Here is a 230,686-nt window from a genome sequence, read left to right as displayed (position 1 = left end):
GCTGGGCGAGGACGGGCGGCTGGTGCTGCAGCCGCTGCGCACCGCGGTCGACGCCAGCCTCGCGCCGCTCGTCGAGCGCAGCGAGCCGGTGCGGGTGCCGCCGCAGGACGTGGAGCGCTTCCTCAGCCTCTACTACCCGAGCCTGTCGCGGCAGCTGCACCTCAGCTCGCGGGACGGGAGCGTGCCGGCGGCCGACCAGGTGCGGCCACGCCTGCACCTCGATCTCACGCCCGAGCCCGGGCACGTGCTGCAGCTGGCCTGGTGCTTCCGCTACACGGTGCCCTCCGTCGACGGCGGCGCCGTCGGCGCGACGCTGCCCCTGGAGCGCGGTCCGCAGGACCCTCCCCGGGACCACGACGCCGAGGAGGCCGTGGCGGGCGCCGCGGCGGCGCTGCTGCACGACATACCCTTCACCCTCGACCGGGGGCGGGCAGCGCCCTGGCCGCACCCGCGCTCGACCGTGTCGGGGAGGGCCACCGTCCGGTTCGTCACCGAGGTGCTGCCCCGGCTGGAGGCGCTGGAGGACGTCGAGGTCGAGGTGCACGGCGAGCTGGCGACCTACGAGGAGGCCCAGGAGGCGCCGGTGGTCACGCTGGAGACGAGCGAGGGCCAGGTCGAGGACTGGTTCGACCTGCACGTCACGGTGAGCGTCGGCGGCCAGCCCGTGCCGTTCGAGGCGCTCTTCGCCGCGCTCGTCCGTGGCGACGACGTCATGATGCTGGACTCGGGCACCTGGTTCCCGCTCGACTCACCGGCGCTGCAGGAGCTGCGCCGGCTGATCGAGGAGGCCCGGCAGCTGGACGACCGTGAGGGCGGACTGCGGCTCACGGCCTACCAGGCCGGCCTGTGGGAGGACCTCGTCCGGCTGGGCGTCCCCGGCCAGCAGAGCGCCCGGTGGCAGGAGTCGGTCGAGGCGGTCCTGGCCCTCGGCGACGCGGACCGGGGCACGATCGCGGTGCCCGAGGCTCTGGAGGCGACCCTGCGGCCCTACCAGCTCGACGGCTACCGGTGGTTGAGCACGCTGTGGGACGCGCGCCTCGGCGGCGTCCTGGCCGACGACATGGGGCTGGGCAAGACCCTGCAGGTGCTGGCGACCGTGGTCCGTGCCGAGAGCCGGGGCGACCTGGCCGAGGGGCCGGTGCTGGTCGTCGCGCCCACGAGCGTCGTGACGACCTGGGCGGAGGAGGCGGCGCGCTTCGCGCCGGGGCTGCGGGTGGTGACGGTGGACGCGACCCGGCGGCGCCGGGGCGAGGACCTGGCGGCGGCGGTCGGGGCGGCGGACCTGGTGGTGACCTCCTACACGCTGCTGCGGCTGGAGGCGGCTGACTACCGGGCCCTTCCCTGGAGCGCGACGGTCCTGGACGAGGCGCAGTTCGTCAAGAACCACCGCTCGGCCACCTACCAGGCGGTGCGCCGGGTGGGGGCCGCCCGCACGTTCGCGATCACCGGGACCCCGCTGGAGAACAACCTGATGGACCTGTGGTCGATGTTCTCCCTCGCCGCGCCCGGGCTCTTCCCGCGGCCGGAGCTGTTCAACGAGGTCTACCGGAGGCCCGTCGAGGCCGGAGGGGAGCCGGAGGTCCTGGACCGGCTCCGCCGGCGCATCCGTCCCTTCCTGCTGCGCCGCACCAAGGGCGAGGTCGCCGCGGAGCTGCCGTCCAAGACCGAGCAGACCGTGCACGTCGACCTGCACCCGGCGCACCGGCGGGTCTACGACCGGCACCTCAACCGCGAGCGGCAGCGGGTCCTGGGCCTGCTGCAGGACGTGGACAAGAACCGGATGGCGATCTTCCGGGCGCTGACCACCCTGCGCCAGCTGGCGCTCGACCCCGCCCTCGTCTCCGCCGAGCACGCCGGGCTGGCCACCTCGGCCAAGGTCGCGGCGCTGGTGCAGCAGCTGCGGGAGCTGGCCGCCGAGGGGCACCGGGCGCTCGTCTTCTCCAGCTTCACCAGCTATCTCGCGCTGGTCCGGGCCGCGCTGGAGGAGGCGGGCGTCACCTACTGCTACCTCGACGGCAGCACCCGGGACCGGGCGGCCAGGGTGAGGGCCTTCCGCGAGGGCGACGACCCGGCCTTCCTGATCAGCCTCAAGGCCGGCGGCTTCGGGCTCAACCTCACCGAGGCCGACTACGTCTTCGTGCTCGACCCGTGGTGGAACCCGGCCGCCGAGGCGCAGGCCGTCGACCGCACCCACCGGATCGGGCAGACCCGCCCGGTCAACGTCTACCGGATGGTCTCCACCGGCACGATCGAGGAGAAGGTCGTGGCCCTCCAGGCGCGCAAGCGCAAGCTCTTCGCCACCGTCGTCGACTCCGGCGAGCTGGGCTCGGGGCGGATCACCGTCGCGGACATCCGCGGGCTGCTGGGGGAGTGAGGCCCGCGCGGGCGCGAGCTCAGCCGAGCTCGACCGGACCCCGCGGCGTGCCGAGCCGCGCGCCCAGACCCGCCTGCGGCGCCTGCACCACCGGCACGTCCACCCCCAGCACCCTCAGCACCCGCGCCAGCGCGTCGGCGTCGGGGTGCCGCAGCTCCACGCCGAGCAGCTCCAGCACCGGCAGCTCGGCGTCGCTGGGGTGCGCCGTGCCCTGCCAGTCGATGAGGAAGGGCTGCGCCCCGCCGAACCCGAGCGGGTCGGGCACGGCCAGCCGCCACGCCAGCCGGTCGCCCGAGGGCGTCGCCCTGGAGGCCGCCACGGCCTCGCCGACCTCGATCCCGGCCTCCCGCGCCGTGCGCACGGTCGCGTCCAGGTCTGACGGGCGCACCGCCCACGTGTGCAGCCTCGGCGCGAACCCGCGCCCGAGCCGGCCGAATCCGAGCATCGTGTCCTGCGGCGGGACGCCGACCTGTTCGGGGTCCGGGCCGAGCAGCTCCAGGTAGCACCGGCTCCCGCCGCGCCAGGTCAGGCCGAGCAGCGCGTTGCGGGTGCCGCGGCCGGGGTGGGAGCCGCCGGGCGCGGCCACCACGCCGGTGCGCCCGGCCAGGTCGCGGACCGCCTCGTCGAGGTCGGGGACGGCAAGGACGAGGTGGTCGAGGACGGCCGTCATGGTCACCATCCTCGCCCGCGCCGCCCAAGGACGCACCGGCGCCGTGCCGCCCGGCGTGCACGATGGGCCGTTGCCCGAGCCTTGCGGCCGTTTCCCGCATCGTGCACGCCGGGCTGAACAAGACACCCCCGCAGTGAGCGGACCCGCCCTGTACTTGTCCGCGGTCGGGGTCTACGTTCGAAGGAGAGGCCCACCTGCCGCCGTCCCGGTCGAGCGACCGGCCGCGGCGGGACGGCATACCCCACCAGGACGCAGCCGAGGAGAACGATGCCCGAGTCGATGTACCACCCGACCACGCCAGAGATCTCGAGACGCCGCAAGGAGCTGGCGCCGGAGGTCCACGACGCGTTCACCGCGTTCAGCAGGGCGGTGTTCGCCGACGGCGCACTGCCGGAGCAGACCAAGCAGCTCATCGCGGTCGCGGTGGCGCACACCACCCAGTGTCCCTGGTGCATCAAGGGCCACACCCGACTCGCACGCCGCTCGGGCGCGTCCGACGAGCAGATCATGGAGGCCGTCTGGGTCGCCTCCGAGATGCGGGCCGGCGCGAGCTACGCCCACTCCACGCTCGCCCTCGAGACCCTCGCGGAGTAGAAGGAGGACACCATGAGCGGACAACGGCTCGACATCGCCGCCACCGACCAGGGCGCCTACCAGGCGGTCCTGGCCATGGAGGGCTACGTGCGCAGCAGCGGGATGGACCCGGTGCTCTACGAGCTGGTCAAGATCCGGGCCTCCCAGCTCAACGGCTGCGCCTACTGCCTCGACATGCACAACCGTGACGCCCGCGCCGCCGGCGAGGACCAGCGGCGCCTCGACGTCCTCTCCGCGTGGCGGGAGGCGCCCGACCTGTTCAGCGGCGCCGAGCGGGCGGCGCTCGCCCTCACCGAGCAGGTCACCCGCATCGAGGGCGGCGTGGACGAGGAGGTATGGGGTGCGCTCGCCGAGCACTTCGACGACGGCCAGGTCGTCCACCTCCTCATGTCCATCGCCACGATCAACGTCTGGAACCGGCTGGCCGTCGCCACCCACCAGGATCTGCCCGGGCTGGGATGAGCTCGACCGCGAGCGCCGTGGCCTAGCGCACGCGCGAGCCGTGCACGCCGTCCCAGACCAGCAGGCCGTCGTCGCGGCGGCGGGCTCCCTGGCTGACCGGGTGCGGCCGGCGCCGGCCGTCGTGGTGCAGGTGCAGCACCGGCACGGAGCTCTCCATCTGCACGATGTCGGCCACCAGCCGACGGTGGCAGCGCCACCACACCGTCTCCACGCACAACACCGCGGTCCGCGCCCCGCGCAGCTCCTCGAGCAGCTGCTCCAGCCCGGCGCGGAACTCCGGGCCGCGGGTCCACGCGGCGTAGGCGCGGAACTGCGGGACCTTCCAGAAGCTGTCCGGGCTGGTCGCCCGCTCCTCGGGGGAGAGCTCGCGGCGGCCGCCCAGCCGTTCGTCCCAGCGGTACCCGAACCCGCGCTTCTCGGCGATCCGCTCCAGCACCGGGAGGGCGGCCGCTGCGTTGGCGCGGTCGTCGGGATGGCGCCGGACGTCGATGACCCGTTCGATCCCGCACCCCACGATCAGGTCTCCCAGCTGCGTCTCGTCCAGGGTGCCGTGCCCCACGGTGAGAAGAACCGTCCCCGGGCTGTTCATCGTCCCGCCCCCGCCCCGGCGGCCGGGCCGGCCCGGCCGGAGCCGGCGGCCTTCGTGGTGCCGGCCTTCTTGGTGGCCGTGCCCGTCTTGGTGGCCACCGCCTTGGAGCTCGCGGCCTTGGTGCCCGCAGCCTTGGCGGTGCGCTTCTGGCGCAGCCGCACCTGGCGGCGCGAGCCCTCGGTGCGGGTCTCCAGGTAGGGCTGCTCGTCGACCAGGGAGCTGAGCTTGGCGTGGCCGAAGTCGCGCGGGTCGAAGTCGGCGTGCGTGCGGTTGAGGTGCTGGCCGACCTGGCTCAGCGTGCTCCAGGAGTCGTCGCCGGAGGTGGCGTTGATCGCCTTGGTCAGCGCGCTCTGCAGGTTGATCCGCGAGCTGGCCGGATCGTCGGTGGCCGTCTCGTCGGCGGCGCCCTCCCCGGTGTCCTCACTCACCCCGGCCACGTGCTGCTCGGCCGCACGGTCCTGCTCCTGGATGACCTCCAGGAAGATGAACTGGTCGACCGCCCGGCGCAGCGACTCGGGGGTCTTGCGGCGGCCCAGCCCGAAGACCCGCTTGCCGGACTCGCGCAGCCGGGTGGCCAGCCGGGTGAAGTCCGAGTCGGAGGACACCAGCGCGAAGGCGTCCACGTTGCCCTGCCACAGCAGGTCCATCGCGTCGATGATGAGGGCCGAGTCGGTGGAGTTCTTGCCGATGGTGTTGGCGAACTGCTGGATCGGCTGGATCGCGTGCCGCAGCAGCTCGGACTTCCAGCTGGTGAGCTGGGTGGTGGTCCAGTCGCCGTACGCGCGCTTGACGGTGGGTATGCCGTAGGTCGCCAGCTCCTCCAGCACCGCCCCCGCGTGCTTGGCCGAGACGTTGTCGGCGTCGATCAGCACTGCGATCCTGGTCGAGCTCGTGTCGTTCTCCACCCTCGCCACCCTAGAGGACCAGCGGTGCTCCGGAGCGGTCGGTGGGGCGCGACGGCCCGTCCCGGCGGTCGGCCCGCCCTCCGTAGAGTGACCGGCATGACTGCCGAGGACCCGACGACAGCCCAGCAGCCCCGACGTTCGGCCGGCCGCGGGGTGCTGGTCACCGGCGCCTCGCGGCGGCGGCGGCCGATGCGCTCGGCCGCGTGGACGTGCTCGTCAACAACGCGGCCCGCTTCCTCGACCCGGACGGGCAGGGCAGCCGGCGCGGGGACCACCGGGTCGTGGACACGGCATACCAGGACTGGGTCCGTGCCTGGGAGGCGACGCTGGCGACGAACCTCATGGGGCCGGCCAACCTCACCTTCTGCGTGGCCCGCCACATGATGCAGGTGCCGGCTGCCGAGGGGCTGCCGACCGGGCGGGTGGTCAACGTCGGTTCGCGCGGGGCCTACCGGGGGGAGCCGGAGGTGCCGGCCTACGGCGCGAGCAAGGCGGGCCTGCACGCGTTCGGGCAGTCGATGGCGGTCGCGCTCGCCCCGCACGGGATCGCGGTCACCTCGGTCGCGCCCGGCTTCATCGCCACCGACATGGCGGCCGCGCTGCTCGCCTCGCCGGCGGGCGACGGCATCCGGGCGCAGAGCCCGTTCGGCCGGGTCGCCGCCCCGGAGGAGGTCGCCGCCGCGATCGTCGCCCTGGCCGAGCCGGGCGCCGAGTGGGTCTCCGGGGCCGTGGTCGACTTCAACGGCGCCAGCTACCTGCGCTGACGCACGCGCGGGTCCGGCAGGGGCGGCGGCGTGGCGGCGGGCCGCTCCTCCAGCAGGCGCAGGGCCTCGGCCATCGCACGGTCCAGCTGAGGGTCGTCCTGGCCGAAGAAGTCACCGGGGGAGTGCTCCACCTCGATGTCGGGGTCGACGCCGTGGTTCTCCACGCCCCAGCCCTTGCCCTCCAGCCAGAACGCGTAGCGCGGCTGGGTGATCTGCGTGCCGTCGACCAGGTCGAAGCGGCCGTCGATGCCGACCACGCCGCCCCACGTCCGCACCCCGACCACCGGGCCCAGCCCCATCGCCTGGCCGGCCGCGTTGACGATGTCGCCGTCGGAGCCGGAGTGCTCGTTGGCCACCAGGACGACGGGACCGCGCGGCGAGGCTGCCGGGTAGCGGCTCGCGCCGGCGTGGTGCCTGGCCGGCGCCCAGCCGACCGGGTGGGCGGCCAGCCGCGCCAGGACCAGCTGGCTGGTGTGCCCCCCACGGTTGTAGCGCACGTCCACGACCAGGCCCTCGAGCTCGGTGGCGTGGCGCAGGTCGCGGTGCAGCTGGGCCCAGCCGTGGCTGGCCATGTCCGGCACGTGCACGTAGCCGAGCCGGCCGCCGGAACGCTCGCGGACGTAGTGGCGGCGGGAGCGCACCCAGTCCTGGTAGCGCAGCACCTCTTCGTCCTCCAGCGGCACCACGACGACCCGGCGGTCCGCGCCGTCGCGGCGCAGCGTCAGCTCCACCGGCTTGCCGGCGGCGCCCATCAGGCGCGGCCCCGGCCCGTGGGCGGGGTCGACCGGAGCGCCGTCGACCGCCACCACGACGTCGCCGACCCGGGCACCCACGCCCGCCGCGGCCAGCGGCGAGCGGGCCATGGGCTCGCTGGACTCCCCGGGCAGGATCCGCTCGATGCGCCAGCCCTCCTCGGTGCGGACCAGGTCCGCACCGAGCAGGCCCAGGCGCCGTTCGGCGGCGTCGGCGCCCGGCTGGGCCGCCGGTATGACGTAGGCGTGGGAGGTGTTGAGCTCACCGACGGTCTCCCACAGCACGTCGACGAGGTCGTCGTGGGTGGCCACGGCGTCCAGGACCGGACGCCACCTGGCTAGCGCGCCGTCCCAGTCGACGCCGTCCATGTCCTCGCGCCAGTAGTGCTCGCGCATGATGCGGCCGTTCTCCTCGAACATCTGCCGCCACAGGGCGCGGGGGTCGACCTCGCGCCGGAGCCGGTCGAGGTCGACGGTCACCACCGCGGGGTCCTCGTCCTCGGGACGCCGGTCGGCCGGGGTGACGCTGACGGCGTCGTTGTGGCGCACGACGAGGCGCCGCCCGTCGCCGGAGACCTCGAAGGTGTCGACCTTGTCCACCACCGTCTCCACGGTGCGCTTGGCGAAGGACCACAGCTGGACGCTGTCGCTGCCCGGCTCGCCCTTGACGCCGGCCCGTCTGCTGCCCAGCTGCCCGGTGTCGCCCGACTCGGCCACCCAGGCGACGCCGCCTCCGGTCACCCGCAGGTCGCGGTAGCGCCCGGACGGCACCGGGAACGGGACGACACGCTGCTCGGCGCCCTCGGCGTCCAGGTCCGGCGACGCTGGCACCGAGCGGCCCGAGTCCTTGCCGCCGCCCGCCCCGCCCTCCCCGGTCGGTCCGTCCTGCTGTGCCCCGGCGCGGTCGTCCTCGCCGGTCTCGTCCTCGTCCTCGCTGAGCCGCCAGCCCTGCGCGGTCGGCCCGAACGGCGGTGCCTGCTCGGCGGCCAGGGGGATCAGCCACGGGCGCGTCGACCCGGCGAAGGACAGCGCGAACTCGTGGACGTCGTAGTCCGGGTCGAAGGTCCGCTCGGACAGGAACACCACGTAGCGCCCGTCGCCGGTGAAAGCCGGGTCGTGGTCGTGGAAGGTGCCGGAGGTCAGGGCGACCGGCCCCGCCTGCGCGTCGCGGGTGTCCAGGACCATCAGCCGGTGCAGCTCGGACTCCCCGGCGGTGGGCTCGGACCACACCAGGTAGCGGCCGTCGGGGGAGAAGCCGGGCGACTCCGCCTCGCCCTGCAGCGAGCGGGCGACCTCGCGCACGGCCCCGCCCGCGACGTCGACGAGCCGCACGGACCCGTCGTGGGAGATGGTCGCGACCCGTTCGCCCGCCGGGTCGGTGGCCAGGTGCAGCACCCGGCCGAGCTGCCCGGAGACGAGGACGGCGGGCTCGCCGCCGGCCTCCACGTCGTGCACCTCGAGCCGGTCCTCGCCGTCGGCGTCGGTGACGACGACCGCCCGGCCGGTGCGCCCCAGGAAGCGCGGCTCACGGGCCCGCACCGCGTCGTCGGCGACGACCGCGTGCGCCGGCCCCTCACGGTGCGCCAGCCAGTGCACCGCACCGTGCCAGGCGACCAGGCTGGCGTCGCCGCCGTGGTCGGGACGCACCGGCCCCAGCTGGTCGGTCGGCGCCAGGGAGTACGGGGTGGCCGCGGCCCCCGGCAGCGTCACCTCCACCTCGCGCGCGTCCGCGTCGAGGGAGTCCAGAAGCCAGAGCCGGCCGCGGCTGTGCCAGACCACCCGGTGCCCGTCGGTGGTCGCGTCCCGCACGTAGCCCACCTCCGGCGGCTGCGCGGTCAGCTGGCGCGGGTCGGCGCCCGCAGCCGTGTCCGTGTCGGGCGCGTCGAGGACCCACAGGTCGCCCTGCCGTCCCGCCTCCTCGGCGGTGCCGGGCAGCACGGCGGCCCGGTCGGAGACGAAGGCGAGCCGACCGTCGACCCACATTGGGTCCACGAGCGAGGCCGTGTCGTCGCGCAGGAGCCGCTGCCACGACATGTCCCCTTCGGGGTCCTGCCGGCCGTCTGCGTCGGGGCGGCCCAGCCACAGCCGCGCGGCGGTGCCGCCGCGGTAGCGCTTCCAGTGCGCGGGCGGGCGGCTCATCGGGGTCGACAGGGCCACGAGCCCGTCCTCCCGGACCGCCACGCCGGAGGCCGGGCCCCACGGCGGGGTGCGCACCGACCCGTCGAGCCCGACGGAGCGGACCACCATGTGGCGCAGGTTGGCCTGTCCGCCGTGCGAGGCGACCAGGACCCGGTCCGGACCGTCCCAGCCCAGCACCTGGGTGCGGCTCGCCCCCCACCAGGTGAGCCGGCGAGGGCCGCCGCCGGCGAGCGGCACGGCATACGCCTCGGGGTGTCCGTCCCGGTGGGAGACGAAGGCGACGTGCTCGCCGTCCGGGGAGAAGCGGGGCTGGGCGACCGGGACCGAGTCGTGCGTCAGCCGCCAGGCCCGACCGCCCTCGAGCGGGGCGGTCCAGACGTCGTCGGCGGCGACGAAGGTGAGCAGGTCGTCGTGCAGGTGCGGGTAGCGGAGGTAGTTCGGCACCCGGCCGAGACTAGTCCGCGGGGCTGGCTCCCGCTGCACGTTATCCACCGAGGAGATCCACCGACGGGCGGTCGGGCCGGTGGCATGGTGTGCGAGCGAGGGCCCGGCCACCCCCCTGCGGCGACCGGGCCCTGCGTGGTGCGCTCAGCCGTCGAGCGTGACCCGCACCGCCTTGCCGAGCCAGCCGGACTGCAGGTCCACGGCCACCGGGACGGCGTCCACCGGCACGTCGTAGAGCAGGACGCCCTCCACCTTGTTGCCCGGGTTGATCTCGGTGAGGAACAGGCTCTCCTCGTCCAGCAGCCAGGCGGAGGAGGAGGTTGAGTGCTGCCGGTCCTGGTCGTCGACGAGCTTCTGCTCGCTGTCGAGGAAGTAGTCGGCCTCCGAGCCGGTGTTCTCGACGGTGACGTAGACCTTGACGAACTGGCCTTGCGGGCCCTCGCCGAAGGTGCTGTCGCCGATCCACTCCACGCCCGGCTCGACGTCGGTGACCCGGACCGTGAAGTCTCCGACCTCGACGCTGTCCCCGAGACGGGGGGCGGTCGTGGCGCCAGCCTTCTTCTTCGCGGTGGCGTCCTCCTCCTCGGCAGCGGACTCGTCGGCCGTCGATCCCTGCGAGCTGGCCGACGAGCCCGTGCCTTCCTCGGTGGAGGCGTGTGCGGGCTCCACCGAAGTCTGTGCCGCCGTGCTGTCGGCGTCGTCGCCGCCGCTCAGCGCGCCGCCGACCGCGAAGACGGCCAGCACGGCGAGGATCCCGGTGAGGATCTTGTGGCGGGCGAACCAGCTCCTGCTCCGCGCCTGCTCCGCGGCCGGCGGCGGTCCGGCCGGCGCGCCCTGGGCCGGGTCCCAGCCGGGCGGCGGCGGTGGGGTGGTGCTGCTGCGGTCGCTCATGATGAGCCTCCTTCGTGCTCGCGGGATCTGATGCGGACCAGTGCATCCCGCGGGCCGCCGCGGGCACATCGGCCGATCGGACCGTCCCTGCTGGCCGACCGGCCGGACCGACGCGCCCCGTGCCGGCCGGTCGGCCGATGTGGTCTGTCGGTGCCGCGTCCTACCGTTCCTGCCATGACAGGGACGAAGGTGGCTGGTGCGGTGCGCGTGCCGTCGGTGCTGGGCACGCGCGCCGGCCTCGTCGTGCGCAGCGTCCTGCTCGTCGTGGTGGGCCTGCTCATCACGGTGCTGGCGGTCGCCTCCGCGGGGGAGCGCAACCGGGTATGGGGCTGGTCGGGCGTGGGGGGCGGCGTCGCCGACGCGGTCCAGGGCCTGGCGACGCTGGTCGCGCTGGGCGCGCCGTTCCTGCTCCTCATGCGGCGGCGGGACCTGGCCAACACCGCCTGGGGGCTGGGCTTCCTGCAGCTGATCTTCCCGATCGGGCCGGTCATGCTTCTCGTCCTGCCGCAGGCGGTGCGCCAGGAGGAGCGCAACGAGGCGGAGTCCCTGGGCTTCCTCTACGTCCTCGGCGCCACCGTGTGGTTCGTGCGGGACGCCTTCGGGCCGACCGGAGCGGCGTCGGTCGTCCGCATGGTCACCGCCCCGGTCGGGACGGCGGAGCACCAGGCCACGCCGTTCAACGTCTACAGCGCCAGCGTGGTCTACCTGCTCGTCGTCGTCCTCCCCGTGGTGGTGGCCTTCTACCGGCGCGCCCGCCACCAGCTGGACGACACCCGGCAGGAGGTGGAGGTGCAGCGCGCCACGAGCGGCCAGCTCTCCGCGCGGCTCACCCGGCAGGCCGAGCGCGACCTCATCGCGCGGGAGGTGCACGACGTCATCGGGCACCGGCTCTCCCTGCTCACCCTGCACGCCGGCGGCCTCGAGGTCGCCGCGGACGCCGAACCCGACCTGCGGCAGAGTGCGCGCTACGTCCGGGAGAACGCCCAGCGCGCCATGGACGACCTGCGCTCCCTGGTCACCGTCCTGCGCGAGCCGGCCGCGGGCCCCGGGGAGGGGCCGCTGTCGCCGGTCGCGGTGAGCTCCCTGTCCCAGCTGTCCAGCGTGGTCGACGAGATGGCCAACTCGGGGGTGCCGGTCGCCTCGACGGTCTTTCTGCAGGGCGCCGACGAGGCGGCGCCGGTGCTGGCGCACTCCGTCTACCGGATCGTCCAGGAATTGCTCACCAACGCCCGCAAGCACGCACCCTCCGAGCTGCTGCGGCTCAAGGTCGTCGGCGGACCGGAGGACGGCGTGCACATCCAGGCGTCCAACGCCCTCCCACCCGGTGCCGTGCCGGGCGGCGAGCAGGGCAGCGGCCTGCAGGGCGTCGCGGAGCGGGTCGAGATCCTCGGCGGCAGCCTCGAGCTGCCCGAGGAGGACGGCCGGTTCACCGTGGACGTGCGGCTGCCGTGGACAGGGAGGTCGGAGTGAGCGCCGAGGCGGGGACCGGAGCCGCAGCGGGGACCGGAGCCGCAGCGGGGGAGCGCCCCGTGCGGGTCCTGCTCGTCGACGACGACCCGATGGTGTGCGCCGGGCTGCGGCTGATCCTCGGCCGCGGCAGCGCCGGGCAGGTCGAGGTCGTCGCGTCCGTGCCGGACGGGGACCAGGCCGTCGAGGCCGTGCAGCGCCACCACCCCGACGTCGTGCTCATGGACGTGCGCATGCAGAGGATGGACGGCCTCACCGCCACCATGAGGCTCCGCGCGCTGCCCCACCCGCCCGAGGTCGTGGTGCTGACCACCTTCGACTCCGACGACGAGCCGCTGCGGGCGGCCGCCGCCGGCGCGAGCGGGTTCCTGCTCAAGACCGAGTCCCCCGAGGACCTGGTCCGCCACGTGCTGGCCGTGGCGGCCGGCGAGGGCGCGGTCTCCAAGCGCACCGCCCGCCAGCTGATGCAGCACCTGCACGACACGGTCCTGCCGCCCGAGCAGGTGCGCGCCGTGCGCGCGGTGAGCACCCTGACCCCGCGCGAGGCCGAGGTCGCCGGCCTCGTCGCCCGGGGGCTGTCCAACAGCGAGATCGGCGAGCGTCTCTACGTCAGCACCAGCACCGTCAAGGCCCAGCTGTCCTCGGTCCAGGACAAGCTCGGCGTCGACAACCGGGTGATGGTCGCGGTGATGGTCACCCTGGCCGGCGCCGTGACCTGAACGCCCTGCCGCCGCGGCCCGCGGGACGGGTCGGGCGAGCAGGGGACAGCCCGCCCGACCCGCGTCGTGGCTGGTCGCAGGCGGGACTTGACGCGTGTCAAGGAACCGGGGGTAAGGCTGCCCTAACGTGACGTGCACGACATACCTGCCAGCCCCGGAGGCGAGCACCATGACCAGCACCGTCCCGACCGACCGTTCCCGTCCCGTGTCACCCGGGGAGGTGACTCTCGCCGACCTGGTCCTCGCCGACGGCTCGCGCGCCAAGGTGCTGGAGAAGTTCGGCCTTCGCTACTGCTGCGACGGCGAGAGCACGCTCGCGCAGGCCAGCGCCAACGCCGGCGTGGCGCTCGAGGAGGTCAGCGCCGCGCTGAACCTCACCGCTGCCACCCACGTGCCGGCGGCCGCAGCGGCGGGCGACCTCGGGGGCCTGACCCGGCAGCTCGTCGACACGCACCACGCGCAGATGTGGGGCGCGCTGCTGAAGACCCAGGACCTCGTGGACACCGTGGCCCGCGTGCACGGCTGGCACCACCCGCACCTGCGGCGGGTGCGCGAGCTGTTCTCTGCGCTCGTGGCCGACCTGGGTCCGCACCTGATCCGTGAGGAGCGCGTCGTCTTCCCGGCGATCGCCCAGCTCGAGGCGACGCGCCGTCCGGTCGACACCGGCCAGGGTCCCCTCGTCGACCTGCTCGACGAGCTCACCGGCGAGCACGACGTCATGGGTGCCGTCCTCGGCGAGATCCAGCGCATCACCCACGACTTCGCCACGCCGCACGACGGGTGCGTCACCTTCCGCGAGATGAACGAGGCGCTGCGGACGATGCAGACCCGCCTGCACCACCAGCTCCACCAGGAGAACAACGTGCTCTTCCCCGCGGCCAGGGCGCTGGCCGAGGCGGTCGGGCAGTGACGGCGCACCCGGACCCGCCTGCCAGCCGCTAGCTCGCGAGGCCGACCTGGCTCAGGTCACGATTCGGCATCGTCCGGGCGCGCCGCGCGACATCCCGGGCGGCCCGTCACGTCTACTGGATGACGGCGTCGGACGAGGCGAAGGGGTGAGCCGTGCGCTTGAGGACACGACGGGAAGAGATCTTCCGGGCGTCGCTGGGTCGGCTGGCAGTGGGCCGGCGGGACCTCATCAGGGGCGGGCTGGGCCTGGTCACCGGCGCGGTCCTGGGCGGGCTGCAGGACAGCTGGGACCGCTTCGCGCCCCCGCCACCGCCGGAGCCGGAACCGGAACCGGAACCGGAACCGGAGCCCGAGCCCGAGCAGCCCGCCGAGCCGGTCGAGCCCGCGCCTGAGCCCGAAGAGCCGCCCTCGGCCTTCCGGCGGGGCGACGCCGGTGACGGCGTGCTGGCCCTGCAGCAGCAGCTCAGCGCCGCCAGCTACTGGTGCGGCAACCCCGACGGCGGCTTCGGGCACCTGACCCAGCAGGCGGTGTGGGCGGCGCAGAAGGCCAACGGCCTGGTGGTCGACGGTGTCGCCGGCCCCGCCACCCTGGCGGCCCTCGCCACCGGTTTCCGCCCGGCGCCGGCCGCCGGCGGTGACCACGTCGAGGTGCACGTCGGCATCGACCTGCTCCTCGTCGTCCGCGGCGGCTCCACCGCGATCACGCTCAACACCTCCACCGGCAACGGCGAGCCCTACGAGTACCAGGGCGGCGACTACGTCGCGCACACCCCGGCGGGCGACTTCCAGGTCTGGTACACCGACGCCAGCGGCTGGCGCGAGGGCGAGCTCGGCGAGCTCTACCGGCCGATGTTCTACTACGGCGACTACGCGATCCACGGCTCGGAGAGCATCCCGCCGTGGCCCGCCTCGCACGGCTGCGCCCGCATCTCGGTCGCGGCGATGGACATGTTCTGGTCGCAGAGCCTGCTCGCGATGGGCGGCCGCGTCCTGGTCGTCTGACCTGCGCACGTCCCTGCGTCCGCCGGCCCGGGCGCGGCAGACTGGGAGCACGAGCCCGAGGAGACGAGGAGCACCCGATGAGCAGGTCCACCGACCGGTCCGGCGACGCGTCGCCGTTCGCCTGGATCTTCGGCACCGCGCTGGCCGCGGTCGCGGTCAGCGCCGTGGCGCGGACCGTCCTGGGCAGGCGCCGCGGCGTCCCGCCGCAGGCCCGGGCCGAGGCACCCGGCACGGCACCGCGGACGCCCGCCGGGGAGAGCAGCCAGGGCTGAGCGTCCCCCTACCCGCGGGGCGTCTGAGCGTCCAGCAGCGCGCGGACCAGGTCCGCCGCCTCCTCGGGCGTGCCCGCGCGTCGCGGTGCCGACAGCCCGGGGTCGGTGGGCAGGTGGTCGGCCAGTGCGCCCCAGCCCAGGAGCACCACGGGCACGCCGGTGCGCACCGCGAGCGCGACCTCGCTGAGCGTGCCCCAGCTCGGGCCGACCGCGACGAGGGCGTCGCTGCTGCGCACGAGCAGTCCGTTGCGCAGCTCGCCCAGGCCGGTGGGAACGACGAGGGTATGGGGTGCACCCGCCTGCGCCCGGTCGGTCCCGGGCAGCAGCGCCAGGCTCGTCCCGCCGGCCTCGGCGCAGCCGCCGGCGGCGGCCGCCATCACCCCGCCCAGCCCGCCGGTCACCACCACGGCCCCGGACAGCGCGAGGAGCCGAGCGACCTGCCTGGCCGGCTCCTCCTGCTCGGCGGTGGCCCCCTCGCCGGCGCCGACGACCCCCACGTGGCGGCGGTGCTGCCTGCCCGTCTCCATGGCCGTCAGTGTGGCAGCGCCGGCGGGTCGTCGTCGCGCCCGAGGAGTCGCACCAGCTCGCTCACCGCGGCCCGCCCCGCCCTGTTGGCGCCGATCGTCGAGGACGAGGGACCGTAGCCGACGAGGTGCACGCGCGGCTCGGCGGCGACCCGCGTGCCCGCCATCGTGATGCCGCCCCCGGAGCCGCGCAGGTGCAGCGGGCGCAGGTGGTCCAGCGCCGCGCGGAAACCGGTCGCCCACAGGATGACGTCGACCGGCAGCACGGCGCGGTCGGCCAGCCGCACCCCCTCCGGCACGATCTCGGTGAACATCGGCCGGCGGTCCAGCAGCGGCCCGCAGCGAGGGCGTCCGGATCAGCCCGGTGACCGAGACGACGCTCTGCGGGGCAGGCCGCGCGCGACGCGGTCCTCGACCATCGCGACGGCTGCCCGCCCGGCGCCCGCGTCGAAGGGCGTGTCGCGCCAGACCGGCTCGCGACGGGTGAACCAGCTGGTCCTGGTCACCAGCGAGATCTCGTCGAGCAGCTGGACCGCGGAGATGCCCCCGCCGACCACCGCCACGTGGCGGCCGGCGAGCTCCTGCGCGCTCACGTAGTCGGCCACGTGCAGCTGACGCCCGCGGAAGGTCTCCTGCCCGGGGTAGACCGGCCAGAACGGCTTGGACCAGGTCCCGGTCGCGTTGACGAGCGCTCGGGCCGACCAGGCGCCGACGCTGCTCTCCACCCGCAAGCGGCCGCGCGGGTCGTCGTCCTCGCGGGACACGCTGGTGACGCGGACCGGGCGGAGCACGGCCAGGTCGAGCTGCTCCTCGTAGTCGGCGAAGTAGCCGGTGACGAACTCCGAGCTCGGCGCGCACGGGTCGGCCTGCGGCGTGGGCATGCCGGGCAGCTCGTTGATCCCGTTGACGGTGTCCATCCGCAACGAGCGCCAGCGGTGCCGCCACGCCCCGCCCGGACCCTGCTCGCCGTCCAGGACGACATAGGTCCCGGTCACGCCGTCGGCGCCCCGGCCGACGGGCACGAAGCCGCGGCGGACCAGGTGGTAGGCGGTCGACAGGCCGGCCTGGCCGGCACCGACCACGACGACGTCGACACGGCGCGGTGCGGGCTCGTCGCTCATGTCCGGGCGTGGCGGCCGCGCTCGTGCCGACGCCCCTGCCGCCCCTGCCGCTGCTCGGCCATGTGGCGCGGCAGCTCGAAGAAGAGTGCCGCGAGCAGGCCGACGAGGATGACGGCGGCAGGCAGGAACATCGACTCGGACAGCGCCCGGGAGAACTGCTCGGCGACGAGGGGCGGCATCTGCGCCCCGCCGGTCATGCCCTCACCCGTCCCCGGGGCAGGAGCGCCGGGCGCCCCGCCCAGCCGGGCCGCCAGCCGGGCCTCCATGAGCACCGAGATGGCGGCGCTGCCCAGCACCGAGCCGATCTGCCGGGTCGTGTTGTAGACCCCCGCGCCCGCACCGGCGCGCTGCGGCGGCAGGTTGCGCGTGGCTGCCGTCGACAGCGGCCCCCAGATGAACGGGCTGGCCAGGCCGAGGACGAACTGCGCGGCGAGGACGTGCCACAACGGCGCGTCCGGCGTCATCGCCCGGCTCATCATCACCAGCCCGACCGCGAGCGCCAGGGTGCCGCCGCCGACGAGCAGGCGGGGGTGGACGCGGTCGGTGAGCCGTCCCGCCAGCGGCGCGAGGGCGAAGGACATCACCGATGACGGCGCGAGCAGCAGCGCCGCCATCGTCGGGGAGAGCCCGCGCACGCCCTGCGCCCAGATCATCACCGGGAAGATCATCGCCACCACCGTGAAGCCGGTGGCGGTGATGGCGATGTTGGCCATCGAGAAGTTGCGGTCCCCGAACAGGCGGAGGGGCACGAGCGGCTCGCCCCTGGTGACCGCCTGCCAGACCACGAAGGCGACCATGAGGACGGCGCCGGTGATGATGAGCAGCGGCACCGAGACGAACCCGGTGATCGCGCCCCAGTCGTAGTTCTGCCCCTCCTGGATGCCGAAGACGAGGCAGAAGAGCCCGACCGCGCTGAGGACGACGCCGACCAGGTCGAAGCGGTGCGCGTGCGTCTCCAGCCGGGGGACCAGGCGGACCGCGAGGAGCAGACCCAGGACGCCGACGGGCACGTTGACGAAGAAGATCCACTCCCAGCCCAGGCCGTCGATGAGCACGCCGCCGAGCAGCGGACCGACCAGCGTGGCCACGCCGGCCGTGGCCCCCCACAGCGCCATCGCGCTGCCGCGCCGCTCCGCCGGGAAGGTGCGGGTGATCACCGCCATCGTCTGCGGGGTCATCATCGAGGCCCCCAGGCCCTGCACCGCCCGCGCGGTGATGAGCGCCCCGATGCCCAGGCCGAGGTCGCCGGTCAGCCCGCACCAGAGCGAGGCCAGCGTGAAGACCGTCAGGCCCACCAGGTAGACCGGTCTGGGTCCCACCCGGTCGCCGAGCCGGCCGGTGATCAGCAGCGGCACGGCATACGCCAGCAGGTAGGAGGAGGTGACCCACATGACCTCGTTGATCGAGGCGTCGAAGGCGTCCATGAGCGCGGGCGTGGCCACCGACACGATCGTGGAGTCGACCAGGATCATGAAGAAGCCGATGACCAGGGCCCACAGCGCCGGCCAGGGGCTGGTCGTGGGAGCGGTCACGGGCGGGGCGGCGGTGGTGGGCACATCCGGGGACTGTAGTCCTCCGCGCCGACAGCGACCTGCCGGCGCGCCCCGCCCCCGGTGCGCCGCGGCCCGCGGCCCCGCGCGATTAGGGTGCCGGTATGACGAGCACCCTCTTCCGCGGCGGCACCGTCCTCGACGGCACGGGCAGCCCTCCCGCCGAGGGCGACGTGTATGTGGTGGACGGCCGCGTCGCCCAGGTGGGCACCGGGCTGGACGTGGACGCCGAGGAGGTCGTGGAGTGCGCCGGGTCGACGGTCCTGCCGGGGCTGTTCGACTGCCACGTGCACTTCATGTTCGAGCAGCCGGACCTGATGAGGGTGCTGCAGACGCCGTTCTCGTTGCCGTTCTTCCAGGCCGTGCACCGGATGCGGGCGACGCTGGGGACCGGGGTCACCTGGGTCCGGGACGCCGGGGGAGCGGACCTGGGCGTGGCCGAGGCGGTGCGGCGGGGCCTGACGCCGGGCCCGCGCATGCAGATCGCGCTGACGATGCTCAGCCAGACCGGCGGGCACGGCGACGACTGGCACGTGTGCGGCGCCGAGCTCGGCCTTCTGCCGTCCCACCCGGGCGTGCCGTCCGCCGTGGTGGACGGCCCGGCGGAGATGCGCCGCAAGGTCCGGGAGCTGGTCCGCGCGGGTGCCGACGTCATCAAGGTCGCCACGAGCGGTGGCGTGCTCTCGCCGCTGAGCAACCCGCGGCACGGGCACTTCCGCGACGACGAGCTCGAGGCGCTGGTCACCGAGGCCTCGGCCGCGGGTCTGCACGTGATGGCGCACGCCCAGGCCGCCGAGGGGATCAAGACCGCGGTGCGCGGCGGGGTGCGCTCGGTCGAGCACGGGATCTACCTGGACGAGGAGGCGATCGGGCTCATGCTCGAGCACGGCACCTGGCTGGTGCCGACCCTCTCCGCGCCCCGCGCCGTGCTGGCGCAGGCGGAGGCCGGCGCGGCGATCTCCGACCGCGTGCTGGAGAAGGCCCGGATGGTCGCCGAGGTCCACGACGACTCCTTCCGCCGGGCGGTCGAGGCGGGCGTGCGCGTCGCCATGGGCACCGACTCCGGTGTCGGCGTCCACGGCACCAACCTCGAGGAGGTCAGGCTCATGGCCGACCTGGGCCTGGGTGCGCAGGCCGCGTGGGAGGCCACGACCCGCTCGGCCGCCGAGCTGCTCGGGGTCGAGGAGGACTTCGGCACCCTGGAGCCGGGCAAGGTCGCCGACGTCGTCGTCCTGGACGGTGCCCACGACGACCTCGACGGGCTGCGCGGGCGGGTCCGCTCGGTGCACCAGGGCGGCGTGCGCGTCGTGGCGCGTGAGGGTGACGCCCCACGGTGAGGGCTGCCCGACCGCTGCCGCCGACGGGCCGCCTCATGCTCGGGGCCAGCGCACTGACCGTGCTCGGCGCGCTGCCGCCGTTCCTCGTGGGCGCCCAGGCGGTCCTGATCACCCGCGACCTCGGTTTCGGCGCGGCCGGCGTGGGTCTGGTGGTCAGCGTCTTCTTCGCAGCCGCGGCCCTGCTCACGATCGCCGCGTCGGGCCGGTTCGAGCGGATGAGCAGCCGCACGGGCCGGGTGCTCGCCGGCGCGCTGGTGGCGCTCGGTTGCCTGTCGGTGGCGGTGGCCGTCCGCGACCTGGTCGGTCTCGCCGTCGCGATGCTCGTCCTCGGCGCGGCCAACGCGACCTGCCAGGGCACGTCCAACCGGACCGTGGCCGCCCTCCTGCCCCCGCACCGCCGGGGGCTCGGCTTCGGGATCAAGCAGGCGGCCGTGCCCACCGCGATCATGCTCGGCGGGCTCGCGGTGCCGACCACCACGGCGCTGCTGGGATGGCGCAGCACCTTCGCGATCACCGGCACGGTCGGGGTGCTCGTCATGGTCACGGCGCTGCTCGGCGGCCGCCGGGGCGCGCGGGTGCCGGCGCCGCAGACCGCACGTCGGGCGCCGGGGCCGGATGACCGCGCGCCGTGGGGACCGCTGGTGCTCTGCGCCGTGGCGGTGGGCGCGGCGAGCATGGCGTGCAACTTCGTCGGAGCCTTCCTGGCCACCTGGGCCCACGAGGTCGGTCTGAGCGTGGAGCAGGCGGGCTGGCTCATGGCCGGTGGCTCGGCCACCTCCGTGGTCGTGCGCGTCCTCACCGGCGCCCGTGCCGACGGTCGGTTCGGCGGCAACCTCCCCGTGGTCGCGGCGATGATGCTGGGCGGGGCGGCGGCGGTCACCGGGCTCGGCGCGCTGCCGTTCCCGTCGGCGGTGGTGATCCTGGGGGTCGTGGCCTTCGCGGCCGGCTGGTCCTGGCCGGGGCTGATGCTGTACGCCGTGGCCCGGCTCGGCCGGGACGCGCCCACGCAGGCCACCTCGGTGGTGCAGGCCGGCACCTTCCTCGGAGGCGCGCTGGGGCCGGTGCTCCTCGGACTGGTGGTCGGTGCCGCGGGTTTCAGGTGGGCGTGGAGCGTGGCCGGCGCGCTCTTCCTGCTCTCGGCCATCCTGATCCTGCTGGCGCGCGTGGGCTTCGGGCAGGACCTCCTCCGGCGCCCGCCGGCATCCGTCTTCCACTACGGCGGTGGCCGCAGCCGTCCGAGACGCACGACCGGCGGTGCAGCCGGAGGAGCCGGGACCGCGACCCTGCGGGACGGCGGCTAGGGTCGAGGACATGCGTGCAGTGATCGTCGAGCAGCCCGGCGGCCCGGAGGCCCTCACCCTCGTCGAGCGGGACACCCCCTCGCCCGGACCCGGGGAGGCCCTGGTGCGCGTCGCCGCCGGCGGCGTCAACTTCATCGACGTCTACCAGCGTTCCGGCGCCTACCCGCTGCCGCTGCCGTTCGTCGGCGGCAACGAGGGCGCGGGCACCGTCGTCGAGGTGGGCGAGGACGTCACCGGGCCGGCGGCCGGTGACCGCGTCGCCTGGGCCATGGTGCCCGGGACGGGGTATGCCGAGGAGGTCCTCGTCCCCGCCGCCCGCCTCGTCCCCGTCCCCGACGCGCTCGACCTGGAGGTCGCGGCCGGCAGCATGCTGCAGGGGATGACGGCCCACTACCTGGTCAACTCCACCTTCGAGGCCCGCGAGGGTCAGACCGCGCTCATCACCGCCGCCGCCGGCGGCGTGGGGCTGCTGCTCAGCCAGCTGCTGCGCGACAAGGGCGTCCGGGTCATCGGGACCGTCGGCAGCCCCGACAAGGCGGAGCTGGCGCGCGCCAACGGCTGCTCCGACCCGGTCCTCTACCGAGAGCTCGACCTGGCCGCCGAGGTGCACCGGCTCACCGACGGCCACGGCGTGCACGTGGTCTACGACGGCGTGGGCAAGGACACCTTCGACGCGGGCCTGGACTCGCTGCGGCCCCGCGGCACGATGGTGCTCTTCGGCGCCGCCAGCGGCCCGGTGCCTCCCGTCGACCCGCAGACCTTGAACCAGGCGGGGTCCCTCTATCTCACCCGTCCCTCGCTCGCGCACTACGGCACCGAGCGCGAGGAGCTGCTGTGGCGCGCGGGCGAGGTGCTGGGCGCGGTGGCCGACGGCTCGCTGACCGTCCGGATCGGCGACCGCTACCCGCTGGCCGAGGCGCGGCGCGCGCACGAGGACCTCGAGGCTGGCGGCACCACCGGCAAGCTGATCATCGTTCCCTGACCCGCGTGCCCCGGCCTGACCGGCCCACCTGAGCGCGTGCTCGGCAGCCGGTGCTCCGCATACCCTGCGGTCGTGGACGCCTTCCTCGACCCGCACCCGGAGTGGATCACGATCGGCGGCCCCGACCACCTGGTCTACGTGGGGGGTCTGGTCCTGCTGGCCACGCTGCTGATCACCCTGCGCGCCCGGGTGCGCGCGCACGCCACCGCCGTGCGCCGGTGCCTCGCGGCGGTGCTCGTGGTCCAGCAGGTCACGCTCTACGGGTTCTACGCCGCGACCGGGTGGGACAACGCCGAGTCGCTGCCGCTGCACATCTCACGCGTCTCCGCGCTGCTCGCCCTGACCTACCTGCTCACCGGCAGCCGCCGGGTCATGGACGTGCTGTTCTACTTCGGGCTGTGGGCGTGGGCGAGCTTCTCCTACCCGCAGAACATCCAGCCCGTCGACAACATCCTGGGCTGGTCCTTCTTCGTCAACCACGCGGTGACGCTGCTGATGCCGGTCCTCGCCTTCGTGACGACCGGCTGGCTGCCGACGCGCGCCGGGCTGTGGCGGGCGTTCGCCTGGTTCCTCGCCTACCTGGGCGTGGCCGTGGTCGCGAACGCGCTGACGGGCGGCAACTACTTCTACCAGCGGGAGAGGCCGCTGCTGCCCTGGCTCGGCCAGCCCTGGTACCTGCTCGCCTCGCTCGCCGCCACCCTCGTGCTCTTCGCTCTCGGGTATGCCCTCGCGCGTCTGCTCGCCGCCCGCGCCGGGGTGAGGCAGGAGGACCGGCCCGGGACGAAGGTCGTCCCGGGCCGGTCCCGGTGGTGATGATGACGCTGGCTCAGGCGCTGCTGGCGCGGTCCTGGTCGGCCAGGATCGTCTCCCGCTCCTGCTCCGTCAGGCCGCCCCAGACCCCGTAGGGCTCACGCACGCGCAGGGCGTGCTCCCGGCACTGCTCGAGGACGGGGCACTGCTGGCACAGAGCCACCGCCCGCTGGTCGCGCCAGCGGCGGGCAGGTCCACGCTCGCCCTCGGGGTGGAAGAACATCTCCGGGTTCGTGTTCCGGCACAGGCCCTCGTGCTGCCATTCCCACAGCGTCGCGATCGGCACTGGATGAGCTGTCATACCGAGCCCTCCTTTGTCGTGTTTCTCCAACCATGCCCGTGCTGCGAACTGGTCCGACACACCCGAGGGGGTGTCATGTCTCCCTGCGTCGGACCAGGTGGGCTGGCCTCCATGGCTCGATCGTAGGCACGATCTGGTCAAGAAAGGGTCAGCAGAAGGTAAACAGTTGGTCAGGACCGCAGGTGAGGAGAGGCTCGCCCGCGCGAAGCGGCTGGCGGAAGGGACGCGAGGGTCCGGCTCACCGCGAGCGCGAGCCGCTGCGCGAGGAGCTGGAGAAGGCCACGACCGAGCCGCCGGAGGAGGCGCCCTGCGTGGTGCGGGACCGGCCCGCGCCGGTGCGACCTCCAGCGTTGCGGCCGCCACCGCTGCGACCGCCGCCACCGCCGGCGCGACCGCCGCCACCACCGGCGCGACCCCGGCCGCCACCGCCGGTGCGGGCGTGCGCGTTGCCGCCGGAGCGGCCCCGGCCGCCACCGCCGTGACCGTTGCCATTCGCGGCGCCGGACTCGACCACGAGACCGCCCGGCACCAGCGTGCGCTCTCCGGGGGCGAGCTCGGTGAGGACCGGGTGGGCGGGCGTGGCGCGGGTGATGGTCGGCCGGATGCCGGCGGCACGGGTCAGCGAACGCACGTCCCTGACCTGGTCGTCGGTCATCAGCGTGACCACCGTGCCGCTGGCCCCGGCGCGCGCGGTGCGTCCGGAGCGGTGCAGGTAGGCCTTGTGCTCCACCGGCGGGTCGGCGTGCACCACGAGCGCCACGTCGTCGACGTGGATGCCGCGGGCGGCGATGTCGGTGGCCACCAGCGTGGAGGCCTTGCCGCTGTGGAAGGCCTCGAGGTTGCGGACGCGCGCGTTCTGGCTGAGGTTGCCGTGCAGGTCGACCGAGGGGACGCCGGCGGCGTTGAGCTGCTTGGCCAGCTTCTTGGCGCCGTGCTTGGTCCGGGTGAACATCACGGTGCGGCCGGGGGCCGCGCCCAGGTCGGTCAGCACCGGGAGACGGTCGGCGCCGTCGATGTGCAGGACGTGGTGGGCCATCGAGTCGACCGGCGACTGCTCGGAGTCGGCGTGGTGGGTGACCGGCCGGACCAGGTAGCGCTTGGCCACCACGTCGACGGCCTTGTCCAGGGTGGCGGAGAAGAGCATCCGCTGACCGCCGGACGGGGTCCGGTCCAGCAGCCTCTTCACCGCGGGCAGGAAGCCCAGGTCGGACATGTGGTCGGCCTCGTCCAGGATGCTGACCTGGACCTGGCCGAGGTCGGCGAAGCCCTGGCCGATGAGGTCCTCGAGACGACCGGGGCAGGCGACGAGCACGTCGACGCCGGCCTGGAGGGCGCGGACCTGCGGGTTCTGGCCCACGCCGCCGAAGATGGTGACGCTGCTCAGACCGGCCGCGGCGGCCAGCGGCTGGAGCGCCTCGTCGATCTGGCGGACGAGCTCGCGCGTCGGCGCGAGGATGAGGGCCCGCGGCTTGCGGCCGCGGCGGCGGGCGGCCTGGGCGTCGGCCATCAGCCGGTCCACCATCGGCAGCAGGAAGGCGTAGGTCTTGCCCGAGCCGGTGCGCCCGCGACCGAGGACGTCGCGGCCGGGGAGGGAGTCGGGCAGGGTGGCGGCCTGGATCGGCGTGGGCACGGTGATGCCGCGCTCGGCCAGGACGTCGGTCAGGATGGTGGGCACGCCGAGGTCGGCAAAGCTCGCAGAGGTCAAGAGTGGTCCTTCGTGGACGGGAATCGGCAAGTCCCGCCCGGCGCGCGGCCCCGAGGGCGGCGCGACCTGCTCAGCGGCCGGGGGCCAGCTGCATGATCGTGCGCCCCGAGGCGAGACGGTGCGGGGCGCTGACACCCATGCTACCAGCGGGTCACCTGTGCCAAGGACACGCGGGCCGGCGGATGGGGGATGATCTGGGCCAGACGGCATACCCGGACCAGGGAGGTTCCCCGTGGAGCGCGCGGACGTCGTGGTGGTGGGCGCCGGGGTGGTCGGTGCCTCGGTGGCCCACGAGCTGGCCAGGCGCGGGCGCCGCGTCGTCGTCCTCGACCGGGGGCCGGGGGCGGGCACCGGGTCGACGAGCGCCTCCTCGGCGATCGTCCGCTTCAACTACTCGACGTGGACCGGGGTGGCCGCGTCCTGGGAGTCCAAGCACCTCTGGGAGAGCTGGGAGGGCTTCCTGGGCGGCACGGACGACGGCGCGCTCGCGCGCTTCCACCGCACCGGCGGCGTCTGCCTGGACGCACCGGAGCTGCCGACCGACCTCGTCCTGAACCTCTTCGACCAGGTGGGCGTCCCCTACGAGAGGTGGTCGCCGCAGGAGCTCGTCCAGCACCTCCCGCACCTGGACCCCGGGCGCCACCACCCGCCGCGGAGGATCGAGGACGAGGAGTTCTGGGCCGAGGCCCGGGGGAGTCTCGGCGCCTACTTCATGCCCGACGCCGGCTTCGTCGACGACCCGGCCTTCGCCGCCCACAACCTGATGGCGGCGGCGGTCCGGCACGGCGCCGAGTTCCGCTTCCGCCAGGAGGTGGTCGCGGTCGAGCGGGACGGCGCAGCGGTCGCCGGCCTGCGCCTGGCCGACGGCCGGAGCGTCCGGGCCCCCGTGGTGGTGAACGCCGCCGGGCCGCACTCCGCGGTGCTGAACACGCTGGCCGGGGTGCTCGACGACTTCGCGGTCGGCACCCGGCCCCTGCGGCAGGAGGTGCACCAGCTGCCGCACCCGGGCGGCGGGACGGACCCGCTGCCGTTCGTCGCCGACCTGGACCTCGGCGTCTACTTCCGCAGCACGCCGTCGGGGCGGCTCATGGTGGGAGGCACCGAGCCCGCCTGCGACCCGCTGGAGTGGCTGGACGACCCGGACGTCCTCGTCGACCACGTGACCCCGAAGGTCTACGAGGCCCAGACCTACCGCGCCGCGCGCCGGCTCCCCGACCTCACCGTGCCACCCACGCCGCACGGGATCGTCGGGGTCTACGACGTCAGCACGGACTGGGTCCCGATCTACGACAGGACCTCCCTGGGCGGCTACTACGTGGCGGTCGGCACGAGCGGCAACCAGTTCAAGAACGCCCCGGTGATCGGCCGCTTCCTCGCCACGATCATCGAGGCCACCGAGGAGGGACGCGACCACGACGCCGAGCCGGTGAGCTGCCTGCTGGACCGCACCGGCCTGACGGTGGACCTCGGCCACTACAGCCGGCTGCGGGACCCGGCGTCGACGTCGGGGACGGTGCTGGGCTGATATGTAGGGGTGGTTTGTCAAGTGGCAGGGTGAGGCGCCGCCGGGCTGGGTGCTCGGCGGCGCCTCGTCGTTACCGGGGGGCCGGTGACTGGCTGCGGCGGGTTTCGACGCGTGTCAGTCTGATATGCGCGGGTTGGTTACCGCAGGACCGTGTTCCGGCTGGAGCAGTGTCAGGGTCTGAGGTCGAGCGTGGCCTTCTCCCCCCCTTTTGCGATGGGGAGGTGGCTGCTCACAGCCCAATGGTGAGTTGCTCCTCGCGCTGCGTGCACTGGTCACCGGGTCGGCCGGGAACGGGCTTGGGGGGGGCTTAGGTGTCCATGACGGCCAGGGACCAGCACCAGCCGGCCAGCTCGCGGGCGATCGCGGTGTTGGCGACGGTGTGCTTCTTCTTGTGCGCGGACAGGACCTGCCAGCGTTGGTGCAGGCGCCGGTTGCCGGCGTCGCCGCGTTCGGCTGCTGCGGCCGGGGCCAGTGCCCACCGGTCGTGCATCGTCTTGCCTGGCTTGTAGGCGGCCTTGTGGTGCCAGGCTGCCTCGATCAGCAGGCGTCGGGCGTGGGGGTTGCCTGCCTTGGTGATCGCTCCGCGGTTCTTCGACTCTCCCGAGGAGTGCTCGGAGGGCACCAGCCCCAGGTAGGCAGCGATGGTGGAGCCGGTGAACCGGTGCCAGTCGCCGAGCTCGACGGCCAGCGCGAACGCGGTCAGGGTGTCGATCCCGCGCAGGCAGGCCAGGCGGTGGGTGAGGTCGGTGAACTCGCTGTCGGCGGCCAGGGCGCTGATCTGCTTGTCCATCCGCTTGCGGTCGGTGACCAGGCCGGTGGCCCGGGCGTAGTACTGCTCGAACGCCGTCCTGGTGCCGGGCCTGGTGAAGGTGATCTGCCGCAGCCACGCGTCGTGCTTGCCGGTCCAGGCGTCCCCGCCGTCGTAGACGTGGCCGTGGCGCAGCAGCAGCTTGCCCAGCCGGTGCCGGGTGGCCATCAGGTCCCGGCGCAGGTCGTCACGGGCCCGGACCAGGTCGCGTGCGTCCTCCTCGGCCTGGGTCGGCACCCGCACCGAGGTGATCTCGTCCAGACGCAGCAGCCGGGCCAGCAGCAACGCGTCGCGCTTGTCGGTCTTGACCCGGTCCCCGCTGGGCCGCAGCAGCTTGGAGGGTGCCGCGACCTCGCAGCCGAACCCGGCCGCCCGCAAAGCCCGGACCAACCCGTACCCGGTCGGGCCCGCCTCGTAGGTCGTGGCCACCGGCCCGTGCTCCTCGGCGACCTTCCGCACCCACTCGACCACCGCCGCCACCGCCGGACCGACCGTGGCACTGACCACCTCCCCGGTGACCGTGTCGATCGCCGCTGCCCGCACCGAGCGTGCGTGCACGTCCATCCCGATACTTGTACGCTCCGTAAACACCGGGGCCTCCTACACATGTGGTACCCGAGCAGGCCGTTCCTGCCCGCTAACCCACGAATCTGTGTCAGGTTGGCCCCGGCCCGCAACCACGACCTCGACGCCGCGGCTACTTCATACGGTCTGAGGTGGGTGCCGGACCCTGCCACCGCGCGCAGCGCAGGGGGCCGGGCATGCTGGGCCCCATGAGCACGAGCACCTCGCACCCCGGAGGCTGGCAGCACCGGCGGACCCAGCGCGCCCGGCTGCTGCGGTTCGCGAGCGCGGCGCGTCGACCGGCCGGGTTCGGCTACCTCGACGAGCGGGGGTATGTGGTGCCCTCCCGACCCGTCGAGCTGTGGATCACCTGCCGGATGACGCACGTCTTCGGGCTGGGTCTGCTGGCGGGGGAGCCGCCGGTCGAGGGAGGGCCGGACGCGGCGGAGCTGCGGGAGCTCGCCGAGCACGGGGTGAGGGCGCTGCTCGAGGGGCCCCTGCACGACCGGCAGCACGGCGGCTGGTTCGCCGCCGTCGACGACGACGGGGTGGTGGACGCCGCGAAGCAGGCCTACGCGCACGCGTTCGTGGTGCTCGCCGCCAGCACGGCGGCGACCGCGGGCCTCGCGCGCGGCGAGGATCTGCTCGCCGCCGCGCTGCTGGTGCAGGAGCAGCGCTTCTGGGACGAGGACGCCGGGATGGTCGTGGAGGAGTGGGACGGCCCGTGGTCGCGGCTGGACACCTACCGCGGGGCGAACTCGGCGATGCACACGGTCGAGGCCTACCTGGCCGTCGGTGCCGCGACGGGGGACCGCCGCTGGCACGGGCGGGCGGCGCGGATCGCCGGGCGGGTGGCCGGCTGGGCGCAGGAGAGGGACTGGCGGGTCCCGGAGCACTTCGACCAGGACTGGCGGCCGCTGCCCGAGCACAACCAGGAGCGGCCGGCCGACCCGTTCCGGCCCTACGGCGCGACGGTCGGGCACGGCCTGGAGTGGGCGCGGCTGATGGTGACGGTGCACACGGCGTCCGGCGGTGCCCACCCCGGGCTGATGTCGGCCGCGGTGGGGCTGGCCGAGCGGGCCGTCGCCGACGGGTGGGCGGCGGACGGTCACGACGGGTTCGTCTACACCACCGACTGGGAGGGTCGACCGGTCGTGCGCCAGCGGATGCACTGGGTGGTGGCCGAGGCGATCGCCGCCTCGACGGTCCTGCACTGGGCCACGGGGCGGGCGCGGCACGCGGCCGACCTGGCGCGCTGGTGGGACTACGCCGACCGGCACCTGGTCGACCCGGCCGACGGCTCGTGGCGGCACGAGCTGGAGCCGGACGGCACGCCGGCGGCCACGACGTGGTCGGGCCGGCCGGACGTCTACCACGCCTACCAGGCGGCGCTGGCCGCCGACACCCTCGGTGCGCCGTCCTTCGCGGCCGCGCTCGGCGGGCGGCGGATGACAGGGTGGGGCGCATGAGCATCCGCACCGCCATCGTGGGCTACGGGCTGGGAGGACGCTACTTCCACGCTCCCTTCCTGGCCGCCGACCCCTCCTTCACCGTCGCCGCCGTCGTCACCGGCGACCCGGACCGGGCCGCCGCGGCCCGGGCCGACCACCCGGGGGTCGAGGTCGTGCCGGACCTGGACAGGCTGCTCGCGCGCGCCGGCGACCTCGGTCTGGACCTCGCGGTGGTCTCCACCCCTCCGGCGCGCCACGCCGAGCAGGCCGGCGCGGCGCTCGAGGCGGGGCTGCACGTGGTCGTGGACAAGCCGGTGACCGTGACCGGCGAGGAGGGACGCGGACTGGTGGCGCTGGCCGAGCGCGCTGGAAGGGTGCTCACGGCATACCAGAACAGGCGGTGGGACGGGGACTTCCTCACCCTGCGCAGCCTCGTCGAGGCCGGCGGCCTGGGGGCGGTGCTGCGGCTGGAGTCGCGCTTCGAGCGGCGCAAGCCCGCCGAGTCCAAGGCGTGGAAGGCGGGCCCGCCCGGCACCGGCGCGGGGCTGCTCTACGACCTGGGTGCCCACCTGCTCGACCAGGCGGTCCAGCTGCTCGGTCCCGTCGAGGACGTGTATGCCGAGCTGCTCCACCGGCGCGCGGGCGGCGGGTCCGACGACGACACCTTCGTGGCCCTGCAGCACGCCGGTGGCGCGGTGTCGCACCTGTGGATGAGCGCCGTGGTGGCCCAGCCCGGCCCGCGCTTCCGGGTGGTGGGCTCGGAGGCGGGCTTCACCTCCTGGGGGCTCGACCCCACCGAGACACAGCTGACGACCGGCACCGCGTCCACCGACCCCCGCCTGGGGGTGCGCGAGGAGGACGCGGACGCGCTCGTCGGCGTGGAGGGCGAGGAGCGGCGGATGCCGCTGGAACGGGGGGACTACGGGGCGTTCTACCGCGGGGTGGCGCAGGCCGTGACGACCGGTGCGCCGCCGCCGGTCGACCCGCGGGACAGCGTCGCGGTGATCGAGCTCATCGAGCGGATCCACCGGGAGTTCCCGGTGCGGCGGCCGCGCGGCTGAGGGCTGAAGGTCCTGCTCGGAGGGCTGGGCACGCGCACCGCGGCTGAGGGCGCGGGACGGGACCACGAGGGCCGGTCAGCGCTCCGGGACGCGCGCCACGACCTCGCCGTGCACCATCGCGAACCAGGCGTCCGGGTCCTGGGACCACGCGGCCCAGGCGGTGGCGAAGTCCTCGAGGTCGGCTGCCGTCGCCAGCCCGGCGTCCACGGCCTGCGTCGCAAAGGCCGAATGGCGTGCGCGCTCGACCCACTGCCCGCCCCACCATGCGCGCTCGTCAGGGGTCGCGTAGGACCAGGTCGACGTGCTCGGCTCGATCTGGGTGAGCCCGGCGGCGCGGGCCCAGGCGAGGACGTGGCGCGCGGCGTCCGGCTCGCCGCCGGCGAGCCGCGCGGTCCTGCGGTAGGTCTCCAGCCACCGGTCGAGCCCGTCCGACCCGGGGTGCCACGACATGGAGCCGTAGTCGGCGTCCCGGAAGGCGACGAGCCCGCCCGGGCGGACCACCCGCACGAGCTCACGCAGCGCGGCGACCGGGTTGGCCAGGTGCTGCATGACCTGGTGCGCGTGGGCGACGTCGAAGCTGTCGTCCTCGAAGGGCAGCGCGTAGGCGTCGCCGACCTGGAACACCGTGGTCGTGTCGCCCCGCTCCGCGGCCGCTCGTCGGGCGGCGTCCAGGGCCGCCTCCGCGCTGTCCACCCCGACCACCCGGCCGTCCGTGCCGACCGTCCCGGCGAGGTCCAGGGTGATCGTCCCCGGCCCGCAGCCGAGGTCGAGCAGGCGCATGCCCGCGCGGAGGTGTGGGAGCAGGTATGCCGCGCTGTTCGCCGCGGTCCGTGCCCCGTGGGAGTCGAGGACGCTGCTGTGGTGGCCGTGCACGTAGGTCGAGGTCACGCGCACGAGCCTAGGCCGTGCGTCGTCGGCGGAGCTCGGCCCGGGAGGGGAGGACCCGCAGACGAACGCCTGGTCCGTCGGGCGTAGTGTCCGGACCGACGGCAGTCGCGACAGATCGAGGCGAGGACCCATGACCCCTACGACCGACGGAGCAGAGGTGCTCGCCCGGCTCGACGCGTGCGAGGAGGCGTGGGCACGGGCGCTCGCCGGCGTCGCGGACGACCTGGACCGCCCCAGCGCGGCGGAGGGCTGGTCGATGCGGGACGTCGCCGACCACGTCACGGGCGGAGGTGACCGCGTCCGCCGGCTCGTGACCGGGCACCTCGACGACGCGGCGACCCGGGACCGTGACTACCGGGGTGGACCCGGTGGAGACCTTCTGGGAGCACGAGCGCGCCTTGCGAGCGGTGGTGACGAGCGAGGACCTGGGACGTGTCGTACCGCACCGGGCGGGTCCGCGGCGGGTGGACGCGGTGCTGCTGATGCGGGCCGGTGACGTCGCCCTGCACGCCTGGGACGTCGCCTCTGCTGCAGGCCAGCCCTGGCCCGTCGACGAGGACCTCGCAGGGTGGCTGCTGGAGGCCGCCGCACCCGTCATCGAGGAGCTGCGGCAGCTCGGATTCTTCGCCGCCCCGCTCCCCGCGGCGGGGGGCAGCAACAGGGAGCGGCTCCTGGCCCTCGCGGGGCGCAGGAGCACCGCTTCCTGATCCCGGAGCGCGGCAGCCCTCCTCCTGGTCCCCGAGCGCGACAGCACTCCTCGCGCGGCTCCGTCGGACCGGGACGGGATCCGCGCACGCGTCTGCTCGCGTGCGTGAGCCACTCACCGGACTGGTCCGTGCACGCCATACCGTCTGCTCGCGTGCGTGAGCCACTCACCGGAGTGGTCCGTGCACGCCATACCGTCTCCTCGCGTGCGTGAGCCACTCACGGGAGTGGTCCGTGCACGCCAGACCGGCTCCTCGCGGACGTGACCGGCTCAGCGGTGCCGCTCCGCGCGGGCGCGCAGCGCCGCAGGGTGGGGTCAGGTGGCCGGGAGGTGCACGGCATACACGACCCTGGTGGCCGTCCCGGTGCCCTCACCCACGCCCGGGTCGGTGGACCAGCGCTCCTCCTCGAGGACGAGCAGGCGCAGGGGGCCACCGCCGTCGGGCACGCCGATGCGGCCGCTCCACGTCGCAGTGCCTCCCTCGCGCGTGACGTCGAGCTCGACGGCGCCGGCCCCGTCGTCGACCCAGCCGAGCTCCTCGTCGGCGACCGCCGGGTCGCGCCGCTGCACCCGCACCGTCATCCGCGCCAGGGAGGCCCCGTCGGTGCGCACGCCGTCGGGGTCGGCGACGGCGTCGTAGGAGGGCCCGGCCACGGTGACGGTGCGGTTCGCCGGGTCGTCCGCACCGGTCACGACGGTCGCGACCCGGTCGGGCAGCGTCTGGAGGATGTCCACGAGCACGGGCGCCGACAGGTGGCACCCCGGCAGCGAGCTCGGCTGGTAGCGGACTAGCGAGAGCCGCAGGAAGGGCTGGTAGGCGGTGCCGGTGTCGACGTCGACGTCGCAGTACCACCGCCCGGACGCCTCGTCGAAGGCCGGCTCGAAGCCCACCACCTGCACGGGCCGGGTGCCGCCGGGCAGCGGCAGGAAGGGGGAGGTGGTGCTCGCGCCGCCCAGCAGGTCCGCAGAGAGGTTCTCCGGCACCGTGCCGCGCCGCGCGGGGTCGGCCGCGAGGATCGAGATCCGGTCGTAGTCCTCGACCTCGGGGGAGACGACGGGCCGGCCGGTGACGACGCCGAGGAGCTCGCCGTCGCCGGAGGCGTACCACCCCCGGGCCATCCACACCCGCACGCCCCCGCCGCGGCGGGTCACGGTCGTGCGTCCGTCCTCGACCGTCGACTCCCATCCCAGGGTCGGTATGGCGTGCAGCACCGCGGGCGGCGGCGGCACCGCCGAGCTGGGCACGTCGAGCTCGACCCCTGCGCCGGTCACGCTGGTCCGCCCGGGCTGCTCGAGCCACGCGGCGGGGAAGTCCTCGCGGAAGGAGGAGGCGGCGGTGGCGGTCCAGGTGACCCTCCGGTGGCGGGTGTCGCCGAACTCGTGCGCCTGCGGCCAGGAGCGCGCGGTCCGCTCCCGGGGCCGGGTGTCGAAGCTGATCATGCGCTCGCCGAGCAGGCTGACGGCCGCGCGTTCGTCGTCCGGCGGGGCGGCGGTGACGCGTGACAGGGGCAGGGCGAAGGCCGTCGACGCGGAAGCCACCCGGCGCGGCGGCCCGCCCGGCTCGTCGACCCACTCCGACCAGCTCCCGCCGACCTCGACCCGGTCGGTGCTGGCCGGGTCCACCGGGACGAGGCCCGCGAGGTCGAAAGAGGTCTGGGCCACGTCCCTGCGGCCGGTCAGCCGGTCCAGGTCCGGGACGACGAGCGGGTGCTGCACGGCGTGGACCAGCTCGAGCTCGTGCCAGGGGGTGACCAGCCAGGAGCTGTTCGTCTTGATCAGCCCGACGGCGCGGTCGAGGTCGTCGCCGGTCAGCTCCTCCTCGCACCAGGACAGGATCCCCATGAGGTCGAGCTGCTCGACGACGGACAGCAGCCGCACGCGAAGGGTGGTGGCCTGCGGCAGCCTGACCGTGAGCACCCGGGTCTGCTCGTCCCAGGTGGTGCCGGCTCCGCCGTCGTCACCGGTGCCGGTCAGCCGCAGCCGGAACGGGCGCGGGCGGTGCCACACCGCGCCGGCCGTCTCCACCCGCAACCCCTCCTCCGGGGTGCCGGGCAGCCCGCGCAGGAGCACGGCGGCGGCGAGCGGGTCCGGCAGGTAGGGCAGCTCGACCGTCGGTGTGTCGAGCACCACGTAACGGGCCGGCTCCCGAGCGTCCCTCGGCTCGGGGCCGGTCTCGGGAGCGGCGGGGATCTGGACGACCCTCGCCCCCGGCAGGCCCGGGTCGTCGAAGGTGCCCTTCTCGCGAGTGGCGATGTCGAACGCCGCCCGGATCTCGTCCAGCTGCGCCGGCGTCGGCGGCGTGCCGTCCGAGGACATCGCGACGTCGAGCATGCCGTGCCGCTCGACCGTCTCGAAGGCGGCCTTCGGAGGCGCGACGTGCCGGTCGTCGTGCGGGCGGTAGGGCTCCAGCCCCAGCTCCTCGAGGTCGCCGGCGCTGCCGGCGGCGTAGGCCTGCGGGTCCGAGCCGACGTCGCTGCGCACGACGAGGCGCAACGCCGAGGCGCCCTCGCCGAAGGGCTGGGCGGGGACGACCGCCGGGGCCGGCACCGGCTCGAAGCGCAGGTAGGGGGTGGCGCCCTGGGCGGGGACGGCCGGGGTCGCGGCCGCGGGCGAGGCCAGCCAGGAGTCGGCCTCCTCCAGGGTGAGCCCGCCGCCCGCCAGGTCGACCTCGCGCAGCCGCACCCGGTAGGCGTGCCCGAACCGCAGCCTGGGAAGGCTTCCCGGGGCGACCCGGCTCTCCAGGGACAGCCCCATCGTGGTGTGCGGGTCGTTGCCGACCCTGGCCGGCAACGTCTCCGGCGCGTCCTCGTCGGGTGCCCGCGCGTCGCGGCTGAGCGAGGCGCCGGGCCGGGGGGCCGACAGGCTCCACCCGTCCCAGGTGGCGAGCACCTCGGGCACGTAGAGCTCGGAGTCCGGGTCGGGGTCGGTCCCGGGGGGCACGGGCGGGCCGGCGAGGGACACGGTCAGGAAGCCCTCGCCGGGCATCGGCGCCAGCGTCCCGGCGAACCTCTCCGCGCGTGCGGTGAGGACCCGTGCGTGCAACGAGCGCCAGTGCGGGCCGGTGGTCGTGTCCAGCACGTCGAGCCGGTGCCCGCGCACGAGGTCCTCGGCGTGCAGCTCGGTCACCTCGTCGAGCTCGGCGAGGGTGTCGTGCTCCAGGGCCCGCACGAACTCCTGCTGCAACGACCCCGCGCGTCCGGTGTGCACCAGGCCCAGTCCGGTGGTCCGCAGGGCCGGCAGGCCGGCGGCGTCGGGCTGGCCCAGCGGCCGCTCGGCGGGGGAAGATGCGGGTCGGGCGACGGTCGCGGCCAGGTTGAGCGTCTTGAGCAGCGCGCCGTCGACGTCCACCTGGTTGAGCGCGAACGCCGTCTGCGGGACCGGCGCCAGCCCGGTCGGGACGCCGCCGGCGGGGCCGAGCGGGTCGGGCACCGCCCGTGCCGCGACGAAGAGCGTCCCGTGGTCCGGGTCGTCGTCGGGCACGTCGTCGTGGACGTAGGCGGTCAGGTGGCTCAGCTGGGACCTGCTGACCCCGTCCTGGCCCGCCGGCGCGGGCAGCGTGGGCACGACGGCCAGCAGTCCGGGTGCGTCGGCGGCGGCGCGCGGCAGACCCTCGTCGAGGACGAGGTCCACGACGAGGCCGAGCCGGCGCAGCAGGTCCGGGTGGTCGCCCAGTGCGCCGAGCATCTGGTGCAGGTCGACCCGGTCGCGGTATGCCGTCCCGTCCGGCGGCAGGTCCACGGGCTGCTGCTCGGGCCGGGTGTGGAAGAGGAGGGCCCGCTCGTGCTCGGACCAGGACCCGGGCGGCATGGGCTCCACCGGTGCGGCCCTGCCGCGGGCGCCGGCCCGGGCGGCCGCCGAGCGCGCGCGGGCGTCCTGGAGCAGCGCGCCCACGAACTGCTTGCGGTCCTCGGTGGTGCGGACCTCGCCCAGGCGGCCGTCGAGCGTGCGCAGGAAGGGGCCGAGCAGCTCGTCGAGCCCGACGCGGTGCCCGCGCTCCTCACGAGGCGCGCCCCGGGCCTCGTCCCGTCGCAGCGGCACCAGGTCGGCGCCGTGGACCGCCGTGGTCGCGTAGAGCCTGCGCAGGTCGGACAGCACCGCCCGCACGCCGTAGGTGACCAGCGGCCGGTCGGCGTGGTCGGCGAACCGGAAGGGCATCACGGGCGTCTCGGGCGGGAAGAGCGCGGCCCACAGGTCGGCGTCGGGCGCGGGCCCGGCGACGCTGGCGGGGAAGGAGGTCCCGTCGACCTCCACGTGCCAGGTCGCGGCCGCCACGTGGGTCGGCCAGGCGAGCAGGTCCGGCAGGTCGGCCAGGACGTTGCCCTCGCTGCGCAGCCGCGGGGCGAGGAAGGCGGCCAGGCGTGGCAACCCTGCGGGTGTCGTGCCCTGGGGCAGGGCGATCCACTGCAGCTTCTGCTCGGCGCTCATGGTCCCTCCTCGGCGAAGGCGAGGCAGTAGGCCTCCCAGTCGTCCGGCTCCATCACCTGGTCGAGGGTGGGGTCGCCGGACGCGCCGGCGAAGCGGCGCTCGACCGAGAGCGTGACGCTGGTGGAGAAGAACGCCACCTTCACGCCGACCGTCAGCGACGCCTGCCCCCAGATCTCGCTGCGGCCCCCTCCCTTGTCCCGCCAGGTGAAGGCCAGGTAGAACTCCAGCGACACGCAGATCAGGCCGAGCACCGAGAGGTGGCCGCCCATGCGCAGGTAGCCGGTGAGCTGGGTGACCTGCGCGGTCATCCCGAAGTAGACCCCCGCCATGACGTAGACCCCGCCGCTGGCCACGCCGATGTCGAGACTGACGTTGCCGCCGAACTCGATCGAGGCCTCGATCTCCTCCACCCCGTTGGCGCTGATGCCGAGGGCGAAGAAGCCGCCCCCGCCGAAGAGGGTGACGGTGACGAGGAAGGGGTGGTGCCGCTCGGACAGCGCGAAACGCAGCCCGGCGGCCTTGCCGACGAAGGGCACCGACAGCGAGGAGGACAGGGCGAGGTTCTGCAGCGAGAAGACGCCCACCCCGATCGTCGGCACGGCGAGGCTGAACCCGGCCCGGATGCCCTGCTCGTCCACCGTGACCGCGGGCGGGTCGCTGAAGCCGTTGCCCGGCAGCAGGTCGCGCAGCGTGTTGACGAACTCCAGCGCCCCGACGAAGGTGAGCGAGACGCCCTGCGCGCTCACGTCCGGCTTGCGCCCCGGAAGGGTCTCGAAGCGCAACGTGCCGAAGCGCAGCTCGGCGACCCCGGCGAAGACCATCGAGAAGCCGCTGAGCTCACCGACCACGTGGACCTGCGGGGCGGCCTCGTCGGCGAGCACCGTGGTCACCACGTCGAGGACGAACCTGGCGCCTCCCACCTCCAGGAGCGGGGTGAGGCCGGGGTCCGTCCTCAGCACGGGCTTCCACAGGAAGCGGGTCCGCACGCCGACCGGCGCACCGGAGCCGTCCCGCAGCACGCGGGAGCGCAGGATCGGCACCTCCAGGCGGGTGTCGGGGTCGTCCCGCATCGCGTCCAGGGCATCGTCCGGGACGTCGCCCCGGGTGTACAGGTCCGGCGTCGCCGCAGGGACCGGTCCCAGAAGCCGGGCGAGCGGCACGGTGCCGAAGAGCTTCATACCCCCGAAGAGGGCGGACAGGCCGACCGCGTCGAGCCCGCCGGCCAGCGCCGAGGACACCAGCCCGGCCCGCGCGGAGAGGGTGTCCAGGTCCATGCTCGGGGCGGAGAGCCCGCCTCCCTCGGCGGCCCCCATGTCCAGGCGCGCGGCGGCCCCGACGATCGTCGCGAAACCGCCCGTCGGGTTCTGGGCCGGGTCGAGCCCGTGCGCGAGGTAGTCGGGGGTGAGCCTGACCTCGTGGAGCTCCGCGGAGCCGGTGAGCCGGTCCAACGGCTCCAGCGCGACGCCGGCCGAGCCGAGGCGGGACACCCAGGAGGGCCGGTAGCCGGGCAGGGGTGCCCCGGGCCGGCGCAGGTCCAGCGCGAAGGTCAGCGCCCCGACCGGGCTGCTCGTGGCCTCGGGCGAGGCGGCACCGGTCCGGTCGGCCAGCGCCAGGACCTGGCCCGAGAGCACGGCCCGCCGCCGTGAGTCCGGCCCCTGGACGAATGCGGCGACGACGCCCGCGCCGTCAGCAGCCGCGACCTCCGGGACGAACATGAGCGGCCGGCTGTAGGCGACCCGCCGCCCGAGCCAGTCGGTGCCGACGAGGTCGAAGAGCACGTCCTGGCCGGCGGCCCGCAGCCACCACGGCTTCTTCAGGGCGTCCTCGAGCTCGATCTGCACCACTTCCTGGATCCGGCGCAGGCTCATCCGGCGGCCGAACCAGCGCTGCAGCTGTGCCGCCCGCTCGCCGGGCCCGGGGTCCATCGGCAGGTCGAGCGCCGGCGAGGACAGGGTGGTGATCTCGACCGCGCGTAGCGGCATCTCGCGGCCGCCGTGCGGGAAGCCCTCGGCCAGCCCGGCGGTGTCCAGGAGCGGTTGGGTGATGAGGACCTGGTAGTGCTGTCGCAGATAGCCCTGCGTCCCGTAGACGCCGTAGGTCCCGTGGGGTCCCTGCCGGGTGCCCACCTGGGCCGCCTCGTAGCGCCGCTCCGTGACCCGCACGACGACGGCCCGGTGGCCGGTGTCGACGAAGCCGCGCCGGACGACCTCGACGCGCTGGTCGCGGCCCAGGCCGGCCACGTGCACGTAGCGCGCCAGCGACGGTGCGTCCGCCCCCGGTCCGCCCAGCCAGGCCACCGCTCCCTGGGGCGGGTCGAAGCTGCCCTGCAGCCGGACCGAGGCGCCCAGGCTGGTGAGCACGACCCGCTCGCCCTCCAGCGGCACGGGCGCGGGCCGGCGCTGCCGGAGGAGGAGCCTGGCCCACGCCGCGGACGACGTGCCCCGTCCGCGGCGGGGCGGGGCGGTGAAGCCCGAGGTCAGGGTGACCAGGTCCGTCAGGTCGGTCAGTGCCATCGAGGTGGTCATCCGGTCCGGGACGGCTCTGGCGTGCAGCGCCCGCAGGGGGACCGGAGCCCGGGTGGGCGGTGAGCTCCCGTCACCGGGATCCCCGCCCCGGTCGTCGGGGAGGAGCCGGGTGTGCCACAGCTCGGTGCGTCCGCCGAGGGTGACCGCCGCGGTCGCGTGCACCCAGCGGGTCGGGCCGACGGGGCTGATGAGCAGCCGGTAGGGGAACTCGATCGCCGTCTCGTCCTCGCCCGGAGGGGCCGGCGAGGGACCGGAGGCCGTGCCCGGGGGCAGGGCTCCCGGTGCCAGGACAGGCTCCAGCCCGTCCCAGTCGAGCAGCCCGGCGAGGCTGAGCGGCACCGTGGCGACGTCGTCCGGGAGGGCGAAGACCAGCCGGCTCGGGCCGGCGGCGAGGGTGGCGACCGGCGGCGGCCCGGCCGGCTCCTTGGACCCGGTGAACTCGTAGTGGGCCCGCTCGGCGACGTGCTGCGGCGGCAGCTCGACGGCGAACCGTGCCGGCTGACCCGGGTCGATGCGCTCCAGCACCGTGCCGTCGGCGGACGGCTGCAGGTTGACGAGGCGTACGTCGAGGACGAGCAGGTCCTGCGGACGGAGGAGGCGCAGACGGTCCGGCATGCCGATCCCCGGGAGGAGTGCGGAGGACGCCCAGCGGCGTCGGGTGCGGGCGGACAGCGTCGCCGCTGCCCCGATGGCGGTGCAGGACCGCCCCCACGAACAGGCTCTCGGCACGCAGACCCCAGGTGCCGTCAGGGACACGGTAGACCCGCGGCTGACGTAGCGTCAACGGCGAGCGTCTGCGGGGGCAGCCCGTCGGCGCGCCCTTGTGTAGTCTCGTCCGGTCCGGACGTCGCGGGAGGTATGGGTGCTGGCGGTGCACGCCCTGTGGTCGCAGGACCGCCTGTGCCTGTGGGGCGAGGACTCCGAGCCTGCGGTGACCAGCCCGAGCGAGGCGGTGCGCACCGCGCGGCCCCACCCGTTCGCGGTGGCCGCCCGGGACCTGGTCACCGCGCTGAGCCCGGCGCCCGCAGAGGCCGTGACCGGCGGTCCGTGGGGCACGCCCGGTCGGGCGACGACGGCCGTCACGGGGTCCACGGGCGAGCTCGAGCTGCTCCTTCCCTCGTCGCGGCGCTCGCCGCTCGACTCGCCCGAGCTCGTCCGCACCACCCCCCGTCGGCCCGGCCGCACGGCGCCGGTCCTGCTGCCCTGGACGGTGCCCGTCGTCCGCCTCGAGCCTGCCGCGGCGCTGGCGTGGCTGCTCGACGACGCCGGTGGGGCGGGGGCCAGGCCGGGTGCCTCGGTCGCCTGGCTCCGCGACCTGGCGCGGTTCGCCGACGAGCTGACCGAGCGCGGCCGGGTGCTGCCGAGCCTCGTCCGCGCGGACACTGCCGCGCAGGCCGGTCGCGCCGCGTGGCGCCCGGTCCTGCAGGGACCCGACGTCCTCGCCCACCAGCAGCTGGTCACCGCCGTGCCGCCGGTCTGCCGGGCCGAGCAGGGCGCGCCGGCCGCCCGCAGGATCGTCGAGCGGGCCCTGCTCCGGCTGGTCGACACCTGCGTGCGCGAGCGGCTCGGCGACCACGGGGCGCTCCTGCCGCCCCGCCGTGGACGACGACCGGCCCGGACGCCGGCGGCCGAGGCGTGGCTGGCCGCCCTCACCGGTCCGCACGGCGCCTTCGACGCCGATCCTGCGCAGCTGGCCGAGCTCGAGCGAGAGCTGCGGCCCTGGGATGAGGTCGGCACCGGGGTGGTCGGGCCCGCGCGGGCGACGTTCCGCCTGGGCGAGCTGCGCCCGGACGACGAGGACGCCGCTGCCCGCTGGCGCCTCGAGTTCCTCCTGCAGTCCACCGACGACCCCAGCCTGCTCATCCCGGCCGGTCAGGCGTGGACCGACGCGTCGGCGCTGGGGCGCTGGGTCGAGCGCCCGCACGAGCTGCTCCTGACCGAGCTCGGCAGGGCCAGCCGGGTCTGGCCGGCCCTGTCCCCGGGACTGCGGTCCGCCCGCCCCGACGGGCTGGACCTGGACACGGCAGGTGCCCACGACTTCCTGCTGCACGGTGCCGGCGCGCTGGAGGAGGCCGGCTTCGGCGTGCTCGTCCCGGACTGGTGGCGCCGCCGCCGCCGGGTGGGTATGAAGCTGCGCACCTCCACCCGTACCGACCCCCGCGAGGCCGGCCGGTTCGGCCGCGACCAGCTCTGCGACTTCGAGTGGACCCTGGCGGTCGGCGACGAGTCGCTCACCGCCGAGGAGATCGCGGCGCTCACCGCCACCAAGGCCCCGCTGGTGCAGCTGAGGGGCCGGTGGGTGAGCGTCGACCCCGAGCAGGTGCGTCTGGGGCTGGAGTTCCTCGCCGAGCAGGGACGCGGCCGGACCAGCGCGGCCCAGGTGCTGGCGCTGGCCGCCGCCCACCCCGAGGACCACGACCTGCCGCTCGAGGTGACCGGCGTCGAGGCGGACGGGTGGCTCGGGGCGATGCTCGAGGGGACCGCCGCCCAGCAGCTGCGCCCGGTCCGGCCGCCCGAGACGCTGCTGGCCAGGCTGCGGCCCTACCAGGAGCGCGGGCTGTCCTGGCTCAGCTTCCTCGCCGACCTCGGGATGGGCGCGTGCCTGGCCGACGACATGGGGCTGGGCAAGACCCTGCAGCTGCTCGCCCTGGAGACCACCGAGCGCGACCGGCCGCGCGTCGAGCCGGACCTGCCGCCCACGCTGCTGCTCTGCCCGATGTCCCTGGTCGCCAACTGGCAGGCCGAGGCGACCCGGTTCGCCCCGCACCTGCGCGTCCACGCCCACCACGGCCCGGCCCGGCTGCGCGGGGAGGAGCTCGCGGGGGTGGCCGCGGACAGCGACCTGGTGCTCACCACATACCCGACCGCGGTGCGCGACCTGGACGACCTCGTCCGGGTGCCCTGGCACCGGGTCGTGCTCGACGAGGCGCAGGCGATCAAGAACCGGCACTCGCGCACGGCCAGGGCGGTGCGCCGGCTGGAGGGCTCCCACCGGGTGGCGCTCACCGGCACCCCCGTGGAGAACCGGCTGGGGGAGCTGTGGTCGATCATGGACTTCCTCAACCCGGGGCTGCTCGGCAGCGCCGAGTCGTTCCGGACGAGGTATGCGGTGCCGGTCGAGCGGCACGCCGACCCCGACGCCGCCGAGCGGCTGCGGCGGGTGACGCGGCCCTACGTGCTGCGCAGGGTCAAGACCGACCCCACGATCATCGACGACCTGCCGGAGAAGATCGAGGTCACCGAGCACTACCGGCTCACCACCGAGCAGGCCGCCCTCTACCAGTCGGTCGTGGACGACATGATGGCCAGGATCGAGGAGTCGGACGGGATCGAGCGCCGGGGCAACGTGCTCGCGGCGATGACCAAGCTCAAGCAGGTGTGCAACCACCCGGCGCAGCTGCTGCACGAGCGCGGCGCGGCCCTCGGCCGCCGCTCGGGCAAGGTGCTGCGGCTGGAGGAGATCACCGAGGAGGTCCTGGCCGAGGGGGACCGGGCGCTGCTGTTCACCCAGTACGCCTCGTTCGCCGAGCTGGTGGTGCCGCACCTGGCGGCCCGCTTCGGGCGCGACGTGCTCTACCTGCACGGCGGCACCTCGCGGACGGCGCGGCAGGAGATGGTCGAGCGGTTCCAGTCCGGCGACGGGCCGCCGTTGTTCGTGCTGTCCCTCAAGGCCGGCGGGACCGGGCTCAACCTGACCGCCGCGAACCACGTCATCCACCTGGACCGCTGGTGGAACCCCGCGGTGGAGAACCAGGCGACCGACCGCGCCTTCCGGATCGGGCAGAAGCGCAACGTGCAGGTGCGCAAGTTCGTCGGCACCGGCACGCTGGAGGAGAAGATCGAGGCGATGCTGCAGGACAAGGCCGCGCTGGCCGACCTCGTCGTCCGGGACGGGGAGAGCTGGCTGACCGAGCTGTCCACCGGCGACCTGCGCGAGCTGCTCAGCCTCTCGGAAGGAGCCGTCGGTGAGTAAGGACTCCTTCTACCCGCCGTCGCGGCCCCGTGCCGTCGAGGGCGGGATCCGGGCTCGCAGCGCCCGGGGCGCGATCGCGCGGACCTGGTGGGGCGCGCGCTTCATCGAGGTGCTGGACAGCGTCGTCGTCGGCGGGCGGATGCAGCGGGGCAGGACCTACGCGCGCAAGGGCCAGGTGGTCTCCCTCGAGGTCGACGCCGGGACCGTCAGCGCGGTCGTCCAGGGCAGCCGCGCCCGGCCCTACCGGGTGCGGGTGGGTGCCACGACCTTCGGCAAGGCGCAGTGGGCGCAGGTGGAGCGGGCCCTGGCCGACGATGCCTGGTACCTCGCCCGGCTCCTGGCGGGGGAGATGCCCGAGGACATCGAGGAGGTCTTCGCCGGCGTCGGGCTCAGCCTGTTCCCCTCGAGCGCGGACGACCTGTCGATGGACTGCTCCTGCCCCGACTGGAGCGTGCCGTGCAAGCACCTGGCGGCCACGCTCTACCTGCTGGCGGAGTCCTTCGACGAGGACCCCTTCCGCATCCTGGCGTGGCGCGGCCGGACCCGGGAGGACCTGCTCGACAACATCGGTGCGGCGGCCGGAGGGCCGCCGGCGGCCGACGCCCGGGAGGAGACCGACGTCCCGCTGGAGGAGCGGCTCGACACCTTCTACCAGCTGCAGGGGGAGCTGCCTGCGTCTGCACCGGCGGCGGTGGCCAGCCTGCTCGGGCAGGTGCCGCAGGTGGCGGTCAGGGTGCGCGGCCGGCCCCTGGTCGAGCTGCTGGGGCCGGCCTACCGGCAGCGTTGACCTCGCTCAGGACGCCCGGGCCGCGGCGACCAGCTCCCGCACGGCGGGCGCGACCTCCGCGGCGAACGTCTCGGTCAGCGTCGTGTCGTCGGAGGCCAGCAGGAAGCCGCTGGTCCCGTAGGCCAGGGCGACCCCGGCCAGCTCCTCCGCCCACTGCGCGGGCGGTCCCTGGAGGAACCCGCCGCCCCGGGCGGCGAACCGCCCGCCGATGTTGAGCAGCCGGCGCACCTCGCCCGGCTCGCGGCCGGCGGCCACGGCCGCGTCGTCGATCCGCTCGTTCATCCCGGCAAGACTCCTGGCGCCGCCGGGCAGGTACTGCAACGAGGGCAGCCACCCGTCGGCGAGCCTGCCGACCAGGCGCAGCATGCGGGGTTTGTAGGCGCCCACCCAGATCCCGATCGGGTGCGCCGGCGCGGGGCCCCGCTTCGCGCCGTGGACGTCGTAGTGCGTGCCGCGCACCGACAGCCCGCCGCGCTCCTGCGGGTCCCAGACGCCGCGGATGATCGCGATCGCCTCCTCGAGGGCCTCGACGGACTCGCCGGGGCTGCGTCGCGGACCGCCCATCGCGGCGATGCCGTCCCAGAAGCCGCCGGCGCCCAGGCCGAGCTCGACGCGGCCGCCGCTGAGCAGGTCCAGGGAGGCCGCGGCCCGTGCCAGCACGGCGGGCGGACGCAGCGGCAGGTTGGTGACGTTGGGGGCGAGCCGGACGCGCTCGGTGCGAGCTGCGGCATACCCGAGCAGCGTCCAGGTGTCGTGGAACCGGGGGAGGTAGGGGTGGTCCTGGAAGGTGACCAGGTCGAGCCCGGCCCGGTCGGCGACGACCGCCTGCTCGACGGCCTGGTGGACGGGGTGGTTGGTCGGGGTCACGAAGGTGCCGAAGAGCAGGTCGTGGCCGTGGTCGGTGGTCATGGGCTGCTCCTGGTGCCCGCGTCCGTGGGGACGAGGGACACGATGCTGCGGGACACGCTGGCCGCGCGCCGCTCAGTCGCTGGCAACGGCCGCCGCCAGGCGCCCCAGCGTGTCCTCGAGCTGCTCCTCCTCCACGAGCGGGAAGGACACCTTGGCGAGCAGGTCCTTGTCGGTGACCTTGCCCCAGTCGTAGGTGTGGCGCACCTCGGTGCTTCCGGGGCCCTGCGGGAGAAGCTCCCACACCCACTGCCACCCGGGCGGCTCGGTCCCGGCCGGCGCGGTCTCCCACGCGAGCAGCCGGCCGTCGTCGTAGCCGGTGACGTGGTTGTCGGTCTGGTACTCCCCGCCCATGTGGTCACCGGCCATGTTCATCGTGAACGTCTGGCCCACGGCGGTGATGCGGTCGCCGTGGTCGACGGACCGGACGAAGCCGGACCCGTCCAGCTCGACGTGGCGCGAGGGCAGGGAGAGCACGTCGAAGATCTCGGCTGCCGATGCGTCGATGGTCCGGGTGACGGTCAGGCTCGTGTCGTTGCTCATGGCCCGACGCTAACGGCCGGCCCGACCGGGCGCGAGCCCAGGGGGCGGAAGCTCATCGGCCCGGCCGCGACGGGGCACGGGCCCTGGACCGTCAGGCACGATGGACCCGGACCTGACGTCGCCCGACCCGGAGGTATGCAGATGCAGTCGCCAGACAGCCCGCGAAAGGTCACCGTCGCGGTGATCCCCGGCGACGGGATCGGCGCCGAGGTGATGGAGCCGGCCCTGGGGATCCTGGAGGAGATCGGCCCGCGCCACGGCCTGGAGTTCGCCTGGCAGCACCACGGCTGGAGCTGCGAGCACTACACCAGGACCGGCCGGATGATGCCCGCGGACGGGATCGACCAGCTGGCGGGGGCGGACCAGATCCTGCTCGGCGCCGTCGGCTTCCCGGGCGTGCCCGACCACGTGTCGCTCTGGGGGCTGCTGATCCCGATCCGTCGGGCCTTCCGGCAGTACGTCAACCTGCGGCCGGTCAGGCTGCTGCCCGGCATCGAGTGTCCGCTGCGGCTGCGCGAGGGCGAGGACATCGACTTCGTCGTGGTGCGGGAGAACAACGAGGGGGAGTACTCCGAGGTCGGCGGCCGCGTCTATCGCGGGACCGAGGACGAGATCGCGGTCCAGGAGTCGGTCTTCACCCGGCGCGGGGTGACGCGGGTGGCCCGCTACGCCCTCGACCTGGCGTCCTCGCGGCGGGGGAGCCTGGCCTCGGCGACCAAGTCCAACGGGATCGTGCACACGATGCCGTTCTGGGACGAGGTCGTCCACGAGGTGGCCGCGGGCTACCCCGGGGTGGAGGTGGCGGACTACCACATCGACGCGCTGGCGGCGCAGTTCGTCCGCGACCCCGGCCGGTTCGACGTCGTCGTCGCCTCGAACCTCTTCGGCGACATCCTGACCGACCTCGGGGCGGCGATGGTCGGCAGCATCGGGATCGCGCCGTCGGGCAACCTCAACCCCGAGAAGGAGCACCCCTCGATGTTCGAGCCGGTGCACGGGTCCGCGCCGGACATCGCCGGGCGGGGCGTCGCCAACCCGTTGGGGATGATCTGGACCGCGTCGATGATGCTCGACCACCTGGGCCACCCGGAGGCCGGGGCCGAGCTGCTCTCGGCGGTCACGGCGACCCTGACGTCCGGGGTGCGCACGCCAGACCTGGGGGGCTCGGCCAGCACCGGCGAGGTGGCCGAGGCGGTGCTGGAGCACCTCCGGGACGCTGCGCAGCAGGACGACGCCGGCCCGGCGGGCAGGTAGCCGACAGCGCCGCAGTCTGCCCCGCGTTGGGTCTGGGCCCTGACCGTGGTAGCGTCCATCCTGATCCCCGTAACAGTGTCTACGAGATCTACCGGTCCTTCATGGGTCCGGTGCCTGAAATCGAAGACACCTCCGGCGATCCGGAGGGCCGCACACGTGGGTCCCGACATACGATCAAGAATGAGGCAGCACCAGTGGCAACAGGCACCGTGAAGTGGTTCAACTCCGAGAAGGGCTTCGGTTTCATCGAGCAGGACGGGGGCGGCGCGGACGTTTTCGTTCACTACTCCGCCATCGACAGCTCCGGCTACCGTGAGCTCCAGGAGGGGCAGAAGGTGGAGTTCGACGTGACCCAGGGCCAGAAGGGCCCCCAGGCTGAGAAGGTCCGCCCGCTCTGAGTTGAGCTAGCACGACAACTTCTGACGACGAGGCCCCGCGCGAACAGCGCGGGGCCTCGCCGCATGTCCGGGGCCGCTCAGCCGCGCACCACGTGGACCGAGCACCGGGCGTGCCGCACGACGCCCGAGGCGGTCGACCCGAGGAAGAAGTGCTCCCAGCCAGGCTGAGCCGAGGCGATCACGATGCAGTCGTGGTCCTCCTCCTTGGCCAGGTCGAGGATCGCCCGGGTCGGGTGGCCCGAGAGCGTCACCACCTCGACGTCGGGAGCGGTGAAGTCCCGGGCCATCGCCTCCCGGACCGCGCGCTGGTTCTCCTCGACGACAGGGATGATCGAGGCCACCTCGGGGTAGAGGTAGCGGGGCATGTCCTCGAGCACCGAGACCACGGTGATCATGCCGCCGGGGTCGAGCAGCGAGCGCGCCACGTCCAGCGCGCGCCGCGCATCCTTCCCGTAGGAAGGGGCGATCGGGACCAGCACCTTCGAGTAGGTCACGGGGTCTCCTCTCCTGGGCTCCTGCACCTGCCGGGATTGGACGGCGCGGGACGCACCTGCTCTTCTACCATCTAGCGTAGTAGATGAGTCTCCGCGGAGGCCTGCTGCGGTCACGCCACGTCTGGTCTCGAAGGACTGGCGTGGTCTTGCGCGCGGATCCTCAGCGGACGTAATATGCCGTAGATCACAATCTCGTCCGAGGGGGCGGTCCTGATGTCGGTTTCGGGGGAAAAGGCCGGTACCGCTCTGGACCGCGTGATCCAGTCGTTGGCCGGGCTGGCGGACACCCTGCCCGACGCCGAGCGTGAGCTCCTGTACCCGGCGGTGCTCGCCCAGCTCGACCCCGCCGACCGGCTGCGGGCCAGCTCCGACTCGACGCAGCTCTTCAACCCCGCCGAGCTGCGTCTGGTCGAGCGCCTGGACGCAGTGCCCGTAGAGGTGCCGCCGCGTGGTCGGGGGCTCACCCTCATAGTCAAGGGCACGAGGCTGTGCAACCTTCGCTGCTCCTACTGCAACGACTGGCGCGCCGGCCCCGACCAGACCATGCGTCTGCCAGTCCTGGCGCACACGCTGCTCAAGGCTTTGCGGCACAGCAACCCTGCGGTGCTCGACGTCGTCTGGCACGGCGGCGAGACGACCCTCCTGCCGCGCCGGTTCTACGAGCGTGCACTCTACCTACAGTCGCGATTCCGCCAGCCGGGCACGATCATCCGCAACGAGATCCAGACCAACGCCACACGGATCGACGCGGAATGGGCCGCGTTCCTGGCCCGGCACTCCTTCTCGGTCGGCATCAGCCTCGATGGACCCGCAGAGATCCACGACCGCACCCGGCGCTACGTATCCGGCGCCGGGTCCTTCGCCGACGTGCTGCGCGGCGTGCGGGTGCTGCGCGACCACGGCATCGAGCCGTCCGTGCTGATGGTCCTGGACGAGGAGGCCCTGGCCCTCGGGCCGCGACGGATCTTCGATTTCTTCCTCGAGGCCGGACTTCCCCGCTTCGGGCTCCTCCCTGTCAAACCGCCCAACAACCCGTCCGCCGCCCCGGGCACGCCCGCCGACCGCTACGTCGACCCGCCGCGGTTCATGGCGTTCATGACCGAGCTCGACGACATCTGGCGCGAGCACGGCGACCCAGACGTCCACATCAGGGAGCTCGAGGTGCTGCGCCGCAAGGTCGCGGGCACCCGGCACCGGCCGTGCACGCTGGCGGGCGGCTGCCTGGGCGCCTACTACCTCGTCGAGCCGGACGGGCGGGTAGCGCACTGCGACCTGTTCCTGGGCGACGAGCGATACACCCTGGGCAACGTCCTCACGCAGGACTTCCTGTCGATGGCTGCGAGCCCCGCGATGGAGGCCCTGCGGGAGGCCAACGAGCATGCGCTGGAGGGGATGCGCAGGTGCCCGGGGTTCGACGTCTGCCAGGGCTGGTGCCCTCACGAGCGATACACCTCGGCGCGGCACAACCCGAGCCACCGTGCCGACTGCTGCGGTCTGCTGCCCCTCATCGACCACGTCCGTGCCCGTCCTGTCCCGCTCGACGCCGACGGCATCCCTCAGCCTCGTGACCTTCTTCCCGACCCGTGCACCGACTCCGGGGACCCTCCCCGGCGAGCAAGGCAGTTCCGTCCACGAGAAAGGGTGTGACCATGGAGAAGAAGGAGCCGGGCAACGTCGGAGACAGTCTCCTGCGCAAGCTTGAGGAGTTTGGCGGCACGCTGGGTGAGGAGGAGCGCGCGGCCTTCGTGCAGCTGCTCGGTGGTCAGGGCGCCCCCACGGTCGAGAAGGGCCGTGTGTCCAAGGAGGACTTCCGCAAGGCGCTGGATTTCCTGGCGGCCAGCAGGGCAGGCAGCTTCGAGGTCTCCCGCATGCGGGATGACGACGGCTTCTGGGCCCAGTGGGCCCAGCGGCAGTACTGACCGACCTGTGCTCGTCGCGCTCGGCCCGTCCGCCGAGCTGCACCGGGGCATCCACGGGTCGCTGACGGCGTCGCCTCCCGTCGGCGTCCGGTACGTCGACCTCCTCCACCGTCACCGGTTCCTGCTGCCCCGGGCAGCAGGGCCGGAGCGGAGGGACCCGTTCGCGCAGCCCAGCGTGCTCGAGCGGGTCCGTTACGAGGTGCCCCCGGCCGGTGCCGGGCTGACCGGCGTCCACTCCTCGCGGCTGCCCGTCGACGGGGGAGTGCCCTTCGTGGTGGACACCGACGATCTGGTCCTCACCCTCCTCTACGGCAGGCCCTTGGTCCGCGGTGGCCGGGCACTTCCGCCGTCGGACCACCCGGTCGTGCGTCGACGGGTCTTGCTCATGCTCGCGGCATACCTCGACGATGCCTGCGTCGGTGTCCTGTTCCGAACTCGCCGTGCGCTCGACGAGGCCCTCGACCTCACGCTCGACGTCGCCGGAGGCGCAGCGCACGACCGTCTCGAAGAACGTTCCGAGGTCGTCCGCCCCGCCGTGCCGCCCGGTCCTAAGCCCGCTCCCGCGCGACCGGACCACTGCCGGCCGGTGCACGTCGCTTTCGTCGGTGACGGCTGGGAGGACAAGGGGGGGCCGGAGGCCGCCCAGGTCATGGCCGAGCTCGTCCGCTGCCGCGGCAAGGAGGAGCTGCGTCTGAGCTGGGTCGGTCCATGCCCGGAGCCATGGCGCGGGCGGCTCGGCGCGGCGACCGTGCACGACCGGCTGCCCAGAGAGGACGTGCTGTCACTGCTGGCGGACGCCGACGTGCTGCTCGCTCCCAGCCGGTTCGAGAGCTTCGGGATGGTGCTCATCGAGGCCCTGGCTCACGGTGTCGTTCCTGTGACGAGCAGCGGACCGGGTATGGAGCACGTCACCGAGCTGCTTCCTCCCGGTCTGGGCATGCTCCTCGTGCCGACCGACCTGCCGCTGCACGAGCGGGTGTCGCGGCTGCTCGGGTCGGTCGAGACGCTCCTCGACCGACCCGACCTGCTCCTCAGCATGCAACGTGCGGCCTGGGACTGGGCCGCGACGGGGCCGCTGTCGCTGTCCACACGTGACGACGCCCTGACCACTCGCTACGCCGCCATGAGCGACCTCGTGGGCTCCGCCCCCCCGGTGGTCGAGCCCCGCAGGGGCGAGGTCTGGTGTGGCCTCTCATCCGAGGAGCTGTCCGAGGGCTACAGGACGCTGCGCGCCGGCGGGAGGCGCGTGCGGGTGACCGAGGTCGGCCCTTCGATCCGGTCGACGTAGCCCGGCCCTGCGCGCCCGCCTCTGAGGGGTGCCACACTGTCGGCCGTGAGCGCGACCATCCAGGCCAGGGACGTGGCCGTCGGCCACGGGGCCACCACTCTCTTCTCCGGCCTCGACCTGGTCGTCGCGCCCGGCGACGTCGTCGGGCTCGTGGGGCCCAACGGCGCGGGCAAGTCCACGCTGCTGCACGTCCTCGCCGGCCGCCGGACGCCGCAGACCGGTCAGGTGATCGTCTCCCCCCGCACGGCGCACCTCGGGCTGCTCACCCAGGAGCCGGACTCACCGGCGGGGGAGACCATCCGACAGTCGCTGGGCCGGCGGACCGGGGTGACCGGAGCCCAGGGGGCGCTGGACGCCGCCGCGCACGGGCTCGCCGAGCGGCCCGAGGAGGAGGCGAGCGGCACCGCATACTCCCAGGCGCTGGAGACCTGGCTGACGCTCGGGGGAGCGGACCTGGACGAGCGGGCCGAGGAGGTCGCCGCGCGGCTCGGGCTGGTGGTCGACCTGGACCGCGAGGTCCGCAGCCTCTCCGGCGGGCAGGCGGCCAGGGTCGGGCTGGCCGGGCTGCTGCTGTCGCGCTACGACGGCTATCTGCTGGACGAGCCGACCAACGACCTGGACGTGGCCGGGCTGGACCTGCTGGAGGAGTTCGTGCAGGGGCTGGACGCGCCGGTCGTGCTGGTCAGCCACGACCGCGCGTTCCTCTCCGCGACGGTCACCACGGTCGTGGAGATCGACCGCAGCCTGCAGCGGGTGCTCGCCTACGGGGGCGGCTACGACGCCTACCTGGAGGAGCGCTCGATCACCCGGCGGCACGCGCGGGAGGCCTACGAGGAGTATGCCGCGCGCCGCCGGTCCCTCGAGTCGCGCGCCCGGATGCAGCGCGCGTGGATGGACAAGGGCGTCCGCGCGGCCAACACCAAGCTGGCGCGGCGCAAGGAGAAGGACAAGAACGTCCGCTTCCACCAGCAGGCGACCTCGGAGAAGCAGGCGGCCAAGGCCCGGCAGACGCAGCGGATGCTGGAGCGGCTGGAGGAGGTGGAGGAGCCGCGCAAGGAGTGGGTGCTGCAGTTCTCCATCGCGCGGGCGCCGCGCTCCGGCGACGTCGTCGCGGTCTCGCGCGCGGCGGTGGTGCGCCGGGGCGGCTTCACCCTCGGCCCGGTCGACGTGCAGCTGGACCTCGGGGACCGGGTGGCGATCACCGGGCCGAACGGGGCGGGCAAGACGACCCTGCTGGCCCTCCTGATGGGTCGGCTGGCGCCGGACGAGGGGAGCGTCTCGGCGGGCTCGCGGGTGGTCGTCGGCGAGGTCGACCAGGCGCGCGACCTGCTGGACCGGCAGGACGCGCCGCTGGCGCGGGTCTTCGCCCTGGAGCTGCCGGAGTGGACCGACGCCGACCGGCGCACCCTGCTGGCCAAGTTCGGGCTGGTCGGGGACCACGTGGGCCGGCCCGCGTCCTCGCTGTCGCCGGGGGAGCGGACGAGGGCGGCGCTGGCGCTGCTGCAGGCGCGCGGGGTCAACCTGCTGGTGCTGGACGAGCCGACCAACCACCTGGACCTGCCGGCGATCGAGCAGCTGGAACAGGCGCTGGAGGCCTTCGACGGGACGCTGCTGCTGGTCACGCACGACCGGCGGATGCTGGAGACGGTGCGGCTCACCCGCCGCTGGGAGGTCGACGGCGGGCGGGTGACCGAGGTGCTGCCGGGGACCTGAGCGGCCGCTGACACCAGCCCGGTGCGCGCGGTCGGCGCCGGTGAGCAGCCCACCCCCTGCGCGCTCTCGGAGGTGAAGGAGGGGACCCGCAGGTCCTAGCTCTCAGGGGCGAACGCCTCGGGTCCCACCACGCTCTCCCGTGCGACGATCGCCCGCACCATCCTGCGGACGACCAGGTCGGGGTCCAGCCCGGTGGGCATCGCGGGCGGGTGCCCGGCGAGCGCCCTGCCGGCCAGGCCGGTCTCGGTGTGCGGAGGGCGCAGGTCCACCACGTCGACGCGGTCTCGCCGCAGCTCGCGGGCCAAGGACCCGCCCGCGGCGGCCAGGCCGGCCTTGCTCGCGCCGTAGGCGGCCATCCCGGGGAACGCCTGCTCGGCCACCACGCCGGTGATCTGGGCGACGAAGCCCTGGCTGGTGCGCAGCATCGGCACGACGCGACGCAGCAGCCACATCGGGCCGACCAGGTTGGTCAGCACGAGCTCCTCGGCCACGTCGTCGTCCAGGTCGGCGAGCGGGCCGAAGGCGACCACCCCGGCCGCGTTGACTAGGCCGTCGAGGCGGCCCTCGAGGTGCCGCTCCACGGCTGCCACGACCCGGTCGCCGAGCGTCTTGTCGGCCAGGTCGCCGACCACTGCGCCGGCCGCCCCCGTCAGGGGTGCGAGACGCTCCTCGTCGCGGCCCACCACGAGCACCGCGGCGCCCGACTCCCGCAGCTGGGCGACCAGGCGTGAGCCGAGCGCCCCGGTGGCTCCTACGACGGCGACGTGCGCCCCGGACAGGTCCCGCTGTCGGGAGTTCGTGGTCGCCATCACAGGTACCGTGGCCGTCGCTGGGGGCGCTGGCGGGCGAGCTCCCCGCCCTCGCGGCCGCCGTAGGGCCGGCCGTGGTCGGCGTACTCGTCGCGCACGTAGGTGAGCACGACCTCGCCGACCCGCAGCACGGTGCCGGTCCGCAGCACGGTGGGTGTCTGGACGGGGCGACCCGAGACCAGGACGGCGGCGCCGGCCACCGGCACCACCCGGTACTCGTCGTCGCCGGGGTCACGCTCGATGCGCAGGTGGCCAGGAGCCAGGTCAGGCAGCGTGAGGTCGTCCGTCTGCGCGCCGCCCAGGGTGGTCGTCCCCTTGCGCAGCGCCAGCACGAGGCGCTCGCCGCCGAGCTCGGGCGGCCGCAGGTAGTAGACCAGCCGCGGGTGTCCGCCACCGAGCGGGTCGTGCGTCGTGGTGACGCGCCGCCGGCGTGGTGGCGTGAGGGTCGGCGTCAGCGGCCACGGGGTGGGTGGAGGGACGAGCGCTGCCAGCGCCGGACCGTGGCCGCCGCCGGAGCGCAGCATCCGCACCGTCGCGAGCCGGTCGTGCACGGCCACGTGCGGGGAACCGGTGAGGGCCCGGTCCCCGATCCGCTGGCGGACCACGCCGAGGGAGACCAACCGGCCGGCCGGCGAGGCGACCTCCAGGGTCAGTCCCTCGTCGGCCAGGAGCCGCGCGAGGTCGCGGACCAGGTCCGGGGCCCGGCGCGGGGCTAGGCCGAGCGGCACCCGGTCCAGGCCCTCCAGCATGAGGGTCAGGGTCGATCCGCACCCTGTCAGGGTGGCGGACAACCGGCGGCCGGGGTCGTCGTCGGCGACCCCCGTGTCGACCTGCAGGGACAGGTCCGCATCCAGGTGGAGTGCGGTCATGGCTCAGAGGTTCTCCGTGCCCCGGTGCTCGTGGTCCTCGGTCGTGATCCGCAGCGTCCCGTTGAGCTTCCAGGTGGCTCGGGGCGCGTCCTCGCCGGTGTCCCGGGGGACCTCCACCGACATGTCGACGAAGCTGTAGTTGATCGCCGCGCCCTGGCCGGTGAGGTAGGACCACATCTCCTTGCCGAGGTCGGCCCAGGAGGCGTCCTGGCCCTGGCCGTCCTGGATGGTGCCGTGCGCCGTGGGGGTGAGCTGGTCGGTCATGGCTGCTCCTCGGGTGTAGGTCCTGGACGGGCTGTCCAAGGATTGTCCAAGCATAGAACCGCGAAACGGCGATGACAAGAGGGAATCATGTCCAATGTTTGTCAGTTTCCATGCCGGCGCCCCGCGCCCGGCCACGATCGCGCACCTGTCGGGTCGCGTGCTCTCACCGGGGCGTGGAGGGCTTGACCACGTCTTGCGCTGCCCCGGACGCCCCTCGACCATCACGTCCGTGGGTGGAACTGTGCGACCAGTGCGGCCGCCGTCAGGTGGGCGGCCCCCAGCCCGCGGTCGCCGTGACGTTCCCGGCCGACCAGGTCCAGGTGATCCGCTCGTAGGCGAACGACACGCTCTCCAGCGGCAGCTCGCCGTCCTCAGGGGTCTGCACCACGATCTGCACGACGACGGCCCGGCGCAGCTCCACGGCATACACCGGGACGCGGCGGCCGAGCCCGTCGGTGCCGAGCACCTCCAGCCGCCAGCTCGTGAGCACCGCGTTGCTCGCCCACGCCTCGGCGAGCAACGGGCTGGCGCGGTCGAGCTCCTTGGTGACCACGACGGGTGCGTGGCGGGGCGCGCCGCTGGCGCGGCCGGTGCTCGCGTCCCACGGGGTGGTCAGGGTGTGCCGCAGCTCCACCACCGTGATCGTGCCGCGGCCGCGCGGGTCGCCGCCGCGGACGGGACCGTGCGGTCCGACGAGCGTCAGCGTGGCGTCCATGGCGCCGGCCTCACGGCAGGGTGATGCCCTCGAGCGGGCTCGTGCGCACCCGCAGGACGGCGAAGTAGGGTCCGGCCGCCTGGTGTGCCGACGCGGCCGTGACGAAGCCGTCGACGAGGGCCACCGGGGCCTCGGCCACCGTCAGCCCCGTGCCCGTGCGGTTGCCGCCGCAGGCGAGCAGCTGGTGGTCGCTGCTCACCTCGGTGACCACGTCCACGTGGCTGGCCTCGGTGCCCTGGATGTTGTCGTAGGTGAGCGCGCTCGTCCCGGGACGGTTCTTGCACAGCAGGTCACCGACGTCCGGGCGCACCTCGTCGAGCTTGTAGAGCCAGAACGGGTTGGCCAGGTTCCTGGTCACGCGGTTCTGCTTGGCCGCGAGGACGTAGCGCGCGTGCAGCGTGCTACGGCCGAACGGGTCGCCGGGGATCCCGGCTGCCCGCGCCGCCTCCTGCACGCAGAAGCTGACGAAGCCCGCGCTCCACGCGACCGTGTCGCCCGCGGCCCCGGCGGCCCAGACGGCGGGGTCCGTCGCGTTGGCCGCCCTGCCGTAGGCCTCGAGGAAGGACAGGACGGCGGGGTCGCTCTCGGGACGGCCCGCCCAGGCGGCGAGCTCGGCCCGGGCGGTCGCGGCCACCTCGCGCTTGAAGGTCTCGGCCTTGGTGACCCAGTCGCGGAAGAGGTCGACCACGTCGCCGACGCCGGGGATCGACCCGAGGAGCCCGCCCAGCGAGTCGGGCACCAGGTTTCCCACCGCCGCGGGGAGCGAGCCGAAGGACGCCAGCTGCAGCGCGCCGACGGCGGACCCCACGCCGGGGCCGCCGCCGAGGGCGACCTTGAGCCCGTCCGGAGTGGCGGTCACGTCGCTGCCCGGTGTGAACGCGGCGGTCTTGAGCAGGTCGCCCAGGCCCTTCAGCCCGGAGCCGTCGCCGCCGAAGACGGGCATGGTCGAGGGCGCGGTGAGCTCGTCGAGGATCTTGCCGGCGGCCTCCTGCGCCTTCTCCGGGGGCACGGCCTCGGTGTCCGCGGCCTTCTTGACCGTGGCCAGCTTCTGGTTGGCCTCCTTGGTCTTCTGCGCGCTCGCGGCCAGCTCGGCCATCTTGAGCGCAGCGGCCTGCTGGCCGAAGCTCGTCGCCAGCCCGGCCGCGGTCTGCAGGCCCGCGGCGGCGTTGGCCTGCGTGCCCGCCAGGCCCGCCATGTCGCGGAAGGCGGCGCCGTTCTGCACCGCGCCCAGCGCCCCGGCCAGGCCGGACGGCGTGGGCGCCTCGGGCGCGTTCTGCAGGCTGATGATCGTCTGCGGCAGGGGCGTCGGTGCCGTGGTCATCGGCTCGGCGCGCCTCGACATCAGCAGCGAGGGGTCGAGGGAGCCGAGCTCGGGCTCGGGGTCCTCCAGCACCCAGTCCAGGTCGCCCTGGTGCTCCTCGAGGGCCACGCACGGGTCCATGATCGACTGCGCGTAGAGCCCGTCGGTCGGCAGCGCCACGTGCATCGGCTCGCTGTGAGCGCCGTTGTCGGCGTACCAGGCGTGCAGCTTCGCCGGGGTGTCCAGGCCGTCGAGGCCGAGGAAGGCCCCCGCCGAGACCCGGAACACCAGCGAGTTGCCGATGATCGCGATGGGGTCCCGCTCGACGACGGAGGCGACGCTCAGTCCGGCGGTCCCCGGGATGATCGCTCCGTCCACGAGCATGAAGACCCGGTTGCGGTCCATCTCCCAGACGATGCAGCTGTCGTAGAACTCGACGTGCTCGTTGAGGTGTCCGAGCAGGTCCTGAACCGCCCTGACCATCTCCTGCCGTTCGTCCCTGAGCTCCCAGGGGTCGGGGGGCTCGGAGCCGGACGCGCCGTTCGGGTCCACCACCCCGGTCTCGGCCGAGACGAGGTCGTCGCTGCCGGCCGCGACCCGGACGCTGCGCCGGAAGTGGTCGGTGTCGTAGGTGTAGCTGAACGACGTGACGTTGGCGACCGACCCGGGCGTCAGCGGGCGCGAGGCGACCACGTGCAGGTCGGTCAAGATCCGCCGGGTGAGCTGCTGCCCGACCGGTGGCCGCGCGGTGAAGTCGACGCGCACGCTGCCGTTGAACTGGTAGCGCGAGGCCAGCGTGAAGTCCGCCGCCAGCGGGGTGCCGCCGGCGGTGAGCAGGAGGGTGTCGACCCAGCCGGCCGCGATCCTCGGCGCCTGCTCGGCCTGGAACCACGAGTCCCGCGCGTGGTCGGCGAGCTCGCGCAGCCGGCCGAAGATCGACAGCGCCGGGCTGCCGAGGAAGGGGCGCAGCGGCGCCCACGGCAGCTCGTCGAAGACGTCGAGCGCCACGTTGGGGCGCTCGACCCCGAGCCGCATCGTCATCGACCCCCGCAGCTGGCGGATCGGCTGGTCGGCCCGGGCGCCGGGCGGGACGGAGGAGCCGGCGAAGCCGGTCAGCACGTCCCGCAAGTAGGTGAGCGCCGTGGTGTAGCGCGGGTCGCGGAGGTTCTTGCGGAGCGACTCGCGCCAGCGGTAGGCGCGGGCGAGGGTGAACGGCTTGACCGCGAACGGCACGAAGAGGCACTCGCGGACCGCGGCGAAGGCGGTCTCGAGCTTGAGGTGGCGCAGGATCTGGTAGTAGATCACCGTCAGCGAGTGGGCGTAGTTGGCGTTGCGCACCACTTCGACGGTGCCGGTGACCGTCTCCTCCTGGCTGACCTCGGTCACGACGACGCTGTCCAGCTTGCGGCGCGCGTCGGCGAACCGGCGGATCGTGTCGCGCAGCCGTTGCTCCTCGGCCGCCCGTGTCTGCCGGCCGCCCGACTGCGACGAGGCGCTCTGCGCGCTGGAGTGGCCGCCGCCGCCCCCGGCGACGAAGCCGGGGACCGCGAAGCCGAACCCGCCGGCCACGGCGCTCGTGCTCGACGACGACTCGCCGCGGGCCCACTCCGACAGGCTCGCCTCGACGCTGTCCTCGTAGGAGCGGTCGCGCGCGACCTGGTCCACCACCTGGTCCACGAGCTGCGTCGACTCCTCGCGCCGGGTCCGCTCGAGCCGCTCGAACTCGATCTTCTGGATGCGCCTGACCTGGCGCGGGGCCAGGGTGAGCGACCGGGCGACGGTGCCGAGGGAGTAGCCGTTGGACCGCCAGCGCATGCGGTACTCCAGGATGTGGCCGCGCGCGACCGTCGCGGCCTGGTAGCGCGACGCGTCGCCCTCCCAGTCCAGCGGGTGGCGGGCGTCGACGACGTGCCTCCCGCCGTCGGTGCGCAGCAGGCCGTCCAGGTAGTCGACCGGCAGCGAGGGCCGCACGACCGACGTCGCGCGGCCGAGGACCCCGGCCAGGGGGACCCGGAGGTCCGGGTCGAGGGCGGCACGGCGCAGCCGCGGGTCGTCGAGGTCGTCGCGGGTGGCGACCACGGGGTCGTAGTCGAGGACGGGGAAGGACGGGAAGCGCCGGGTCGGCTCGGAGCTCACGGCCGGCTGCTCCGCGCGCAGTATGACGTGGAAGGCCCGCTCCCCGAGGACGCGCTCGGGGCTGGAGAAGGGGTGGCAGAAGGCGCCGGGGTCCTCGCCGTAGACGTCCGGGTTGTCGGCCAGCTCGCGGTCGCTGGTCGCGAACGGGGTCCGGCCCGCCGGCTCGGCCCCGGTCGGGGCCACCGCGAACGGCGGCAGCGGCAGGGCCAGCAGATCCGGGCGGTCGGTGCCGAGGTCGTCCTCGACCGCGCCGAGCGCGACGTTGGAGCCGTCGGCCAGCCACCAGAGCCACGACGAGCCGGGCGTGCGCGGCATACCCAGGACGAACCCGCCGTCCACGCCGAGCGGGACGGGTGCCCAGGGGAGGGCCTCCACGGCCGGGAGGGTCGTCGGCTGCGCCTCGGCGGAGGTGGTCTGCGGCTGGGGGAGCTGGAAGAGGGACTCGAGCCCGAGCGCTGTCCAGTCGGCGACGGCGAACGGGGCGACCCGCAGCTCGGCGCTCGCGAAGCGCACCGGCACGGTCCCGACGGGCACCAGCCTGGCGCGGCGCACCACGGGCGGGTCCTGCACGTCCGCCTCGAGCTCGGGCTGCGCGACCGCCTTGACCTCCTCCTTGGTCAGGGCGACCTCGACCCTGTCCCGCAGCGGCGGTTCGAGCACGCGGCGCAGCCGGACGGAGCCGGTGCCGGTGAGCACGTGGAGCACCGCGGGCGCCTCCGGGTCGGCGTCGGTCAGCACGAGCGTCGCGCCGAGCTCGGTGGTCAGCTCGGCGGTGACGACGTCGACGACCCGCGCGCTCTCCCGCTCCGCACCCTCGGCATCCGCGTCGGCCGGGACCAGCCGGGTGTATGCCGCCTCCACCCTCCTGCGGGGCAGGCCCGCCGTCCCCGAGGGGGTGGTCAGCAGCAGCGTCACGTCAGGCATCGCGGCCTCCTTACCGGCACGGGCGCGAGCGCGTCCGGATGACACCAGCGTCCTCCTGCCGTCCGGGCGTCGCAAGAGCGGAAGTGCCAAGAGGTGTGCGCGGCGGCGAGGTCCGAACGCTGACCAAGTCTTGACCTGCTCCATACCCCGTCTTGACCAGATCGCTCCTAGCGTGATGGGGGCCACAACGAGCGTGGCCACCAGGGCCACGCCGGGCACCACACCTGGAGCGTGACGATACATGAGATCAAGACGCCGAATCCCTGCGGCTCTCGGCTCGCTGGCGCTGGTCGCGGCCGTGGTCGCCGGAGCGCACGGGAGCGCCGCGCAGGCGGACCCGCCAGAGACCATCCCAGGCGGCCCGTGGGGTGACGGGAACAGCCTGAGCGGGGTCGCCTCCTACGAGGAGATGTGGTCGACCCTGCAGAAGCTCGAGGACCGCGGGGCCATCGAGCTCGAGCCGGCCCCGCTGCAGAGCAACCTGGGCCGGGACATCCCGGTGGTGACCATCGGCGACGGACCGGTGCCGGTGATGTTCATCGCCAACCAGCACGGCAACGAGTTCATGGTCAGTCGCAGCATGATGGACCTGATCCGGCAGGTCGCCGGCAGCAACAACCCGCAGAACCGGGCCATCCGTGAGGCCCTGACCGTCACCATCGTGCCGCGCGTCAACGTGGACGGCTTCGACGGCGACGTCACCGACGAGTGGGGCCGGACCACGCCGTGGCGGCAGAACTACGACCCGACCTGCGAGGTGGGCTGCGACTTCTGGCTGGAGGGACGCGGCTACGACATCAACCGCTACCACTCCTACGGCGAGACGCCGCAGGACAACCCCTACGTCGAGGGCGAGGACACGCTCAACGAGGTGCCCGAGGCGATGGCGATGCGCACCCTGTGGGACGAGCTGCAGCCGGTGCTCATGGTCGACTACCACCACCAGGGCACCTACGTCGACGAGGACGGGCGGATGATCACCGGCTCGATCATGTGGCCCAACGCGGTGGACACCGCCGCCGAGCTCGGCATCACCGAGGAGTTCGCGCAGACGATCACCGACTCCCAGCGCGCGGCGTCGGTGATGCTGCAGGCCGTCGACGACTACGGCTACGCCAACATCACCCGCTACCCCAGCACCGAGACGCCGGGCATCGCCCGCAACGCCTACGGCCTGCTCGGGTCCGCCTCCGTCCTCTTCGAGCTGCGCGGCGGGATCGGCCAGAAGTCGGCCGGCTACATCTCCAAGACCGCCAGCGTGACCGGCTACGAGCTGCTCAAGGCGGTCGCCGACGGCTCCTGGGCGACCGCGGACCTGTCGGTCATCGAGAACATCCGCGAGCGCGGCGACTACGTGGGCGACCCGCGGGGGGAGTGAGACCACGCGGATCCGTGCGCGACCCCTCCCGTCCTGACCCGTCCTGATCCCCCGAGGTATGGCGTGCCCGTCGGCTCCGGTGAGCCGGCGGGCACGCCGCGTGCGACGCGGCTCACCGCATACCCCTGTGGATGACCGTGGAAGGAGGTCAGCTCCGGCCGGTGACCCGCGCGTGGGTGGACACCCGGGCGAGGAGCTCCTCGTGCTCCGGACCGGCCAGGCGCTCGAGGAGGAGTGTGTTCCACGCGGCCAGGTCCTCAGCCAGCTCCCGGCGGGGACGACCCCGACGGCCCCCTGCCCGGGAGGCGACGGGGTCGTCAAGAGCCTCGACATACGCGTGAGCGGCTGTCTGCCACAGGTCCGGCACCGTGAGCAGGCCGGCCAGCACGCTTGCCAGGGAAGCTTCCCGCCCGGCGACCCACCCGAATCCCGTGCGGGTCCATCCGTAGGGCCGTTCCCACCGCACCAGGTCCGTGACGGCGTGCTGCACCATGTCGCCAGCGCCCCTGGTGTCACGCAGCCGTGCCCACATCAGTCCCACCACGTCGGAGACGACGAACCGGGCGGCCTCCATCGGGTCCTGCGAACGGAAGTAGTCCACGTCCTTGGTCTCGCAGGCCAGGTCGACCAGGGTGCTGACCGCCCGGGTGGCCGTCGCGACGTCCTCGCCCAGCAGCGCCTGCTGGCTCGCGCTGGCCAGCGAGCGGAAGGTCATCCGCCAGCGGGTCCGTTCCTTCGGCGAGACGCGACGGTCGCGTCCGAGATAGGCGCCGGAGCGTGCCAGGGCCGCGAACTCGGTCACGGCCGCCAGCGTCGCGGCGGCGTCGGGCGCAGCCTGTCGCACCTGTTCGCGGGCGGGCCGGCCCTGCGGGTCGAGCAGGTCCTCGATGCGCTCACGGACCGGGGTGGGCCCTCGCCAGTAGAGCGTCCACAGCACCTTCACCAGGTCGCCGCGCTCCAGGGTCGCCAGCCTGGTGTGGAACTCCTCGCGGGAGAGCCTGCGCGCAGTCATCCGGGCGACGATACCGGGCGGTCCGCGGACGGGGACGACAGGCCGGGCGCCGGTGCGCAGCGCGCCTGACGGGTTCTGCTCAGCGGGGCAGCGCGACCTCGGCGTGGGTCCGCAGGATCCCCTCGGTGGTGCCCTCGGGGGCGCGGCCGATCCCGCACTCGGTCGCGACGCCGAAGTCCCGGTCGAGGACGGCCGCGGCTGCGGCGATCCGGGCCCGGGCGCCCTCGGGGCCGTCCTCGCGGTGCACGAGCCCCAGGTAGAGCTCGGGCACGTCGGCCAGGTCCGCGAGCGGGGCGTAGTAGGCCTCGTCGGTGCGGGTGATCGGCACCGGCAGGTGCAGCCAGGTCAGCTGCCTGCCCGCGGCAGAGATCAGCGCGTTCGCGACGCGCACGAGGTTCGCGGTGTCGGTCGGTTCGACGAAGTGCTTCTCTCCCGCGTCGCCGTAGCACAGGTGGACGCCCACCTCGACGTCCTCGGGCACCGCGTCGACGAGGGCCGCGAGACGGGCCACCATCCCCTCGAGCACGTCCCCGGTCCACCAGCCCTGCATCGGCGTCCCGTAGCCGGAGGCGCCTTCGAGGATGCCCATCTCGCTGGCCACGTCCCATTGGATCGCGAGGTCCTCGTGCGAGACCTCCTCGAGGATCTGCTCCAGCTCGCCCAGGAGCGCGTCGGCGTAGACGGGCTCGACGGCGGTCCGGTCATCGCCGGTGAAGAACGAGCCGACCACCGCGACCGGCGTGGGCAGGGACACCTGGAAGCGGGTCCCCGCGGAGATCGTGCCCTCCTCACGCAGCCGGGTGAAGATCGCGTAGGACTCGCGCGCCGCGTCGGCATACCCCAGCGGTGGCAGCTCGAGCTCCGCGGGGTCCAGGCCCTCGGCGAGGCGCAGCGGGCGGGCGTCGAGCCCGGCACCGAAGGGGATCGGCTCCCCGCCGACGCGCTCGATGCCGTCGGCCTGCCCGAGCACGTCCGGCTGGAACATGATCCAGTGGAACCGCTTGCCGACCTCGCCGTCGGGGATCCGCGCCACGTGCGCGCCGAGGATCCCGGCGACCGTGCGCATGGTCTTCTCGGCGTCGTCGAAGTTCACGCTGCCCGTCAGGTGGGCACCCCGTGCCGTCGTCATGTGGCCAGGCTACGGGCAGCCGGGCGGACCGCCGGGACGCTGCTGATGCTCGACGGCTGGACAAGGGCCGGCCGCGGGCGTGCGGTTACGCTCGTGCGGTGAGCGACGAGGACCCGATCGAGCAGATGCGCCGCTGGGTCGCCGGCCTGTCCGGCGACGAGCTACAGACGTTGGCGACCGGCATCCTGGGCGGGGGACTGCTCGGGCCGGCCGCACGGCATACCCCGCAGATGCCCGAGCTGCCCGAGCCGCCCGAGGAGCCGTGCGCGCTCACGGTGCGGGTCGACGTGGACGGGACCCGTCCGCCGGTGTGGCGGCGCCTGGTGCTGCGCGGGGACCTGATGCTGGACGAGGTGCACGAGGTGCTGCAGGCGGCGTTCGGGTGGGAGGACTACCACCTGCACAAGTTCTGGCCCGGACCGAGCAAGCAGGTGTGGCGCGGGCCGTCCTTCCTCACCCAGCAGGACCTGGACGAGGGGGAGGAGGGGGTGATGGAGTCGGACGTGCAGCTCGACCAGCTGCTGCGCGAGCCGGGCGACCGGCTGTTCTACACCTACGACTTCGGCGACGACTGGACCCACACGATCAAGCTGGAGTCGGTCGGGCCGCTGGACCCCGACGCCCCGGTCGCCGTCTGCACGGGTGGGCGGATGGCCGGCCCGCTGGAGGACTGCGGCGGACCCTACGGGCACAACGAGCTGGTCGAGGCCTACCGGGCGGACCCCGCCCTGACGGGCCTGGACCAGGAGCAGCGCGACTGGCTCCCGCCCGGCTGGGACCCCACCGCCCTCGACCTGGACGAGGTGGCCCAGCGGCTGGCCCTCTTCGGGATGTCGGCCGACGAGGTGCGGGCGGCCCTCTCCGGGGCCGGCGCGGCCCCGCTGCCGGAGGCGCTGGAGCCACTGCTCGGCCTGGCCCTGCCTACGGTGGTCGCCGAGCTCGCCGCACTGTCCGCGCGGGCGCGCGCCGAGCACGAGGCCGGGCTGACGGCGGAGGACCTGGCGGCGGTGGCGCGGCCCTACCGCTACCTCGTCGAGCTGGCCGGCGAGGAGGGCATCCCGCTCACGGCGGCGGGCTGGATGAAGCCCTCCTACGTCGAACGCGCCTACCACGACCTGGGGCTGGAGTCGGACTGGGTCGGCAGGGGCAACCGGGAGGACCAGACCCTGCCCGTGGCCCAGCTGCGCACCACCTGCCAGCAGGTCGGCCTGCTGCGCAAGCACAAGGGCCGCCTCCTGGCGACCCGCCTCGCGCGGTCGCTCACCACGGACGAGGAGTATGTGGCAGCCCTCGCCGCCCGCCTGCTGCACGATCGGGACGAGCACCTGCGCTCGGCGAAGGCCCTCTTCGCCCTGCTCACCGCGGCGACCGGTCGCGCCGACCTCGACCATGCCGGGGCGGTCGCCCGGATCATGAGCGCCTGCGGCCTGATGACCGGGCCGTTCGGTGTCGAGCCGCGGCACGCCTCGCACATGGTGTGGCCCGTCTGGTTCACCCTCAGCCAGGCGGCGGGCGGGCGGGTCCGCGGGGACGCGCCTGGCGCGCACCACCACCGGGCGGTCGCGCTGGCGCGCTGGGCGCTGTGGCCGCAGGAACACCCGGTCGCTATGGTGCGCCGGTAGGGCAAGGTCGTCCTCCCAGCGAAGGAGTGGTCGGTGCAGACCTCCGCCAGGGTCGTCGTCGTCGGCGGCGGCGTCGTGGGTGCGGCCGTGCTGCACGCCCTGGCGCTGCGGGGGTGGCACGACGTGGTGCTGCTGGAGCGCACCGAGCTGACCGCCGGGTCCACCTGGCACGCCGCCGGCCTGATCCCCTCCTACGCCCGCAGCCGCAGCGTGGGCACGATGATCGCCCGCTCGATCCGGGTCTACGACGAGCTGCGGGCGAGCACCGGGGAGGACATCGGCTGGCACCGGTGCGGGCAGCTGCGGGTGGCCACCAGCGCCGACCGCCTGGACGAGTACCGCAGCTATCTGGACGTGGCGCCCGTGCAGGGCCAGCGCGCCGAGCTGCTCTCCCCGGTGGAGGTGCGGGAGCTGTGGCCGCTGCTGGACGACCCGCAGGTGCTCGCCGGCCTGTACCACCCCGACGACGGGCACGTCGCGCCGGCCGACCTGACCCACGCCCTGGCCCGGGAGGCCCGGCGCCTGGGCGCGGCCGTGCACACCGGCACCGAGGTGCTGGGCCTGGAGCGGCGGGGGTCGGGGGAGTGGCTGGTCCGCACCGGCCGCGGCGACGTCGCCTGCGAGCACGTGGTCCTGGCCACCGGCAACTACGCCCGGCAGACCGGCGCGATGGTGGGCCTGGACCTGCCGGCGGTGCCGATCGTCCACCAGTACTGGATCACCGACGAGGTCCCCGAGCTCGTCCAGCGGCGGCAGCAGGGGCGGCCGGAGCTGCCGATCCTGCGCGACGAGCGGTTCGAGGGCTACCTGCGCGAGGAGGGCACGGCGCTGCTCTACGGCCCCTACGAACGGGTCGACCAGCTCCAGCTCTTCGCCGAGGACGGGGTGCCGTCGTGGTTCGGCGCCGACCTGCTGCCGGAGGACTTCGACGCGGTCGCCGACCAGTGGCAGGAGGCCGTCGAGGTCGTCCCGGCCCTGGGCCGGGCCGGGCTGCGCTCCAACGTGCGCGGCCCCTTCCAGATGACCCCGGACGAGCTGCCGCTCATGGGCCCGGCCTGGGGCCTGGAGAACGTCTGGCTCGCCGAGGGCGTCCCCGGCGGGATCCTGTGGGCCGGGGCGATCGGGCACCACCTGTCCGCGCTGATCGTCGAGGGCGGCACCGACATCGACGTCCTCGAGCTGGACCCGCGCCGGTTCGGCGAGCACGCCACCAAGGAGTGGACCCGGGAGAAGGTCCGCGAGGCCTGGGGCACCCACGCGCTGCAGCACTACCCCGGCGAGGAGCGGCCCGCCTCGCGCCCGCAGAAGACCGCGTCCGGCTACGACCTGCTCACCTCCAGGGGAGCGGTATGGGGTGTCCGCGACGGGTGGGAGGTCCCCACCTGGTTCGCCCGCGACGGTGTGCCGGCGCGCGACCGGCCCAGCTGGCGCTGGACCGAGCTGGGACGCCATGTCGCCGACGAGGCCGCCGCGGTGCGCGAGGCCGTCGGCCTGGTCGACCTGACCTGCCTGACCAGGCTCGAGGTCGAGGGGCCAGGAGCCGCCGCCTGGCTCGACCGGGTGCTGGCCGGCCGCCTGCCCGAGCCCGGCCAGGTGCGCCTGGGCCACCAGCTCACCCCGCAGGGAGGGGTGCTCGCCGAGCACACGGTGGCCCGCCTCGCGCAGGACCGCTTCTACCTCGTCTCCGCGCCGGGCGCCGGGCGGCTCACCCTCGACGAGCTGCGCCGCGCGGCGCCCACCGACGGCAGCGTCCGGCTGCGCGACGCCGGGCACGAGCGCGGCTGCCTGAGCGTGGCCGGCCCGCGCGCCCGCGACCTGCTCTCGCGGGTCACGCAGGTCGACCTGTCCACCGAGGCCTTCCCGTGGCTCGCGCTGCGGACCGGCAGCGTCGGGACGGCCGACGACGTGCGCCTGCTCCGGGTGGGGAGCACCGGCGAGCTGGGCTGGGAGCTGCACCACCCGGCCGGCTACCAGCGGCACCTGCTCGAGCTGCTCCTGGCCGCCGGGGAGGACCTGGGGCTGCGGCTGGTCGGCCTGCGCGCGCTGGAGCCGCTCCGGCTGGAGAAGTCCTACCGGGCGGTGCGCCGAGACCTCACCCCGGAGCTGAGCGCCCTGCAGAGCGGGCTGGAGCGCTTCGTGGCCCTGGACAAGGGCGACTTCGTGGGCCGGGAGGCGCTGCTGGCCCAGCAGGAGGCGGGCGTGCCCACCCGGATCGTCCCGCTCGCGGTCGACACCGACGGCGCCAGCGTGCTGGGCCACGAAGGGGTCTACCACGACGGCCGGCTGGTCGGACGCGTCACCTCCGGGGCCCACTCGGCCACCTTCGGCCACGACCTGGCCCTGGCGCTGCTGCATACCGAGCTCGGCGTCCCGGGGACCGACCTGGAGGTGCCCGTCCTGGGCGAGCGCCGCCCGGCCCGCGTCATCGAGGAGTCGCCCTACGACCCGGGCGGGGAGCGGCTGCGCGCCTGAGGCCCCCGTCGGGGCCGTGCCCGGGCGGATGAGACCCTGGTGGGCGTGGCCCGTCAGCTCCAGCTCCTCGCCGCCGGCGTCCGGCCGCGCCCCGCGATCCCCGGGCAGGGGGTCCTCGACCCGTCGGTGACCCGCATGCGGGTGCGGCCCGGCGACCTCGACTACTACCTGCACGTCAACAACGGCGTCTACCTGCAGATGATGGACGTCGCGCGCAGCAACTTCATCGCCGACCTCGGTGGCTTCCCGCTGCTGAAGAGGACCGGCTGGTATCCGGTGGTCGCCGCGCAGACCGTGCGCTACCGGCGCTCGCTCACGCTGGGCCAGCGCTTCGAGATCACCACGCGCATGGTCGGGTGGGACGAGCGCATGGTCTACCTCGAGCAGGTCTTCACCCGCGGGGAGGACCTCTGCGCCCGCGGCCTGGTCGCCGGCCGCTTCCTGACCCGCGGCACCGGCGAGCGCGTCGCGGCGCCGGACGTGATCACCGCGCTGGGCCACCTGGACACCTCACCCGAGCTGCCCGACGACGTCGCCCGGTGGGCCGGCGCCGTCGACGTCGCCCAGCGCACCCGCGGCTGAGGATCTCTGCCGAAGGGGCGCGCCGGGGCTGCTCCGACCTGGGCACTCGTCGCGCCCGTGGGACCATGGAGGGGATGCCGACCTCCGACGCTGCCCAGGCCGACCTCCTCACCGCCCTCATGAGCTTCGACGAGGAGCGTGCCCTGCGTGTTCTCGACGAGCACCGGGAGGGCAGGGGCCCGGTCTCCCTGGTGGGGGACGTGATCATGCCGGTCATGCGCGAGATCGGCGAGGGCTGGAAGCGCGGCGAGGTCTCCGTCGCCCAGGAGCACCTGTCCACCCAGCTGGTCCGCTCCTACCTCGACGCGCTGCGCCGACCACCGGTCGTGGGCGGTCCCGAGGTATGGCTTGCCTGCCCGCCGCGCGAGCTGCACGACCTGCCGCTGCTGGCGCTCGGCCTGCTGCTGCGGGACCAGGGCTGGCAGACCCGGTTCTACGGCGCCAACACACCCCTGCACGACCTGCTCCGGGCGGTGCGCGTCTCCCGGCCCGCCGCGGTCGTGGTGTCCGGCAACGACCCGCGCCGGCTTCGCGCGGCCGCCGTCCCCCTGGGCCTCATCGCCAGGCAGACGGACCTCTTCCTCGGTGGCCGCGCGGCGCAGAAGGCGGGCGGCGAGCTGGCCGGGCGGGTCCTGCCGCCGGACGTCGTGAGGGCGGCCGAGGAGATGCGCGAGCTGCTGCCTGAGGTCAAGGCGGGCTGAGCAGCATCCTGCGGCCTGTCTGGACCCTGCCCGGTCGGACATCCCGTTGCGCGGCAGGCCAACGGTCCCGTTGCCCTGCCGCAGAACTGATGCGTCGCGGCACCGGCCTCGCGGTCGCCAGGTCAGCCACTGGGCGTGGCCTTGGTCGCCAGGCCGACCGCGACCATGGCTGGCCACTAGATTTGGCCGAGGATCCGTACGCACGTGAGGTTTGTCAGCCCGTGCTCTCTGTGAGGGTCGCCCTCAGACCCACCAGCTCATCGGTAGATCGCTGTCTGGTGGCTCGTCCCGCTGAGGGTCGAACTCGCGCGCGCCTTCGGGCCACGGCTCGAAAACCGCCTCGTCCTCATCGTCGAAGTAGTAGTAGTTGGTGATACCGGAACTGTCCAAAATCAGACCCACGGGCTGACCGTTCGCATCGATCGCCAAGAAGATCGGGTATCCGCCGGAGGCGCTCCAAAACCACGCTGAAGAACCAAAGCGCTCGTCATGGACCAGCGGTAGGCTGTCTGACGTGTCGACGTGGTAGATCCGGTGGCCCTCCTCGAGGATGAGGTGGCTAGCCCCGGCGTGGCCGATGCCGACCCATCGGTTGGGCCCGCGTATCTCGCCTGCCTCGACAGCTCCCACGATCGTCGACGGGTCACCCCATAGGAACCGGAGCGTCAGCACGCCACTGCCGGGGCTGTCCGGATCCGCATCGACGACGTCAAGGCAGAAGTCGCCCTTCAGCGACATCCCGAGGTCGACCTCCCCGTGACCTAGCAGAAATACCGGCCCGTCGAGTCGGAGGTGTTTGCTCACGATGTGGATCGGTTTGTACGGCAAACCCGCAGCATCGTGGACGACGTCCTGCGTGAACAGTCTGGTGATGGTGGTATGCAGACGGACGGCTGCTGGGTCTGCGGGGGGTGAGAATTCCCCGCCGTCAACCAAAGCCCGAGCCTCCCTCAACTTGCGGTGCTCTTCGTCTTCCGAGTGAAGAGTCCGGACGATCCCATCAGCGTCGTAAACGCCTGCCGAGATCATCTCCGCAGCGTCGTGGCGCGCCTGCTGGATCCCCTCCACGGCGGAGCGGGGGAACTGTGCGCTGAAGCGGTCGAGGTCGGGCCGCGGTGCCGTGCTGAAGTCACCGCCGGATGCCAGATGCTGCGCTAGAAGCCGCCATTGCTCCGTGAACCCGTCCTCGAACGCAGACGTTTGGGCTGGGAACATCTCCTCCGGTGGGTATGACTCGGGATCGTAGGGGTCGGGCAGTGGTTTCTCAGTCATCCTTGTCCTTCAGTCGGGGGCTGGAACGAACGCGACCACTCCGTAGAATATGCGTGGCGTCTGACATACCCGCCACTTGACTACCCGGGCTTTGACTCGCGTTGGGAGCCAGGTCGAAGGCGTGCTCGAGCGACTCAGTGTGCCTGGAAGTCCCGAGTCACCCGAGAGGGGGCTGTCCAAAGGGCTTGCTCCACGTCGGAGCAGCCAGCAGGAGGGACCCGACTCGTGGGTGAACCCAACCGTCCTCGTCCATACACTGCTCGAGTGGCTGCTCGAGGAGATCCGTCGACGCGGAGACCGGATGCGTGAGCAGAAGCGTCGAACTGCGGAGCATCTCTCCGCCTGAGCTACCGGTCAGGCGGGGCTGAGCAGCTGGAGGACGGTCTGAGCCCGGCCACGTGACAGCACGTCGTGGTCGCGCTGGTTGCCGTAGCTGCGCAGACAGCCGTAGCACGAGGTCTCGGGTCCGCAGTCGCAGGTGCTGACCCGGGTCAGTGCGGCGTCGACGATCCGGGCCAGGTTCTCCTGCGCCTGCAAAGCATGCCCCGCACCACCGGGCACCGTGTCGTAGAGCACTAACGACCACGCGCCCTTGGACACCGGCAGGAGCGTGCCGCCCAGGTCCTCCCGGGCGATCTGGAGCGTGTCGCAGGCGGACTCCAGCAGCGCGTAGAGCGTCGACAGGTGGGACGAACGGTCGCCGGCCATCCCCGACGGCTCGAGGTCGAGCCGCAGCAGGTCCGTCTCGAAGCTGTGGGCGAGGTCGAGCCGGCGGCTGTGTCCGTGGCAGGGCTGCCGGCGCCGGAGGGAGTCGTGGTCCGGGGGCTTCGGGCTGTGCGCCATGGGCACGGCATACCCGCACCAGTCGCACACCCAGAACCCGGCGCGGCCGGGACCGTCGGCGATGTTCACGAGGCGGCCGCGCGGCCCGAACCGTGCCCGCACCTCGCCGCCTGCGACCGGGATCGACGACTCGTGGACGTCGTCCGACTCCTTCAGCACGTAGGTGCTGCCGCTCCAGGAACGCCGGGGTGGGCGTGCGCCCGGTCGGCTGCTCTCCCGGTCGGCGACGAAGCCGAACTCCGGCACGGTGAAGGTCCGGGGTGCGCTGCGGCTCGGCGTGTCGCACGTGGGGCAGACAGGTTCGACGGCACCCATGGACTCCCGGAAGGCGCCGCACTCGTGGCACACCGCGTAGGTCTTCTCGACCAGATCACGCCCGGGCAGCCGGTAGAGCCCGCGGGAGGTCCAGACCTGGCCACCGGCGACCACGCTGGAACCGGGGGCGTACTCGTAGATCGCCTGGGACAGGTCCCGGGTCAGCTCGAGCTTGGCTCCGGAGCCGTCGGTGCCGAACCCGGTCCTCAGCTCGACCGTGTCGACCGGGAAGCCGTACTTCGGAAGCACGTTGCGGTTGGCCAGGAACCCCAGGAGGTCGCGCCGACGCAAGGTTTCGCTGACACCCGTGTACGCCTTCGCGAGACCGAAGCGCCTGTGGGTGACGGCGTCGGAGACGAGGTCCTCCAGCGTCCCCAGGTCCTGGGTGAGCTCCCGGGTGACATCCGAGAGGAGCTCCGTGAGGGCGGTGACCCACGAGCCGTCCGAGAGCCCGAACTCCTCGTGCACCTCTGCCGGCAGGATGTGCCGGAGCGACGCCTCGATGTGGTCCGGCACGGGGCACAGGAAGCCGACCACGCCCTCGACGGGCGGAGGGGCCCCCGGGTCGGTCTCCGGCGGGAGGAAGAACTCCTCCACCTTCCGAAGGTGCCGACCGGTGGTCTCGAACAGGTCCCGGAAGTAGGCGGCGAGCGCCACCGAGTGCGCGTGGCGGCGGTCGATACGGACGTTGGCCAGGGGCACGTAGGGGGCACGGACCTCGCCCGACATCATGGAGGAGGGGTCGGCGTACTTGGTCAGGTCGTGCGACCGGCGCTGGGCGAACGTCACGACAAGAGCCGCGGCGCCGGCGCGGCGGCCCGCACGACCGGCCCGCTGGACGTAGTTCGCCGTGGACGGGGGCATGTTCCGCAGCAGCACAGCCTGCAGCTCGCCCACGTCGACACCCAGCTCGAAGGTGGTCGAGCAGGACAGCGCGTTGACCTTCCCCTTGATGAAGTCGTTCTGGATTGCCGTGGCCTCCTCGGTGCGCCACTGGGCGGTGTGCTCCAGCGCTCGCAGGGGCACCGGGCTCATCGTCCGGTAGAGGTGGCGGTAGTGGTCGGTGTCCTGGTCGGGGTCGGGGTGGAACGGCTCCAGGCGGCCCGCGCAGCGCAGTGCCGGACACACGCCACGGATGCTGACCGGTGCCGTGCGACGGCATACCGTGCACCGCCACACCGGCGCATCCGGACCGACCCACCCGAGCCTGAGCAGCTCGTGGTCCACCTGGGAGACCGACCCGACACCCTTGAGCGTGTCCTGCCGGAGCCAGTCGACCGCCGTGCTCTCGGCCAGGACGTACTTCCACACACCCCGGAGGACGTCGAGGGGGTCCTGGTCGCTGCCGAGCGCGGTCAGGACCTTGCCCACGAAGTCGACGCGTCGGTTGGCGCCCCGACCCGGGAGCCAGGACAGCACCTTGCGCCGCGGGGTGGGGCCTTCCAGCCGCGCGTGGATCGGGCCGAGCCGGGGTGCGAAGACCTCGTCGTCCGGCGCCACCAGGTCGGGCATGGTGACCACGCCCTGCTGGCGCAGGGTCCGCAGGAGCTCCTCGATGAGGTCCCACGCCTCGTCCTCGCCCAGCCCCAGCTGCAGAAGAGGGGCCGGTGCGGGCCAAGACGGGTCCCTGGCGAGCCGGACGCTGAGCAGTCCGAGACCTTCGAGGGAGGTCCGGTCGTCCGTGGCCACGACCTCGGCCATGACCCATGGGGCTACCTGGCGCATCTGCATCTGCGCGGTGTCCCTTGGGCCGAAGAGGTTGGCGCGCTTGCCCTCTCGACCCACCTGAAAGATGAGGTCGTCGACCGCCACCGGTTCCTCGTCGGCACCTGACCGCACCAGTCCCTGGGCGATCAGCCGCCGACGCTGGAGGCGCAGGTAGCTGTCCTCCAGGTAGGGGGCGAAGAAGGCGGCCGACTGGCGGTTGTCGCTGAACATGAGCAGCTTGCGACCCTCGCCCGGGAGGACGGCCGCCGACTCGTCCGTCTGCCCGGGGAGGTGCTGGTAGAGGACCGTGGCCAGGACGGCGTTGGACGCGTCAGGACCCGTCTCGAAGAGACGGACCGTCGCCTCGCCGCGTGCACCGCAGACCAGGCATCCGGCCACGCCGTCGTTGCCCCGGGACTTCAGCAGGCGGACGGGACGGATCGTCCTGGCCCCGCAGCTGCTGTCCTGGCAGCTGGCGTGACCCGTGGGTGACAGCCCACCGCATGTGGTGCAGAGCACGAAGGCGTCGCCCTGGACCGGGACGTCCTGACTCTCGACGGCCACCTCGTCCTCGTCGACCAGGGTCTCGGTGCTGTCGAGGACGAGCCATTTCGTCTCGGACTTGGCGTGGCGGGGCCGAAGTCTCTTGATCCGACCCTCCTGCTCGATCCGCCCCACGACGTGGACGGCGCCGCACCGCTTGCACGAGCCGATCTCGAACATCGACGCGGCGCACGTCGGACAGGCGTCGTGCCTGGAGAGCTCGACGTGCGGGCCCGTGGGTGAGAAGCAGGCGAACGCGCCCTCGGTCGACCGGAGGAACAGGTGGTAGCGCGCGGACAGGACCGGACTGCCGTCCCCGGTGGCCATCGCGCTGCCGACGGTGACCAGGGCGGCGAGCCCGTCGACGGCGTCGGGTTGTCCGGGGAACACCCGGCTGGCTGCGCGTTCGACCGTCGTCGCCCCGGCCGCCAAGGTGGTGCGCAACGTGGCCATGCCGGCTTCCCGCCGCAGCAGGTCGGCAGGGTCGGTCGTCCCTTCCCCCGGGGCCAGCTCGTGGAGCCGGGCAGCAGGGTTCGACGAGGCCGCGAGCGAGCGGTAGTCCGCTGCGGTCAGTGGGCCCCATGCGGCTCCCGAGGGCACGACCCTGGCGGCGGTGATCAGGTCCTGGCGTTCCGGATCACCGTCGACCCACTCGAACCGCTCGCCGAACAGCTGGCTGGCGAACGTGGTCACGGCCGAGGGATCCGCGTCACCGCCCACGGTCGCCGAGGTGGCGATGCACTGCAGCGGCGACCCCGGGGCGACCCGGTCCTTCAGCCGGCGCAGCAGCATGCCGATCTCGGCCCCCTGGGTGCCGTCGTAGACGTGCGCCTCGTCGACCACGATGTATCGCCACCGGCTGGAGCCGGGGGCGAACAGCTCCATGTCAAGCGGGCGCAGCAGCAGGTACTCCAACATCGCGTAGTTCGTCAGCAGGATGTGGGGCGGGCTCTCCCGCATGCGTTCGCGACTCAGCAGCTCGTTGGGCAGGACGGGCTCCCCGGGGTTGAGCACGGAGAAGTTCTCCCGCGCCTCCCGCTCACTGTTCCGGGTGTCACCGGTGTAACGGCCGAAGGTGATCTCGGGTCGGTCGGCGAGCAGCTGGCGCAGCCGCTTGAGCTGGTCGTTGGCCAGGGCGTTCATCGGGTAGAGGAGCAGGGCTCTCACGCCCGGTCCCAGGGTGCCGGCCGCGGACTCGCGCACGAGGTCGTCGAGGATGGGCAGGAGGAACGACTCCGTCTTTCCCGAGCCGGTGCCGGTCGCCACGACGACGTTTCGTCCGGCGCGCACCTTGCGCAGGGCTGCGTCCTGGTGTGCGTAGAGAGGCCGGGTCAGGGGGAGCGCGGGGGAGTCCAAGCCGCGGAACCCGGGCCCGAGCACGCCCTCGTCGATGAGGTCCTCCGGTGACGACCCGGCCCGGTAGGGAGGCGTCGCCTCCAGGTAGGGGCCCTTGTCGAGAAGCGGTGTCCGATCGATGGTGTCCCGCAGCGCCCGGGAGAGCTGGGGGTCCCGGACGGCCAGGAGGGAGCGCAGGTAGCGTCGGTAGCTGGTGGTGATCTCCTTCGCGGTTCCGATCGCGTCGATGGAGGTGGTCGTCACGGCGCGGCCTTCCGGGTGAGGTCGTCGCGGACCAGGAGTTCGGCGAGCACGAGGTCGATGGTCACGAGTCGGGGACAGGCTGTGGACAGGTCCTTCAACGCACGGAGGCCCGATGTCACGACCGGCAGGGTCACCTCCCGGTGGGCCGCCAGCCGGCACGCCATCGCCATCCCGATGGACCACTCGGGGATCGCCCGCCACCCGTGCGGTTTCGTCGGATGCCTCCGCGCGTCCATCGCCGCAACTGCCTGTCCCTCGCCGAGAGCGAGGAACGTCCTGCGCAGCTCGGCCGTCAGGCGCCCGGCATTGATCCGCAGCCAGGACAGGTGACGCCCGTCCCGCTCGGCCAGGACGGACTCGGCCGCCAGCACCCGGCTGTCCTTGTCCAGCAGGCCTGTCGGGACGATGCCCGCCGTGCGGTAGATCCGGTGCCGATCTGTGGGAGACATGCGTGCGAGCACGTCGGCGGTCTGGTCGAAACCTCCGACGCCGGCGAGGGGATCGGTTCCTCCCGCCACGTCCCGGGCGACCTCACCGGTGACCCCGGTCAAGGCGTCGACGGTGTCGTCGCCGCCGGACCAGGCACCCAGGAACGTTAGAGGGAGCACGTTGGCCTGTCTCACGGGGACGCGGTCGAGCGACTCATCGGAGAGCGGCGCCGCGACGAGACCGGTGCGCGCCAGGAGCTGAGGGACCCGCTCCGGCTCGATGGTTGCCTCGGCCAGCGCTGCGGTGGATTTCCCCGGCGTTGACACGAGAAGGCCTCGAAGCTCTTCGTCGACACTGTGACTGCGGTCTCCGAGCCCGAGCTGCCACAACCGGTCGTAGGCGACCCAGACGGGGGCGAACTCGCCGTCATATCCGTCGAGGTGAGCCTCACCCGCAAGGAAGGCGGAGAGGAGCACCTCATGCTCGGGCCCCGAATCGAGGTGACCGGGCTGCTCCACCCACTGAGCGACCACGGGCCATGCGGGGACCGGTTCCGGAACCCACGGATCCTCGACACGTACGTGCACCAGCAGGGGACCGACACCCACCAGCGACTCCGGCAGCTCTGCGGTCCCGTCGGTCACGGGGAGGACCTGCGCCGACGTCCACGGCGCTGTCGCGCGGTAGCAGATCGCGGTCAGGCCTTCGATCGACGGAGCACCTGCAAGCAGGAGCTTGGAGTCGTTGACCGAGATGGTGGAGAAGAGTCGACCGGGGCGGACATGGGCGACCGTGAGGGTCCCTTCGCGGTCCAGGGACAGGCGCAGCTGCTGCTCGGCGCGAAGGGTGTCGGTGATCTGGGCGAGGGCGAAGCGGTAGTTGGTCGAACCCCCGGTGGTGGCCGACGGGTCCACCGTCTGGAGGAAGCCCCGGGAGCCGCGCACATGCAGGACTGGGCTGGCCTGCGCGCCCGTGTCGACCACGAGCACACCCGGATCGTCGAGCACCGCCTCGGTCTGGAGGGTCAGGGCCGTGACCGACTCGCGGCCCGTCTTCGTGGGGGTCAGATGACTCACCGACATGTGGGCCGGTTCGACTACGAGGGGGAGCTTCTCGGGTCCCGTCGAGACGGTGACCACCCTGCGGACCTGCCTGGTATCCAGCTCCAGACGGTGGGTCGACACCCGGATGCCCGGGGAGGCAGACAGCGTGAGGACTGCCGGCGTCAGCCCTTGACCTGTCATCCGTCGCCACGCCGGGTCCGAGTCCACCGTGAGCCCCTGGACCACGGTTAAGCGCCTGCTGGCGGTGCGTCCCCATGGTCCCCGGATGCGCAGGTGGACCTCCCCGCACAACGTCCGCGGGGCCGAGGCCCAGACCCGGGCGCAGTCCGCCTCGCTGGAGACGTCTTGGCGGACGACTACGGCTCCGGTGTGGTCGACCAGCGAGACCGACCAGCCGGGTCCGTCGTCCCCCAGATCGGGCAGCTCGATCTGAGGCAGATGCGCGAAGATCGCGTCGCCCGACATCGTCCGTGCCCCGGCGAACGGTTCGGGCATGTGGAAGCGGGGCACGGCTCGTGCCTGCACCTCGACGGTCTGTCCGTCCGTCAGCCGCAGCTGCTGGACGCCGTCGAGATCGAGCAGCACCAGCTCCCACCCGTCCCATCCCGGAGGGAGGGCGGCCCGGGTCATGACCTTGTCGGGGGCGGGTGCCTCGAGCGGATGCGTCCACGGGTGTAGGACCCACACCGCACCTCGTCGCAGGGGCGACCCCAGCCCCATCTGCACGCCCTCCTCATCGAAGACGAGCAAGGGACGGTCGTTGTCCACGACCGGGATGGTGAGGTCCAGGACGGTCGACCCCTCCAGGCGCGCGGTCAGCTGACGGACGGGGCGGTTGACCGGAACGTCCACCTGGGGGGTGGGTTCGCGGTAGCCGGGCATCAAGGCCAGCGACGGCACCCGCTCCTCCTCGGCGTCGGCGCCGACGACCCAGACCACCTGGCCCTCGTCGGCGTCCGGGATCGACGGGAGCCGCACGAAGGGTCCGCGACCGTAGGGATCGAGCATGAGGGCGGCGCGTCGTGGTGCGACAGGGAGGAACTCCCCGGCGGTCCCGGAGGGTGCGGACAAGGATTCCCCGTCGTCGCGCAGTGCTACTGCTGCAGCTCGGAATCGTGGGGGTAGCTCGACGTCGTCCCCGGTTCCACCCGCCGACACCACGTCCAGCAGTTCGAATACCCGGTCGACGACATCGACAGCAAATTCGCCGCCGTAGCGCAGGAACCGTTGGACAGGCTTGTCGATGTGGCGCAGGCGGTCCTGGCGGGCACGCTCTCGGGCCCAGTCCACGAAGGCCTCCGGGGTCAACCCGGGCATCATCCGTCGTCGGTCCCTGGCCAGCCGAAAGAGGTCGGGCAGACAGTAGGTCGGCACCCCGCTGTGCATCAGGATGGGGCCGACGAACCTGGACCCCCTGTCCTCGACGTCGTCGAAGGTCGGCAGGCCCAGCTGGCGCAGGTTGTGGATGTAAGCCGTCCCCCAGTCGTGCTGCACATAGGGGTCCTTGGGGATGCCCGCTCTCTCGCACAGCTGAGGCCAGTATTTGGCTGCATAGTGGTCGGTGGCGACCCTCGTGGTCGTCAGGACGTGCACTGCGGGAAAGCGGCGGAGGAGAGTCGACCCCGGCCCCTGCCGGTGCCACAATCCGCCCAGCCACCGGAGTGCCTGCTCGCTGTGAGCCGTTGTGGTGGTCACGTCCTCAGCGACGAGGCCGATGCGAATGGGAGAGAGTCGGCTCCCCCAGGACTCCTCCCGCATCCGGAGCAGCTCCAGAGGAGTCACCTTGCGATCCGTCGGCGTGCTCATCCCGCCTGCACCTGCCCCATCTGTCTCCTCGCCGAGACCGTCCAATGCGTTACCGGAGACCATATATGGCGGGTGAGACAGTCAATCATCAGGTGCTCATAGTCGCCGTCGAGGATGCTCTGCCCTAGATGTACCCGGCCAGGACGTTGGTAGCGGCGAGCCTGGCTGAACGAATGAGAACCTCCGAGTGGGATGTGGCTTGTCTAAGGCCCACTCCAACCCGGAGGTTCTCGTGTCCCACGGTAGTGCGCGGCTGACCGTCCATGGTCGCCGGTTGATCGTCCAGCGGCATCAAGCCGGCTGGAAGCAGGCTCACATCGCCGCCGCGATGGGAGTCTCACGCAAGTGCGTGCGTACCTGGATCCAGCGGTACGCCGTCGAGGGTGAGGACGGTCTGGCGTCGCGGTCCTCACGCCCGCACACCACACCGACCAGGACCAGCCCGCAGGTCGAGACCAAGGTCCTGGCTGCCCGAACCGCTCATCGTGAGGGTCCTGACGTCCTGGGCCCTCGGCTAGGTGTCCCGGCCCGCACGGTCAGTCGGATCCTGCGCCGCCACGACGTGCCCTACCTACGCGAGTGCGACCCGATGACCGGACAGGTGATCCGCTCCTCCAAGCAGACCGCGGTCCGCTACGAGCGGCAGCGCCCGGGCGAGCTGGTGCACATGGACGTCAAGAAGCTCGGCAGGATCCCTGACGGCGGCGGGTGGCGCGCCCTGGGACGCGCCGACGGCCACCGCGACCGCAAGGTCAGGATCGGGTACGACTTCGTGCACTCGGCCGTCGACGACCACTCCCGGCTGGCCTACTCAAAGATCCTGCCCGATGAGAAGGGCATGACCTGCGCGGCGTTCCTGTCCCGCGCGGCCGCCTACTTCACGGGCCAAGGGCATTACGCGCATCGAGCGGCTCATGACCGACAACGCCTTTGCCTACCGGCACTCGGCCGAGATGAAGAAGGTCTGCGCTGACCTGGGCATCACTCAGCAGTTCATCAAGCCGCACTGTCCGTGGCAGAACGGCAAGGTCGAGCGCCTCAACCGCACCCTGGCCACCGAGTGGGCCTACCGACAGGCCTTCACCAGCAACGACCAGCGCGCCGCCGCCCTTGCGCCATGGCTCGAGCACCACAACACTGAACGTCGCCACAGCGCACTCGGAGGCAACCCACCGATCAGCCGCCTGTCACCAACGTGATGGCCGGGTACACCTAGAGGATGCATTGGCGTCCCGGCGGGGCTGGGGCTGGTGCAGCCGGCGGCTCGACGAAACAGGGGCACATCTGGCTCAAGGAGGGCTGCCGGCCTGCCGCTGACGGCCGTGGTCAGCCATCGTCGACGGGAGGGAACCGACTCGCATTCCTGGCCACCTTGGCCGCGACGACCGAGTCGAGGTCCACTCCCAACACGTCGGTCAGGCGCAGGAGGTAGATCAGGATGTCGGCGACCTCATCCTTCACGTCCTCAGCTTGAGGACCGGCCATCACCCTCTGGGACTCCTCGGGCGTGAGCCACTGGAAGATCTCCAGCAGCTCGGACGCCTCGACCGACAGCGCCATCGCCAGATTCTTCGGGGTGTGAAACCGCCCCCAGTCCCGCTCCTCGGCGAAGTCGCGGAGCTGCACCTGGAGCCGTTCGACATTCATGCCCACAGCCAACCAGCGCAGTCCTCGTTGTGCTTGGCGAGTGCCTCGCGGGCGGGCTGGTCGTCCAGCGTCGCGGGCACCGTGAGGACCGTGCCCTCGAGGGCCTCATACTCGGTGCCCTGCAGCGCCGGGGAGACGCGCACCTTCAGGCTGTCTGCCTCGACGGTCAGCTGGAAGAGGTCGAAGAGGGCATGCAGGTCGGCGCGCAGGAGCAGACCGTTCCAGACCGCGTTGGTGTGGTGGCCCTTGTGTGGCCAGATGTGTGCGGCCTCCAGTACTGCCTCGACCGCGGTCCCGGTGATCGCACACCGTCCCCCGTACGCACCCAGGAGTGCTCCGCGGAACTGCGGCTGTCCCTGCCGGAGCGCCACCATCTGGATTCGGCGGACCGCAAGTCCTCGTCCATGGTGGCGAAGATGTGCTCACGCTGGGCGTCGCTGAGCGACTGCTGTGGGTTGGGGTCCCCACCGAGGTACTCGTCCAGGACCGCCTGCTGCTCCGGCTTCAGCGTCCGGACGAAGGTGGGGTTCTTGCTCAGACCGGTCGCCGCCGCTACGTCGTGCCAGCGGGGCTGCTCGGCCGCCTCACCGGCCAGGACCTCGAGCGGGAAGCGCTGGACATAGGGTTTCTCGTCGGACCCGGGCCAGTCGTCCCACGGGCCTGGCGTGACCTGATCGGCGTCGATCTCGTAGGCATCCTGGAGCACCCGTACCTTGCCGAGCAGAGACGCCCCGCTCTGCCAGTAATAGACGACGTCCCCGGCCTTGATCCCGCGCGGAGTGATCAGGTCCCAGAGGCCGTGCTCTTTCGCAAACTTCCAGTGCTGGGGGTAGTCCTTGCTGATCGTCAGCAGCCATGCCGCCATGGCATGCGCCTTCCGTGCTCATCACGGGGGAGGCGTGTCCAGCAGCGGAAGCCTGTCGATCCGTCGGTGTGTGGTTGTGGTCAAGCGCGGCAAGCCGCCCGCTATCCGCGGACCATCGTCCGGAGGAAGTCCCTGGTCTGCGGGTCGGTGGAGTAGATCCAGGCGCTCTGCATACCCCGCGTCAGCAGCACCTTGTAGACGTTGCGCACCAGCCGGTCGAAGTCGCGGTCCGGCACCTTCGTGCGGTTGCGCAGCACCGGGTCGCGGTTGCCCTCGCGCACCGCACGCCACCGCCCGTCGCGCCACACCAGGTCGGGCCCGATGATGATCCCGGCGTGGTCGTACTCGAAGCCCTGCGCGGTGTAGATGCACCCCACCTGCCCGAACCCGGCCGGGTCGGTCGCCCACAGCGCCGCCGCCGGCGCCCCGCCCACCGAGCGGTCCCCCTTGAGGTTCCACGGCCGCGACCAGTCGCCGATCCGCACGTCCTGCACGAGAGTCCCGTCCGGCTCGGGGTCCGACCACGGCCAGCAGTAGCCGGCCGCCATCCGGGCCGTGTAGCCGTCCTCCTGCCGCAATGCCAGCACGTGCTCGAGCTCGTCGGGGGAGTCCACGACATGTATCTCGAACGTCCCGTCGCCCTCCCACTCGATCGGCCCGCCGGGCGCGAGCCCGAGCAGCCGCTCGACCCACTCGACATACAGCGCGGACCCGCCGCAGCGGAACTGGTCGTCGAGGTCGATCTCGTGCACGTCCATGCCCAGCGACTCGGCATACTCGGTGATCGCCTGGACGGTCCCCATCTCCCCGGGCCGCACGACCTGGTTCTGGTCGAGGAGGAAGACCGGCACCCGCGCGGCGCTGAGCAGCTCGTCGAGCTGCGGCCGACCCGTGCGGTGCTCCTTGCGGGTGTAGCGCGACTCCGACGTCTCCCGGATGCGGTGCGCCTCGTCGAGGATGAGGCACTCGAGCTCGTTCGGCTCGGCCGCCATGAAGCTGTTGAAGTAGCTGAACATCTTGCGCACCCTCGGTGCCCGGGCCGCGGCCACCTTGCGCAGGGTCTTGGTGAACGACTGCGAGCCGGTCGCGTGCATGACGGCACGCCCCTGGCGGGACAGCTCGCCTATCACCGACAGGGCGATGACGCTCTTGCCGCTCCCCGGCCCTCCGCTGACGACGATCGCGGTCTTGTTGGTGCCCCGCCGCGCCTTCTCGACGGCGTGCAGCACCAGCTCGTAGGCGTCGCGCTGCTCGTCGAGCAGGACGAATTGCTCACGCCGCTGCACCTCGTCCGCCGCCAGCGCCAGCAGCTGCTTGGAGGGGGCGGTGCGGCTGTCGAGCAGTCGGTCGGCATACCCGGCGCCCGGCACTCCCGGCGCGAAGCGGCTGCGGAGGTAGTCGAGGAACTCGCCGCGGTCCTGTCCGCTGAACATCCGCGCCGGCCGCGTGGGGTCGGGGGCGGCCATGTCCCGCAGGTCCGCGATGGCCAGGTTGGTCGCGTTGTGCAGGTATGCCGTGCCGGCGAGCTCGTGCTCGTCCTCGGCCAGCGTGACGACGAAGTCGGTGAGGTAGTCGCAGTAGCCTCGCACCTGCTCCAGCGGGTGCAGCACCGGGTGGTTGCCGTAGCAGTCGATCCGCACCAGCACGTCGCTGTCCTCGAAGCGCTCGGCCTCGCTCCACTGCTTGAGCTCGACCACGAGGTATGACGCGCGCCCGGTCTGGGGATGCTGCCCCGCGAGCACCACGTCCGCGCGCTTGCTGGTGAGCGGCAGCTGGTACTCGACGAGCATCTCGACGTCGCCGAGTCCGGCGTCGATGAGGTCGGCGCGCAGGCGGGGGAGGCTGCGCTCCCACGAGCGGCGCTCGGAGGGGGAGGCCGACCGGCCGGTGGTGATGGCCATCTGCTCCGCGATGTGCTGGGCCAGCTGCGCTTCGGCGACCGACAGTCCGTGCGCGGACGATCGATGCAGGAACACGAACAGGACTCCCCAGGCAGCACGAAACTCGTGCGGGTGGGGGCGTGTCCGGAGAGGAAGCCCGTCGGGCCGCGTATGACGTGCACGATCTTAGCCGTGCATCCTGGGGGCCTCACGGGTGCGCACACTCGACTATTTCCGCGCGAGCGCCGGTGACAGCAGCACGGAGGGAGCCAGCAGGAGCCGCCCAAACCGTGAGAGGTTGCGTCTTGGTCTCCTAGACCGTGACCTCCATGTGACCCTGCGACGACGAGCTTGGGCTGGTCCCTACCCGCGCCTCGTCCAGCCACGAAGGCGGCCCGAGCGAGGTGCTCACGACGACCTACCTAGCGACGATGGGCATGCCCTGAAGCGCCTCCTACTGGACGACCAGGTCAGAGTGGGCCGATGCCCATGTACAGCGGCAGGCCGGGGCTCAGACTGGCAGGCGTGCGTCCTGGACTGTGCCGCTGCGGACCGGGCTGGTGTCGTGAACTCAAGCTGTCGGTCGCACAGCCTAGAATTACAACCATGTCATCTGCTCCCTCGGAACTCGCCGAGACGCCCCTCCCCGCCGAGTCGTTTCGTGCCTCTGCCGACACAGTCCGACGGTCGCTCCTCCGAAGGGACGGTCGAGCAGTGGTAACCACCGAGCGTGCGAGTGGCCTGGATCGACTCCGACCCGACGTCAACCTTGGGAGTCTCTTCAACGACTTGTGGCTGCGACGTAGAGCGAAGGTTGAGGTTGCCGGTACCCCAATTACGATGGTCGACCTCTTCAGTGGATGCGGCGGGCTTTCCGTCGGGGCTCATGAAGCAGCGCGGGCCACCGGGCATCGGGCAGTCCACGTCCTGGCCGCCGACAACAATGAGGACGCCCTTGCGGTGTTCGGCGAAAACTTCCCCGAGGCGGAACTGCACTCGGACGGCATCGAAGCGCTGATCGATGGTGATCTCGGCGAGGTGCCGACCACGAACGAACGACGGCTCGCCGAGCGCCTCGCGGGCCTCGACCTCGTGATAGGTGGGCCGCCCTGCCAAGGCCACAGCGATCTCAACAACCACACGCGACGGGCTGACCCACGCAACTCGCTATACCTGCGCATGGCCCGTTTCGCTGAGGTGGTGCACCCGCAACACATCCTGATTGAGAACGTGCCCGGAGTGGCGCACGACAAGATCGGTGTCGTCCAACGGACGATGGAATCCCTGCGGGCCAAGGGGTACTACGTGGAGACCGCCGTGCTCAACGCCACCGACTTCGGCGCCGCGCAGGCCCGTCGGCGCCACCTGCTCCTGGCGACGCTCTCGCCCATGGGGGCACCAAGCGTCGCAACGCTCCGACGCGACCTCGGAAGTCCTGCCCGGTCCGTTATGGACGCGATCGGTGACCTAGCGGTCCACGAGGACGGTGGCACGTTCGACACGCCCGCCCGTCATTCTCCGGTTAACCGCCAACGCATCAATTACCTATTTGACCACGGCCTGTGGGACCTTCCGAACGAGCAACGTCCAGACTGCCACCGTCTCAAGCCGCATAGCTACGTGGCCGTTTATGGGCGGATGCACGGCGACCGCCCGTCGCCCACGATCACCTCGGGCTTCGGCAGCACCGGCCAGGGGCGGTTCGTTCACCCGACGGAGCGACGGACTCTCACCCCTCACGAGGCGGCCAGGCTCCAAGGCTTCCCCGACTGGTTCACCTTCAGGTCCGTCGAGAAGCGCGGCGCTCTGCAACAGATGATCGGCAACGCAGTCCCCTCCCGCCTTGCCTACGCAGCAGTCGCGAGTCTCCTGCGATGACTGGGACATCAATGACCGTTGCTGGCCTTTTCGCCGGGATCGGAGGCATCGAGGAGGGGCTTCATCGAGCGGGTCACCGGACTATATTCCTCAACGAGATCGACGAACGCGCCCGGGCCGTGCTGGCCTGGCACTTCTCCGAGGCGGAACTCACCCAGGACATCCGATCCGTCCGGTCGCTTCCGGACGTGGACATCCTGACCGCCGGATTTCCCTGCACCGACATCAGCCAGGCCGGCAGGAAAGTTGGCATCACCGGGGAGGCGTCAGGGCTCGTAGACGAAGTGTTCCGCCTGCTCCGGGTATCTTCCCCAAACTGGCTCGTCCTAGAGAACGTCAGCTACCTGCTCCGCCTCGGTGCCGGTGATGGGATGCGCTACTTGGTGGATTCTCTGGAGGACTTGGGCTTCCGATGGGCCTACCGCGTGGTGGATGCCAGGTCGTTCGGGCTGCCGCAGCGGCGTCAGCGGGTACTCTTCGTCGCGTCCCGGACCGAGGACCCCCGCCGTGTCCTCTTCGCCGACGAGTCGGGCGAGGCGGATTTTGAGGACCCGATCGGCGAGGTCGAGCCTGATCGCGGATACGGCTTCTACTGGACCGAGGGGCTGCGAGGGTTGGGCTGGGTCCACGATGCCGTGCCCACGATCAAGGGGGGCTCAACGATCGGGATCCCGTCGCCGCCCGCGATTTGGTTCCCAAACACCGGCGAGGTCGGCACGCCCCATATCGAGGATGGAGAACGCCTCCAGGGTTTCCCTGTCGATTGGACTGACATCGACTCATCCACCGAAAGACGTCTGGGGTACCGGTGGAAACAAGTCGGGAACGCTGTCAGCGTGCCGATGAGCGAGTGGCTCGGCAACCGTCTAGCCGAGCCCGGCCAGCTTGTCGAGGGCGATTGGAACGCTAGCATTAGCGGAAAGCGCTGGCCGTTGGCAGGCTACGGTGGGAAGGGAATCCGGCGGAAAGCACCCGTTGGAATGAGGCCGCTCTCCCAGCCTTTCGCATTAAGAAAGTTTCTCGACCTGCCGCTCAAGCCGCTGTCTCTGAGGGCAACCAACGGCTTCCTCAGTCGCGCCGAGCGCAGCAAGTTGCGCTTCGCCGACGGATTTCTTGAGGCGCTCCACGCCCACGCACGGTCTGTGGCCGAGAGCTCATTGCGCTAGCCCTAAGGCTCGGTTAACGCGGCCCATCAGGTCCGACTTGCGGCCGGGTACGACAGTGCTCCCTTCTATTCTGCTGTGGTCGCTGTACATCTCCGGTGTCTGGGCCGTGCTTGCGAGCACGACTCGGTCGACCGCGAGTCGCGGCGCGCCGTCACTGGGCGGCGACACACGCAGTCCCCAGACGTACTTGCTCGAGGCCTCCGCCACGTCGTCGGCCCGCATGGTTAGCGCGGACCTACGCTTGGCATCGACCACGACCATCCGTTGCTCGTGGTCCGTCATTAGGAAGACGCCGACGTCTGGGACCAGGGTGCTTGTGAGCGACCGTATGCTGTGCCGAAGGCGTCCGCCCACATTAGACGGGTCTCCTGCCACCCGGAGCTGGGCGCAGGCGACGAGTTCCCCTCCGGGGATCTCCCACCGGGCGATCCATTCTGCTCCCGTCGCCGACGTCAGTAGTTCGTCTCGCCGAGTGTCCGTGCGGCGGTCGATCCCAAGCAAGATCTCCGACGCTACCCAAGCCTCATACAGGCGCCAGGTGTAGCAAAGAGGCGCGCTCGCTGGCTGTTCCTCCGCGCTGGCCGAAGCAGTCGCGGTGAGGGCCCGTAAGGTGTGCAGGAGGTTCCGCGCGGCTGTCGGCCAGCTGGATAGAGGTGGGTCTGGGCGGGGCACGCCTGCGGACGCCATGCGGGCGACGTTGACCAGCGGATGGAGAATGGCCTGGCGTGCCGCCGTGTCACCTAGCCACTCGGCTCCCGCGAGCAAACGGACGACATCGGAGGCCGCCCGGTACAGCGCCTGCGCGCGCCAAGGTGGTTGCGCTCCAACGCGGCGAGCACTGACCATGGGCAACTTGCCCCTCGGGGTGTCGATGCCCTGGTGCCTGGCGGCGTGGAGGGCCGTGTGGCGTGGGTCCTCACGGCCGCCTGGAAGCTCCAGGTGCTGCCACCGAAGGTTTGTCGTGCGTTCCGTGGGCCAAGAGCCGAGTAGCTGGCGGGCCTTTCGGTGTGCCAAATCGAGGTGGTCGAGGAGCAGTTGGTCATGGGCGTTAAGCGCGCCCGACGGAAGTCGGCCGCGGCCAGGTACGGAAGAGGGGAGCGGCAACCCAGCTCTGGCAACCTGATCCCACATGTCCCTGAGACTCGTCAAGGTTAGCGGAGCTGGGGGAGGAACATTCAACCAGGCAATCCTGACTGCCCCCTTGTCGAGGTGTACCAGTGGGACCGAGCCCGCGAGTACGTCCGCTACTTTATCGTCCGACGCTTCCGATGGCCCAACAACCACCTCCCGCGGCAACCTTGAGATTACGCGGAGCTCCGGCGGTATAATCAGTGGCTCGCCTGGGAGGTCGACCCACTGAGCGCGCCACCTGTCCTGAAAGCGGACCCGGAAGTTCATGTGAGAGCGGACCAGAAGTCCATTGAATCACCGAAGAGGGATCCCGCCGTCGCAGCCTGCAGCGCTGAGATTCTCCGGCGGAGTCCCCCGCCAACTCCGCCGGCGGCGGTCGGGCTGGTGAGCGACCCGTCGTCGGCCAGCCGGACAATCGCCCCGGCGAACAGGTGGGGCGGCAGCTGCGGCAGCACCACGTGAACGACCGCGTTCTCGGCGGCGACCCGCGCGACCTCGTCGTCCAGCCCACCGGTCAGGGTGACGAAGTAGGCCATGAAATTCGCTGCTCGCTCTACATCGCGCCGGCTCGGTACGTACGGTTGGTCGGCTCCAAGCACCTGTAGGAGGTCGCCGAAGTGACCAAGCATTTGGGTTAGCCCGGTGACATCCAGGGCGCGCCGTGCCGCAGCGGGGTCGCCGAGGAACCTCGGGCCGGCCGACAAGACCCGGGATCCCTCTGCGGCGGCGCCGTCCGCCGCCGTCGCGTCGGCACCGGCGATCCGGTTGGCCTCCGCGATTGGGTCCCAGGTGAGGTCGGGTTCAAGGAGGACGACCGAAGCTCGAGCGGTCACCTTTCGCGCCGGCGCGATGCTGTTCGCGTCCACGTTTATAGTCGCGAAGAAGCGGGGCCACGGCCCGAGTGCCGTAACTGGTGGCACGTCGAGGAGCTCGTCGGAGTCGGCGGCCCCGGCCCGCTGGGCGTGCAGTTCCCAGAAAACCAGCGGGACGCTGACGGAGCTTAGCCCGTGAGTTACCGGGGCTAGGTAGCCCTCGATCGGTGACAGGTTGGCTTCCTCGACGATGAGAACGGGCGCGGCCACGTGCGCGAGGTTGGCTTCGCCAGCTAGTCCCGCCACTGCGGTCTCGTGGAGCGCCACGAGCTTGGGGGTGTTGGGCGTCTGGGCAAACCGCCCCGTCAGGCTGGAGTAATAGCCAAAGGCGTCCTCGGGTCCCGACCAACCGGACCTCGCCTCCAGGACCGCAGTCGCCTCGTCGCGGCCCAGGTAGGAGGCCAGGAGGCGCGCGATGGTGCTCTTACCGGTACCGCTCGGGCCCGCGAAGAGTACGAACTGGCTTGACAGGGCGCACGCCAGTACGTCGGCGGCCGTGGCCACGTCAATCGTGACGCCATTCCCGGCGGCGAAAGCTACCAGCCCCTCAGGTAGGTTCTGGAGGTCGGCAAGATCAGTCGGCGTCGCGCTGGCCCGTCCGGTCAGTTCCTCCTCGTCAACCTGGCCCCCATCCACGGGCTCCATAGCGGTGGCGTCGGCTGGGAGGTCAGTTACTGTTTGGATCGCCTCGGGGCGGAGCAAGGGGAAGTGAGGCAGGATCTGATCGACGAGTGGGTCGTCGGCACGATGGATCACCGTTGTGACTCGCCAGACCTGCGCCACCCGTTCGGCCACCGCGACCGTGCGCACCTTGGGGAAGCGGCTGATCCGCTTTCGCGCGGCCTTAACGAACCGGGCGACCGTGTAAGGCGCGGAGATGAACACCAAGTACAGGTCGATGTCTTTATCCATGCTCTCGGTCAGGACATTGGCCGCGCGCCCGGAGTTGTTGGCTGTTTTGCAACGAGTGACCAAGTCTCTGCCAACGTCGAGGGCGAGTTCCTTCTTCAGCAGGTCGTCGACGGCTGTCCAGTTGTAGCCCGTCTTGCCCAGCGCAAGGATCTCTTCCGCCCGCTCACTGATCGCCGCTTCGAAGGGGGTCGGCTCGTCGTCGACGACCGGGGCCACATCACTCGTCATAGTGCGATGTTGCCATGGGCGAACACGCCGACCGAGCAGCGCCCCACCACCGGGGGCTTCGCCTTGCTCAAGGGGCGTGCACGTGAGAGGGCCGCCCGCGGCCGTCAAGAGGGGTGACATTCACATCTTGTGTCTACGTGCACTCCCGGCCTGCGATTCCGGGGTGTCACGTCGCACGCGACGAGTGCTTCGGGTGACGCCGGTGCGGACGGGGTCACCGGTCAGGACCCTCTGCGGACGGATTGCATCCTTGTGCAGGCGAAGAGGTATGCGGCGACTCTGTGGCGGCTGCTGCCATACCGGTGTCGAGCAGGGAGCGAACCACTCGCGTCGCCTCCCTAGCCACGAGCGGGGTCTAGAAGATTGCCCTGGCCCCGCCCGAGGTCCGGGGGCTCTACTAGATCGAGATGGGTGGCGAGAATAAGGATCTCGACCTCACGGCGCTCCTCGGTGCCGCGGGTGAGTATGGTCGGGAGCAGAAGATCGCCCCACTCGCTGAGCTGAGCTGACCGGGAGGCAGAGTGTCTGACCCAGACACCGAGCGTCCGAGCGCCCGCACGCTCATCGATGCCGAGACCGCTGCCCGCGCCGAGCACACGGGCCTGGAGTCGGTCCGGATCACCTCGTCCTTTGCCCGGGCGGAGCGGCTTCTTGGAGGCGAGTACCACGGGCGCTTCCTCATCGAGCTGCTCCAGAACGCCTCGGACGCCTGGCGGGGGGACCCCCGCTCGATCGACGGCAGCCGGTCACGGGCGGCGGTCATCCTGACCGAGGAGCCTGCGCTCGTCGTGGCCAACCAGGGCATCGACCTGCAGACCGACGTCGTCATCGGGTCCCTCGGGCACATCGGTGCGTCGACCAAGGCCGAGGGCGAGGCGATCGGGCACAAGGGGATCGGCTTCAAATCGGTGCTGGAGATCACCGCCCGCCCCGAGATCTACTCTGGCCTGCAGGACCCGAAGAAGCTGCTGGCGGTGCGCTTTGACCCGGGCCGCGCCCTCGAGCAGATCAAGAAGGTCAGTCCTGACTGGGACGCATACCTCGAGCGCACAGCCGCGCTGGACCGCGGCGACCCGCACTCGGCCATTCCGGCCCTGCGCTATCCCTTCTGGGTCGACGACGTCCCGCACCTGGTCGAGGAGCTGGCGGCGGAGGGCTTCGACACGGTGGTGCGGCTCCCGTTCGACGAGCAGCTGGCCGCCCGGCGCGGGAGGACCAAGGAGGACTGGCTCACCGCGGTCCGCACCGCCCTCGCTAACGTCAGCGACGAGATCCTGCTCCTGCTCGGCACCTTCTCCGAGGTGACGTTCCACGACCAGGCCGACGGTGGGGACGTCGTCTGCATAGCCCCGTCATGGAGCAGCAGGTCAAGGCCGCCCGCGGACGCAGAAGCATCCGACGTCCGCATCGAGCGCACCGGTCGGGGGCAGACGGTCTGGCGTCTCTACCGTCGCACGATCAGCGGGCACGGAGATCTCGCGGGTGAGATCGCAGTGGGCGTGCGGCTCGCCCCGGGTGGCGACCGCCTGGAGGTCGTCCCGGCGGTCGATGGCTCGACGTCCGCGCCCTTCCACCTGTTCTTCCCGACGAGGATCCCCTCCGGTATGCCGTTCTTGCTGCACGGCTACTTCCAGGTGGACGCGTCGCGCACAGGCTTCCACGGAGCCGCTGAGGGCAGCAACAGACGGATCCTCGACGAGCTCGCCGTACTCGTGCGGGACGTGGTGCTGGACTTGAGCGGGGATGGGACGATCGAATCGACCAGCGTGGTGAACCTGGTGGCCGAGTGCCCGACGCCCGAGGACGAGCTCGCGAGCGGGTTCAGGGACAGGGTCCTCAGCCTGCTCGACGACGAGAGCTGGGTTCCGGTGGAGCAGGCTGAGTCGGCGCCAAGCCACGCGATGCCACGGGACGTGCTCGCCGGTCATCCCCGGTTCACCAGGCTGGTCGCGTCGACGTTCCCTGCGGACTATGTCCATGCCCGGACCGGGCTCTCCCTCATGCACCAGGGTCTCAACGAGCACGCCATCGACCTTGTCGCTGCTCGTCAGATGGAGGCTCCCGGCATGTGGAATCTGCTGGCCGAGCTGTCCCGGCCGGGGGACCTGGAGGTATGGGGTGAGGAATCGGCGGACGAGGGGTTCCGGGGGTTCCTCCGCCTGGTGAATTGGTTGACGGGCGAGTTCCCCACACAGACCGAGAGGTTCCTGGGTCAGCTGCGCGGGAGCCCTTCGAGCCGCCTCGTCCCCGTGGTGTCGGCGTCCGGTGGACGGGTGCTGCTGCCCGTACCCGATCCCACTGTCGGTCTGACAGGTCGTCGGAGCCAGCTCGTGATGGCCCGCATTAGGTCTCGCGGCGAAAGGGCACTGGTGCCTCCCGTTGAGCTGCAGGTGTCATTCCTCGCCGACGGACTGCTGTCATCGGATGAGATCAACCGCGCCCGGCCGCTGGGCATCCGCCCGTTTACTGTCGACAACGTCCTGGATCGACTGGGCGGGCTGGAGGTCTCCGACGAGCGCGCCGAGCACGTCCTCACCTTCGTGTGGCAGTTCCTCGCCCGTGAGCGGACGAACCAGTACGGCACCAGGAGGCTCGTCGAGCGTGCGGCCGCGTTCAGCCCGCAGGAGTGGTTCTGGTGTCGGCCGGGGCGGGCCAGGGAGAGTGACACGCGCAGACAGGAGCAGCAGCGGGAGAGATACCTCGCCGACGTCATGCTGCCCAACCGCGACGGCGCCTGGCGACCGGCAGGATCCCTGTGCTTCGGGGAAGACTGGTCGACGTGGCTGGAGTCCCTCGACGAAGACGTGGACGACACCGACAGGCGGCGGGGTGCGGCATACCGTGCCCTCGAGCGGGTCTGTCCTGCCCCTGGGAAGCACCTCCTGGCTCACCCCGACGTGGTCCTGCCCATGCTGGCGGAGATCGACCTGACTCTGGCCGGCACCGCGACCCCGGACGAGGAGCCTGAGCAGGACGACGAATATGATCCGGACGAGGCGGACTGGGACCGGGAGCGGCACGCCTTCCTGCTACGACTGGGCGTCTGGGAGGTCCTGCCCGTGGAGGCCTTCGAGAGCCGAGACCGGCGCGACGGGAGAGAGAAGTTCGTCTGGAGTGGGCCCGTCGCGGATCGCCAGCAACAGGAGTGCACGACGCCAGACGGGTGGACCTTCGGTCTGGGCGGCTGGAGCGGGGAGCAGCACCACAACGTCTATCTGGGGGAGGACTTCCGATTCCAGTGGTCGCTGGCGGAAGCCGCCCGACGCGACGCGAGTGCCGTCACCGAGCTCATCGACGCCGGGCGAGACCTGTATGCACGCTGCTTGCAGTCCAGCTTCTTCTGCCCCGCCTGCAACGACTCCGGGACCGGGCACACGGTGGCACGGCACAGCAACGTCAGTGACGGCTACCCGAGCTGGGTGGCGCTTCAGTTGAGGTCGGAGCCATGGATCCCCGTCCATGTGGCTGGGGAGAGCCTGCCCACGCCGGTCGAACCCGGTCGGGCCTGGTGGCTGGAGCGGGTGCCGAGCGAGGTCGGGTTGATGACGAGCCCATGGCGGTTCGTCCCAGTGTGCGGACCCAACACCGGAGTGAGTGAGACCGTCCGAAATCTGGGACGGGTCAACACCGCCGACGACGCCGACCTCCAGGCGGTGAGCTGGCTGCTGAGGCACGTGCGGGACAGGTTCGAGGCCGACGAGATCGACCTGGGCCGGACCACGGACCGGCAGGCGTTCGTCAGCCTGCATACAGCCATGTACGACCGCCTCGCCAGCGCGCCCGAGGGCGCGGGGAGAGCAGTGCTGGAGGACGTCGGAGTCCTGAGCACCCTGGGGAGCGCGCTGACGTACGCGCCCGTGGACGACACCCGGCACGACGACGGCCGGTTCTCGGCTTACGTCCGTCACTTCGCCGACCGCATACCGCTGGCCGTCATCCGCCGCGACCGTCAGCGTGCCGCCGAGAAGTTGGGCATCGCCCGCTTCGAGGTAGACCTTCGGCGACGCGGTGACGACGATGGCCGGGACGTGACCGGAGACCTAGTCGAGGGGCTTCATGCGCGGGCCCCGGAGCTGCTGGGGATCCTGGTCCACCACAGTCTTGGGGCCCAGCCGCTCACCCTCGACAGCGAGAACTTCCGGCAGCGTGCCCAGCGGCTCATGCACCTGCAGGTCCGCCAGGTACCGCGACTGGTGGTGGAGGCGACCGTGGACGGTGTGGAGACCGTGCTGCTCGGGGACGACACGTCCGGCGACCTCTTCCTTGAGGGAGGGACGACTGCGCGGCCGGTCCTCTACCACGACTTCACCGACGACGCGTGGCGCGAGCGGGTCCGCCGGCATCTGTGGCTCCATCTGGCCACGCTCCTGGAGGCGCCGGCCTACGCGCACACCTTCGCCCTCTTCCTGCAGTACGACACAGATGCCGAACGGGAGGTGTTCCTGCTCGAGCTGGGAATCTCGCAGGAGGACGTCGATGCAGTGAGGGCACAACTGGGGCTGGTGAGCGAGACCGAGCAGGCCAACCGCCGACGCTGGTTCACCGCCCTGCTTCGCGTGCTGACGTCGGAGGCTGGGGAGGCAGGCGTGGAGGGTGATCAAGTCCGCGACGCGCTCCTGCGCGCCGGCCTGCCGCGCCAGCTGGTGACGCAGCTCTTGAGTTCCGGAGGCGGTGGCGACGTCCGACGCGACACCAGCAGGGGCTCTCCCCTCCGGTTGCTGGACGACTATGGCGTCGATCTGCGCGAGTTGGACGCCCAGCTGCGCAAGTTGGGCCATGAAGAAGGTCTACACATCACCGACGCACGCCGCAGGCTGCAGAAGTGGACGCGGGCCCATGGACGTCGTCTGGTGGCGGTGCTGGTCCGGGCAGGCCAGCTGTCGCCTGGGCAGGCCATAGAGAAGGTCAGGCAGGTGAGTCCGCCCGCGTCCCTTGGGTTCGCGGTCGACCCTCCCCTCGGCGAGGTGCTCGCCGAGATCGGGAGTCTTCTTGCCCCGGGCCCGCCGGCCACGGTGGCAGGCCAGCTTGCGGACGACCCGCCCGACACCTTGGCAGAGCTGGGTGGGTATGCGTCGGTGGACGACCTGGATGCCGACGTCCGGAGGCTGTATGACGTCGACGAACAGCGGTACGTCCTGCGGTCACGCGCGGTGCTATGGAATCGGGCGATCCGCAAGCTGGCGGTGCTGACCAGGATGACCCCCACCGAGACCCGGGCGGGGATCCGTGCGCTCGACGACGAGGTCGCAGAGCAGCTGAAGGTGGATCTGGACCGACCCAGCCAGCTGGTCGAGGCGGTCGAGCAGTTGCTCGCGGACACCGGGCTGGCCGAGCGGATCGTCGCAAGACTGGACGACGACCTCCTGGGAGCGGGGCCGGACGAAGACGAGCTGCACCGCTGGGCGGCCGAGGCAGGCATCGACGAGGCAAGGCTCGCAAGGTATGACCGCGCCCTGCGTCGGCCGCGGAACGCGAAGGCGGCGAGACTGCGTTCACGTGCCGACGAGCTGAAGAGAGCTGAGGTGCGCGCCGCTGTCCCGGCGCACCTCGTCGTACCCGCGCATCAGGTCCGAGCATCTGCCGGACGAAAGGGGCCCGAGGCGCCCGATCAGAGAGCGCCGGGCATCCGGGTGTCGAAGATCAAGGTGACTGCGGAGGCTGATCGGCGCAAGCGGGAACACGGCGACGAAGGCGAGCAGTGGGCGCTGGCCGACACCGTCGCGGCACTGCTCGCCCTGGATGACGAGGCCCGGGCTCTGGCGGTGGAGGACGTACGCGGGCTGCTGGAGCGCTTCGACGCCGCCGCCACGGAGGACCTGCTGGCTCACGCCGCCGCAGCATCAGCACCTCGTGAGGACGAGGAGGATGACGATCTGATCGAAGCCCTCGAAGGATTGCTGCACGTCTCACGGGTCAGCGACGGGTTCGGGTTCGACATGGTGGGCTGGGTGGCTCCAGCCCCGGACCAGGCGCCCTGCGCGACGGCGCTCGAGGTCAAGAGCACGTCGGGGGACAGGTTTCAGCTCTCCAGCAACGAGTGGCGCATCGCCCAAGCGCTGCGTGAGCAGGGGGCAGGGGAGCGCTACGCGGTTCTGGCTGTGCGCCGGAGGAAGGGCGGCGGTGTACCTGCAGGCATGGACCTACTCGTCGACCCTGTTCACCTCCACGAGGTCGGTTTGCTGACTCTGGACACGAGCAACTACGTGGCGAAGTACGCGACCGGTGGCTAACGCTGGTTTGCGAGCCATGTGTGCACAACGATCGACCGTACGCTGGCCAAAGGCCAACGACCTCGTGGCGCGACCGGCTATGGAGGGGCGGGTTCAGCGCAAGGCGCGCGATCGGGTCACGATCGTGTGTGTCCCGGCCCGGGTGCTCAGCACAGCGTCCACGCATGGGTGACCTACCGCCTCTCCCACGATCGCCGCATACGTCCGTAGCTGCGGCGCGTAGAACGCTGCGCGCGTCGCCCATGCCTCCTCCGAAACGTCGTCTGTCTTGAAGTCGACCACCACGAGCCGTCCGTCGTCTTCTCGGTAGAGAAGGTCGACGAACCCTTCCAGCACCGTGCCGTCCTCCTGCACCGTGGCGACGTAGGACTCCCGCCAGTGCTCACGCGTCGCTGCCCGCTGGACGATGTCGGATTGCAGGAACGAACGAGCCAGGTCCCTAACCGCCCCGGCGTGGTCGGTGACACCCTCGGCCCAGCACTGCGCCGCCACCGCATCCTCCAGACCAGCGCCCGTGGCCAGGTCGACGCTCTGCATGACGCCGTGCACCGCGCGGCCGATCGCTGAGCCGTAGCGGCCCTTGACCCACGCCGGCCACTCCACGTCTCTTGCACCCTTGGCCTTTGACCGGGCCAGCTGGTCCGCCTCATGGTGCGGCGTGTCCGCAGTGATTTCGACGTCGTCCGCCGGTCCGGCACCGACGACGGCTCCGCTGAGCTCGATCTCTGGGTCCGTCCCCTCCATGCCGGAGGCGCTCACCGCGCTGCGTCTGCGTGAGACGGTGACCGCCTCGTCCAGGCCCGCTCTCCAGTCCTCCCACGCCGACGGTGGCGATACCCGAACAGCCGGGCCTGCCGGGGTGACTGAGCTGATAGTCGTATTCGGGTCCAGAGCGACGGTCCCTTTGGCGGTGGCTGCGCCGGCGTCCGCCAGGAGGTGGGCCAGAGTCCCGCTTCCACCGTTCGCCGAACGGTGCATCGACACCACCAGGTGGTCCTTCGCCCGGGTCGTTGCGACGTAGAGCAGGCGCCGCTTCTCCAGGTCGCTCATCTGCTCGTCCACCGGCTGGGCGTCGGCGAAGTCACCGGTGGTCAGGTCCTTGCCGAGCGAGATCGCGAAGCCGTCGTCGGTCCACAGCAGCTGGACGCCCCGGCGGTGGTTGGGCTTGGAGGACAGGCCCGAGACCACGACCATGGGGAACTGCAGGCCCTTGGCCGCGTGCACGGTCATGATCCGCACCGAGTCGACGTCTGACTCGGGCAGCACCGCCTCGCCGGCGCGGGAGGTCTCGGACGCCTGCGCCTGCGCCCACGCCAGGTAGGCGCGCAGGCCGCCGTGCTCGGTCTCCGACCACGCCCGGGCCTGGTCCACGACATACCGCAGCCGCCGCCAGGTGTCCCGCGCGCGAGGTCCGTCCGCCGCCACCTCCTGCATGCGGCGGTCGACCACGAGCCGGGTGAGCACCTCGCTTGGGGTCAGCCAGCGCGCCTCGTCGTGAAGGCCCCGCAGGGATGCCGTCGCCCGCCCCACGGGGTGCTCGCTCAGGTGCTCGGGCACCGGCGCCAGCAGGTGGAACGTGCCACCGCCCCGCTTGAAGGTGAACAGGTCGTCGTCGCCGCAGCCGAACAGGCTGGAGCGCAGCGCCGTGACGAGGGAGAAGCCGTCGGAGGTGTCGGCGATGCTCCGCAGGGCCGCGAAGAGGTCGCGCACCTCCTGGGCCTGGTAGACGATCGAGCTCGACTCGGTGCGGTAGTCGACACCCGCCACGTCCAGCGCCTCCTCCAGGAAGGGCACCGACGTCCGGGCGGGCACGAGGATCGCGATGTCGTCCTCGCGTAACCGACGCCAGGTGCGACGGCGCCGGCCGTGCTCGTCCCGCTCGTCCGTCTCCGCCTCGGTGGTCCACCCCTCGTCGAGGGCCTGGCGGATCGCGGCCGCGACGTCGGCCGCCTCCCGGCGGCGCACCTCGTCGGCGGACGGCTTGTCGGTGTGCTCCTCCGCGCCCAGCACGGTGACGGCCGGTCCCACGCTCGGGCCCTCGCGGTGGGCCGCCAGCGGTTCGTAGGCCGGCTGCTGGTCGGCGTGCTCGGTGATCAGCTCGGCGAACACCGTGTTGACCCAGTCCAGCACCGGTGCGCCGCTGCGGAAGTTGGTCGTCAGCGACACCTGGCCGCCGAGCGTCTCCCGCGCCCGCAGGTACATCCCGATGTCCGCACGGCGGAAGCGGTAGATCGACTGCTTGGGGTCGCCGACGACGAAGAGCGATCCGGGCGGCACCTCCACGTCCCGCCAGTCGGGCTGCCCGGCCGCGGCGCCGCCGGCGATGCGGACCGCGATCTCGATCTGGATCGGGTCGGTGTCCTGGAACTCGTCCAGCAGCAGCCGGCGGTAGCGGCGCTGCAGAGCCTCCCGCACCTCGGCATGGTTGAGGAGCACGTTTCGGGCGAGGACGAGCAGGTCGTGGAACTCCAGCCGCCCCTCGCGGCGACGGTCGTGCGCGGCCCCGAGCACCCGCCGGCCGCACCAGTGCACGACGACGCGCAGGCACCGGTCCACGAGCTCGGCGAGCACCCGCCCGACCTCAAGCTGCCACGCCTTGCAGTCGGTCTTGAGCTGGTTGTGCCGTCCGGCCCAACCCTTGTTGGCGCCGTAGCGGAACCTGAGGTCCCCCACGGCGACCAGCGAGGCGACGACCTCGGCGGGATCGGTCGCGACCCGTGGGTGACGGTCGGCCCACTCGGCCAGCGCCGCGAGGTCGGGCAGGAGCTTGTCGGCCGGGTCCAGGCAGGTGTCCGCCTCCGCAGCCAGCTCCAGCGCCCGGTCCACGAGGTGCTCGACGTCGGGCAGGGCCGGTGGCTCAGGCGCTCCCGACCCGACCACGTGCGAGCGCACCAGGTCCCAGTCGGCGTTGAGCTTGGCCACGATCGCGCGCACCTGCCCGACCGTCACACCCGTCGCCAGCGCGAGCTCGAGGGTCCCGGCGAGAGCCTCGTCGTCGAGGAGCTGCCCGCGGATCTCTGCCCACCGTGCCTCGAAGGCCACCGACGAGCCGACCTCGTCGAGCACCTCGACCAGGGGCGGGATCCCGGCCTCGATCGGGTGCTCGGTCAGGATCCGTCGGGCGAAGGAGTGCAACGTGCCGATCGCGGCCAGGTCGAGGCCGTCCAGCGCCTCCTCGGCACGCCCCCGCTCCCGGGCGTCACCCTCCCGGACCGCCTGCTCGAACGAGGCCCGCAGCCGGTCGCGCAGCTCCGCCGCGGCCCGCTCGGTGAACGTGACCGCAGCCACTGCCTCGATCGGTATGCCGTCGCGCAGCACGAGCGTGGCCACCCGCTCGACGAGGGAGCGGGTCTTGCCCGACCCCGCCCCGGCCTCGACGAAGAGGGTCTCGTCGGTGCGCTCGCGGATCCGCTCGCGCGCCTCGTGGTCGGTGAGCCCCGTCATACCTCGTCCTCCTCCGCCGATGCTGGGTCCAGGGCGTCCGGCTCGACCAGCGCGGTGTAGTCCCGCAGCTCGGGCACCGAGCGCAGGAGCTCCCACCGCTCGCGGACCTCCGCATGACCCAGACCGTCGGGGTTGCAGGAGGAGCACTGCGTGTAGCCGTAGTCAGCCGTCTTCGGGGCCCGCTGGGGGAACCTCCCCGCTGCGATGCCGTCGACGAGCAGGGCGAGGGTCTCGGCATACCGCTCCATGACCGAGTCGGTGAGCGGCAGCTGCACCCGGCCGGTATCCCTGCCGACGAACCAGTAGAGCGCCTCGACGGCGGTGTGGTCCTGACCGTGGCCGGCCCTCGCGGCGAGGGCGTAGGCCGGAAGCTGGAGCTTGCTGCCCCCGAGCACCGGGTCCTCCTCGCTGATGCCCCTGAACGAGCGCTTCCTCCCGGTCTTGATATCGGCGACCAGCAGCGTGCCGTCGCGGCGACGGTCGACCATGTCGGCGGACCCGCGCAGCAGCACCTCGCGGCCGTCCGGCAGGGACACCGTCACCGGCGGCGTCCCGTGGACCCCGAACGCGAGCTCGCTGGCGACCACCGCGGCGTCGTGCTCGGCGCGCCAGGCGTCGTCGTCGGTGAGCATGCGGTCCAGGACGGTCCGGACCCACTGCCTGCGCCTGGCCCACAGCCGGGGGTGACCGGTGCGTCCTTCCGACTCGTAGCGGGCGCCGACCTCGTCGCCGAGCCGGAGGAGGCGTGCGCGCTGGGCGCTCGACCAGGGCCGTCCGTGGCTCGGCAGCTCGTCGCGCTCGCCCGCTTCACGGACCAGGCCGTCCATCGCCTCGTGGACGATCGAGCCGAGGTCGGCGGCGTTGATGGTGATGATCTCCTCGGGCGCCTCCACCGGTTCGACGTGCAGGAGCCGTCGCAGGAAGTAACCGTGCGGGCAGGTGGCGTAGCTCTCGAGCGCGGTGGGCGAGACGGCGGTGGCGCCGGCCGCATGGTCGGGCAGCCCGTCGACGCCTGCGAGGTGGCCGTCGAAGCGGCTGAAGCCGTCCCCGCGGCGGGACCGCAGCAGCTCCTGCGTCGCCGCGACGACCGGGTCCGCCGGCGCGGTGCCGGCCACGTGGGCGCGGACGCGCCACTCCTGCTCGGTGGCCGGGTGCATCGTCGTCCGCAGGCTGCCCGCGAACGACGGCGACCCACGGATCGCGCCGCCGGCGGGTGCGGATCCGCGCTCCCACTCCGTGGCCGGCAGGTGCGGGTCGCCGCTGAGCGCGCGCAGCGACGGCAGCAGCCAGCGCGAGGGGAGCCGGTGCGAGTGCCGGCGCAGGTCGCCGCGGGGGAAGTGGCCGGTCACGCGGGCGGCGGACTCGATCGCGGCCAGCAGCGCCCGGTGGGTGGCGTCGGCACGGCGGCGGGTGGTGGGCAGCGCCCAGCCGGTGGCCTCCCGCGCCCGCTCCGGCAGGAGCGAGTCCTCGTGCAGGGTCCCGGGACACAGGTCCTCCGCCAGCCCCAGCACGTGCACGACGTCGAGGTCGAGCCCGACCGCCTGACCCAGGGGGGCGACGAGGACGCCGCGTCCGAACGTGCCGACCCGGGGCAGCGCACCGTCCAGCTCGAGGCCGAGGATCTCCTCCACCGCGGTGCGCGAGGGCGTGGTCGGCGTGCCGTCGAGCGGGTGCAGCTGCGACAACGCCCTGTGGATGGTGAGCACCGCGTGCTGCTCCGCCGGCGGGAGGCGGCGGTGGGTGGCAGGAGGCAGGAGCGAGTCGAGCGTGCCGCGCAGCACTTCCGCGGCCTCGGTCCAGGTGGCGGCGTCGTCGAGGGCGTCGAGGCGCTCGCGCAGGGTGGCCATGAAGTGCCGCATGGCGGTGGTGGCGTCGCGGTGCCGGGTGAGCCGGTCGCGGGTGCTGTCGTAGAGCTCGTCAGCCAGACGGTGCTCGAGCGATCGCTGGTGGAAGGTCAGCCGCTCGTCCCAGTCGTCCCCGCCCACCACGCCCGCCTCCCGGGTGATGGGCTCCCACAGCGGGAGGGGCACCGGAGCGGCGGAGGCACCGGCCTGGTCGAAGGTGACGACCGGCAGCTCGCCGAGCGCCCGCAGCACGTCCGTCCGCCGGTAGCCGGTGCGGGCGGTCTGCAGCAGACCGAGCACCAGCCGCGCGGCCGCCCGCTCGGCGACCGGCCGCACGCCGGGGCCGTTGACCTCGATCCCTGCCGCGGCGAGGTGCTCGTGGAGCAGACGCGCGTAGGGGTCGCGGGCGGCATACAGGACCGCGACCCGGTGGGCCGGGGTGGTGCGCAGGGCACGGACCACCTCGCGGACGGCGCACCGGACCTCGTCGTCGGAGTCCGAGGCGTGGGCGACCCGGTGCACGGTCGGCGCGGTGCGGGAGGGCGGCGGGGGAGCGTCCGGCACGGCGGACCTGACCGCCTCGACGACGGCGGCGTCCGCCCGGCTGTCACCGCAGTGGCCGGCCACGACGTGGGTGCGGGTGAGCCGGGCGAGGGTGGCCGCCAGCCCTGCCGCGGCGCGCGTGAGCTCCTGGGGCAGGTAGATGACGACGCTGCCCAGCTCAGCCGCGCGCTCGGGGGTCAGGGTGGCGGAAGCCGTATGGAGCAGGTCGGTCTCGTCGTAGTGGCCGCGGGCGATGCGCTCGCGGGTCGCCCGGTGGACGCGGACCACGTCGGCGCACAGACCGCTGGTGCCCGCGACGGCGTGGCAGGCGGTCTCGTCGACGTCGCGCAGGTCGTGATGGGCGCGGGCGAGTGCCCGGGCCGTGGACGGATGGTCGGCGACCTCGCCGAAGATGCCCGGCTCACCCCGCAGCACGCCGCGGACGGTCGCGCCGACGAGGGCGCGCGTGGCCGGCCGACGCCCGTCGCTCGTGAGCCTCGGGGCGGCGAGCTGCTCGGCGAGGCGGGGGAGCGTGGTGATCCACAGGCCGGCGATGGCCGGGCGGCCCGGGTGGACGCCGTGAGCGAGGTGGCGGCGGGCGGCGATGCCGCAGATGTTGCTCGGGACGATGAGCGTGACGGGGTGGAGCGGGTCGTCCTGCTTGAGCTCGGCGACCACATCCCTGAGGGCGTCGAGCGCAGGGCGACCGTAGGTCGTCCAGATCACGCGTGCCGTCACTGGCCCCTCCTTCAGTGTCTCAGGGCACCGTACACAGACCGCGGAGAGACGGGACGGTGGGCTGGCGTGTCACGATGCTGAAGCATTGAGCGCGACGAGTCGGTCCCCGGCCCCCTCGTCAAGCCGCTCCTGAGCCCACTCCAGCACCCCGGACTCCTGCGAGAACAGGATGACCTGACGCTCGCGTGCGACGTCGGCCAGCAGGTCCAGCAGCGCCACCGTCCGGTTGCGGTCGCACTGCACGGTGACGTCGTCGAGGACCAGCGGCATGGTCTCGCGGGTGTCCAGGTGCTCCACGAGCGCAAGCCGCAGGAGGAGGTAGGTCTGCTCGGTCGTGCCCTGGGAGAGGTAGGTGGCGTTGCGCCATGACCCCGTCCGTTCCTGCAGCTCGACGGTCAGCTCCTCGGGGTCGACGCGGGCGTCGCGGTAGCGCCCACCGGTGACCGAGGGGATCCGGGGGCGCATGGCGGACTCCAGCACCGGGGCCAGGCTGCGGTGAGCCTCGCCCTGCGCGGCGTCGAGGTGCTCGACCGCCAGCTCGAGGGTGGCCTTCAGCTGCTCCACCGAGGCGAGTTCACGCCGCCGGCTGGCCTCCTGATCGAGGGCGGACGCCAGATCCTGCTCCTCGCTGCGGAGCGTCCGCAGTCGGCCCTCGGTGGTGGCCCGTCGGGTGGCGGCGTCCTCGACCCGCCGGCCGGCCTCCGCCAGCGCCTGCTCCAGATCGGGCGGGACGGGGCGCTCTGGCCGTCGTCCCAGCCGGGTGCGCAGCTCGTCGGCCCCGGCGGTCAGTTCGTCCAGGGACCCCCCGTCCAGGAGCTGGTCCCGGAGGGACTGCAGCCGGTCCCTGCGCGCGCGTCCCTGGTCGGCGGCCTGCTGCCGCTCCAGCCAGCCGCCCAGCTGGGTGGCGGCCCCGTCGGGGTCTTCACCGTGGTCTTGGCCCAGCTCTGCAGCCACCGCCAGGAGCGCGGAGCGCGTGGTCTCGCGGCGGGCGACCGCCGCTTGGTGCGCCGCCTCCTCCGACCGCCTCGAGGCGAGGGCACTCTCGAGGTCCACCCGGCGTCCTGCCTCGCGGGCGAGCGCGGCACGCTCCTGGCACTCCTGTTCGTAGCGTCGGTAGGCATGGTCCGCGGCCTCGGGACCTGCCACCCGGGAAACCTCCTCACCGCGCTCGCCGAGGGCGGCGAGCAGCCGGCCGGCCGTCTGATCGACGCGCTGCCGGAGCGCATTGGCCGAGCGCCGGCGCTCCTCGGCGGCCCGTCGTGCCCCTTCGCGCTCGTCGACCGCCCGGGCGAGGTCCTGTAGCTTCTCGGGGTCGACAGGCAGCCCGCGCGTCCGCAGCTCGCCGAGGAGCTCCTCACGCGCGGCGTCGAATGCCGCGACCTGCTCGGTCCAGCGTGCGCGCCGGGCCACGATGTCGTCCACCCGCGGCGCGAGCAGCGGTTCGCCCGGGCGGGGGCCGGGGTGCGTCATCTCCGGCGGGTTCGGCGGGTCGGGCGGGGAGGGCGGCGTGGGCCGCTCCGTCTCGGGCTCCGGCTGCTCGGACGTGGGGGACCGACGCCCCTTCGCACGCGCCGCGAAGCCCCAGCCGACCAGGGCCAGGCCCAGCACGAGCAGCACGACACCCGGCACGGGCTCGACCACGAGCATGACCAGGCCGACCAGCGCCATCAGCGCTCCGCCAACCAGCTGCCAGGTGCCCCCGCCGGCGGTGGACCGTTCCTGGGCCCGCCGCTCCGCCCGGGTCCGCTGCGCACTCTCCCAGGCGGCCGCCTCCTCCCGGTGCGTCTCCAACCGAGCCTGGTAGTCCCTCAGCTGCTCCTCGTACTCCGCCCGGGCCTGCCGGTACTCCGCCGCCGCCCGTTCGTAGCCCTCCGAGGTTTCGGTCCAGGTCCCCAGCTCCACGGCATACCTGCTCCGGGCCTCCTCGTGCTCGTCCCGCAGCCGCGCCTCCTGCTCGTCCTCGGCGGGATCCCACGTGGGGCGGGGGATTCGCAGGCGGTCGGCATACCGACGCAGCTCGTCGCTGCCGGCGTCGGGCAGCTCCACCTCGTCCCCCTCCGTCCCCGCGTCCGTCTGGGAGTCAAGGGCGGACACTCCCTGCCGCAGGCTCTCCCACAGCTGCCGCACCTGGGGGTCCGGCGTGGTGTCGCCCGTGGGGGCCTGGGGCAGCTTGGCCAGCTGCTGCTCGAGCTCGGCCGTGCCCGGCCCCTCGGGCGCCGGTGGCACCTCGCCAAGGGTCAGGTATGCAGTTCGCGCAGCGTGCACCCGCTCGCGCAGCTCCGGGGGCGCCGCGTCGGGCACCGTGCCTACCTCCGCCAGCTCGTTCTCGAACGCTCCGACGCGGGCCGCCCGGTTCTCTAGGGCGTCCAGCTCGGCCCAGCCCTCCAGGGTCTCCAGCGCAGTCAGCTCTGCCCGTGCGCGACCCTCGTCCTCGAGCTGCCGGGCCAGCTCGGCAGCCACCTGTCTCAGCTCGTCGCGGGCGGTCCGCAACCGGTAGGCCTCCTCCGAGGCGACCTGCAGCTGCGACGTGGCCGCACGCAGGGGTCGCTGACCGATGCTAGGACTGCCGACCCTCGTGGACAGCTCGTCCCGGAGGCGTTCGATGACCTGATGGGCGGTGACGTCGACCGTCTGGCTTGACGCGGCGCGCTGGAGGAACTGCTGCAGCTCGTCGGCCTGGTCGAGGACCCGCAGCACCTCGGCCTGCGGTACGAACGTCGTGGCGCGCAGCGTGCCGCGGGACAGGCCGAAGAGCTGGCCGACGTCGATGTCTTCGCCGGTGGACGGAGGGATGTCGAACCGGTCCTGCAACTCACGGGGCGTGAGCGTCCGGGAGGTATCCAGGTCGATGACCCGAGTGCTGCCCTGCTGCAGGTTCTGGGCCACGGCCAGGTGTGCCCCGTCGTCGGTGGTGATCTTCGCCGTCACCTGCCAGCGCGTCCCGCTCCACGGCTTGTGGCGGGCACGGAACTGCGCGTCCTCCTTGGTGCCGCGGCCCCGGGACCGTCGGCGCCCGGCAAGGCTGGCGTAGAGCGCGGCCGCCCACGAGGACTTGCCGCTCTCGTTGAGCCCGTGCACGACGGTGAGTCTCGGGCCCAGCTCGATCTCTGCCCCCTTGAACGGGCCGAAGGCGTCGGCGGTGATGCCGTCGAACTTCATGCCGTCGCCTCCTCGGAGTCAAGAGACGCCAAGCCCAGCGCCAGCGCCTGGTGGCGGCGGGACAGGTCGGCCCCGGGCCCGGCGAGCCGGCGGATGAGCTCGGCCTGGACTGTGCGCTCGGTCGGTGCTTCGGGGAAGACGTGCTCCAGGTCGCGCCAGACCACGGTGACGTCCGTACGAGACGGCTCCCAGCTCAAGGCAGGAGGGACAAGCACACGGGGGCCCACACGGCCCGCGACCACGACTCGGTCGAGCGGAGCGCTGGCGGCGAGCCGCTCGTCGAGGGCGGCCGTCAGGGACGCGACGTCGGCGTGCTCCCCGACATCCAGGGTGCGGACGGTGCCGAAAGCCGGCGAGAGCTCGACGTGTTCCGCGCGGGCGTCGGCACCGGCGTCGAGCGTGACGACGCAGGCGACGGGCCGGCCGGTGCCGGAGCCCGCCACGAGGGGCGGCACCTCCACGACACCTGCGGGGTGGCCGGGCTGCTCGTTGGGGTGGGGCTGGTCGGACCGGCCGGCCGCTGGGCGGACCGTAGGGCAAGAGGCCGATCCGCCGCCGGCCCGGGTGGTGAGCAGGGCGAGGGCGTCGTCGAGGGAAGGCACGGAATACCCCAGGGGTCCTTGGGCCACCACCCGACCGGTGCCGGCCTCGACCTCCACGGTCGCGTCCCCGCCGACCCAGTGAACGCCCCCGGGCCAGGTGGTGAGGGTGTGCGGACGGAAGCCCGTCTCGGCCTCGGCGGCGTCCGGGAGCACGACCACGGGGACCGGCACCGCCTTGAGCACCGCGCGCACGTCGTCGACCGTGGAGCTGCGCACGGTGCTCGGATCCCAGAGGCCGCCCAGCACGGCGAGCGCGTCGACCTGCAGGTCGAGGGTGCGTTGGACAAGCTCGAGCAGAAGACCGGCACTTGTGTCCCGGAGGGCCTTCCCCACTTCAGGAGCCTCGTCGGGCCACGCCCGGTCGAGGTTCAGCCCGGAGATGGCGAGCAGGCGCACGGTCATTGTGTCTCCCTGTCCGGATAGGGTCACCCTGTCGTACTGGGACCGTACAGGATGAGACGTGGCTGACCAGCAAGGACTCGTGCCAGGGGCGCTCGTGGCGGGGATCGTCGACGGCGAGACCGTCCGCGTGTTGGCGGTGCGCCACGCCGGGGAGTCGGCCCTGGTCTCCTACGAGCGCGGGTCCGGGGGGCGAGGCAGCGCCTTCCTCACCCGTGAGCAGGCCGCCGCGGTCGCGCCGGTCCGACGGGCGGCGACCTGGGGCGCGTCGTGGTCGGACTTCCGGCTGGGGCTGCTGGCGCTGATGCTGACCGCCGCGCCTCACGAGGGCCGCCTGCTCGCAGTCAGCTCCTCCAACATCGCGCCGCTGCCGCACCAGGTGCAGGCCGTCTACCAGGAGATGCTCCCGCACGAGCCGCTCCGCTTCCTCCTGGCGGACGACCCCGGGGCGGGCAAGACGATCATGACCGGGCTCTATCTGAAGGAGACGCTTGCCCTGCAGCGGGCCGGACGGGTACTGATCGTCGCGCCGGGGAGCCTGACCGAGCAGTGGGTCGAGGAGATGTGGACCAAGTTCGGCCTCGCCTTCGTCGAGCTGGGGATGGAGCACCTCGACCGCGGCGACCCTGCCCGGCCGACGGTGGCCCCGGCGGGTCCACTTGTCGTGGCCCGGGTGGACCAGCTGGCGCGCAACGGCGACCTGCGGGAAGCGGTGCTCACGACCGGGTTCGACGTCGTGGTCGTCGACGAGGCACACAAGATGAGCGCGCGGGACTGGGGGTCTAAGACGTTCTTCAGCAAGCGCTACCAGTTGGGGCAGGACCTGGCGGCGGTGGCCGAGCACCTGCTGCTGCTCACCGCGACGCCGCACAACGGCAAGTCCTCGGACTTCCAGCACTTCATGCGCCTGCTGGAGGTGGAGCTGGACCCCGACCGGCCGGTGCTCGACCAAGCCCCGGTACGACGCCTGGTGAAGGAACAGCTCGTCCACGCCGACGGGACCCCGCTGTTCCCGCCCCGGGTGGCTTCGACTCTCACCTACACCATGGCCGGTGCGGAGCGGGTGCTCTACGACGCGGTAACCGAGTACGTCGCCGACGAGATGAACAAGGTGATGGACGACACGGTCCGCCGGCACGTGGGCTTCGCGATGATGGTGCTGCAGCGGCGGCTGGCCTCCTCGCCCGAGGCGATCCTGCGCTCGTTGGGGCGGCGGCTCGACCTGCTCCGCACCCAGCTGGAGCTGGCCCAGGAGGCCGAGGAGGACCTGGGTCGCCTTCTGGCGGCAACGCTGGGGGGTGGTGCAGTGGGGGAGAGGGACGAAGACGAGGACGTCGACGACGACGCACGGTCGGATGCGACGTCGGCCCGGACCCCGGCCGAGCTGCAAGGGGAGATCCTGGTGCTCGAGGGGCTCGTGGCCAGGGCGCGGCACGTGCGCCAGGAGGGCGTCGACCGCAAGTGGGACGCCCTCGCGGGCCTGCTCACCAGCCCGGACATGACCGACGAGCGCGGATTCCGACGCAAGATCATCGTCTTCACTGAGCATCGCGACACGCTGGACTACCTGGAGGAGCGGTTAGGGGAGATCCTTCGGCCGGGGGAGCGGGTGGCGGTCATCAGCGGGTTGACGGCCCGGCACGATCGCCGGCAGGCGCAGCACGACTTCACCCATGATCCGGCCTGCTCGGTGCTCCTGGCGACCGACGCCGCCGGGGAGGGGGTCAACCTGCAGGTGGCCAACCTGATGGTGAACTACGACATCCCCTGGAACCCCAACCGGCTCGAGCAGCGGTTCGGCCGCATCCACCGGATCGGGCAGGAGCGCACCTGCCACCTGTGGAACCTCGTCGCGGCCGACACCCGTGAGGGTGCTGTCTTCGAGACCCTGCTGGACAAGCTGCAGGTGCAGCGGGACGCCCTGGGGGACCGGGTCTTCGACGTGCTCGGCGACGTGCTGTCCGGAGCGGACCTGAGCCGGATCCTCACGCAGGCGGTGCGGGGCACCTCGGGCGGTGACGGGCTGGACGTGCTGTCGGACCGGCTGGACCGTGGTCTGGCGGAGGAGGTGCAGCGGCGCGCAGCCAGCACGACCGAGTTCACCCAGGAGGACCTCGAGCTGATCCAGCGGAAGCTCGCATGGGCACGGGCATTCGACCCCCAGGCGAGCACTGTTCCCGAGTTCGCCCGGCGTGCCCTGCGACGGTACGGCGCAGAGGTGTACGAAACGGAAGTGGGCGTGTGGTCCGTGCCCTACGTCCCCGCTGTTCTTGCGGAATCGCCGGGCGTGGAACGGCAGTATCGACGCCTTCACCTGGACAAGGCCGGGTTAGACGCGGATGAGGCCGGGGCCAGCCAGTTCCTCGCGCCGGGCCATCCTCTGCTCACAGCATTGACTCAACGCGTGCTTGCCGAACTGTGCGAGCCCCTCCGTGATGGTGTCGCACTAGAGGATCCTAGTTCAGTCGACGACTACCTGCTTGTCACGACGGTTGAGCATGGATTCCCGAAAACGTGGCGCCATGCCCGCGATGGCAGACGGGAGGAGGCAGCCGTCGACGCGGCTCTGAGGCTGCACCCATCTCGCGGACGTAACGAAGCATGGGCGTCAGAACTGGCCGCGGCGTGTGAGGCGGCCCTGCAGGCAGCGTCGGCTCAAACGGTGATGGTCGTAGCCGTGCGAGGGACGGCGGACCGGGCCTTCGAGGTTCGACGGAGGAAGGCTGCGGCAAAGGTGCTAAAGCGAGTCCCTGTCACCGGCACGGTGGTCGAAGGCAGACCCGGTGATCCTTTTGACCTGGCTGTGGAAGTTGGACCTGACGTGCGCTTCTGGACCTTTCGACCCGAGGACTGGGCTGACGGCGCGCTGACGGACCCAGTCCTGACGGCACAACCGGCGGCGGCCCACCATGCGCGAATCCTGCCTGAGGAGGACTGAGATGGACGAAGCATTGGCGGAGGCGGTGGGGCGGGCAGCGCTCGCGTTCACAGAGGGACTGGCCCGCGAGCCTGAACATGACCCGCGCGCCTGCGGCATGGTCGAAGACTGCATCTCCGGGCTCGAGCGTGCGGCGGGCGACGAGCTGAACCTTCGTGGGATCGACGATGAGCTCGCAAAACGCTCCGTGGAGCTCTTGTCCACCTGTGCACGGCACTCGCCGCGGCAAGGCCTCCGCCTGGTGAGCGCGCTTTGGGCCTACTTCTCGCGGGCCTTCTTCATGGATGGCCTCCCGCAGGAGCGTCAAGACGGGTCGTCCGAGGCACGAGCGTGTGCCGAGCTGTACACGCTTCAGGAAATGCTCGAGGGCCTCGGCGAAAGTCACCTGCCCGCTCCTCGCCCCCCCGAGTGGGCATCCGCGGTGTTCACCAGCAAGCGCGCGCTGGCCCGAGCAGACCGCTCGTTCGCGAAGCTCCATGCGGAAGGTTTCGTGTGGGCCTTCGACGCCTACGTCCCCCCGGTCGATGTCTCTTTCGCCTCCGCCAGGAGGCTGATGGACCAGGGGCGCGAGTTCGCCGAGCTTTCGGCCGGGGAATACGGGGCAGGCATCGCCGCGCGCACGTGGGCGGACTATCGGGTCTTACACGATGACCCCAGAATTCTTAAGAGCGAGCTTCCATCAACCGATAAGTGGGGGCCCCATCTCGAGAAAAGCTGGCGTACCGCATCGTCCACATCGCCAGACGGCTGCTAGACGAGCACGATGACCGGAGTCTCGCTGAAAGCCTCCTCGTGCGAGATCGGTCGTTCGCCGCGAACACATCGTCCCACGTGCGAAGGGAATACCGGGAACTCCGGCTCGCGCTTCACCTCGCTTCGCGCGCAAGGCTGGTGGAGCTCTCACCGACTGCTGGAAGTATGCTCCCTCGTCCGACGCGCGCGAAGAGCATCACTCGCTTAGAACTACCCGCTGCAGGCCAAAGGGTGCTTCGCGCCTGCCAGTCGTCAGGCCCGAAGGATCCGGAGTTGCAGCAGTTCGCGGAAGCCTATCGCCGGGGAAGTCTCGAGGCGCGCCTCGCTCAAGCGAAGAGGACAGACCTGAGTCCGGGGCAATACTGGGTGCTGCACCTGTTGGAACGACCGGAGGTGAATAGAGAACTGTTGGCCAATCCCTCCTGTCCTGAGGAACTGGCACTGGCTATTGTTCAAGAGCGAGGGTACATGGGGAGGAGTGCGGTCTTCTCCGGCTTTCTCGGGCGGGTGGCCAAGCATCCCGAACGGGCCAGACTCATCCTCGCCGAGGGTAGGGACGCAAGGCTCGTGGCAGCCGCCGTTGTCGCCCACGCCGAACTACTGACCCTTGGGGATATCGCCGACCTCATCCTGAGGTCAATGGGGATGGTAATCCGGGACGCCTTCATGGTGCTGGATGCGATCACGGCTCTGGAGAAAGGGTTCCCAGCACAGTTTGCCGACCTGGTCGACAGCGCACGCGCAGAGTGCTACCGCTTCGGGGATGGGTATCGCGACGAGTTGACGAACAGGCTTGAGGCTTTCAAGTTGACGCCCCTTGCGGCTGCGCCCGCTCGAGAGGGTCGTCCCAGAGCCCGAGCGAAAGACGAAATCTGCGGTGCGCACGATCTCGAGACCTACCTCGCCCTCGTTCAGAGGGTGAACGCGCCCGAGCAGGCTGCTCGACTCCTCGGTTCAGGTTCCGGGCCCATCCCCTGGATCGAAGTCGAACATCTGGCGCGCCACGAGAAGATCGGTCGCGACATGCTGCGGGCCTTAGCCGTGTTGCCAGAGGCTCCGCCCGGAATCATCGTGGCGTTTGCCAAGAAGTACGGCTACCCGGACTACTTCAGGCCAGGCATCGTCGATGACGATGATCCCACGCAGAATTCCGCCACGTCACTTCGGTGGCTGCGGGAACTCGTCGCGACTCCTCAAGCAAGCGGAGGGGGGATCTCTGAGGCACGGGAAAGACTGGCCTGGAACGTCCTAATTGACCCGTTGCTCCGGAGGGAAATCGAGACCTTCAACTTTCCGGAATAGGGTTCGGCCGCGGTCCGGGCAGCGGTGGCCCTGCTGCGCGCGCGAGGCGGGGGTGACTTCGAGTCTCTCGACGCGATCAACAGGTGGATCGGTTTGGGCTGGGTGGAAAGGCTGGATGTTGCTGTGAGCGCCCCTCGCCCTGCGGGGATGATGCTGTACGGGTTGGAATACGGAAAGTTCCGAAATGCTCTCATCGGTTCGAACCCTGGCCTCCCCCCACCGGCCGAGCGTTGGTTTCGCAAGGAGCTTGGACGCGATACCGACGAGGCGGCGCGCACCGAGGCGTGGCGTTCGATCCACGGCTCAGGCGTGTCCCTCCGCGAGATCGTCGAACGTGCTCGACACGAGACGATGGAACGGATTGAGGCGACGGAGGACGAGGAATTGTCTGGGGGCCCGTAAGGCGCGCACCACGAGATGCTGCAGGCGTCCGACTTGGGTCGATGCTGTAGCCACTGAACGTTCGACATGTCTCGGTTGGCTCGCCCCGTGCGCACCGCCGACCAGCTGCCATATTTCTGTGATGGCCCGATCGGGTGGTTGGTGCCGGCCGAAGGGTCACAGCGGCCCTCGAGGAGCAGGGTGGCGCCGGTCTCTGCCGTTTGCGACGGTGAACCCGCACCGGAGGCAGGTGCGGGCGGTTGGCCTTCAGGTCAGCGCTAATCAGGCTCTTCGTCTTTGAAGGTGGGGTGAGGGCGACGCGCCGCCGCGCTGGGTGACCGGCGCGGACCTCCTAGGCTTCAGGAGCGAGCCGAGACGGAGGGTGGCATGGAGAAGATCAACGACAAGCTCTATTCGTGGGCCTCGATCATCGCCGACAACGCGCTCGAGCAGGCGCGGCTGACCGCGCAGCTGTCGATCGTCGACCCGCACGTGGCGCTCATGCCGGACGCCCACCTGGGGATGGGTGCCACGGTCGGCTCGGTCATCCCGACGGTGGACGCGGTGATCCCGGCGGCGGTGGGCGTGGACATCGGGTGCGGGATGGTCGCGGTGCGCACCCAGTTCACCGAGGACGACGTCCGCGCGGCGCGCCGGCCGCTGTCCTTCCTGCGGGAGCAGATCGAGCGCGCCGTCCCGCTGAGCCCGGGCCGCTACAACCGCAAGGTCCTCGGGCTGGCGACCGAGTCGGTCGTCGAGCTCGAGGAGCTGGCCGAGGTCGAGGGGGTCCGGCCGGCGGACTTCGCAAAGAACTGGCGCCTGCAGCTGGGGTCGCTGGGCGGCGGCAACCACTTCATCGAGGTCACCGTGGACGAGGACGGCGCGGTGTGGACCTTCCTGCACTCGGGCAACCGGGGGGTGGGCAACCTCATCGCGCGCCGCTTCATCAAGGCCGCGCAGCAGCTCGCCGAACGGCGCGGCGACGACCTGCCCGACCGTGCCCTGGCCTACCTGACCACCGCGGACGCCGACTACGCCGCATACCTCGCCCACCTGCACTGGGCGCAGGAGTTCGCCCGGCTCAACCGTGAGGTGATGATGGACCGCGTCGTGGACCAGCTGGCTCGCTTCCTGGGCAGGAGCGTCGACCGCCTGGAGGAGGTCAACTGCCACCACAACTACACGTCGCTCGAGGAGCACTTCGGCAAGGAGGTGCTGGTCTCGCGCAAGGGCGCGATCGCCGCGCACGCCGGCGTCCGCGGACTGATCCCCGGGTCGATGGGGACCAGGTCGTATGTGGTGACCGGCAAAGGCGACGAGATGTCGCTGTGCTCGGCCCCGCACGGCGCGGGCCGGGAGTACTCCCGCACCCAGGCCCGCAAGACCTTCACCCAGGACGACCTGCGGGAGCGGATGGCCGGCATCGAGTACCACGACCACCCGGCCTTCGTCGACGAGATCCCGGACGCCTACAAGGACATCGACGTCGTCATGGCGGACGCCGCCGACCTGGTGTCGGTCGACCACGTGCTGCGCCAGATCGTCAACGTCAAGGGGCAGTGAGGCTCAGACCCTGAAGTCGAAGCGGATGTCCTTGGGCATGACGTGGACGGCGGTGAAGTCCGGGGTGCCCACCACCTGGTGGACCTCGTCGGCGGGCACCACGAAGGTGTCGCCGGCGCGCAGCTCGTGGGCGGCGTCGGGGAAGCTGATCGTGCAGCTGCCCTCGAGCAGGACCAGCACCGACTCCACGGAAGCGGTATGCCGCGGGAACGCCGTGCCGTCGGTGCCCCTCATCTCCTTGGTCACGAGGTCTGCGCCCTCGCGCAGGGGAGTGGTCTTCCTCACTGCATGCTCCTCACGATGGGTTCCTGGTGGGTCGCCGCAAGTCTCGCAGGTGCCGGCGACGGCGAGGCGGCGGGCAGGCCGCCGACGAGCACCGTCGGGACCCCCGGCCCCACGACCACGCCACCGTGGCTGGTGGGGTCCCCGACGCGGGCGGCGGACGGCATACCCGGGCTCAGTTGATCCGGACGAGGGCGCCGGTGACCTCGCACACGCCCGACGAGCGCAGCGTCGTGAAGGCGCCCGACTCGAGCCTCATGGTGGCGGCGGACCGGAGCGTGACCTGAGCGTGCCCGCCCCGGCAGGGAGACCCGGACGCGACCGCGTCCCTCCGGGTCCTCGGCGTCCATGACCTCGGCGCGCACGAGCTGTGTCATGGGGACATCCTGCCGTTCCCGACGGACCAGCGGTGAGGCCTTCTTCAAGATTCCGCACGGAGGAGCACCGGCACCTGGGGCGTCGCGGACTCCGGCAGCGACTGAGGGCCTGAGGCCGCTACATCCACCTCCTCAGCAGGCGCGTCTCGACCAGGCCGATGACGGAGTCGGTGAGCTTGCCCAGCAGGGCCAGCAGCACGATCGCCAGGACCAGCCGGTCGACCCGGCCGTTGTTCTGCGAGTCGGTGAGCAGGAAGCCCAGGCCCATCGAGGCGCCGGCCAGCTCGGCGGCGACCAGGAAGAGCCACGCCTGCGCCAGCGCGAGACGCAGGGCGGAGACGACCGTGGGCAGGACGGCCGGGAGCTGGATCCGGGTGAAGAGCCGCAACGGCCGGAGCCCGTAGGCCCGCCCGAGCTCGATCAGGTGCACGTCGACGTGCCGCAGGGCGCCGGCGACCATGGTGTAGACGGGGAAGAACGCACCGATGGCGACGAGGGTGACCTTGGAGTCCTCCCCCAGCTTCAGCCAGAGGATCAGCAGCGGCACCCAGGCGAGGGACGGCACCGCCCGGAAGGCGCCGACGGTCGGGGCGAGCAGGAGGGAGGACCAGCGCGAGAGTCCGACGACGGCACCGACGGCCAGCCCGAGCAGGGCGCCGACAGCGAAGCCGAGCAGGACGCGTTGCGTGGAGATGGCCACGTGGTGGGTGAGCTCACCGCGGGACCACAGGTCGACGCCCGCCTCCCACACCGACACCGGCGGGGGCAGCTGATAGACGGCGAACACCCCCGCGGTGCTGGCCCAGTGCCAGGCCACCACGAGCACGGTCGGGACGAGCAGGCCGAGCAGACCCACGGCATACGCGTTGGTGGGCAGCCGCGGCCTCCGGGGGCCGGGGGCGGCCCCGGTCCCGACACCGGCCCGCCGGCCCGTCCGCGACGAGCGCCCGTGGTCGCTCGCGCCGGGCTCCGGGCCAGGCCCCTGGTCGAGGTCCGCCTCGGCGGCGCCGCGCGCGCGAGGGTCGGTCACTGTCGACATGTCAGCCGCCCGCGGTCTCGTCGAGGGCGGCGTTGACGAAGGAGGTGTCGTACAGCGAGGTGAGCGCCTCGTCGACGACCTCCTGGTCCGGCACGTCCCCGGACTCCACGAAGATCGTGCCGACGAAGCCGAGCACCTCGGTCTGCACCGGGCCCGGGACCGGGTCGAGGTCCAGGACCGTGCGGTCCACGAGCACCTCCTCGGCGATGGCCGGCTCGATCGCGGCGACCTCGGCGAGGATCTCCACGGTCTCCTCGGGGTTCTCCTCCGCCCACGCCCGGGCCCTCTCGTAGGCGTCGACGACGGCCTGCGCCAGGTCGGGGCTGGTCTGAAGGAACTCCTCGGTGGCGTTGAGGAAGCCGTAGGTGTTGAAGTCGATGTTGCGATAGAACAGCGTCGACCCGGCGTCCTGGACGCTCGAGGCCATCAACGGGTCCAGGCCCGACCAGGCGTCGACGCTGCCGTTCTCCAGGGCGGCCTTCCCGTCACCGTGCTGCAGGTTCTGCACCTCGATGTCATCCAGGGTGAGCCCGTGCTCGGCCAAGGCCTGGAGCAGGAAGAAGTAGGGGTCGGTGCCCTTGGTGGCGGCCACGGACCTGCCGCGCAGGTCCTCGACCTCGTCGATGTCCGAACCTGCGGGGGCCACGAGCGCGGACCACTCGGGCTGGGAGTAGAGCAGGATCGTCTTGATCGGGGAGCCGTTGGCGCGGGCCAGGAGCGCGGCCGAGCCGGCCGTCGACCCGACGTCGATGGCGTGGGCCCGCAGGCCCTCGTTGGCCTTGTTGGAGCCGGCGGACTGGGTCCACACGACGGCGACGTCGTCGCCGAGCTCCTCCTCGAGCCAGCCCTTCTCCTTGATGATGAGCGACAGCGGGTTGTAGGTCGCGAAGTCGATGTTGAGCTCGGTGTCGCTCCACCCGCTGCCCCCGGCGGCGGGCGCAGCCTGCTCCGAGCCTTCGCCCGCGACGCACCCGGTGAGGAGCAGGGCGGCGAGGACGGGCGCGGTGAGGGCGAGGACGAGTCGTCTGGTGGTCATGCGGTCTCCTTGTGGGACAGGTTGTTCAGGATGGTGGGGTAGGTCAGCCGCGGTGGTGGGCGTGGACGCCGAGGCCCTCGAGGAGCCGGACCTTGAGCGCGGCGAACTGCGCGTCGCCCCGGTCCCGTGGCCGTGAGCCCGGGACCGTGGTGAGCGACCGGATGTCGGCTCCCCTGCTCGGTCCGGCGGTGCCGACCAGGGCGACCCGGTCGGCCAGGTAGAGCGCCTCGTCGACGTCGTGGGTGACCAGGACGACCGTGGTCGGCTCCGCCGTGTGCACGTCCAGGAGCAGGTCCTGCATCCGCAGCCGGGTGAGGGCGTCGAGCGCCCCGAACGGCTCGTCGAGGAGCAGGACCTGCGGGTTTCGGGCCAGCGCCCGGGCCAGGGAGGCCCGCTGGGCCATGCCGCCGGAGACCTGCCGGGGCAGGCGGTCGGCGGACTCCGCGAGGCCGACGAGGCGCAGCAGCTCAGCCACTCGCTCCGCACCGGCGGCGGCCGAGGTGCCGGGCGGCAGGCCGAGCGTGACGTTCTCCGCCAGGCTGCGCCAGGGCAGCAGACGCGGCTCCTGGAAGGCCATCGCGCAGCGCTGGTCCACCTGGCGCACGGGCCGGGAGCCGATCAAGATCTCGCCGGAGTCAGGGGTGTCCAGGCCGCACATCTGCCGCAGCAGGGTGGACTTGCCGCTGCCGGAGGCGCCGATCAGCGCCACGATCTCGCCGGGGACGATGTCGAGGTCGATGCCGGTGAGGACCTGGTGCGGGCCGGTCTTGGTCGGGAAGGAGCGGGACACACCGCGCAGCCGGACGGGCGCCGCGCTGGCGCGGCTCCCGGTCGGTGTCGCGGTGGCGAAGAGGGTGGGGGCCATCGACGTTTCCTTGGGTCACGTGGGGGATCCTCCGCGGAGGTGCGCTGGCGGCTGCGGCCCAGGGGGCGACGGTCGGTGGAGGCCTCGACCCGTCAGACACCAGCGCGCTGCATGCACATGCGCATGCAGCGGCGGCAGGACATGACGGGGGCCACGGCCTCGGGCAGGGGCAGGCGGATCGACATCTCGCGCAACCCCTTTCCGTAGGCATAGGTCGACAGGCGCGCTCAGAGGTGGGCGCCGACCGAGGTGACTGCGAGCACCCTAGCCTGATTTCTTCGGTCTTGTTATCACCGACTTACAGGCAGACGAAGATTGCTCGGGCCGTCGGGTCTCACTGGGAGAAACGTTCGGCATCCTCCGGCGAGATTCGCCGACTCGATCGCGCATCGGCGGGAATTCGAACGACTCCTTGGGGGGTCGCCTGCCCGACCAGGGCCCAGGACACCCGCGAGGGGCACGCGGACCTAGGTCCCGGGCTCGCCGGGCCGCGCGCCGCCCGACAGCCGCACGACGCGCGTCGCCCCGCGCCTGAGCGACTCCACCGCGACGGCGTTGTCGTGGTCGGGTCCGAGCGCCCGCTCGCGGGCCCGTGCCGGGTCCTCGCCGTGCCGAACGTGCCGCTCGACGAGGCGGGCCTCACGCACCCGGGGGTCGAGGTCGAGGAACCACACCTCGTCCAGGGCGGCGCGCGCCCGGGGCCACGCGCCGGTCGTGGCGAGAAGGTAGTTGCCCTCCGTGACCACCAGCGGCACGTCCGGCGAGATGGGCAGCGCGGAGCCGATCGAGGTCTCCAGGTCGCGGTCGTAGCGCGGGGCGTAGACGGTCTCCTCCGGGGCCTGGGCGCGCAGCCGGGCGAGGAGAGCGGCATACCCGGCGTCGTCGAAGGTGTCGATGGCTCCCTTCCGGCCGCCGGCCCCGCGGGCGTGCAGGATCGCGTCGTCGAGGTGGAAGCCGTCCATCGGTGCCAGGGCGACCAGCTGGGGGCCGAGCGCGTCCGCCAGGGCCGCCGCCAGGGTCGACTTCCCCGCGCCCGGCGCCCCCGTCAGCCCCAGGATGGTGCGTCCCGGGCGTGCTGCGAGCCGGCGCGCGTCCTGGATCAGACTTGCAAGCGTGTGCGACGGCGGTCCGGGGGTCACCGCTGGCCCTCGGCGCCTCGCGTGCGCGGCTCGCACGCCGTGCAGGGTGGCCAGCAGCCCGGCATACCGTCCCCTTGATCTCCTCGACCGACGCCGCGTCGCAGGCGGGGCCCGCTGCGCGACGGCGTCCTGTCCACAGACTATCCAGCAGGTTGCCGTCCGGCGCGGGCGACGACCCCGGGACCGGACCGCCAGGCGGGTCAGACCACCTCGGCCCGGCGCCACCACCCCACCGTGGCCCACCCGCTCAGCGCGACGACCAGCGGCACCACCGCCAGCCAGCCGGGAGCGACGTGCTCCGTCCCCGAGCCGGCACCCATGGCCCACACCGCGGCGACCGACCAGGGCCACCAGGTGCCTGCGCCGGCCACCGTCGCGACCTGGGCCGCGACGACGAGCACCAGCAGGCCGCCCACGGCGGGCAGGTAGCCGCGCCCGATGCTCGCGGGCAGCGCGACGGGCAGGGCGAGGAGCCCGGACAGGACGGCCAACGTCGTGAGCCGCACGAGGACGCGCCCGTCGGCCGCGTCGGGGAGCCCGAGGCCGGTGGCGGTCCCGATCATCCAGGCCGCTGCGGCCACGCCGAGGCCCACGACCACGGCCCACACCGCGAGGAGCACCAGCTTGGCCCGTGCGACCGAGGTGCGCGGCGTCGCCGAGGCGTACAGGGAGACGACGGTGCGGTCGGCATACTCCCGTCCGAAGCACCAACCGACCACGATGCCGGAGCCGATCACCCCGGCGGTGGCATAGATCTGGATCAGGCCGCCGAGATAACCGGTCCAGCCGATGCCCGGCAGCAGCAGGACGGCCTTGGCGCTCATCGGGTCGGCGCCCCCGCCCTCGGCGGCGATCAGGAAGGCGCGCGCCATCAGGGCCGGGGCCAGGAGCAGGCCCACGGTCGCGACGGCGACCACCCGCGAGCGGCGGAACTTGAGCACCTCGACGGCGTATGCCGCGCTCATCGCGACGTGTCCCGGCGGCGGGACGCATCGGCGGCGTGCACCATCGCGAAGAACGCTCGCTCCAGGTCGACGCCGTGCGGGTCCAGCTCGCCCACGATGGTGCCGGCACGGATGACGCTCACGCGACCCGCGACCCGTGCCACCTCGTCCAGGTGGTGGCTGGAGACCAGCACGGCCACCCCGGAGGCGGCGCGCGCCTGCAGCAGCTCGCGCAGCAGCAGGACCCCGGCCGGGTCGAGGGCGCTGGTGGGTTCGTCCAGGACGAGCAGCCGCGGCTCGTGCACGAGCGCGCTGCCCAGCCCGACACGCTGCCGGTTGCCCTGCGAGAGCGTCGATCCACGGTGCTCCGCCCACGGACCGAGCTCGAGGTCGGTCAGTATGCGGTCGGCGCGCGCCCGGGCGAGGGAGGCGGCCACCCCGTGCAGCCGCGACGCCGCCCAGAGGTTCTCCCTGACGGTCAGCTCGGGGTAGACGAACGGGCTGTCCACCAGGTGTCCCACCCGGCTCCACCCCGCGCTGTCGAGGTGGGCGACCTCGACACCGTCGATGCGGACGGCACCACCCTGGGGACGGATCATTCCCAGGACGGCGCGCATGAGGGTCGACTTGCCAGCTCCGTTGAAGCCGACCAGCGCGTGCACCTCGCCCGGAGCGAGGCTCAGGTCCACGTCGTGCAGCACGACGGTGTCGTCGTAGCGGTGGGCCAGGCCGCTGACCTGCAGCGCGCTCATCGCCCCGCCGTCCCGTCGAGCACGCCGAGCGCCGCGCCGAGCCGGCTCGACATCGGCTCGACGGTGTCGCCGAGGCACCATTCGAGCAGGGCCGCGGTGAGTGCGGCCAGCGCAGCGGCCGAGGCGACGCGGGCCTCGAACGGGCTGGCACCGCCGGCGACGAGGACCTCCACGATCGCCTCCTGGGTGGTCTCCGTGGCTGCGTACGTCCCGGCGCGCAGCACCGGGTGCTCCGCCGCGATCCGGACCCGCAGCCGCACCTCCTCCTGGGCCGGCAGGTCCACGTGCGTGAGCGCGGCGCGGAGTCCTGCGCAGACGCGCGCCAGGGGCGGGAGCCGGCTCGGGGCCGCGGCGACGGCGGCGGCGATGGCCGGGTCGAAGCCGTCCTCGAGCACGACCGCGTCCTTCGTCGGGAAGTGCCGGAAGAACGTCATGTGGCTGACGCCGGCCTCCCGCGCGATCTGCTCGACGGTCGTCGCGTCATACCCCTGCTCGGAGAACAGCCTGAGCGCTGCCGCCTGCAGGCGCGACCGGGTGCGTGCCGTCCTCGTGGTCGTCGTGCCAGACATGCTCACGATGTTAGTGACTAACGCTCAAGAGAGGAACCCTGTTGGAGGTGCGACATCCGCGTGCGACGTGCTGACCCGGGCGGCGTCTCGCCACGCCGCCTACGCTGGGGGTCCGCACCGTACGCCCGACGACGAACCCGAGGGGGAGAGCTGAGCGCCGACCAGGACCCCGGCCACGAGGCCGGCGCCGTGAGCGAGCCCCGTCCCCTCCTCGTCCTGGCCAGACCCGCCACGGACGACGACGGGCGGGCCGCGCTGGAGCGGGTGCGCCAGCTGCTGGAAGGGGTTGCACCCCACGGGGTGGAGGTGCGCACCCCGGGGTCGGACCAGGCGTATGCCGACGCGGTCGCCTCCGTCGCCGAGCCGAGCCCGCGTGACGTCGTCGTCCTCGGCGGCGACGGGTCGGTCCACCGGCTGCTGCAGGAGCTGCACGACCAGCAGGTGACCGGCAGCACCGTGGGCCTGGTCCCCGCCGGCACCGGCAACGACCTGGCCCGCTCCGTCCACCTCCCGCTGGAGGCGCAGGACTCCGCGCCGGTCGCGGTGCACGGACGTCCCGCACCACGGGGCCTGCTGGTGGACGACACCGGCGGGGTCGTGGTCAACGCCGTCCATGCCGGCGTCGCGGCGGAGGCCACGGTCCACGCCGGCGAGGTCAAGGGGATCTTCGGCAAGGCCGCGTATGCGGTCGGCGCGCTGCGCGCCGGTCTCACCTCCCGCGGCTGGCACCTGCGGCTCGTCGTCGACGGACGGACCGTGGTCGACGGCTCCCGGCCGGTGCTGATGGTGACCCTCGCCCTTGGCTCCTCTGTCGGGGGCGGGGCCCGCGTCGCGCCGGACGCCCGTCCCGACGACGGCCTCGTCGACGTCGTCGTCGCCCGAGGGACCTCCCCGGTGGCCCGTCTCGGGTTTGCCCGGGACCTGCGCAGGGGGCGGCACACCGCCCGCTCCGACGTCACCGTGACCCGGGGCAGGGAGGTGCTCGTCGAGGCGGTCGGGCCCAAGGACGCCTTCCACCTCAGCGCCGACGGTGAGGTCTCCCCGGCGCGGATCAGTCGTCGCAGCTGGCGGGTGGAGCCGGGGGCGTGGCGGCTGCGGGTGCCGGACCGGGCGGCCACGCCGCCGCGCAGCGATGAGCGAGGGTGACCCACGGCCCGGACTGGCTCGTATGACCTGGACGTGCCCCTCCATGGCGGGACCCTCCCGGTGTCTGCGCGTCGGGTGTGAGGGGGTTGCGGGCCGAGAGGGGGCCCGCCCCGGCTAGCCGCTCCGTGAGGGTCTGTCGGTGCCTCGTCGTACAGTTGTTCGCATGAAGGGATGGAGCGGTGAGGTTCTTCGGGTCGGCGCGGGGGCGCTGGCCGCGGGGGAGCCGCTGCCCGGGCCCACGGGGGCCACGAGGGGGGAGGCTGCGCGCAGGCTGCTCGGCGACCTCGGCCGTCTGGCGGTCCGTGCTGAGGCTGTGCTCGGTGACGAGGGCGCGGTGACCGTCCAGGACCTCGAGGTGGACGAGCTGCTCGACCACGTCGCACGAGCCGCGGCGCGCCTGGACCGCTCCCGCCTGATCCTGGCGTGCGAGGCCGCCCAGCGCGGCCTGCACCTGGGGTGCGGGTCCACCCTGGCGGACTGGTTGGGCGCACGGTGCCCGGACCTGAGCTCGCGCGACCGGATCGACCTCGCCAAGCTTGCCGGCGCGTCCACGGAGCAGACGCTGGCCCCCGTCGTCGACGGCGTGCTGTCCGGCGGGATGAGCATCGAGCGCGCCGCCCGGGTCCTGCGCACCCTCCAGCGGCTGCGGCCCGGCATCGACGACGACGCGCTCTTCGCCCAGGCCGTCCACGCCCTCGTCGGCCTGGCCGGCCAGCCCGGCGTCGACGACGGCGACCTGGCGCGGGCGGTCAACGAGCTGCTGCGCCGGTGCCTGCCGGAGAAGTCGCACGACAAGGACAACAAGGCACGGCGGGCCCTGGGCGACGTGCACGAGTCCTCGCTGGCCGACGGGAGCGTGCGGCGCATCATCTGGACGATCGGCGACGACGCCGACTACGAGGCCGTCAAGGCCGTCCTCGACTCGCCGCTGGCCGCCCCGGCCACGCAGGAGGAGCAGGACGCGACGGGGGAGAAGGACACCCGGACCGCGGGGCAGCGCCGCTACCACGCGCTGATGACCGTGCTGAGGCGCGGCGTCGCAGGATCGCGGGGTCAGCCGACGACCGCCAAGGCGGTGGTCGCGGTCACGATCGACTTCGAGACCCTCCAGCAGCGGCTCGCCGAGAAGGCCGGCCAGCCGGGGTGCGGTTCCACCCTGGACGGGAGGCGGCTGGTGTCGGCGGAGTCCATCCGCCGGCTGGCGTGCGACGCGGACATCATCCCCATGGTCCTGGGGACCAGGGGCGAGGTCCTCGACCAGGGCCGCAGGCGGCGCCTCGTCACCCCTGGTCAGCGGGCCTACCTGGCCCGCCGCGACGGCGGATGCTCCATCCCCGGCTGCACCGTGCCCGCGACGTGGTGCGACAGCCACCACGTGATCTGGTGGTCGCGCGACGGGGACTCCCACGTCCTCAACTACGCCCTGCTGTGCCCGCGGCACCACGCCTGGGTCCACGACAACGACCTCACCGCGACCGTCACCGCCACCGGCGTGACCTGGCACCTGAGATGACCCTGCTCCGTCCCGGCCCCGCACGGGCCGGGGCGCAGCCATGTGCCGATGGGCCCGCCGCGCGTCAGCACGACGCCGCACCCGCCCGCGCGGTGGAGGACCGGGGCGGTCGAGGGCGTAGGGTCGTCCCCGAGAAGGCGCGAGGACAGCTCGTGCCGCCACACCCCATACCCGACGTCGACGAGGAGACCCATGAGCCACCCGCACCCCGAGCTGGGCGCACCGCCCGCACTGCCCCGCAACGGACTGAGAGTGGTGGCGCTGGGCGGCCTGGGGGAGGTCGGGCGCAACATGGCCGTGCTCGAGCACCGCGGCAAGCTGCTCATCATCGACTGCGGCGTGCTCTTCCCCGAGGAGCACCAGCCCGGCGTGGACGTGATCCTGCCCGACTTCTCCTACCTGCAGGGACGGTGGCAGGACGTCGTGGGCGTGGTGCTGACCCACGGGCACGAGGACCACATCGGCGGGGTGCCCTACCTGCTCAGGGAGCGTGGCGACATCCCGGTGGTGGGCTCGCGCCTGACCCTGGCCTTCGTGAGCGCCAAGCTCAAGGAGCACCGGATCAAGCCCAAGACCACGCAGGTCGCCGAGGGGGACCGCATCAACCAGGGCCCCTTCGACTGCGAGTTCGTCGCGGTCAACCACTCCATCCCCGACGGCCTCGCGGTGATGGTGCGCACGCCGGCCGGGTCGGTGCTGCACACCGGTGACTTCAAGATGGACCAGTTCCCGCTGGACGACCGGATCACCGACCTGCGCGCCTTCGCCCGGCTGGGCGAGGAGGGCGTGGACCTGTTCATGACCGACTCGACCAACGCCGAGGTGCCCGGCTTCACCACCGCGGAGAAGGAGCTGTCCACGGCGATCGACACCGTCTTCCGCACCGCGCCGGGGCGCATCGTGGTGTCCAGCTTCGCCAGCCACGTCCACCGCATCCAGCAGGTCATGGACGCCGCCGCGGCGCACCAGCGCAAGGTCGCCTTCGTCGGCCGCTCCATGGTGCGCAACATGAAGATCGCCCAGGACCTGGGCTATCTCAACGTGCCGCGCGGCCTGGTCGTCGACGTCAAGGCGCTGGACAACCTGCCGCCCACCAAGGTGACGCTGGTGTCGACCGGCTCCCAGGGCGAGCCGATGGCCGCGCTGTCGCGGATGGCCAACCGGGACCACCAGATCCGCATCGGCGAGGGCGACACGGTGCTGCTGGCCAGCTCGCTGATCCCCGGCAACGAGAACGCGGTCTCCCGCATCATCAACGGCCTGACCCGCTTCGGCGCCAAGGTCGTGCACCAGGGCAACGCCAAGGTGCACGTCTCCGGGCACGCCAGCGCCGGCGAGCTCGTCTACTGCTACAACATCGTCCAGCCGCGCAACGTCATGCCCATCCACGGCGAGTGGCGCCACCTTCGTGCCAACGGGGACCTGGCGATCGCCACCGGGATGGACCCCGAGCGGGTCGTGGTCGTCGACGACGGCATGGTCGTCGACCTGGTCGACGGCCGGGTCAAGGTCACCGGCAAGGTCCGGGCCGGCTACGTCTACGTCTCGGCCGGCAGCGTCGGCGACGTGACCGAGGAGGAGCTGCGCGACCGGATGACCCTGAGCCAGCAGGGCACGGTCACCGTCGTCGCCCTCGTCGACTCGGACACCGGACGGCTGACCGAGCCGCCGGACTTCCTGGCCCGCGGCCTGGGCACCGACGAGAAGATGTTCGACGCGGCGGTGCCGGCCATCGAGAAGGCCCTCGCCGACGCGGCGTCGCAGGGGATCGGTGACCACCAGGAGCTGGAGAAGCGCATCGCCCGGGCCGTCTCGCAGTGGGCAAACCGCAAGCACCGGCGCAACCCGCTCGTGATCCCGGTCGTCATCGACGCCTGATCTCCCTGGAGCGCGTGCCGGGGCGGCCGCGCACTGCCCGCGGGGCAGCGCGCGGCCCGGGGGGCAGCGCGCGGCCCGTGGGCCAGCGCGAGGGCGTAGGCTGCATGGGTATAGAGGCCGTCCGGGTCTCTCCATCAAAGGCCACGCCATGACAGACAAGTCGCCGCGCAAGTCGCTCTCCAAAAAGTCCGGCAAGACCATCAAGGAGAAGCGGGCCGAGAAGCGGTCCAAGGAAGACGAGCAGTCCGGCATCGAGAAGGCTGTCCACCCGAAGAAGAGCTGACGTGGCGCTGCTCACCGTCGGCGTGATCGCCCGCTCCCGCAAGGAGAACGAGCGCCGGGTCGCGATCCACCCCGAGCACCTGCACGGCATCGACGACGACCTGCGCTCGCAGATCTTCATCGAGGAGGGCTACGGACTGCCGTTCGGGATGTCCGACGAGACGCTCGCCGGTCTCGTCGGCGGCGTCCGGACCCGCGCCGAGCTGATCGCGCAGTGCGACGTCATCCTGCTGCCCAAGGTGCAGGCCGAGGACCTCGCCGAGCTGCGGGAAGGGCAGGTGGTCTGGGGCTGGCCGCACTGCGTCCAGGACGCAGAGCTCACCCAGCGGGCCGTCGACCGGCGCCAGACGCTCATCGCGTTCGAGGCCATGAATCACTGGTCGCGCAGCGGTGCCTTCCTGCTGCACGTCTTCCACAAGAACAACGAGCTGGCCGGCTACTGCTCGGTCCTGCACGCGCTGCAGCTGCTCGGCTCGACCGGCAGCTACGGACCGAAGCAGCGGGCCGTCGTCATCGGCTTCGGTGCCACGGCGCGTGGCGCGGTGACTGCGCTCAGCGCCCTGGGCATCGTCGACGTGCGGGTGCTCACCCAACGCATGGTGGCCGCGGTCGCCTCGCCGATCCACTCCGTGGAGATCGTCCAGCTGGACCACGACGAGGACCCGGCCCGCACGACGGTCGTGACCACCGACGGCCCGGTCCCGCTGGCTCCCTACCTCGCGCAGAACGACATCGTCGTCAACTGCGTGCTGCAGGACCCGGCGGCGCCGTGGACCTTCCTGAGCGAGGAGGACCTGGCGCTGTTCCGGCCCGGGAGCCTGGTCGTCGACGTGTCGTGCGACGAGGGGATGGGCTTCAGCTGGGCCCGACCGACCACGTTCGAGGACCCCACCTTCGTGGTGGGCGACAACATCACCTACTACGCCGTCGACCACACCCCGTCCTACCTGTGGAACTCCGCGAGCTGGGAGATCAGCCTGGCTCTGCTGCCGCACCTGCGGACCGTCCTGACAGGGCCGGAGGCGTGGGCGGCCGAGCCGACGGTCGGTCGGGCCGTCGAGATCCAGGACGGCCAGATCCGCAACCCGGACATCCTGGCGTTCCAGGACCGGGAGGCGTCCTACCCACACCGGGTGCTGTCCGGCGTCAACGTCGGCTAACGCACGCCGGACGGGTCGATCCCAAACGCTGATCATGCTTCAGGCTCAGGACCCGAACAATGGTGTTTGGTCCTATTTTCAATTCTTTGTCGTTACGCGGTATAATCCGGACCGGAGAACAAAGCCAGGTCCATCCACACCGCATACAGGAGCCTTTTGCGATGAGTTTTCATGTCTACCTTTCCGGCGAAATCCACACCGACTGGCGTGAGGAGATCCAGCGCGGCGCCGAGGCCGCCGGGCTGGACGTGACCTTCACCGCGCCGGTGACCGACCACGCCGCCAGCGACGCCGCCGGTGACCACCTGGGCGAGACCGCCAGCCAGTTCTGGCGCGATCACCAGTCCGCGAAGGTCAACGCCATCCGCACCCGCACCCTGATCGAGCAGAGCGACCTGGTCGTGGTCCGCTTCGGGGACCAGTACAAGCAGTGGAACGCAGCCTTCGACGCCGGCTACGCCGCCGCCCTCGGCAAGCCCTACGTGACCCTCCACGACGCCGACATCGTCCACCCGCTCAAGGAGGTCGACGCGCAGGCCCAGGCCTGGTGCACGACGACCGACCAGGTGGTGCAGACCCTGCGTTACGTGCTCAAGGGGTAAGGGCGAGGGGTCACGTCATGGCGTGGCTCGCCCCGATCATCCATCTCACCCACACGAAGACAGTGGGCACCAGCAGCACGGTGAAAGCGACCACGAGCACCCAGCTTGCTCCCGCCGCCTGTTGACGGAGCATCGCCACCGACATGAGGAGAATGGCTGTCAGCAGCCACGTCATGAACCCCAGAGCGGTGATCGCAGCGACGTTGCTGACGGCCGTGGGGTGCCTTTGAGCCAGGCCGGTGATGATGAGCAGCGGGATGATGATCCCTAGGTCGAGATACTTGATCACCCAGAACAGGGTGGTCGCGCTCGCGTACTCGTCAGTGGGCCCGGTGCGATAGAAGCCTGCCAGCTGGGCTACCCACATCAGACCGAAAAGGACTGCCAGGCCGATCAGGAGCGCCAGTGCACCCTGGCGGGGAACCTCGGGCAGCGGCGGCAGCGCCAAGCAGGCGCGTACGGAGAAGACCAGGAGCAGCACCGAGCCGGCGGTAATGGCGGTGTACAGGAGGAAGGCGGTCTCTGCGTTCCCCTGGTACTTCGCGTACTCCTGTCCCATGACGACGGTGACAAACGTGTAGATGACATAGGCCGAGCCCCCGGCCGTGAGCGCGGGCGCCCACGCCCGGCCGGACGACCAGAAGGGGGCAGCCACCAGGAAGAGCAGCGCCAGCGAGGAGGTGACGAGGTCACCGCCCACATACTGGACGAGTGCGTCCTCGGACATGTGAAAACGGACGCGCCCGGTCACCAGAGGCCCCAGGACGGTCGCGACGAGCAGCAGGACACCGACAACGGTGCACAGCACCGCACCGCCCAGCTCCGTGGCCCGGGCGATCCCTGCTGTCGACATCTGACCGGCTCCTTCTCCACACCGAGCTGTCCGGGATCAACGCTACGCCAGCGACACCACCCTCGGCGGCACGTGAGGCGACGTCCTCGACCAGGTGCCGGGTGCGAGCTCTCGACCGGGAAGCGGATCCTCCCTACGCCGTCGGAGGCGCCACGGGCTCCCCGACCGGCAGGCGAACGGTCACCGTGCAGCCCTCCCCGGCGGCGCTGCTCACCTCGAACTCGGCGCCACAGGCAGCTGCGCGGTCGCGCATGGTGGCCTGGCCCAGGTGGCCGGGGCCGACCGCGAGCGGGTCGAAGCCGCGCCCGTCGTCGCTGACCACCACCGTGAGGACCGGCGTCCCGCCGGTGTCGGACACCTCGATGAGGACCTCGACGCCGCGGGCTCCCGAGTGCTTCGCAGCATTGTTGAGGGCCTCGAGCACCAGGCGGTAGAGGTGCTCCTCTGTGCTGGCCTCCAGAGGAAGACGTCGGGCGGGACCAACGACGTCGATGGGCAGGCCCTCGCGTGACGCCAGTGCCGCTGCCTGACGGCGGAGAGCGACGACGAGCCCCTCCGCGGCCAGCGCATCGGGGCGCAGCTCGAAGATGAGCGCGCGCATCTCGGCCTTGGCACCGCGGGTCAGCTCGCCGAGGGCAGCGACGCCCGCGGCCACCGGGTCGGTGGGCGGGGTGCCCCGACTGCTCAGCTCGCGGGCCACGGCGCTGGCGTGCAGGGTCATGGCGAACAAGGCCTGGCTGACCGAGTCGTGCAGCTCCCGGGACAGACGCTGCCGCTCGACGAGGGTCGCGTGGGACTCCGCGTCCTGGAACAGGTGGGCGTTCTCGACCGCGACGGCTGCCTGGTCGGCGATGGCCTGCAGGAAGGTGCGCTCGTCCTGGTCGACCTCGCGACCCGCTTTCACGTAGAGCAGCACGCATCCCACGCAGCGGCCGCGCGAACCCAACGGAACCACGACCGCGTCCTCGTAGTCGACGCCGTCCCACATCGGATGCAGCGGGGCGTAGTCCGGATCAGCCAACGCGTGGGTGCGGAACCCTCGGATGACGTTGATCCTCGAGTCGTTGGCGACGTCGCGGATCAAGGACCTGGCACCGAGCGCATAGGTGGCCTCGACCGCGGCGCGATAGCCGGCCGGCAACCCGTCGTCTCCGTAGTGGGCGAGCGTGAGCAGGTCGGAGTCCTCCCAGACGATGACCGCCGCCGCGGCAGCCCGCGTCGCCGAGCGGACCGAGCGGGCCACCTGCCTCAAGGTCTTCTCGAGGGGATGCTGCACGGTCATGGCATCGGCGATCGCAGTGAGTCCGGAGATCCGCTGCTCCAGCTGCTCGTAGGCGCGGACGCGCTCGGTCGCATCCGTCACGATGTCCACGAAGCCGGTGACCTCGCCGTCGACGAACGTGGGTGCAAAGACCACGTCCCAGTAGGTGACGATGTCCTCGGTGCACAACCGGTGCGCGGCCTGGCGGACGACCTGGCCCGCCAGGGCCGCGTCCAGAAGGGGTGCGGTGACCTCTTCCTGGCCGGGGATCAGCTCGAACATGCCCTTCCCGGGCGTCACCGACTCGGCGGGCACCCCGAGGTAGTGCGTGAAGAATCCGGCCCAGGTCCGGTTGCACCGTTGCAGACGCAGGTCCTTGTCGAACACGGCGATGCCCATCGGCACCCGGTCGAAGAAGATCTCCAGCAGCTGGGCGTCCAGGTCCCCGTCCCTGCGGGTGACGGGAGCCACGGTCTCACGCTCACCGGGCACCGGCCAGGTCATGGGGGACCGTCCCCCTGGGCACTCACCAGGCCTTCCCGGACCGCCCACATCGCTGCCTGGGTCCGGCTCGTCAGGCCGAGCTTGGCGAGAATGTTCGACACGTGCGTGCGTGCCGTGCGTTCGCTGACTCCCAGGGCCTTGGCGATCTGCCGGTTGGTGTTGCCGTGCGCGATGCTGAGGACCACTTCGCGTTCGCGGCCCGTCAACGCCGCCGACCCGTCCTTGGGGGCCCGCAAGGACGCTGTCAGGGCCTTGGCGGCGACCGGGTCGAGCCGCACCTCGCCGGCGACCGCAGCCCGGATCGCGTCGACGACCTCCGCGGCGTCCGCGTCCTTCAGCAGGTATCCGGCCGCACCGGCCTCCAGTGCACCGCGGATCTGCTGCTCCTCCACGAAGCTCGTGACGGCGACCACCTCCACCTCCGGCCAGCGCGCCTTGATGGCCGAGGTGGTCGCGATCCCGTCCATCTCCGGCATGAGCAGGTCCATGAGCACGACGTCGGGAGCACCGCCGTTGCTCGCCAGCACCGCAAGCTCGTCCAGGGCCTGACGGCCGTTGGAGGCGACGCCGATGACGTCCACGTCGGTCTCGGTGTCGAGGTAGGCCGCCAGCCCGGTGCGGACCACCGCGTGGTCGTCCACCAGAAAGACTCGTATGGAGATCTCCGGGTCGTCCAACACCCGCCACCCATCTGCCGTCAGCACGCGGCGGCCGGTCGTAGCCTCAGCGGACCTGTGGGCAAGGATGCCCGCCGAAAAATGCTACGCCATCGGGACGGACAACGTGTCCTGGACGAACGCCACGAGGGCCGGGTTCACGAGCTTGCGCGGATGGCCGCTCGGTGCTCAGCGAAGTCCGCTGGCCTGGGCCGGGGATACAGCGTCGGCTGGAGCCGGTGCCAGACCGTGGGCGCCCAGAAACCGGACATGGCGAGCCTGAAGGCCCAAGCCCTCAGCGGGCTGATCGGCGCGTCGCGCACGAAGGGGCCCAGGAGCACCAGACCGGCCACCAGGTCGGGTCGCTCGGCAGCAGCCCACACGGCTGCCCCCGCCCCCATGGAGCTTCCCACGAGGACCGCCGGGCCGCCGAGCTCCTCGACCAGGGCGATCGCGTCCGTGGCGGCCGCGACGTCGTCGTAGCTGGCGAACGGGGTGCTGCTGCCACCGTGACCGCGCAGGTCCATCGCAGCGACCCGCAGGCCCGCCTCGCCCAGCGGTCGCATGGTGTGGCGGTAGCTGCTGCGCAGCTCACCCATCCCCGGCACGCAGACCACGAGCGGGCCCTCACCGAGGATCTCGTAGGCGATCTGACCGTCGTCGCGGTCCAGCGTCCTGGCCTTGGTCTCGTCCTTGTGCATGTCAGCTCCGATCGGTGCGCGGGAAAGGTCGGGTATGGGGCATCGAGGGTCGAGGTGGGACCGTGGACGCGTTCACCGCGAGCCTCCACCGAGGAAGGACCTTCCGCGCACGGTGAGCGCGAGCACGCCGACGGCGGACCAGGTGGCCGCGACGGTGGCCCAGAGCATGTCGTGACCGGGTCCCACCACCCCGAAGTAGGAGTAGCTGGCGTCGAAGGATGCGTGGAGGAGGGCGGCGACCAGCACGCTGCCGCGGGCGGCGTTGAACACCGCTCCGAGCAGGACGCTGGTGGCGACCACGAGGAGGGAGAACGGGATCAGGGACTGCACGGGGTCGCCCTGACCGCGGGACACCAGCAGGGGCAGGTGCCACACGGCCCACACCACCCCGACGAGGACCGACGCCTGCACCGGACCCGTCCGGCGCTGGAGCAGGGGCAGGAGCACTCCCCGCCAGCCGGCCTCCTCGGTGAGCAGGAACAGGCCGGTGCCGTAGCCGAGGTAGCCCAGGGCCGCAGGCAGGGAGAGCGCCTCGCCCAGGGGGACCTGCCCGCCCGACAGGCTGACGACGGCCGCAGCGAGAAGGGCGATCGCGGGCGGGATCAGCAGGGCGGCGCCCCAGACCCGCACCGGGACCCGCCAGCGGAGCAGCCGGCGGCCCAGGTCGGCGAACGCCGGCCGACCTCCCGTGAGGAGCACGGCCGCAGCAAGCACGGGCGTCATCGTCCACAGGGCCAGTCCCTGCGGAAGGTGCCCGTCGAGGAGTCCGTGGTCCTCGGCGATCAGGGACGCCCACCAGACCCAGGGACCGGTGAACATCGCGAGACAGATCAGGACGATGCGGCCCGCGGATCCGCCGCCGCCCACGTCCGGCCTCCCGGACCGGTGCCGCCGCCCCGGGGCGGGCATCGTGGAGCGCTGGGCGGACGCGTCGGCCCGGTCGAGGTATGCCGCACCCGCTGTTCGGGCGGCGCGGGGGACCGGACGTGCGGAGGTGCCGTGCGTGGTCATGCCGCTCGCTCCTCGACCAGCGTGGAGGTCACCGTGCGGTGGAGGTGCACCTGGGCCAGCAGGACGACCAGCCGGGCGCTCACCATCGCGAGCGCCATGATCACGAAGGCGGCGGTCCACGCGTCGGCGCCGGTGATCTGGTGGTGCACCGAGAACTCGCCGATCGTCCCGGCGCCGCCGTGCGTCGCCCACTGGGCGAACAGCGCGCGGCCGGCGATGACCACGACCCACAGCGCGGCGAAGCCGACCCCGGCGCGGACGAGCAGGCCACCGTCGCGGCTGGACACCTCGGTGAGTGCGGCTGCGGCGGCACCGAGGAGCACGCCGACACCGAGCCCGATCAGCTCCAGGGTGGTGTCATGACCTGCGGTCGGGACGTCGCGGAGGAACCAGCCGCCGGCGACCGAGACGACCATCAGGGGCACGAGGAAGGTGAGGGCGTTGACACGCCGGGTGCCGAGGTTGCGGGTGAGAACCCAGGCGAGCAGCGATGCGTTGAGGATCCACTGTGCGGTTGACATGGGAGAGTGCCTTTCGGTCCGTGGTGGGCCGAAGGTGCGCTCGCGACGCGGGGCCCGTTGGTCCACCCCACAAGCGTGGCGTCAGGGATAGGCCGGGCGCGTGGGTCGGATGGCCGGGTCGGGCTCGGCGCTTCGGCCGCGCGTGCCTCGGCGCAACGACGTAGACCGTCAGGCGGACGACGCGGGGCGCGTCGCTGAGAAGCCGGCCGGGAACAGCGGCCGGTCGAGCCCGGGCTGGTCCTCGTGGTGTGCCCGGACGTCGTCCATCGAGCGGGGCAGGTCGAAGGGCAGGCGCCCCCGCGGCGCCACGACGCCGGTGAGCGCGTCCACGAAGGCCCCGTCGCCCGTGCCGTAGGACACGGTCAGCACCGCGGCGACCGGGAGCAGCGGCGTGAGGACGGCCGGCCGGTCGAGGAGGACGTCGACGATCAGCGGGCAGTGCTCGGCGATGCGGGCCAGACGCACCGGCAGCCCGGGTGGGAAGTCCAGGCTCCCCTGGTGGAACCAGGCCTCGAGGAAGAGGTCGGAGCGGGGCTCGAAGGGTGCCTGCAGCCGGACCACGGCGAGGTCGGCGTCCTGCGGGTGCGTCACCGGCTGGCCCAGCCGGGCGACCTGGTCGGCGGCCAGCCCCTCGGCATACACCCGACGTCGACCCGACCCCACGGGCAGCAGACCCGCACCGTCCTGCAGCACCGTCACCGACGCCGCCTGCGCCTGCATCCCGGCGCGGCGGAACTCCTCCGACCCCACGACGCGCTCGGCCGCGTCCTCGTCCACGTAGGGGTCGTCGAAGAGACCGAGGCGGAACTTCACCAGCAGCGCACGCCGCGCGGACACCTCGATCCGCTCCGGCGGCACCCGGCCCGCCGCCACCAGCTCGGCGAGGACCTCGACGCACTCCTCACCGCCGAACTGGTCGCACCCGGCCTCCAGCAGCAGCTCCATCCGGCCGGGCGCGTCGAGGTGCTCCACGCCCCAGGCGCGGGCGGGCAGCACCTGGTCGCCGACGTGGTTGTCGTTGATGAGCTCCCAGTCCGTCAGGACCAGACCGTCATGGCCGAGCTCCTCGCGCAGCAGACCGTGCAGGAGCGGGCCGTTGAAGGCGAAGCCGACAGCGGGCACCGGCCCGCCGTCCCGCTCCAGGCCGACCGGCATGCCGTAGTAGGGCATGACCCCCGCCACGCCCATGGCGACCGCAGGCCGGAAGGGTGCCAGGTGGTCCTCGAACCGACCGGCCGGATAGACCTGCTCCTTGCCGTAGGGGAAGTGCGCGTCCTCACCGTCCTTCTGCGGACCGCCGCCGGGGAAGTGCTTGACGACGCACGCCACGCTGCCCAGTCCCGCCCCGTCGCCGCGGACGCCCCGCAGGAAGGCCTCGCCTAGGCGGGACACCAGCCCGGGGTCCTGCCCGAAGGTGTGCTGCTGGCGCGCCCACCGCGGCTCGGTCGCCAGGTCCAGCGTCGGGCCCAGCGCCATCCTGATGCCCACGGCGACGTACTCGGCCCGCACGACCTCGGCATACTGCCGGCAGGTCTCCTCGTCGTGCAGCGCCCCGATCCCCAGCGGCTCGGGCCACCGGGAGAAGGAGCCGGCGGCGAAGCTGGCGCCGGCGTTCTCGCTCGAGCCGTGCCGCGGGTCGGTCGAGATCGTCACCGGTATGCCGTGCGGCGCCTGCTCCGCCAGCTCCTGGAGCGCGTTGTGCCACCGGGCTGCCTCGCGCGGCGTGCCGAGGGCGTGCACGTTGAAGTGGGTGAGGTGCTTGTCGAGCACGACCTGCCTGGTGCCGGTCTTGCTGATCGCGCCGGGACCCTCGAGCAGCGTGCCGCTGGGGCCCTGCTCGATCACCGTGTGGAAGAGCAGCCCGATCTTCTCCGGCAGGCTGAGCCGGGCGAGCAGGTCGTCGGCCCGCTCCTCGGGGGCGAGCCGGGGGTCCTCGAACGGGTCCAGCCGGCCGTTGCGGTTCAGGTCCCTGAACCGCACGCCGTCCGGACCCGTCGAGGGGGTCAGCCTGGTCACTCGCTGGCGCCGAACTCCTCGAGGGCGATGACGGGACGCACCTCGCGCTCGACCTCGCCGCGCACGAAGTAGCGCTGGAGCAGGCCGTCGGCCAGGACGTTGCCGAGCGAGCCCATGATCATCGCCTGGTCCAGCGAGAGGTGCCGCTGGGCGACCTGCCCGGACTGGGTGGCGACCGCGTCGTAGAAGCCGCCGGGGCCGTAGCTGTCGAAGTCCGCCTCGATCGCGCTCAGGGTGGCGATCGCCTGCTCCCGCTCGTGCATCATCGCCAGGAAGGCCGCGTGCGGGGTGACCACGCCGTCGCCGAAGTCCGGCTTGGGCTGGTCCCAGTGGTAGTCGGTGTGCTCGATGTCGGAGAAGTAGCCGTCCGGCTTCAGCCCGAGGGCGTCCACGCCCCACTCGGAGTAGCCGCCATAGGGGTGGCTCGCCGGGCTGAAGCCCCAGTAGCCGTACTCCTCCAGGCCGTGCAGCCGCTGCACCGCGACGTGGTTGGGGTGGTTGCGGCCCCAGCTCCTCGGCGCCCAGTCCTCCTCGGGCACGAAGACGTTGGGCATGAGCTCCTCGAACATCGAGCCGCCCCAGCCCGGCACCGTGAGCCTGTCGTAGTAGTCGTGGGCACCCTCGAAGACGTCGACGCCCAGGTAGGTGCGCCACTGCCCCACGGGGGGCATCTCCGGCCAGGTCCAGTCCGGCGGGAAGGTCCGCCACGCCTGGAAATAGGTCTCCGGCGGCACCTGCTGCTTGGCCATCGCCAGGTAGGTCGTCACCCGCGTCTCGGAGACGATCGTGTCGTAGTGGTGGTCGCGGGTGTACCAGACGTCGGTGCCCTCGCCGATGAGGTCGCGGGGGACCGTCGGCGGCGGGCTGGTCAGGGCGGTCGGCTCCTCGAGGTAGAAGCCGCCGTACATCAGGTAGGGCTTGGAGAAGGTCGAGTCGGCGAAGACGTCGAAGCGCATCCGCTCGAACATCTGGCCGGCGACCTTGCGGTTGGCCGGGTCGGCGTTGCGCACGACGAGGAGCGCGGCACCGAGCCACGAGGCGTCGACGCTGGAGACGAACGGCACGACCGGGACGCCGTTCTCCGGCCAGGCGTGGATGACCGAGCCGTCGCGCGGGTCGTACCAGTTGAAGTACATCCCGCTGGCGGTGTGGTGCTCCATGCCCTGCAGGGTGCGCAGCGTCTGGCGGATCCGCCGCGAGGCCTCGCCCGGGGTGATGATGCGCAGGTCGCGGGCGACGATCGTCGACCACAGGTAGCCGCCGATGTTCGTCGGGCTGGTGTAGACGGCCGGGGTGGCCAGGTCGCCGGTGATGTTGTCCGAGACCAGGCCGGTGCCCGGGTCCGCCATCGCGACCATCGAGTGCCACGTGTCGCGCGCCCAGCGCAGCAGCAGCCGCCGGTCCGCCGGCGGGAGGCCCGGAACGGGCGTGCGGGGGCCGATGCCCTGTGCTGCCCCTGCGGGGGAGGGGTATGCCGCGAGGGCTGCGGCGGCGAGGCCGCCGGCCAGGGCGGTCCGCCGGGTGACGGGCGTGGACCCGAGGCGGTCGAGGGGGGTGGGTGCGTGTGCCATGGTGGCCTCCGAGACTGGTCGGCTACTTCATACCGGTGGTGGCGATGCCCTGGATGAACCTCTTCTGGAAGAGCAGGAAGACGATGAGGACGGGCAGCACGACGACGGTCGCGCCGGCCATGAGCAGGCCGTACTCCGTCTGGTTCTGCCCCGTCGAGACCAGGGCCAGGGCGACGGGCAGGGTGTAGGTGTTCTCGGTCTGGGCCACGACCAGGGGCCACAGGAAGTTGTTCCAGCTGCCCAGGAAGGTCAGGATCCCCAGGGTCGCCATGGCCGGGCCGAGCAGCGGCAGGATGACCCGGCCGAAGATGGCCAGCTCCCCGGCGCCGTCGATCCGCGCCGCCTCGACCAGGTCGCGGGGCAGGCTCATGATGAACTGCCGCATCAGGAACACGCCGAAGGGGGCGACCAGGAAGGGCAGGAACAGCCCGGGCAGGGTGTCGACCAGGCCCAGGTTGGCCACGAGGACGAACAGCGGGACGAAGGTGACCACGCCGGGGATCATCAGGGTGCCGATGATGAGCCCGAAGATGACCTTCTTGCCGCGGAAGTTCAGCATGACCAGCGCGTAGCCGACCATCGAGCAGAAGATCAGGTTGGACGCCGTCACGACCACGGCCACGAGCGTGGAGTTGAAGAAGTAGCGGCCGAACGACAGCCGGCTGAACAGGCTCGTGTAGTTGTCCAGCGTCGGGTGCTCGGGCAACCAGGTGGGCGGCACCTGGCGCAGCTCGGCGTTGGTCTTGACGCTGCCCAGCACCATCCACACGAACGGCGTGATGACGACGATGAGCGCGATCGTCAGCAGCAGGTAGAGCCACCACCGGCTGCGGAAGCTGGTCTCGCGGGTCATGTCAGTCCTCCCGCTCGGAGAGGAAGCGGAACTGGACCACGGTGACGATGACGATGACGACGAAGATGAGATAGCTCAGCGCGGCGGCATACCCGTAGTTGCCGAAGCTGAACTGCTGGTAGGTGTACATCGACGCCGACAGCGTGCTGTCCAGCGGGCCGCCCTGGGTCATCACGAAGGGTTCCTCGAAGAACTGCAGGTAGCCGATGGCCGTGGTGACCGAGACGAAGAGGATCGTCGGGCGCAGGATCGGCAGCGTGACGTTGACGAAGCGCTGCCAGGCGTTGGCCCCGTCGATGGCCGCGGCCTCGTGCAGCATGATCGGCACCGCCTGCAGGCCGGCGAGGAAGATGATCATCGCCGTGCCGAAGTTGCGCCAGGTGGCCATCGCGATGAGCGAGGGCATGGCCCAGGTGGTCGAGCCGAGCCAGTTGGGCCCGTCGATCCCGACCCAGGCCAGGACCGTGTTGACCAGGCCGCTCTCGGGGTTGAGCAGGAAGCGCCAGACGACCGCGACGGCGACGATCGAGGTGATGACCGGCGTGTAGAAGCCGAGCCGGAAGACGGACCGGAACTTGCTGATCCCGCTGTTGAGGACCACCGCGGCGGCCAGCGCGATCGCCATCGTCAGCGGCACGCCCACCACGACGAAGTAGGCGGTGTTGAAGGCGGCGTGCTGGAACTGCGGGTCGGCGAACGCCTTCGTGTACTGGTCGAAGGCGACGAAGTTGACCGCGAACGGCGTGCGCAGGTCACGGTTGTGGATGTCGGTGAAGGAGAAGAAGACCGACTGGACCACCGGCCAGGCGGTGAAGACCAGGAAGAGCAGCAGGAAGGGCAGGGTCAGGATCCACCCGGCCCGCTCCTCCCGCACCGCCCCGGGCGGGCGGGAGGAGCGGGAGGAGGTGGCCTTGTGCTTGCCGCGCCCCTGCTGCGACGGAGGAGTCGTGGTCGGGGCGGCCACGGCTTACTGCCCGGTGCCGATCGACTCTGCCTGGGACTGGGTCGCCTCCATGGCGTCAGCACCGGACAGGCCCTGCTTGGCGACCTTCTCGATCTCGCCGTCGAAGGCCTCGGCGACCTGCTCCCACGTGGAGAAGCTCGGCGGCGCCTGGGCGGTCTGCAGGGCGGTGCCGAACTTGGCCAGCTTCTCGTCGCTGGAGAGCTTCGGGTCCTCCCAGGCCGACTGCACCGAGGGCAGGTCGGTGGTCAGCTCGAACCACTTGACCTGGGTGTCGGGCTGGGTCAGCCAGTCGACCAGGGTCCAGGCGGCGTCGCGGCTCTCGGTGTTCTTGAAGACGGCCAGGTTGGAGCCGCCGATGAAGGAGCTGGACTCGGCGCCGTCGGCCGAGGGGATCGGCGCCACGTCGTACCTTTCGGCGAAGGAGTCGTCGCCCTTGTTCTGCTTGGCGAAGTCCTCCACGATCGTGCGCATCCACGGTCCGGAGACGAACATCGGGACCTTGCCGCTGACGAAGTCGGCCTCGGTCTGGCCCTGTGGCGGGTTCGGGTCGGCGATCTTGTCGGCGAAGAAGCTGCCGTAGTAGTCGACGGCCTTGACCATCTCGGGGGTGTCGAAGGTCCAGCCGTTGTCGTCGGCGATGCTCGCGCCGCGCGACCAGGCGAACGGCAGGACCGTCTGCCAGGACCCGGTCTGGCCGGGCTGGAGGCTGATGCCCCACTTGACGTCCTTGGTGTCCTGCAGCGAGGCGGCCATGTCCTTGAACGCGTCCTGGTCGGTCGGGACCTCCTCGACGCCGGCGTCGTTGAGGACGTCGGTGCGGTAGTAGACCATGCGGGTCTCGACGTACCAGGGCACGCCGTAGGAGGTGCCGTCGACGACGGTGGTGTTGTGCCCGCCCTCGAAGAACTTCGAGGTGTCGATCGTGCCCGGGGTCGGGTCGAGGGCGTCCATCCCGGCGAACTCGCCCATCCAGGTCGTGCCGACCATGGCGACGTCCGGGGTGGTGCCGGCGGTGATGGAGTTGACGAACTTGTCGTGGGCGGAGTCCCAGGGCACCGCGGTGACGTTGACCTTGATGTCGGGGTGGTCGGCGGTGAACTCCTTGACCAGGTCGGGGAGCTTCTCGCCCTCGGCGCCCATCGCCCACACGTCGAGGCTGCCGGAGACGCCTTCGGTGGCGACCGCTGCGCCGGTGGTCGGGGCCGCCTCGCCGCCGGAGCCGCCGCTGTCGCGCCCGCAGCCGGTGAGGGCCAGCGCTGTGCTCGCGGTGAGGGCGATGAACAGATAACTGCGACGCATGGAGGTGCCTCTCTCTCGGGGCAGAAGCCCACGACCGTGTGAGTAAGCGCTTACAGGATGCGCATGTCCAACAAGGTACACAGGGTCAGGGGGGCGCACAACCGGGAGTTCCGGCGTCGGGGGCGCCTCGTCAGGGGCAGCCGCAGGAGCGTCGGACGACGAGCTCGGTGGCGATCTCGTGGTCCGCCGTGCTGCCGTTCTCGCCGGACAGCAGCTCGTGTATGCGGTCCGCCACCCTGCGCCCCAGCTCCCGGACCGGCTGGCGCACGGTGGTCAGCGCCGGCGTCACGTAGCGGGCCGCCATCTGGTCGTCCCACCCCGTGACGGCGATCGTCCCCGGGACCTCGATGCCGGCGGCCGCCAGCCCCGCGAGCAGCCCGAGGGCCAGCTCGTCGTTGGCGCACACGACGCCGTCGGCGCTCAGGAGGCCGTCGGCGACCATCTCGGCGACCCGGCGTCCACCGTCCTCGCTGAGGTCCGCCGCCAGGCGCGGCGCCGGACGCAGACCCGCCTCGCGGTGGGCCTCGACGAACCCCTGGTAGCGGCCCCGGGCGTCGGGGACGGTCGCGGTCGCGCCGACGAAGACGAGGCGGCGCAGGCCGTGGACGTGCAGCAGGTGCCGCGTCAGCTCCCGCGCCGACTCCATGTTCTCGGTCGAGAAGGTCTCGATCTCGTCCGTCTGCTCAGCGGCGACCCGCACGACGGGGATCTTCCTCGCCACCGCCGAGACGGTCTCGACCGAGGCGTGCACGCCGCCCATCAGGGCGATCGCGTCCACCCGGCCGGCGAGGCGGCTCACGGCGCGCTCGACGTCCTCCTTGTCGTGGGTGAGGAGCAGGACCACGCCGGCCCCCCGCTCGGCGGCGGCCTGCTCGAACCCGGTCAGCAACTCGGCGTAGTAGGGACCGGCGAGCTCGGGCAGCACCAGCCCGTAGGCCTCCTGCTGCCGCGCGGCCAGGGACCGGGCGGCGCCGTGGGGCACGTAGTTGAGCCGGTCGATGGCGTGCTGGACCTTGTCCCGCGTGCCCGGGGAGACCTTGTCCGGGGAGCTGATCATCCGGGACACCGTGGCGATGGACACGCCGGCGGCCTCGGCCACCTGGTAGATGGTGGCGCGGGACCCTCCGCGGGGTCGGACGGTGGTCATCGGCTCGTTTCCTCCTGCGATCCCGCCCAGGATAGCGACCGAGGTCGGCGTTGCGAGCCACAGGTGAAAGCGCTTACCGTCGAGGCCATGACGGACGACGAGGTGCGCCTGGACCTGACCTCGACCGGAGCCCTGCGCTCCGCCCGCGTCTTCGGGCTCGACCTGCTGCTCCATCCCGCCTCGGAGCTGGAGGACGGCATCGGGGGCCTGTGGCTGCGCGTGCGCGACGGTGGCTGGACGCCATACCCGCTGGTGGGCACCCGCTCGACCGGCGACCCGGTCGGCCCGCGTCCGACCGGCGACACGGTCGGCCCGGGCGGGAAGGTCGTGGCCGTCCGCACGGGCACCCTGCCGGACCTCCCGGTCACCTGGAGCTGGCGGCTGTCCACCCTGCCGGGACGGACCGGGTGGAGCTGGCAGGTGCTCTTGACCAACGGGGGCGAGGAGCAGTTGGAGGTCGACCTGCTCCACGTCCAGGACCTCGCGCTGTCGCCCGCGGAGGTGCTGTTGGCGAACCGCCTCTACCCCAGCCAGTACCTCGACCTCTCGCCGGTCGACCTGGGTGCCCGTGGGCCCGGCGTCGCGGTCCGCCAGAACATGCCGGGGGAGAGGGCGCCGTGGGCGCTGGTCGGGTGCTGGACCCGAGCGACGAGCTGGGCCACCGACGGGCTCCAGCTCGCGGGCCGGGGACGTCCGGAGGGGGCTGCGTGGCCCGGGCTGCGCGCGGACCTGCCCGGCGAACGGCTCCAGCACGAGCACGCCGCGGCCGCCCTCCAGAGCGAGACGGTGGCGCTGGCGCCCGGGGAGGACTGGACGAGCGGGTTCTTCACCGTGCTCCTGGCGGACCACCCGGGCGCGACCTCCGACGCCGACGCGGCCGTGGCCGAGGGGCTGGAGCCGGATCCGCGACCGCTCGTGCACCGTGACCTCGAGCAGCCGGGGACGACGCAACTCGAGGACGAGCCCGGCCGCAACCTGCTGGACAGCGCTCCGCCGCTCCTGCCGCGCGACCTCAGCGCCGGGGAGGCAGAACAGCTGGTCGGCACCGGCCGGTCGCACGTGGAGACCCTGGACGGTCGGCAGGTCAGCTGGTTCACACCGGCCGGGGGGCACGTGGTCACCGCCGCGAAGCAGGCGGCGGTGCTCCGCCCGCACGGTCAGATCCTGCGCCCGCTGCACCGCCTGCTGCCGAGCGAGGGGGACGTGACCAGCACCGTATGGATGGACGGCTCCTTCTGCAGCCAGCTCACCCGCGGCCACGTGGACCTCGGGCGGGTCCTCTCCGCCCGCGAGGACCTGCTCGGCATCGCCCGGATGCGGGGTATGCGGCTCGCCGTCGACCTCGGCGACGGCTGGCAGCTGCTGGGCACCCCGAGCCTGTGGCTCAGCGACGTCGACCTGGCCACGTGGTGGTACGTCCTGGCCGACCTCACCCTCCGCGTCACCGCGCGCGCCCAGTCGGTCTCGGGGAGCTGCCGGGTCGAGGTCGAGACCCTGAGCGGCGCACCGGTGCCGGCGCTCGCCCTGCTGCACCTCGACTGGGCCGGCGCACCCGGGCAGGTGGGCGAGATCACCGACACCGGCAGCGGCGTGCGTGTCGCCGCGCCGGAGGGGGCGACGATCGACTCGCTGGAGGTCGCCGTCGAGGGTGCCGACGTGCACGAGGTCTCGGACGACGGCGCGATCTTCTCCGACGGGCAGACCCGCGGCGAGCCGCTGGTCACGCTGCGCCTGGAGCCCTCCGCGGAGTGGGCGCTCGAGCTGCTGCCCGGGGCACGGCCGGGCGGCGACGCGGCCACCGGGGCGACCTCCGCCGGGGCCGACCTGTGGCCGGCGGTCCACGAGGCCGTCACCGTCTCGGCAGAGGGTGCGGGGGACGGCGCCGACGCGCTCGCCCGCATCGCCCGGGTCACCGGGTGGTACGCGCACGACGCCGCCGTCCACTACCTCTCGCCGCGAGGGCTCGAGCAGCACACCGGCGGCAAGTGGGGGACCCGCGACGTCTGCCAGGGGCCGGTGGGCCTGCTGCGGTCCTGGGCGCGCCACGGCGAGTGGCGCGAGCTGCTCCTCCTGGTCCTGCGCGGCCAGCACGAGCGGGGCGACTGGCCCCAGGCCTTCGACTTCCTCGCCTCGCACCGCGTCGACGCCGTAGACGACGCGCACGGCGACGTCGTCTACTGGCCGCTCCTGGCGGTGGGCCAGTACCTCCACGCCACCGGCGACCGGTCCGTGCTCGAGGAGGAGGTCGGCTTCACCGGCGACGCCGCGCCCGGGGGGAGCGGCTCGGTCGCCGAGCACCTGCGCCGGGCGCTCGACGTCGTCGAGAGCACCTTCATCGGCGGCACCTCGCTGCCCGCCTACGGTCACGGCGACTGGAACGACTCCCTCCAGCCCGCCGACCCCGACCTCGCCCGGCGGATGGTCTCGACGTGGACGGCGGTCCTCCAGGTGGAGGCGCTGAACCGGCTCGTCGAGGGGCTGGGCACGGCATACCCGGAGCTGGGGGAGCGGGCGAGAGCCCTGGCGACCGACACCTCGCGGGACGTCGAGCGCCACCTCGTCGTCGACGGGGTGATGTCGGGGTACGGAGTGCTCGAGGACGGGCGCCTCGAGCCGATGATCCACCCGCGGGACACCCGCACCGGGCTGACCTACTCCGTGCTGCCGATGATCCACGCCATCGCCGGCGACCAGCTCTCGCCGGACGCGGCTCGCGAGCACCTGGCGCTCATCGAGGCGCACCTGCTCGGTCCCGACGGCGCTCGGCTCTTCGACCGGCCGGTCGCCTACCGCGGCGGTCCGACGGAGGTCTTCCAGCGTGCGGAGGCGAGCAGCTTCTTCGGGCGCGAGGTGGGGATCATGTACATGCACGCCCACCTGCGGTATGCCGAGGCCCTCGCCAGGGTGGGCGACGGGCCGGGGGTGCTGGCGGCGCTCGCGCGCGCCGTGCCGGTCGGGCTGCAGGAGCTCGTGCCCAGCGCGGCGCCGCGGCAGGCCAACACCTACTCCTCGTCCTCCGACGCGGCCTTCCCGGACAGGTACGCAGCCTCGGCCGACTATGAGAAGGCGCTGGCGGGGCAGGTGCCGCTCGAGGCGGGATGGCGGGTGTACTCGTCCGGGCCAGGGCTCTTCCTGGAGGTCCTCACCCAGCGCATGCTCGGGCTGCGGCACGCCGGCGAGGAGCTCGAGATCGACCCCGTGCTGGACCCGTCGTTGGGCACCGTGCACGCGTCGCTGCCACTGGCGGATGGCCGACGCGCCGAGGTCGAGATCGTCTGCGGCAGCTTCGGTCACGGCGTGACCGAAGTGAGCGTGGACGGGAGGCCGCTGGGCCTGCGTGCCCTGGCCAATCCGTACCGCGAACCTGGTGCCGCGGTCAGGGTGGCTGATCTCGGGGAGGGCGGCGAGCCGGTGCGGCTGCGGGTGACCACAGGTTAGGCGGAATCGGAGGGCGAACGCATCGAAACCTACTCCTGCGTAACCCCGCGCCGCGCTGCTAGCGTCAGCCAACTTCGGCACGGCCTGAGGAGGGCGTGTGGGCGGATGGGTGGTGGTCTGGAGGCGGTTTCGGGCACTGGTGACCTGGGGCGACGAGGTCTTCTCGGCCGCGGTGCAGATTGTCCTTCCCTACTGGTCTGCGGCCCTGGCGCTGATGCTCTCGGCGGGTGTGGTCATCGGCCGGATCGACTCGGCGCTCGCCGCCCGCCACCGTCTCGACGCGCTCGCCGGCGGCTTCGGCGCGGTCGCCTCACCGGTCCGGCTGCTCACCCCACAGACCTCGCTCGACGTCGTGACCGGATGGGCCGACCCTGCCGGCCTGCTGTGGTCCTACCTCGCGGTCGACCTGATCCTGATGACGCTGCTGGTGGTCCTCCTGCTCATCGTGCGCGCCACCGTCCAGCGTCAGCTCGCCGAGGGCGGCAGCCAGGACCCGGAGGCGCCCCGGCGGGCTGCCGCGGCCCAGGCGCTCGGCTGGAGCGGGCTGGCACTCGGTGGTTACTGGGTGGCAGACCTGCTGGAGACGGCCGCGACGGTGGGGCTGGGCCTGTGGGGGGAGGACGTCGACCTGCAGGGCGGGACCGCGCCGGGGGTGGCCATGCTGGCGGCCCGCGCGATTGGCGGGGTGTCGCTGCTGAAGTGGGTCGGGCTGGTCCTCGCCGTCGTGCCGGTCCTACTCGTCGCCAGCAGCTTCCGGTCCCTGCGCGACCGTGCCCTGACCGGGCTGGGGGCGCTGCGCGGCAACGTGCTGGTCGGGATCGTCCTGGTCGCGCTCTTCCTGGCCCTGGGCGGTGACATCGGACGGCAGATCGACGACGTCTTCTCCCACGCCGCCCAGTCTCCCTGGAAGATCGTGCTCGCGACCGGCCTGGCCACGCTCACCTCGTGGGTGATGCTCCGCGGGGGTATGCGGTGCGTCGCCGCCTTCCGCTGCACCCCGGCCGTGTCAGCAGTCACCGCGCCCAGGCTGCGGCGGACCCTGGTCGCAGGGGTGGTCCTGGTCCTGCTCGGGGTCAGCGCCGTTCTCGTGCCGGCCCTGGAGGCCGGTCGGGCGACGTTCCTGGCCCTGCTCCTCGTGCCCGGTGTGGCGCTGCTGCTCTGGACCGCGTTGTCCTGGCCGAGCCAGGTGCGTGGGCTCGCCCTGCATGCTGGCGCCCCACGTGCCGATGCGCCGGCCGCGTGGGTGTGGCTGCTGGCCGCGCTGCCGCTGTTGCTGCTGTGGCTCGGGCTGCTGCGCGCGATCACCACGACGTGGGCGGTCAACGAGCACCCGCCCGGCGCAGGGATGTTCTGGTGGGCCGCTGCCCTCGGAGTGCTGCTGGTCGTCTTCGTCGCCATCAACCAGGGACGTGACCTCGCCGCGGGCACGGAGCCGGGGTGGACCGAGGTCGCGGCGTGGCTCGCGGTGAGCGGCGTCGCGCTGGGCGTCTCGGCACTGCCCTTCCCGGCTGCCGTGTGGACGGGTCTGGGGACGGTGGGAGTGGTCGTCTGGTTCGCCCTGGTCAGCGTCTGCGGACTCACCGGGCTCACCCTGCTCGGGGACAGGTGGGCGGTGCGTGGTGCCCTGGCCATCACCCGGGTCCGTCGGATGCCGGTCATCCTCGGTCTGGTGCTGTGGGGGCTTGTCGCGAGCACCATCGACACCGACGGCCGCTACTACGACGTCGAGCTGCTGGACCCGGGCAGGGCCTCGACCCAGGTCTCGGCGGAAGTGGCGTTCACCAGGTGGTACGTGGGCGAGGGTGCCCCGTCCGCCCCGACGTACGGTCCGGGTGACGTGCGCTCGCTGGTCCTCGTGGCCAGCAGCGGCGGTGGGGTTCGGGCGGCCTTCTGGACCCAGGAGGTGTGGGACTGCGCGTTCGGGGCAGGCTGCTCCGACGCGGACCAGGCCGACCGCGACCGCATGCAGGATGTCTTCTTCGCCAGCGGTGTGTCGGGCGGCGCGGTCGGGCTGGCTCTCGTGGCGGCCCACGAGCGCAGCGGCCAGGAGCCCGCGACGACCTTCAGCCATGACTTCCTGGCGCCCGCGGTGGCAGCGCTGTTCGCCCGTGACCTGCCCAATTCCCTCCTCCGCCTTCCGCTGCCGGGCCACGACCGGTCGGCCGCGCTGGGCGACGCCTTCACCGAGGTCGAGCCCGAGCTCGCCCGGCCCCTGTCGTGGGCTGCGGGGCACACGCCATACCTTGCCCTGAACGCGACCAGCGTCGAGGACGGCTGCCGCTTCACGCTCTCCACACTGACCCAGGCCTCGCCGCAGACCCGGTGCACGGGTGTCCTCGCCGACGTGCCCTCCCACGGGCCGGGCGCCGCACCGGTCCGGCAGGGCAACCGCTACCTGTGCGACCGCGACGGTGTGCCGCAGGAGGTGAGCCTGGCGACCGCGGCGCTGGTCTCGGCCCGCTTCCCGTTCGTCTCCCCGACCGGCACGTTGCGCAACTGCCAGGGGGAGGAGACCTTCGTCCTGGACGGCGGGATGTTCGACAACTCGGGTGGCTCGTCGGTCACCAACGTGCTGGAGGCCATCGGTCCCAGGATGGAGAACGTCAACAAGAGGCAGACCTTCGGATGCGTCGTCCCTCGCCTTCTCATCATCGACAGCACCTTCGCCCCGACGGCCAGCACCGAGCCTGACGCCCGCCCCCTGCAGACCCTGGGGCCGGGCCTGGCGGTCGGCGCCTTCTACGGGAACCGCTCCGACCGGGAGCTCGTCGCAGCGGCCCGCACGGTCGAGGACGCCGCGCGGCAGGCCAAGGACGACTGTGGAGCGGGGGACACCCTCGCGAACGTGGTGACGATCTTCCCGGTCGCCGCCGGCGGCGCGGCCGCGCCGTTGGGATGGACGCTCGCGCAGAGCACGCAGGCGACGATGCGCGAGCAGCTGCCGACCGAGACGAACTGCCAGGAGCTGCCCGGCCAGGTGCCGGCCGCGACCAGCACCGGCCCGGCGACCGACAGCACCGACATCTCACCCTCCGAGCAGGGCCGCGAGGAGCACCTCAGACGGCTCTGCGCGGACATCCAGGCAGTCCACGGGTGGCTGCCGTGACTACAGGAGGAGCCCTGCCATGAGCGCACCGCATCCCCGGATCGCGACGTCCGGACTCACCGCACCGGCAGCCCACATGGCCTGGGTCTGGGCCGCCGTCGCCGTGGTCGTGCTCGTCGTCGGCTTCGGGACGTCCCCCGTCCAGGTGATCGCCGACCTGCTGGCCAACCAGGGGGTGAGCGACGCGCAGTCTCGGGCGATGTGGTTCGCCGCGGGCTTCACCCTGCCCCTCGTGGTGGGGACCTGCGCCGCCGTCCTGGTGCTGGGGTGGAACCTGCTCGGTGACATGGAGTGGCCCGGGGCCCTGTTCACCCTGTGCGCCTGCTTCGGCATACCGGGTCTCCTCAGCAGCTGGCTCAGACTGGGACTCTCGCCGGACTGGGCGGCTTCGACCGGAACCGGGCCGTGGTACGTCATGCTCCCGATGCGCATCTTCACGGCCTACCTGTCGTCCTACGGGTTCCCGCTGCTGGTCGTCGGTCTCGCGCTCGGCTTCGGACTCGCGCTGCAGATGCACCGCTGGTTCAACCGCCCCGAGGAGATCGTGCAGCCGCTCCTCGGGTAGCGGCCGGGGCGATGCCCGGCTGGGCTAGCCTGCCCCTACCGTGACGACGAAGATACTCACCCATGCCGTGATCGGCGCCGGCCCCTCCGGTCTGGCCGCGGCCCCGCAACCTGGCGCGCTTCGGGCTTCCGTGGACCGGCTACGAGCTGGCCGACGAGGTGGGCGGGCTGTGGGACATCGACGCGCCACGGTCGACGGTCTACGAGTCGGCGCACCTCATCTCGTCCCGGACGACGACGGAGTTCGTCGAGCACCCGATGCCGCCGGGCACGCCGGACTACCCCTCGCACACCCACCTGCTGGCCTACTTCCGCTCCTACGCCGACCGGTTCGGGCTGCGGGACGGCTACCGCTTCGGCACCGAGGTGACCTCGGTGCAGCCGGTCGGTGACCCGGCCGCCCCCGAGAGGTGGGTGGTCCGCGCAACCGGGCCTGACGGCATACCCGTCGAGTCCGAGCACGCGGGGGTGGTGGTGGCCGACGGCACCCTGTCCGAGCCGAACGTGCCGGAGCTGCCGGGGCACTTCGATGGTGAGATCTTCCACACCGCGGCCTACAAGCACCCGCAGGTGTTCGCGGGCAAGCGGGTACTCGTCGTCGGCGCCGGCAACTCCGGCTGCGACATCGTCGTCGACGCGGTCCACCACGCCGCCAGCGTCGACCTCAGCGTGCGGCGCGGCTACCACTTCGTGCCCAGTACCTCTTCGGGCGCCCCTCCGACACCCTCAACCAGGGCCGTCCGCTGCCGCCGCGGATCAAGCAGGCTCTCGACTCCCGGCTGCTGCGGATGTTCACCGGCGACCCGACCCCGCTTCGGCTTCCCCGAGCCCGACCACAAGCTCTACGAGTCCCACCCGATCGTCAACAGCCTGATCCTGCACCACCTGGGGCACGGCGACGCCAGCGTGCGGCCGGACGTCGAGCGGCTCGACGGCGACGGCGTCGTCTTCCGCGACGGCACGCGCCAGGGGTATGACGTGGTCGTCCTGGCCACCGGCTACCGCCTGCACTACCCTTCCTCGACCGCTCCCTGCTGGCCTGGCCCGAGGGGGCGGGGGGCGCCGGGGCTCTACCTGCAGATCGCCTCCCCCGCGGCCGAGGGCCTGTATGTGGTGGGGATGGTCGAGGCGTCCGGCATCGGCTGGCAGGGGCGCTGGGAGCAGGCCGAGCTCGTCGCGGCATACCTGGCCGCCCGGGAGAGCGGTGCGCCGGCCGCGGCGCAGCTGCGCGCCCGAGTGGCCGACCGCGCGGCCTGGCCCGACCTGAGCGGCGGATACCACTACCTGGGACTGGAGCGGATGGCCTACTACGTCAACAAGGACGCCTACCGGCGCGCGGTGCGCGCGCAGGCCGCCGAGCTGGAGGTGGGGCGATGACCGACGTCGACAGCATCAAGATCGCCTTCGACGAGGGCTCGCTGACCACGCTGCGGATCGTGCTCGCGCTCATCCTGCTCGGGGTGGCGCTGGACACGAGGGTGGATCACCCGGCTGTGGTCGGGGTGGTTCATCCTGCGGCTGGCGGGGGCGTCCTCGCCGTTCGTGCTGGTCTGGGACGAGGACGTCGTGCGGGTCGTGCTCGCGGCGGTGACCTGCCCGACCACCGGGGTCGTCAACGTCGCGGGGCAGGGCACGGTGGGGGTGGGAGAGATCGCGCGGGCGCTCGGCAAGCGGACCCTCGTCGTGCCCGAGCCGCTGCTCCGTGGGGCGCTCGCGGTGGGCAGGCGGCTGGGGCTGACCGAGTACGGGCCGGAGCAGACGGTCTTCCTCGCGCACCGCCCGGTCCTGGACGCCTCCCGGCTCGGCGCGCTGGGGGTGGAGGTGGAGCCCACGCGCAAGGTGCTGGCCAGGTATGCGGCGGTGCGGGGAGGGTAGGGGGCGACGCTGTGCCGCGGGACCCGCCTTTCGCTGGTCGTGCCTCCTGAGGCAGGCTGGCGCCATGGCGACGGAGGACACGCAGATGCGGGCGGTCAGGCTGGACGAGTACGGCGACGTGGGGGTGCTGCAGGTCCGCGAGGTGGACATCCCGGTCCCGCAGCCGGACCGGGTGGTGGTCGAGGTGGTGGCGACCTCGATCAACCCGGGGGAGGCCGGGATCCGGGAGGGAGGTTTCGACCCCGACCGCACCGCGGCGTTCCCGATGGGTGAGGGCAGCGACCTCGCCGGTCGGATCAGCGGGCTCGGGACGGGTGTGACCGGCTGGCAGGTCGGCGACGAGGTCATCGGCTGGTCAGGGGAGCGGTCCGCGCACGCGCAGTATGTGGCGGTCCCGGCCTCGCAGATCACCGCTCGTCCCGAGCAGGTGCCCTGGGAGCAGGCGGGCAGCCTGTACGTCGCAGGGGGAACCGCGGTCGCGATGCGGGACGCTGTGACCCCGCAGCAGGGTGAGTCGGTGGTGGTGACGGCGGCAGCCGGTGGGGTGGGCTCGATCCTGGTGCAGCTGCTCGTCTCGAACGGCGTCCGGGTGCTCGGGGTGGCCGGTCCGGACAAGGATGACTGGCTCAGGGGTGTGGGCGTCGAGCCGGTGAACCGGGGCGAGGATCTGGCCGGGCGGCTCCGGGCCGCTGCGCCCGAGGGTGTCGCGGCGTTCCTGGACTGCTTCGGGCAGGGCTACACCGACCTGGCGCTCGGCCTCGGGGTCCCGCCGGAGCGGGTGGTGACGATCGCCGACTTCGAGGCCGCCGGTCGCAACGGCGCCCGCGGGGTGTTCGGGCACGCGTCCACGACCGCAGACACGCTGGCCGACCTGGCTGCCATGATCGTCCGCGGCGACCTGGTGGTCCCGATCGCGGCGACCTATCCGCTGGACGAGGTCCGGGCCGCCTACACCGCTCTCGCTGAGCGCCGCACCGGCGGCAAGATCGTCCTCCTTCCCTGAGCGGGGGCTGCGGACCGTGTCACCGGCGAGGGGAGGACGACTCCGCCACGTCCGCCGTCTGCCGAAGATCCGCTCCGGCCGCCCTTGGAAGCCCTCAGCGGAGCGGGGCGAGGGCGACTCCGCGCTCGGTGAGCAGGTCGGTGAGAGGGTCGTGGGGGAGGGCCGGTGAGCGGTGGTCGTCGCGGCCGACGGTGGTGTCGTTGGCGATCAGGGCGTTGAGCACGGCCTCTTCGACAGAGGTGACGACGGTCTCGTAGAGCGGGTCGATGCTGCCCCACTGGATGAACCGCAGCTCGTCGTAGCCCTCGGTGCCGTCGGCGCTCTTGGTGCTGCCCAGCGCTCCGGGGTTCGCGGTGGAAAGGGCCAGGAAGATGTCGCCGGAGAAGTGCGAGCCGGTGGTGCCGGTGCGGGCCAGGCCGAGGGGGACCCGGCGGGCCAGGGCCTCGCACTGGCCCGGGAGCAGCGGTGCGTCCGTGGCGACGACGACGATGACCGAGCCGGCGCCCGGTGGCACGGCCTGGTGGGCCTCGTCCATCGGGTTCTCGACACCGAGCGCGTCGCCGACCTGCTGGCCGGCGACCACGAGCTCGTGCCGACGGCCGAAGTTGGCCTGGACGAACGCGCCGACGGTGTAGCGGTCGCCGCCGTGGTGGACGAGCCGGGAGGCGGTGCCGCTGCCGGCCTTGAAGGCGTAGCAGTTCATCCCGGTGCCGCCGCCGACGGAGCCTTCCTCGACCGGGCCCGGTGCGGCGTCGTCGATCGCCTGCACGGCGTGGGCTGCGGTCACGTGTGAGCCGTTGATGTCGTTGAGGTAGCCGTCGTAGGTCTCCGCGACCACAGGGAGGAGCCAGCCTGTCGCGGCCTCGGGCCGGTTGGCCACGACCCAGTCGATCACCCCGCGGTGGCAGGGTCCGATGGCGTGCGTGTTGGTGATCAGCACGGGCAGCGACAGCGCACCGGTCTCCGAGATCCAGGTGGTGCCGGTCATCTCGCCGTTGCCGTTGAGGGAGTGCCACCCCGCCGCGCACGGCATACCCACACCATCACGACCCCGCGGCAGGATCGCGGTGACGCCCGTGCGCACCGGGCCGGCACCGACCCGCAGCGGCCCGGAGCCCTCGACCAGGGTCACGTAGCCGACCTCGACGCCCGGCACGTCGGTGATCGCGTTGAGGGGCCCGGGCGAGCCGGTGAAGGGGATGCCCAGGGCACGGGCCCGCGCGTCGCGGCATTGGCGATGGCGTCGATGAAAGACTCACGGTGAACCGTCATGGATCCTCCTTGGCTGGTGGGGCCGCTCACGCTAGGTGGGACGTGTCGCGGCTGTGTCGCACGTGCCGCCAGGACCCTGCCGCAAAGCCGTGTCACGACTCCGGCACCCACGAGCGTCCCGCACCACGTACCGTGCGGTGATCCACTCGCTGGGATCGTGGTCGTGCAGGTCCTCCACGCTGTACATGTGCGAGTACGGCGTGTACTCCGTCGTGACCAGGGTGGAGCCGTCGAGCGCAGCCGCGTTGATTCCCCGGCGGGAGATCGGACCGGACTCGTCGCCGGGGAGCCACTGGCCGCCCATGAGCCCAGGCGCTACCAGGCGCAGGCCTCCCGACTCCTGGCGGTAGGCGGCGACACTCGTCATGATGCTGGTCTGTCCTGCGCAGCAGTGCTCGATCTCAGTGCCGCTGCACATCAGCGATACGACGAGCTCGTCCTGACCGTCCCCGTCGACGTCGGCAATTCCGACCAGCTCGACACTGAGCACGCTGAGCCTTGCGTACTCGCCGGACGCCCCTCGGCGGGGTACGAGGAGGCGTTGACGGGGAGGGTGCCGCTCGAGGCGGGATGGCGGGTGTTCTCGCCCGGCCCGGGGCTGTTCCTGGAGGTCCTCTCCCAGCGCATGCTCGGGCTGCGGCACGCCGGCGAGGAGCTCGAGATCGACCCGGTGCTGGACCCGGCACTGGGGACGGTGCGGGCGTCGGTGCCGCTGGCGGGCGGTCGGCGGGCCGACGTGGAGCTGGTCTGCGGGAGCAAGGGCCACGGGGTGGCCGAGGTGAGCGTCGACGGACGGGCGCTGGACCTGCGCCCGCTCGTCAACCCCTACCGCGAGCCCGGTGCCGCCGTCCGGTCTGCCGACCTGCACCCGGGCGAGGGGACAGTGCGTCTCCCCATCGGTACGCGGTAGCCAGGTGATGCTCTGAGCCGGTGTGACACCGCGGACATGGTGCGCCCACTACCGGTCGCGCCGCCCGGAGGAGGGACATGGCGTCGTGCGCCGCGACGTGGCGGGTCGGCGAGCTGAGGTGCGGATGGAGTGCGAGCTACCAAGCACGTGGACCAGCGCTGCCAACCCGGGCTGTGCGCCACGCTGTCGTCGCACGTCAGGCCGAGCCGGCGCGGTGGATCTCAGGCGGCCAGTCGTCCCCGGTAGTCGTTGAAGGCGTACACGACGGAGAGCAAGGTGTTCGTGATGGCGTGCACCTGCGAGTACTCCAGGAAACAACTTCCGCGAAGGCACAGATCGCCCTGGAGCGAGGCCAGTCCGACCGTGCCATATCCCTGGAGCACCTCGAGCAGGAGCGCCGGGTTCGCGTCGAGGCAGGGATCGCGCAGGATCCCCTGCACGTAGATTTCGTTGATCCCGTTGTCCACAAGGAGGCGCACGGGACTGGTCCCGTCGACGACGACGCTCACGTCCCACAGCGCCTTGGCCTCGGGCACACGTCTCACGTCCTCGAACTCGTCGAGGGTCGAGAGCACGAGCTCGATGTCTGATCGACTGGCCATGTCGGTCCTATCTCTTGACGCGATGGTGGGCCGAGGATAGGCGCCGACCGTCGCGTCACTGTCGCATCCGGATGCGCTGCGACACTATGGCGACGTCTGCTCCATACGGTCCCCGCATGGCACGATCAAGCTCATCCCCCTCGCTGGCGGAACGGGCGCACCACGTATGGGCAGGGGCCCGAGACGGTCGACGCTCCGCGCGCCGGCTGAGCCATCTCGGAGCCCATGCCTGGCTCGCCCGCCGAGAGCGCGAACAGGCCGCCCTGGACGCGGAGGTCTCCTGCTGCCTCGAGCGGTGGACAAGGGCGATCGAAGCACCCAGGATCACAGTGACTGCAACGTTGAGCGACTCACCGCCAGGCAAGCAGGCCACCGTGGCGACGACGTCGCCCACCACCATGGCGCAGGTGCGGGAACGGCGGCGGCGCCAGACGAGCGAAGCGGCGCACCTGAAGAGGGAGCAAGAGCGCCGGGACCGGGCCGCGGCCGCCACCTCGGAGCTGGAGTCCTTGATCGAGCGCACCGCAGCGGAGCTGCACCTCCTCCAGGCCCGGCACACGCTGCTCTTCGCTACCTACACACGAGCCTACGTCCGCGCATACTCGCGGGCGACGACCGTGCACGCGCCCGAGCCCGCGTGGATGCTCCACATCGCGCGGCCCCAGGCCGTCTCGCTGACGCAGTCGGTCCTGAGCGTCGAGGGGGACGGTCATGCTGCGTGAACTCCTCAACCGGCTCCTGCCGGAGAGGCAGGAGGGGTCCTCCGCGCCCGAGTCGTCCGACCGGTCGCTCAGTCTCCGGGAGTTCAACATCGCGCACGCTGCTCCGCTCGAGGAGATGCTCGGTGTCGACGGACTGACCCCCGTCGACCCCCACCTGCCCACACAGATCCCCGGTGAGCTGGAGATGCAGTTGTGGATCTCCGCATACCTGCAGCAGTGCCCCGACATGTTCGACGAGGGAACCCTGGACTTTCTCAGCCCCTACCTGCGGGCCCAGGAACAACTGTGGACCCGGGCCAGCGAGGTGGCGGAGCGGTCGGCCCAGACTGCCGCGCACCGGATTCGATCTGCCAACGACGAACACCTCCAGATCGCGAAGACCAGGCTCGCCCAGCTCGAGGTGGTCCGGGCAGACACCATCCGTCTGCTCGCCCAGCTCAACGCCACGCTCAACCCGGAAGGACCCCGCATCTCATGAAAGACATCCACGACCCGAAGAAGGAGTCTGAGGAGCCGAATTCCGGTGGGAGCCGTACTTGCGGGCTCAGAGAGTACGCCAGCATGGGCCCTGCGTGGTTGCCCTGGGCAGTGGTCCTCATCCTGCTGCTCATCGCGTCGGTCGCCGACTTCGTCCTCATCCGCACCCTGATGCTGATGCTCATGCCCCTCAGCAGTCCCTTCGGCCTCTCAGGGCCGAATCTGATCGCCTCCGCTGTGGTGGTTGTGAGCACCGCTGCCATGTTCACCAGCGGAGTCGCGAAGGCGCACTTCGACGACACCCAGCAGGACGGCAGCGTCTCGGTACGTCGTCAGCCCTGGGGGGTGATCGCGGTGGTCTGTGCCTGGGCCGTCTTCGGGCTCATCCTCTTGGTGGTCCGGTGGCTTGCCGCCGAGACCGTTTTCGCGGCCGAGGACCGCGGTGTCGAGTGGCTTCTGGCCATCCTCATGTCGGGTCTCTACCTGGCCACCGGGATCTTCGCCTTCGTGGACGGTTACCTCGTGACGCAGCCGTATGCCGTGCGGCTCCGCCACGCTCGGCGCCACCGCACCCGGCTCGAGGAGAGGGCGAGCAGCCTTGACTCCCAGATCGCAGAGCTCGTGGGTCAGGTGCGCCGGCACGAGGAGGTCGGCCGTTCCCCGGGCACCGATCCGGTGCAGATCGGTGAGGACTACGCGACCCAGCGACGCAGCATCCAGGACCTGGGCGAGGCGCTCAGAATGTTCGCGCAGCTCGAGATCGCTCGGCGTGCGGGCTCCGAAGAGGCTGCGGAGGCGGCCGGCTTGGCGTCGCAGGACGAAGGCACGGTCCGGCTTGGGGACGACGAGTCCCTGGACCAGGAAGACGGGTCCGCAGCATGACGACCATCTACCGCCCACGGCGGTGGCTGGGCGCACTGGCCGCGGCCCGGGGCGGCGACTCAGACGGAGGCACTTGCTTCTGGTGCGGCATCGCGCTCCAGACGTGCCCCTTGGGGGATTCCTGCCCCGGCAGCTCCACGGTGACCGCTCGACCCCTGTGCACCCGATGCAGCCTCCAGGCGTGCTGCCCCCGACACGGAAAGGACTGGTATGCGCTCTAGCAACCCTTCACCCCTGATGGCTGTTCTGCTCCTCCTCCTGCTCCTGACTGGATGCGCTCAGGCGAGCGGCGGCCAACAAGGTGCCGCCCCGTCGGCGTCCGGATGCGAGGCGGGTGGCCTCCGGGAGAACGTCATCCTGGTCCTCGGAACTCACGCGAACATGCCCCGGCCGGTGCTGACCGCGGCGGACGGCGCCACGACCAGCCCAGAGTTGTCCTGTGCGCTAGATCACCTCCTCCTTGAAGGCGGTCAGCTCACGGTCATCGGCGTCGATGGCGCCCCTGCCCAGACGGCGAGGAAGCGGTTCGCGCCGCTCTCGGCCGAGGTGAACGACAAGAACGGCCCGGGTAAGGAGCGCCTGCTGCGCGAACGTCGCTCCGAGCTGGACGACCTTCTCAACCCGACACCCCTGACGGAGGGCGCTGACCTGCACCGGGCTTTGGACCTGGCCCTGCGCGCCGCCTCGCGGGAGCCGGCGGCGTCCGTCGTGTTCGTACTCGACAACGGGTTGTCGGACCGGGGTGCGGTCGACATGACAAGAGCGGGATGGTCCACGTCCGAGGCGTCGGATGTCGCGTCTGCGGTGGCCCAAAGTGGCCAAGCGCTGCAGCAGAGTCCTGGTGTTACCGTCGTGCTCTCCGGCCTGGGCGGCACGTTCCTGCCTCAACCGGAGCTCCATACCGTCCAGGAGCGGGCAGTGACCGCGATCTGGGAAGCGCTCGTCCGGGACACCGGCGCCGACGTGACGGTCGACGCCACCGCGTGGACCCGTGTCGAGGGGAACGTGACGGAGCTGAGTACCGGCTTCGTCGAACCCATCCGCCCACCCGTCGTCGACTTGAGAAGCACCGCGACGACCCAGGAGCCCGTGCTGCTCTATCCCGGGTCGTTGCACTTCGAGCCCGATGGCGCTGACCCGCAGTGGACGGACGAAGGCAGAGCGGTGATCGAGAACTTCGCACGGGTCGCTCGGGAGCGGACCGACGAGAAGCTGTACGTGGTCGGTCGCACCGACAGCATGGCGACCAGGAAGTGGGCATCCAATGACGAGCTGTCCCAGGCTCGAGCGGATGCGGTTCGTGATCTGCTCATCGACCTCGGGGTCGATGCCAGGCAAATCGTCTCCATGGGCCAGGGCTACGCCGGCTGTCCAGATGACGGAGGGCTCGACGGCGTCGACCCCGGCAAACGGCACCAGAACCGAGTGGTCGTTATCGGTGTGCTGCCGGCAGGGGAGCCGGTGCCGACCGGATGCTTCTACGACAAGCAGGACTGAGCAGTTGGGAGCTGGGAGGTGTCCGGGCCGGCACGCCCCCGGCCGGGATCCTTGTCTTCGGTTCCGGTGGCCGCCATCCTGGGACTTGTGGACCACGACCCCCTGACCTCAGAGCTGGCGCGTCTGCACCGAGGACGAGGACTGCGCAACCCTGACCTGGGCCAGGCTCTCGGGCCGACGCTGCGCGCCGCGCTGGGCATCGACGACGCGAAGCCCGGCCCCCAGGCGGTCCTCGAGCAGTTGCGGACAGCGATCGCCAGCCTGCCCCAGGACCTCCAGGTGGTCCTCCTCCACGGCATCGGGGCGCGCAGCTCCGAGCCCTTCCTGCAGGACCGTGTCGCGGCCGCGGCCGAGGTCCTGCACGTGACTCCGCGCACGATCCGTCGCCGCCTCGTGCAGGCCAACACGCTCGTCGCGCGGGCGCTGCGCGACCCTTCGCTGACGGGCACGAGCGCCCAGCCGGTGCGACTGCTCAGTCACCACGTCACGACCGACCTACGGCGTCCCGTGGTCCGGCTGGTCTCGGCCAAGACCGTCCTGCGGCGACGCGGTGGGGAGATCGAGCTGCGGGAACGTTTCGGGACGCCCGGCAACCGCGGGCCCGAGGCACCTACCCTGAGCGTCGGCGGCGCGGAGCTGCTCGACCTCGAGCCGATCTCCGCCAGCGTCTGGGAGGCCAGCTTGAGGCTTCCGGAAGGAGTGGCCGGAACGACGGCGGCCTACGCGCTCACGGTGGAGGAGCCGGGCATCGCCGCGCTCAGCCCGTTTACTGTCGCGGTCCCCATGCAGCTGATGAACCGGTGCGCAGTCACCGTGCACTTCGGTGACCTCCATCCGGTGACCCATCTGCGCGAGGTGCGGAACGCCCTCCCCGTGACCCTGTACGAACCCCCGGTCCTCGGTCCGGACGCAGGGCCGGCGCCGCCCACGGTCACCCTGACGGCCGACCGTCCTCAGCTGGGCCTGGCGTTCGGCTACGCCTGGGTGTGGGCGGAGGCCGGGGCAGGGTGAGCGCGCGCCGTCGTCGCTAGGCGGCCCCCCAGCGCTCGAGCAGCTCGACCGCCCAGGCTTGCGGAGTGGTTCCTGGCGGAGCCCCGACCGACCGGAGCGCCTCTCGCCAGGCCTGCTGCACCGAGCGCCCCGCCGCGCGGTCGCTGCGGAAGGACCGCGCCACCAGCGCCAGCACCGCCAGATCCTCGACGCTCGTGCCGGACAGGACGGTCTCGGCGTCGACTCCGTCCGCCCGGATGGTCGTGAGCGGGAGAAGGAGGCGCCGGTGCACCCAGGCGGCACCGACGCTCCCAGCCGCGACGTCGAGCACCCGACGGACGTCGGCGGTCACGTCCGCGGGATGCACCGACACCCCGCCCAGGAGCCCGGACTTCTCCCCGGCCCAGGACTCGATCGGCCAGCCCGAGGACAAGCGGTCGACCCGGGCGGCGTGGGCGCGCATCATCCGGAACAGGGCCAGGAGCCAGCGTCGCTCGCGCGCTCCCGTGGCCAGCGCGCGGAGGGCGTCCTCCACCGTGCTGACGTCGCCGTCGCTGCGCGTCGGGCGTGCCGGCAGGCCGCGACGGGCACGGGCCGCCCGGTGCTGGTCCACGAGCTCGTTCCTCGCCACCGTCACCAGCCATCCGGGGCTCGTCTCCACCCGGGCCAGGCGCAGCCGCCCGACCACGCCGGCAGCCAGGTCGTGGAAGACGTCGGTGCATCCCGTACGGGCACACTCGGTCAGCGGCCGCCGACCCTCCACGCCCGGGGGGCTGCTCGCCGGGCAGCCCGCCTGACTGGCACCTCTGTGCCGGCCTCTGCGGGAGCTGGCGCTGACCCGCCAGGCGGCGTCCATGACGCTGTCCGACCACTCCTCGTCCCCGACCTGACCCATGAGCAGGACGTTAGGGCCCCTCGGGTTGTCGCGGGCCGGCCCTGAGCGGGACCTGGACACCTTCTGTCCACCGCCTCCCGTCGCGGGCCGCGGGCGGATCGGAATCGGTCTGCAGGGCAGCCGGTCGCGCACCGGGGCAGCCGTAGAGGAGGCAGCCATGATGTGGTTCGGTCTGTTCTGGTCGATCATCACGAACTGAGCCTGTTCGTGTCCACCCTCGGGGGTGCCGTCCTCACGGGCGGCACTCCCGAACCGTCCGGTGCGACACGGGTGCGACACACCCGCGACATACGGGGGTCAGGATCGGTCCATGTCGCGAGGCTCCGCGTGTGCGCGCACGATCCTGCGCCGTGCGGCGCTCGAGCGGGCACCCCACCTGGGCGCCCGGGGGACCGGTATGAAGCTCTCCCACCTGGTCGACCACGTCGGGTGCGTCGCGCTCGGCGCTCGTGCTACGGGGTCCGCGGAGAGTGTCCTCGTCGCGCTGACGCCGACCATCACCGACCTCATGGTCGAGGCGGACGGGATGGCCCGACGCGTCATGTCGGCGGTACGCGATGCCGTCGACGACAGCGTCCGCGACTCCGAGCTCAGCGTGTTCGTGGCGACCGCCTGCGCCGCCAGCCTCAGGACGGAGCAGCGACTGCCCCTCGCCGAGGAGGAGCAGCAGCTGGTGGCACGTCTGACGGCGAGGGTGCTCGAGTCGCGTGCCCGGGGCCAGGCATGGGACCCGGAGACCTTCGCCACGGCGGCGGGTCCACGCTTCCGCGCCGCCTGGCTCGCCGCCGGTGCCCGGCACCTGACCGAGTGGCCGCCGTCCCAGATCGGGCTCGGCCACGACGAACGCCCCCCGCTGCTCACGGCGCCGGCGCGCGGCCCCCGGACCTGGGTCCAGGGCAGTGACCGCAGCGTCTACTCGCGCTACGCCCTGTTCTTCGACCCCCGCGCGCGGCGGAGGTCCGGGAACGGGCAGCGGCACGACTGCCCCCAGGACCGCAGGGGACATGCTCGACCCGACCCGGTGGCCCTCGCCGTCGATGTCGCGTGCGAGACCTACGGCCTCGAGCACGAGGGGCACCGGGGGCTGCTGCGGACCCTCGCCAGCCATGTCGACGGGCCCGCATCGTCGCACGGGCCGCGGGTCCGCCTGCGGTTCGTGGACTGGGACGAGGAGTGCCGGCCACTGCCCACGACGGACGGGCCGGCACAGGAAGCGCTCACCGAGCGCTTCCTGGAGCTGCAGGCCTCGTGGTGGCGTTCCGTCCCGGCCAGGCAGCTCCTGGACCGTTGGGGCGACCCGTCCTGCTACCTCCACCTCGTGGGGCCACTGCTGGTGCGGCGGGCCTGGCAGACGCTGCTGGGCAGGGAGCGCGAGCTGGCTGATCCGGCAGGGACCTGCGCGGTGGACGGTCTGGTCGGCACCGCGCTGACGAAGGGCGTGGGGACCGAGCTGTCGGCGCTGCTCCGGGGCGAGCGCGGCCTCCCGCCCGCGCCCTCTCTGCAGCGCACGCAGGCGACCCTGCAGCTGCTCGCCGCGACCTCGTCCACCCGCGGGGACGTACCCACTGCCGAAGAGGTCATGAGCCACTACGACGTCCTCCTCGCCGAGCGCGGCACCGCGGGGGAGCACGAGTTCTTGAACAGGCAGGAGCTGGCGGACCTCATCGTGCGCGCGGGACAGTGGCGGACCGCGGCCAAGCAGGATGAGCCTTCGGAGGAGGCGCCGTGACGGGGACGTGGCACGACGCAGCCGTCCCGGTCCGGTACCGGGACCACCAGGTCCAGCTCGGTGAGTGCTCGGACGTCGTCGGCCTTGAACAGGTCGTCCTGCCCGGGTGCGTCGCGTACGTGGACCCCGCCTCGCCGTGGCGCCCGCCCGCACTGGTCGTGGTCGACGGGGAGCGTGCCGGCGAGGTGCTCGACGAGCTGTGGGGTCCGGAGGCGGTTGACCTCGTGCGAGGCCGCTCCGAGGGGACGGTCGACATCCGTGATGCCGGACCGGGCCTGCAGGACGTCGCGTCCCTGGGCACGGCCAGGTGGGTCGAGCGGTGGCAGCCCTACCCGCTCGACCCCGGCCTGCTCAGGCTCGACGTCCTCGTCGCGCACGCGCGCTGCCAGGAGCTGCTCGACCCGGACGACGAGCCTGGCGGGTGGCCCGCTGCCGGTGAGCTGCGGGCTGCCGTCGACCACGTCGAGGCGGTGCTCGCCGCTGCTGCCGACGGCGACGCCGCACCACGGACGTCCGTGCCCGGCTGGGTCGCAGACCTCGGCCGTCCAGGCGCTGTTGCGGCCTCTGTCCCGCAGACGCTGGCGCTCGCAGGGCGGTCGACGGCAGACTGGGACCGCGTGCCGGTCCGGACGATCAGCCGCGCGGAGTCCGCCGTGCACTGGTCGGTCGAGGGGGAGTCAGACGGCGGCATGCTCCACGTCGTGGCGACCGCCGCGGGTGATCCCCTGCCCTCTCCGGCCGCGGCGTCATGGGCACCGCCCACGAGGGACGTCAGGCTCCACGCCCAGCTCTACGTGCCCGACTGGCCGCTGCCGCTGGCTGTGGCTGAGCTGAAGGCGGTCCGCGAGGCCGGTGCCTGGGCGGGTGCCGCGGGGCTGACCGCGGACGTGCTCGCACGGATCGACCGGGCTGGACCGCAGGACGTCTTCCTCGACGTGGCGGTGCCCGGGCTGCCGGTCCCTCCGCGCACCGGCGGAGCAGCCCTGCGTGCCCGCGCCAGGAGGTGGGGCGCGCGCTGCGTCGGCGGCGGGAGGATGGCCGCCGACGCCGAGGCGGGCGCGACCCGCGCCCGCCAGGACGTCCCGAGCGAGCCGCTCCGGACCCAGGTGCGCTCGGCAGCCCGCCAGGCGGTCGCTCTGTGGCGGGCCGCGGGCGACGACACCGGTGCTGCCACCATCCAGGCATGGACGTCGGGGGAGGACCTCGGCCGACCGGCCGCCCTCGGACTCGCCGAGAGGTACGCGCTCCAGGACGGGCGGTCGTCGTGACCGTGCTGCGGGCGCCCAGTGCCGCGCGGGTCGGCTGGCGGCTCGTGATCGAGCCGGCCCTGCGGAGCCTCAGCTGGTCCCTCATCTGCGAGCGCGACGGCGCCGGGGGGCCGGGCGCGCCGGCCGAGCACCGGGTGTGGGCCGGACGGCACGAGCATCCGGAGAAGTGGCGGTCCCTGCTGGAGGGGCTGGTCCCCCACGACGACGCGGTCTGGGATGGACCGCTGGCCGACCCCCGGGCCGAGCTGGCCGTGGCGCGCGAGCTGGGCGCCGCCCTGCTCCCTCGCGCGTTGCGGGAGGGTCTCTCGGCGGACGGGGACGCTGTGCACACCCTGACGGTCGCCACCCGGGGCTGGTGCGCAGCCGTGCCGTGGGACGCCCTGGTCGTGGACGCGTCCGACACCCGGCTGCTCGAGCGGTGCAGGATCCTGACCGAGGCCCACCCTCTCGCCGCCGTCGGGCGGGCGCCCGCGGCCCACCGGCCCCCGCCGGCGCCCGGCGAACCGGACGGGGTTGTGGTCCTCGATCCGGGGCCGCTGACCGACGAGGACCCGACGCTCGCGCCCCTGTATCCGGCGGGCCTCCCGCCGGAGCTCCGTGACCTCGGCCAGGGGGCCGACCTGCACCTGTCGGGGAGGGATGGGCTGGGCAGCGCCGAGCTCGGCGCGGTCCTTCGCGAGCGCCCCTGGGCGAGGTTCCTGTATGCCGGGCACGTGCGGCCCGGCTGGCCCAAGGATCCGGGCAACGTGGCTCTGGTGCTCTCCGACGGCCAGGCTGCCGATCTGCTGCCGGCCTACGACTGGCTGGACCGGCCGGACACCTGGCCCGCCCCGGAGCGGGTCGCGCTCATCGGCTGCGGGAGCGGGGACGGTCGGGCGTCCGAGGACGTCGGCCTGCCGCTCGCCGCCCTGCGCGCCGGGGCACAGCTGGTCACCGCCACCCGGTGGGTGCTCCCCGCAGACCTCTCGGAGCACGAGCCGAACTTCACCCGGCTGGTCCGGGCGGTCCACGCCGCCCACGCCTCGACGGACCCCGTGGGAGCCCTTCGGGACTGGCAGCTGACCGAGCTGCACCGCTGGCGGTCCTCCGGTTATGCGCTGCACGCGCCGCTGACGTGGGCGGCGACGACGACCACGGTCCTTCCGGACGTGGGCGAGGTCGGATGAGCGACGAGCCGCTCGCGGAGCCAGATCCCGACGACGAGGACCTCACCGACGAGGAGGGCAGCCAGCTGATGCTCGAGGCCCTGGCGGAGCTGCACGAGCTCGCCGACAGCGGCGAGACCGAGGTCCTGACCGACCTGCTGGACTGGATCCTCTCGCACGGTCAGTGGCTGCCGGACTCGGTCGACTACGACGGGCTGCTGCTCGTCCTCGTGCGGAACCTCCTGCTGCTCGGACAGGTCGAGGAGGCCGAGGACGTCAGGTCCTACCTCGACCTCGAGGTCGTGGAGCACCACCCGGTCATGAAGGCCGAGCATGTCCTCCACGAGCTCTTCCTGCAGCTCATGAAGGGGGACGAGACCGCATACCAGCAGGCGCTCAGGGAAGCTGTCGAACCCGTCAGCAGGTCCGACGAGCCGCAGCACCACGAGATGCTGCGCAACGCCCTCGCCGGCCTCGCGCCGATGGCCAGCGATCCGCGCTCAGGGCTGCGCGAGCAGGCCTCCCAGGACCTCGGTCCCGATCCGGAGCCGGCCGCCAACGAGCGGATCGTGGCGGCCTTCGCGGCTCTGGGCCGGGGGGAGGCGTCGCGGGAGCTGGAGCAGGACCTGGTGGATCTGGCGAGGAGCCTGGTCGACGGTGACTACCTGCACCGGGCGGCTGCCGCGCTCCTGGCGGCGGCGCAGGTCGCCGTGCACCGCACCGATCCCGTCGGGGCAGCCGCCCACGCCGCCGCGGGGCGGCAGGTGATCTGTTCGCGCGGCCCGCTGTCCCAGCACCCGATTCGCCGGCAGCTCGACCTCACCTACGCCAGCATGCTCCATCTCCTGGGCCGCACCCGGTTGGCCGACCAGATCTTCGACTCGGTCAGGGGCAGCGTCGGAACGGACGGGCTGCTGTCCGGCCTCACCCACATGATGTACGGCATGTCGCGGCTGGAGCCGGACCCCTGGGCAGCCCTGGCCGCCGGGCTGCTGGCCCACGACTGCTTCGTCGGCTTCCGTGCCACGTTGCCCAGCGTCGGCGAACGCGCACAGACCGACGAGCTGCTCGCCGGGGCCGCCGAGGTCGTCCTGAGGGCTGCCGAGCAGGTGCGGGACCCGGCCGTCCTGTCGGAGGCGCTGGAGATCCTCCGAATGCAGGGACTCCCGGTGCGCGCCGAGGGGGCCGGTGCCAGCGCCCCGCTGTGGATGTTGATGGACGCCCTGGGTGTGCCCGCGAAAAGGCCGCGGTGGCGGGTCGAGCACGAGAGGCAGCCCGCCGTCCTCACCGGCCCCAGGCCCGTCCCGCGCATGCCCTGGGGCGGGACCCTCACCGGGCTCCTGCCCCGCCGTGCGGACGGCGATGGACAGATAGTGGCCGTCCGCGTCGCGCGCTGAGCGTCCGGAGCTCTCCCGTCCGTCTGTAGCCCGGTGTCAAGGTCACCTCGCAACGGGAGGACATCGTGTCCGCACCACAGTTCGTCATCGACCCCCAGTGCCACGGCAGGGCAGCCCGGGAGGCGGCGGTCCTGCGCGCCATCCTGTGGGACGACCCGCGCCGACGTCGCATCTGGCAGCGCCGGATCCGTCGCCAGGGCGACGGGAGCCAGATCCACCAGGCCGCCGTCGCCCGCGTCCTGGCTCAGTGGCTCTACGACGCCGGCGAGGCCAGCGAGAACGACGAACAGCTGCCGCGCAGGCTGAAGGACGCCGTCAGCCGTGCCCTCAGCGGCAAGGTGCGGCTCCCGGCCCTCCTCAAGGAGGCGGTCCTGGAGGCCTTCGAGGTGGACGACGCCACCGCAGTCCTGCTGTGGGACCCGCCGGAGGTGGGACGCGCGGCCTGAGGCAGGTCGCGCGACACAAGCGCGACACAAGGCGTCTAGCGTCACGACGCCGGCGGTGGAGGCGGGATGTCTGAGGCTGCCTCGGCCGAGGTCAGACCCGAGCAGCCCGACGACGTGGGTAAGGAGGCGTGAAGGTGGCGGACAGCAAGGTCCCCGGAACGACCTACGAAGGGGCCGACCGGGACGCGCCGCGCACGACCTACGAGCGGGACGGGTCGCCGGTTTCCGACGGTCACGGCGCCGGCGCCCGGGGAGCCGTCCCAGGCACCGTGTACGAAGGGGCAGGACCGGAGGGCGTCCCGGGGGTCCGGCGGCGCTTGGCGCCGCCACGGCCGATCCTCGAAGAGTTCGAATACGTGCGGGACCTGAGCACGAGCGGCGCCCAGGCGGACGTCCTACTGTGCCGGCGGTGGAGCGACGGCGGGGACGTCGTCGTCAAGCTCTACCGCGGCCTCGTCGAGTCCTTCGACGTCGACGCCGTCGAGACGCTCATCGAGCTCTCCAAGACCGAGGAGGGGCGGGAGCACATCGCCCCGATCCTCGAGTTCCGGCAGTGGGAGGGTGAGACATGGGAGGTCCAGGAGTATTTCTCCCTCGGGAGCATGAAGGACCTGTATCAGCGCATGGACGGGCCCCTTCCCCGGGACATGGTCCGGGCGGTGCTCGAGGAGCTGGTCGGCGCCATCGAGTTCACGCAAGGGCACGACGTCATCCACCGTGACCTGACGCCGGCGAACATCCTCGTCCGCTCCGAGGAGCCGCTCGACCTCGTGCTCGCCGACTTCGGCCTCGCGCGCGAGCAGGCTGCCTCCCGGGTGCTCGGCTCGACCGCCGGGACCTGGGCCTACATGTCCCCCGAGGGCGCGGCCGGGATGACGACCAAGGCGACGGACTGGTGGTCGCTGGGGATGATTCTCTACGAGGGACTGCACGGCCGGCACCCGTTCAGCGTGCCCGACGGCACGGGGATGCGCACGGACAAGGAGATCAAGGCCAGCCTGGGACAGGACCTCTACGAGATCGAGCCGACCGGTGACGAGCGGTGGGACCTGCTGCTCCGGGGCCTGCTGACCGCCGACGCCAAGGGGCGGTGGGGCAGCTCCGAGGTCGGCCGCTGGCTCGCGGGGGAGTCGCCCGCCGTGCACACCCGGGTGCGCGGGCCGCGGACGCGGGTGGCGCCGTTCGCCTTCCGCCAGGAGCACCACGCCCCACAGGATCTGGCGCGGTCCTTCCAGGAGGCCAGCGAGGACGCGGCACAGTTCCTCGCCGACCCGCGCAACCTCGACCTGCTGCGCACCTGGCTGGGCCAGCACGGGCTGGCAGAGGAGGCGGGGCCCATCCTGGGCGGCCAGCAGGCGCCGGGCGCCGTCGCCGTGGGCCTGCAGGCCCTGCTCGACCCCACCACGACGCCGACCTTCGGCGACCGGTCGCTCGGTGGGAAGGAGCTGACCAAGACGGCGCGAGAGGCGCTCGGAGGCGACGAGGCCGCCGGCAGGTGGATCCGGCAGCTGCGCCAGGAACGAGCCCTGACCGCGTGGGCCCAGCAGGTCGACGACGGCCGGGCGATCTCGCTCGCTGACGACAGCCTGCAGCGCTGGTGGCTCCGGATCGCCGCTCTGTCTCCGGACCAGCGGCGGATGATCGGCGCGGACGATCCCGCGGTCGAGGGCCTGCTGCTGAAGGTCGCCCTGGCTCCTGACGAGAGGGAGAGGGCCGAGAAGGACGCGCGCAAGGCCCTCTCCCGGATCGGGGAGGTCAGCGACGCCTTCCGGACCCTGACGGAGAAGGTGGCACAGGACAAGGGAGACTCCAACTTCGGCCTCCGGCTCATCACGGCGAACCAGTTGCCGGTGGAGCAGAAGGTGGAGAAGGCCAGGCGGAAGGCCGACCAGACCGAGGTCCTCGAACGCAGGCGAGGCGTGCGACAGGTGCGGAACCGTCAGATCCGCGACAGCGCCGCGTCGAACTTTCGGGAGGGCGCCGCTCACTGGCTGTTCGTCGGGGCTCTGCCCGCGATCTTCGCCCTTGCGGTCGAGTGGCGCCGCGCCGACTTTCGGGCGGCGGCGCAGGCGGTGGCTCCGTGGATCCTCGCCTTCGTCGTGCTCGGAGGTCTGCTGCACGTCCTTCGCTCCCGCAGGCACCCCCGCCTGGAGCTCCTGCTCACCGGGGTGGCGGTCGCGTGGCTCTGGAGCCGGTTTCTCGACCAGCTCATGGGACGTGCGGCCTGGCTCCCGAGTCCGTCGACGTGGCAGGTCGTCTTCCTCGCCCTTGCGGTGGTCGGTGTCCTGGCCTGGGCCAGCACCCTCGGTCCGGGGTTCAGCAGCGAGTCCGACGTGGGACGCAGCAGCCACCTCCAGGAGGCGCTGCGCTGCACCGGCCGGATGCAGGTCGTCCTGTGGGCGTGCGTCATGATCGCCGTCACCCAGCAGATCGACCCTGGCGCGTTCCGGACCTTCGACCGCGACTTTCCCCGCTGGTACCTGGAGATCGTGGCCGCCGTCAGGGACTGGTTGAGCCCTCTCGCCGAGGCGCGACCGGACAACGCCCTGCCCTGGGGCGCGGCGGGAGTGCTGCTGGCGACCGGAGCCCTGAGAGCCGTCGTCGGACGCTACCCGCTGGCGGTCCGCGTCGTGCGTCCCCTCCTCGTCGTGATCGCCCTGGTGCTGCTCGCCGTCATTCTCGCGATCCTGCAGCCCATGGCCGGCGCTGTGCTGCTCGTCGGTGCCGTCCTGACCGTGGTGTGGTCGGTGAAGGCCCTGATCGCCGTCGCCAAGGCCCCGCCGGCATGAGCGGGGTGCTCGAGACCCTGGTCGCGGGGTCCTTCCTCGTGGCCGTCTACGCGATCATCCTCGGCCGTGCGAAGCGGATCGGGACAGTCGGCGGAAGCGGCCGGATCGGCAGTTTGGGTCTACCGGACAGTCGGACCGCCGACATGACCCTGGGGCTGCTCGCCACCGCGCAGCTGACCCTCCTCGTAGGACAGGAGCTCGGTGGCCGCGACGGTGCGGCGATCGGCCTGGTCGGAGGGATGACCTTGGGGTACTCCAGAGTGCGGACCCTCCTCAGCGTGGTCGGCGTCCTGGCGGGGCTGGCCGGCGCCGCGGCGTTCGTCCTCGGTCCGGGGCTGGAGGGCGCCGTGGTCTGGCGACTCTTCTTCGTGAGCACCGTCATTCTGTGCTTCGTGCTGGGCATGGGCCTCGGGCAGGTGTTCCTGGGTCGCTCGCACCGGTTCTTCACGTTCGGCAAGGGCCGAGGGCTGGCCTTCTTCGGCCTCGTCGAGGTGTTCACCTTCTTCGGCAGCCCTGTCGGTGCGGACCTGCTCGGGCTCGAGCCTCGACGCTTCGGGGGCTACTTCGTCGTGGCCCTCCTCGGGGCTGTAGGACTGGGCGCGGTGATGGGACCGATGACGCTGTGGCTCCTGGCCGGGACGCTCGGCCTCGTGACGGTGACCTTCGGCGATCCACGGCTCAGCGGGTTCCTGGTCTCCGGACTCGTGGTCTTCCTGATCGTGTGGGCCGTACTCGGCCGGCGCCTGGGGTGGTGGGAGCGGTGATCGTGAGGTATGCCGTGTGCTCGGAACGAGGTCCGGTCCGGTCCGAGAACCAGGACGCGGTCGCCCTGGACGGCTGGGTCTGGCAGGGGGACCGGACGGTCCGTCAGGGTGTGGTGCGGCTCGGGGAGTACGACCTGTGGAACCTGTGCGTGCTGGACGGGCTCGGCGGCTACGAGGGAGGGGCGGTGGCCGCGCTCGTGGCGGCGTCGACCCTGAGCAGCGAGCTCCGCGAGCTGATGATCATGTCGATGGACGAGGCCCCGGCGTTCGCGGAGGCGTTCGACCGGGCGCGTGGCGCGGTCACGTCTCTCGCCGCCGGGCACCCCCGCCTCGCCCGCATGGGGACGACGGCTGCGTCGGTGGTGGTCGCGCCGGGCACCTACGCGGTGACGAACGTCGGAGACGTGCGCGTCTACCGTTACTGGCGCGGCTCCTACCTCACACAGCTCTCCGTGGACGACCGAGCGGCGGTCGGGAGCAACGTCGTCACCCAGACGCTGGGCCCGCTGACGTCCGGGCAGCTCGACGTCCACCACTGCGCGGTGGGCGCCGACGACGCGACCGTCCTCCTGCTGTGCTCGGACGGGCTGAGCGACGCTCTCCCCGAGGAGCGCCTCCGGGACATCCTGAACGGCGCGGAGCCCTACGGACTGACGTCCACGGCCCAACGCCTGGTCGCCGCAGCCCTCGAGGTCGGGGCCCAGGACAACGTCACCGTCGCGCTGATCGCGTTCGACGACCTGCCGGTGGACGAGGAGAAGAGATGAGCGGGCCGAAGGGATACAGCCTGCGGCTGGCGGCCGAGGTCCGCCGTGCCCGGGACGAGGCTGCAGCGCGGGTCAGGTGCGGTGCCTCGCTGGCCCGCCGGGCCGATGCAGTCAGGAGGCTCGTCGCGCTCGGCGGTGAGGCGGCACCGGGTCGAGACCCGGACCTGACCAGCGCGTCCCTCGAACGGCTCGAGCTGATGGAGCAGGAGCTGGCAGACGAGGTCCAGGTCCTCCTGGACGCCGAGAGAAGCACCAAGGCAGCGCTGGTGCGGCGTCAGCTCGCAGCCACCTTCGACCAGCTCGGTGAGATCACCGACGTGGTGCCGACGATGGCGGCGGCACCGTCACGGGCAGCACCGCGCACCGTGGACGCGGGTGAGGTCCGGGAGAGCCTGGTCCGCTGTCTCGACCGGATCGCGCACCTCGACGACGGCGCCCAGGAGGAGCTGACCGGTGCCGTAGCCGCGGTCAGGTCGCTCCTGGACGCGGGGCAGGCCGTCCACGCGGACGTGGCCCTCATGTCCGTGCAGACCCGCTGTGAGGCAGCCGCCCGTGCGCAACGAGAGCGCGAGCGCGTGGCCCGGCAGGCGGGCCTCCTCGTCGTGCGGGCCGCCGACCTGGAGGGTCCCCTCGGTCAGGACATCCGTGACCGGGCGGAGCGCTGCACGGCGAAGGAGGAGCTAGCGGCGGTCGAGGAGCTCGAGCGTCAGGTCAGGGCCCAGCTGACCGCGGAGCAGGACCGCCGGTTCATCGTCCGTCAGACCGAGGAGGCCCTGCGCGAGCTCGGCTACGAGGTGGGCGAGGGGATGGTCGACCTGGCAGGCTCGGGGGCGGCGGTCGTCCGTCGCCCCGACCTTCCGGACCACGCGGTCGAGATCTCTTTCGCCGCCCAGGCGCCGAGGGTGCTGACCCGGGTGGTGGCGCTGGGGGAGACCACCCGTCAACGAGATGTCGAGGCGGAGGAGATTACCTGCCAGGACCTGCTCGCCCTGGGGCGGCTGTGGGCGGAACGCGGAGTGCAGGCCGAGCTCTACTCGCACGCCGAGCCGGGCGAGGTCGCGCTCAAGCGCGTGAGCGACGGCCGGGCGCGCCCCAGCCGTCGGGCGACACGTGAGCGGAGGCTCCCGTGACCTCGACGGCACGCCTCCCCGACGGCAGTCCGCACTGGCTGGTCGACATGGACGCGACGCTGCCCGTCACGGGGCAGTACGTCGTCCACGGAAACTTGCGGGACCAGCACCTCATACCCGCGGTCGATCCGACGTCGCCACCGCACTTCATGGAGACCCTCGCAGCCCTCTGGTGGTCGCTGCGGCGCAGCGGTTACAGCTACCTGCTCCGGCACGACCCGGTAGCCGGCCTGCAGCTCGTCGCCGACTCCGACCCCGTCGTCGTCGAGACGTCCCGACGGGCGGCGCTGGAGGTGCTGTCCGGCGCCACCGCACGGATCGGCGGGCCGGTCAGCGCGGATGCGCTGGTCGAGGTGGTCCAGCGGGTCGCCAGGAACGCGCAGTGGCGGGGCGGCATCGTCCTGGACTACCTATCTCAGCTGCGTGTGGACGGCGAGCCGTACCCGGACGACGTGCAGCGGCTGATGGTCGCGTCCCTGGCCGAGGTGCACGCGGCACCTGCCTTCCGTCAGCCGGAGGGGGCACGGCAGGGGTTGCTGCCGAACGCGAGGTTCTGGCTGGTGGACCGTCCGGCCGACCTCCCGGCCTGGATGGTCGGCGGGAGCGAGGGGATCCGGCAGGTGCCGCTGTCCACGCCGGACCTCACGACCCGCGAGGCCGCAGCACGGGTCCTCGTCCGCCACCTGCCCGACCCGCCGACGGAGCAGGAGTCCTACGACGGGCTGGTCATGCGCTTCCGTGACGTCACCGAGGGAATGACGGTGCGCGGCATGATCCAGACCGTGCAGCTGGCCCGTGAGAGCGGCACCGTGGCAGAGAAGGTCGAGGACTCGGTGCGGGCCTACCGGGTGGGGCTGACGGAGAACAAGTGGGAGAAGACCTCCCTGAGGCAGGCCATCGGCCGCGCGGAGCAGGCACTGGGGGAGCGAGTGCTCGGTCAGGAACGGGCCGTCCGGCACGTCAGCGACATCCTGGTGCGCACCACGCTCGGCCTGACGTCGGCCCAGCTGGGGAAGGGCGGCGGTGGGCCGCGCGGGATCCTGTTCTTCGCCGGGCCGACGGGTGTCGGCAAGACCGAGCTGGCCAAGCAGATGACCGCACTGATCTTCGGCGACGCCGACGCTTACATCCGCTTCGACATGAGCGAGTTCTCGGCCGAGCACACCGAGGCGCGGCTCATCGGCTCCCCGCCCGGCTACGTCGGGCACGGATCGGGTGGCGAGCTGACGAACGCGGTCCGGCAGCGTCCCTTCTCGGTGGTCCTCTTCGACGAGATCGAGAAGGCGCACCCGCGCATTCTCGACAAGTTCCTGCAGATCCTCAGCGACGGCAGGCTCACCGACGGCAGTGGCGCTACGGTGCACTTCAGCGAGACGGTCATCGTCTTCACCTCCAACCTCGGCATCGCGGAAGCCGAGCAGATCATGGTCAACGACCCCACCGCCGACCACGGCGAGGTGATGAAGGCGGTCATCCGCGACCAGTTCACGCATCCGCACAAGTTCAACAGGCCCGAGCTGCTCGGCCGGATCGGCGACAACATCGTGGTCTTCGACTACCTCAGCGAGGAGGTGGCCGGGCAGCTGGGCGCCCGTTTCGTCTCCAACGTGCTGGAGCGCGTCGCCTCCGCGTCCGGGATCACCCTGACGGTAGCCACCGCTGCTCGCCGAGACCTGGTGGCGGCCTGCGCCTCGGACCGAAGCACGGGCGGCCGAGGAGTGGGGTTGAAGGTGGAGAGCCTCTTCGTCAATCCGCTCGCTCGGCAGCTGATCCACCAGCGCGGGGACAGGGCCCGGGTGACGAGCTTCCAGGTCGTCGACGGCGAGGGACATGTCGAGGTGGAGTGGTCATGACGCGGGGACCGGGTATGACGGAGCCCGTGCAGATGCTTCAGGTGTCCAGGATGCTGGCACCGGTGACCAGCCTGGGTCCGGGCCGTCGGGTAGGACTGTGGGTCCAGGGCTGCACGCTGGCGTGCGAGGGTTGCGCGTCCGCGGACACGTGGAATCCGCAGGGTGGCCGGGGCATCCGGCTGCCGGACCTCGTCGAGCGGCTGGCCTCCGCATACCGCTCGGACTCCTCACTGTTCGGGCTGACGCTGACCGGCGGTGAGCCCGTGCAGCAGGCGGGCGCGGTGGCCGAGGTGGTGCGCGGGCTCCGCGAGCAGGTTGACCGGGAGGTCGACGTCCTCCTCTTCACCGGCTACCCGCTCGGTGTGGCGCGCAGGCTCGGCCGTGACCTCCTCACCGAGGTGGACGCCCTGGTGGCAGGACGCTACGACGCGCGAGCCGGCTACGGAGGGCCGCTGGTCGGATCGGCGAACCAACGCCTCGTGCTCCAGACCGACCTGGCCAGGCGCAGATGGGGCGGGGCCGAGCCTGGCCCCCACCTGCAGGTCATGTTGGACCGGACCGACCTGGTCCTTGCCGGTATCCCGCGACCTGGTGACCTGGAGCGGTTCCGGGAGGTGCTGGCCGGCAGGGGCGTGGAGATGGAGAGAGCGAGCTGGCAGGCATGAGCGCGGTGGAATGCACGCGGTGCGGCTTCGTCAACTCTACCGGGACGACCCTGTGCCAGGGGTGCCAGGGCTCGTTGTCGGCCGGACCAAGATTCGTCGACATCGGCGTGTCTGACGCCGCCCCGGTGCCGACGCCCCACCGGGCCGAGGAGGAGGGTTGGCGCTGCCCCGCCTGCGGCGCCGAGCTGGGGCCGGACGATCCGTTCTGTCCGCAGGACGGTGAGCCCCGCTCGGGTGCGGTGCGGACCGGCGCGGGACCTGCAGTGACTGCCGCCGCGACCGGGCTGCGACTGACCCTGCCCGGCGGGTCGACCCTGGACGTCTCGGACGGGGTCCCCCTCGACCTCGGACGGGACGTCAGCGACCGGCGGGTCAACGCAGCTCTCGAGGACCGGACTGGGGTGTCCCGACGTCACGCCCGCGTCCAGCTGCACGGAGGCTCGGTCACGGTCCTCGACCTGGGCTCCACCAACGGGACCCGGGTCAACGGTGAACTGGTCGAGGCACCTGTCACCATCCCCCTGGACCAGCTCGAGCGTCTTGACCTGGGCATGAACGCCACGATCTGGGTGTCGCCCTGGCGTTGACGTGGCAGCGCAGGGCCAGAGCAGCTGGCCGACCGCCCGAAGTCTCCGGGCGGTCGGCCGGCCAGTCACGGCATGCTGAGGCCGCAGTAGGGGCACTTGTAGTCAGAACCGCCGTACTTCTTGTAGCCGGTGTGGCCCTTCGCGCACGTCGTGGCAACGTTGTAGTCGCCCGACGGGGTCTTCTTCGCGTCTACCTTGAACACTGATCTCACCCCCTCCCCTGTCTGATGGAGTCGTTCCCTAGAACGCGTCGCCGGTGCCGAGCTCGCGCTCGAGGCGATCTCCGGTGCCGACGATGAGGTCAACCAGATCCGTGAGGGCTCCGGTGTCCAGATTCCGGACGGGGGCCGTGTGGTTGAACGTCACCACGTCGTCGACGAGTCGCACGTCACCGCACACCGTCCGGCTGGCTCTCTGGAGCACGGCGAGCAGGTCGACTGCGTGGAGACGGGCAAAGGGCGACCAGATGCGCACCCATGGCTCGCCGGCGAGGTCCACCCGCGACGCGAAGACGACCTGCGAACGCCCGTCGCCGACGTCGAAGTTCATCCTGCACCCGGTGGCTCCCGACGGGTCAGTGTCGTCGTCGGTGTACTCGTGGGCGACCTTGTAGTGCGCCCGGATGAACGTCATGACCTCGCCCCACGAGTCCAGAGCCCGCGTGGGCTGAACGTCTCCGTCCTGCGTCTCCGTCCGGCGGAGGTGCTCAGGCACAGACTTGAGTCCCCGGGCCACTCCGTCCACCAGCACCTGGGCTTCCGTCCCCGGATCGGCTCCATGGGGAAGCACACGGCGGGCAGTTGCCTTCGGCTCTATCCACACGATCTCACCGTCAATGTGCTCCTGGATCGGCTGAAGAGGACTGAGATCTCCGCTGGGGACGTCGAGGAAGGGGTAGATGAGGGCGGGCCGTCCCTCGTGCAGCCAGCACAGCACGGACACCTCGTCCCCGTCGGCGTCGGTGAAGTCACGCCGGTAGATGTCGTGGGACGCCTGCTTCCAAGAGTCAAGGTCTCGTCGCAGCCACGGGGGCAGCACGGTGTAGGTCGTCGGCTCCGCGCTCCCGCGGCGTGCAAGATCGGTGAGCTGCACGATGTTGCCTGCCTCGATCACGTCGGCTGGGGGACCTCGACCTCGCCCTGGCTGACGAGGTGCCTGGAGACTCCGCGCTCGGCGATCTCGTCGAGCGGCAGCACCACGTGCTTGAAGACATAGTCGCTGTCGGCGTCCGGCAGGACCGCCACCACGATGGCGCTACCCTCGCGGCCATCGACGCCGAAAGCGAAGATTCCGCCGTCGTGCTGGAACCGGGAGAACCCAGGTCTGCCCGCTGGCTGGATCGCAGCCAGGGTGGGAGCTCGGCCCACCAACGTGTCCCAGAGGTCCTCGATGGGCCTCTCCCACCACCACACATACGCCAGACCGACCTGGCTCAGGAGCAGGTGTCCGGTGTATCGAGGATCACCCTCCTCCCAGCCCTTGTTCACCAGCTGACGCCGTTCCGGTTTGGCCGGGGGTGTGGCCCTCGGACGTGGCGGTGCTGTCGTCGGTTCTCGCCGAGAGAACATTGCCATGTCTGCTCGCCCTTCCAGTCGTGGTGCCCGGCGCTGGGCACGGCGACAAAACTAGCGGCGGTGTGTCGCGGGTATGTCGCGGTGCCACGGATCGCCTGGTCCTCGCGGTAGCGCAGGAGGCTGGCGCGGCGGCCGTCACCGTCGGCGTCGTCGACCTGGGCCGTCCGGCGTCCTACCCCTCGAGCAGGGCGCGGATGTCGTCGGCACCGAGTGGGGCGGCCATCAGGCCACCCTCGTCCACGACCTTGGCGAAGAGCTCGCGTTTGTGCTCCTGCAGGGCGACCACCTTCTCCTCGATGGTGTCCTGGGCCACCAGGCGGTAGACCATCACCGTCTTGTCCTGGCCGATCCGGTGGGTCCGGTCCACCGCCTGGGCCTCCACGGCCGGGTTCCACCACGGGTCGAGGACGAAGACGTAGTCGGCCTCGGTCAGGGTCAGCCCGGACCCGCCTGCCTTGAGGCTGATGAGGAAGACCGGCGCGTCGCCCTCGGTGAACTGCGCGATCCGCCGGGGCCGGTCCCGGGTGCGCCCGTCGAGGTAGACGTGGTCGACCCTCTCTGCGTCCAGGCGCTCGCGCACCACCTTGAGGAAGCCGGTGAACTGGCTGAACACCAGGCAGCGGTGCCCCTCGGCGACCACCTCGACCAGCTGCTCCAGGAGCGCGTCCACCTTGCTGGGGCGGGCGGACGCAGGTGCGTCGGGCACGACGAGGTGCACGTCGAGGCTCAGCTGCCGCAGCCGGGTCAGCGCAGCCAGGATCGCGATCCTGTTGCGGTCGACGTCGCCGAGCAGCCCGAGGATCCGCTGCCGCTCCCGCTGCAGGTGCGTGTCGTAGATCCGCCGGTGCGAGGGGTTGAGCGGCACCCGCACCACCTGCTCGATCTTCGGCGGCAGGTCGCGGGCCACCGCCTCCTTGGTGCGGCGCAGCATGAGGGGGCGGATGCGGCGGCGGAGCGTGCCCAGCCGCTCGGGGTCGGCCCCGGACTCGATCGGCCGGCGGAAGTGCTTGCCGAAGGTATCGGGGGAGGGGAAGAGCCCGGGCGCGCCGAGCGAGAGCAGCGCCCACAGGTCCATCAGGGAGTTCTCCAGCGGCGTGCCGGTGACGGCGACCTTGACGGGCGCCCGCAGCCGGCGCACCACCTGGTAGGTCCGGGAGCGGAAGTTCTTCACCGCCTGCGCCTCGTCGAGGATCACCGCGCTCCAGGGCTGCCGCGCGTAGTGCTCCTCATCGATGCGGAGCAGGGTGTATGACGTCACCACCACGTGCGCGCCCGCGACGGTCTCCGCCAACGCCCGGCCCGCACGGTGCGCGGTCTCGGTCACCGCCGCGACCTTCAGGTGCGGGGTGAAGCGGGCCGCCTCCTGCTCCCAGGTCGCGATGACACTGGTCGGCGCCACCACGAGCATCGGCCGCTCGACCGACAGCCGGCCCTCGGCGCGTGCGTGCTCGGCCGCGGCGAGGACCTGCACCGTCTTGCCCAGGCCCATGTCGTCGGCGAGGATGCCACCGAGCTCGTGCTCCCAGAGAAAGGACAGCCACCGGTAGCCGTCGAGCTGGTAGTCGCGGAGGGTCGCCAGCAGGCCCTCCGGGGGCTCGGGCAGGGGAAGCTGGTCCAGGGCGAGCAGCGCGCCCACCGTCCGCTGCCACCGCTGGCTCTGCTCGGCCACGACGCCGAGCGAGACGAGCTCCTCCCACAGGCCGGCCTGGAAGCGGTTGATGCGCAGGCCGGGCCCGGTGTGGTCCTGCAGCGCGCGCGCCTCCTCGACCAGTCCGCGCAGGGTATGCAGCTCCGGCGCGTCGAGGGCGAACCAGGTGCCGTCCGGCAGGAGCAGGGCCTCGTCCCCCAGGGCGAGCGCGGACAGCAGCGTCGGCAGCGGGACCGGCCGGCCGCCCACGGACACCTCGATCGTCAGGTCGAACCAGTCCTGCGTCGCCGGACCACCGTGCTGCACACCCTCGGCCTTCCCGCCGGGCTCGTCGACCAGGTCCCTGGTCGCGACCGCGACGACCGGGGCCTCGTCGATCTCCTCGTAGGGCAGCGCCTCGCCCACGAGGATGACGTCGACGTCCTCGCGCGCCTGCAGGGCCGGCAGGACGTTCTGGACGAAGCGGACGGTCGCCCATCCCGTCAGCTCCGTGTCCAGGACCACCCCGAGCCGGGACCTGCCGGCCACCGGGATGCGCAGGCCGGGGGCCCCGTCGAGGACGTCCAGGCTGGCCAGCAGCGACTCTTCCTCCGCCGCGTCGCGCACCACCGACCGGTCGGCCTCGACGTCGAGACCACGAAGGAGCGGCACCTCCAGGACCTCCTCGTGCACGGCATACCTGAAGGTCCAGTGCAGCCGGGTGAGGTGGTCGGGTTCGAAGCTGACCACCAGTCCCAGCCGCGGGGGCGCGATCTCCGGCAGCTCCACGCTGCCGTCCGAGGAGGTCACCCGCGCGTGCTGCCGCAGGGCCGGGTAGTAGCGGCCCAGGAAGCGACCGGTGTCCGCGGCGGGAACCCGCAGGGCTCCGGCAGTCCCGATCAGCGCGGTGAGCGAAGCAGTGAGGGGTCTGCTCAGCGGTGCCAGGAGCAGACCAGTGCCGTCCTTGGCGAGCAGCCCGTGGCCCGGGCGTCCCAGGAGCACGGGCCCCTCGCTCGCCCCGGGAAGGTCGACGACCGGGGCCAGCGTGATGTCGCCGGCATCGTCGCGGGTGAGGTCCAGCGCGAGCTCGACGGGGGAGTCGAGGAGAGTGACCGGTGCGCTGCCCTGGTGGCCGGTGACCAGCGCCACCCCGGCCCGCTCGACGTCCGCGAGCAGGGCCCAGAGCCCGGACCCCAGGGTGTCGCTGTCGATCCACTCACCGACGGTCTGCCACTGCGAGATCTGCGCGCGGTAGCGGTAGGCCTGGAGGATGGCGGCGAGTGCGGTGCGGTGGCCGGGGTGGACGCGGGAGTAGCCGTGCTGGAGGTCGGACCAGGAGGCCCCGGACTTGACCCAGGCCCCGGAGGTGCCCTTCAGCAACGGGCGCAGCCGCAGGCCCCGTGCCGGTGCCGCCGGCGAGGAGCGCTGCCGGTCGAGCTGCAGCGCGAGGGGTGCGAGGGACGGGTCCGCGGGAGCCGGTGCCAGGTCGGCGACGACGGGGGACAGCAGCGCCTCCCAGCTCGGCACCGGCATGACGGCCGACGTGCGGGCGGCGGCGGGGCCCGGCCACGCCTGCGCCTGTGCCTGCAGGAGGACTGCAGCCGCGTGCTTGCACTCCATGCCGACGGGGCAGGAGCAGTCGCTGTCGATCTCGTCGGCGAAGGGGTCGTCGTCGTCCGGCACCCACCAGACGGACGTCTGGTAGCGCCGGGCGCCGTAGACGGTGGCGGTCAGCGCACCGAAGCGGTCCATGGTGAGGCCGTGGACCGCCCCCTGGCGCTGGTAGGTGACGCCCCGTTGCAGGGTCGTCCGTCCGAAGTGGTCCTCGAGGTCGGCGCGGCTCAGGGTCAGCACCCAGGATGGGACGACGAGCTCCGGGACCGGCACCGGACCACCTCTCCTCTCCACGGGCGCAGGACCGCGCCCCGGGTGAGCATAGGGCGTGCGGCTGACATGCCTGAACAGGCCGCTCGCGGCAGGTCGTGACCGACCCAGAAGGACGAGGCGGCGGCCGGAGGAGCGTCGTCGGCGACGCCTGTCGGTTCGTGGCCGTCGGGATCGTTGAGCGACCTGCTGCTCGGGCGCTGGCTGTCTCGCGGGGAGCCGCTGCCCGCACGTCACACGGTGGAGGCGACCCTGGAGACGTTCTGGAGGTTCCTGCGCGCGACGGGGAGAATGGCCCGCTCCTCGCCCGATCTGAGGGCGCTGCGGGTGCAGCTGCGGCAGGCCGCCCTGCTGGTCTGGCTGCCCGACGTCCCGACCGGCGACACGGTCGTGCCGCCCGAGGTCGCTGCGCAGGACGAGGCGGAGGACAGGCTGTCCACCTGGAACGCCGCCAGCAACGCCGAACGCTTCTGGGAGGAGTCCGACCGCCCCCGCACGCCCTTCGTGCGCCCCCTGGACGTGACGAGCAAGGACGACCAGGCCTGGTTCGAGCGCTCGTCGCCCTCCCTGAGCGCGCCATGTGTCAGGGCGTCCCTCTTCGTACAGCAGTGTCTGGCCCTCGCCGACCAGATCGGGGACGGCGTCGTGGTGAACGAGGACGGGAGCTCTTCCATACCTGTGTCACGAGGTGCCCGAGGTGCTCGTCCGGTGGTGGTGGGAGTCGGACGGGAACGACCTCGGCAGCCGGTCGTCGTCGCCGGACAGGGCGGCCAGCGACGAGGGGATCCTCGAGGCGCTGGACCTGATCCGCGACCTGGGCCTGGTGGAGCAGCTGGGCGAGGGCACACCCTTCGTCCCGACGGCGTTCGGTCACGACGCCGGCCTCAGCTTCATCCACGTCGGCATGCAGGGCGGCTTCCTGCGGGCCGAGGCCCGGGAGCGGCTGGCCAGCTGACCGCCTCCTCGAGCCGCGGTCAGCCCATCATGTCGACGAGGCCCTCGCCCACGCAGTCGCCCTGCGTCGCGTCGGTGCCGGGCCGGAAACATGGTCGAGAAGTCGTGTCCCCGGCCGGGGCCTGGGAAGAAACCGACACCGGCGTCCGGTCCGGCACTACGCTCGTGCCACAAGGCTCCGGAAGGGGCCGCCCTGGCTGCGCAAGGAGTCGCCATGAGCGTTCTGGTAGTCATGTCCGCACTCACCCCGTTCCTCGCCGAGGACGCGGCCGTCACGACGGCTCCGGTGCCGGGTGGTTCCGGCGCCGCCGTGGCCGCCACGACGCCCCTGATCGGACTAGCCTGGGCCAGCCTGGGCCTGTCCGCGCTGGCGGTGGGGGTGGCGCTGATCTTCATGTATGCCTATCACCAGCGGCTCATCAAGGTCGTGGAGATGTGGGTGCGACGTGGTGGACAGATCACGGCGACCGACGACCACGTCCGGGACGAAGGACTGGCGGGGGCGCAGGCCGCCGGGTTCGGCATCATCTCGGATGCGGAGAACGACTCCGTCGAGCCCGGTCAGGTCGTCGCCTTCCAGGCGACCGGCGTCGACGACGAGAAGACGAACAAGGTCATCTGGATCACGGCAGAGGGATTTCCGCGCGAGGAGACGGGCCCGACGTTCAGCAGCAGGGCGCCCACGACGGGGACGTTCACCGTGACCGCCACCGCCGACGGCGAGAAGCCGGCGACCATCACCCTCACGGTCAAGGAGAAGTCCGGTGCGCAGGACGCACCGGGGCCGACGGTCGCCCTGCCCTTCGCGATCCGCGGGTGGGGCGGCCTGGTGATCACCATCCTGGGGCTCGGGATCGTCGCAGCCCTCATGTTCGCCAAGGTGGTGTCAGCCGAGGGTGGTCTGGCCATCCTCGGGACCCTCCTCGGGGTGGGCGCCGGGTCCGCGTTGACGTCAGGCAAGTCCGACGCTGAGCCGGCCTCGACCTCGGCCGGCCAGTCCGACGAGAGCCCCACGGGCTCGTGACGGACCAGTCAGAGCTCCTGTCTCCGGACGGGGACGGCTTCGCCCCCGGTGATCCCGTGCGCCTGCTCACGTCCAGCCTCGCCCCGATGATGCCCAGGCTGCACCCGTCGGCGGGGCAGTGGCTCGTCCCCGCGGTGGCACCCCTCCGTGCGGGCGGGCTGGACGGGAGCGGCATCACGGCGGTGGTCGTGGACACAGGGGTGCTGCCCGACCACCCGTCGCTACGGGGTCGCGTCGACGCCATGATCGACCTCACAGGGACGGGGCGGGAGGACCGGCACGGCCACGGCACCGTGGTCGCCGCGATCCTCGCAGCGCAGGCGCCGGGGGTGCGGATCATCAGCGTCAAGGCCGTGCGCGACGACGGGACGGCCGACGTGTCGCTCCTGGCCGCGGGGATCGTCCGCGCCGGACTGGAGCTCCCCGACGGAGGCACGGTCAACGTGTCCGCCGGACGTCGGACCCCCGGCTGCTCCGGCACGTGTCCCCTGTGCAGCGCCGTCATCTCGCTCAAGGCCGGTGTCGTCGTCGCCGCCGCGGCCGGGAACCTGCCGGGCATCACCTACTGCCCGGCACGCAGCACCATCTCCGTGGGCGCAGCGGTGAGCTGGGATGCCGACGCGGACTTCGACTGCCCCCCGCCGGAGTGGACGCTCCGGCCCGGCTGAGCGAAGTTCGTGGCTGCTGCGCGGCTGACCTCCGGTGATGCGTGCAGAGCATCAATCAGATCCAACTTGTTCTTGTCACGCACCGACGTTGATGTCTACGGTCGGGATCTCCGGGCACTTCGCCAACTACTGCCTCTTCGACGTGGAGTCCCACGAGGAGATGCACGAGTGCGTCTCCGGGCTGCCGATGTTCGGCTTCATCAGCACGCAGGTGGAGGCGCTGAGCCGGCACCCCAACGCGATCGGGCGCTGACTCGAAGATGAGGTCAGTGCTGGGTGTCAGGCGGCTCACCGGGTTGGACGGCGAGGGGCTGGCCAGGTCGGCCTGCCCGGTGGGCGCCCGGCGTCGTGGGGTGTGACTTTCGGCGTGCACAACGGCCCAGAACCCCCTCCTGGAGGCCTTGTCCGGGTCGTTGTGCACGCCGATCGTCACAGCTGCCGCCACGTCAGGGCAGGCTTGCCCGAGCTGGCCACCACCGCCGCCGGTCTGGGACCGTGCGTGGTCCGACGTCGCGCAGCCGACCACGGACCACGGTGACCAGCCCGGGATCTTCCGGTTCCCACGAGGGCCGCGACGCGGCCCCGGGCACTGAGCTGAGGGCCCGGCTGGAGAGCGGGAGGCGCCCCGGAGCCGCCGACCGATAGGTGGCCAGGGGGATCTGGAGACGGATGTCGCGGATCGTCGACGCTGCAGGGCGTCGACGATCCGCGACTTTGCGTTCGCAGACCCCCAACGCTCGACGAGCAGGACCGTCGTGTTGTCCGAGACGGGGTCAGCGCGGGGAGGTAGCGCTGCGCCAGCCCGGTCACCCTGAGCCGCCGGCTCGCTACGAGGGGGAACACCTGGCCGTGAGGAGGGGCCGGGCGGCGGGCGCTCCCTGCCGACCCGGCGGTGAAGGCGAGAACGACGCTTCTGGTCGAGCACTGGGGGCAGACAAAATGCGTGGGCGCCTTCCCTGTCGGACTCTCGCACTATGCTCGGCGGACCGAAAGCCAGTGCGTGACGAAGGGGTCCGAAAATGTCTGAAGAGTCCTGGCACCTCGCGCGATTGATCCCGACCTCGGGTATCTCCGGCGCAGAAGAGCAGGAGCGCCGCGCCACGTCTGCCCTGCTGGCGGTCATGGGGGCCGTGCCTGAGTTCAGCAGGGCGATGCTCAAACCGCTCGGCGCACCTGCAGGCAGGATCGAGTGCTACATCGAGGTGCCTTTCGATCTCGGAGAGAAAAGGTGCTACCCGGACGGACTGATCCGCGTTTCCCGGGGGAGCCGTACCTGGGTGGCCCTCGTCGAGGTAAAGACCGGAAGAAACGAACTTGCCACGGCCCAGCTCGAGAACTACCTCGACATCGCCAAGGAGCAGGGGTTCGACGCGCTCATCACGATCAGCAACGAGATCCCCTCCGTCGCCGGCCAGCACCCCACGACGGTCGACAGGCGCAAGCTGCGCAAGGTGTCCCTCCACCACTGGTCGTGGACCTATCTGCTCTCGGGCGCCGTCATGCAGAAGGAGCACCGTGGTGTGTCCGATCCAGACCAGGCGTGGGTGCTCGGCGAGCTGATCCGCTACCTCGAGCACCCGAAGTCGGGTGCCCTGGAGCTGGACGACATGGGTGGGGGCTGGGTCGCGGTGCGCCAGGCCGTGCGCTCCTCCACCCTGCGGGCCACCGACAAGTCGGCCCCTGAGGTGGTCTCGCGCTTCGACGCGCTCCTTCGCTACGCAAGCCTGCGGCTCGGCCGCAGGCTCGGCACCGACGTGATGCACGCGCTCAGCCGCCGGGAGCTCGCGGATCCGACGCTGAGGACGCAGTCCGCGCTGACGAGCCTGACCGAGGAAGGCACCCTGAGCGGGGCGATCCGCATCCCCGACGCCGTCGGGAACGTCCACGTCACCGCCGACCTGCGGGCCAGCCAGGTCACCTGCCACCTCGACATCGACGCGCCCAGGCAGGGGCGAGCCCGGACCCGGGTGAACTGGCTGGTGCGCCAGCTCAAGGACGCTCCAGGCTCGGTCCGGATCGAGGCGTTCGTCGCGAACGCGCGCGGGGCGGGAGCCACCGAGCTGCTCGAACGGGTGCGGGAGGACCCGGACAGCTTGATCCTGGACCCGACGAAGGAGATCCGCAGGTTCCGCGTCGAGATGAGTCAGCCGATGGGCCTCAAGCGCGGCCGAGGTCGTGGGGCGTTCATCGACTCGTTCCTGGAGCTGCTCGACGCGTTCTACAGCGACGTCGTGCAGACACTCAAGGCGTGGTCCGCGTCACCGCCCAAGCTCAGGGGCGAGGCGGAGCCGGAGCCAACCAGCCTCACCTCGACGTCGCTCTCCTCCCAGGACGGAGCGTAAGGCTCGTAGCGAACCGGGTCTACGTTGGAACCATGCTCCTGGACGAGATCGATACCTTCGCCACGTCGCTGGACGGGTGCAGGCGCAAGGGGCATCCCGGCCGGGTCGCCTGGTACGTCCGCGACCGGCTGGTCGTGCGCGAGGACGAGCCGGGCACGGTGCTCGTGCGCGTCGGCTTCGACGACCGCGAGAGGCTCCTCACGGCATACCCGGAGACGTTCGGGGTCCCACCCCGCTGGGAGGCGCACATGAAGGTGCAGGCCGACCTCGACGGCGACGCCGGTGCGATCTGCGAGGCGATCCGCCTCGCCTGGGACATGCAGCGTCGCGACTGACGCCTCTGTCGGGACGGGAACAGCCCTACTCGCCGAACCGCTCCCGGATCGCGACCAGCTCGACGGCGTGGTCGTCCAGGGCCCGGTCCTCCTCGCTGACGGGCTCCCACCTCGGCACGGTCGCGGCTCGGCGCTCCTCGTCGAGGACCACGAACACGGTGCGGCAGAACGTCGTCAGCTCCAGCCGGCCGGTGGCCGGGTCGCCGGAGCGCACGTGCACGCCGACGTGCACCGCGTGCGGGCCGGTGTGCAGCAGCCGGGCCTCGACCTCGACCAGGTCGCCGATGCGCAGCGGCTGGTAGAAGCGGACGCCGCCGGTGAAGACCGCCACGTTGAGCGGGTTGTGCGTCCACCGGGTCACCAGCACGTGCGCGGCCTCGTCGATCCAGCGCATGACGATCCCGCCGTGCACCTTTCCGCCCCAGTTGACGTCGGTCGGCGCCGCCAGGAAGCGCAGCACCTCCCGCGGCGCGGTGCCGACCGCGCTGTAGGTCTGCTGCTCCATCGCCGCCTGCACCTGCCCGCGCAGGTCCTTGCGCCGCTCGGCCCAGTCCGCGAGCAGCCGCTCCTCCATCGAGCGCGGCTCCAGCGTCGGCACGGGCGTCGGTCGCCCGTCCTCGCCGACCGCGACGAAGATCATCAGGCACTGCGTCGCCGGCTCCAGCCCGCCCGTCGTCGGCGGTCCGGAGCTGACCTGCACGGTGATGTGCATGCTCGACCGCCCGGTGAGGATGACCCGGGCCCGCGCCTCGACGAGGTGGCCGACCTCGACCGGCCGACGGAAACGCACGTTGCCGACGTAGGCGGTGACCGTGTAGCCCCCGCTCCACCGGGCGGCCGCGGCATACCCCGCCTTGTCGATCCACTCCAGGACCCGGCCCGCGCCCACGCTGCCGGACCGACCGGCGTCGGTCGGGGCGGCGAGGAAGCGCAGCGTGATCTCGGGGTCGCGCACGAGGTCAGGGTATGCCGTCCGCCATCCAGGAGGCGGTCTCGTCCGTACACTTCCTCACCATGCCGACCGCGCGTCCGAGGCACCTGCGCACGGCCGTGACCCTGCAGGTCGTCCTGCTGGCCGCGGTGGGTGTCGTGCTGCGCTGGGGACCGATCGGCTGGGTCGCCGCGCTGGTGAGCCTCGTGGTCGTCGACGTGGCGACCGCCCGCCTCGCGCGCTCCTACCGTGTCGTCGCCCTCGGGCCGGCGGACGTGGTCACGCTGGTGAGGCTCGCGCTCAGCTGCGGCATCGTCGCCGTCGTCGTCGGGTCCTCCGCCGCGACCTCCGCCCGACCGTTCGCGGTGGCGGTGCTGGGGGCCGTGGCCCTCGCGCTCGACTGGGTCGACGGCCGTGTCGCCCGCCGCACGCGGACCGCCTCGCCCTTCGGCGGGCGGTTCGACGGGGAGGCCGACGCCTTCCTCCTGCTCGTCCTCAGCGTGCCGGTCGCGGCGGGATTCGGCTGGTGGGTGCTGGTCGTGGGCCTGGCGCGCTACGGCTTCGGCGTCGCCGGCGTGGTGCTGCCGTGGCTGCGTGCGCAGCTGCACTTCCGGTACTGGCGCAAGGTCGTCACCGCGACCGCCGGCATCGCCCTGGTGGTGGCAGCGGCGGACGTGGTGCCGCGTCCGCTGGCCAGCGCCGCCCTGGTCGTCGCCGTCGCCCTGATCGGCGAGTCCTTCGGGCGGGACATCTGGTGGCTGCGGAGCCATGCGCCGGTCCGCCACCCGCAGCCCGCGGCGGGAGGGCCGGCGTGAGCCTGCAGGAGGTGGCGCGCCTGGTCGAGGGCGCGTGGGAGCGGGCGAGACGGGAGGCCTACGGGCCGGGGGAGTTCGTCGACCAGCACGGCTTCATGCGGGCCGGCGAGATCCTGGCGCTGGCCACCCGGGCGGGCGTCGACCCCTGGACGCGCGTGCTCGACCTGTGCTGCGGTCCCGGAGGACCCGGCCGGCTCGTCGTCCAGGAGCGGGGCTGCGCCTACCTCGGGGTCGACGCCAGCCCCGCCGTGGTGGAGCTGGCGCGCGCGCAGGGGGAGCGACTGGGCCTGCGCCACGACGTCCTGCGCGTGCCGCCCCTCCCACCGGGACCCTTCGACGTCGTCCTGCTCCTGGAGACGATGCTCGCCTTCCGCGACAAGGAGACGCTGCTCCGCCAGGTTCGGGATGCCCTGGCCCCGGGCGGGCGGTTCGCCCTCACCGCGGAGGTCGGTCTGCCGCTCACCCCCGCCGAGCGCGCGGCCATGCCCGCCCCCGACACGGTCTGGCCGGTCCTGCTGACCGACCTCCTGGAGCTGCTCGAGCACGTCGGGCTCGAGGTCACGTGGACCGAGGAGGTCAGCGCCGCGCACCTGGGCGTGGTGGAGGCGCTCCTCGCGCGGTTCACCGCGGACGAGGCGCGCATCGCCGCGCAGGTCGGTCGGGACGTGATGGACGACGTGCTGACGGCCCACCGCCTGTGGCAGGACTGGCTGCTCAGCGGGCGGGTGCGCAAGTACGCCCTGGTGGCCCGACGCCCAGCCTGAGCGAGCACCCCATACCTGCTGACCGCAGGTCTAGCGTGAGGCCACGGAGGCGCGATGCGACAGGTCCGATCACCGGTGGTGACCGTGCTCGCCTGCGCGCTGCTCTGGGTCGTGCTGGTCCTGCCCGACGCGGTGGACGGGCTGTCGCTCGGGGCGTTCCTGCGCGTCCCGGTCGAGGGACTGCTCGTGGTCGCCCTGCTGCTGGTACTGCCCGCGCGGGCCCGCCGGCCCGTCGCCCTCCTCCTGGGTATGGCGTTGAGCCTCGTCGTCCTGCTCAAGACGCTGGACCTCGGCTTCTCCGCGGTGCTGGACCGCCGCTTCCACGAGTTCTACGACTGGTCCTACGTGGGGCTGGGCTATGCGGTGCTGCGGGTGTGGGTCGGCCCGACGGGGGCGAGGGTCGCGCTCGTCGCGGTGGTCGTCGCGGCAGCCGTCACCGTGTCGTTGCTGGTGCCCGCGACGCTGCGGGTGCAGAAGGTCGTCGCCAGCCACCCGCGGACGACCGCGCGGGTGCTCGGTGCGGCCGGCGTCGTCTGGGTCCTGGGCGCGCTCACCGGGTTGCAGGTCGCGGGCACCCCCGTCGCCTCGGCCGCCACCGCGAGGCTGGTCTCGGACCACGCGGTGAGCCTGGTCGAGGACTCCCGGGCCGGGACGAGCTTTGCCCGCGCGATCGACGACGACCCGTTCGCCGACGCCGGAGAGGACCTCCTCGCCGGGCTGGAGGGCAAGGACGTGCTGCTGGTCTTCGTCGAGAGCTACGGCCGGGCCGCGCTGACCGAGCCGACGATCGCGCCGGGCGTGACGGCCGTGCTCGAGTCCGGGACGGAGGAGCTGGGGGAGGCCGGCTTCTCCGCGCGCAGCGCCTACCTAACCTCGCCCACCTTCGGCGGCAGCTCGTGGCTGCCGCACGCCACGCTGCAGACCGGACTGTGGACGGACAACCAGGCCCGCTACGACCAGCTCCTGGCGGCCGACCGGCTCACCCTCACCAGCGCGTTCGGCCAGGCCGGGTGGGACACCTCCTTCGTCCTCCCGGCGGTGCGGACCGGATGGCCGGAGGGGCAGGCCTTCTACGGGTTCGACGAGCTCGTGGGCGGCGACGACCTCGGCTACCGGGGACCCGAGCTGGGCTGGGGCGCCATCCCCGACCAGTACACGCTCTCCGAGGTCCGGCGCACGCTCCTCGACCAGACCGACCGCCGTCCGGTCATGGCCCAGGTCGACCTCGTCAGCAGCCACCTGCCGTGGCCCCCGCCACCGCCGCTGGTCGGGTGGGACGAGGTGGGTGACGGCTCCGTCTTCGGGTGCATGCCCGGCTGCGGACGCGACCCGGCCCAGCTGGAGGGGATGGCGCACGTGCGCGAGCGCTACGGCGAGTCGGTCCGGTACGTGCTGCGCACGCTCACCTCGTTCGTCGCCTCCCACCCCGACCCCGACCTGGTGGTCGTGCTGCTGGGCGACCACCAGCCCTGGACGTTCGTGACGGGCCCGGGCCCGGGTCACGACGTGCCGGTGACCATCATCAGCGCCGACCCCGAGGTGCTGGACCGCGTGGACGGCTGGGCGTGGAGCGAGGGCATGCGGCCGGCCGACGACGCCCCGGTATGGCGCATGGACGCCTTCCGAGACCGCTTCCTGACGGCCTTCTCGGGACGGGGTCCGTGAGCCGCGGGGCGTCCTTCAGGCGCGGCGGGGGACTAACCTCCCGCTCATGGAGACGCCTGGGCGCAGGACTGCGCGGTCCAGCTACTCGCACTACCTCGGGATCGTGGAGGGGGAGTCGGGCCCGGAGCGGGCGGTCTCCACGATGCGGATCACCGAGGAGCTGGCGAACCGCAACGGCGTCCTGCACGGCGGGGCGCTGATGTCGCTGATCGACCACTGCGCCGGGACCCTGGCCTTCGCCCTCTGCCCGCCGGAGATGACGAATGTGACGCTGGAGGCCAAGACCAACTTCTTCCGTGCCGCCCGCGTCGACGACACGGTGACGGCGGTCGCGACGGTCCTGCACGTCGGCCGGACGACGCTGGTCGCCCAGGTGGTGACGACCCGGGGCGACGGCAAGGAGGTCTCGGCCACGACGCAGACACAGCTCTTTCTCGAGTGGGAGTGAGCCCTGGGGGGCCGACGCCGACAGCAACCTCACCGGACCCCTTGCTCCCACGGATCGGCTCGGCGTCACGTGCTACGTCAACAAGCCTCGGCGACGCGATCGCGCTGGTCGCGGAGCACCCCGACCCGGAGACCCGTCTGGTGCGGTCAAGGGCCGACGGCCCCCGGTCGAGGGACTGACGTCGAGGGACTGACACCGTGGCCCGGGGACCTCTACCCTGAGCCAAAGGGTGTGCGACAGAAGGGCCGGCTCATGGCAGGTCAGGGCTCGGCGAAGGGAACCGGCCGGTGGCACCGTCGGGCCTGGAGACTGGTGATCAGTCTCGGCAGATGGGCGTGGCCGTTCCTGCTCGTCTGCGCGCTGGCCGCCCAGTCCGTGCTCGGCCGTGTCGACGGAGCGCTACGCGCCCGGCACGACGTGGGCGCGGTCTCCGGAGGGCTCGGTGACATCGCCTCGCCGGCCGCGGTGGTCGAGCCGGGCATGGTCGACGCTGTCGTGTCCGGGTGGAGCGACGACGTCGACGTGCTCCTGTGGACCTACCTGGCATTCGACCTGGTGCTGATGACCATGGTTGCCCTGCTGGTCCTGAGGCTGCGCAGCGCCGTGGCCAGACTGCTCCAGCAGGACCACGCACGACCGGCGGTGGACCCAGCGACGGCGCAGCTCCCCGCGGACGAAGCCTCTGCAGCCGCGGTGTCCGTGGGCGCTGTCGCCGCGCTGCGCTGGTCCGTGCTCGCGGTCGTTGGCTACCTGTTCGCCGATCTCGCGGAGACTGTCATCGCGGTGCGCCTGGGACTCGAGAGTTCGGCACCTGGGTGGGCGGCGGTGATGCTCGGGACGTCGTCCATCCTGAAGTGGGTCCTGCTGGTCTTCGCGGTCGTGCCGGTCCTTCTCGCCGGGGCGGGCTTGCGGGACCTGCGCAAGCCCGCCCTCGCCGGCCTCCGAGCGGTGCGCGGCCTGGTCCTGGTCGCGGCGGCGCTCGTCGCTGTCTTCCTGATGCTGACGGGGGACATCGGCCGGCAGATCGACGACGTTGCGGGGCACGCCGCGCAGTCCCCCACGCGCGCGGCCCTCGCCACGCTGCTCGCGGTGGCGACCTCTGGGGTGATGGTGGTCGGAGGACGTCGGTGCGTCACCGCATACCGGAGCCGCCCCGACGTGCGTCCGATGAGTGCGCGCTATCTCCTCACGGCCGGTGGCGCCGGGCTTGCCCTCGTGGTCGTCGGTCTGGTCGTCGGCCTCAGCGGTCCTGAGCGCTACCGCCCGACGGCTCTCGCGCTCCTGCTCCTGCCTGGTGCCGGGCTGCTGGGCTGGAGCCTGCTCAGCTGGCCGCAGGGTGTCCGGGACCTGAAGATGACGGACAGCCCGGACCCTGTAGAGCCGTCGACATCCCCGGTATGGGTGCTCGCGAGCGCCCCGCCGCTGCTGCTCCTGCTGGTCGTGGTCCGGGCCGCCACCACGGTATGGGCGGTCGGGGAGGCACCACCATCGGGGTTGCTGATCTGGTCGGGGGTGATGGGCGTGATCGTGGCGATCGTCCTCATCGCCGTGATCGTGGCAAGCGTGCGCGTTGTCGTGGACGCGCGGCTGCCCGGACGTGCTCCTGCCCACGAAACCCTCCCCAGCGAAGGCCTGTGGTGGATAGGGGCATCGTTGGTCCTGCTCGCCGTGGCTGCGCTCGGCACCACAGCGACCGGCTGGATGTGGCTGGGGTCGGTGGCAGTGGTCTTCCTCTTCGCCCTGATCGGCAGCGTCGGGCTGGTCGGTCTGACCCTGCTCGGCGACGCCATCGCCCCCCGGGGAGCGCTGGCGGTCGCCGGCCTTCGCCGGATGCCCTTGATGACCCTCCTCGTGCTCTGGGGAGTGGTGGCCAGCCTGGTGGACACCAAGGGCTTCTACTACGACGTTGCGCTGGTGGACCGGCCCGCCGCGGCGCAGAACGACCACCACACGACGGCAAGCTCGGTGGGACGAGCCCTGGACGTCTGGCTGGGGCCGCCCGGCTCCGGGCCGGCCGAGCAGGACCGGTCGTTGGTCTTCGTCACCGCCAGCGGCGGCGGCATCCGCGCGGCGTACTGGACCCAGCTGGTGTGGGAGTGCGCCTTCGGCACCCGCTGCGGCGAGGCCGACGTCCGCGCGCAGGACAGGTCGGAGCAGGTCTTCATGGCCAGCGGCGTCTCCGGCGGGGCCGTCGGACTCGCCCTGGTCGTCGCTGGAAAGACGCTGCCCGACGGGCGCAGCGACCTCCTCGGCAAAGACTTCCTCGCTCCGGCGCTCGCCGCCGCGCTGGCTCGGGACCTGCCGAACTCCGTCCTCCGGCTGCCCGTCGACGGCTACGACCGCGCTGCCACGCTGGCCGACGCGGTCGCCTCGGTCGACGCAGGTCTGACGATGCCGTTGTCGAGCTACGACGGGGCCCCACAACTGGCGTTGAGCGGCACGAGCGTGGAGGACGGGTGTCGCTTCACCCTGTCCACGGTGATGCAGGCCAGGTCGCGGAACCATTGCAGCGGTCTCGTCGCCGAGATTCCCACGTCCGGACCGGGGGCCGCGCCGGTGCGCGACGGCCTGACCTACCTGTGCGACCGCTCCCGCGTCGGCGGCGACATCAGGCTGGTAGACGCGGCCTTCCTCTCCGCACGCTTCCCTTACGTGTCGCCGGCCGCGTCACTCCACCGCTGTCACGGGGATGAGGAGACCTACGTGCTGGACGGCGGGATGTACGACAACTCGGGCGGCTCGTCCGTGACCAACGTGCTGGCCGCGCTCGCGCCCTATCTCGACAGGCGCAACGGTCGGGTCGACACCCGCCGTGCCGACGCCGAGGTTGGCTGCGTCATACCCCGGATGCTCGTGATCGAGAACCAGTTTGCCTCGAGCGCGCGACCGGACGCGGTCGCACGGCCGCTGCAGAGTGTCGGTCCGGCCCGAGCCCTGCTCTCCTTCTACGACGACCGCTCGGACCGGGAGTTGGCCCGGGCGGTGGACGCGGTCACCACCGCGGCTCAGCGCGCCCACCGGCTGTGCTACCCGGGCGCCTCGGAACTCAAGGCCGAGGACGTGGTGGTCGTCGTGCACCCCGTCGCCGCCGGTGGCGTGGCCGCGCCGCTGGGCTGGACCCTGGCGGAGACCACTCGGAAGAGGATGGCGCAGCAGGTGCAGGTGGACTGCGCGGAAGTGGACGCCCCCACGCAGGGCATCGCTCCCGGGCCTGACGACGCCGGGCTGGAGGAGCACCGGCGGGAGACCTGCGCGGCGTTGAGGACGGTGGACGGGTGGTGGGGGGACCCGCCCTGAGCCCCAGTCGGCTAAGTCCGGTCACTCATGCCGAGCCAGCGGTAGACCTGCAGACCGGTCGCAGTACCCAGCGCCAGCCCGACCATGAGCAGCGGGAAGCCGTAGCTGGACAGGTAGGACCGGAGCACGAAGAGAGGCAGCGCCACGTAGGGCGGACCCGACACCGTGTCGGTCCCGGCGAAGTCCGGGGCGAGCCCGAGACCGAGGAGCATCGAGCCGAGACCCGTGACGGCGAAGATCCCGGTCACGGCCAGCACCTGGTTGAGACCCTCCATCCGCTCCAGCGCGCCCGACCCGACGAGCAGGACGGTGGCGGCCGTCCCGACGACGACGGGGAGGGTGACCCCGGCGGCGAACGCTGTCGCCGCGGCCTGGGCGTCAGTGACGCCCTGCTCCATCAGCATGGCGGTGATCTCGGTGATCGGGTCGAGGCCGTAGCCCACGACCAGCGCGGCCAGCACGGCGACCGGCCACACGATCGACATGCGGCTGCTGACCGAGGCGAGGAGCGGTGCCGGGGCCGGCGTCGGTAGCGGTGCGGCTGGGGTCGCGCCCATGGTGCCCTCCGTCCATGGCGGCGCCAGGATGGAGCACGCCTGATCAAGTGTGCTCCTGCAGCGGGCCCGGTGGCAACGGACCGGCCGCCGTCGCCCCCGTCGTGACACCGACCCGACGGACCGTCCTGCGCCTGGGCGCGGTCTGCATGATCGTCGCCGGCGTCCTCCTGCTGGGGGTCGGGGCCTGGGCGGCGCTCTCTGCGCGCGACGCACCGGAGCTGACCGTCTCGGACGGCCCCGAGGTCGTGCTGCCGGAGGCGGGGGTCCTCGGCGGCTCGGTGACGGTCTACGTGGACGGCCCGGTGGAGGACGGCCCGTCACAGCTGGGCTGCGAGGTCCTGCGGGCCGACGGCGACGTCGCGCAGGGCACGCGGATGGACGCATTCACGCACGCCCTCGCCGACCCGGTCACCGTGGAGGGGGCGACCTGGCACCCGCTCACCGAGGTCGACCTCTTCCCCGCACCCGCGACGCTGAGCTGCCCGGACGAGCTGCTCTCGCCGGCAGCGCTGTCCGCGCCCTCTACCTTCGGCGGCGACTCCCTACTGGTCGCGGGGGCGGCACTGGGCTTCGCGCCCGTCGGGATCGTCATCGGCGCCGTCGCGCTGCTCGTGCTGCGCGAGCGGCGGTAGCGCCACGGGTCGTTCAGCAGGCGCTGACCTGGCGGGCGGAGGGGTCAGGGCACCGTCGACGCCCGCACGACCAGCCGCGGCTCGAGCGACAGCGACCCGGGCGACCCGCCGCCGATCAGCTCGAGCAGCGTGCGCATGGCCTGCGTCCCGACGTCGAAGAGCCGGGAGTCGACCGAGGTGAGGGGCACGGGCAGCGCCTCGGCCAGGTCCAGGTTGTTGTAGCCGACCACCGCGACGTCCTCCGGGATCCGGCGGCCGAGGTCGCGCAGGGTGGCCATCACGCCGATCGCAGCGGCGTCGCTCGTGGCGAAGATGGCGGTGACGTCCGGGTCGGTGGCCAGGATCTGCGCGGCACTCTCCACGCCGGACCGGACGTCGAAAAGACCCGGCACGACGCGGTGCTGCGGCACGTCCACGCCCGCCTCGTCGAGCGTGTCGAGGAAGCCTCTGGTGCGCTGCTCACCGGTGCTGGCCAGCACGTCGCCGGCCACGACACCGATGCGCCGGTGGCCCAGCCCGAGCAGGTGCTCGGCGACCAGGCGGCCACCGACGAGGTCGTCGGTCGTCACGCTCAGCCGCCCGGGCAGGCCGCGCAGGGCGAGGACGTGCGGCACCCGCAGGTCGTCCAGCTGCCCGATCGCGGCACCGTCGAGATGGGAGTCGGCCAGGACGAACCCGTCGACCTGGCGGCCCAGCATGAGGTCGAGGCGGCGGCGCCGCAGGTCTGCGCGGTCGAGGGTGTTGGCCACGAACGTGGTGTATCCGGCGTGGATGGAGGCCTCGTCGACCCCGCCGTAGACGCTGGCCAGCGCCACGTCGGTCAGTCGCGCGACGGTCATGCCCACGGTGAACGAGCGCCCGGTCCGCAAGGTCCTCGCCGCGAGGTTGCGGCGGTAGCCTCGCTGCTCGGCCGCCCGGCGGACCGTGGCCACGGTGGCGGCCGACACCCCCGTCGGCCGCTCCGACAGCGCCCTGGACACCGTCGAGACGTTGACGCCCAGCTCCCGGGCCAGGCTGGCCAGTGTCACGGTCGGCGACCTGCGCAGCGTCCCGTCCTGCTTCCCCTGCATGCTCACGCATCACAGTGTGGGGGACCCTTGACGGGAAAGCAATCGTTTGCTTGACTACAGCACGCAAGCGATTGCGTAGGTGCCGGAGGTGTTGGCACCCACCCCCGACCACGACACAGGAGTCAGACGATGACGATCCTCGACCAGCACCCCGAGCTGCGGGAGCGCCTGCACGAGCTCTACGTCCACCTGCACCAGCACCCCGAGCTGTCGATGCAGGAGCACGAGACTGCGGCGCTCATCGAGGAGCGGATGACCGGGCTGGGCTACGAGGTGTTCCGTTGCGGCGGCACCGGCGTGGTCGCCACCCTCGTCAACGGGGAGGGGCCGGTGATCGGGTTCCGCGCCGACACCGACGGCCTGCCGCTGCAGGAGAACACCGGGCTGCCCTACGCCTCGACCGCTCGCGGCACGCTCCCTGACGGCACCGACGTGCCGGTCATGCACGCCTGCGGGCACGACACGCACATCACGGCGGCGGTCGGCGCGGCCACGCTCCTCGCGCAGGACCGGGACGCCTGGGCCGGGACCGTCGTCTTCCTCTTCCAGCCCGGCGAGGAGACCGCGGCGGGTGCCGAGGCGATGGTCGCCGACGGGCTGTGGGAGCGGGCGCCGCACCCCGAGGTGATCTACGGCCAGCACGTGTGGCCAGGCCTCGCCGGCACCGTCGAGATGACGCGGGGCCCGGCGATGTCCTACTCCGACGCGTGGCGCGTCACCGTGCACGGCCGCGGCGGGCACGGCTCGCAGCCGGAGAACACCATCGACCCGGTGGTCCTCGCCGCTCACATGATCGTGCGGATCCAGAGCCTGCTCAGCCGCGAGGTCGCCGCGCAGAAGGCGGCGGTCATCACGATCGCCACCATCCACGCGGGCCTGAAGGAGAACATCATCCCGCCGGTGGCCGAGTTCACCATCAACATGCGCAACCTGGACGCCGACGTGCGGCAGCACCTGCTCGCCGGGCTGCGCCGGGTGATCCAGGCCGAGGCGATGGCCAGCGACGCCCCCGAGCCGCAGATCGAGGAGCTCTACACCTTCCCGCTGCTGGTCAACGACGAGGCGGAGACCGGCCGGGTGGTCGACCTCCTGCGCGGCGTGCTCGGCGAGGACCAGGTCATCGAGAGGCCGGCGGTCATGGGTTCGGAGGACTTCGGCACCCTTCCCGACGCGATCGGGGTGCCGGGGGTCTACTGGTTCTTCGGCGGCATGTCCAGCGAGGTCGTGGAGTCCGACGAGCCCGTCCCGACCAACCACTCGCCCTTCTTCGGCCCCGTCATGGAGCCGACGCTGAGCACCGGCACGACCGCGGCCTACGAGGTGCTCATGTCCCGGCTGCGGGTGCAGTGAGCGGAGGCGGCATGAGCCCGGCCCCGCCCGGCCTGACCGTGGCCGCGGACCGCGTCCAGGCCGACCTCGAGTCCCTGGCCGCGCTCGTCGAGCCGGGCCTGCCCGGCTGGACGCGCACCGCCCTGGGCCCCGTGGACCGGCAGGCCCGCGAGCTGGTCCGCCGGTGGATGAGCGACGCCGGGCTGGAGACCTCCGTCGACGGCGCCGGCAACATCTTCGGCCGGCTGCGCGGGACCGGGAGCGGCCGCGCCCTCATGGTCGGCTCCCACACCGACACCGTGCTCGGCGGTGGCCGCTTCGACGGCATCGTCGGCGTCGTCGGCGCCCTGGAGGCGGTCCGGGCGCTGCGCGAGGCCGGTGTCCGGCTCGAGCACGACCTCGTCGTCGTCGACTTCTTCCACGAGGAGCCCAACGAGTTCGGGCTGTCCTGCGTCGGCTCGCGCGCCATGGTCGGCGCGATCAGCGCCGCCCACCTGGACCTGCGCGACGAGCGGGACCGCAGCCTGGCCGCCGCCCTGGCCGCGGTGGACGTCGACCCCTCGGCGCTGCTGGGCGCGCGGCACGACTTCGCGCGCGTCGACGCCTTCGTCGAGCTGCACATCGAGCAGGGGCCCTACCTCGAGGAGCACGGCAGCCAGATCGGGCTGGTCGAGTCGATCACCGGCATCTCCCGCTTCCGCGCGCTCTTCTCCGGGCAGGCCGACCACGCGGGCACCGCGCCCATGGACCGGCGCCGCGACGCAGGCTGCGCCGCCGCCGGCACCGTGCTCGCCGTCGAGCGCATCGCGGGGGAGGGTATGCAGACGCGCGGCACCAGCGGTCAGCTCACCTTCACGCCCGCCGCCGTCAACGTGGTCACCGCGCACGCCGAGTTCCGCGGCGAGCTCCGCGGGCCCGAGGAGGAGTGGCTGCGCTCGGCCCAGGACGCGCTGACCGCGGCCGCGCACGACGAGGGCAGCCGGCGCGGCGTGGACGTCGAGGTCGACTGGCTGCCCCTGCAGGAGCCGACGGCGATGTCCGACGGGGTCGTCTCGGTCCTCGGCGACGTCGTCGACGGACTGGGCCTGAGCTCCACCCGCCTCTTCAGCGGCGCCGAGCACGACGCCGCGCTCATCGCCCGCGCGGTGCCGACCGGGATGCTCTTCGTCCCCTCCCGCGACGGGCGGAGCCACTGCCCCGAGGAGTGGACCGACCTGAACGACGTCGTCGCCGGCGTCACCGCCCTGACCCACGCCCTCCTCGCCCTCGACCGGCGGGGCCCGACCAGGTGAGCCCGGAGCAGGAGAAGATGACCGACCACATGGACCCCCACCGTGCGCCGCTACGAGCCGTGCGCGTCTCCGGCGCGAGCCACCGCGAGCGCGGACTGGCCCGCGGCACCCTGCTGGGCGAGCAGGTGCTGCGCACCTCCCGGGCCTACGCGGGCCTCTTCGGCCACCTGGGCATCGCCGAGCGTGACCAGCGGGAGGCGGCCCTGGCCTCCATGGACGCCGTCCGGGCCTGGGCCCCGGAGGTGCACGAGGAGCTGGAGGGCGTGGCCGCCGGGTCCGGCACCGACCTGCTCGACGTGGCCCGCACCGTGGCCCGCACCGAGATCCTGACCCTGGCCCAGGCACCCGTGGCGACGGAATGCTCGACCCTCGCGCACGTGCCGGCGCCCACGGACCGGTCCGACCGGGGCGCGGTGTCCGCGCAGACCTGGGACTGGTACGCCCGCTTCGTCGGGTGCTGGCACCTGCACCGGGTCGACCCCGTCGGTGAGGAGCTCGCCCACGCCGGGATCGCCGAGCACGGGATGACCGGCAAGATCGGCCTCAACGCCGCCGGCGTCGGTGTCCACCTCAACATCCTCCAGCACCACGACGACGCACCCGGGGGCGTGCCCGTCCACGTCGTCCTCGCCCGTCTGCTCACCGGGGCGCGCTCGGTGCAGGAGGGCCTCGACCTGGTCCGCTCGGCCCCCACCACCTCCTCGTCGGTCATCACGCTCACCGGCACCGACCGGGTCGCGATGGCCGAGCTCAGCCCCGGCCGGGTGACCGTCCTGGAGGAGGAGGGCTGGATGCTGCACACCAACCACTTCCTGGGGCTGGACGAGCCGGTCCGCGACCCGGCGTCGACCACCCACGACCGGCTCGGGCACCTGCGTGGCGCCACCGGCCCCGCGCCGGCGCCCCGGTCCGCCGACGACCTGCTCCCGCTGCTCTGCGTCCCTCCCGGTCCCGGCAGCGTGGCGGTCCTGCCCGACCTCAGCGAGGCTGAGGCGGACCGCAAGGCGACCCTGGCCACCGTGCGCATCGACCCGGGTGCCCGGACCGTCCGGGTGAGTCCCGGCATACCCCAGCACGCGGACGAGGTCTGCCTCACCTACCAGCTGTGACCCTCAGCCTGCCGTCACCCGTCGGCAGGTTTCCTCCTCCCCTGAAGGAAGAACGATGAAGAAGGTCCGCCCATGATGATCCGTACCGCCGCCGACGTCGGCACGATCGCCAACTCCCCGCTCCTGTGGATCCTCGCGCTCGCGGTGATGGGGATCGTCCTGCTCCAGTCGGGTGTCTACATGGTCGCCGTGCGCAAGAACGCGGCCGGCGCCGACATGTCCCAGCGTGAGGTCTTCCACGCCTTCCGGGCCGGTGGGGTGGCAGCCATCGGGCCGTCGCTGGCGGTGGTCCTGGTCGCGATCGCCCTGCTGCCCCTCTTCGGCACCCCGGCCATCCTGGTCCGTATCGGGCTCATCGGCTCGGCCGCCACCGAGACCGCCTCGGCGTCGATCGCCGCCGGGACGGTCGGGGCCAACCTCGGTGACGAGACCTACACGCAGAGCGTCTTCCTCATCGCCCTGTTCGCCATGAGCCTGTCCGGCGCGTGCTGGATGATCTCCACCCTCATCCTCACCCCGATCCTGGCGCGCGGTCAGGACACGCTGGCCAGGGTCAACCCGGCGCTCATGGCGATCGTGCCCGGCGCGGCGCTGCTCGCCGCGTTCGGGGCGCTGACCGTCACCGAGCTGCCCAAGTCGGGCTACCACGTCCTGGCGGTCGTCGTCTCAGCGGCGATCATGGCCGTGTGCCTGTGGCTCGCCAGGCAGTTCACCCAGGCCTGGCTGCGCGAATGGGCGCTGGGCTTCTCCATCATCGGCGCCCTCGTCGTCGTCTACCTCGCCACGAACTGACCAGGAGCCACCTCATGAGCACCTACACCCGGAGCAGGACGTCCTGTTCGCCGACTACACGCGCACCACCAACCGCTGGGGCCGGCTCACGCTCTTCCTCGGCTTCCTCATCGCGACCTCCATCCCCTTCATCGTCCTGGCGACGACCGACATCGACATCACCGCCGGTCAGATCTTCACCGCCTGGCTCGCGGTGGCGGCGGTCTACGGCACCTTCTACGTCGTGGAACCGCTGACCTACTTCCCGATCCTCGGCCCGGCGGGGATGTACCAGGCCTTCCTCATCGGCAACATCGCCAACAAGCTCGTGCCGTCGGCGATCGTGGCGCAGAACGCGCTGGGCACCAAGCCCGGGACCCGCAAGGCCTCGTACGCGGCGACCGCCGCCATCGCCGGCGCCGCCTCCGTGCACGTGGTCTCCCTCGTGCTCCTCGTGGGGGTCCTCGGCACGTGGATCGTCTCGGTCATGCCCGGGTCGATCACCGACGTGGCGCGGGTCTACATCCTCCCCGCGATCCTCGGCGGCGTCATGGTGCAGCTCATCGCCACGCTCAAGCAGGTCAAGTCCACCGTGATCGCGGTGGCCGTGTCGCTGCTCGTGGTCTTCCTCGTCGTGCCCTACACCCCCAAGATCGTCTCGGGCTTCGCGGTGGCGATCGCGGTGATCCTCACCGTGGCCCTGGTCTGGTTCCTGCGCGACCGGGACGCGGCGGTCGACGACGCTGCTCCAGGACCGGGCATCGAGGACTCGCTCATCAACTAGCCCGTCCCCGGCCGGCCCCGGCGGACGACCGCCGGGGCCGGCCGCGCACGCACCCCCTACCCGCCTCGACCCTGACAAGGACCGACCGTGACCGACCTCATCTGGCTCTCCACGCGCGAGCTCGCCGCCCTCATCGCCGACGGCGGGGTGAGCGCCACCGAGGCGGTCACCGCCCACCTCGCCCGGATCGAGGAGGTCAACCCGGCGATCAACGCGGTCGTCACGCTCCAGCCCGAGCGCGCGCTGGCCGAGGCGCGCGCCCAGGACGAGAGGTATGTGGTCGCGCGCCGGTCGGGCGACCCGCTGCCGCGGCTGCACGGGGTGCCGATGACGCACAAGGACACCCACGACACCGCCGGGATGCGCACCACCCTCGGCTCGCCGATCTTCGCCGACCGGGTGCCGCAGCGCGACGACCTGGTCGTCGCGCGACTCCGGGCTGCCGGCGTGATCTCCACCGGCAAGAACAACGTGCCCGAGTTCGCGGCGGGCGCCCACACCTTCAACCCGGTCTTCGGCACGACGGTCAACCCCTACGACACGAGCAGGTCGGTCGCCGGGTCGTCCGGGGGCGTGGGCGCGGCGATCGCCGCCGGGATCCAGGCCTCCGGCGACGGGTCCGACATGGGCGGCTCGCTGCGCACGCCGGCCTCCTTCAACAACGTCGTCGGCATGCGTCCGTCCAACGGTCGGGTCCCGCACACGCCGCCCGGCAACGCCTGGGCCTGGCTGGCGCAGAAAGGCTTCATGGGCCGGACCGTCGGCGACGTGGCCCTGCTCATGAGTGTCGGCTGCGGGCCCGACCCGGACGGGCCGTGCTCGGTGCAGGAGCCCGGCAGCGTCTTCGACCTCCCCGAGCTCGACCCGGCGTCGCAGCGCGAGACCCGGCTCGACCGGTTGAGGGTCGGCGTGGCACCCACCCTCGGCGGGCTCATGGAGGTGGAGGCCGAGGTCGTCGAGGCGGTCCTCGCCTCGGCCGGGGTGTTCGCGGGCCTGGGTGCCGACGTCGACGACGTGGCGCCCGACCTGCGGGAGGCCGACCGTGTCTTCGACGTGCAGCGCGCCTACGACTTCGTGGCGACGTGGGGCGACCTCGTCCGCGAGGAGACCGCACGTCCCGACGGTGGTCGGATCAAGGACGCCGTCGTCTGGAACACCCGCCTCGGCTTCGACCTCACCACCGAGGACCTGGTGGCCAAGGACGCCGCGCGCGGTCGGCTCTGGCAGGCGACGCGCGACTACTTCTCCACGCACGACGTGCTCGTCACCGCGACCGCGCAGGCGCTGCCCTTCGACGCCGAGCTGGAGTACCCGCAGAGCATCAACGGCAGGCCGATGGAGAACTACCTGGAGTGGATGCGCGCCGTCACCCTGATCTCGGCGACCGGCTGCCCCGCGATCTCGGTCCCCGGGGGATTCTCCCGGGACGGCCTGCCGATCGGGATCCAGATCGTCGCGGCCCCCGGGCGTGACGTGGACCTGCTGCGGGTGGCGCACGCCTTCGAGTCGGCGACGAGGTACGCGGACCGGCACCCGGACCTGTGAGCGGCCCGATCCCTGACGTGGGACCTGCCGGAGGACTAGCATGACGGCCACGTCCGAGGAGTGGTCATGTTCGCTGCGCGCCGCCTGTCCCTGGTCATCTTCGCCGCCCTGACCGCCAGCGCGCCGATCGAGGGAAACGTCTGGAAGTGCGCGACGCAGCCGGTGGCCGGGCGCTCAACTCGGGTCTCTACGGGGACTGGGAGCCCGGCACCTGACGCCGTGAGTCCCCGCCGGTGGCGCAGCAGGCACGGGGGAGGGCCGGGGGAGGATCTTCTACAGGCCACCCCCGACCCCTGGCCGAAGACCCCCTCGATGCGGGTCTCCATGGTCCTCGACCTGTGCGTGGTCCCAACACCACATCGGTCACGCACGTACTGATGAGCGTAGTCCTCCCGCCGCGAGCCTGCTTCCTGGCGCGACGGCCAGCAGGACGACAGGGCGAGCCGGCACGATGAGGCAGATCGCGCGGATGGTCCCCCCACTGGCGACGCCCGACGGGCGGAGCCGGACTGGGTGCAGTGCGAGCAGTGGTATGACGAGCTCGTGCGTCTCACTCCCTCGCCCACCGCGCTGCTCAACCGGGCCGTCGCCCGTGCGGGAGGCCGACGGCCCGGGTGCGGCTGCTGTGACCCTTGTAGGGCGTGGCCCGCACAGGCGGGATGACCGAAGTGGGCTCAGGGCCCGCCAGGATCGCGCTCCATGATGACGAGCGGGCGCACCGGACTGGAAGTCGACCGGGTCCACCCGGTGCACCGGAAACCAAAGTCTGTGTAGAGCGGGACCATGGCCGGCCGGCACGTTGCCCTCGCGATGGAACTCCTCCGGTCCAGCTCGGCCACCATCGCGCTCCCCAGGGCAGATCCAGCGCGGTGCGACCGGGGAAAGGCGCAGAGATCCTCCACGAACACCCCTCCCGATCTCTCGTCGCGCAGCACCACCGACGCCACGGCGGGCACACCCAGTCGACAGGCCATGTGGGTAGAGCATCCTCGGATCACCGCAGTCCGGAGGTCTCCCTTGAGGGTATGGCGAAGAGCGTGCAGGCCGGCGACCAAGAAGAGGAACTGCGGCGTCGCTGCCGCGGCGATTGCTGTGGTCCAGAACCAGCCCAGAGGAGGTGAGCCCAAGACACTCAGCCGGCCCTCCGACAGGTCAGGGATGTGCGAGCTGACCAACGTGAGCGCCAAGCAGACGAGTAAGACCGTCCCGATCCACGCCGGTGAAGTGACGAGTCTCCCAAACGAGCACCAGGTGCCGGTCAGGAGCTGCCCGCGGCGCAGTGGTGCGGTCTTTAGTCGCCTCATGACGTCATCTTGAACCTGACAAGTGACAGACCCGTGGCTCCGCCCGCTCCATGCAGGGCCGGTGCGGGCTCTTGCAGTCGCGTCGGCGAGCTCGAAGCGGCTGAGCGCGACGCCGGGAGCCGGACCTCCTCGTCGTGGTTGCCCCAGCACCGCCGGTAGCGTTGGGCGCATGCCAGAGCACGTCGAGCCGATCCTGAGCCGGGACGGCAGCGTCCACGTCACCGACGAGCGGGTCAACACGATCTCCCACCTCGTCGGCGCGTGCTTCGCCGTCCTCGGCTCCGCCGTGCTCATGACCCGCGCGGGCGTGCACGGTGACCCGTGGAGGATCGTGGGCCTGGGGATCTACAGCTTCTCCCTGATCCTGCTCTTCGTCAGCAGCACCCTGCACCACGGCATCGACGGCAGTCCCCGCCTCAACGAGGTGCTGCGCACGCTGGACTACACGTCGGTGTTCGCGCTGATCGCCGGCACGGTGACGCCGCTGGTGCTCGTCCTGCTCAGGAACCCGTTGGGGTGGGCCGTCCTGGGGACGGTATGGGGCATCGCCGCGCTCGGTATCGTGCTGCGGTCGGTCTGGCGCGGGCTGCCCAAGTACGTGACCAACACGCTCTACATCGTGCTGGGCTGGATGCCCGTCGTCCTCGTCCTCGCCGGGCTGGAGCTGCCGCTGGGCGCGCTGGCGCTGATGGCGGGCGGAGGGGTGGTCTACAGCCTCGGGTTCGTCGTCTTCATCGTCGAGCGGCCCAACCCGCTGCCCGGGGTCTTCGGCTTCCACGAGCTCTGGCACGTGCTGGTCGTGGTGGCGGCCGCGCTGCACCACGTGCTCATGCAGCTCTACGTCGTCGGGGCATGAGGCCTCCGGCCGCGACGGACGGGGCCGACCCTAGAGTGAACGTCATGAGGTACGGCCTGAGCGTCCCGCCCTTCACCGAGCCGACGACCGTCGTGCGCTGGGCCCGCGAGGCTCAGGCGGCCGGCTGGGACGGCTTCTTCCTGTGGGACCACGTGCAGTGGCGGCCCGGTGCCGCCCCGCTGGACCCGTGGGTGCTGCTCGGGGCGCTCGCCCAGGTGACGCGCACGCTGAGGCTCGGCACCCTGGTCACGCCGCTGTCCCGGCGCCGGCCGCAGGTGGTCGCCAAGCAGCTCACCACCCTGGACCGGCTCAGCCTCGGGCGTGCCGTGCTCGGCGTCGGTCTCGGTGCGCCCGTGGACCGGGACTTCGCCGATTTCGGGGAGGAGGCGGACGCGCGCCGCGAGGCTCGACGAGGGTCTGGACGTGCTGGACCAGCTCCTGCGCGGCCCGACGGACCACCGGGGCGAGCACTACCGGGTCGCTGCGGACCTGCGCCCGCGCCCGGTGCAGAGTCCACGCCCCCCGATCTGGGTGGCCGGCGTCGCGCCGAACCGACGGCCCCTGGCCCGCGCCCGCCGCTGGGACGGAGTGGTGCCGAACGGCAAGGACGGCGACCTCACCCCGGAGGAGCTGACGGCATACCTCAGCCTCGACGGAGAGCCGACCCGCCAGGGCTGGGACGTCGTCGCCCACCGTGCGCCCGGGACCGCCGCCGCGGACTACGCCGAGGTCGGAGCCACCTGGTTGATCGAGAGCGTCAGCCCCACCCGGGACGGCTGGGAGCGCGAGGTCGGGTCGATCGTCGGTGACGGTCCTCGTGACTGACACGGACCGAGGCGGTTCGCGGACGCAGCCGGTCATCATCCTCGTCGTCCTGGCGGTGGTCCTGTTCTTCGTGGGCAGGATGGCCTGGCAGTGGTTCGGCGCGCCCGAGCAGGAGCGCAGCGGCACCCTGGCCGAGCAGCTGGAGGCGCTCCCCGGTGTCGCCGACGTCCGGGTGGAGTCCGGCCGGGTCCCCGGCGCAGGCGGGCACCAGGGGGTCGAGTCCTGGGTGACCCTCGACCGGACCGTGCTCCAGGACCCCCAGGCGTCCGCCGCGGGGCTGGCCGGGGTGACCTGGGGATACAGCCTGTCGCACTGGACGATCGAGGGTCTGGGCTCCACCGCCGAGGTCCGGTACACCTCCGACCTCGACCCGGCGCCGTTCGCCTGGTGGCTGCAGGGCGTCGCGGCGCTGCAGGGGGCCGCGCCGGGAGCGGACCTGGCGTGCGACGTGCGCTACGGATCGCTGGACTGCACGGTCACCGGCGGCGACCCGGCGGCTGCGCGCGCGGCGCTGACCGCGGTCGACGGCTCGGCCGTGCGGGCGTGGGTGATGGGTGCGAGCACCGACCCGGACCAGCCGCACGGCTTCGTCCTGCGGGTGGGCGGCGAGGAGATCACCGACCCCGGTCGGTGAGGCCGAGGCTCTGCTCACCCGTCGGCGGGCGTGACCGGTGCACCCCGCTGCCGTGCACCGGCCACGCTCCTGCCTGGGCGGACTCGGCCTCCCACGTGGCGTAGAGCTGCTGCTCCTGCTCCTCGCAGAGGTCGAAGGCGTCCACGAAGAGCGTGAGCGTGCTCGCGGAGATCAGCCGTCCGGACAGTGCCCGCGAGGTGCGGTCCTTGAGGCTGCGGGGCAGGGTGCGCCTGCTCTCGGGCATCTCCCCGCGGTCCCACAGCTCGAGGGCGAGCACCCAGGACACGCCCGCCTGGTTGGGCTGCTGCATCCCCGTCCGCCTCGCATGCCGCAGCCAGCGTCGTCGGCACCGCAGGTCGTCCAGGAGGATCTGTCGCAGGAGCGCGGCCGTCCTGGCGAAGGCGGCGACGTCGCGCGTCGCGGCGATCGCCCCTGCGGGTGCGGCGTCGATGACCGTCACGAAGAACCTCCCGAGTGCCTGCGGGTGCCCGCTCCCTGTTGCGGGCACCCGCAGGCTCCTTCCTAGTGCAGCAGCGCACGGAGGTCCAGCAGTTCCGGCAGACTCGTACGACCCCGTACGCCGCAGGCCCCTGGCCTGCGGTTGCGACGGGCGTGCGACACAGCCGTGGTACGTGTCCGTACGCTGGCGGACGCAGCCGGACGCACGTCGACGTGGAGGTGGGCATGGCACAGGCAGGGGCTGCAGACACCCCGCAGGACTTCGCGCGTGACCTCACGGCGGCCCGCCTGCGTGCGGGTCTGTCGGTCCGGGACGTGGCGCGGGCCACGGGTGTTCCCCCAGCGACGCTGGGGGGCTACTTCTCAGGCCGGCACCTGCCGCCGACCACCCGTCCCGAGGTGCTCGCCGCCGTGCTGGGGGCGATCGAGGTGCCCACCCGGGAGCATCCCGCCTGGCGCCGACGGCTGCTGTCACTGCACGACCGCAGACGCCAACCCGTGGTGACGCGCGCCCCCTACCCCGGGCTGCGTGCCTTCGACACGAAGGACCACGACCTGTTCTTCGGCCGGGACACCCTCGTCGAGCGGCTGCTGTCCGTGGTGCAGCAGGTCGTCGACGAGCCGCTGCCGGTCGTCATGGTCGTCGGCCCGTCCGGTGCCGGGAAGTCCTCGGTCCTGCGCGCCGGCCTGCTGGCCACCCTGCCCTCCGGCGCCGGGTCGCTGACCACGCCGACCGCGCTGGAGGAGCCGCCCGGCGACGAGGAGGGCCAGCCCGATCAGGTCCCCACGGTGCTGGTCGTGGACCAGCTCGAGGAGCTCTGGACCCACCCCACGATCCGCGCGCACGCCGACCGGACCCTGGATCAGCTGGTCACCTGGGCACAGGGTGCTCCCGGGCGGGTCCTCGTGCTCGGCCTGAGGGCGGACTTCTTCGGCGAGGCGATGCACCATCCCGCACTGGGCGAGGCCCTGGAGAAGCGGCAGGTCCTGGTGGGGCCGCTCGGCGGAGAGCAGCTGCGCGCCGCGATCGAGGAGCCCGCGCGCCGCGTGGGGCTCGCCCTCGAGCCCGGTCTGGTGGACGTCATCCTCGCCGACGTGCGTGAGGACAACCACGGCTCCCCGCTGCCGCACCTGGCCCAGGTGCTGGAGACGATGTGGCAGGCCGGGGACCGCAAGGCTCTCACGGTCCAGGACTATCACCGGGCGGGCGGCCTCGAGGGCGCGATCCGGCAGTCGGCCGAGGCCGCCCTGGCTTCGCTGCCCGCCGAGCAGCACGCCCTGGCGATGACCGTGCTCCTCAGGATGGTCACCGGCTCCGCGCAGGGCTGGACGCGCCGTCTCGTCCCCACGGCCGAGATCGTCGCCGTCGACGAGGACGCGCGCTCGGTGCTGGAGCGTCTCGTGGACCGGCGGCTGGTGACGGTCGGGAAGGACGTGACGACCCTCAGCCACGAGTCTCTCGTCGAGGCCTGGCCCCGGCTGCGCGACGCCGTCGAGGCCCGCCGCGGCGACCTCGCCCGGCGGGACTCCCTGGAGCGCGTCGCGCGGGACTGGGACGACGACGGCCGCGACGACGACCACCTGCTGCGGGGGAGCCGGCTGGTGGCGACCAGCGAGTGGGCGGCGACCGCCCCCGAGCAGCTCACCGCCCTCCAGCAGGAGTTCCTGGACACCAGCCGCAGGCTCGACAAGCGGACCCGCGCCGAGCGGCGGGGCGCACGCCGCCGCCTGCAGGGGCTGCTGGCCGTGATGGCGGTGCTCCTCGTGGTCGCCAGCGCCGCCGGCCTGAGCGCCGTCCGCGCGTCCGACTCCGCACGCCTGCAGCGCGACCAGGCGCAGTCCCGCCAGATGGCGGTCGCCGCGGCCAACCAGCGTGCCCTCGACCCAGGGCTGTCCCAGCAGCTGGCCGTCGCGGCATACCGTGCGGCAGACACTCGCGAGAGCCGGTCGGCGGTGCTCGATGCGACCACCAGCCCGGTGATCAGCGCATGGTCGGTGGACGACGCGGTGCTGGAGCGGTCCGCGACGGTGGCCGGCGGGGAGCATCTCGTCCTGTCCGGCCCGTCGGGCGGAGTGCGGGTGGTCCGGGCGCACGCTGGGGAGTTCGGCTGGGACGTGGTCGCCGCCGTCACCGGGTTCGGGGACAGCGGGAGGACCCCGGTCGTCTCCCGGCTCGTGCCGCACCCCGACGAGCCGTGGGTGGTGGTGGCCGGCACCTCCGTGCTGGAGGGGTCGGCGGACGAGCCGCTGCTCATGCTGCTCGACCTCGCCGACCCCACCGAGCCGCGGCTGGTCCCGATAGAGATCCCCGCGCGACCCACGGCGGCCGCCTTCGTGGACGGTGGACGCGTGCTGGTCGTGGCCGACCAGGGTGGGCTCCTGCACCGCTACGAGGTGGTGCCCCCAGCGGCCGACGCGCCGCCCGACGTCCGCGTGGCCGAACCTGCGGAGGATGACCTCGTCGACAGCGAGCCTCCGGTGCTGGTGGAGGCTCTGGCCGCCAGCCGCGACGGGTCCGTGCTGGCCGCCGCGCTGGACAGCGGCACCGTCCGCGCCTGGTCGGTCGACGACGGGCGGCTGCACCCTGCCGGCAGCGTCGACACCGGACGAGGGTTGTTCGACCTCGACATGACGGCGGACGGGTCGGCGGTGGCGGCCGTCGGCCGATCGGGTCTCGTGCACTGGCTCGCCCTGGAAGGGCAGCACGTCACCGAGGTCGGGACGACCTATGCCTCCGACACCAACCTCTTCACCGTCCAGGTCGACGACGGGTCAGGCCTGCTGGTGACCTCCGGGTGGGACGGGACCGTGACGATGTGGCGGTTCGACGCTGCAGGGCCGCTGACCGACACGCCCGCCCTCGTGCTGCCCGTGCCCCGCCCCGTGCTGGACATGACGGTGGCCGGTGGCCGGTGGCTGTTCGCCACCCTGGACGGCACGACATACACCTGGGACTCCGCGGGGGCGGCGCTGCCGCGGCTGTCGGGCAACGTCTTCATGGTCGACGCCTCCGTGCGGGGCGAGCGGATGATGACCTCGACCGGACCGCCCGACGGCGCGGTGACCGTCTGGGACGCCGCCGACCCGCACGCCCCCCGCAGCCTGCACGTCCTGCGGGCCGACGACGCGGACGTCTCCACCGGAGCCGGTGCTCTGCGTGACGACGGCGGTGCGGCCGCCATGGGCACGACCGCAGGTCGCCTGCTGGCCTGGGACGTCACCGGTGTCGAGGCTGTTCGCACCGTCGACCTGCAGGTCTCTCCGGAGGGCGTGGTCCTGGTCCTCTTCGTCCCCGACGACGGGTCCGTGCTCGCGTTCGGCCGCTCGGGGACGCTGGTGCGCGTGGACGTGGACGGTCCCGACGCCGGCAGGATCGTCGACGAGACGAGGCTGTCCCACCCGACCCTGACCGCGGCGCTGCGCGAGGACGGGCTGCTCGCGGTCGCGGACGACACCGGGCGGGTGCACCTGCTCGACGTGGATGACCTCGGCAGCACGACCGCCTCCTTCGGCCCGGGACCGAGCGTCTACGGGCTGGACTTCTCGCCCGACGGCGAGCAGCTGGCGCTGTCCATGTCCGACGAGTCGGTGCGCCTCTACGACGTGACCGACCCCGCGTCTCCTGCCGCGGTCGGCGACCCGCTGACCGGCCCGACCTCGATCCTCAACTCGGTCAAGTACTCCCCGGACGGGCAGCGCCTGGCGGTGGCCGCCATCGGTGGCAGCGCCTGGCTCTACGAACGGTCCGGCGAGGGATGGACGGCCACCGAGACCCTGCGCGCCGGCCTGGTCAACCTGCAGGACGTCGCCTGGTCGGCCGACGGCTCGGTGCTCCTGGGCGGGGCGCTGTCGGGCCAGACCCGGCTGTGGCTCACCGATGTCGAGACCGCCGTGCGGACGGTGTGTGCGGGAGTCGGGCAGGACATCACGCGGGAGGAGTGGGAGGGGCTGCTCCCGGGGACCGCCTTCGAGCCGCCGTGCGTCGGCGGGGGATGAGACGACTGCGGACACACGTATCGTGCTGGGATGAGCCTCTACGACATACCCCTGCAGACCCTCGACGGCAACCCCACGACTCTCGCCGAGCACGCGGGCGGCGCCCTGCTGATCGTCAACGTCGCCTCCCGGTGCGGTATGACGCCGCAGTACTCCGGGCTGGAACGGCTGCAGCAGGAGTTCGCCGACCGCGGCCTGACCGTGGTGGGCGTCCCGTGCAACCAGTTCGGCGGGCAGGAGCCCGGCAGTGCCGAGGACATCGCGACCTTCTGCGCCACGACCTACGGCGTCACCTTCCCGATGATGGCCAAGACCGACGTCAACGGCGCGGACCGGCACCCGCTCTTCGCCGAGCTGACGCACGTCGTCGACGCCGACGGCGAGGCCGGCGACGTGCGGTGGAACTTCGAGAAGTGGGTCGTCGGCGCCGACGGGGTCCCCACGGCGCGCTTCCGCTCGGGCGTCGAGCCGGAGTCCGACGAGGTGCGGGCCGCGGTCGAGGCGGCGCTGCCGCAGGCGTGACCCGGGGTCATCAGCGTCTGGCGTGACCGCAGTCGTCGCCGAGGTCGGGCGGGATAGGGTCGCCCTGACATGGAGCGGGAGGAACGGGAACGGCTGCACGAGGCCGTGGAGGCGGGGGAGCGGCTCTCACCGGTCGCGCGCCGGGTCGCCGCCTACCGGCAGGCGACGCACGACGCCGCCGACGAGGCGGCAGCCGTCCTGACGGGCAGGCTCTGCGTCGTCGACCCGCCCGGTGCACCCCGCTGGCGCGTCCTGCCGCTGGGTCCCGAGGACGGTATGCGGCTGGGCCGCCTCTCGGCCGCCGCCACCCTCATGCACCTCACCGCCGCGGAGGACCGGCTCCTGCACGAGCTCGCCGAGGACGTCCCGCGCGCCTCCCGGGAGATCAGGGCCCTCGGCCCCGTGCGTCGCCTGTTCACCTCCCGTCGCCGACGGGAGGCGGCGACGCAGGCCGCGCAGCGGCTCCTCGAGGGCCACCGGAGCTGGGCCTCGGAGCGCAACCAGCGGCTGCTCGATCGGCTCGACGCCCAGGGCCGGGAGCCGGCCCTGCCCCTCGCGCCAGACCAGGCCCTCTCGCCCCGGGCCGGGCTGCGCGACCGCCTCGGGCCGCCCACGGCCCACGAGCAGGTCGTGGACGTCCCCGGCCTGGCCCGGCTGCCGGAGGCCGTGGCGCTGCTCGCCTCGCTCCTCACCAGAAAGCAGCACGCCCGGGCGTCCGCGACCGCCGCGGGGGAGGCCGTGCGCGACGCCGCCGTCCTGCGCCTGCTGGAGGCGATGCCGGTGGAGCGCCTCCGCACCGTGACCCGGGAGCGGCTGCGGGTCGGCGCCCTCGCCGACGCCGGCATCACCACCGTCCGCGCGGTCCTCGAGGCGGGCCAGGCGCTCGAGCGGCTGCCCGGGGTCGGAGAGCTCACCGCCCGCCGCATGGTCGGTGCCGCCGAGTCGCTGCGCGGGCTCGCCCGTGCGGACGCCTCCGTCAGGCTGGACCCGCAGGACCGCACGCCGGAGGCGGAGCAGCTGCTGGCTGCACTCCATACCTGGGAGGTGCTCCGCCAGGCTGCCAAGGCGAGGGACCTCCTCGCCCTCGCCCAGGCGCTGGGCCCGCTCGCCGGGCAGGTCGCGCCCGGCAGCTCCCACCTGGTGGTCCTGAGCGGGGGATCGGACGCCAGCGACCTGCTCGACCTGCTCCTGCCGCTGCCCGAGCGCGCGGCCGAGCTCGCGGCGGCGCTGGCGGACGTGCGCCGCGGCGACCCGTGGGCGGACTTCGTCCGGCGGCCGTCGGACTACTTCGCGCTGCTGTCCGAGCTGGGCCTGGCCGAGGAGACCGGCACCTACGGCGAGCTGCCCGACGACGTCGTCGAGGCGGTGCGGCGCCAGGAGCTGGACGGGACCCACCTGCGCGTCTCGCTGCGCGGCTACCAGAGCTTCGGCGCCCGCTTCGCCCTCGTCCAGAAGAAGGTGCTCATCGGCGACGAGATGGGCCTGGGCAAGACGATCGAGGCGCTGGCCGTCCTGGCCCACCGCGCCGCCGAGGGCGGCCGCTGGTTCCTCGTCGTCTGCCCGGCGTCGGTGGTCACCAACTGGGTGCGGGAGGTGACGCTGCGCACCGGGCTGGCCGCCCGCAAGGTGCACGGCACCGGGCGCGACCATGCCCTGCGTCAGTGGCGCGCGGAGGGAGGGGTGGCCGTCACGACCTACGCGACCCTGGGCCGGATCTGGGCGGACCTCGACGGTTTCGAGCTCGACGGGCTCGTCGTGGACGAGGCGCACTACGTCAAGAACCCCGGTGCCGCCCGCTCCGAGCGGGTCGGGCGGCTGGCGGCCCGCACGGAGTACGTCGTGCTCCTCTCCGGGACGCCGCTGGAGAACCGGCTGGGCGAGTTCGCCGCGCTCGTGGGCCACCTGCGCCCCGAGCTGCTGGACGGTGAGGAGCGCACGCCGCTGGAGTTCAGCCGGGCGGTCGCGCCGGTCTACCTGCGGCGCAACGCCGAGGACGTGCTGCTGGAGCTGCCCGAGCTGGTCGAGGTGGACGAGTGGCTGGACCTGAGCAGGGCGGACGAGCGGGCCTACAGCGAGGCGGTCGCCCAGGGCAGCTTCATGGCGATGCGCCGCGCGGCCTTCCGGTCCGGCCCGCGGTCGGCCAAGCTGGAGCGGCTGGTGGAGATCGTGGAGGAGGCCGAGGCCAACGGGCGACGGGTGCTCGTCTTCTCCTACTTCCGCGAGGTGCTGCTGCACGTCACCGCCGCGGTGCCGGGCCGGGTCTTCGGGCCGCTGACCGGTTCGGTGCCGCCCGCCCAACGGCAGGCGATGGTCGATGAGTTCTCGGCCGCCGAGGGTGGCGCTGTCCTCGTCGCCCAGATCCAGGCGGGCGGCGTCGGGCTCAACATCCAGGCGGCCTCGGTGGTGGTGATCTGCGAGCCGCAGGTCAAGCCGACCATGGAGTGGCAGGCGGTGGCGCGGGCGCGGCGGATGGGCCAGCTGGAGTCGGTGCAGGTCCACCGGCTGCTCGCCGAGGACAGCGTGGACGAGCGGATGGTGGAGATCCTCTCGGGCAAGAGCGAGATCTTCCACCGGTTCGCGCGGGTGAGCCAGACGGCGCAGGCGGCGCCCGAGGCGGTCGACGTGAGCGAGGCCGACCTGGCCCGGCTGGTCATCACGGCCGAGCGGGAGCGACTCTTCCCGCAGGAGGCTCTGGACCAGCCGCAGGACGCCCCGGCGCCGCTGCCCTGACGAGACCGGCGCCCTCGGGTGCGCCGAAGAGCTCAGGAGCGCAGGACCTTCGCCAGCTCCTTGCCCCGGGCCAGCTCGTCGACGAGCTTGTCCAGGTAGCGGATCTTCTGCATGAGCGGGTCCTCGACCTCCTCGACGCGCACCCCGCAGACCACCCCGGTGATGAGGGAGGCGTCCGGGTTGAGCCGGGCGTCGGCGAAGAAGTCCTCGAAGGTCGTCCCCGCCTCGAGGTGCCGGGCCAGCTCCGACGGGTCGAAGCCGGTCAGCCAGCTGATGACCTCGTCAAGCTCCTCCCGGGTCCGCCCCTTCCGTTCGACCTTGCTGACGTAGAGCGGGTAGACGGAGGCGAAGCTGGTGCTGAAGATGCGGCTCACCGCAGCAGCCTATCGACGGTCCGTCGAGGCCGGCTGCGCACGTGCGGTTGAGACGGGCGCCCACGAGCAGGAGGATCGGGGGATGACCACCAGCACGGAGGACCCCGCCCGCGCCCTGCTCCTCGACGGCTTCGGGCGGATCCCCGAGGGCGTCGAGGCGGTCCTCGACGGGCTGTCCACCGCAGACCTGCGGTGGCGCCCGGACGCCGGCGCCAACCCGGTGGGCTGGCTGCTCTGGCACCTCGCCCGCCAGCAGGACGCCCAGCTGTCCGCCGTCGCCGAGCAGGAGCAGGCGTGGACCGCGCAGGGCTGGAGCGCCCGCTTCGGACTGCCCTACCCGGACGGATCGGTGGGGTTCGGCCAGGACGCGGACGAGGTCGCCGCCTTCGCGGTCGAGGACCCCGGCCTGCTCGTGGGGTATGCCGCCGCCGTCCACGCCCGCACGGTCCGCCTCCTCGAGGGGCTGGCGGCGCAGGACTACGGGCGGGTCGTCGACGAGCGCTGGGACCCGCCGGTCACCCTCGGCGTCCGTGTCTTCTCGGTCCTGGCGGACGCGACCAAGCACCTGGGCCAGGCGGAGTACGTCAAGGGGATGCTCGGCCGGCGCTGAGCACGGCGTGCGCCCGGCGTCCTTTCGGCAGGCGGTCGCCCGCCTGCCTCAGATGCCTCAGAGAGCCTCGACCCGGTCCAGCGCTGCCGCGAGCCGCGCGACCGTGCCGTCCACGTCGGCCAGCTTGTCCAGCCCGAACAGTCCCAGGCGGAAGGTGGAGAAGTCCTCCGGCTCGCCGCACATGAGCGGCACGCCCCCGGCCGCCTGCACCCCGACCTCCACGAACTTCGCCCCCGAGCGCAGGCCCGGGTCGTCGGTGTGGACGACGACCACCCCGGGAGCGCCGTACCCCTCGGCGGCGACCGAGAGGAACCCGCGCCCGGCGAGCAGCGCGCGCACCTTGGTGCCCAGCTCGACCTGCGCCTCCTTCAGGGCCGGCAGGCCGCGCTGCCGGGCCAGGAGCATGAGCTCGGTGTTGTGCACGATCGTGTCGGTCGGAACCGTCGCGTGGTAGGCGTGCTTGCCCTCCGCGTAGCCGTCGGTGATCGTCAGCCACTTCTTCAGGTCGGTGACGAAGCTGCTCGAGGTGGTGGCCCCGATCACCTCCCGCGCCCGCTCCTCGACCATGACGTAAGCGGTGCCCGGCGTGCCGCTCCAGCCCTTCTGCGGGGCGCTGATCAGCACGTCGACGGCGAGGTCCTTCATGTCCACCCACAGCGCACCGGAGGCGATGCAGTCGAGGACGAAGAGGCCGCCGGCCTCGCGGGTGGCCCTGCCCACCTTCCGCACGTAGTCGTCCGGGAGCAGGATGCCCGAGGCGGTCTCGACGTGGGCGGCGAGGACGACCTTCGGGCGCTGCTCGGCGATCGCGGCGAGGACCTCCTCGACCGGGGGCGGCGCCCACGGCGAGGGGTGGGTGTCCTGCGTCGGACGGGCGGTGAGGACGGTCACGTCCTCGGTGATCCCGCCCATCTGCAGGATCTGGGACCAGCGGTAGGAGAAGAACCCGTTGCGCACGACCAGGCAGCGCTCGTCGTTCGCCAGCTGCCGGGCCACCGACTCCATGCCGTAGCTGCCGCCGCCGGGCACGAGCGCCACCGAGTCCGCGTTGTAGGTCGTGCGGAGCACCTCGACCAGCTGCTGCATCACGGCGACGAACCGCTTCGACATGTGGTTGAGGGACAGGTCGCTGAAGACGACCGAGTACTCCAGCAGGCCGTCGGGATCGATGTCGGTACGTGGCAGGTCCATGCCGACACCGTAGCCGGGACGCCGCCTCGGCCGCCCACGCCCACCCTCCGGGCTGCGGGGGTGACGGGCACGTCCTACCGTGGTCGGATGAGCCCGACGGACCACGAGCAGGAGCCCGGCGCGAGGGAGGAGACCGACGTGGTCGTGATCGGCGGGGGGCCGGTGGGCGAGAACGTGGCGCAGTACGCCGTGGAGGGCGGGCTGAGCGCGGTGCTGGTCGAGGGCGAGCTCCTTGGTGGCGAGTGCTCCTACTGGGCGTGCGTGCCGAGCAAGGCACTGCTGCGTCCGGTCACGCTCGTCGGCGCCGGCTCCGACCTGCACGGTATGACGTCCGGCCGCCTCGAGCAGGACGCGCTGCTGGAGCGGCGGGACACCTGGGTGTCCGGCTACGACGACGCCGAGCAGGTGGAGTGGGCGCAGGGCGCCGGCATCACCCTCGTGCGCGGCCACGGCCGGCTGGTGGGGGAGCGTGAGGTGCAGGTCGAGCGCGGTGGCGGGAGCCGGCGGCTCACCGCGCGCCGTGCGGTGGTGATCGCCTCCGGGAGCGAGCCGCTCGTGCCCGAGACCTTCCGCGACGCCCTGCCGTGGGGGTCCCACGACGCGACGGGGCTGAAGGAGGTGCCGGGCACGCTGCTGGTGGTCGGCGGCGGCGTCGTGGCGTGCGAGGCGGCGACCTGGCTGGCGGCCCTGGGAGCGAGGGTGACCATGCTCGTTCGCGGGTCGGCGCTGCTGGGGGGCCAGGAGGCGTTCGTCGGCGAGCTCGTGGCCGGTGCGCTGCGCGACCAGGGCGTGGAGGTGCGGCTCGGCACCGAGGCGAGCTCGTGCCGACGCAAGGACGCCCGGGACACCGGGGTGGGGCGCGTGCACGGAGGTCCGGTCGTCCTGGAGACGGGCGACGGGGAGCTGTCCGCCGACGAGCTGCTGGTGGCGACCGGTCGCCGCCCGCTCCTTCACGACGTCGGCCTGGAGGCGGTCGGACTGTCCCGGGACGACGTCACGCACGGGCGGCTGCCCGACTGGCTGCACGCCATCGGCGACGCGAGCGGGGGCCCGCCGCTGACCCACTGGGGCAAGTACCAGGCCCGTCTGCTCGGGTCGCGGCTGGCCGCCGAGGCGGCCGACCGCCCGGTCGAGCCGGTGCCCGACGACGTCCCCGTGCCGCAGGTGGTGTTCACCGACCCGCAGGTGGCCTCGGTCGGCATGACCGAGGCGGAGGCGCAGGAGGCGGGCCACGACGTGGTGACGAGCGAGGTGCCCTTCGACGCGGCCACCGGCGGTGCGCTGCTGCGCGACCACGTCAGCGGGCGGGCCAAGCTGGTCGTCGACCGCGGCAGCGGGCGCGTCCTGGGCGCGACCTTCGTCGGGCCGGAGGCCGGCGAGCTGCTCCACGCGGCCACCGTGGCGATCGTCGGCAAGCTCCCCGTGCACCTGCTGCGACACGCCGTGCCGAGCTTTCCCACCGCCTCCGAGCTGTGGCTGCGGCTGCTGGAGGACCTGCCGGTGGAGCTGCGCCTCCCGTAGGCCGGTGCACCCACCGCTCGTGCGGACGTAAGAGAATGGGCCGATGAGCGTCAACGGGACCGTGACCAGCCTGGCCGCCGGCGACTACGAGGCGCGGGTGGGCGCCGTCGGCGCGACCCTGCACGGGCTGACCCACCGTGGTCGCGACCTCGTCCTGCCGACCGGCCCGGCGGTGCTGGGGGAGGGTTATCGCGGCCGCACGCTCGTCCCGTGGCCCAACCGGGTGGTCGGGGGCAGGTATGCCGTGGGGGGCCGGGTCCTGGACCTCCCGGTCAACGAGCGGGCCACCGGGGCGGCCCTGCACGGCTACGGCGCCTTCGCCCCGTGGACGGTGGTCGGGTCGTCGGGCGCGGCGGCGACGCTGGAGCTGGACCTGCCGGCGACCTACGGCTACCCGTTCGACGTGGTGTGCCGGGCCCGCTACGTGCTCGACGACCAGGGCCTGATCGTCACCCTCAGCGGCACCAACGAGGGTCGCGACCCGGCGCCGTTCGGGATCGGCACCCATCCCTACCTGACCTGCGGCCGACCGGTCGACGAGTGCACGCTCGTGGTCCCCGCCGGGAGGGTCCTGCTCACCGACGACCGCTCGACCCCCACCCGGCTGGTGCCCGTCGACGGCGACCTCGACCTGCGCGGACCGAGCGTGGTCGGCCCGCGGGTGGTCGACAACGCCTTCACCGACCTGCCGCCGGGGGAGTGGGCCGTCGAGCTTTCCCACCCGGGGGTCGGGGGCGTGCGGTTGTCCAGCGACGCCCCGTGGGTGCAGGTCTTTACGGCGGACCCGCTGGGCAGGCGCGGGGCCGCGGTGGAGCCGATGACCTGCCCGCCGGACGCCTTCAACAGCGACCCGGCCGGGGTGCTCCTCGCGCCGGGCGAGACCAGGACCCTGAGCCTGCGCGTCGGCGCCCTCTGAGCACCGACCCCCTGTTCGGGGCGGCGGGGTGGCGATGAATCATGGGGGCATGACGACCGCGACCGAGGTCTCCCGACCGGCAGCCGCGCCGCAGCGCTGGGACCTGGCCATGCTCGTCCTCGGCGCCCTGTCCGTCGTCGCCGGTGGGCTCGTCGCGGCGGTGACCGCCCCGCTCGGCCTGGCGCACGGGAGCTGGGCGGCGGCCTACCTGGTGCTGGTGTGCGGCGTCGCCTCCGTGGCGGTCGGCGCGGCGCAGACCTGGCTGACCGCGCGCCGCGTCCCGTCCCGCGCCGCCGCCGCGCAGGTCCTGGCCTGGGTCGCCGGCAACGCCGGCGTGCTCGGCGGCACTCTTGCGGGGTCCTCGGCGGTGGTGGTCGTGGGCGGGGTGCTGCTCGTGGTGGCGCTCCTGCTAGCGCTGGTGGCCGTGCTCCGGGTGCGCCACCCGCTGCTCGGCTGGGCCTACCGGGTGGTGCTCGCGGTGGTGGTGGTGAGCGTCCCGGTCGGACTCGTGCTGAGCATCACCCGCAACGCCTGAGCGGGCTGCGGCCCGGCGACATCCGCGAGGACCGGGACCGAGCCGGCCGAGAGGTCTGCAGACCCGCCTCAGGTCGCCGGCGGCTGCTCGCCGTTCTCCTCCGGCTCCCACAGCATGCTGACCGGCTCGCCGCCCAGGGCCTCGGCGAAGGAGGAGATCTCCTGCTCGGAGCGGTCCTCCCAGGTGTTGGCGACGTTGCCGCGCCGCAGGTAGCGGGCACCCGGCGCCGGGGCCTCGAGGAACCCGTCGCGCAGCAGGACGGTGCGGTGGTCCCGGGAGTGGTGGCCGTAGGCGCCCAGCCGCACGCGCGTGCGGTCGTCGTCGGGCTCCAGGCGCAGCGTGAACACACCCCGCGAGAGGTGCTCGGAGAAGTCGTGCATCCCGTCCATGCCCAGCACGAGCGCGCACCCGCTGCTGCGCGGCCACTGCTGGAGGTCGAGCCGACCGAAGCGTGGGTCGAGGGCGGTGACCCAGTCCTCGTCCCAGGTCGCGAACTCGTCCACGATGAGCAGCGCCGGCATCCGCTCGGTGATCGCCCTGCCCGTCGCCTCGGGTGCGGCGTTGCCGCCGAGGACGCGCAGGTCGAGCACGCGTAGCCGGTCGTCCACCCAGGCGTCGTGGGTCGAGGTGGACAGCAGGGCGTCCGGCGGCAGGCCGAGGCCACCGGCGCCGACCGCCAGCCACAGCTCGTCGGTCGTGCGTGCCCGCGAGCAGATCACCGTCGGGTAGCCCTCGCCCGCGGCCCAGGCGGCCATCCGCGCCAGCACCTGCAGGCGCAGCTCGCTGGGGCCGCGCACCACGGTGGACCGCGACGACGGGATCCCGCCCGAGATGGCGTCCAGGGAGGGCCAGCCGGTCCCGATGCGCGGCACGAGTCCGAGCATGCGCTCCCTCAGCTCGCTGATGCTCGGCCGTTCGTCGTCCTGCTCTGCGCCCTGCTGGCCCGCCATCACCGCAGTGTGCCAGGCACGCCTGACAGCCCCTGCCCGTGCGCGTCCCTTGCGCCTGCCGCCGCAGGCTCAGGACCGGGGCAGGTGGGAAGGGAAGGCCGTCAGCATCGAGGCCGCCGCCCCGAGAACAGCGTCGTCGAGGCCGCCGGGCCCCACCGCATAGCTCGGGGTGGTCGCCCCCCGGCGGTCCGTCCCGGCGCGCCGAGGACCGGTGGTGAGGACCTGGGCGAGGCTGTCCACCCGGGCGTCGAACAGGCCGAGCGTGACGGCCTCCTCGGTGCCCACGACGTGCCGGCCGTGCACCAGCCTCTCGGTCTGTGCTGGCCCGACGAGCTGCTCCAGCCGGGACCGCGTGAAGCCGTCCAGCGCCATCCCGTGCTGGCCGAAGGGAAAGACCAGCGAGGGTGCGCCGACGGCGACGCGGCGGTCGCAGGCGGCCATGATCTCCACCCCGCCGCCCGCGGCGCCGCCCTCGACGACGGCGACCACCTCACGCTCCAGCAGGTGGAGGGCGAGCAGGCTGCGGACCACCGCGTGCACGAACTCGACCGCGTGCTCCGGTGCGGTGCGTGCGTGCCGCAGGGCGTCCAGGTCGGCCCCGGAGCAGAAGTAGCCGCCGGTGCCCACGACGTACAGGGGAGCAGCGCCCGGGGGCAGGTCGCGGACGAGGGCGCCGAGCTGGCGCCACATGGACAGGGAGAGCGCGTTGCGGCGCGCCGGGTGGTCAAGGACGAGGGTCTCACCGAGCTCCGTGCGTTCGACGCGGACCGTCCCGGTGTCCGTCGCGGGGCCGGGCACCGGGGGTCAGCCGACGCGCAGGTCGGGATCGGTCGTGCGCCGCACGCGCACCTCGCACGCGCCGATCGGGGCACCGTCGCAGCAGGGCTCGACGTAGCGGCAGCGGGGACAGCGGTTGTGCGCGTGCTCGGCATACATCTGTGTGCCGCAGTAGGGGCAGGGGAGCTCCAGTGCCATGGGTCGAGTGTCCCGCACCGGGCGCACGACGGCACGAGGGACGCGCCGGTGCCCCCGGGGAGAGGGCGGGCAGCGGCTACAGCACCCGCCGGATGGCGTCCTCGAAGTGTTCCATGTGCTCGAGCATGAGGCGTGCCGCCAGGTCCTCGTCGCCGGTGGCGACGGCGTCGATCAGGCGCACGTGCTCGGCGACGTGGCTGCTGACGTCCTCCAGCCGCCGCACCGCGGCCGACCAGATCCGCATCGCCAGGAAGAGGAAGTGCGTGAGCGAGCTCTCCAGGTGGCTGTTGCGGGCCAGCGCGTAGATCGTGGTGTGGACCTGGACGTCCATCTCCATGTGCCGGCGCGGCGTGCTGGTCCGGTCCAGGGCCAGCAGCGCGGTGCGGATCGCCTCCAGGTCCTCGCGTCCGGACCGGTCGGCCAGCCGGGCGGCGCGGCGGGCCGCCAGCGGCTCCAGCGCCTGCCGCACCTCGCTGATCTCGGCCAGCGCCGTCGGGTCCACGCGGGTGGCGAAGGTGCCCCGCCGGGCGAACGTCACCAGGAAGTGCTCGGTCTCCAGCCGCTTGATCGCCTCGCGCAGCGGGGTCCGGCCGACCTGGAGCTCGGCGGCGAGAGCCTGCTCGTTCAGCGGTTCCCCGGGCGTGATGTCGAGCATCACCAGACGCTCGCGCAGCTGCAGGTAGGCCTGCTGCGCCATCGACAGGTCGGGACGTGCGGCGGTGGCGCTGAGGGTGTCGGGACCCAACGGTGTCCTCCTCCTGCTCCGGTCCCGACGACGCGCTGGGCGAGGGCGGGAGTTGACAAAGGCTCGTACCTGCCACACACTACCCGACATCTCATATATCAGTTGTCGATGAAGAGAGGCGCCAAGATGACACTCGCTGCGGACGTGAGTCTCGCGACCGACCTGGCCACCCTGGACCCGGAGATCGCCGAGGCGATCGGGCTGGAGGCCGACCGCCAGGAACAGACCCTGGAGATGATCGCCTCGGAGAACTTCGCGCCGGTCGCGGTGCTGCAGGCCCAGGGCTCGGTCCTGACCAACAAGTACGCGGAGGGCTACCCGGGGCGCCGCTACTACGGCGGCTGCGAGCACGTCGACGTCGTCGAGCAGCTCGCCATCGACCGCGCCAAGGCGCTCTTCGGTGCCGAGCACGCCAACGTGCAGCCGCACTCCGGCGCCCAGGCCAATGCCGCCGCGCTCTCCACGCTCCTCCAGCCGGGCGACACCTTCATGGGCCTGTCCCTGGACCACGGCGGCCACCTGACCCACGGCATGAAGCTCAACTTCTCGGGCAAGCTCTACAACCCGGTGCCCTACGGCGTCGACCCGCAGACCCACCTGCTGGACATGGACGAGGTCGCCCGGATCGCCCGCGAGTCCAGGCCGAAGGCGATCGTCGCCGGGTGGTCGGCCTTCCCCCGGCAGCTGGACTTCGCCCGCTTCCGGCAGATCGCCGACGAGGTCGGCGCCACGCTGATGGTGGATATGGCCCACTTCGCCGGCCTCGTGGCCGCCGGTCTGCACCCGAGCCCCGTGCCCTACGCCGACGTGGTCACCACGACCACGCACAAGACCCTCGGCGGCCCCCGCGGCGGCATCATCCTGTGCCGCGAGGAGCTGGCCAGGAAGATCAACAGCGCGGTCTTCCCGGGCCAGCAGGGCGGCCCGCTGGAGCACGTCATCGCGGGCAAGGCGGTCGCGCTGAAGCTGGCGGGCACCGAGCAGTTCGTGGACCGCGCCCGCCGGACCCTCGACGGGGCCCAGGCCCTGGCCGAGCGCCTGCTCGCCGACGATGTCGCGGCCACCGGGGTCAGCCTGGTCTCCGGCGGCACCGACGTCCACCTGGTCCTGGTGGACCTGCGCGACAGCGAGCTCGACGGACGGGTCGGGGAGGACCGGCTCCACGAGGTCGGCATCACGATCAACCGCAACACCGTGCCCTTCGACCCCCGCCCGCCGATGGTCTCCTCCGGCCTGCGGATCGGCACCCCGGCGCTGGCCACCCGCGGCTTCGACCGGCCGGCCTTCGAGGAGGTCGCCGACGTCATCGCCCAGACGTTGCTCCACGACGACGCCGACACGCTCGGCGAACAGCGCCGGCGCACCCGCGCACTCGCGGACCGCTTCCCCCTCTACCCCACCCTCACGGACGGTCTGTCATGAGCTTCGACCCCCGGGCACTGCCCGAGCACCCCGACTTCCTCTGGGCCAACCCCGAGCCGAAGAGCTCCTACGACGTCGTCATCGTCGGCGGTGGTGGGCACGGGCTCGCGACCGCCTACTACCTGGCCGCGCGGCACGGCATCACCAACGTGGCCGTGGTCGAGCGCGGCTGGCTCGGCGGCGGCAACATGGCCCGCAACACCACGATCATCCGCTCCAACTACCTGTGGGACGAGTCCTCGGCCATGTACGAGGCGGCGCTGAAGCTCTGGGAGGGGATGGAGGAGGAGCTGGGCTACGACGTCTTCTTCTCCCAGCGCGGCGTGCTCAACCTGGCGCACAGCCTGCAGGACGTGCGCGAGTCGGTCCGCCGCGTCGAGGCCAACCGGCTCAACGGCGTGGACGCGGAGTTCCTCGACGCCGACGGCGTCCGGGAGGTCTGCCCGATCGTCAACACCGACAACCTGCGCTACCCGGTGCTCGGTGCGACCTACCAGCCACGCGCCGGGATCGCCAAGCACGACTGGGTCGCGTGGGCCTACGCCCGCCGCGCCGCCGAGCTCGGCGTCGACCTGATCCAGGACTGCGAGGTCACCGGGTTCGTCAAGGACGGCAACCGGGTCGTCGGCGTGGAGACCACGCAGGGCCGGATCAACGCCGGTCGGGTCGCCCTGTGCGTGGCCGGCAGCACCTCCCCGCTGGCCGAGCTGGCCGGCATCGAGGTGCCCATCCAGTCCCACCCCCTCCAGGCGCTGGTCTCCGAGCTGTTCGAGCCGGTGCACCCCACGGTCGTGATGTCCAACCACATCCACGTCTACGTCTCCCAGGCGCACAAGGGCGAGCTGGTCATGGGTGCCGGGGTGGACCAGTACACCGGCTACGGCCAGCGGGGCTCCTTCCACGTCATCGAGGAGCAGATGGCCGCGGCGGTCGAGCTGTTCCCGATCTTCGCCCGGGCCCACGTCCTGCGCACCTGGGGCGGCATCGTCGACGTGACCATGGACGCCAGCCCGATCATGGGCACCACCCCGGTGGACGACCTGTTCGTCAACGCCGGCTGGGGGACCGGCGGCTTCAAGGCAGTCCCGGCCGCCGGGCTGGCCTACGCCCACACCCTGGCCACCGGTGAGCCGCACGAGCTCAACGCACCCTTCAGCCTCGAGCGCTTCGAGACCGGCGCTCTCATCGACGAGCACGGCGCCGCCGCGGTCGCCCACTGACGAGGAGTCACCCCATGCTCATCCTCACCTGCCCCCACTGCGGACCCCGCCACGAGCAGGAGTTCCACTACGGCCGCCAGGCCCACGTGGCCTACCCCGACGACCCGTCCGCGCTGTCCGACGCGCAGTGGGCGCGCTACCTGTTCCACCGCGCCAACCCCCGCGGCCCCCACGCAGAGCGCTGGGTGCACAGCGCCGGGTGCCGCAAGTGGTTCAACGTCGTGCGCGACACCCTCACCAACGAGATCTCCGCGGTCTACCCGGCAGGCGCGCAGCCGCCCGCCGAGCACGCCGACCTCGTTCCCGCGCCGGTCGTCCCCGACGTCCCGGCCAGCACCACCACCGAGCAGACGAAGGAGGCCTGAGATGGCCCAGTCACCGAGCCGCACCGCCGAGGGCGGCGTGGTCGAGCGCAGCAGCACGCTGACCATCACCGTCGACGGCCAGCAGCTGGCGGCCCACCCGGGAGACACCGTCGCCTCCGCCCTGCTGGCGTCCGGCCGTGTGCGCGTGGGCGACTCGATCTACCGGGGCCGCCCGCGCGGCGTGCTCACCGCCGACGCCGACGAGCCCAACGCCTTCGTCCGGGTCCACGGTGCCGGCGGCGGGACGCACGAGTCGATGCTGCCCGCCACCCAGGTCGAGGTGCGCGACGGGCTGGAGGTCACCTTCGAGGACGGCATCGGCGTGCTCGACCCGACCCCGGACACCGCCCTCTACGACGCCGTCAACGTGCACTGCGACGTCCTGGTCGTCGGTGCCGGGCCGACCGGTCTGTCGGCCGCCCTGGCGGCCGCGGCGACCGGCGCCCGCGTGGTCCTGGCCGAGCGCGAGCCGCTGCTCGGCGGCCGGCTGCTCTCGCACCCCGGCGAGCAGGTCGAGGGCGTCCCCGCCCCGGCGTGGGTCGGCCAGGCGCAGGAAGAGCTCGCGGCGGCCGGGGTGAGCGTGCTCACCCGGACCACCGTCGTCGGCTCCTACGACAGCAACTACCTGCTCGCGCTGGAACGGCGCACCGACCACCTCGACCCGGCCACGGTGCCGGCCGGCATCTCCCGCCAGCGGGTATGGCGCATCACCGCCGGTCGGGTGGTCCTCGCCACCGGCGCCACCGAGCGCCCCCTCGTCCTGGCCGGCAACGACCTACCAGGAGTCATGCTCGCCTCGGCGGTCTCGACCTACCTGGGCCGCTTCGGCGTGCTCCCCGGGCAGCAGGCCGTCGTGGCCACCACCAACGACAGCGCCTACGCGACCGCCCGGGAGCTGGCGCACGCCGGTGCCGAGGTGCGCGTCGTCGACGCGCGGGCCACGGCCAGCGAGGTGGCGGCGGCGGCGCAGAGCGAGGGTCTGGAGGTCCTGCTCAGCCACGTGGTCGTGCAGGTCGAGGGCGATGAGCGCGTCGCCTCGGTCGTCGTGGCGCCGCTGGGCGAGGACGGCGAGCCGTCCGGGTCCACAAAGACGCTGCCGGCCGACCTGCTCGCCGTCTCGGGCGGCTGGTCCCCGACCGTGCACCTGCACTCCCAGCGCCGTGGCGCGACCACCTGGGTCAGCGACCTGGGCGGCTTCGTCGCGGTGCCGGACGTCCGAGACCAGGCCCCGGCAGGTGCTCTCCGGGGGACCTACGCCACCGACCTGTGCATCCAGGAGGGTGCCGGGGCGGGGCGCTGGGCAGCCGGCGGCCAGGAGCCCGTCGGCGACGGCGTGGGCGAGGCCGCGCGGCAGCAGGCGTGCGGCCCGGTCCGCGAGCTGTGGGCCGTGGCGTCCCCGGACGGGTCCTGGGACACCCACTTCCTCGACCTGCACCGGGACAACACCGTCGCCGACGTGCTCCGGTCGCTGGGCGCCGGTATGCGCAACATCGAGCACGTCAAGCGCTACACCTCGATCGGGACCGGTGCCGAGCAGGGCAAGACCGGCAACGTGGTCACCAGCGGCCTGGTCGCCAGGCTGCTCGCCCACGACGGAGCCGAGGGCGTGCAGGGCCTGGGCCGGCCGACCGGTCCCGGCGACATCGGCACCACCACCTACCGTGCTCCCTACACGCCGGTCGCCTTCGCGGCCCTCGCCGGCCGGCACCGCGGCGACCTCCTCGACGCAGCCCGGCACACCGCGGTCCACCCCTGGCACGTGCAGCAGGGTGCGCTCTTCGAGGACGTGGGTCAGTGGAAGCGGCCCTGGTACTACCCGCAGGACGGTGAGGACCTCCACGCCGCGGTCGCGCGCGAGTGCCGCGCGGTGCGGGAGAACGTCGGCTTCATGGACGCCTCCACCCTGGGCAAGATCGAGATCCGCGGTGCCGACGCCGCCGAGTTCATCAACCGCCTCTACACCAACGCCTTCCTGCAGCTGCCGGTGGGCAAGGGTCGCTACGGCATGATGTGCAGCGCCGACGGCATGGTCTTCGACGACGGTGTCACGCTACGGCTGGCCGAGGACCGGTTCTTCATGACGACCACCACCGGCGGCGCCGCGAAGGTGCTGGACTGGTTGGAGGAGTGGAGCCAGACCGAGTGGCCCGAGCTCGACGTCACCTGCACCTCGGTGACCGAGCAGTGGACGACGATCGCCGTGGCCGGGCCCCGGTCCCGCGACGTGGTCGCCCGGGTGGCCCCGGACCTCGACGTGTCCAAGGAGGGCTTCGGCTTCATGGAGCTGCGCCACACCACCCTGGCCGACGGGATCGACGCCCGCATCTGCCGGATCACCTTCTCCGGCGAGCTGGCCTTCGAGATCAACGTGCCCAGCTGGTACGGCCTGGCGACCTGGGAGCTGGTCGCCGCGGCCGGGGCCGACCTGGGCATCACGCCCTACGGCACCGAGACCATGCACGTGCTGCGGGCGGAGAAGGCCTTCCCGATCGTGGGGCACGACACCGACGGCACCGTCACGCCGCAGGACCTGGGCATGGGCTGGATCGTGTCCAAGAAGAAGAAGGACTTCGTCGGTATGCGGTCCCACCAGCGGCTCTCGCACGCCGACGCGGACCGCAAGCAGTGGGTCAGCGTGCACGCCGTGGACGGTTCGACCTTCCTGCCCGAGGGCACCCAGCTGGTCGAGGCGGGCACCCCGCTCACCCCTGCGGAGGGTCCGGTGCCGATGGTCGGCTGGGTCACCTCCAGCTATCACAGCCAGGCGCTGGGTCGTCCCTTCGCGCTGGCGCTGGTCAAGAGCGGGCAGGACCGGGTCGGTGAGCGCATCAGCGCCGTCGTCGCCGGCGCACCCGTCGAGTGCGAGATCGCCGACACGGTGGTCTACGACAAGGAAGGAGCTCGCCGCGATGGCTGAGACCACGAAACAGGACGCGGGCGCCGCCGGCCCGGGCGTGGCGCAGCTGCGGCGCAGCCCGGCCCAGGGGCTGGCCCAGGACATGACCGCCGGGTCCACCGCTCAGGTGGCGCTGCGCGAGGTGCCGTTCGCCGTGATGACGGCCCTGCGCGCCGAGCCGGGCAGTGCTGCGGCGCGGCGGGTGGAGGAGGCGCTCGGCTGCCCGCTGCCCACCGCCGCCGGCGAGGTCACGTCCGCGGGAGAGCGGCACGTGCTCTGGATCGCGCCCGATGAGTTCCTCACCTGGAGCCCGGACGGGACCCTCGACCCGGTGGCCGCGGGCGAGGAGCTCGCGGACCGGGTCGGCACCGACCGCGGCCAGGCAGTGGACGTCAGCAGCAACCGCACCACGCTGGAGCTCAGCGGCCCGTGGGCCGCGTCGGTGCTGGCCAAGAGCTGCACGATGGACCTGCACACCTCGGCCTGGCCGGCAGGCCGCGCCTTCGCCACCACGGTCGGGCGGGTCCCGGCGGTGGTGTGGCGGGTCGAGGAGGACACCTTCCGGGTGCTGCCCCGGTCGTCCTTCGCCGAGCACCTGGTCCGCTGGCTGCTCGACGGGATGCAGGAGTTCTCCGACCCCGCCGCCCGGCCGCTGTGGCGCTGAGCACGACCTGACCCAGCAGCCCCGCGCCGCTCGACGCCGTCAGCCGGCGCCGAGCGGCGCCGCCGTCTCCGTCTCCTGGACGGTGTCCCCGACGCCGTCGTGGCCCTCACGCCGGTACCCCAGTGCCGCGCTGACGGCTTGCGCCGCCCAGAGGCAGTCGTCCACCAGGGTGGCCAGCGCCGCCTGGTCGACGCGGTAGCGCGGCGCCGCGACGAGCACCGCGGCGACCGTCTCCCCGCGGTGGTCCAGGACGGGGGCGCTGACCCCCACCTCGGCAGGGTCGGTCAGTCCGTCGTTGACGAAGACCCCGTCCCTGCGCACCTGCTCCAGCGTCGCGTGCACCTCGGCCGGCGAGCCGTGCCCCTGCAGTCGCAGCAGGCCACGCCCGAGCATCTCGTCGACCGCGCGGGGGGGCCGGTGGGCCAGCAGGGCCAGGACCGAGGAGCTGGCCGTGGTCCGGTAGACGGTGCCGATGGCGGTGGTGTGCTTGATCGTCCGGGAGCTGGGCACCTGCTCCACGCACAGGGCCTGGTCTTCGGACCACACCATGAGCGAGGAGGACTCGTGGGTGCGGGCCTCCAGCTCCACGAGGACCGGGTAGGCGGTGCGTCGCACGTCCAGGTCCGCCAGGAGGGTCCCGGCCACCGACAGCAGACCCAGACCGAGGCTGTAGCGACGGGTCACCGGATCACGTTCGACGAGCCGTTCCAGCTCGAGAGTGCTCATCAGCCGTGAGACAGAGCTCTTGTGCAGGCCGGTCTGCTCGGCGATCTCGACGACGCCCAGATGGCGGTGCTCGCTGTCGAAGCAGCGCAGCACCGCCATCATGGTCGAGATGGCCGACCCTGACCGAGGATCGTTCCTGGCTGGGCTCACACCTGTCCTCCTCGTCTGGGAGCGGGCCCCCGTTGTGCCGGGCGGATGCCCGCGGGGGCAGGGTCGGGGCGTCGGTCGGCGTGTCAGGTGGCCCTGAGCGCCTCCTTGCTCGTCTCCCGTGCCACGAGCACCGCGATGCCCGAGACCACAGCTGCCGCCGAGAGGTAGAAGGCGGGCGCCAGGACGCTGCCGGTGACGCCGATGAGCCAGGTGGCCACGAAGGGTGCGGTGCCGCCGAAGAGGGCGTTGCTGAGGTTGAAGCTCACCGCGAACCCGCTGTAGCGCACGTTCGTCGGGAAGAGCTCGGCCAGGAACGAGGGCAGCGTCCCGTCGTTCAACGACAGCATCCCACCGAGCACGACCTGGATGAGCACGACCAGCAGGAAGGTGTCGGGGTCGAGCAGGAGGAAGGCCGGCACGGTGAACACGACGAAGAGCGCGGAGGCGGTCAGCAGGATCGGGCGACGGCCGAAACGGTCGGACAGGGCACCGGTGCCGAAGATGAAACCGATGTAGGTCACCAGGGCAGCCGTGGTCGCCAGGAACGACTGGGTCTCGCCGACGCCGAGCTCCCTGGACAGGTAGGTCGGCATGTAGCTGAGGATCACGTAGAACCCGACGGCGTTGAGCAGGACGGCCCCCGAGGCGATGACGCCGGTGCGCCAGTGCTTGACGAGCAGCTGCTTGGTCGGCGCCTCCACGGCCACGTCCTGGGCGACGAGCTTGCGGAACTCCGGCGTGTCCTCCAGGCGGGTGCGGATGTAGTGCCCGATGAAGCCCAGCGGCCCGGCGAGCAGGAAGGGCACCCGCCATCCCCAGCTGTCGATCTGCGGACCGGTCAGCACCGCATACATCAACGTGACGAGGAGCGACCCGAAGAGCAGGCCCGCGGCGGTGCTGGCGGGCACGACCGCGGCGTACATGCCGCGCTTGCTGGGCGGCGCGTACTCCACCAGGAACGCGGAGGCTCCGGCATACTCGCCGGAGGCGGAGAAGCCCTGGATCACCCTGAACACGAGCAGGAGGATCGGGGCCGCGACGCCGATCGTGGCCGCTCCGGGGATGAGGGCGATGCAGAACGTCGCGGCAGCCATCAGCAGGATCGACCAGGCCAGCGCGTTCTTGCGCCCGACCCGGTCACCCAGACCGCCCCAGAAGAAGCCGCCGAGGGGACGGACGAGGAACGACACCGCGAACAGCGCGAACGTCTGGAGCAGGGCGTGCTCGCTCTCGGGGAAGAACACCCTGGCGATGACGACCGCCAGGTAGCCGTAGACCGCGTAGTCGAACCACTCGGTGAAGTTGCCGATGAAGCTTGCCGCGATGACCTTGCGGCGGGTCGCCCTCGTGGCGCCGCTGCCCTCGTTGAGGCGCGGCTGCCCGCTGAGCGAGTGCGCGTGGTCGGTGGAGTCCATGGTGGGCCTTTCGATCTCGGTCTGGTGCTTTCGGGGCACCGCGCCGGGTGCGCGGGGGCCGCTGCGATGGAAGCCGTGCTCCTACAGGGACAGTTCTCTGCGTAGGTCGGCGGCGAGGTCGCGTACGACCTGGTCGTGGAGCATCCGCCCGTGCTCGGCGGTGGAGCCCGTCGGCGGCGACAGGCACCCCGACTCCGGCGTGCGTCCCGGCACGACCGGCAGCCGGTCGAACCTCGGCAGCTGCGCCGGTGGATGGTCGACCGCGCGGTCCAGCTGGACCAGGTCCGGCTCGAGGTGGAGCATCAGCGAGGTCTCCAGGACGCCGCCGTGCTCGACGTCCCAGCCGGGGAAGGCGTCCCCGTAGACCGCGTCGAGGCTCTCCTGGGAGACGTAGTCCCAGTAGGACAGCAGCAGCACGCACCGCTCGTCGTCCGTGCCGACGCCGTGGTCCCGGAGCGCCAGATCGATGCCCTCGTAGAGGAACTGGTAGTTCTCGTAGTGCCCGTTGAGCACCACGACGTAGGTCACCCCCTGCCGCAGGAGGGACCCGACGACGTCGCGCGCCAGCTGGACGAGCGTGCCGGCGTCCAGGCTGGTGGTCCCCGTCAGGTGGTCGCCGCCGCCGGACTTCTGCTGCGACTTGTAGCCGAACGTGAACGCCGGGGCCACCAGGGCACCGACCTCGCGGGCCACCGCCGCGGCCAGGTGGCCGGACAGCATCCCGTCGGTGCCCATCGGCAGGTGCGGACCGTGCTGCTCGAGCGCCCCGGTGGGCAGGATCACCGCACGACGGCCCGCTGCCAACCACTCCCTGAAGCGGTGGGCGTCGGTGCGCGAGAGCTGGACCTCGCTCATCCTTCCTGCTCCTGCGGGACGAGGTTCTGCGCGATCAGGTCGTCGTCGCCGGGCCTGCTGCGGGGGTCGTTGACCTCCTTCTCCAGCCGCTTGACGGCCTTGTCGCGCTGGCGGAGCCGGCGCACGAGGTTGGCGAACATCAGGAGCAGGACGAAGGAGAAGGGGAAGGCGCCGATGATCGTGCCGGTCTGCACGGTGTCCACGACGGCGGTGCCGCCGATCGAGAGCAGGATGACCGCCACCGCCGCGATGCTCACCACGAGCACGACGCGGAACCAGGGTCCGCTCTGCTTGGGTGCCGAGACGAACTCCGCCAGGGCGTGCGTGCCGGCGTCCAGGCTGGTCACGTAGTAGGTGGCGACCAGGACCGTCGCGACGACGAGCAGCAGGCCGCCCATCCACGGGATCATGTCGAGCATCGAGAACAGCCCGCTGGAGGTGTCGGCGGCCACGTCCGCGGAGATCGACCCGTTGGTCTGGTCGTCGTACTTCAGCGCGGCGGCCCCGACCACGGCGACCCAGATCATGACGATCAGGGACGGGATGACGGTGACGCCGATGACGAACTCGCGGATGGTGCGACCCCGGGAGATGCGGGCGATGAAGCCGGCCACGAACGGGGAGAAGGCGATGACCCAGCACCAGATGAAGACGGTCCACCAGCCGTTCCACGAGTCCTGCCAGGTGCTCAGGGCGTTCGCGGCGATGGGCGCATCGGTCCAGAAGCTCATCGGCACGTAGTACTGCACGAAGCTGCCGAAGGTCTGGACCATGGTGGAGACGATGAAGATGGTGGGGCCGAAGACGAGCACGCCCACGACCAGCACGATGCTCAGGATCGAGTTCGTCTCGCTGACGCGCTTCATGCCCTTGTTGACGCCGAGGAAGGCGGAGATGCCGGCGAACAGGCCCAGTGCGACGATGACGCCGAACCAGACGACGGGGGAGGACTCCAGCGGGGTGAACGAGGTCAGCCCGGAGGTGAACTGCAGCGACGCGAAGCCGAAGCTGGTCGCCAGTCCCAGGACGGTCGCGATGATCGCCAGGAGCTCGATGACCACACCGGCCGGGCGCTGGATGCGGAACGGCAGGATGTCGACCGTCGCCTCGCGGAAGGTCAGCGTCTTGCCCAGGTTGTGGTGGGAGTAGGCCAGGCACACGGCCACGGCGCAGTACATCGCCCAGGCCGTCAGGCCCCAGTGGAAGTAGGTCCAGACCATGCCTGCCTCGGGCAGCCAGTCGCCCGCCGGGACGACAGGTGCACCCTCGCGCAGCATGACCGGCTCGGCGACGGACCAGAAGATCAGGCCGATGCCCTGGCCGCACGCGAAGAGCATGGAGTACCACGCGAAGCGGCCGTGGACCGGTTTGGTCTTGGGTCCGCCGAGCCGCACGGAGCCGACCTTGCTCACGGACAGCCAGACGCACAGCGCCACGGCGATGACCGAGTACAGGACGAAGAACCAGGTGAAGCCGGAGGTCACCCAGGTCCGCATGCTGCCGATGACGCGGGCGGCCCCGTCGGGGTCGGCGATGACGGCGATGATCGCCGCCAGGATGAGCAGCGGCGGCACGACCTGGATGATCGTCCGGTCCAGCTGGGCGATCTGCGCGCCCCGGAAGCGGGGGAGCGCGACTCGCGCCCGCTCCCGCCTGGGGCCGGGACGCCCTGCCGGCGACGGCTCGCCGCCGGCAGGCTCCTGGACGAGCGTGGATACCTCTGTCGAGGAGGGTGTGGTCTGGTCCGGGCGCAGGTCGCGCTCCTGGACGGGCTCGCGTCCGGTCATGGCGCTCCTCAGGCCTCGATGATGTTGTGCTCGGGGCCGTACGGGAACTTGGTGATGTTCTCCGCTCCGTCCTCGTGCACGACGAGGATGTCGTGCTCGCGGTAGCCGCCGGCGCCCGGCTCGCCCTCGGGGACGGTGATCATCGGCTCCATCGAGACGACCATGCCCGGCTCGAGGACCGTGTCGATGTCCTCGCGCAGCTCCAGGCCGGCCTCGCGGCCGTAGTAGTGCGAGAGCACCCCGAAGGAGTGGCCGTAGCCGAAGGTGCGGTTGGGAAGCAGGCCGTGGCCGACGAAGATCTTGTTGAGCTCGGCGGCGATGTCCTTGCAGACCGCACCGGGCTTGATCAGCTCCAGGCCCGCCTCGTGGACCTCCACGTTGGCCTTCCACAGCTCCAGCGAGCGCTTGTCCGGCTCGCCCAGGAAGAGGGTGCGCTCCAGGGCGGTGTAGTAGCCGGAGGTCATGGGGAAGCAGTTGAGCGAGAGGATGTCGCCCTTGACCAGCTTGCGGGTGGTGGCCCAGTTGTGGGCGCCGTCGGTGTTGATGCCGGACTGGAACCACACCCAGGTGTCGCGCACCTCGCGGTGGGGGAAGGTGCGGGCGATCTCGTGGGTCATCGCCTCGACGCCCACGAGGGCGACCTCGTACTCCATGATGCCCTCGCGGATGGCGCCGCGGATGGCCTCGCCGCCCAGGTCGCCGATGCGCGCACCGTGCTTGATGACCTCGATCTCCTCGGCGGACTTGATCATCCGCTGGCGCATGGCGTCCTGGGAGACGTCGACCAGCTCGGCACCCAGCGCCTCCTGGAGCTGCTGGCGCTGCATGACGGGCAGGCTGTCGTCCTCGACGCCCACCCGGCGGGTGGTGACCCCGCGCTGGCGCAGGCCCTCGGTGATGCCGTAGTAGAAGTTGTCACGCTTCCAGTCGGTGTAGACGATGTTCTCGCCGTAGGAGGTGCGCCACGGCATGCCCGCGTCGATGTTCGCGGTGACGGTGAAGGTGTCGTCGGGGGTGACGACCATGGCGTAGGAGCGCCCGAAGTAGGTGAAGAGGAAGTCCGAGTAGTACTTGATCCCCTGGTAGCTGGTCAGCACGGTGGCGTCCAGCTCCTTGTCGGCCATGATCTGGCGC

General features: G+C 72.3%; 178 protein-coding genes and 5 pseudogenes (2 of these 183 running past the window's edge). 104 read left to right on the top strand and 79 right to left on the bottom strand.

Annotated elements, in window-relative coordinates; genetic code table 11:
• Positions 1–2,374: the 3' portion of a DEAD/DEAH box helicase gene (locus DV701_RS04940; RefSeq protein ID WP_228255229.1), read on the top strand. It extends 929 nt beyond the left edge of the window; the window shows 2,374 of its 3,303 coding nt (coding positions 930–3,303); its start codon lies beyond the left edge, outside the window; its stop codon occupies positions 2,372–2,374.
• A gap of 19 nt (positions 2,375–2,393) precedes the next feature.
• Here the strand turns inward: DV701_RS04940 and DV701_RS04935 are convergent, their stop codons facing one another.
• Complete coding sequence (locus DV701_RS04935) at positions 2,394–3,044, bottom strand: VOC family protein (protein ID WP_162802814.1); 651 nt, start codon at positions 3,042–3,044, stop codon at positions 2,394–2,396.
• Between the two features lie 267 nt (positions 3,045–3,311).
• On the opposite strand from DV701_RS04935, the gene DV701_RS04930 reads away from it, so the two are divergent.
• Both DV701_RS04930 and DV701_RS04925 read left to right on the top strand, forming a co-directional pair.
• On the top strand, positions 3,312–3,638 hold the full coding sequence (locus DV701_RS04930; protein ID WP_114927318.1) for a carboxymuconolactone decarboxylase family protein: 327 nt from the start codon (positions 3,312–3,314) through the stop codon (positions 3,636–3,638).
• 12 nt (positions 3,639–3,650) lie between these two features.
• Positions 3,651–4,100: a carboxymuconolactone decarboxylase family protein gene (locus DV701_RS04925; protein ID WP_114927317.1), complete on the top strand. Its 450-nt coding sequence runs from the start codon at positions 3,651–3,653 to the stop codon at positions 4,098–4,100.
• 22 nt (positions 4,101–4,122) lie between these two features.
• On the opposite strand, the gene DV701_RS04920 is transcribed toward DV701_RS04925, so the two are convergent.
• Positions 4,123–4,689 carry a DUF488 domain-containing protein gene (locus DV701_RS04920; RefSeq protein ID WP_114927316.1) on the bottom strand — a complete coding sequence of 189 codons (567 nt, stop codon included), beginning with the start codon at positions 4,687–4,689 and terminating at the stop codon, positions 4,123–4,125.
• Positions 4,686–5,594, bottom strand: coding sequence for an NYN domain-containing protein (locus DV701_RS04915; RefSeq protein WP_114927315.1), 909 nt, complete (start codon positions 5,592–5,594; stop codon positions 4,686–4,688). Before DV701_RS04915 ends, DV701_RS04920 begins: the two co-directional genes overlap by 4 nt.
• Positions 5,595–5,767: 173 nt before the next feature.
• On the opposite strand from DV701_RS04915, the pseudogene DV701_RS04910 reads away from it, so the two are divergent.
• Positions 5,768–6,358: pseudogene (locus tag DV701_RS04910) on the top strand (SDR family NAD(P)-dependent oxidoreductase); the annotation flags it as partial.
• Here DV701_RS04910 and DV701_RS04905 read toward each other — a convergent pair.
• Positions 6,346–9,693, bottom strand: a complete 3,348-nt coding sequence (locus DV701_RS04905) for a S41 family peptidase (protein WP_114927313.1) — start codon at positions 9,691–9,693, stop codon at positions 6,346–6,348. The pseudogene DV701_RS04910 and the gene DV701_RS04905 overlap by 13 nt on opposite strands.
• Before the next feature lie 144 nt (positions 9,694–9,837).
• Positions 9,838–10,584, bottom strand: a complete 747-nt coding sequence (locus DV701_RS04900; protein ID WP_114927312.1) for a DUF4352 domain-containing protein — start codon at positions 10,582–10,584, stop codon at positions 9,838–9,840.
• Between the two features lie 174 nt (positions 10,585–10,758).
• Between DV701_RS04900 and DV701_RS04895 the strand changes: the two genes are divergently transcribed.
• From DV701_RS04895 to DV701_RS04870, 5 genes are all read left to right on the top strand, one after another.
• Positions 10,759–12,054 (top strand): sensor histidine kinase, encoded by a 1,296-nt coding sequence (locus DV701_RS04895; protein WP_162802813.1) that lies wholly within the window; start codon positions 10,759–10,761, stop codon positions 12,052–12,054.
• Complete coding sequence (locus DV701_RS04890; RefSeq protein WP_228255228.1) at positions 12,033–12,770, top strand: response regulator transcription factor; 738 nt, start codon at positions 12,033–12,035, stop codon at positions 12,768–12,770. The genes DV701_RS04895 and DV701_RS04890 overlap by 22 nt, the downstream gene beginning before the upstream one ends.
• Positions 12,771–12,939: 169 nt before the next feature.
• Positions 12,940–13,680 (top strand): DUF542 domain-containing protein, encoded by a 741-nt coding sequence (locus DV701_RS04885; RefSeq protein WP_114927310.1) that lies wholly within the window; start codon positions 12,940–12,942, stop codon positions 13,678–13,680.
• Between the two features lie 152 nt (positions 13,681–13,832).
• A complete protein-coding gene (locus DV701_RS04875) occupies positions 13,833–14,681 on the top strand; it encodes a L,D-transpeptidase family protein (protein ID WP_228255227.1) in 849 nt (282 codons plus the stop codon).
• A gap of 77 nt (positions 14,682–14,758) precedes the next feature.
• A complete protein-coding gene (locus DV701_RS04870; protein ID WP_114927309.1) occupies positions 14,759–14,953 on the top strand; it encodes a hypothetical protein in 195 nt (64 codons plus the stop codon).
• A gap of 8 nt (positions 14,954–14,961) precedes the next feature.
• Here the strand turns inward: DV701_RS04870 and DV701_RS04865 are convergent, their stop codons facing one another.
• The 3 genes and pseudogenes from DV701_RS04865 to DV701_RS04855 all read right to left on the bottom strand — a co-directional run bounded on the left by DV701_RS04865 (position 14,962) and on the right by DV701_RS04855 (position 18,070).
• Positions 14,962–15,480, bottom strand: coding sequence for an SLOG cluster 4 domain-containing protein (locus tag DV701_RS04865; protein ID WP_162802812.1), 519 nt, complete (start codon positions 15,478–15,480; stop codon positions 14,962–14,964).
• Positions 15,481–15,485: 5 nt separating this feature from the next.
• Positions 15,486–16,598: pseudogene (locus DV701_RS04860) on the bottom strand (NAD(P)-binding domain-containing protein).
• Positions 16,595–18,070 carry a DHA2 family efflux MFS transporter permease subunit gene (locus tag DV701_RS04855; RefSeq protein ID WP_114930771.1) on the bottom strand — a complete coding sequence of 492 codons (1,476 nt, stop codon included), beginning with the start codon at positions 18,068–18,070 and terminating at the stop codon, positions 16,595–16,597. The pseudogene DV701_RS04860 and the gene DV701_RS04855 overlap by 4 nt, the downstream one beginning before the upstream one ends.
• Before the next feature lie 182 nt (positions 18,071–18,252).
• Between DV701_RS04855 and DV701_RS04850 the strand changes: the two genes are divergently transcribed.
• The 4 genes from DV701_RS04850 to DV701_RS04835 all read left to right on the top strand — a co-directional run bounded on the left by DV701_RS04850 (position 18,253) and on the right by DV701_RS04835 (position 22,581).
• Positions 18,253–19,485 carry a metal-dependent hydrolase family protein gene (locus DV701_RS04850; protein WP_114927308.1) on the top strand — a complete coding sequence of 411 codons (1,233 nt, stop codon included), beginning with the start codon at positions 18,253–18,255 and terminating at the stop codon, positions 19,483–19,485.
• On the top strand, positions 19,482–20,786 hold the full coding sequence (locus tag DV701_RS04845; RefSeq protein ID WP_162802811.1) for an MFS transporter: 1,305 nt from the start codon (positions 19,482–19,484) through the stop codon (positions 20,784–20,786). The genes DV701_RS04850 and DV701_RS04845 overlap by 4 nt, the downstream gene beginning before the upstream one ends.
• A gap of 10 nt (positions 20,787–20,796) precedes the next feature.
• Complete coding sequence (locus DV701_RS04840) at positions 20,797–21,768, top strand: quinone oxidoreductase family protein (protein ID WP_114930770.1); 972 nt, start codon at positions 20,797–20,799, stop codon at positions 21,766–21,768.
• Between the two features lie 72 nt (positions 21,769–21,840).
• The gene (locus DV701_RS04835) at positions 21,841–22,581 is read left to right on the top strand and encodes a YwaF family protein (protein ID WP_114930768.1); all 741 of its coding nucleotides are present in this window, start codon (positions 21,841–21,843) and stop codon (positions 22,579–22,581) included.
• 13 nt (positions 22,582–22,594) lie between these two features.
• Here the strand turns inward: DV701_RS04835 and DV701_RS04830 are convergent, their stop codons facing one another.
• Complete coding sequence (locus DV701_RS04830; protein WP_114927306.1) at positions 22,595–22,879, bottom strand: WhiB family transcriptional regulator; 285 nt, start codon at positions 22,877–22,879, stop codon at positions 22,595–22,597.
• Between the two features lie 238 nt (positions 22,880–23,117).
• Entirely contained in the window at positions 23,118–24,584 is a 1,467-nt protein-coding gene (locus DV701_RS04825; RefSeq protein WP_228255225.1) for a DEAD/DEAH box helicase, read from the bottom strand.
• A gap of 232 nt (positions 24,585–24,816) precedes the next feature.
• Between DV701_RS04825 and DV701_RS04820 the strand changes: the two genes are divergently transcribed.
• Positions 24,817–26,109: an NAD(P)/FAD-dependent oxidoreductase gene (locus DV701_RS04820; protein ID WP_202863636.1), complete on the top strand. Its 1,293-nt coding sequence runs from the start codon at positions 24,817–24,819 to the stop codon at positions 26,107–26,109.
• A 307-nt stretch (positions 26,110–26,416) separates the two neighbouring features.
• On the opposite strand, the gene DV701_RS04815 is transcribed toward DV701_RS04820, so the two are convergent.
• Positions 26,417–27,481: an IS110 family RNA-guided transposase gene (locus DV701_RS04815; protein ID WP_202863635.1), complete on the bottom strand. Its 1,065-nt coding sequence runs from the start codon at positions 27,479–27,481 to the stop codon at positions 26,417–26,419.
• 209 nt (positions 27,482–27,690) lie between these two features.
• Here DV701_RS04815 and DV701_RS04810 point away from each other — a divergent pair, with 209 nt between their 5' ends.
• Complete coding sequence (locus DV701_RS04810; protein WP_114930764.1) at positions 27,691–28,950, top strand: AGE family epimerase/isomerase; 1,260 nt, start codon at positions 27,691–27,693, stop codon at positions 28,948–28,950.
• Positions 28,947–29,993: a Gfo/Idh/MocA family protein gene (locus tag DV701_RS04805; RefSeq protein ID WP_114930762.1), complete on the top strand. Its 1,047-nt coding sequence runs from the start codon at positions 28,947–28,949 to the stop codon at positions 29,991–29,993. Before DV701_RS04810 ends, DV701_RS04805 begins: the two co-directional genes overlap by 4 nt.
• 75 nt (positions 29,994–30,068) lie before the next feature.
• Here the strand turns inward: DV701_RS04805 and DV701_RS04800 are convergent, their stop codons facing one another.
• The gene (locus DV701_RS04800; RefSeq protein ID WP_228255224.1) at positions 30,069–30,881 is read right to left on the bottom strand and encodes a methyltransferase domain-containing protein; all 813 of its coding nucleotides are present in this window, start codon (positions 30,879–30,881) and stop codon (positions 30,069–30,071) included.
• 130 nt (positions 30,882–31,011) lie between these two features.
• On the opposite strand from DV701_RS04800, the pseudogene DV701_RS19335 reads away from it, so the two are divergent.
• Positions 31,012–31,194: pseudogene (locus DV701_RS19335) on the top strand (maleylpyruvate isomerase N-terminal domain-containing protein); the annotation flags it as partial.
• Between the two features lie 34 nt (positions 31,195–31,228).
• Positions 31,229–31,588 (top strand): DinB family protein, encoded by a 360-nt coding sequence (locus DV701_RS04790; protein WP_228255223.1) that lies wholly within the window; start codon positions 31,229–31,231, stop codon positions 31,586–31,588.
• A gap of 314 nt (positions 31,589–31,902) precedes the next feature.
• Here DV701_RS04790 and DV701_RS04785 read toward each other — a convergent pair whose 3' ends face one another.
• On the bottom strand, positions 31,903–36,012 hold the full coding sequence (locus DV701_RS04785; protein ID WP_114927300.1) for a hypothetical protein: 4,110 nt from the start codon (positions 36,010–36,012) through the stop codon (positions 31,903–31,905).
• Positions 36,009–39,152 carry a hypothetical protein gene (locus DV701_RS04780; protein WP_114927299.1) on the bottom strand — a complete coding sequence of 1,048 codons (3,144 nt, stop codon included), beginning with the start codon at positions 39,150–39,152 and terminating at the stop codon, positions 36,009–36,011. Before DV701_RS04780 ends, DV701_RS04785 begins: the two co-directional genes overlap by 4 nt.
• Positions 39,153–39,399: 247 nt before the next feature.
• On the opposite strand from DV701_RS04780, the gene DV701_RS04775 reads away from it, so the two are divergent.
• Both DV701_RS04775 and DV701_RS04770 read left to right on the top strand, forming a co-directional pair.
• Positions 39,400–42,510, top strand: coding sequence for a DEAD/DEAH box helicase (locus DV701_RS04775; RefSeq protein WP_114927298.1), 3,111 nt, complete (start codon positions 39,400–39,402; stop codon positions 42,508–42,510).
• Complete coding sequence (locus DV701_RS04770; protein ID WP_114927297.1) at positions 42,503–43,297, top strand: SWIM zinc finger family protein; 795 nt, start codon at positions 42,503–42,505, stop codon at positions 43,295–43,297. Before DV701_RS04775 ends, DV701_RS04770 begins: the two co-directional genes overlap by 8 nt.
• 6 nt (positions 43,298–43,303) lie before the next feature.
• On the opposite strand, the gene DV701_RS04765 is transcribed toward DV701_RS04770, so the two are convergent.
• Both DV701_RS04765 and DV701_RS04760 read right to left on the bottom strand, forming a co-directional pair.
• Positions 43,304–44,206 carry an LLM class flavin-dependent oxidoreductase gene (locus DV701_RS04765; protein WP_114927296.1) on the bottom strand — a complete coding sequence of 301 codons (903 nt, stop codon included), beginning with the start codon at positions 44,204–44,206 and terminating at the stop codon, positions 43,304–43,306.
• A 72-nt stretch (positions 44,207–44,278) separates the two neighbouring features.
• Positions 44,279–44,746 carry an SRPBCC family protein gene (locus DV701_RS04760; protein ID WP_114927295.1) on the bottom strand — a complete coding sequence of 156 codons (468 nt, stop codon included), beginning with the start codon at positions 44,744–44,746 and terminating at the stop codon, positions 44,279–44,281.
• Between the two features lie 141 nt (positions 44,747–44,887).
• On the opposite strand from DV701_RS04760, the gene DV701_RS04755 reads away from it, so the two are divergent.
• Positions 44,888–46,000: a tartrate dehydrogenase gene (locus DV701_RS04755; RefSeq protein WP_114930760.1), complete on the top strand. Its 1,113-nt coding sequence runs from the start codon at positions 44,888–44,890 to the stop codon at positions 45,998–46,000.
• A 194-nt stretch (positions 46,001–46,194) separates the two neighbouring features.
• Positions 46,195–46,398, top strand: coding sequence for a cold-shock protein (locus DV701_RS04750; RefSeq protein ID WP_114927294.1), 204 nt, complete (start codon positions 46,195–46,197; stop codon positions 46,396–46,398).
• A 77-nt stretch (positions 46,399–46,475) separates the two neighbouring features.
• On the opposite strand, the gene DV701_RS18130 is transcribed toward DV701_RS04750, so the two are convergent.
• A complete protein-coding gene (locus DV701_RS18130; protein WP_162802809.1) occupies positions 46,476–46,892 on the bottom strand; it encodes a universal stress protein in 417 nt (138 codons plus the stop codon).
• Positions 46,893–47,147: 255 nt separating this feature from the next.
• On the opposite strand from DV701_RS18130, the gene DV701_RS04740 reads away from it, so the two are divergent.
• From DV701_RS04740 to DV701_RS04725, 4 genes are read left to right on the top strand one after another with little or no spacing between them, the layout of a single operon-like run.
• Positions 47,148–48,539, top strand: a complete 1,392-nt coding sequence (locus tag DV701_RS04740; protein ID WP_162802808.1) for a radical SAM/SPASM domain-containing protein — start codon at positions 47,148–47,150, stop codon at positions 48,537–48,539.
• 2 nt (positions 48,540–48,541) lie between these two features.
• Entirely contained in the window at positions 48,542–48,811 is a 270-nt protein-coding gene (locus DV701_RS04735; protein ID WP_162802807.1) for a hypothetical protein, read from the top strand.
• Positions 48,812–48,818: 7 nt separating this feature from the next.
• Complete coding sequence (locus DV701_RS04730) at positions 48,819–50,099, top strand: glycosyltransferase (RefSeq protein WP_162802806.1); 1,281 nt, start codon at positions 48,819–48,821, stop codon at positions 50,097–50,099.
• Positions 50,100–50,144: 45 nt separating this feature from the next.
• On the top strand, positions 50,145–51,812 hold the full coding sequence (locus DV701_RS04725) for an ABC-F family ATP-binding cassette domain-containing protein (protein WP_114927290.1): 1,668 nt from the start codon (positions 50,145–50,147) through the stop codon (positions 51,810–51,812).
• A gap of 95 nt (positions 51,813–51,907) precedes the next feature.
• On the opposite strand, the gene DV701_RS04720 is transcribed toward DV701_RS04725, so the two are convergent.
• From DV701_RS04720 to DV701_RS04700, 5 genes are all read right to left on the bottom strand, one after another.
• Positions 51,908–52,621 (bottom strand): SDR family NAD(P)-dependent oxidoreductase, encoded by a 714-nt coding sequence (locus tag DV701_RS04720; protein WP_114927289.1) that lies wholly within the window; start codon positions 52,619–52,621, stop codon positions 51,908–51,910.
• Positions 52,621–53,490, bottom strand: a complete 870-nt coding sequence (locus DV701_RS04715; protein WP_114927288.1) for an FHA domain-containing protein — start codon at positions 53,488–53,490, stop codon at positions 52,621–52,623. The genes DV701_RS04720 and DV701_RS04715 overlap by 1 nt, the downstream gene beginning before the upstream one ends.
• A gap of 3 nt (positions 53,491–53,493) precedes the next feature.
• Complete coding sequence (locus tag DV701_RS04710; protein WP_202863634.1) at positions 53,494–53,754, bottom strand: hypothetical protein; 261 nt, start codon at positions 53,752–53,754, stop codon at positions 53,494–53,496.
• A 262-nt stretch (positions 53,755–54,016) separates the two neighbouring features.
• The gene (locus tag DV701_RS04705; protein WP_114927287.1) at positions 54,017–54,469 is read right to left on the bottom strand and encodes an Hcp family type VI secretion system effector; all 453 of its coding nucleotides are present in this window, start codon (positions 54,467–54,469) and stop codon (positions 54,017–54,019) included.
• Positions 54,470–54,479: 10 nt separating this feature from the next.
• The gene (locus DV701_RS04700) at positions 54,480–58,829 is read right to left on the bottom strand and encodes a DUF2272 domain-containing protein (protein ID WP_114927286.1); all 4,350 of its coding nucleotides are present in this window, start codon (positions 58,827–58,829) and stop codon (positions 54,480–54,482) included.
• A 241-nt stretch (positions 58,830–59,070) separates the two neighbouring features.
• Here DV701_RS04700 and DV701_RS04695 point away from each other — a divergent pair, with 241 nt between their 5' ends.
• On the top strand, positions 59,071–60,207 hold the full coding sequence (locus DV701_RS04695) for a M14 family zinc carboxypeptidase (RefSeq protein WP_114927285.1): 1,137 nt from the start codon (positions 59,071–59,073) through the stop codon (positions 60,205–60,207).
• A 148-nt stretch (positions 60,208–60,355) separates the two neighbouring features.
• Here DV701_RS04695 and DV701_RS04690 read toward each other — a convergent pair whose 3' ends face one another.
• Positions 60,356–61,219 carry a hypothetical protein gene (locus DV701_RS04690; RefSeq protein ID WP_114927284.1) on the bottom strand — a complete coding sequence of 288 codons (864 nt, stop codon included), beginning with the start codon at positions 61,217–61,219 and terminating at the stop codon, positions 60,356–60,358.
• Positions 61,220–61,298: 79 nt separating this feature from the next.
• A complete protein-coding gene (locus tag DV701_RS04685) occupies positions 61,299–62,348 on the bottom strand; it encodes a hypothetical protein (RefSeq protein WP_114927283.1) in 1,050 nt (349 codons plus the stop codon).
• A 98-nt stretch (positions 62,349–62,446) separates the two neighbouring features.
• On the opposite strand from DV701_RS04685, the gene DV701_RS04680 reads away from it, so the two are divergent.
• The 4 genes from DV701_RS04680 to DV701_RS04665 all read left to right on the top strand — a co-directional run bounded on the left by DV701_RS04680 (position 62,447) and on the right by DV701_RS04665 (position 67,725).
• Positions 62,447–63,970, top strand: a complete 1,524-nt coding sequence (locus tag DV701_RS04680) for a plasmid pRiA4b ORF-3 family protein (protein WP_114927282.1) — start codon at positions 62,447–62,449, stop codon at positions 63,968–63,970.
• Between the two features lie 33 nt (positions 63,971–64,003).
• Positions 64,004–66,442, top strand: a complete 2,439-nt coding sequence (locus tag DV701_RS04675) for a GcvT family protein (RefSeq protein ID WP_114927281.1) — start codon at positions 64,004–64,006, stop codon at positions 66,440–66,442.
• Between the two features lie 45 nt (positions 66,443–66,487).
• Entirely contained in the window at positions 66,488–67,024 is a 537-nt protein-coding gene (locus tag DV701_RS04670; RefSeq protein WP_228255222.1) for an acyl-CoA thioesterase, read from the top strand.
• Between the two features lie 74 nt (positions 67,025–67,098).
• Positions 67,099–67,725 carry a cobalamin B12-binding domain-containing protein gene (locus DV701_RS04665; RefSeq protein ID WP_162802805.1) on the top strand — a complete coding sequence of 209 codons (627 nt, stop codon included), beginning with the start codon at positions 67,099–67,101 and terminating at the stop codon, positions 67,723–67,725.
• Positions 67,726–67,968: 243 nt separating this feature from the next.
• Here DV701_RS04665 and DV701_RS04660 read toward each other — a convergent pair whose 3' ends face one another.
• The 3 genes from DV701_RS04660 to DV701_RS04650 form a co-directional block, all read right to left on the bottom strand.
• Positions 67,969–68,997, bottom strand: a complete 1,029-nt coding sequence (locus DV701_RS04660) for a hypothetical protein (RefSeq protein WP_114927279.1) — start codon at positions 68,995–68,997, stop codon at positions 67,969–67,971.
• Between the two features lie 354 nt (positions 68,998–69,351).
• Positions 69,352–74,004, bottom strand: a complete 4,653-nt coding sequence (locus DV701_RS04655; RefSeq protein ID WP_202863633.1) for a DEAD/DEAH box helicase — start codon at positions 74,002–74,004, stop codon at positions 69,352–69,354.
• Positions 74,001–77,303 carry a hypothetical protein gene (locus tag DV701_RS04650; protein ID WP_114927278.1) on the bottom strand — a complete coding sequence of 1,101 codons (3,303 nt, stop codon included), beginning with the start codon at positions 77,301–77,303 and terminating at the stop codon, positions 74,001–74,003. Before DV701_RS04650 ends, DV701_RS04655 begins: the two co-directional genes overlap by 4 nt.
• Before the next feature lie 232 nt (positions 77,304–77,535).
• Here DV701_RS04650 and DV701_RS04645 point away from each other — a divergent pair.
• Positions 77,536–78,502: pseudogene (locus DV701_RS04645) on the top strand (IS481 family transposase).
• Between the two features lie 127 nt (positions 78,503–78,629).
• Here DV701_RS04645 and DV701_RS04640 read toward each other — a convergent pair.
• The 4 genes from DV701_RS04640 to DV701_RS04630 form a co-directional block, all read right to left on the bottom strand.
• Entirely contained in the window at positions 78,630–78,950 is a 321-nt protein-coding gene (locus DV701_RS04640) for a nucleotide pyrophosphohydrolase (RefSeq protein ID WP_114930753.1), read from the bottom strand.
• Positions 78,947–79,210 carry an HNH endonuclease gene (locus DV701_RS19330; RefSeq protein ID WP_407669362.1) on the bottom strand — a complete coding sequence of 88 codons (264 nt, stop codon included), beginning with the start codon at positions 79,208–79,210 and terminating at the stop codon, positions 78,947–78,949. Before DV701_RS19330 ends, DV701_RS04640 begins: the two co-directional genes overlap by 4 nt.
• Complete coding sequence (locus tag DV701_RS18695; protein ID WP_228255220.1) at positions 79,117–79,815, bottom strand: hypothetical protein; 699 nt, start codon at positions 79,813–79,815, stop codon at positions 79,117–79,119. Before DV701_RS18695 ends, DV701_RS19330 begins: the two co-directional genes overlap by 94 nt.
• Before the next feature lie 101 nt (positions 79,816–79,916).
• Positions 79,917–81,791, bottom strand: a complete 1,875-nt coding sequence (locus DV701_RS04630; RefSeq protein ID WP_228255219.1) for a DUF2075 domain-containing protein — start codon at positions 81,789–81,791, stop codon at positions 79,917–79,919.
• 744 nt (positions 81,792–82,535) lie between these two features.
• Between DV701_RS04630 and DV701_RS04625 the strand changes: the two genes are divergently transcribed.
• Both DV701_RS04625 and DV701_RS04620 read left to right on the top strand, forming a co-directional pair.
• The gene (locus DV701_RS04625) at positions 82,536–83,573 is read left to right on the top strand and encodes a DNA cytosine methyltransferase (RefSeq protein WP_162802804.1); all 1,038 of its coding nucleotides are present in this window, start codon (positions 82,536–82,538) and stop codon (positions 83,571–83,573) included.
• Entirely contained in the window at positions 83,570–84,739 is a 1,170-nt protein-coding gene (locus DV701_RS04620; RefSeq protein ID WP_114927275.1) for a DNA cytosine methyltransferase, read from the top strand. The genes DV701_RS04625 and DV701_RS04620 overlap by 4 nt, the downstream gene beginning before the upstream one ends.
• Before the next feature lie 1,394 nt (positions 84,740–86,133).
• Here the strand turns inward: DV701_RS04620 and DV701_RS04610 are convergent.
• Entirely contained in the window at positions 86,134–87,882 is a 1,749-nt protein-coding gene (locus tag DV701_RS04610) for an ATP-binding protein (protein WP_162802803.1), read from the bottom strand.
• 129 nt (positions 87,883–88,011) lie between these two features.
• On the opposite strand from DV701_RS04610, the gene DV701_RS04605 reads away from it, so the two are divergent.
• Positions 88,012–88,224, top strand: a complete 213-nt coding sequence (locus tag DV701_RS04605) for a restriction endonuclease (RefSeq protein ID WP_114927272.1) — start codon at positions 88,012–88,014, stop codon at positions 88,222–88,224.
• On the opposite strand, the gene DV701_RS18125 is transcribed toward DV701_RS04605, so the two are convergent.
• Positions 88,221–88,550 (bottom strand): hypothetical protein, encoded by a 330-nt coding sequence (locus DV701_RS18125; RefSeq protein ID WP_162802802.1) that lies wholly within the window; start codon positions 88,548–88,550, stop codon positions 88,221–88,223. The two genes, DV701_RS04605 and DV701_RS18125, sit on opposite strands and share 4 nt — an antisense overlap.
• Between DV701_RS18125 and DV701_RS04600 the strand changes: the two genes are divergently transcribed.
• Positions 88,446–94,112: a sacsin N-terminal ATP-binding-like domain-containing protein gene (locus DV701_RS04600; protein WP_407669361.1), complete on the top strand. Its 5,667-nt coding sequence runs from the start codon at positions 88,446–88,448 to the stop codon at positions 94,110–94,112. The genes DV701_RS18125 and DV701_RS04600 overlap by 105 nt on opposite strands.
• A 93-nt stretch (positions 94,113–94,205) precedes the next feature.
• Here DV701_RS04600 and DV701_RS04595 read toward each other — a convergent pair whose 3' ends face one another.
• The 4 genes from DV701_RS04595 to DV701_RS04580 form a co-directional block, all read right to left on the bottom strand.
• A complete protein-coding gene (locus DV701_RS04595; protein ID WP_114927270.1) occupies positions 94,206–97,556 on the bottom strand; it encodes a UvrD-helicase domain-containing protein in 3,351 nt (1,116 codons plus the stop codon).
• The gene (locus DV701_RS04590; protein WP_114927269.1) at positions 97,553–100,681 is read right to left on the bottom strand and encodes a PD-(D/E)XK nuclease family protein; all 3,129 of its coding nucleotides are present in this window, start codon (positions 100,679–100,681) and stop codon (positions 97,553–97,555) included. The genes DV701_RS04595 and DV701_RS04590 overlap by 4 nt, the downstream gene beginning before the upstream one ends.
• Before the next feature lie 69 nt (positions 100,682–100,750).
• Positions 100,751–103,840 carry an AAA family ATPase gene (locus DV701_RS04585; protein ID WP_114927268.1) on the bottom strand — a complete coding sequence of 1,030 codons (3,090 nt, stop codon included), beginning with the start codon at positions 103,838–103,840 and terminating at the stop codon, positions 100,751–100,753.
• Complete coding sequence (locus tag DV701_RS04580) at positions 103,837–104,844, bottom strand: hypothetical protein (protein WP_114927267.1); 1,008 nt, start codon at positions 104,842–104,844, stop codon at positions 103,837–103,839. Before DV701_RS04580 ends, DV701_RS04585 begins: the two co-directional genes overlap by 4 nt.
• 301 nt (positions 104,845–105,145) lie before the next feature.
• Here DV701_RS04580 and DV701_RS04575 point away from each other — a divergent pair, with 301 nt between their 5' ends.
• From DV701_RS04575 to DV701_RS04555, 5 genes are all read left to right on the top strand, one after another.
• Positions 105,146–107,779 carry a DEAD/DEAH box helicase gene (locus tag DV701_RS04575; RefSeq protein ID WP_162802800.1) on the top strand — a complete coding sequence of 878 codons (2,634 nt, stop codon included), beginning with the start codon at positions 105,146–105,148 and terminating at the stop codon, positions 107,777–107,779.
• A gap of 1 nt (position 107,780) precedes the next feature.
• On the top strand, positions 107,781–108,533 hold the full coding sequence (locus tag DV701_RS04570; RefSeq protein ID WP_114927265.1) for a hypothetical protein: 753 nt from the start codon (positions 107,781–107,783) through the stop codon (positions 108,531–108,533).
• Between the two features lie 272 nt (positions 108,534–108,805).
• Positions 108,806–109,834 (top strand): hypothetical protein, encoded by a 1,029-nt coding sequence (locus DV701_RS04565; protein ID WP_162802799.1) that lies wholly within the window; start codon positions 108,806–108,808, stop codon positions 109,832–109,834.
• 24 nt (positions 109,835–109,858) lie between these two features.
• Positions 109,859–110,236, top strand: coding sequence for a hypothetical protein (locus DV701_RS04560; protein ID WP_114927263.1), 378 nt, complete (start codon positions 109,859–109,861; stop codon positions 110,234–110,236).
• 366 nt (positions 110,237–110,602) lie between these two features.
• On the top strand, positions 110,603–111,778 hold the full coding sequence (locus DV701_RS04555; RefSeq protein ID WP_114927262.1) for an RtcB family protein: 1,176 nt from the start codon (positions 110,603–110,605) through the stop codon (positions 111,776–111,778).
• Positions 111,779–111,781: 3 nt separating this feature from the next.
• On the opposite strand, the gene DV701_RS04550 is transcribed toward DV701_RS04555, so the two are convergent.
• The 8 genes from DV701_RS04550 to DV701_RS04510 form a co-directional block, all read right to left on the bottom strand.
• On the bottom strand, positions 111,782–112,063 hold the full coding sequence (locus tag DV701_RS04550; RefSeq protein WP_202863632.1) for a cupin domain-containing protein: 282 nt from the start codon (positions 112,061–112,063) through the stop codon (positions 111,782–111,784).
• 492 nt (positions 112,064–112,555) lie between these two features.
• Positions 112,556–113,476, bottom strand: a complete 921-nt coding sequence (locus DV701_RS04540; RefSeq protein ID WP_114927260.1) for an ABC transporter permease — start codon at positions 113,474–113,476, stop codon at positions 112,556–112,558.
• 1 nt (position 113,477) lies between these two features.
• Positions 113,478–114,512, bottom strand: coding sequence for an aliphatic sulfonate ABC transporter substrate-binding protein (locus DV701_RS04535; RefSeq protein ID WP_114927259.1), 1,035 nt, complete (start codon positions 114,510–114,512; stop codon positions 113,478–113,480).
• Between the two features lie 43 nt (positions 114,513–114,555).
• Positions 114,556–115,377: an ABC transporter ATP-binding protein gene (locus DV701_RS04530; protein WP_114927258.1), complete on the bottom strand. Its 822-nt coding sequence runs from the start codon at positions 115,375–115,377 to the stop codon at positions 114,556–114,558.
• A 467-nt stretch (positions 115,378–115,844) separates the two neighbouring features.
• Positions 115,845–116,516, bottom strand: coding sequence for a nucleoside/nucleotide kinase family protein (locus DV701_RS04525; protein ID WP_202863631.1), 672 nt, complete (start codon positions 116,514–116,516; stop codon positions 115,845–115,847).
• A 200-nt stretch (positions 116,517–116,716) separates the two neighbouring features.
• Entirely contained in the window at positions 116,717–117,481 is a 765-nt protein-coding gene (locus tag DV701_RS04520) for an ABC transporter permease (RefSeq protein WP_114927257.1), read from the bottom strand.
• Positions 117,478–118,212 carry an ABC transporter ATP-binding protein gene (locus tag DV701_RS04515; RefSeq protein WP_114927256.1) on the bottom strand — a complete coding sequence of 245 codons (735 nt, stop codon included), beginning with the start codon at positions 118,210–118,212 and terminating at the stop codon, positions 117,478–117,480. The genes DV701_RS04520 and DV701_RS04515 overlap by 4 nt, the downstream gene beginning before the upstream one ends.
• The gene (locus tag DV701_RS04510; protein WP_114927255.1) at positions 118,209–118,781 is read right to left on the bottom strand and encodes a TetR/AcrR family transcriptional regulator; all 573 of its coding nucleotides are present in this window, start codon (positions 118,779–118,781) and stop codon (positions 118,209–118,211) included. Before DV701_RS04510 ends, DV701_RS04515 begins: the two co-directional genes overlap by 4 nt.
• Before the next feature lie 189 nt (positions 118,782–118,970).
• On the opposite strand from DV701_RS04510, the gene DV701_RS04505 reads away from it, so the two are divergent.
• From DV701_RS04505 to DV701_RS04485, 6 genes are all read left to right on the top strand, one after another.
• Positions 118,971–119,927: a diacylglycerol/lipid kinase family protein gene (locus tag DV701_RS04505; RefSeq protein ID WP_162802798.1), complete on the top strand. Its 957-nt coding sequence runs from the start codon at positions 118,971–118,973 to the stop codon at positions 119,925–119,927.
• A 163-nt stretch (positions 119,928–120,090) separates the two neighbouring features.
• Positions 120,091–121,440: an HNH endonuclease signature motif containing protein gene (locus DV701_RS04500; protein WP_114927253.1), complete on the top strand. Its 1,350-nt coding sequence runs from the start codon at positions 120,091–120,093 to the stop codon at positions 121,438–121,440.
• A 192-nt stretch (positions 121,441–121,632) separates the two neighbouring features.
• Positions 121,633–123,318 carry a ribonuclease J gene (locus DV701_RS04495; RefSeq protein ID WP_114927252.1) on the top strand — a complete coding sequence of 562 codons (1,686 nt, stop codon included), beginning with the start codon at positions 121,633–121,635 and terminating at the stop codon, positions 123,316–123,318.
• Positions 123,319–123,466: 148 nt separating this feature from the next.
• Positions 123,467–123,601 (top strand): hypothetical protein, encoded by a 135-nt coding sequence (locus DV701_RS19090; RefSeq protein WP_267874132.1) that lies wholly within the window; start codon positions 123,467–123,469, stop codon positions 123,599–123,601.
• 1 nt (position 123,602) lies between these two features.
• Entirely contained in the window at positions 123,603–124,760 is a 1,158-nt protein-coding gene (locus DV701_RS04490; protein ID WP_114927251.1) for a N(5)-(carboxyethyl)ornithine synthase, read from the top strand.
• A 161-nt stretch (positions 124,761–124,921) separates the two neighbouring features.
• Positions 124,922–125,362, top strand: coding sequence for a YtoQ family protein (locus DV701_RS04485; RefSeq protein WP_114927250.1), 441 nt, complete (start codon positions 124,922–124,924; stop codon positions 125,360–125,362).
• Between the two features lie 10 nt (positions 125,363–125,372).
• On the opposite strand, the gene DV701_RS04480 is transcribed toward DV701_RS04485, so the two are convergent.
• The 12 genes from DV701_RS04480 to DV701_RS04425 form a co-directional block, all read right to left on the bottom strand.
• Complete coding sequence (locus DV701_RS04480; protein ID WP_114927249.1) at positions 125,373–126,215, bottom strand: hypothetical protein; 843 nt, start codon at positions 126,213–126,215, stop codon at positions 125,373–125,375.
• A gap of 133 nt (positions 126,216–126,348) precedes the next feature.
• Entirely contained in the window at positions 126,349–127,980 is a 1,632-nt protein-coding gene (locus DV701_RS04475) for a PAS domain-containing sensor histidine kinase (protein ID WP_114927248.1), read from the bottom strand.
• Positions 127,977–128,621, bottom strand: coding sequence for a response regulator (locus DV701_RS04470; RefSeq protein WP_228255217.1), 645 nt, complete (start codon positions 128,619–128,621; stop codon positions 127,977–127,979). The genes DV701_RS04475 and DV701_RS04470 overlap by 4 nt, the downstream gene beginning before the upstream one ends.
• Before the next feature lie 173 nt (positions 128,622–128,794).
• A complete protein-coding gene (locus tag DV701_RS04465; protein WP_114927247.1) occupies positions 128,795–129,337 on the bottom strand; it encodes an alpha/beta fold hydrolase in 543 nt (180 codons plus the stop codon).
• A 72-nt stretch (positions 129,338–129,409) separates the two neighbouring features.
• Positions 129,410–130,348, bottom strand: a complete 939-nt coding sequence (locus DV701_RS04460; protein WP_114927246.1) for a CPBP family intramembrane glutamic endopeptidase — start codon at positions 130,346–130,348, stop codon at positions 129,410–129,412.
• Positions 130,345–130,869 carry a hypothetical protein gene (locus DV701_RS04455; RefSeq protein WP_114927245.1) on the bottom strand — a complete coding sequence of 175 codons (525 nt, stop codon included), beginning with the start codon at positions 130,867–130,869 and terminating at the stop codon, positions 130,345–130,347. The genes DV701_RS04460 and DV701_RS04455 overlap by 4 nt, the downstream gene beginning before the upstream one ends.
• A gap of 168 nt (positions 130,870–131,037) precedes the next feature.
• Entirely contained in the window at positions 131,038–132,876 is a 1,839-nt protein-coding gene (locus tag DV701_RS04450; RefSeq protein WP_114930746.1) for a glycoside hydrolase family 3 protein, read from the bottom strand.
• Positions 132,877–132,881: 5 nt separating this feature from the next.
• Complete coding sequence (locus DV701_RS04445; protein WP_114927244.1) at positions 132,882–134,456, bottom strand: glucoamylase family protein; 1,575 nt, start codon at positions 134,454–134,456, stop codon at positions 132,882–132,884.
• Between the two features lie 22 nt (positions 134,457–134,478).
• Complete coding sequence (locus DV701_RS04440) at positions 134,479–135,309, bottom strand: carbohydrate ABC transporter permease (RefSeq protein ID WP_114927243.1); 831 nt, start codon at positions 135,307–135,309, stop codon at positions 134,479–134,481.
• A 1-nt stretch (position 135,310) separates the two neighbouring features.
• A complete protein-coding gene (locus DV701_RS04435) occupies positions 135,311–136,273 on the bottom strand; it encodes a carbohydrate ABC transporter permease (RefSeq protein WP_114927242.1) in 963 nt (320 codons plus the stop codon).
• A 3-nt stretch (positions 136,274–136,276) separates the two neighbouring features.
• Positions 136,277–137,572: a sugar ABC transporter substrate-binding protein gene (locus DV701_RS04430; RefSeq protein WP_114927241.1), complete on the bottom strand. Its 1,296-nt coding sequence runs from the start codon at positions 137,570–137,572 to the stop codon at positions 136,277–136,279.
• Between the two features lie 130 nt (positions 137,573–137,702).
• On the bottom strand, positions 137,703–138,719 hold the full coding sequence (locus DV701_RS04425; RefSeq protein ID WP_114927240.1) for a LacI family DNA-binding transcriptional regulator: 1,017 nt from the start codon (positions 138,717–138,719) through the stop codon (positions 137,703–137,705).
• Positions 138,720–138,806: 87 nt separating this feature from the next.
• Between DV701_RS04425 and DV701_RS18120 the strand changes: the two genes are divergently transcribed.
• The 6 genes from DV701_RS18120 to DV701_RS04395 all read left to right on the top strand — a co-directional run bounded on the left by DV701_RS18120 (position 138,807) and on the right by DV701_RS04395 (position 148,705).
• Positions 138,807–142,157 carry a GH36-type glycosyl hydrolase domain-containing protein gene (locus tag DV701_RS18120; RefSeq protein ID WP_162802797.1) on the top strand — a complete coding sequence of 1,117 codons (3,351 nt, stop codon included), beginning with the start codon at positions 138,807–138,809 and terminating at the stop codon, positions 142,155–142,157.
• Positions 142,158–142,296: 139 nt separating this feature from the next.
• The gene (locus DV701_RS04415; protein ID WP_162802796.1) at positions 142,297–145,263 is read left to right on the top strand and encodes a hypothetical protein; all 2,967 of its coding nucleotides are present in this window, start codon (positions 142,297–142,299) and stop codon (positions 145,261–145,263) included.
• A gap of 19 nt (positions 145,264–145,282) precedes the next feature.
• Positions 145,283–145,828, top strand: coding sequence for a hypothetical protein (locus DV701_RS04410; protein WP_114927238.1), 546 nt, complete (start codon positions 145,283–145,285; stop codon positions 145,826–145,828).
• 158 nt (positions 145,829–145,986) lie between these two features.
• Positions 145,987–147,204 (top strand): flavin-containing monooxygenase, encoded by a 1,218-nt coding sequence (locus DV701_RS04405; RefSeq protein ID WP_229574882.1) that lies wholly within the window; start codon positions 145,987–145,989, stop codon positions 147,202–147,204.
• 165 nt (positions 147,205–147,369) lie between these two features.
• A complete protein-coding gene (locus DV701_RS04400; protein WP_114927237.1) occupies positions 147,370–147,702 on the top strand; it encodes a Rossmann-fold NAD(P)-binding domain-containing protein in 333 nt (110 codons plus the stop codon).
• A 64-nt stretch (positions 147,703–147,766) separates the two neighbouring features.
• On the top strand, positions 147,767–148,705 hold the full coding sequence (locus DV701_RS04395; protein WP_202863629.1) for an NADP-dependent oxidoreductase: 939 nt from the start codon (positions 147,767–147,769) through the stop codon (positions 148,703–148,705).
• A gap of 94 nt (positions 148,706–148,799) precedes the next feature.
• Here the strand turns inward: DV701_RS04395 and DV701_RS04390 are convergent, their stop codons facing one another.
• On the bottom strand, positions 148,800–149,870 hold the full coding sequence (locus DV701_RS04390) for a DmpA family aminopeptidase (RefSeq protein WP_267874144.1): 1,071 nt from the start codon (positions 149,868–149,870) through the stop codon (positions 148,800–148,802).
• 138 nt (positions 149,871–150,008) lie between these two features.
• Positions 150,009–150,467 (bottom strand): hypothetical protein, encoded by a 459-nt coding sequence (locus DV701_RS04385; protein ID WP_114927234.1) that lies wholly within the window; start codon positions 150,465–150,467, stop codon positions 150,009–150,011.
• Between the two features lie 51 nt (positions 150,468–150,518).
• Between DV701_RS04385 and DV701_RS04380 the strand changes: the two genes are divergently transcribed.
• Positions 150,519–150,887: a hypothetical protein gene (locus DV701_RS04380; protein WP_162802795.1), complete on the top strand. Its 369-nt coding sequence runs from the start codon at positions 150,519–150,521 to the stop codon at positions 150,885–150,887.
• Between the two features lie 221 nt (positions 150,888–151,108).
• On the opposite strand, the gene DV701_RS04375 is transcribed toward DV701_RS04380, so the two are convergent.
• On the bottom strand, positions 151,109–151,489 hold the full coding sequence (locus DV701_RS04375; protein ID WP_114927232.1) for a hypothetical protein: 381 nt from the start codon (positions 151,487–151,489) through the stop codon (positions 151,109–151,111).
• A gap of 341 nt (positions 151,490–151,830) precedes the next feature.
• Here DV701_RS04375 and DV701_RS04370 point away from each other — a divergent pair, with 341 nt between their 5' ends.
• The 5 genes from DV701_RS04370 (at position 151,831) to DV701_RS04345 (ending at position 156,078) form a co-directional block, all read left to right on the top strand.
• Entirely contained in the window at positions 151,831–152,211 is a 381-nt protein-coding gene (locus DV701_RS04370) for a hypothetical protein (protein ID WP_228255214.1), read from the top strand.
• On the top strand, positions 152,201–152,689 hold the full coding sequence (locus DV701_RS04365; protein WP_114927230.1) for a hypothetical protein: 489 nt from the start codon (positions 152,201–152,203) through the stop codon (positions 152,687–152,689). Before DV701_RS04370 ends, DV701_RS04365 begins: the two co-directional genes overlap by 11 nt.
• The gene (locus DV701_RS04360) at positions 152,686–153,570 is read left to right on the top strand and encodes a hypothetical protein (protein ID WP_114927229.1); all 885 of its coding nucleotides are present in this window, start codon (positions 152,686–152,688) and stop codon (positions 153,568–153,570) included. The genes DV701_RS04365 and DV701_RS04360 overlap by 4 nt, the downstream gene beginning before the upstream one ends.
• 237 nt (positions 153,571–153,807) lie before the next feature.
• Positions 153,808–155,067, top strand: a complete 1,260-nt coding sequence (locus tag DV701_RS04355) for an OmpA family protein (RefSeq protein WP_162802793.1) — start codon at positions 153,808–153,810, stop codon at positions 155,065–155,067.
• A gap of 87 nt (positions 155,068–155,154) precedes the next feature.
• Positions 155,155–156,078 (top strand): hypothetical protein, encoded by a 924-nt coding sequence (locus DV701_RS04345; protein ID WP_162802792.1) that lies wholly within the window; start codon positions 155,155–155,157, stop codon positions 156,076–156,078.
• Positions 156,079–156,094: 16 nt separating this feature from the next.
• Here DV701_RS04345 and DV701_RS04340 read toward each other — a convergent pair whose 3' ends face one another.
• On the bottom strand, positions 156,095–156,952 hold the full coding sequence (locus DV701_RS04340) for a sigma-70 family RNA polymerase sigma factor (protein WP_114927225.1): 858 nt from the start codon (positions 156,950–156,952) through the stop codon (positions 156,095–156,097).
• Between the two features lie 310 nt (positions 156,953–157,262).
• On the opposite strand from DV701_RS04340, the gene DV701_RS04330 reads away from it, so the two are divergent.
• From DV701_RS04330 to DV701_RS18405, 12 genes are all read left to right on the top strand, one after another.
• Positions 157,263–158,681 carry a hypothetical protein gene (locus tag DV701_RS04330; RefSeq protein WP_114927223.1) on the top strand — a complete coding sequence of 473 codons (1,419 nt, stop codon included), beginning with the start codon at positions 157,263–157,265 and terminating at the stop codon, positions 158,679–158,681.
• Positions 158,678–159,949 carry a hypothetical protein gene (locus DV701_RS04325; protein WP_114927222.1) on the top strand — a complete coding sequence of 424 codons (1,272 nt, stop codon included), beginning with the start codon at positions 158,678–158,680 and terminating at the stop codon, positions 159,947–159,949. The genes DV701_RS04330 and DV701_RS04325 overlap by 4 nt, the downstream gene beginning before the upstream one ends.
• Positions 159,946–161,115, top strand: a complete 1,170-nt coding sequence (locus tag DV701_RS04320; protein WP_162802791.1) for a CHAT domain-containing protein — start codon at positions 159,946–159,948, stop codon at positions 161,113–161,115. The genes DV701_RS04325 and DV701_RS04320 overlap by 4 nt, the downstream gene beginning before the upstream one ends.
• Positions 161,112–162,491, top strand: a complete 1,380-nt coding sequence (locus DV701_RS04315) for a hypothetical protein (RefSeq protein WP_114927220.1) — start codon at positions 161,112–161,114, stop codon at positions 162,489–162,491. The genes DV701_RS04320 and DV701_RS04315 overlap by 4 nt, the downstream gene beginning before the upstream one ends.
• Before the next feature lie 65 nt (positions 162,492–162,556).
• Entirely contained in the window at positions 162,557–162,937 is a 381-nt protein-coding gene (locus tag DV701_RS04310) for a hypothetical protein (protein ID WP_114927219.1), read from the top strand.
• Between the two features lie 134 nt (positions 162,938–163,071).
• On the top strand, positions 163,072–165,726 hold the full coding sequence (locus DV701_RS04305; protein WP_162802790.1) for a serine/threonine-protein kinase: 2,655 nt from the start codon (positions 163,072–163,074) through the stop codon (positions 165,724–165,726).
• Positions 165,723–166,490 carry a hypothetical protein gene (locus DV701_RS18115; protein WP_162802789.1) on the top strand — a complete coding sequence of 256 codons (768 nt, stop codon included), beginning with the start codon at positions 165,723–165,725 and terminating at the stop codon, positions 166,488–166,490. Before DV701_RS04305 ends, DV701_RS18115 begins: the two co-directional genes overlap by 4 nt.
• A gap of 2 nt (positions 166,491–166,492) precedes the next feature.
• Entirely contained in the window at positions 166,493–167,257 is a 765-nt protein-coding gene (locus DV701_RS04300) for a PP2C family protein-serine/threonine phosphatase (protein ID WP_228255213.1), read from the top strand.
• Positions 167,254–168,387, top strand: coding sequence for a hypothetical protein (locus DV701_RS04295; protein WP_114927216.1), 1,134 nt, complete (start codon positions 167,254–167,256; stop codon positions 168,385–168,387). Before DV701_RS04300 ends, DV701_RS04295 begins: the two co-directional genes overlap by 4 nt.
• Positions 168,384–170,240, top strand: coding sequence for an AAA family ATPase (locus tag DV701_RS04290; RefSeq protein ID WP_114927215.1), 1,857 nt, complete (start codon positions 168,384–168,386; stop codon positions 170,238–170,240). The genes DV701_RS04295 and DV701_RS04290 overlap by 4 nt, the downstream gene beginning before the upstream one ends.
• Before the next feature lie 32 nt (positions 170,241–170,272).
• Positions 170,273–170,905: a 4Fe-4S single cluster domain-containing protein gene (locus DV701_RS04285; RefSeq protein WP_228255317.1), complete on the top strand. Its 633-nt coding sequence runs from the start codon at positions 170,273–170,275 to the stop codon at positions 170,903–170,905.
• Positions 170,902–171,492, top strand: a complete 591-nt coding sequence (locus tag DV701_RS18405) for an FHA domain-containing protein (protein WP_202863628.1) — start codon at positions 170,902–170,904, stop codon at positions 171,490–171,492. Before DV701_RS04285 ends, DV701_RS18405 begins: the two co-directional genes overlap by 4 nt.
• 240 nt (positions 171,493–171,732) lie before the next feature.
• Here the strand turns inward: DV701_RS18405 and DV701_RS04275 are convergent, their stop codons facing one another.
• The 3 genes from DV701_RS04275 to DV701_RS04265 form a co-directional block, all read right to left on the bottom strand.
• Positions 171,733–172,605: a hypothetical protein gene (locus tag DV701_RS04275; RefSeq protein ID WP_114927213.1), complete on the bottom strand. Its 873-nt coding sequence runs from the start codon at positions 172,603–172,605 to the stop codon at positions 171,733–171,735.
• The gene (locus tag DV701_RS04270) at positions 172,602–172,979 is read right to left on the bottom strand and encodes a hypothetical protein (protein ID WP_114927212.1); all 378 of its coding nucleotides are present in this window, start codon (positions 172,977–172,979) and stop codon (positions 172,602–172,604) included. Before DV701_RS04270 ends, DV701_RS04275 begins: the two co-directional genes overlap by 4 nt.
• A gap of 259 nt (positions 172,980–173,238) precedes the next feature.
• Positions 173,239–176,580 carry a DEAD/DEAH box helicase gene (locus DV701_RS04265; protein WP_114927211.1) on the bottom strand — a complete coding sequence of 1,114 codons (3,342 nt, stop codon included), beginning with the start codon at positions 176,578–176,580 and terminating at the stop codon, positions 173,239–173,241.
• A 694-nt stretch (positions 176,581–177,274) separates the two neighbouring features.
• Between DV701_RS04265 and DV701_RS04255 the strand changes: the two genes are divergently transcribed.
• From DV701_RS04255 to DV701_RS04230, 6 genes are all read left to right on the top strand, one after another.
• Entirely contained in the window at positions 177,275–177,532 is a 258-nt protein-coding gene (locus tag DV701_RS04255; protein ID WP_162802786.1) for a hypothetical protein, read from the top strand.
• Positions 177,533–177,745: 213 nt separating this feature from the next.
• The gene (locus DV701_RS04250; protein WP_162802785.1) at positions 177,746–178,555 is read left to right on the top strand and encodes a hypothetical protein; all 810 of its coding nucleotides are present in this window, start codon (positions 177,746–177,748) and stop codon (positions 178,553–178,555) included.
• Positions 178,552–179,223: a S8 family serine peptidase gene (locus DV701_RS04245; RefSeq protein ID WP_114927207.1), complete on the top strand. Its 672-nt coding sequence runs from the start codon at positions 178,552–178,554 to the stop codon at positions 179,221–179,223. Before DV701_RS04250 ends, DV701_RS04245 begins: the two co-directional genes overlap by 4 nt.
• A gap of 91 nt (positions 179,224–179,314) precedes the next feature.
• Positions 179,315–179,476 carry a muconolactone Delta-isomerase family protein gene (locus DV701_RS04240; RefSeq protein ID WP_162802784.1) on the top strand — a complete coding sequence of 54 codons (162 nt, stop codon included), beginning with the start codon at positions 179,315–179,317 and terminating at the stop codon, positions 179,474–179,476.
• Between the two features lie 766 nt (positions 179,477–180,242).
• Positions 180,243–181,565: a hypothetical protein gene (locus tag DV701_RS04235; RefSeq protein ID WP_228255212.1), complete on the top strand. Its 1,323-nt coding sequence runs from the start codon at positions 180,243–180,245 to the stop codon at positions 181,563–181,565.
• 32 nt (positions 181,566–181,597) lie between these two features.
• On the top strand, positions 181,598–181,900 hold the full coding sequence (locus DV701_RS04230) for a hypothetical protein (RefSeq protein WP_114927205.1): 303 nt from the start codon (positions 181,598–181,600) through the stop codon (positions 181,898–181,900).
• Between the two features lie 25 nt (positions 181,901–181,925).
• Here the strand turns inward: DV701_RS04230 and DV701_RS04225 are convergent, their stop codons facing one another.
• Entirely contained in the window at positions 181,926–182,855 is a 930-nt protein-coding gene (locus DV701_RS04225; protein ID WP_114927204.1) for an acyl-CoA thioesterase, read from the bottom strand.
• Positions 182,856–182,914: 59 nt separating this feature from the next.
• Here DV701_RS04225 and DV701_RS04220 point away from each other — a divergent pair, with 59 nt between their 5' ends.
• The 5 genes from DV701_RS04220 (at position 182,915) to DV701_RS04200 (ending at position 189,820) form a co-directional block, all read left to right on the top strand.
• The gene (locus DV701_RS04220; protein WP_114930740.1) at positions 182,915–183,646 is read left to right on the top strand and encodes a CDP-alcohol phosphatidyltransferase family protein; all 732 of its coding nucleotides are present in this window, start codon (positions 182,915–182,917) and stop codon (positions 183,644–183,646) included.
• Complete coding sequence (locus DV701_RS04215) at positions 183,643–184,410, top strand: class I SAM-dependent methyltransferase (RefSeq protein WP_202863627.1); 768 nt, start codon at positions 183,643–183,645, stop codon at positions 184,408–184,410. Before DV701_RS04220 ends, DV701_RS04215 begins: the two co-directional genes overlap by 4 nt.
• A gap of 54 nt (positions 184,411–184,464) precedes the next feature.
• Positions 184,465–186,075, top strand: coding sequence for an alkaline phosphatase family protein (locus tag DV701_RS04210; protein WP_162802783.1), 1,611 nt, complete (start codon positions 184,465–184,467; stop codon positions 186,073–186,075).
• 46 nt (positions 186,076–186,121) lie between these two features.
• Positions 186,122–186,523 (top strand): PaaI family thioesterase, encoded by a 402-nt coding sequence (locus DV701_RS04205; protein ID WP_114927202.1) that lies wholly within the window; start codon positions 186,122–186,124, stop codon positions 186,521–186,523.
• 312 nt (positions 186,524–186,835) lie between these two features.
• The gene (locus tag DV701_RS04200; protein ID WP_114927201.1) at positions 186,836–189,820 is read left to right on the top strand and encodes a hypothetical protein; all 2,985 of its coding nucleotides are present in this window, start codon (positions 186,836–186,838) and stop codon (positions 189,818–189,820) included.
• An 11-nt stretch (positions 189,821–189,831) separates the two neighbouring features.
• On the opposite strand, the gene DV701_RS04195 is transcribed toward DV701_RS04200, so the two are convergent.
• The gene (locus DV701_RS04195) at positions 189,832–190,377 is read right to left on the bottom strand and encodes a hypothetical protein (RefSeq protein ID WP_114927200.1); all 546 of its coding nucleotides are present in this window, start codon (positions 190,375–190,377) and stop codon (positions 189,832–189,834) included.
• Positions 190,378–190,478: 101 nt separating this feature from the next.
• On the opposite strand from DV701_RS04195, the gene DV701_RS04190 reads away from it, so the two are divergent.
• Positions 190,479–191,009 carry a hypothetical protein gene (locus DV701_RS04190; protein WP_162802782.1) on the top strand — a complete coding sequence of 177 codons (531 nt, stop codon included), beginning with the start codon at positions 190,479–190,481 and terminating at the stop codon, positions 191,007–191,009.
• Between the two features lie 44 nt (positions 191,010–191,053).
• On the opposite strand, the gene DV701_RS04185 is transcribed toward DV701_RS04190, so the two are convergent.
• The gene (locus DV701_RS04185; RefSeq protein WP_114927198.1) at positions 191,054–192,079 is read right to left on the bottom strand and encodes a LacI family DNA-binding transcriptional regulator; all 1,026 of its coding nucleotides are present in this window, start codon (positions 192,077–192,079) and stop codon (positions 191,054–191,056) included.
• Positions 192,080–192,208: 129 nt separating this feature from the next.
• Here DV701_RS04185 and DV701_RS04180 point away from each other — a divergent pair, with 129 nt between their 5' ends.
• The 9 genes and pseudogenes from DV701_RS04180 (at position 192,209) to DV701_RS04130 (ending at position 202,528) form a co-directional block, all read left to right on the top strand.
• Positions 192,209–193,429: an amidohydrolase gene (locus DV701_RS04180; RefSeq protein WP_114927197.1), complete on the top strand. Its 1,221-nt coding sequence runs from the start codon at positions 192,209–192,211 to the stop codon at positions 193,427–193,429.
• Positions 193,430–193,440: 11 nt separating this feature from the next.
• Positions 193,441–194,700 (top strand): Zn-dependent hydrolase, encoded by a 1,260-nt coding sequence (locus DV701_RS04175; RefSeq protein WP_114927196.1) that lies wholly within the window; start codon positions 193,441–193,443, stop codon positions 194,698–194,700.
• Between the two features lie 17 nt (positions 194,701–194,717).
• Complete coding sequence (locus DV701_RS04170; RefSeq protein ID WP_114927195.1) at positions 194,718–195,809, top strand: C45 family autoproteolytic acyltransferase/hydolase; 1,092 nt, start codon at positions 194,718–194,720, stop codon at positions 195,807–195,809.
• Positions 195,810–195,881: 72 nt separating this feature from the next.
• Positions 195,882–196,601 carry a DUF5058 family protein gene (locus DV701_RS04165; RefSeq protein WP_407669344.1) on the top strand — a complete coding sequence of 240 codons (720 nt, stop codon included), beginning with the start codon at positions 195,882–195,884 and terminating at the stop codon, positions 196,599–196,601.
• 193 nt (positions 196,602–196,794) lie between these two features.
• The gene (locus DV701_RS04160) at positions 196,795–197,364 is read left to right on the top strand and encodes a hypothetical protein (RefSeq protein WP_324616618.1); all 570 of its coding nucleotides are present in this window, start codon (positions 196,795–196,797) and stop codon (positions 197,362–197,364) included.
• Between the two features lie 87 nt (positions 197,365–197,451).
• The gene (locus DV701_RS04155; RefSeq protein WP_114927193.1) at positions 197,452–198,909 is read left to right on the top strand and encodes an amidase; all 1,458 of its coding nucleotides are present in this window, start codon (positions 197,452–197,454) and stop codon (positions 198,907–198,909) included.
• Between the two features lie 1,473 nt (positions 198,910–200,382).
• Positions 200,383–201,069, top strand: a complete 687-nt coding sequence (gene trhA / locus DV701_RS04145; RefSeq protein ID WP_114927191.1) for a PAQR family membrane homeostasis protein TrhA — start codon at positions 200,383–200,385, stop codon at positions 201,067–201,069.
• Positions 201,066–201,894 (top strand): annotated as a pseudogene (locus tag DV701_RS19325) (LLM class flavin-dependent oxidoreductase). The gene trhA and the pseudogene DV701_RS19325 overlap by 4 nt, the downstream one beginning before the upstream one ends.
• Positions 201,887–202,528, top strand: coding sequence for a hypothetical protein (locus tag DV701_RS04130; RefSeq protein WP_162802780.1), 642 nt, complete (start codon positions 201,887–201,889; stop codon positions 202,526–202,528). The pseudogene DV701_RS19325 and the gene DV701_RS04130 overlap by 8 nt, the downstream one beginning before the upstream one ends.
• Here the strand turns inward: DV701_RS04130 and DV701_RS04125 are convergent.
• Positions 202,509–203,036, bottom strand: a complete 528-nt coding sequence (locus DV701_RS04125) for a hypothetical protein (protein ID WP_162802779.1) — start codon at positions 203,034–203,036, stop codon at positions 202,509–202,511. The genes DV701_RS04130 and DV701_RS04125 overlap by 20 nt on opposite strands.
• Before the next feature lie 176 nt (positions 203,037–203,212).
• Here DV701_RS04125 and DV701_RS04120 point away from each other — a divergent pair, with 176 nt between their 5' ends.
• The 3 genes from DV701_RS04120 (at position 203,213) to DV701_RS19085 (ending at position 210,235) form a co-directional block, all read left to right on the top strand.
• Positions 203,213–206,983 carry an nSTAND1 domain-containing NTPase gene (locus DV701_RS04120; protein ID WP_162802778.1) on the top strand — a complete coding sequence of 1,257 codons (3,771 nt, stop codon included), beginning with the start codon at positions 203,213–203,215 and terminating at the stop codon, positions 206,981–206,983.
• Between the two features lie 30 nt (positions 206,984–207,013).
• Entirely contained in the window at positions 207,014–207,505 is a 492-nt protein-coding gene (locus DV701_RS04115; RefSeq protein WP_114927186.1) for a glutathione peroxidase, read from the top strand.
• A gap of 69 nt (positions 207,506–207,574) precedes the next feature.
• Entirely contained in the window at positions 207,575–210,235 is a 2,661-nt protein-coding gene (locus DV701_RS19085; protein WP_114927185.1) for a DEAD/DEAH box helicase, read from the top strand.
• A gap of 32 nt (positions 210,236–210,267) precedes the next feature.
• Here the strand turns inward: DV701_RS19085 and DV701_RS04105 are convergent, their stop codons facing one another.
• Entirely contained in the window at positions 210,268–210,609 is a 342-nt protein-coding gene (locus tag DV701_RS04105) for a DUF2200 domain-containing protein (protein ID WP_114927184.1), read from the bottom strand.
• A gap of 82 nt (positions 210,610–210,691) precedes the next feature.
• Here DV701_RS04105 and DV701_RS04100 point away from each other — a divergent pair, with 82 nt between their 5' ends.
• Entirely contained in the window at positions 210,692–211,219 is a 528-nt protein-coding gene (locus tag DV701_RS04100; protein WP_114927183.1) for a mycothiol transferase, read from the top strand.
• Positions 211,220–211,276: 57 nt separating this feature from the next.
• Here DV701_RS04100 and DV701_RS04095 read toward each other — a convergent pair whose 3' ends face one another.
• Positions 211,277–212,410 (bottom strand): aminotransferase class V-fold PLP-dependent enzyme, encoded by a 1,134-nt coding sequence (locus DV701_RS04095; protein WP_114927182.1) that lies wholly within the window; start codon positions 212,408–212,410, stop codon positions 211,277–211,279.
• Between the two features lie 87 nt (positions 212,411–212,497).
• On the opposite strand from DV701_RS04095, the gene DV701_RS04090 reads away from it, so the two are divergent.
• The 3 genes from DV701_RS04090 to DV701_RS04080 are packed head-to-tail and all read left to right on the top strand — an operon-like array spanning position 212,498 to position 215,382.
• Complete coding sequence (locus DV701_RS04090; protein WP_114927181.1) at positions 212,498–213,931, top strand: dihydrolipoyl dehydrogenase family protein; 1,434 nt, start codon at positions 212,498–212,500, stop codon at positions 213,929–213,931.
• Between the two features lie 43 nt (positions 213,932–213,974).
• Positions 213,975–214,847 carry an aldose-1-epimerase gene (locus DV701_RS04085; protein WP_114927180.1) on the top strand — a complete coding sequence of 291 codons (873 nt, stop codon included), beginning with the start codon at positions 213,975–213,977 and terminating at the stop codon, positions 214,845–214,847.
• A gap of 49 nt (positions 214,848–214,896) precedes the next feature.
• Positions 214,897–215,382 carry a hypothetical protein gene (locus DV701_RS04080; RefSeq protein ID WP_202863626.1) on the top strand — a complete coding sequence of 162 codons (486 nt, stop codon included), beginning with the start codon at positions 214,897–214,899 and terminating at the stop codon, positions 215,380–215,382.
• 68 nt (positions 215,383–215,450) lie between these two features.
• Here the strand turns inward: DV701_RS04080 and DV701_RS04075 are convergent, their stop codons facing one another.
• The 4 genes from DV701_RS04075 to DV701_RS04065 all read right to left on the bottom strand — a co-directional run bounded on the left by DV701_RS04075 (position 215,451) and on the right by DV701_RS04065 (position 218,052).
• Positions 215,451–216,332, bottom strand: a complete 882-nt coding sequence (locus DV701_RS04075; RefSeq protein ID WP_114927179.1) for a hypothetical protein — start codon at positions 216,330–216,332, stop codon at positions 215,451–215,453.
• Between the two features lie 69 nt (positions 216,333–216,401).
• Positions 216,402–217,130 carry an enoyl-CoA hydratase/isomerase family protein gene (locus DV701_RS04070; RefSeq protein WP_114927178.1) on the bottom strand — a complete coding sequence of 243 codons (729 nt, stop codon included), beginning with the start codon at positions 217,128–217,130 and terminating at the stop codon, positions 216,402–216,404.
• Between the two features lie 6 nt (positions 217,131–217,136).
• Complete coding sequence (locus DV701_RS18110; protein WP_162802777.1) at positions 217,137–217,307, bottom strand: hypothetical protein; 171 nt, start codon at positions 217,305–217,307, stop codon at positions 217,137–217,139.
• A gap of 76 nt (positions 217,308–217,383) precedes the next feature.
• Entirely contained in the window at positions 217,384–218,052 is a 669-nt protein-coding gene (locus DV701_RS04065) for a GntR family transcriptional regulator (RefSeq protein ID WP_324616617.1), read from the bottom strand.
• Positions 218,053–218,178: 126 nt separating this feature from the next.
• Here DV701_RS04065 and glyA point away from each other — a divergent pair, with 126 nt between their 5' ends.
• From glyA to DV701_RS04040, 5 genes are read left to right on the top strand one after another with little or no spacing between them, the layout of a single operon-like run.
• The gene (gene glyA, locus DV701_RS04060) at positions 218,179–219,474 is read left to right on the top strand and encodes a serine hydroxymethyltransferase (protein ID WP_114927176.1); all 1,296 of its coding nucleotides are present in this window, start codon (positions 218,179–218,181) and stop codon (positions 219,472–219,474) included.
• Positions 219,471–220,694: a sarcosine oxidase subunit beta family protein gene (locus tag DV701_RS04055; protein WP_114927175.1), complete on the top strand. Its 1,224-nt coding sequence runs from the start codon at positions 219,471–219,473 to the stop codon at positions 220,692–220,694. Before glyA ends, DV701_RS04055 begins: the two co-directional genes overlap by 4 nt.
• A 14-nt stretch (positions 220,695–220,708) precedes the next feature.
• The gene (locus DV701_RS04050; protein WP_114927174.1) at positions 220,709–221,059 is read left to right on the top strand and encodes a sarcosine oxidase subunit delta; all 351 of its coding nucleotides are present in this window, start codon (positions 220,709–220,711) and stop codon (positions 221,057–221,059) included.
• A 1-nt stretch (position 221,060) separates the two neighbouring features.
• Complete coding sequence (locus tag DV701_RS04045; protein WP_114927173.1) at positions 221,061–223,976, top strand: 2Fe-2S iron-sulfur cluster-binding protein; 2,916 nt, start codon at positions 221,061–221,063, stop codon at positions 223,974–223,976.
• Positions 223,969–224,619: a sarcosine oxidase subunit gamma gene (locus DV701_RS04040; RefSeq protein WP_114927172.1), complete on the top strand. Its 651-nt coding sequence runs from the start codon at positions 223,969–223,971 to the stop codon at positions 224,617–224,619. The genes DV701_RS04045 and DV701_RS04040 overlap by 8 nt, the downstream gene beginning before the upstream one ends.
• A gap of 39 nt (positions 224,620–224,658) precedes the next feature.
• Here DV701_RS04040 and DV701_RS04035 read toward each other — a convergent pair whose 3' ends face one another.
• The 5 genes from DV701_RS04035 to DV701_RS04015 form a co-directional block, all read right to left on the bottom strand.
• Positions 224,659–225,495 (bottom strand): IclR family transcriptional regulator, encoded by an 837-nt coding sequence (locus DV701_RS04035; protein ID WP_114927171.1) that lies wholly within the window; start codon positions 225,493–225,495, stop codon positions 224,659–224,661.
• Positions 225,496–225,578: 83 nt separating this feature from the next.
• Positions 225,579–226,910, bottom strand: a complete 1,332-nt coding sequence (locus DV701_RS04030; RefSeq protein WP_114927170.1) for an MFS transporter — start codon at positions 226,908–226,910, stop codon at positions 225,579–225,581.
• A gap of 81 nt (positions 226,911–226,991) precedes the next feature.
• On the bottom strand, positions 226,992–227,765 hold the full coding sequence (locus DV701_RS04025; RefSeq protein ID WP_114927169.1) for a creatininase: 774 nt from the start codon (positions 227,763–227,765) through the stop codon (positions 226,992–226,994).
• A complete protein-coding gene (locus tag DV701_RS04020; RefSeq protein ID WP_114927168.1) occupies positions 227,762–229,552 on the bottom strand; it encodes a BCCT family transporter in 1,791 nt (596 codons plus the stop codon). The genes DV701_RS04025 and DV701_RS04020 overlap by 4 nt, the downstream gene beginning before the upstream one ends.
• A gap of 8 nt (positions 229,553–229,560) precedes the next feature.
• Positions 229,561–230,686, bottom strand: partial view of an aminopeptidase P family protein gene (locus DV701_RS04015; protein ID WP_114927167.1) — the 3' portion only. 119 nt of this gene lie beyond the right edge of the window; the window shows 1,126 of its 1,245 coding nt (coding positions 120–1,245); its start codon lies off the right edge, out of view; the stop codon is at positions 229,561–229,563.

The sequence above is a fragment of the Ornithinimicrobium avium genome, from assembly GCF_003351765.1.
Lineage (GTDB): Bacteria > Actinomycetota > Actinomycetes > Actinomycetales > Dermatophilaceae > Ornithinicoccus > Ornithinicoccus avius.
The sequence above is the reverse complement of the archived record's forward strand: the minus strand, read 5'-3'. Positions and strand labels throughout refer to the sequence as shown.

Coding starts and splice junctions, on each gene's coding strand:
- DV701_RS04935 (WP_162802814.1), bottom strand. CDS start 3,044: ATGACGGCCGTCCTCGACCACCTCGTCCTTGCCGTCCCCGACCTCGAC.
- DV701_RS04930 (WP_114927318.1), top strand. CDS start 3,312: ATGCCCGAGTCGATGTACCACCCGACCACGCCAGAGATCTCGAGACGC.
- DV701_RS04925 (WP_114927317.1), top strand. CDS start 3,651: ATGAGCGGACAACGGCTCGACATCGCCGCCACCGACCAGGGCGCCTAC.
- DV701_RS04920 (WP_114927316.1), bottom strand. CDS start 4,689: ATGAACAGCCCGGGGACGGTTCTTCTCACCGTGGGGCACGGCACCCTG.
- DV701_RS04900 (WP_114927312.1), bottom strand. CDS start 10,584: ATGAGCGACCGCAGCAGCACCACCCCACCGCCGCCGCCCGGCTGGGAC.
- DV701_RS04895 (WP_162802813.1), top strand. CDS start 10,759: ATGACAGGGACGAAGGTGGCTGGTGCGGTGCGCGTGCCGTCGGTGCTG.
- DV701_RS04885 (WP_114927310.1), top strand. CDS start 12,940: ATGACCAGCACCGTCCCGACCGACCGTTCCCGTCCCGTGTCACCCGGG.
- DV701_RS04870 (WP_114927309.1), top strand. CDS start 14,759: ATGAGCAGGTCCACCGACCGGTCCGGCGACGCGTCGCCGTTCGCCTGG.
- DV701_RS04865 (WP_162802812.1), bottom strand. CDS start 15,480: ATGGAGACGGGCAGGCAGCACCGCCGCCACGTGGGGGTCGTCGGCGCC.
- DV701_RS04855 (WP_114930771.1), bottom strand. CDS start 18,070: ATGATCCTGGTCGACTCCACGATCGTGTCGGTGGCCACGCCCGCGCTC.
- DV701_RS04850 (WP_114927308.1), top strand. CDS start 18,253: ATGACGAGCACCCTCTTCCGCGGCGGCACCGTCCTCGACGGCACGGGC.
- DV701_RS04840 (WP_114930770.1), top strand. CDS start 20,797: ATGCGTGCAGTGATCGTCGAGCAGCCCGGCGGCCCGGAGGCCCTCACC.
- DV701_RS04830 (WP_114927306.1), bottom strand. CDS start 22,879: ATGACAGCTCATCCAGTGCCGATCGCGACGCTGTGGGAATGGCAGCAC.
- DV701_RS04815 (WP_202863635.1), bottom strand. CDS start 27,481: ATGGACGTGCACGCACGCTCGGTGCGGGCAGCGGCGATCGACACGGTC.
- DV701_RS04810 (WP_114930764.1), top strand. CDS start 27,691: ATGAGCACGAGCACCTCGCACCCCGGAGGCTGGCAGCACCGGCGGACC.
- DV701_RS04805 (WP_114930762.1), top strand. CDS start 28,947: ATGAGCATCCGCACCGCCATCGTGGGCTACGGGCTGGGAGGACGCTAC.
- DV701_RS04785 (WP_114927300.1), bottom strand. CDS start 36,012: ATGAGCGCCGAGCAGAAGCTGCAGTGGATCGCCCTGCCCCAGGGCACG.
- DV701_RS04780 (WP_114927299.1), bottom strand. CDS start 39,152: ATGCCGGACCGTCTGCGCCTCCTCCGTCCGCAGGACCTGCTCGTCCTC.
- DV701_RS04765 (WP_114927296.1), bottom strand. CDS start 44,206: ATGACCACCGACCACGGCCACGACCTGCTCTTCGGCACCTTCGTGACC.
- DV701_RS04760 (WP_114927295.1), bottom strand. CDS start 44,746: ATGAGCAACGACACGAGCCTGACCGTCACCCGGACCATCGACGCATCG.
- DV701_RS04755 (WP_114930760.1), top strand. CDS start 44,888: ATGCAGTCGCCAGACAGCCCGCGAAAGGTCACCGTCGCGGTGATCCCC.
- DV701_RS04735 (WP_162802807.1), top strand. CDS start 48,542: ATGGAGAAGAAGGAGCCGGGCAACGTCGGAGACAGTCTCCTGCGCAAG.
- DV701_RS04720 (WP_114927289.1), bottom strand. CDS start 52,621: ATGGCGACCACGAACTCCCGACAGCGGGACCTGTCCGGGGCGCACGTC.
- DV701_RS04715 (WP_114927288.1), bottom strand. CDS start 53,490: ATGACCGCACTCCACCTGGATGCGGACCTGTCCCTGCAGGTCGACACG.
- DV701_RS04710 (WP_202863634.1), bottom strand. CDS start 53,754: ATGACCGACCAGCTCACCCCCACGGCGCACGGCACCATCCAGGACGGC.
- DV701_RS04705 (WP_114927287.1), bottom strand. CDS start 54,469: ATGGACGCCACGCTGACGCTCGTCGGACCGCACGGTCCCGTCCGCGGC.
- DV701_RS04700 (WP_114927286.1), bottom strand. CDS start 58,829: ATGCCTGACGTGACGCTGCTGCTGACCACCCCCTCGGGGACGGCGGGC.
- DV701_RS04695 (WP_114927285.1), top strand. CDS start 59,071: ATGAGATCAAGACGCCGAATCCCTGCGGCTCTCGGCTCGCTGGCGCTG.
- DV701_RS04690 (WP_114927284.1), bottom strand. CDS start 61,219: ATGACTGCGCGCAGGCTCTCCCGCGAGGAGTTCCACACCAGGCTGGCG.
- DV701_RS04685 (WP_114927283.1), bottom strand. CDS start 62,348: ATGACGACGGCACGGGGTGCCCACCTGACGGGCAGCGTGAACTTCGAC.
- DV701_RS04665 (WP_162802805.1), top strand. CDS start 67,099: ATGCCGACCTCCGACGCTGCCCAGGCCGACCTCCTCACCGCCCTCATG.
- DV701_RS04660 (WP_114927279.1), bottom strand. CDS start 68,997: ATGACTGAGAAACCACTGCCCGACCCCTACGATCCCGAGTCATACCCA.
- DV701_RS04650 (WP_114927278.1), bottom strand. CDS start 77,303: ATGAGCACGCCGACGGATCGCAAGGTGACTCCTCTGGAGCTGCTCCGG.
- DV701_RS04640 (WP_114930753.1), bottom strand. CDS start 78,950: ATGAATGTCGAACGGCTCCAGGTGCAGCTCCGCGACTTCGCCGAGGAG.
- DV701_RS18695 (WP_228255220.1), bottom strand. CDS start 79,815: ATGGCGGCATGGCTGCTGACGATCAGCAAGGACTACCCCCAGCACTGG.
- DV701_RS04625 (WP_162802804.1), top strand. CDS start 82,536: ATGGTCGACCTCTTCAGTGGATGCGGCGGGCTTTCCGTCGGGGCTCAT.
- DV701_RS04620 (WP_114927275.1), top strand. CDS start 83,570: ATGACTGGGACATCAATGACCGTTGCTGGCCTTTTCGCCGGGATCGGA.
- DV701_RS04610 (WP_162802803.1), bottom strand. CDS start 87,882: ATGACGAGTGATGTGGCCCCGGTCGTCGACGACGAGCCGACCCCCTTC.
- DV701_RS04595 (WP_114927270.1), bottom strand. CDS start 97,556: ATGACGGGGCTCACCGACCACGAGGCGCGCGAGCGGATCCGCGAGCGC.
- DV701_RS04585 (WP_114927268.1), bottom strand. CDS start 103,840: ATGAAGTTCGACGGCATCACCGCCGACGCCTTCGGCCCGTTCAAGGGG.
- DV701_RS04580 (WP_114927267.1), bottom strand. CDS start 104,844: ATGACCGTGCGCCTGCTCGCCATCTCCGGGCTGAACCTCGACCGGGCG.
- DV701_RS04575 (WP_162802800.1), top strand. CDS start 105,146: ATGCTGACCGCCGCGCCTCACGAGGGCCGCCTGCTCGCAGTCAGCTCC.
- DV701_RS04570 (WP_114927265.1), top strand. CDS start 107,781: ATGGACGAAGCATTGGCGGAGGCGGTGGGGCGGGCAGCGCTCGCGTTC.
- DV701_RS04555 (WP_114927262.1), top strand. CDS start 110,603: ATGGAGAAGATCAACGACAAGCTCTATTCGTGGGCCTCGATCATCGCC.
- DV701_RS04540 (WP_114927260.1), bottom strand. CDS start 113,476: ATGTCGACAGTGACCGACCCTCGCGCGCGCGGCGCCGCCGAGGCGGAC.
- DV701_RS04535 (WP_114927259.1), bottom strand. CDS start 114,512: ATGACCACCAGACGACTCGTCCTCGCCCTCACCGCGCCCGTCCTCGCC.
- DV701_RS04530 (WP_114927258.1), bottom strand. CDS start 115,377: ATGGCCCCCACCCTCTTCGCCACCGCGACACCGACCGGGAGCCGCGCC.
- DV701_RS04520 (WP_114927257.1), bottom strand. CDS start 117,481: ATGAGCGCGGCATACGCCGTCGAGGTGCTCAAGTTCCGCCGCTCGCGG.
- DV701_RS04515 (WP_114927256.1), bottom strand. CDS start 118,212: ATGAGCGCGCTGCAGGTCAGCGGCCTGGCCCACCGCTACGACGACACC.
- DV701_RS04510 (WP_114927255.1), bottom strand. CDS start 118,781: ATGTCTGGCACGACGACCACGAGGACGGCACGCACCCGGTCGCGCCTG.
- DV701_RS04500 (WP_114927253.1), top strand. CDS start 120,091: ATGAAGGGATGGAGCGGTGAGGTTCTTCGGGTCGGCGCGGGGGCGCTG.
- DV701_RS04495 (WP_114927252.1), top strand. CDS start 121,633: ATGAGCCACCCGCACCCCGAGCTGGGCGCACCGCCCGCACTGCCCCGC.
- DV701_RS19090 (WP_267874132.1), top strand. CDS start 123,467: ATGACAGACAAGTCGCCGCGCAAGTCGCTCTCCAAAAAGTCCGGCAAG.
- DV701_RS04485 (WP_114927250.1), top strand. CDS start 124,922: ATGAGTTTTCATGTCTACCTTTCCGGCGAAATCCACACCGACTGGCGT.
- DV701_RS04480 (WP_114927249.1), bottom strand. CDS start 126,215: ATGTCGACAGCAGGGATCGCCCGGGCCACGGAGCTGGGCGGTGCGGTG.
- DV701_RS04475 (WP_114927248.1), bottom strand. CDS start 127,980: ATGACCTGGCCGGTGCCCGGTGAGCGTGAGACCGTGGCTCCCGTCACC.
- DV701_RS04465 (WP_114927247.1), bottom strand. CDS start 129,337: ATGCACAAGGACGAGACCAAGGCCAGGACGCTGGACCGCGACGACGGT.
- DV701_RS04460 (WP_114927246.1), bottom strand. CDS start 130,348: ATGACCACGCACGGCACCTCCGCACGTCCGGTCCCCCGCGCCGCCCGA.
- DV701_RS04455 (WP_114927245.1), bottom strand. CDS start 130,869: ATGTCAACCGCACAGTGGATCCTCAACGCATCGCTGCTCGCCTGGGTT.
- DV701_RS04445 (WP_114927244.1), bottom strand. CDS start 134,456: ATGGCACACGCACCCACCCCCCTCGACCGCCTCGGGTCCACGCCCGTC.
- DV701_RS04440 (WP_114927243.1), bottom strand. CDS start 135,309: ATGACCCGCGAGACCAGCTTCCGCAGCCGGTGGTGGCTCTACCTGCTG.
- DV701_RS04430 (WP_114927241.1), bottom strand. CDS start 137,572: ATGCGTCGCAGTTATCTGTTCATCGCCCTCACCGCGAGCACAGCGCTG.
- DV701_RS04425 (WP_114927240.1), bottom strand. CDS start 138,719: ATGACCACCGTCCGACCCCGCGGAGGGTCCCGCGCCACCATCTACCAG.
- DV701_RS18120 (WP_162802797.1), top strand. CDS start 138,807: ATGACGGACGACGAGGTGCGCCTGGACCTGACCTCGACCGGAGCCCTG.
- DV701_RS04410 (WP_114927238.1), top strand. CDS start 145,283: ATGAGCGCACCGCATCCCCGGATCGCGACGTCCGGACTCACCGCACCG.
- DV701_RS04395 (WP_202863629.1), top strand. CDS start 147,767: ATGGCGACGGAGGACACGCAGATGCGGGCGGTCAGGCTGGACGAGTAC.
- DV701_RS04375 (WP_114927232.1), bottom strand. CDS start 151,489: ATGGCCAGTCGATCAGACATCGAGCTCGTGCTCTCGACCCTCGACGAG.
- DV701_RS04365 (WP_114927230.1), top strand. CDS start 152,201: ATGCTGCGTGAACTCCTCAACCGGCTCCTGCCGGAGAGGCAGGAGGGG.
- DV701_RS04360 (WP_114927229.1), top strand. CDS start 152,686: ATGAAAGACATCCACGACCCGAAGAAGGAGTCTGAGGAGCCGAATTCC.
- DV701_RS04355 (WP_162802793.1), top strand. CDS start 153,808: ATGGCTGTTCTGCTCCTCCTCCTGCTCCTGACTGGATGCGCTCAGGCG.
- DV701_RS04340 (WP_114927225.1), bottom strand. CDS start 156,952: ATGGGTCAGGTCGGGGACGAGGAGTGGTCGGACAGCGTCATGGACGCC.
- DV701_RS04330 (WP_114927223.1), top strand. CDS start 157,263: ATGTCGCGAGGCTCCGCGTGTGCGCGCACGATCCTGCGCCGTGCGGCG.
- DV701_RS04315 (WP_114927220.1), top strand. CDS start 161,112: ATGAGCGACGAGCCGCTCGCGGAGCCAGATCCCGACGACGAGGACCTC.
- DV701_RS18115 (WP_162802789.1), top strand. CDS start 165,723: ATGAGCGGGGTGCTCGAGACCCTGGTCGCGGGGTCCTTCCTCGTGGCC.
- DV701_RS04295 (WP_114927216.1), top strand. CDS start 167,254: ATGAGCGGGCCGAAGGGATACAGCCTGCGGCTGGCGGCCGAGGTCCGC.
- DV701_RS04285 (WP_228255317.1), top strand. CDS start 170,273: ATGCTTCAGGTGTCCAGGATGCTGGCACCGGTGACCAGCCTGGGTCCG.
- DV701_RS18405 (WP_202863628.1), top strand. CDS start 170,902: ATGAGCGCGGTGGAATGCACGCGGTGCGGCTTCGTCAACTCTACCGGG.
- DV701_RS04250 (WP_162802785.1), top strand. CDS start 177,746: ATGAGCGTTCTGGTAGTCATGTCCGCACTCACCCCGTTCCTCGCCGAG.
- DV701_RS04240 (WP_162802784.1), top strand. CDS start 179,315: ATGTCTACGGTCGGGATCTCCGGGCACTTCGCCAACTACTGCCTCTTC.
- DV701_RS04235 (WP_228255212.1), top strand. CDS start 180,243: ATGTCTGAAGAGTCCTGGCACCTCGCGCGATTGATCCCGACCTCGGGT.
- DV701_RS04230 (WP_114927205.1), top strand. CDS start 181,598: ATGCTCCTGGACGAGATCGATACCTTCGCCACGTCGCTGGACGGGTGC.
- DV701_RS04220 (WP_114930740.1), top strand. CDS start 182,915: ATGCCGACCGCGCGTCCGAGGCACCTGCGCACGGCCGTGACCCTGCAG.
- DV701_RS04210 (WP_162802783.1), top strand. CDS start 184,465: ATGCGACAGGTCCGATCACCGGTGGTGACCGTGCTCGCCTGCGCGCTG.
- DV701_RS04205 (WP_114927202.1), top strand. CDS start 186,122: ATGGAGACGCCTGGGCGCAGGACTGCGCGGTCCAGCTACTCGCACTAC.
- DV701_RS04195 (WP_114927200.1), bottom strand. CDS start 190,377: ATGGGCGCGACCCCAGCCGCACCGCTACCGACGCCGGCCCCGGCACCG.
- DV701_RS04185 (WP_114927198.1), bottom strand. CDS start 192,079: ATGCAGGGGAAGCAGGACGGGACGCTGCGCAGGTCGCCGACCGTGACA.
- DV701_RS04180 (WP_114927197.1), top strand. CDS start 192,209: ATGACGATCCTCGACCAGCACCCCGAGCTGCGGGAGCGCCTGCACGAG.
- DV701_RS04175 (WP_114927196.1), top strand. CDS start 193,441: ATGAGCCCGGCCCCGCCCGGCCTGACCGTGGCCGCGGACCGCGTCCAG.
- DV701_RS04170 (WP_114927195.1), top strand. CDS start 194,718: ATGACCGACCACATGGACCCCCACCGTGCGCCGCTACGAGCCGTGCGC.
- DV701_RS04165 (WP_407669344.1), top strand. CDS start 195,882: ATGATGATCCGTACCGCCGCCGACGTCGGCACGATCGCCAACTCCCCG.
- trhA (WP_114927191.1), top strand. CDS start 200,383: ATGCCAGAGCACGTCGAGCCGATCCTGAGCCGGGACGGCAGCGTCCAC.
- DV701_RS04120 (WP_162802778.1), top strand. CDS start 203,213: ATGGCACAGGCAGGGGCTGCAGACACCCCGCAGGACTTCGCGCGTGAC.
- DV701_RS04115 (WP_114927186.1), top strand. CDS start 207,014: ATGAGCCTCTACGACATACCCCTGCAGACCCTCGACGGCAACCCCACG.
- DV701_RS19085 (WP_114927185.1), top strand. CDS start 207,575: ATGGAGCGGGAGGAACGGGAACGGCTGCACGAGGCCGTGGAGGCGGGG.
- DV701_RS04100 (WP_114927183.1), top strand. CDS start 210,692: ATGACCACCAGCACGGAGGACCCCGCCCGCGCCCTGCTCCTCGACGGC.
- DV701_RS04095 (WP_114927182.1), bottom strand. CDS start 212,410: ATGGACCTGCCACGTACCGACATCGATCCCGACGGCCTGCTGGAGTAC.
- DV701_RS04090 (WP_114927181.1), top strand. CDS start 212,498: ATGAGCCCGACGGACCACGAGCAGGAGCCCGGCGCGAGGGAGGAGACC.
- DV701_RS04085 (WP_114927180.1), top strand. CDS start 213,975: ATGAGCGTCAACGGGACCGTGACCAGCCTGGCCGCCGGCGACTACGAG.
- DV701_RS04080 (WP_202863626.1), top strand. CDS start 214,897: ATGACGACCGCGACCGAGGTCTCCCGACCGGCAGCCGCGCCGCAGCGC.
- DV701_RS04075 (WP_114927179.1), bottom strand. CDS start 216,332: ATGGCGGGCCAGCAGGGCGCAGAGCAGGACGACGAACGGCCGAGCATC.
- DV701_RS18110 (WP_162802777.1), bottom strand. CDS start 217,307: ATGGCACTGGAGCTCCCCTGCCCCTACTGCGGCACACAGATGTATGCC.
- glyA (WP_114927176.1), top strand. CDS start 218,179: ATGACACTCGCTGCGGACGTGAGTCTCGCGACCGACCTGGCCACCCTG.
- DV701_RS04055 (WP_114927175.1), top strand. CDS start 219,471: ATGAGCTTCGACCCCCGGGCACTGCCCGAGCACCCCGACTTCCTCTGG.
- DV701_RS04050 (WP_114927174.1), top strand. CDS start 220,709: ATGCTCATCCTCACCTGCCCCCACTGCGGACCCCGCCACGAGCAGGAG.
- DV701_RS04045 (WP_114927173.1), top strand. CDS start 221,061: ATGGCCCAGTCACCGAGCCGCACCGCCGAGGGCGGCGTGGTCGAGCGC.
- DV701_RS04040 (WP_114927172.1), top strand. CDS start 223,969: ATGGCTGAGACCACGAAACAGGACGCGGGCGCCGCCGGCCCGGGCGTG.
- DV701_RS04030 (WP_114927170.1), bottom strand. CDS start 226,910: ATGGACTCCACCGACCACGCGCACTCGCTCAGCGGGCAGCCGCGCCTC.
- DV701_RS04025 (WP_114927169.1), bottom strand. CDS start 227,765: ATGAGCGAGGTCCAGCTCTCGCGCACCGACGCCCACCGCTTCAGGGAG.
- DV701_RS04020 (WP_114927168.1), bottom strand. CDS start 229,552: ATGACCGGACGCGAGCCCGTCCAGGAGCGCGACCTGCGCCCGGACCAG.